This window comes from Thalassospira sp. SM2505 (assembly GCF_054901115.1).
Genome location: NZ_CM142731.1, coordinates 691,880 through 922,565, shown reverse-complemented (window position 1 = coordinate 922,565; position 230,686 = coordinate 691,880). Strand labels below are relative to the sequence as shown.

The 230,686-nt window shown below is 55.1% G+C and carries 189 protein-coding genes, 3 tRNA genes, 1 pseudogene and 1 riboswitch (1 of these 194 only partly in view); of the genes and pseudogenes, 63 read left to right on the top strand and 130 right to left on the bottom strand.

Annotated elements, in window-relative coordinates; genetic code table 11:
• Window positions 1–35 precede the first annotated feature (35 nt).
• The 3 genes from ACTU44_RS04130 to ACTU44_RS04120 all read left to right on the top strand — a co-directional run bounded on the left by ACTU44_RS04130 (window position 36) and on the right by ACTU44_RS04120 (window position 2,553).
• Complete coding sequence (locus ACTU44_RS04130; protein ID WP_462096754.1) at window positions 36–1,436, top strand: autotransporter outer membrane beta-barrel domain-containing protein; 1,401 nt, start codon at window positions 36–38, stop codon at window positions 1,434–1,436.
• A 118-nt stretch (window positions 1,437–1,554) separates the two neighbouring features.
• Complete coding sequence (bluB, locus tag ACTU44_RS04125; protein ID WP_114096738.1) at window positions 1,555–2,241, top strand: 5,6-dimethylbenzimidazole synthase; 687 nt, start codon at window positions 1,555–1,557, stop codon at window positions 2,239–2,241.
• 60 nt (window positions 2,242–2,301) lie between these two features.
• The gene (locus tag ACTU44_RS04120) at window positions 2,302–2,553 is read left to right on the top strand and encodes a hypothetical protein (protein ID WP_336080051.1); all 252 of its coding nucleotides are present in this window, start codon (window positions 2,302–2,304) and stop codon (window positions 2,551–2,553) included.
• 63 nt (window positions 2,554–2,616) lie between these two features.
• Here the strand turns inward: ACTU44_RS04120 and ACTU44_RS04115 are convergent, their stop codons facing one another.
• From ACTU44_RS04115 to mutT, 3 genes are all read right to left on the bottom strand, one after another.
• Window positions 2,617–2,967 carry a hypothetical protein gene (locus ACTU44_RS04115; RefSeq protein ID WP_336080050.1) on the bottom strand — a complete coding sequence of 117 codons (351 nt, stop codon included), beginning with the start codon at window positions 2,965–2,967 and terminating at the stop codon, window positions 2,617–2,619.
• An 80-nt stretch (window positions 2,968–3,047) separates the two neighbouring features.
• The gene (locus ACTU44_RS04110) at window positions 3,048–3,821 is read right to left on the bottom strand and encodes a competence/damage-inducible protein A (RefSeq protein WP_462096753.1); all 774 of its coding nucleotides are present in this window, start codon (window positions 3,819–3,821) and stop codon (window positions 3,048–3,050) included.
• Between the two features lie 65 nt (window positions 3,822–3,886).
• On the bottom strand, window positions 3,887–4,318 hold the full coding sequence (mutT, locus tag ACTU44_RS04105) for an 8-oxo-dGTP diphosphatase MutT (RefSeq protein ID WP_114096734.1): 432 nt from the start codon (window positions 4,316–4,318) through the stop codon (window positions 3,887–3,889).
• A 179-nt stretch (window positions 4,319–4,497) separates the two neighbouring features.
• On the opposite strand from mutT, the gene ACTU44_RS04100 reads away from it, so the two are divergent.
• Complete coding sequence (locus tag ACTU44_RS04100; RefSeq protein WP_462096752.1) at window positions 4,498–5,409, top strand: alpha/beta hydrolase; 912 nt, start codon at window positions 4,498–4,500, stop codon at window positions 5,407–5,409.
• A 63-nt stretch (window positions 5,410–5,472) separates the two neighbouring features.
• Here the strand turns inward: ACTU44_RS04100 and secA are convergent, their stop codons facing one another.
• The gene (secA, locus tag ACTU44_RS04095) at window positions 5,473–8,181 is read right to left on the bottom strand and encodes a preprotein translocase subunit SecA (RefSeq protein WP_114096731.1); all 2,709 of its coding nucleotides are present in this window, start codon (window positions 8,179–8,181) and stop codon (window positions 5,473–5,475) included.
• Between the two features lie 334 nt (window positions 8,182–8,515).
• Here secA and ACTU44_RS04090 point away from each other — a divergent pair, with 334 nt between their 5' ends.
• The 4 genes from ACTU44_RS04090 (at window position 8,516) to argJ (ending at window position 13,344) form a co-directional block, all read left to right on the top strand.
• A complete protein-coding gene (locus ACTU44_RS04090; RefSeq protein ID WP_462096751.1) occupies window positions 8,516–9,622 on the top strand; it encodes a hypothetical protein in 1,107 nt (368 codons plus the stop codon).
• Between the two features lie 56 nt (window positions 9,623–9,678).
• Window positions 9,679–10,797 (top strand): hypothetical protein, encoded by a 1,119-nt coding sequence (locus ACTU44_RS04085; protein WP_462096750.1) that lies wholly within the window; start codon window positions 9,679–9,681, stop codon window positions 10,795–10,797.
• 261 nt (window positions 10,798–11,058) lie between these two features.
• The gene (locus tag ACTU44_RS04080) at window positions 11,059–11,937 is read left to right on the top strand and encodes a peptidylprolyl isomerase (protein ID WP_336080045.1); all 879 of its coding nucleotides are present in this window, start codon (window positions 11,059–11,061) and stop codon (window positions 11,935–11,937) included.
• 177 nt (window positions 11,938–12,114) lie between these two features.
• The gene (gene argJ / locus ACTU44_RS04075) at window positions 12,115–13,344 is read left to right on the top strand and encodes a bifunctional glutamate N-acetyltransferase/amino-acid acetyltransferase ArgJ (protein ID WP_462096749.1); all 1,230 of its coding nucleotides are present in this window, start codon (window positions 12,115–12,117) and stop codon (window positions 13,342–13,344) included.
• Window positions 13,345–13,432: 88 nt separating this feature from the next.
• On the opposite strand, the gene ACTU44_RS04070 is transcribed toward argJ, so the two are convergent.
• Window positions 13,433–14,707 (bottom strand): pentapeptide repeat-containing protein, encoded by a 1,275-nt coding sequence (locus tag ACTU44_RS04070; RefSeq protein ID WP_114096727.1) that lies wholly within the window; start codon window positions 14,705–14,707, stop codon window positions 13,433–13,435.
• Between the two features lie 508 nt (window positions 14,708–15,215).
• Here ACTU44_RS04070 and ACTU44_RS04065 point away from each other — a divergent pair.
• From ACTU44_RS04065 to ACTU44_RS04050, 4 genes are all read left to right on the top strand, one after another.
• Window positions 15,216–16,439: an HDOD domain-containing protein gene (locus tag ACTU44_RS04065; protein WP_462096748.1), complete on the top strand. Its 1,224-nt coding sequence runs from the start codon at window positions 15,216–15,218 to the stop codon at window positions 16,437–16,439.
• 139 nt (window positions 16,440–16,578) lie between these two features.
• A complete protein-coding gene (locus ACTU44_RS04060; RefSeq protein ID WP_114096724.1) occupies window positions 16,579–17,802 on the top strand; it encodes a response regulator in 1,224 nt (407 codons plus the stop codon).
• Window positions 17,803–17,816: 14 nt separating this feature from the next.
• Window positions 17,817–19,007, top strand: coding sequence for an HD domain-containing phosphohydrolase (locus ACTU44_RS04055; RefSeq protein ID WP_462096747.1), 1,191 nt, complete (start codon window positions 17,817–17,819; stop codon window positions 19,005–19,007).
• 30 nt (window positions 19,008–19,037) lie between these two features.
• Window positions 19,038–20,438 carry a two-component system sensor histidine kinase NtrB gene (locus ACTU44_RS04050; RefSeq protein ID WP_462096746.1) on the top strand — a complete coding sequence of 467 codons (1,401 nt, stop codon included), beginning with the start codon at window positions 19,038–19,040 and terminating at the stop codon, window positions 20,436–20,438.
• 22 nt (window positions 20,439–20,460) lie between these two features.
• Here ACTU44_RS04050 and ACTU44_RS04045 read toward each other — a convergent pair whose 3' ends face one another.
• From ACTU44_RS04045 to ACTU44_RS04035, 3 genes are all read right to left on the bottom strand, one after another.
• On the bottom strand, window positions 20,461–20,781 hold the full coding sequence (locus ACTU44_RS04045; RefSeq protein WP_114096722.1) for a YnfA family protein: 321 nt from the start codon (window positions 20,779–20,781) through the stop codon (window positions 20,461–20,463).
• Window positions 20,782–20,805: 24 nt separating this feature from the next.
• Window positions 20,806–21,816 carry an asparaginase gene (locus ACTU44_RS04040; RefSeq protein WP_462096745.1) on the bottom strand — a complete coding sequence of 337 codons (1,011 nt, stop codon included), beginning with the start codon at window positions 21,814–21,816 and terminating at the stop codon, window positions 20,806–20,808.
• Between the two features lie 110 nt (window positions 21,817–21,926).
• The gene (locus ACTU44_RS04035; protein WP_462096744.1) at window positions 21,927–22,406 is read right to left on the bottom strand and encodes an Lrp/AsnC family transcriptional regulator; all 480 of its coding nucleotides are present in this window, start codon (window positions 22,404–22,406) and stop codon (window positions 21,927–21,929) included.
• Window positions 22,407–22,545: 139 nt separating this feature from the next.
• On the opposite strand from ACTU44_RS04035, the gene phhA reads away from it, so the two are divergent.
• On the top strand, window positions 22,546–23,451 hold the full coding sequence (gene phhA, locus ACTU44_RS04030) for a phenylalanine 4-monooxygenase (RefSeq protein WP_462096743.1): 906 nt from the start codon (window positions 22,546–22,548) through the stop codon (window positions 23,449–23,451).
• 41 nt (window positions 23,452–23,492) lie between these two features.
• Here phhA and ACTU44_RS04025 read toward each other — a convergent pair whose 3' ends face one another.
• A complete protein-coding gene (locus ACTU44_RS04025; RefSeq protein WP_114096718.1) occupies window positions 23,493–23,915 on the bottom strand; it encodes a response regulator in 423 nt (140 codons plus the stop codon).
• Between the two features lie 322 nt (window positions 23,916–24,237).
• Window positions 24,238–24,345: riboswitch (cobalamin riboswitch) on the top strand.
• 149 nt (window positions 24,346–24,494) lie between these two features.
• Between ACTU44_RS04025 and ACTU44_RS04020 the strand changes: the two genes are divergently transcribed.
• From ACTU44_RS04020 to meaB, 3 genes are all read left to right on the top strand, one after another.
• Entirely contained in the window at window positions 24,495–26,543 is a 2,049-nt protein-coding gene (locus tag ACTU44_RS04020; RefSeq protein ID WP_462096742.1) for a methylmalonyl-CoA mutase family protein, read from the top strand.
• A gap of 2 nt (window positions 26,544–26,545) precedes the next feature.
• The gene (gene scpA / locus ACTU44_RS04015; RefSeq protein WP_462096741.1) at window positions 26,546–28,699 is read left to right on the top strand and encodes a methylmalonyl-CoA mutase; all 2,154 of its coding nucleotides are present in this window, start codon (window positions 26,546–26,548) and stop codon (window positions 28,697–28,699) included.
• Window positions 28,700–28,777: 78 nt separating this feature from the next.
• On the top strand, window positions 28,778–29,842 hold the full coding sequence (gene meaB, locus ACTU44_RS04010; RefSeq protein ID WP_336080037.1) for a methylmalonyl Co-A mutase-associated GTPase MeaB: 1,065 nt from the start codon (window positions 28,778–28,780) through the stop codon (window positions 29,840–29,842).
• 52 nt (window positions 29,843–29,894) lie between these two features.
• Here the strand turns inward: meaB and ACTU44_RS04005 are convergent, their stop codons facing one another.
• Both ACTU44_RS04005 and ACTU44_RS04000 read right to left on the bottom strand, forming a co-directional pair.
• A complete protein-coding gene (locus ACTU44_RS04005) occupies window positions 29,895–30,050 on the bottom strand; it encodes a hypothetical protein (protein WP_181850146.1) in 156 nt (51 codons plus the stop codon).
• A gap of 203 nt (window positions 30,051–30,253) precedes the next feature.
• Window positions 30,254–30,403 (bottom strand): hypothetical protein, encoded by a 150-nt coding sequence (locus ACTU44_RS04000; RefSeq protein WP_181850145.1) that lies wholly within the window; start codon window positions 30,401–30,403, stop codon window positions 30,254–30,256.
• Window positions 30,404–30,632: 229 nt separating this feature from the next.
• Between ACTU44_RS04000 and ACTU44_RS03995 the strand changes: the two genes are divergently transcribed.
• The gene (locus tag ACTU44_RS03995) at window positions 30,633–31,631 is read left to right on the top strand and encodes a tRNA dihydrouridine synthase (protein ID WP_462096740.1); all 999 of its coding nucleotides are present in this window, start codon (window positions 30,633–30,635) and stop codon (window positions 31,629–31,631) included.
• An 81-nt stretch (window positions 31,632–31,712) separates the two neighbouring features.
• Here ACTU44_RS03995 and ACTU44_RS03990 read toward each other — a convergent pair whose 3' ends face one another.
• From ACTU44_RS03990 to ACTU44_RS03980, 3 genes are all read right to left on the bottom strand, one after another.
• Entirely contained in the window at window positions 31,713–55,331 is a 23,619-nt protein-coding gene (locus ACTU44_RS03990; protein ID WP_462096739.1) for a hypothetical protein, read from the bottom strand.
• A gap of 245 nt (window positions 55,332–55,576) precedes the next feature.
• Complete coding sequence (locus ACTU44_RS03985) at window positions 55,577–56,881, bottom strand: HlyD family type I secretion periplasmic adaptor subunit (protein ID WP_114096714.1); 1,305 nt, start codon at window positions 56,879–56,881, stop codon at window positions 55,577–55,579.
• The gene (locus tag ACTU44_RS03980; RefSeq protein ID WP_462096738.1) at window positions 56,881–59,412 is read right to left on the bottom strand and encodes a type I secretion system permease/ATPase; all 2,532 of its coding nucleotides are present in this window, start codon (window positions 59,410–59,412) and stop codon (window positions 56,881–56,883) included. Before ACTU44_RS03980 ends, ACTU44_RS03985 begins: the two co-directional genes overlap by 1 nt.
• 472 nt (window positions 59,413–59,884) lie before the next feature.
• On the opposite strand from ACTU44_RS03980, the gene ACTU44_RS03975 reads away from it, so the two are divergent.
• The gene (locus tag ACTU44_RS03975; RefSeq protein ID WP_462096737.1) at window positions 59,885–60,772 is read left to right on the top strand and encodes a M48 family metalloprotease; all 888 of its coding nucleotides are present in this window, start codon (window positions 59,885–59,887) and stop codon (window positions 60,770–60,772) included.
• A 70-nt stretch (window positions 60,773–60,842) separates the two neighbouring features.
• Here ACTU44_RS03975 and ACTU44_RS03970 read toward each other — a convergent pair whose 3' ends face one another.
• A complete protein-coding gene (locus ACTU44_RS03970) occupies window positions 60,843–61,082 on the bottom strand; it encodes a hypothetical protein (RefSeq protein ID WP_462096736.1) in 240 nt (79 codons plus the stop codon).
• Window positions 61,083–61,271: 189 nt separating this feature from the next.
• Here ACTU44_RS03970 and ACTU44_RS03965 point away from each other — a divergent pair, with 189 nt between their 5' ends.
• Window positions 61,272–61,607, top strand: a complete 336-nt coding sequence (locus tag ACTU44_RS03965; RefSeq protein WP_462096735.1) for an HNH endonuclease — start codon at window positions 61,272–61,274, stop codon at window positions 61,605–61,607.
• Window positions 61,608–61,716: 109 nt separating this feature from the next.
• A complete protein-coding gene (locus ACTU44_RS03960; protein ID WP_462096734.1) occupies window positions 61,717–62,445 on the top strand; it encodes a MarC family protein in 729 nt (242 codons plus the stop codon).
• Between the two features lie 26 nt (window positions 62,446–62,471).
• Here the strand turns inward: ACTU44_RS03960 and ACTU44_RS03955 are convergent, their stop codons facing one another.
• Window positions 62,472–63,620: an HPP family protein gene (locus ACTU44_RS03955; protein ID WP_114096710.1), complete on the bottom strand. Its 1,149-nt coding sequence runs from the start codon at window positions 63,618–63,620 to the stop codon at window positions 62,472–62,474.
• A 189-nt stretch (window positions 63,621–63,809) separates the two neighbouring features.
• On the bottom strand, window positions 63,810–66,194 hold the full coding sequence (locus ACTU44_RS03950; RefSeq protein WP_462096733.1) for a transketolase: 2,385 nt from the start codon (window positions 66,192–66,194) through the stop codon (window positions 63,810–63,812).
• Between the two features lie 524 nt (window positions 66,195–66,718).
• On the opposite strand from ACTU44_RS03950, the gene ACTU44_RS03945 reads away from it, so the two are divergent.
• Window positions 66,719–67,684 (top strand): hypothetical protein, encoded by a 966-nt coding sequence (locus tag ACTU44_RS03945; RefSeq protein ID WP_462096732.1) that lies wholly within the window; start codon window positions 66,719–66,721, stop codon window positions 67,682–67,684.
• A 146-nt stretch (window positions 67,685–67,830) separates the two neighbouring features.
• Here the strand turns inward: ACTU44_RS03945 and ACTU44_RS03940 are convergent, their stop codons facing one another.
• Entirely contained in the window at window positions 67,831–69,063 is a 1,233-nt protein-coding gene (locus ACTU44_RS03940) for a methionine gamma-lyase (protein WP_336080028.1), read from the bottom strand.
• 224 nt (window positions 69,064–69,287) lie between these two features.
• Here ACTU44_RS03940 and ACTU44_RS03935 point away from each other — a divergent pair, with 224 nt between their 5' ends.
• Window positions 69,288–70,913 (top strand): sigma-54-dependent transcriptional regulator, encoded by a 1,626-nt coding sequence (locus tag ACTU44_RS03935; RefSeq protein ID WP_462096731.1) that lies wholly within the window; start codon window positions 69,288–69,290, stop codon window positions 70,911–70,913.
• A gap of 12 nt (window positions 70,914–70,925) precedes the next feature.
• Here ACTU44_RS03935 and ACTU44_RS03930 read toward each other — a convergent pair whose 3' ends face one another.
• On the bottom strand, window positions 70,926–71,366 hold the full coding sequence (locus ACTU44_RS03930) for an acetyltransferase (protein ID WP_462096730.1): 441 nt from the start codon (window positions 71,364–71,366) through the stop codon (window positions 70,926–70,928).
• Between the two features lie 185 nt (window positions 71,367–71,551).
• Here ACTU44_RS03930 and ACTU44_RS03925 point away from each other — a divergent pair, with 185 nt between their 5' ends.
• A complete protein-coding gene (locus ACTU44_RS03925) occupies window positions 71,552–72,334 on the top strand; it encodes a 3-hydroxybutyrate dehydrogenase (RefSeq protein WP_114096704.1) in 783 nt (260 codons plus the stop codon).
• Window positions 72,335–72,414: 80 nt separating this feature from the next.
• Here ACTU44_RS03925 and ACTU44_RS03920 read toward each other — a convergent pair whose 3' ends face one another.
• Together ACTU44_RS03920 and ACTU44_RS03915 are read right to left on the bottom strand one after the other, a co-directional pair.
• Window positions 72,415–72,600, bottom strand: a complete 186-nt coding sequence (locus ACTU44_RS03920; protein WP_114096703.1) for a YegP family protein — start codon at window positions 72,598–72,600, stop codon at window positions 72,415–72,417.
• A gap of 72 nt (window positions 72,601–72,672) precedes the next feature.
• Window positions 72,673–73,551, bottom strand: a complete 879-nt coding sequence (locus ACTU44_RS03915; RefSeq protein WP_462096729.1) for a LysR substrate-binding domain-containing protein — start codon at window positions 73,549–73,551, stop codon at window positions 72,673–72,675.
• 118 nt (window positions 73,552–73,669) lie between these two features.
• Between ACTU44_RS03915 and ACTU44_RS03910 the strand changes: the two genes are divergently transcribed.
• The gene (locus ACTU44_RS03910) at window positions 73,670–74,794 is read left to right on the top strand and encodes an S-(hydroxymethyl)glutathione dehydrogenase/class III alcohol dehydrogenase (RefSeq protein WP_462096728.1); all 1,125 of its coding nucleotides are present in this window, start codon (window positions 73,670–73,672) and stop codon (window positions 74,792–74,794) included.
• Between the two features lie 75 nt (window positions 74,795–74,869).
• The gene (gene fghA, locus ACTU44_RS03905) at window positions 74,870–75,727 is read left to right on the top strand and encodes an S-formylglutathione hydrolase (RefSeq protein WP_462096727.1); all 858 of its coding nucleotides are present in this window, start codon (window positions 74,870–74,872) and stop codon (window positions 75,725–75,727) included.
• Window positions 75,728–75,818: 91 nt separating this feature from the next.
• Here fghA and ACTU44_RS03900 read toward each other — a convergent pair whose 3' ends face one another.
• The 18 genes from ACTU44_RS03900 to ACTU44_RS03815 form a co-directional block, all read right to left on the bottom strand.
• Window positions 75,819–76,415, bottom strand: a complete 597-nt coding sequence (locus tag ACTU44_RS03900) for an energy-coupling factor transporter transmembrane component T family protein (RefSeq protein ID WP_114096700.1) — start codon at window positions 76,413–76,415, stop codon at window positions 75,819–75,821.
• Window positions 76,412–77,086 (bottom strand): energy-coupling factor ABC transporter ATP-binding protein, encoded by a 675-nt coding sequence (locus ACTU44_RS03895; protein ID WP_462096726.1) that lies wholly within the window; start codon window positions 77,084–77,086, stop codon window positions 76,412–76,414. The genes ACTU44_RS03900 and ACTU44_RS03895 overlap by 4 nt, the downstream gene beginning before the upstream one ends.
• A gap of 106 nt (window positions 77,087–77,192) precedes the next feature.
• Entirely contained in the window at window positions 77,193–77,741 is a 549-nt protein-coding gene (locus ACTU44_RS03890) for a biotin transporter BioY (RefSeq protein ID WP_462096725.1), read from the bottom strand.
• A 196-nt stretch (window positions 77,742–77,937) separates the two neighbouring features.
• Window positions 77,938–78,297, bottom strand: a complete 360-nt coding sequence (locus ACTU44_RS03885; protein WP_336080018.1) for an ArsR/SmtB family transcription factor — start codon at window positions 78,295–78,297, stop codon at window positions 77,938–77,940.
• On the bottom strand, window positions 78,284–78,730 hold the full coding sequence (locus tag ACTU44_RS03880; RefSeq protein ID WP_114096696.1) for an SRPBCC family protein: 447 nt from the start codon (window positions 78,728–78,730) through the stop codon (window positions 78,284–78,286). Before ACTU44_RS03880 ends, ACTU44_RS03885 begins: the two co-directional genes overlap by 14 nt.
• 198 nt (window positions 78,731–78,928) lie before the next feature.
• A complete protein-coding gene (gene ureG / locus ACTU44_RS03875) occupies window positions 78,929–79,549 on the bottom strand; it encodes an urease accessory protein UreG (RefSeq protein WP_114096695.1) in 621 nt (206 codons plus the stop codon).
• Window positions 79,546–80,256, bottom strand: a complete 711-nt coding sequence (locus ACTU44_RS03870; protein WP_462096724.1) for an urease accessory protein UreF — start codon at window positions 80,254–80,256, stop codon at window positions 79,546–79,548. Before ACTU44_RS03870 ends, ureG begins: the two co-directional genes overlap by 4 nt.
• On the bottom strand, window positions 80,246–80,869 hold the full coding sequence (locus ACTU44_RS03865; protein ID WP_462096723.1) for an urease accessory protein UreE: 624 nt from the start codon (window positions 80,867–80,869) through the stop codon (window positions 80,246–80,248). Before ACTU44_RS03865 ends, ACTU44_RS03870 begins: the two co-directional genes overlap by 11 nt.
• Before the next feature lie 13 nt (window positions 80,870–80,882).
• On the bottom strand, window positions 80,883–82,595 hold the full coding sequence (ureC, locus tag ACTU44_RS03860; RefSeq protein WP_462096722.1) for an urease subunit alpha: 1,713 nt from the start codon (window positions 82,593–82,595) through the stop codon (window positions 80,883–80,885).
• Between the two features lie 15 nt (window positions 82,596–82,610).
• Entirely contained in the window at window positions 82,611–82,916 is a 306-nt protein-coding gene (locus ACTU44_RS03855) for an urease subunit beta (protein ID WP_101245282.1), read from the bottom strand.
• Between the two features lie 12 nt (window positions 82,917–82,928).
• Window positions 82,929–83,231 (bottom strand): urease subunit gamma, encoded by a 303-nt coding sequence (locus ACTU44_RS03850; protein WP_114096691.1) that lies wholly within the window; start codon window positions 83,229–83,231, stop codon window positions 82,929–82,931.
• A gap of 27 nt (window positions 83,232–83,258) precedes the next feature.
• A complete protein-coding gene (locus ACTU44_RS03845; protein WP_462096721.1) occupies window positions 83,259–84,134 on the bottom strand; it encodes an urease accessory protein UreD in 876 nt (291 codons plus the stop codon).
• Window positions 84,135–84,367: 233 nt separating this feature from the next.
• Complete coding sequence (gene urtE, locus ACTU44_RS03840; RefSeq protein ID WP_114096689.1) at window positions 84,368–85,063, bottom strand: urea ABC transporter ATP-binding subunit UrtE; 696 nt, start codon at window positions 85,061–85,063, stop codon at window positions 84,368–84,370.
• Between the two features lie 12 nt (window positions 85,064–85,075).
• A complete protein-coding gene (gene urtD, locus ACTU44_RS03835) occupies window positions 85,076–85,876 on the bottom strand; it encodes an urea ABC transporter ATP-binding protein UrtD (protein WP_462096720.1) in 801 nt (266 codons plus the stop codon).
• Window positions 85,873–87,048 carry an urea ABC transporter permease subunit UrtC gene (urtC, locus tag ACTU44_RS03830; RefSeq protein ID WP_181850144.1) on the bottom strand — a complete coding sequence of 392 codons (1,176 nt, stop codon included), beginning with the start codon at window positions 87,046–87,048 and terminating at the stop codon, window positions 85,873–85,875. Before urtC ends, urtD begins: the two co-directional genes overlap by 4 nt.
• Window positions 87,049–87,051: 3 nt before the next feature.
• A complete protein-coding gene (urtB, locus tag ACTU44_RS03825) occupies window positions 87,052–88,680 on the bottom strand; it encodes an urea ABC transporter permease subunit UrtB (RefSeq protein WP_462096719.1) in 1,629 nt (542 codons plus the stop codon).
• A 192-nt stretch (window positions 88,681–88,872) separates the two neighbouring features.
• Entirely contained in the window at window positions 88,873–90,147 is a 1,275-nt protein-coding gene (gene urtA, locus ACTU44_RS03820) for an urea ABC transporter substrate-binding protein (protein WP_114096687.1), read from the bottom strand.
• Between the two features lie 336 nt (window positions 90,148–90,483).
• The gene (locus ACTU44_RS03815; RefSeq protein ID WP_336080010.1) at window positions 90,484–91,389 is read right to left on the bottom strand and encodes a LysR family transcriptional regulator; all 906 of its coding nucleotides are present in this window, start codon (window positions 91,387–91,389) and stop codon (window positions 90,484–90,486) included.
• 146 nt (window positions 91,390–91,535) lie between these two features.
• On the opposite strand from ACTU44_RS03815, the gene ACTU44_RS03810 reads away from it, so the two are divergent.
• Window positions 91,536–92,519 (top strand): MBL fold metallo-hydrolase, encoded by a 984-nt coding sequence (locus ACTU44_RS03810; protein WP_114096685.1) that lies wholly within the window; start codon window positions 91,536–91,538, stop codon window positions 92,517–92,519.
• A 110-nt stretch (window positions 92,520–92,629) separates the two neighbouring features.
• Here the strand turns inward: ACTU44_RS03810 and ACTU44_RS03805 are convergent, their stop codons facing one another.
• A complete protein-coding gene (locus tag ACTU44_RS03805; RefSeq protein ID WP_462096718.1) occupies window positions 92,630–93,826 on the bottom strand; it encodes a urate hydroxylase PuuD in 1,197 nt (398 codons plus the stop codon).
• A 292-nt stretch (window positions 93,827–94,118) separates the two neighbouring features.
• Between ACTU44_RS03805 and ACTU44_RS03800 the strand changes: the two genes are divergently transcribed.
• Window positions 94,119–95,033 (top strand): LysR family transcriptional regulator, encoded by a 915-nt coding sequence (locus ACTU44_RS03800; protein ID WP_462096717.1) that lies wholly within the window; start codon window positions 94,119–94,121, stop codon window positions 95,031–95,033.
• 65 nt (window positions 95,034–95,098) lie between these two features.
• On the opposite strand, the gene ACTU44_RS03795 is transcribed toward ACTU44_RS03800, so the two are convergent.
• From ACTU44_RS03795 to ACTU44_RS03785, 3 genes are all read right to left on the bottom strand, one after another.
• A complete protein-coding gene (locus ACTU44_RS03795) occupies window positions 95,099–96,136 on the bottom strand; it encodes a histone deacetylase family protein (RefSeq protein WP_114096683.1) in 1,038 nt (345 codons plus the stop codon).
• Window positions 96,137–96,214: 78 nt separating this feature from the next.
• A complete protein-coding gene (locus ACTU44_RS03790) occupies window positions 96,215–97,384 on the bottom strand; it encodes a methyl-accepting chemotaxis protein (RefSeq protein WP_114096682.1) in 1,170 nt (389 codons plus the stop codon).
• Between the two features lie 34 nt (window positions 97,385–97,418).
• Window positions 97,419–97,952: a PAS domain-containing protein gene (locus ACTU44_RS03785; RefSeq protein WP_114096681.1), complete on the bottom strand. Its 534-nt coding sequence runs from the start codon at window positions 97,950–97,952 to the stop codon at window positions 97,419–97,421.
• A 418-nt stretch (window positions 97,953–98,370) separates the two neighbouring features.
• Between ACTU44_RS03785 and ACTU44_RS03780 the strand changes: the two genes are divergently transcribed.
• Window positions 98,371–98,733: a hypothetical protein gene (locus ACTU44_RS03780; RefSeq protein WP_462096716.1), complete on the top strand. Its 363-nt coding sequence runs from the start codon at window positions 98,371–98,373 to the stop codon at window positions 98,731–98,733.
• Window positions 98,734–98,801: 68 nt separating this feature from the next.
• Here the strand turns inward: ACTU44_RS03780 and ACTU44_RS03775 are convergent, their stop codons facing one another.
• The 9 genes from ACTU44_RS03775 to uraH form a co-directional block, all read right to left on the bottom strand.
• Window positions 98,802–99,869, bottom strand: coding sequence for a BMP family ABC transporter substrate-binding protein (locus ACTU44_RS03775; RefSeq protein WP_462097429.1), 1,068 nt, complete (start codon window positions 99,867–99,869; stop codon window positions 98,802–98,804).
• A 235-nt stretch (window positions 99,870–100,104) separates the two neighbouring features.
• Complete coding sequence (locus ACTU44_RS03770) at window positions 100,105–101,025, bottom strand: ABC transporter permease (RefSeq protein WP_114096679.1); 921 nt, start codon at window positions 101,023–101,025, stop codon at window positions 100,105–100,107.
• The gene (locus tag ACTU44_RS03765; RefSeq protein WP_336080004.1) at window positions 101,025–102,104 is read right to left on the bottom strand and encodes an ABC transporter permease; all 1,080 of its coding nucleotides are present in this window, start codon (window positions 102,102–102,104) and stop codon (window positions 101,025–101,027) included. The genes ACTU44_RS03770 and ACTU44_RS03765 overlap by 1 nt, the downstream gene beginning before the upstream one ends.
• On the bottom strand, window positions 102,091–103,698 hold the full coding sequence (locus tag ACTU44_RS03760; RefSeq protein ID WP_258548604.1) for an ABC transporter ATP-binding protein: 1,608 nt from the start codon (window positions 103,696–103,698) through the stop codon (window positions 102,091–102,093). The genes ACTU44_RS03765 and ACTU44_RS03760 overlap by 14 nt, the downstream gene beginning before the upstream one ends.
• An 87-nt stretch (window positions 103,699–103,785) precedes the next feature.
• The gene (locus ACTU44_RS03755; RefSeq protein ID WP_220150265.1) at window positions 103,786–104,259 is read right to left on the bottom strand and encodes a nucleoside deaminase; all 474 of its coding nucleotides are present in this window, start codon (window positions 104,257–104,259) and stop codon (window positions 103,786–103,788) included.
• Window positions 104,260–104,367: 108 nt separating this feature from the next.
• Entirely contained in the window at window positions 104,368–105,414 is a 1,047-nt protein-coding gene (gene xdhC, locus ACTU44_RS03750) for a xanthine dehydrogenase accessory protein XdhC (protein ID WP_462096715.1), read from the bottom strand.
• Window positions 105,415–105,418: 4 nt separating this feature from the next.
• Complete coding sequence (gene xdhB / locus ACTU44_RS03745; protein ID WP_462096714.1) at window positions 105,419–107,815, bottom strand: xanthine dehydrogenase molybdopterin binding subunit; 2,397 nt, start codon at window positions 107,813–107,815, stop codon at window positions 105,419–105,421.
• Window positions 107,808–109,301 carry a xanthine dehydrogenase small subunit gene (gene xdhA / locus ACTU44_RS03740; protein WP_462096713.1) on the bottom strand — a complete coding sequence of 498 codons (1,494 nt, stop codon included), beginning with the start codon at window positions 109,299–109,301 and terminating at the stop codon, window positions 107,808–107,810. The genes xdhB and xdhA overlap by 8 nt, the downstream gene beginning before the upstream one ends.
• A gap of 8 nt (window positions 109,302–109,309) precedes the next feature.
• On the bottom strand, window positions 109,310–109,663 hold the full coding sequence (gene uraH / locus ACTU44_RS03735; protein ID WP_114096673.1) for a hydroxyisourate hydrolase: 354 nt from the start codon (window positions 109,661–109,663) through the stop codon (window positions 109,310–109,312).
• 423 nt (window positions 109,664–110,086) lie between these two features.
• Between uraH and puuE the strand changes: the two genes are divergently transcribed.
• From puuE to ACTU44_RS03715, 4 genes are all read left to right on the top strand, one after another.
• Window positions 110,087–111,001, top strand: coding sequence for an allantoinase PuuE (puuE, locus tag ACTU44_RS03730; RefSeq protein WP_462096712.1), 915 nt, complete (start codon window positions 110,087–110,089; stop codon window positions 110,999–111,001).
• Between the two features lie 27 nt (window positions 111,002–111,028).
• Complete coding sequence (gene uraD, locus ACTU44_RS03725; RefSeq protein ID WP_114096671.1) at window positions 111,029–111,556, top strand: 2-oxo-4-hydroxy-4-carboxy-5-ureidoimidazoline decarboxylase; 528 nt, start codon at window positions 111,029–111,031, stop codon at window positions 111,554–111,556.
• Window positions 111,557–111,645: 89 nt separating this feature from the next.
• The gene (alc, locus tag ACTU44_RS03720) at window positions 111,646–112,665 is read left to right on the top strand and encodes an allantoicase (RefSeq protein WP_462096711.1); all 1,020 of its coding nucleotides are present in this window, start codon (window positions 111,646–111,648) and stop codon (window positions 112,663–112,665) included.
• A 13-nt stretch (window positions 112,666–112,678) separates the two neighbouring features.
• A complete protein-coding gene (locus tag ACTU44_RS03715; RefSeq protein WP_462096710.1) occupies window positions 112,679–113,185 on the top strand; it encodes an ureidoglycolate lyase in 507 nt (168 codons plus the stop codon).
• A 94-nt stretch (window positions 113,186–113,279) separates the two neighbouring features.
• Here ACTU44_RS03715 and ACTU44_RS03710 read toward each other — a convergent pair whose 3' ends face one another.
• The 20 genes from ACTU44_RS03710 to pspA form a co-directional block, all read right to left on the bottom strand.
• Window positions 113,280–114,131, bottom strand: a complete 852-nt coding sequence (locus tag ACTU44_RS03710; protein ID WP_462096709.1) for a delta-class carbonic anhydrase — start codon at window positions 114,129–114,131, stop codon at window positions 113,280–113,282.
• Between the two features lie 242 nt (window positions 114,132–114,373).
• Complete coding sequence (locus ACTU44_RS03705) at window positions 114,374–115,063, bottom strand: HAD family hydrolase (RefSeq protein ID WP_462096708.1); 690 nt, start codon at window positions 115,061–115,063, stop codon at window positions 114,374–114,376.
• A complete protein-coding gene (locus ACTU44_RS03700) occupies window positions 115,060–115,866 on the bottom strand; it encodes a tetratricopeptide repeat protein (RefSeq protein ID WP_462096707.1) in 807 nt (268 codons plus the stop codon). The genes ACTU44_RS03705 and ACTU44_RS03700 overlap by 4 nt, the downstream gene beginning before the upstream one ends.
• A 164-nt stretch (window positions 115,867–116,030) precedes the next feature.
• Complete coding sequence (locus ACTU44_RS03695) at window positions 116,031–116,813, bottom strand: succinate dehydrogenase iron-sulfur subunit (RefSeq protein ID WP_114096665.1); 783 nt, start codon at window positions 116,811–116,813, stop codon at window positions 116,031–116,033.
• Window positions 116,814–116,838: 25 nt separating this feature from the next.
• Complete coding sequence (sdhA, locus tag ACTU44_RS03690) at window positions 116,839–118,635, bottom strand: succinate dehydrogenase flavoprotein subunit (protein ID WP_114096664.1); 1,797 nt, start codon at window positions 118,633–118,635, stop codon at window positions 116,839–116,841.
• A 4-nt stretch (window positions 118,636–118,639) separates the two neighbouring features.
• The gene (gene sdhD / locus ACTU44_RS03685) at window positions 118,640–119,023 is read right to left on the bottom strand and encodes a succinate dehydrogenase, hydrophobic membrane anchor protein (RefSeq protein ID WP_114096663.1); all 384 of its coding nucleotides are present in this window, start codon (window positions 119,021–119,023) and stop codon (window positions 118,640–118,642) included.
• Between the two features lie 27 nt (window positions 119,024–119,050).
• Window positions 119,051–119,431, bottom strand: a complete 381-nt coding sequence (sdhC, locus tag ACTU44_RS03680; protein WP_114096662.1) for a succinate dehydrogenase, cytochrome b556 subunit — start codon at window positions 119,429–119,431, stop codon at window positions 119,051–119,053.
• A gap of 424 nt (window positions 119,432–119,855) precedes the next feature.
• Window positions 119,856–120,905 (bottom strand): MaoC family dehydratase, encoded by a 1,050-nt coding sequence (locus ACTU44_RS03675; protein WP_114096661.1) that lies wholly within the window; start codon window positions 120,903–120,905, stop codon window positions 119,856–119,858.
• 111 nt (window positions 120,906–121,016) lie between these two features.
• Entirely contained in the window at window positions 121,017–121,895 is an 879-nt protein-coding gene (locus tag ACTU44_RS03670) for an HpcH/HpaI aldolase/citrate lyase family protein (protein WP_462096706.1), read from the bottom strand.
• 125 nt (window positions 121,896–122,020) lie between these two features.
• Window positions 122,021–122,932: an efflux RND transporter periplasmic adaptor subunit gene (locus ACTU44_RS03665; protein WP_462096705.1), complete on the bottom strand. Its 912-nt coding sequence runs from the start codon at window positions 122,930–122,932 to the stop codon at window positions 122,021–122,023.
• Between the two features lie 8 nt (window positions 122,933–122,940).
• Window positions 122,941–123,144, bottom strand: a complete 204-nt coding sequence (locus ACTU44_RS03660) for a DUF1656 domain-containing protein (protein WP_336079993.1) — start codon at window positions 123,142–123,144, stop codon at window positions 122,941–122,943.
• The gene (locus tag ACTU44_RS03655; RefSeq protein WP_462096704.1) at window positions 123,141–125,237 is read right to left on the bottom strand and encodes an FUSC family protein; all 2,097 of its coding nucleotides are present in this window, start codon (window positions 125,235–125,237) and stop codon (window positions 123,141–123,143) included. Before ACTU44_RS03655 ends, ACTU44_RS03660 begins: the two co-directional genes overlap by 4 nt.
• A gap of 3 nt (window positions 125,238–125,240) precedes the next feature.
• The gene (locus ACTU44_RS03650) at window positions 125,241–125,708 is read right to left on the bottom strand and encodes a MarR family winged helix-turn-helix transcriptional regulator (protein WP_114096656.1); all 468 of its coding nucleotides are present in this window, start codon (window positions 125,706–125,708) and stop codon (window positions 125,241–125,243) included.
• Between the two features lie 125 nt (window positions 125,709–125,833).
• A complete protein-coding gene (locus ACTU44_RS03645; protein WP_462096703.1) occupies window positions 125,834–126,985 on the bottom strand; it encodes a serine hydrolase domain-containing protein in 1,152 nt (383 codons plus the stop codon).
• A 40-nt stretch (window positions 126,986–127,025) separates the two neighbouring features.
• Window positions 127,026–127,382 carry a hypothetical protein gene (locus ACTU44_RS03640; protein WP_462096702.1) on the bottom strand — a complete coding sequence of 119 codons (357 nt, stop codon included), beginning with the start codon at window positions 127,380–127,382 and terminating at the stop codon, window positions 127,026–127,028.
• 22 nt (window positions 127,383–127,404) lie between these two features.
• Complete coding sequence (locus ACTU44_RS03635; protein ID WP_462096701.1) at window positions 127,405–127,968, bottom strand: EndoU domain-containing protein; 564 nt, start codon at window positions 127,966–127,968, stop codon at window positions 127,405–127,407.
• Between the two features lie 32 nt (window positions 127,969–128,000).
• On the bottom strand, window positions 128,001–129,377 hold the full coding sequence (locus tag ACTU44_RS03630; protein ID WP_462096700.1) for an ATP-binding protein: 1,377 nt from the start codon (window positions 129,375–129,377) through the stop codon (window positions 128,001–128,003).
• A 263-nt stretch (window positions 129,378–129,640) separates the two neighbouring features.
• Entirely contained in the window at window positions 129,641–130,213 is a 573-nt protein-coding gene (locus ACTU44_RS03625) for a hypothetical protein (protein WP_462096699.1), read from the bottom strand.
• Complete coding sequence (pspB, locus tag ACTU44_RS03620; protein WP_462096698.1) at window positions 130,210–130,458, bottom strand: envelope stress response membrane protein PspB; 249 nt, start codon at window positions 130,456–130,458, stop codon at window positions 130,210–130,212. Before pspB ends, ACTU44_RS03625 begins: the two co-directional genes overlap by 4 nt.
• Window positions 130,459–130,513: 55 nt before the next feature.
• Complete coding sequence (gene pspA, locus ACTU44_RS03615; protein WP_114096650.1) at window positions 130,514–131,179, bottom strand: phage shock protein PspA; 666 nt, start codon at window positions 131,177–131,179, stop codon at window positions 130,514–130,516.
• 168 nt (window positions 131,180–131,347) lie between these two features.
• Here pspA and pspF point away from each other — a divergent pair, with 168 nt between their 5' ends.
• Window positions 131,348–132,349, top strand: a complete 1,002-nt coding sequence (gene pspF / locus ACTU44_RS03610; protein WP_462096697.1) for a phage shock protein operon transcriptional activator — start codon at window positions 131,348–131,350, stop codon at window positions 132,347–132,349.
• Window positions 132,350–132,384: 35 nt separating this feature from the next.
• Here the strand turns inward: pspF and ACTU44_RS03605 are convergent, their stop codons facing one another.
• The 9 genes from ACTU44_RS03605 to ACTU44_RS03565 form a co-directional block, all read right to left on the bottom strand.
• The gene (locus tag ACTU44_RS03605) at window positions 132,385–133,518 is read right to left on the bottom strand and encodes an acyl-CoA dehydrogenase (RefSeq protein WP_462096696.1); all 1,134 of its coding nucleotides are present in this window, start codon (window positions 133,516–133,518) and stop codon (window positions 132,385–132,387) included.
• A gap of 77 nt (window positions 133,519–133,595) precedes the next feature.
• A complete protein-coding gene (locus ACTU44_RS03600) occupies window positions 133,596–134,216 on the bottom strand; it encodes a carbonic anhydrase (RefSeq protein WP_114096647.1) in 621 nt (206 codons plus the stop codon).
• A 263-nt stretch (window positions 134,217–134,479) separates the two neighbouring features.
• Window positions 134,480–134,791 carry a P-II family nitrogen regulator gene (locus ACTU44_RS03595; RefSeq protein WP_114096646.1) on the bottom strand — a complete coding sequence of 104 codons (312 nt, stop codon included), beginning with the start codon at window positions 134,789–134,791 and terminating at the stop codon, window positions 134,480–134,482.
• Window positions 134,792–134,795: 4 nt separating this feature from the next.
• Window positions 134,796–135,770 carry a sodium-dependent bicarbonate transport family permease gene (locus tag ACTU44_RS03590; RefSeq protein WP_462096695.1) on the bottom strand — a complete coding sequence of 325 codons (975 nt, stop codon included), beginning with the start codon at window positions 135,768–135,770 and terminating at the stop codon, window positions 134,796–134,798.
• 159 nt (window positions 135,771–135,929) lie between these two features.
• Entirely contained in the window at window positions 135,930–137,117 is a 1,188-nt protein-coding gene (locus ACTU44_RS03585) for an acetyl-CoA C-acyltransferase (RefSeq protein ID WP_462096694.1), read from the bottom strand.
• A 68-nt stretch (window positions 137,118–137,185) separates the two neighbouring features.
• Window positions 137,186–138,358, bottom strand: coding sequence for an isovaleryl-CoA dehydrogenase (locus tag ACTU44_RS03580; RefSeq protein ID WP_114096643.1), 1,173 nt, complete (start codon window positions 138,356–138,358; stop codon window positions 137,186–137,188).
• A gap of 59 nt (window positions 138,359–138,417) precedes the next feature.
• Window positions 138,418–138,882, bottom strand: coding sequence for a PaaI family thioesterase (locus ACTU44_RS03575; RefSeq protein WP_462096693.1), 465 nt, complete (start codon window positions 138,880–138,882; stop codon window positions 138,418–138,420).
• A gap of 776 nt (window positions 138,883–139,658) precedes the next feature.
• On the bottom strand, window positions 139,659–140,489 hold the full coding sequence (locus tag ACTU44_RS03570) for a substrate-binding periplasmic protein (protein ID WP_114096641.1): 831 nt from the start codon (window positions 140,487–140,489) through the stop codon (window positions 139,659–139,661).
• Between the two features lie 223 nt (window positions 140,490–140,712).
• On the bottom strand, window positions 140,713–142,542 hold the full coding sequence (locus tag ACTU44_RS03565; RefSeq protein WP_336079980.1) for a DEAD/DEAH box helicase: 1,830 nt from the start codon (window positions 142,540–142,542) through the stop codon (window positions 140,713–140,715).
• A gap of 389 nt (window positions 142,543–142,931) precedes the next feature.
• On the opposite strand from ACTU44_RS03565, the gene ACTU44_RS03560 reads away from it, so the two are divergent.
• Complete coding sequence (locus tag ACTU44_RS03560) at window positions 142,932–144,602, top strand: methyl-accepting chemotaxis protein (RefSeq protein ID WP_462096692.1); 1,671 nt, start codon at window positions 142,932–142,934, stop codon at window positions 144,600–144,602.
• 105 nt (window positions 144,603–144,707) lie between these two features.
• On the opposite strand, the gene ACTU44_RS03555 is transcribed toward ACTU44_RS03560, so the two are convergent.
• Window positions 144,708–145,568 (bottom strand): prephenate dehydratase, encoded by an 861-nt coding sequence (locus tag ACTU44_RS03555; RefSeq protein ID WP_114096638.1) that lies wholly within the window; start codon window positions 145,566–145,568, stop codon window positions 144,708–144,710.
• 102 nt (window positions 145,569–145,670) lie between these two features.
• Entirely contained in the window at window positions 145,671–146,417 is a 747-nt protein-coding gene (locus ACTU44_RS03550) for a 3-deoxy-manno-octulosonate cytidylyltransferase (RefSeq protein ID WP_114096637.1), read from the bottom strand.
• Between the two features lie 361 nt (window positions 146,418–146,778).
• Here ACTU44_RS03550 and ACTU44_RS03545 point away from each other — a divergent pair, with 361 nt between their 5' ends.
• The 3 genes from ACTU44_RS03545 to ACTU44_RS03535 all read left to right on the top strand — a co-directional run bounded on the left by ACTU44_RS03545 (window position 146,779) and on the right by ACTU44_RS03535 (window position 149,702).
• Window positions 146,779–147,402: a c-type cytochrome gene (locus ACTU44_RS03545; protein ID WP_462096691.1), complete on the top strand. Its 624-nt coding sequence runs from the start codon at window positions 146,779–146,781 to the stop codon at window positions 147,400–147,402.
• Window positions 147,403–147,589: 187 nt separating this feature from the next.
• Complete coding sequence (hisN, locus tag ACTU44_RS03540; protein WP_462096690.1) at window positions 147,590–148,372, top strand: histidinol-phosphatase; 783 nt, start codon at window positions 147,590–147,592, stop codon at window positions 148,370–148,372.
• A gap of 112 nt (window positions 148,373–148,484) precedes the next feature.
• A complete protein-coding gene (locus tag ACTU44_RS03535; RefSeq protein WP_462096689.1) occupies window positions 148,485–149,702 on the top strand; it encodes a cation:proton antiporter in 1,218 nt (405 codons plus the stop codon).
• Between the two features lie 102 nt (window positions 149,703–149,804).
• Here ACTU44_RS03535 and ACTU44_RS03530 read toward each other — a convergent pair whose 3' ends face one another.
• The 5 genes from ACTU44_RS03530 to ACTU44_RS03510 form a co-directional block, all read right to left on the bottom strand.
• Window positions 149,805–150,494, bottom strand: coding sequence for a LysE family translocator (locus ACTU44_RS03530; protein WP_462096688.1), 690 nt, complete (start codon window positions 150,492–150,494; stop codon window positions 149,805–149,807).
• The gene (locus ACTU44_RS03525; RefSeq protein ID WP_462096687.1) at window positions 150,494–150,991 is read right to left on the bottom strand and encodes a DinB family protein; all 498 of its coding nucleotides are present in this window, start codon (window positions 150,989–150,991) and stop codon (window positions 150,494–150,496) included. Before ACTU44_RS03525 ends, ACTU44_RS03530 begins: the two co-directional genes overlap by 1 nt.
• 33 nt (window positions 150,992–151,024) lie before the next feature.
• Complete coding sequence (locus tag ACTU44_RS03520; RefSeq protein WP_462096686.1) at window positions 151,025–151,996, bottom strand: DMT family transporter; 972 nt, start codon at window positions 151,994–151,996, stop codon at window positions 151,025–151,027.
• 126 nt (window positions 151,997–152,122) lie between these two features.
• Window positions 152,123–154,273, bottom strand: coding sequence for a potassium/proton antiporter (locus ACTU44_RS03515; protein ID WP_462096685.1), 2,151 nt, complete (start codon window positions 154,271–154,273; stop codon window positions 152,123–152,125).
• 145 nt (window positions 154,274–154,418) lie between these two features.
• A complete protein-coding gene (locus tag ACTU44_RS03510; protein ID WP_462096684.1) occupies window positions 154,419–154,880 on the bottom strand; it encodes an Lrp/AsnC family transcriptional regulator in 462 nt (153 codons plus the stop codon).
• A 167-nt stretch (window positions 154,881–155,047) separates the two neighbouring features.
• Here ACTU44_RS03510 and ACTU44_RS03505 point away from each other — a divergent pair, with 167 nt between their 5' ends.
• The 3 genes from ACTU44_RS03505 to ACTU44_RS03495 are packed head-to-tail and all read left to right on the top strand — an operon-like array spanning window position 155,048 to window position 157,908.
• Window positions 155,048–156,046 (top strand): DMT family transporter, encoded by a 999-nt coding sequence (locus tag ACTU44_RS03505; protein ID WP_114096630.1) that lies wholly within the window; start codon window positions 155,048–155,050, stop codon window positions 156,044–156,046.
• Complete coding sequence (locus ACTU44_RS03500) at window positions 156,039–156,983, top strand: DMT family transporter (protein ID WP_114096629.1); 945 nt, start codon at window positions 156,039–156,041, stop codon at window positions 156,981–156,983. The genes ACTU44_RS03505 and ACTU44_RS03500 overlap by 8 nt, the downstream gene beginning before the upstream one ends.
• A 34-nt stretch (window positions 156,984–157,017) precedes the next feature.
• Complete coding sequence (locus ACTU44_RS03495) at window positions 157,018–157,908, top strand: DMT family transporter (protein ID WP_462096683.1); 891 nt, start codon at window positions 157,018–157,020, stop codon at window positions 157,906–157,908.
• A gap of 25 nt (window positions 157,909–157,933) precedes the next feature.
• Here the strand turns inward: ACTU44_RS03495 and ACTU44_RS03490 are convergent, their stop codons facing one another.
• The gene (locus ACTU44_RS03490; protein WP_114096627.1) at window positions 157,934–158,512 is read right to left on the bottom strand and encodes a hypothetical protein; all 579 of its coding nucleotides are present in this window, start codon (window positions 158,510–158,512) and stop codon (window positions 157,934–157,936) included.
• Between the two features lie 70 nt (window positions 158,513–158,582).
• Between ACTU44_RS03490 and ACTU44_RS03485 the strand changes: the two genes are divergently transcribed.
• The gene (locus ACTU44_RS03485) at window positions 158,583–159,113 is read left to right on the top strand and encodes a Crp/Fnr family transcriptional regulator (protein WP_181850142.1); all 531 of its coding nucleotides are present in this window, start codon (window positions 158,583–158,585) and stop codon (window positions 159,111–159,113) included.
• 124 nt (window positions 159,114–159,237) lie between these two features.
• Window positions 159,238–159,999, top strand: coding sequence for an SDR family NAD(P)-dependent oxidoreductase (locus ACTU44_RS03480; protein ID WP_114096625.1), 762 nt, complete (start codon window positions 159,238–159,240; stop codon window positions 159,997–159,999).
• A gap of 76 nt (window positions 160,000–160,075) precedes the next feature.
• Here the strand turns inward: ACTU44_RS03480 and ACTU44_RS03475 are convergent.
• From ACTU44_RS03475 to ACTU44_RS03460, 4 genes and pseudogenes are all read right to left on the bottom strand, one after another.
• A pseudogene (locus ACTU44_RS03475) lies at window positions 160,076–160,369 on the bottom strand (4a-hydroxytetrahydrobiopterin dehydratase); the annotation flags it as partial.
• A 58-nt stretch (window positions 160,370–160,427) separates the two neighbouring features.
• The gene (locus ACTU44_RS03470; protein WP_462096682.1) at window positions 160,428–161,063 is read right to left on the bottom strand and encodes a uracil-DNA glycosylase family protein; all 636 of its coding nucleotides are present in this window, start codon (window positions 161,061–161,063) and stop codon (window positions 160,428–160,430) included.
• Window positions 161,064–161,066: 3 nt separating this feature from the next.
• Window positions 161,067–161,726, bottom strand: a complete 660-nt coding sequence (locus tag ACTU44_RS03465) for a glutathione S-transferase family protein (RefSeq protein WP_114096891.1) — start codon at window positions 161,724–161,726, stop codon at window positions 161,067–161,069.
• A 54-nt stretch (window positions 161,727–161,780) separates the two neighbouring features.
• A complete protein-coding gene (locus tag ACTU44_RS03460; protein ID WP_462096681.1) occupies window positions 161,781–161,981 on the bottom strand; it encodes a hypothetical protein in 201 nt (66 codons plus the stop codon).
• An 81-nt stretch (window positions 161,982–162,062) separates the two neighbouring features.
• Here ACTU44_RS03460 and ACTU44_RS03455 point away from each other — a divergent pair, with 81 nt between their 5' ends.
• The gene (locus tag ACTU44_RS03455; RefSeq protein WP_462096680.1) at window positions 162,063–163,463 is read left to right on the top strand and encodes a leucyl aminopeptidase family protein; all 1,401 of its coding nucleotides are present in this window, start codon (window positions 162,063–162,065) and stop codon (window positions 163,461–163,463) included.
• Window positions 163,464–163,567: 104 nt separating this feature from the next.
• Window positions 163,568–163,915 carry a MarR family transcriptional regulator gene (locus ACTU44_RS03450; RefSeq protein ID WP_114096622.1) on the top strand — a complete coding sequence of 116 codons (348 nt, stop codon included), beginning with the start codon at window positions 163,568–163,570 and terminating at the stop codon, window positions 163,913–163,915.
• A 309-nt stretch (window positions 163,916–164,224) separates the two neighbouring features.
• Here the strand turns inward: ACTU44_RS03450 and ACTU44_RS03445 are convergent, their stop codons facing one another.
• The 7 genes from ACTU44_RS03445 to ACTU44_RS03415 all read right to left on the bottom strand — a co-directional run bounded on the left by ACTU44_RS03445 (window position 164,225) and on the right by ACTU44_RS03415 (window position 172,887).
• A complete protein-coding gene (locus ACTU44_RS03445) occupies window positions 164,225–164,896 on the bottom strand; it encodes a LysE family translocator (RefSeq protein WP_462096679.1) in 672 nt (223 codons plus the stop codon).
• A gap of 114 nt (window positions 164,897–165,010) precedes the next feature.
• The gene (locus tag ACTU44_RS03440; protein ID WP_462096678.1) at window positions 165,011–165,649 is read right to left on the bottom strand and encodes a hypothetical protein; all 639 of its coding nucleotides are present in this window, start codon (window positions 165,647–165,649) and stop codon (window positions 165,011–165,013) included.
• A gap of 127 nt (window positions 165,650–165,776) precedes the next feature.
• Window positions 165,777–167,411, bottom strand: a complete 1,635-nt coding sequence (locus ACTU44_RS03435; RefSeq protein ID WP_114096619.1) for an ABC transporter ATP-binding protein — start codon at window positions 167,409–167,411, stop codon at window positions 165,777–165,779.
• A gap of 277 nt (window positions 167,412–167,688) precedes the next feature.
• The gene (locus ACTU44_RS03430; RefSeq protein WP_462096677.1) at window positions 167,689–168,720 is read right to left on the bottom strand and encodes an ABC transporter permease; all 1,032 of its coding nucleotides are present in this window, start codon (window positions 168,718–168,720) and stop codon (window positions 167,689–167,691) included.
• 2 nt (window positions 168,721–168,722) lie between these two features.
• Window positions 168,723–169,835 (bottom strand): microcin C ABC transporter permease YejB, encoded by a 1,113-nt coding sequence (locus tag ACTU44_RS03425; protein ID WP_336079962.1) that lies wholly within the window; start codon window positions 169,833–169,835, stop codon window positions 168,723–168,725.
• Between the two features lie 3 nt (window positions 169,836–169,838).
• Window positions 169,839–171,791 carry an extracellular solute-binding protein gene (locus ACTU44_RS03420; protein WP_462096676.1) on the bottom strand — a complete coding sequence of 651 codons (1,953 nt, stop codon included), beginning with the start codon at window positions 171,789–171,791 and terminating at the stop codon, window positions 169,839–169,841.
• 169 nt (window positions 171,792–171,960) lie between these two features.
• Window positions 171,961–172,887 carry a LysR substrate-binding domain-containing protein gene (locus tag ACTU44_RS03415; protein WP_114096615.1) on the bottom strand — a complete coding sequence of 309 codons (927 nt, stop codon included), beginning with the start codon at window positions 172,885–172,887 and terminating at the stop codon, window positions 171,961–171,963.
• A 166-nt stretch (window positions 172,888–173,053) separates the two neighbouring features.
• Here ACTU44_RS03415 and ACTU44_RS03410 point away from each other — a divergent pair, with 166 nt between their 5' ends.
• Entirely contained in the window at window positions 173,054–173,263 is a 210-nt protein-coding gene (locus ACTU44_RS03410; protein WP_114096614.1) for a DUF1127 domain-containing protein, read from the top strand.
• A gap of 296 nt (window positions 173,264–173,559) precedes the next feature.
• Here ACTU44_RS03410 and ACTU44_RS03405 read toward each other — a convergent pair whose 3' ends face one another.
• From ACTU44_RS03405 to ACTU44_RS03395, 3 genes are all read right to left on the bottom strand, one after another.
• The gene (locus tag ACTU44_RS03405) at window positions 173,560–174,828 is read right to left on the bottom strand and encodes a class I SAM-dependent methyltransferase (RefSeq protein ID WP_462096675.1); all 1,269 of its coding nucleotides are present in this window, start codon (window positions 174,826–174,828) and stop codon (window positions 173,560–173,562) included.
• 77 nt (window positions 174,829–174,905) lie between these two features.
• Window positions 174,906–175,949: an NADPH:quinone oxidoreductase family protein gene (locus ACTU44_RS03400; protein WP_462096674.1), complete on the bottom strand. Its 1,044-nt coding sequence runs from the start codon at window positions 175,947–175,949 to the stop codon at window positions 174,906–174,908.
• 150 nt (window positions 175,950–176,099) lie between these two features.
• Window positions 176,100–176,405 (bottom strand): hypothetical protein, encoded by a 306-nt coding sequence (locus ACTU44_RS03395; RefSeq protein ID WP_114096612.1) that lies wholly within the window; start codon window positions 176,403–176,405, stop codon window positions 176,100–176,102.
• A 348-nt stretch (window positions 176,406–176,753) separates the two neighbouring features.
• On the opposite strand from ACTU44_RS03395, the gene ACTU44_RS03390 reads away from it, so the two are divergent.
• Window positions 176,754–176,843, top strand: a tRNA-Ser gene (locus tag ACTU44_RS03390).
• 69 nt (window positions 176,844–176,912) lie between these two features.
• Here ACTU44_RS03390 and ACTU44_RS03385 read toward each other — a convergent pair.
• The gene (locus ACTU44_RS03385) at window positions 176,913–177,428 is read right to left on the bottom strand and encodes a MarR family winged helix-turn-helix transcriptional regulator (RefSeq protein ID WP_462096673.1); all 516 of its coding nucleotides are present in this window, start codon (window positions 177,426–177,428) and stop codon (window positions 176,913–176,915) included.
• A gap of 81 nt (window positions 177,429–177,509) precedes the next feature.
• Between ACTU44_RS03385 and ACTU44_RS03380 the strand changes: the two genes are divergently transcribed.
• Both ACTU44_RS03380 and ACTU44_RS03375 read left to right on the top strand, forming a co-directional pair.
• Window positions 177,510–178,409: an EamA family transporter gene (locus ACTU44_RS03380; protein ID WP_462096672.1), complete on the top strand. Its 900-nt coding sequence runs from the start codon at window positions 177,510–177,512 to the stop codon at window positions 178,407–178,409.
• A gap of 37 nt (window positions 178,410–178,446) precedes the next feature.
• Window positions 178,447–179,136 (top strand): NAD(P)-dependent oxidoreductase, encoded by a 690-nt coding sequence (locus ACTU44_RS03375; protein ID WP_462096671.1) that lies wholly within the window; start codon window positions 178,447–178,449, stop codon window positions 179,134–179,136.
• Between the two features lie 76 nt (window positions 179,137–179,212).
• Here the strand turns inward: ACTU44_RS03375 and ACTU44_RS03370 are convergent, their stop codons facing one another.
• From ACTU44_RS03370 to ACTU44_RS03340, 7 genes are all read right to left on the bottom strand, one after another.
• The gene (locus ACTU44_RS03370) at window positions 179,213–179,995 is read right to left on the bottom strand and encodes a pyrroline-5-carboxylate reductase (RefSeq protein WP_462096670.1); all 783 of its coding nucleotides are present in this window, start codon (window positions 179,993–179,995) and stop codon (window positions 179,213–179,215) included.
• Window positions 179,992–180,615, bottom strand: coding sequence for an RNA 2',3'-cyclic phosphodiesterase (thpR, locus tag ACTU44_RS03365; RefSeq protein WP_462096669.1), 624 nt, complete (start codon window positions 180,613–180,615; stop codon window positions 179,992–179,994). Before thpR ends, ACTU44_RS03370 begins: the two co-directional genes overlap by 4 nt.
• Before the next feature lie 51 nt (window positions 180,616–180,666).
• On the bottom strand, window positions 180,667–181,533 hold the full coding sequence (locus ACTU44_RS03360; protein WP_462096668.1) for a pirin family protein: 867 nt from the start codon (window positions 181,531–181,533) through the stop codon (window positions 180,667–180,669).
• A gap of 78 nt (window positions 181,534–181,611) precedes the next feature.
• Entirely contained in the window at window positions 181,612–182,652 is a 1,041-nt protein-coding gene (locus ACTU44_RS03355) for an NADP(H)-dependent aldo-keto reductase (RefSeq protein WP_462096667.1), read from the bottom strand.
• 183 nt (window positions 182,653–182,835) lie between these two features.
• Window positions 182,836–183,954: an FIST signal transduction protein gene (locus tag ACTU44_RS03350; RefSeq protein ID WP_462096666.1), complete on the bottom strand. Its 1,119-nt coding sequence runs from the start codon at window positions 183,952–183,954 to the stop codon at window positions 182,836–182,838.
• 161 nt (window positions 183,955–184,115) lie between these two features.
• Window positions 184,116–184,820 (bottom strand): J domain-containing protein, encoded by a 705-nt coding sequence (locus ACTU44_RS03345; protein ID WP_114096603.1) that lies wholly within the window; start codon window positions 184,818–184,820, stop codon window positions 184,116–184,118.
• Between the two features lie 1,039 nt (window positions 184,821–185,859).
• On the bottom strand, window positions 185,860–186,579 hold the full coding sequence (locus ACTU44_RS03340) for an arylesterase (RefSeq protein WP_462096665.1): 720 nt from the start codon (window positions 186,577–186,579) through the stop codon (window positions 185,860–185,862).
• A 179-nt stretch (window positions 186,580–186,758) separates the two neighbouring features.
• Here ACTU44_RS03340 and ACTU44_RS03335 point away from each other — a divergent pair, with 179 nt between their 5' ends.
• Window positions 186,759–187,505 carry an ABC transporter ATP-binding protein gene (locus ACTU44_RS03335; RefSeq protein ID WP_114096601.1) on the top strand — a complete coding sequence of 249 codons (747 nt, stop codon included), beginning with the start codon at window positions 186,759–186,761 and terminating at the stop codon, window positions 187,503–187,505.
• Window positions 187,502–190,060 carry an ABC transporter permease gene (locus ACTU44_RS03330; protein WP_462096664.1) on the top strand — a complete coding sequence of 853 codons (2,559 nt, stop codon included), beginning with the start codon at window positions 187,502–187,504 and terminating at the stop codon, window positions 190,058–190,060. The genes ACTU44_RS03335 and ACTU44_RS03330 overlap by 4 nt, the downstream gene beginning before the upstream one ends.
• 109 nt (window positions 190,061–190,169) lie before the next feature.
• Here the strand turns inward: ACTU44_RS03330 and ACTU44_RS03325 are convergent, their stop codons facing one another.
• On the bottom strand, window positions 190,170–191,786 hold the full coding sequence (locus tag ACTU44_RS03325) for an acyl-CoA synthetase (RefSeq protein ID WP_462096663.1): 1,617 nt from the start codon (window positions 191,784–191,786) through the stop codon (window positions 190,170–190,172).
• A gap of 116 nt (window positions 191,787–191,902) precedes the next feature.
• Window positions 191,903–193,504 (bottom strand): hypothetical protein, encoded by a 1,602-nt coding sequence (locus ACTU44_RS03320; protein ID WP_462096662.1) that lies wholly within the window; start codon window positions 193,502–193,504, stop codon window positions 191,903–191,905.
• A 159-nt stretch (window positions 193,505–193,663) separates the two neighbouring features.
• On the opposite strand from ACTU44_RS03320, the gene ACTU44_RS03315 reads away from it, so the two are divergent.
• Window positions 193,664–194,383 carry a Bax inhibitor-1/YccA family protein gene (locus tag ACTU44_RS03315; RefSeq protein WP_114096598.1) on the top strand — a complete coding sequence of 240 codons (720 nt, stop codon included), beginning with the start codon at window positions 193,664–193,666 and terminating at the stop codon, window positions 194,381–194,383.
• 102 nt (window positions 194,384–194,485) lie between these two features.
• Here ACTU44_RS03315 and ACTU44_RS03310 read toward each other — a convergent pair whose 3' ends face one another.
• Both ACTU44_RS03310 and htpX read right to left on the bottom strand, forming a co-directional pair.
• Window positions 194,486–196,090 (bottom strand): hypothetical protein, encoded by a 1,605-nt coding sequence (locus tag ACTU44_RS03310; RefSeq protein ID WP_336079944.1) that lies wholly within the window; start codon window positions 196,088–196,090, stop codon window positions 194,486–194,488.
• A gap of 185 nt (window positions 196,091–196,275) precedes the next feature.
• On the bottom strand, window positions 196,276–197,250 hold the full coding sequence (htpX, locus tag ACTU44_RS03305; RefSeq protein WP_462096661.1) for a zinc metalloprotease HtpX: 975 nt from the start codon (window positions 197,248–197,250) through the stop codon (window positions 196,276–196,278).
• 296 nt (window positions 197,251–197,546) lie between these two features.
• Here htpX and ACTU44_RS03300 point away from each other — a divergent pair, with 296 nt between their 5' ends.
• Entirely contained in the window at window positions 197,547–198,188 is a 642-nt protein-coding gene (locus ACTU44_RS03300; protein WP_462096660.1) for a hypothetical protein, read from the top strand.
• 73 nt (window positions 198,189–198,261) lie between these two features.
• Here ACTU44_RS03300 and ACTU44_RS03295 read toward each other — a convergent pair whose 3' ends face one another.
• The 4 genes from ACTU44_RS03295 to ACTU44_RS03280 form a co-directional block, all read right to left on the bottom strand.
• On the bottom strand, window positions 198,262–201,441 hold the full coding sequence (locus ACTU44_RS03295; protein ID WP_114096594.1) for an efflux RND transporter permease subunit: 3,180 nt from the start codon (window positions 201,439–201,441) through the stop codon (window positions 198,262–198,264).
• A 37-nt stretch (window positions 201,442–201,478) separates the two neighbouring features.
• Entirely contained in the window at window positions 201,479–202,642 is a 1,164-nt protein-coding gene (locus ACTU44_RS03290) for an efflux RND transporter periplasmic adaptor subunit (RefSeq protein ID WP_462096659.1), read from the bottom strand.
• Between the two features lie 163 nt (window positions 202,643–202,805).
• Window positions 202,806–203,420 (bottom strand): TetR/AcrR family transcriptional regulator, encoded by a 615-nt coding sequence (locus ACTU44_RS03285; protein WP_114096593.1) that lies wholly within the window; start codon window positions 203,418–203,420, stop codon window positions 202,806–202,808.
• Between the two features lie 305 nt (window positions 203,421–203,725).
• Window positions 203,726–208,561: an NAD-glutamate dehydrogenase gene (locus ACTU44_RS03280; protein WP_462096658.1), complete on the bottom strand. Its 4,836-nt coding sequence runs from the start codon at window positions 208,559–208,561 to the stop codon at window positions 203,726–203,728.
• 383 nt (window positions 208,562–208,944) lie between these two features.
• Between ACTU44_RS03280 and fabI the strand changes: the two genes are divergently transcribed.
• The gene (fabI, locus tag ACTU44_RS03275; RefSeq protein WP_114096591.1) at window positions 208,945–209,703 is read left to right on the top strand and encodes an enoyl-ACP reductase FabI; all 759 of its coding nucleotides are present in this window, start codon (window positions 208,945–208,947) and stop codon (window positions 209,701–209,703) included.
• Window positions 209,704–209,735: 32 nt separating this feature from the next.
• On the opposite strand, the gene ACTU44_RS03270 is transcribed toward fabI, so the two are convergent.
• The 4 genes from ACTU44_RS03270 to ACTU44_RS03255 form a co-directional block, all read right to left on the bottom strand.
• On the bottom strand, window positions 209,736–210,377 hold the full coding sequence (locus ACTU44_RS03270; RefSeq protein ID WP_462096657.1) for a DUF488 domain-containing protein: 642 nt from the start codon (window positions 210,375–210,377) through the stop codon (window positions 209,736–209,738).
• Between the two features lie 50 nt (window positions 210,378–210,427).
• Window positions 210,428–212,638 (bottom strand): putative bifunctional diguanylate cyclase/phosphodiesterase, encoded by a 2,211-nt coding sequence (locus ACTU44_RS03265; protein ID WP_336079939.1) that lies wholly within the window; start codon window positions 212,636–212,638, stop codon window positions 210,428–210,430.
• Between the two features lie 215 nt (window positions 212,639–212,853).
• A tRNA-Gly gene (locus tag ACTU44_RS03260) sits at window positions 212,854–212,928 on the bottom strand.
• Window positions 212,929–212,964: 36 nt separating this feature from the next.
• Window positions 212,965–213,039: transfer RNA gene (locus ACTU44_RS03255), tRNA-Gly, on the bottom strand.
• A gap of 220 nt (window positions 213,040–213,259) precedes the next feature.
• Here ACTU44_RS03255 and ACTU44_RS03250 point away from each other — a divergent pair.
• From ACTU44_RS03250 to ACTU44_RS03230, 5 genes are all read left to right on the top strand, one after another.
• A complete protein-coding gene (locus tag ACTU44_RS03250) occupies window positions 213,260–213,778 on the top strand; it encodes a prolyl-tRNA synthetase associated domain-containing protein (protein WP_462096656.1) in 519 nt (172 codons plus the stop codon).
• 134 nt (window positions 213,779–213,912) lie between these two features.
• Window positions 213,913–214,839 carry a thioredoxin gene (gene trxA / locus ACTU44_RS03245; RefSeq protein ID WP_462096655.1) on the top strand — a complete coding sequence of 309 codons (927 nt, stop codon included), beginning with the start codon at window positions 213,913–213,915 and terminating at the stop codon, window positions 214,837–214,839.
• Complete coding sequence (locus ACTU44_RS03240) at window positions 214,836–215,525, top strand: LON peptidase substrate-binding domain-containing protein (RefSeq protein WP_462096654.1); 690 nt, start codon at window positions 214,836–214,838, stop codon at window positions 215,523–215,525. The genes trxA and ACTU44_RS03240 overlap by 4 nt, the downstream gene beginning before the upstream one ends.
• A 48-nt stretch (window positions 215,526–215,573) precedes the next feature.
• Complete coding sequence (locus ACTU44_RS03235) at window positions 215,574–215,762, top strand: Trm112 family protein (protein WP_101246487.1); 189 nt, start codon at window positions 215,574–215,576, stop codon at window positions 215,760–215,762.
• A gap of 17 nt (window positions 215,763–215,779) precedes the next feature.
• Complete coding sequence (locus tag ACTU44_RS03230; protein ID WP_114096585.1) at window positions 215,780–216,157, top strand: gamma-butyrobetaine hydroxylase family protein; 378 nt, start codon at window positions 215,780–215,782, stop codon at window positions 216,155–216,157.
• Between the two features lie 112 nt (window positions 216,158–216,269).
• On the opposite strand, the gene ACTU44_RS03225 is transcribed toward ACTU44_RS03230, so the two are convergent.
• Window positions 216,270–216,926, bottom strand: coding sequence for an OmpW/AlkL family protein (locus tag ACTU44_RS03225; RefSeq protein ID WP_462096653.1), 657 nt, complete (start codon window positions 216,924–216,926; stop codon window positions 216,270–216,272).
• Between the two features lie 143 nt (window positions 216,927–217,069).
• Entirely contained in the window at window positions 217,070–218,293 is a 1,224-nt protein-coding gene (locus tag ACTU44_RS03220) for a UbiH/UbiF/VisC/COQ6 family ubiquinone biosynthesis hydroxylase (RefSeq protein ID WP_462096652.1), read from the bottom strand.
• Between the two features lie 582 nt (window positions 218,294–218,875).
• On the opposite strand from ACTU44_RS03220, the gene ACTU44_RS03215 reads away from it, so the two are divergent.
• From ACTU44_RS03215 to ACTU44_RS03195, 5 genes are all read left to right on the top strand, one after another.
• Window positions 218,876–219,214 carry a P-II family nitrogen regulator gene (locus ACTU44_RS03215; protein ID WP_007088725.1) on the top strand — a complete coding sequence of 113 codons (339 nt, stop codon included), beginning with the start codon at window positions 218,876–218,878 and terminating at the stop codon, window positions 219,212–219,214.
• 23 nt (window positions 219,215–219,237) lie between these two features.
• Window positions 219,238–220,566: an ammonium transporter gene (amt, locus tag ACTU44_RS03210; RefSeq protein ID WP_336079934.1), complete on the top strand. Its 1,329-nt coding sequence runs from the start codon at window positions 219,238–219,240 to the stop codon at window positions 220,564–220,566.
• Window positions 220,567–220,898: 332 nt separating this feature from the next.
• A complete protein-coding gene (locus tag ACTU44_RS03205) occupies window positions 220,899–222,137 on the top strand; it encodes an ammonium transporter (protein WP_462096651.1) in 1,239 nt (412 codons plus the stop codon).
• A 189-nt stretch (window positions 222,138–222,326) separates the two neighbouring features.
• Entirely contained in the window at window positions 222,327–223,529 is a 1,203-nt protein-coding gene (locus ACTU44_RS03200) for an aminotransferase class I/II-fold pyridoxal phosphate-dependent enzyme (protein ID WP_462096650.1), read from the top strand.
• A gap of 60 nt (window positions 223,530–223,589) precedes the next feature.
• On the top strand, window positions 223,590–226,043 hold the full coding sequence (locus ACTU44_RS03195; RefSeq protein ID WP_462096649.1) for a DNA translocase FtsK: 2,454 nt from the start codon (window positions 223,590–223,592) through the stop codon (window positions 226,041–226,043).
• A 172-nt stretch (window positions 226,044–226,215) separates the two neighbouring features.
• Here ACTU44_RS03195 and ACTU44_RS03190 read toward each other — a convergent pair whose 3' ends face one another.
• The 5 genes from ACTU44_RS03190 to lanM all read right to left on the bottom strand — a co-directional run.
• Window positions 226,216–226,497 carry a hypothetical protein gene (locus ACTU44_RS03190; RefSeq protein WP_336079932.1) on the bottom strand — a complete coding sequence of 94 codons (282 nt, stop codon included), beginning with the start codon at window positions 226,495–226,497 and terminating at the stop codon, window positions 226,216–226,218.
• 317 nt (window positions 226,498–226,814) lie between these two features.
• Window positions 226,815–227,144, bottom strand: a complete 330-nt coding sequence (locus ACTU44_RS03185; protein ID WP_462096648.1) for a hypothetical protein — start codon at window positions 227,142–227,144, stop codon at window positions 226,815–226,817.
• A 358-nt stretch (window positions 227,145–227,502) separates the two neighbouring features.
• Window positions 227,503–227,775: a hypothetical protein gene (locus tag ACTU44_RS03180; RefSeq protein WP_462096647.1), complete on the bottom strand. Its 273-nt coding sequence runs from the start codon at window positions 227,773–227,775 to the stop codon at window positions 227,503–227,505.
• A gap of 421 nt (window positions 227,776–228,196) precedes the next feature.
• The gene (locus tag ACTU44_RS03175; protein ID WP_114096576.1) at window positions 228,197–228,526 is read right to left on the bottom strand and encodes a hypothetical protein; all 330 of its coding nucleotides are present in this window, start codon (window positions 228,524–228,526) and stop codon (window positions 228,197–228,199) included.
• A 114-nt stretch (window positions 228,527–228,640) separates the two neighbouring features.
• Window positions 228,641–230,686, bottom strand: the 3' portion of a protein-coding gene (lanM, locus tag ACTU44_RS03170) for a type 2 lanthipeptide synthetase LanM (protein ID WP_181850141.1). It continues 1,140 nt past the right edge of the window; the window shows 2,046 of its 3,186 coding nt (coding positions 1,141–3,186); its start codon lies off the right edge, out of view; the stop codon is at window positions 228,641–228,643.

Here is a 230,686-nt window from a genome sequence, read left to right as displayed (position 1 = left end):
ATGAGTGATCTTCAGTAATCACCGCGCTGCGTTTTATGCACTGGCACCTGAAAACGGCCCTTGCCGCCACGGTATGCATCGCAACGGCAGCCTTGTATCACTACCGTGGTCAGCTTCCCCGATTTGTGACACTGGCTTTTGCCGGTGAAACCGGTGCGCGCCCCGATTCCGTGATCTTGCGCAGTGAAACCCTGAACCGCGCAGACAATCGCCGCCGTCACATGAACCGTCTTTATAACAAGATGGATAATGACCTGTATGAAAGCACGATTTCGCCGCTGCTGTTTGACGATTTTGTCGATCCGGCGGACGAAACTTCGCCCTCTCTTTATCTGGATACAGACGAAAACCCGACAGTCGAAGTGTTTGGGGGGCGCGCGGCACTCAAATCACTTGCAGGTAAAATCGATTTCGACAGCGCAGCGGGAACATTCCCCACCCAGTCACGCACCGTGCGCGTCCCGATCAGCATCTGGGTTGTTGGCAATCACACCGATCTGGAAAACCGCATCACCCGTTCGGGCTACGATCCGGGGCTGAGCGGCGATTCTGTCTCGATTGATAGCGGGGTGGATTATCTCGTCGATGAGGGTCTGGTTGTCGGACTTGGTGTCGGATGGGGAAACACCCTGGGTGAGTCAGGCTCCCGCCAGTTACGCTATCGCGAAAGCAATCTGGCCCTTTCCCCCTATTTCGTGGCCCGCATGACTGACTGGTTGAACCTTAGAGGCAGCTTAAGTTTTGGCAAAAGCATGATCAGCCAATCGGCGATCGAAAGCCCGCCCGTCAATATTCGATATGCCGAAAGTCTCGAAAGCAGCACAATCTCGAACTCGATCGGCTTTGCATCAAAATATGATTTTGGCGGCCTGCCATTTAGTCTGCAGCTTGATGGCGATATGATCACCGCCCATGAATATGTCGAAGCCGCCCGCGCAACAGATGGCAGCATGATCGCTGCGAATACGGCGACCACCCGCTTGTTTGATGCGGCATTGGAAGCGCGCTATCGCTTTGATCTTGGCAATCACAGGATCACCCCCTTTGCCGGGCAGGAAGAAACCATTTCGTTGCTCAATCAGGATTACGGCCGCAGCGGATCAACACGCTATTATGGCGGGTCGGACTATCGATATGATCCCCTGAACCTTGATCTTAGCCTTACCGGCTTTCGCGAGATGGCAACAGATAACCAGCCACTGGAAGGCATTCGGTCCGAACTCGCCCTGACCCGGGATCTGCCGCACAGCTATGTCACGCTTCAACCCTATGTCACAGTTGAAAGCACCAATCTGTATCTTGATACAGGGGGTGGCATCACCCAAAGCTGGCGGGCGATGCCCGGACAGCTCAGCTTTGAGGTCCGCCGCAAATTCACCTACGAAGTCCGCCACAGTGACTATACCGGACTGCTTACCATCGACTTTCCTTTCTAGATCTACTGTTTTCACCGGTATTCTGCGCCAAACCGCATCTTGCTATTGGCGTTCCCCCTTGTCACAGGTAGGGTGCAAACAGAAACACTGATAACGCCATTTCCAGCAGGTTTGCGCCATGAACAAGCCCGATCGCACCAACCAGTCCGTCGCGGATGACAAAACCATTACCCCGCCGGTCTTTGATCGGGATTTCCAGAAACAGTTCATCGACCTTTTGCTGTGGCGGCGCGATGTGCGACGGTTCCGCACCGATCCGATCCCGCAAGACGATATTAATGATCTGATCAAGGAAGCTTGCCTGGCACCATCGGTTGGCAATTGTCAGCCTTGGCGCTTTGTAAAGGTCAACGACCCGGAACGCCGCAAGGCCATTCGCGACAGTTTCGAACGTGCCAATAATGAAGCCTTGAACGATTATCATGGCGAACGCGCCAAGATGTATGCCTCCCTTAAACTGCAGGGCATGGATCAGGCCCCGGTACAGCTTGCCGTCTTTGCCGACGAAGAAACCGAAGCCGGTATGGGGCTTGGCCGCAAGACCATGCCTGAAATGCTTGATTATTCAGCTGTGGCCGCGGTGCAGTTGCTCTGGCTGGCGGCGCGCGTCAAGGGTATCGGGGTTGGCTGGGTTTCCATTCTGGAGCCAGAAGTGGTTGGCAAGACACTTGACGTTCCGCAACACTGGCGTCTGATCGCCTATCTTTGCATCGGCTATCCGGAAGAAGACCACATCGTTCCGGAGCTTGTTCGCGAAGGTTGGCAGGATCGCATTGATCCGGATGCCCTGACCCTTGAACGTTAACTCTGCCAAAGCTCAAACCATCAATACCGAAATCAGAATTCCCAAAACAAGGATATCAGGATGTCTGCCGATAAAGGCCAACCCAATGCCCCCGAACAGCCCGCAAAAAAGGGCCTGTCAAACGGCGTCTATTTCAAGATCATGGGCTACTTGCTGACCGCAGGATGGGTTGGCTTCATTCTGGCGGCATCGGGCGGCGACACCAGTCATCCGCTGTTTGACTATATCTTTGTTGTGCCGCTTGCTGGCTGGATCATCGGCATGATCGTCGCCCGCATCATCGCGAAGAAAACCGGTACAGATCGCCCGTAGAATGCTTTATGTGCCCTATCAAGAATGACAAAAGGCGCCCGTTTGTGGCGCCTTTTAACATGATCAGTCATCGTGTCTTTGATGATTGTGACGCTCGTCGCGGTATCGATCATCATCGGAAAACCCGCCAAGGGTCATAATTCCGATACCCAGACTGATCCCGCCAAAAGTGATGAACAGCCCGAAGAACAGCAGGAATATAAAGATCGGCGCATCACGCGACGACATTGCAAGACTATAGATACCGCCAATATCGAAAAACAGAACCAGCCCGCCAAACACCAGCGCCCCGAACCCGCCATAGGCCGTATGCTCGATCATAAAGCGTACAATTGAGCGGGCTTCGCGTGCGGCCTTGCTGTTGCGTAGATCGTCTTCGGGCCCGTGATCAGGCTCGTTTTGAATTCCAGCCATGTTCTTTCCCTTATCAAGGTCAGAACAATTCTAGACAGACTTCCCCGATGAAACTTTGACCAAACGCAATTGGGCGGCAGTCAATCTGACGATACGTTGACATGCCCGGTATCTTCGATGACGTCGCGACCACTTTCAATGATCACAAGGCGGATGCGCTCGGATGCCTGATTGACGTCGTCGGGATTTTCACCACGCACCACCAGTGTCGTCCCGAGCCTTCCTTCACGCAGGAAAGGATAGGAACCGATATCGGTATGCGGGAAGTCTTCCTGAATCTCGGCCAGAACCTTGGCGATTGTGCCTTCGGGGATATAGCCGCCGACAGAACGCGACACCATCGGCTTGCCACCGATCAGCTGGTGTTTGATCCCCTGGAACATGGCCTGCATGATCATGGGTACACCAGCCATGACATAGACATTTTCCATTCTGAATCCCGGCGCCTTGGAAATCGGGTTTTGCACAAGCTCCGCGCCAACCGGAACATGCGCCATGCGAAGACGCGCCTCGTTGAGGTCCTCGGGCTTTTCATAATGGCTTTTAAGAAGCGCGTGCGCCTCGGCATTCAGTTCGTTTGCCACACCAAAGGCCTTGGCAACACATTCAGACGTAATGTCATCATGGGTCGGGCCAATGCCACCAGTGGTAAAGACATAATCAAACCTGGCCCGGCATTCATTGACGGTTTCAATGATGGTGTCCTCGATGTCAGGAATGACACGGGTTTCGGCCAGACGCACACCGATCTTGTTCAGTTCCTCTGCCAGATAAGGCAGGTTCTTGTCATGGGTACGGCCAGAAAGAATTTCATTGCCGATAATAATCAAACAGGCGCGGACCGGATCAGACATCACTTCCCCACAACTTCAATCTTGTTTTCCGACAACAAACTTTACGTCACCGTATGGCGCAAGGTTCACAGAAAATCGCGTAACATCGCAACCAGCGGCACATCGGCAGGCGGCATTGGATAATCCCCCAGACGCACCGGGCGCACCCACTTCACCTGCTGACCTTCCATCGGCGTGATTTCGCCTTTCCAGACGCGGCACAGATAAAGCGGCATCATCAAATGGAAATCGTCATAGGTAAACGAGGCAAAGGTAAAGGGCGCAAGGCAGCTTTCGGTGATATCAATACCGAGCTCTTCCTTAAGCTCGCGCACAAGAGCCATCTCCGGGGTTTCACCCGGCTCGACCTTGCCACCCGGAAATTCCCACAGGCCCGCCATGGACTTGCCTTCCGGGCGCTGCGCAATCAGCACACGATGATCAATATCGACCAGCGCAACCGCACTGACGAACACTGTTTTTTCGGGTGTTTTACCCTGGCGCAAGTCAACCGACATGCAGCCTTTATCTGGTTGTTGTATTGTCATGGCACTGTTGTATCGCGGGCTTTGGTCTTCGCCAAGTATAGAAAAAGTCGCACCGCGAACTTTGATAAAAAGCAAAAAACGTCAAACTGTTATCTTTCAGCTACCGTACAAGAGTTACACGCTTGCCCTCCCATCAAACAGGTATCTGAATGTCTCCATCCGTCCCTGCCAGCAAACCGCGCAAACCTGCTCCGCGCCGGATTCTGGGATTTGCCGCCAATTCCATTGTCGCCGTTCTGTTGCTGGCGGGCTGTGACAAGCTGGGTGCCTATAACAAATGGCAGGCAGGTGACTTTGCCCCCGACATTGCTGATCTGGCTTATGGTTCCGGGGACCGTCAGGTGCTTGATCTTTACCTGCCTGCGACGACAACAGGCCCGGCACCACTTGTGATCTGGTTTTATGGCGGGTCGTGGGATTCAGGCGACAAGGCGAAATATGCCTTCATCGCCAAACGCTTCACCGATCTGGGATATGCGGTTGCCATTCCCGACTATCGATTGGTTCCCGATGTGCATTTCCCCGCCTTTGTCGAGGATGCAGCCGCCGCCATCGCCTTCATGAAAAACCATGCCGTTTCCCACCCGGAACGGTTGCAAGATCGCCCCGTCATCCTCGCAGGCCATTCTGCCGGTGCATATAATGCCGTTCAGGTGGTTGCAGATCCCACCTATCTTGAAAATGTCGGGCTTGATGAAAACCATATTGCCGGGGTCATCGGTCTGTCTGGACCTTATGACTTTTATCCCTATGACGTTGAAGCAACGCAAAAGGCCTTTGGCCAAACGCCTGCCACTGTCAGTCAGCCCGTCGAGATGAACCTTGCAAAAATGCCGCCGCTATTGCTGATCACCGGCAATCGCGATCATACGGTGCTTCCGCGCAACTCGCGCAAACTGGCAGAACTTGCCCCCGACGCCAAGCTGGTTGAAATCGACGAAACCGGTCATGCCGGCACACTGATCGCACTGGGATTTTATCTGACAACCAATGTCTCGGTTCTTGATCCGGTCGAACAGTTCCTTGCCGATCACCTGCCGACATCAAAACCGCTGCCGTAGGTCAGAAATAAAAAGCGCGCATCCTCGGGGATGCGCGCTTTTTATCTAATTTGCCTAACGGGTTCAGGCGAGCTGACCGTGGCAATGCTTGTATTTCTTGCCAGAACCACACGGGCACGCCTGATTGCGTGCAACGCGGCCCCAGGTTGAAGGATCGTTCGGATTTACAGTGCCCGATGCCTGACGCGACTGAACTGTCGCATTTTCGCCGTCCTGTGCGTCGCCTTCAAGCTCGTCTCGGTTTTCATGCATTTCCGGCTGCGGGCGACGGGCTTCAAGGTCTTCGGGACGTGGTGTCGACTGCAATTCAACATGCGACAACATCTGGGTCACACGTTCACGCAGATTTGCCAGCATACCCTCAAACATGTTGAAGGCTTCACGCTTGAACTCGTTAAGCGGATCACGCTGGCCATAGGCACGAAGACCGATGCCCTGACGCAGATGATCAAGTGCCAGAAGGTGTTCTTTCCACGACTGATCAAGAAGCTGAAGCACAAGGCTTTTTTCAACCTGGCGCATGATATCAGCACCATAATTGGCAACCTTGGCCGCCATCTTTTCGGAAGCAGCACGCTCAAGACGTTCACGCATCACTTCCTGATCGATGCCCTCTTCCTTGACCCATTCGGCAATCGGAAGATTAACACCAAGAAGACGCGTAGTTTCTTCGTGCAGGCTCGCGACTTCCCACTGTTCCGGGTAAACTTTTGCCGGGCAGAATTTTTCGACCAGTCCCTCGATAACTTCGGCACGCATGTCTGCAACGTCTTCGGCAACATGTTTGGCCTGCATAAGATCGCGGCGCTGTTCATAAACGACCTTACGCTGATCATTCATGACATCGTCAAATTTAAGGACATTCTTACGAATATCGAAGTTACGTGCTTCGACTTTCTGCTGGGCTTTCTCAAGCGCCTTGTTGATCCAGGGATGGTAAATCGCTTCACCTTCCTTGAGACCAAGTTTCTGAAGCATGCCATCCATACGCTCGGACCCGAAGATACGCATCAGGTCATCTTCAAGCGACAGATAGAATTTCGAACCACCCGGGTCCCCCTGACGACCGGAACGGCCGCGCAGCTGGTTATCCACTCGGCGGGATTCATGGCGCTCGGTCCCGATCACAAACAGACCACCTGCCGCCAGAACCTTTTCCTGATCGGCTTTGACTTCGGCCTTGATCTTTTCAATCGCCGCAGAACGCTTGGCTTCGTCGGTGACATCCGCCAGCTCGTTCTCGACGCGCATTTCAACGTTACCGCCAAGTTTGATGTCGGTACCACGACCAGCCATATTGGTGGCAATCGTGATCGCACCGGGTGCACCGGCCTGCGCAACGATCAGGGCTTCGCGTTCATGCTGCTTGGCATTGAGAACTTCGTGCGGAATTTTCTTCTTTTTCAGAAGATCGGATAGAATTTCCGATTTCTCGATCGACACAGTACCGACAAGGGCTGGTTGACCGCGTTCATGGCAATCAGCGAGCTGTTCGGAGATCGCAATCCACTTTTCTTTGGCCGTCCGGTAAATCTCGTCATCGGCATCTTTACGGGCAATCGGGCGATGAGTCGGAATTTCAACAACTTTCAGGTTGTAGATTTCCTCAAATTCCTCGGCCTCGGTCATTGCCGTACCGGTCATCCCGGCAAGGGTCGGATACAGGCGGAAATAGTTCTGGAACGTAATCGACGCCAGCGTCTGGTTCTCGTTCTGGATCTTGACCTTTTCCTTGGCTTCCAGTGCCTGATGCAGGCCATCGGAATAACGGCGGCCTTCCATCATACGACCGGTAAATTCGTCAATGATGACAACCTTGTCGTCCTTGACGATATAGTCGGTATCTTTCTGGAACAGCTTGTGGGCACGAAGCGCCTGATTGACGTGATGGACAAGGTGAACGTTGGCAACATCATAAAGTGTGCCTTCGGTCAGAATACCCATTTCCATCAAAAGCTGTTCGGCGTGCTCTGTCCCGTCTTCGGTCAGGGTCACGGCACGTGCTTTTTCGTCTTTTTCAAAATCTTCTGCGGTCAGTCTCGGGATCAGAACATCAATCGCACGATACAGTTCCGAGCTGTCTTCGGCCGGGCCGGAAATGATCAGCGGGGTACGTGCTTCGTCAATCAGGATCGAGTCGACTTCATCGACGATCGCAAAATTGAACGGACGCTGAACCATATCTTCAAGGCGGAACTTCATGTTATCGCGCAGATAATCAAAGCCCAGCTCGTTATTGGTCGCATAGGTAATGTCGCATGCATAGGCCGCACGGCGCTGATCATCGGTCATGCCATGCATGATCACGCCAACACTCAACCCAAGGAAGCCATAGACCTCGCCCATCCATTCCGCATCACGGCGGGCCAGATAGTCGTTGACCGTCACCACATGAACGCCCTTGCCTTCAAGCGCATTCAAATAAACCGGCAAGGTTGAAACAAGAGTTTTACCTTCACCGGTTTTCATTTCGGCAATTTTGCCCAGACACAGCACCATCCCGCCAAGAAGCTGTACGTCATAATGACGTTCACCGCGAACGCGCTTGGATGCCTCGCGGATGGTGGCAAAAGTGTCGGGCAGGATGTCGTTCAAAGTCTCGCCATTCTTGAGACGTTCGCGCAGCCAGTCCGTGCGGGCGCGCAGTTCATCATCAGACAGCTTCTCGACATCGGGTTCCAGGGCATTGATTTGCTCGACCGTGGCCCGCAGGGCTTTGACTTCACGATCGTTAGCTGAACCGAAAATTTTCCGGGCAATGGCGCCGAGCATTAATACGTTCCTGAACAAATGAATAAAGACACGAATGAGCAGCGGCAGAAAGCCGAGCCCGATCACAGATAGAACCCTGTCTGCCATCTGTCAACGGAACGAACCAATATCACTAATGTTGGGCCGGAAATTACAGTCCCACGGTAATGAATTCGCCCGATGATGTAACCTGCCCCTTGCGAATACCGCGCTCCCTGCACCTTCTGGCTTGAGAAACGCACAAAAAAAACGTACTATTTTCGCTGTGATTTTAAACTTCAAAGAGCATGTAGCTCAGTTTTGGCAATCAGGAGTGACCTGATCACCCTGCCAAAGACATCCTCAGGAGGAGGAAATGGTAGATTTCTCCGCGCTTAATCCGTTTCGACAGGGCCAATCGGCCCTTGGCGACGCGCGTCAGGCTCATGGCAAAGCCGCCCCGGCAACCGGTCAGGATTCAGCGCCGACCAATGGTGATGCGCGTACGCGCATTGATCCGGTCGCCCTTTCCGACGATGCACTGGCCGCACATAACAACAGCCAGCAACTGACACCTGCCAGCGGCAAGGCGCTTTCGGGTAAAGCACTGACAACCGAAGAGCTGTTTGAACGTGCTCTTGATGTGTCGCTTGAAATGATCCGCGGCAGCGTGCAGGAAATGTTTGCCCTTTCCGGCATGAGCGAAGAAGACGCAATTGCTGCGACTGATGCCATGTTTGATGGCATTCGGAACGCCGCCAAGGGTCAGGACCAGTTCGAGTTTTCCTTTGACCAGGCCATTGCAAGCCATAGCAAAACCGCCATCTCCTATGCCGGTGCAAATGGTGCGGCAGTGGGCGTTTCTGAATCGGCCATGATGGCGGTTCAGTCACTTGATATCAGCATTGATAATGAAACCGGCGAATTCTCGTTCAATTATCAGGCCGCCAAGATCGAAGTGGTTCGCACCGAAGCCGTCGCAATTGGCAACAGCATGGGTGCCGCCCTTGGCGCACTGGGTGCGGTCATGGATGGACTGGGTGGCGGATCGCTTGTCGATATGCTTGGCAACCCGGCCAATGCCGAGAATGGCGGCCTTCTGTTTGATATCAACGACAACGGAGTCGCCGAGTTCATTCGCGAATTGATGAACGCAACCACTGGCGCGAATGATCAGGAAAACGACGGCACGACCCCGTCAGCCAATCCGTCGACAGGTCAGTCGATTGCCGCCGAACGGATGGCAGCACTTAATGCCCAGATCACCGAACAGTTTATGGAACAGGCAACCCTGATCGTTCGCAGCATCAGTCAGGCCACCCCGGATGAGGGCGCTAGCAACAATCAGCTGAAGCTGACCGTCGACATGATCATGCCGATGGGCCTGTTTGGTCAGGGTGGCAATAACGCGACCTTCACTTTCCCGACAGGTGAAACCGTGCCGGTGGTTGATCCGTCACAGGAACAGGATGTTCTGATTTAATAGCAACGGGATGTCAGGATCTGGCATCCCGCAGCCCTTCAGGAAGGAGGCGCTGAATGTTTGACCACGCACCCCTTACAAATCCGACTGCACATCAAAATGCAGCAACAATAGCCACGTCTCAGGCCGCGGCCCAAAGTGCCGTGTCAGACGCAATGTCGGCTGACAATCGAGCGACAGATAACACCAACCTTTCCAGCCAGCGCTCCATTGTCGATCAGATTGACCTTAGCATCGAGGCCAACCGTCGCCTTGAACAAGCCCTTGGCGCATTCCAGCGACCGGTGTTCGAGATCCAGACCAGCGCCCTTGATATCGTCAATGCCATCAAACCGGCAATGGACGAGGCCCAAACGCGAATGAACCGCGAAGCCTTTATTGTGCTTGCCATGATGGGAGCTCCACCCGCCAAGGCCCGTGCAATGGCGAATGCCATGACTGGCGGCGCGCCAGAGGACATGGCCGTTATAAGCGGCAATGGATCACGCGGTTCGGTCCAGGAACTGGCTCTGAATATCACCAAGGGTGCTGCACAGATCAATTTTGGCGCGTTATCTGTGTCATCTCGCAGTATCGAAATAGATATCAGCGCCTTCGAAGCAAAATTTTCCAAGGTTGCCGGTCAGGCCAGTATCTCGATCTCGGAATTCGAAGCTCATATCGAAATGGTCCGTATTGAAATTGCCCAGGCATTTCAAAAGGACCCGCTGATCCTTGATCTCGATGGCAACGGCATCGACATCACAAGCCTTCAGGACGGACAGCAATTTGACATTGATGGAGACGGCACGGCTGAACAAACCGCATGGATACGCGGTGCTGATGCGCTTCTTGCCCTTGATCGCAATGGTGATGGCAAAATCAATGATGGCCGTGAACTGTTTGGTGACCAGAATGGTGCCAAGGACGGATTTGCCGAGCTTGCGAAATACGATGACAATCTTGATGGTCTGATCGATCAGCAGGACAGCGTATTTTCGTCGCTTGTTCTGCTCCGTGCTGATGGAAGTCAGCAAAAACTGTCCGATGCGGGAATCAGGTCCATATCGCTTTCCATGATCACGCCGCTTGATCAGCGCCTGATTGGCGGCGATCTGGTCGCAGGCTCGCAGTTTGAACGTGATGACGGATCAGTCGGGCAGGTTGGCGAAGTCTTCTTTGACGTAAAAATCTGAACCATTCCGATCAAACTTCATAAATCGGTTACAGCACCGCAACGGCGAGATCCGGGCCGGGAAGAATGCCGCAAAGCAGGCTGTTCGCGACGGCTTGCTATATTTCTGCATTTGAATGTTAGGCTTTCACATTTTAGACAGAATGCTTTGCGAAAAAGCCCGACTTCCACGGCGAAGCCTTGTGTATCACCCACTTATGTGATTTACCCGTGGAGAGAGGCACTGGGCGAGAAGCCCGCGAAATCAAAGTCTGGAGAAACTATGCTGCGCAATACCCTTCTTGCCGCGTCGCTGGCATCCGTCATTTTTGCTTCCCCTGTCATGGCACAGGACGCTGCACCGAAAGAAGATCCGGTTCTGGCGACAGTTAATGGCGAAGAAATCCTGGAATCTGAAGTCCGCGCGACCCAACAGGGCCTGCCGCAACAGTATCGCCAGCTTCCTTTCGAGATGCTCAAAGCTGATCTGTTAACCCGCGAAATCAACCAGCGCCTGCTGATGATTGCAGGCAGTGATGCCGGTCTTGCCGATGACGCAGAAGTCAAGGAACGCGTCGAAGCACTTGAGCGCCGTGTGATTGCAGAAACCTATCTTGATCGCGCACTTGATGATGCCGTCACCGAAGACGCCATCAAAGCAAAGTATGACGAATTCACCGCAAGCAACACGCCGGAACCGCAGGTTCATGCGCGCCACATCCTGCTTGAGAACGAAGAAGACGCCAAAGCAATCATCGCTGAACTTGACGATGGTGCAGACTTCGCCGAACTCGCCAAGGAAAAATCGACAGGCCCGTCCGGCCCGAACGGTGGCGACCTTGGTTTCTTCAACCGCGCTGACATGGTTGAACCGTTTGCCGATGCTGCATTCTCGATGGAAGCAGGCACCTATTCCAAGGAACCGGTTCAGACCCAGTTCGGCTGGCATGTGATCAAGGTTGAAGAGAAAAAAGAAGGCACCCAGCCGACGCTTGACGAAGTACGTCCGCAGCTGACCGCCGAAGTTACCCGTGATGCCATCAACAAGATCGTTGACGGCCTTCGTGAAGATGCCGACATCGTCAACAATGTCGAAATCGAAGCGGCCAAAGCAGCAGAAGAAGCTGCAAAGAATGCTCCGGCTGAAGAAAAGAAGAACTGATCAGTTCGGTTTGACATCGACTGATCTGCAATTCACATGAACCAAACGGGGTGTGGCCAATGGCTTCACCCCGTTTGCGTTACCGATACTGATCGGCATTAATGCATTCTGCTGCTTGCTTTTCGTCACCATTGCGGCAGGATGAAACAAACTCGTCCATTTAAGGAACTTGCACTGATGGTTGCGACTTCGCTTTCACCGCTTGCCCCCGCAGCATTCCACGAACTTCCCGCCATTGCCGGTGTCAAATTGCACACTGCAACACTTGGCATTCGTTACAAGGGCCGCCCGGATGTTCTGTTCGCAGAACTTGAAACCGGCACCCAGGTTGCAGGTGTTTTCACCACATCGACCACCGCATCTGCGGCTGTGCGATGGGGACGTGAAGCACTTAAGGGCGGAACCGCGCGTGCATTCTTTGTCAATGCGGGCAACTCGGTCGCCTTTACTGGCAAGGCAGGCGAAAAGTTCGTCGCTGACAAGGTTGAATGTGCATCCAGGGCGCTTGATTGTGCAAAGAACGAAATCTTTACCGCATCGACCGGTGTGATTGGTGAACCGACGACAGCCACCCGCATTACCGATGCGATGGATGATCTTCTGGCAAATGATGCAAGCTGGCTTGATGCGGCCAAGGCGATCATGACCACTGACACCTTCCCCAAAGGTGCGTCTGCAACCGCAATGATCAATGGCACCAAAGTCACCATCGCCGGTATTGCCAAGGGTTCGGGCATGATTGAACCGAACATGGCGACCATGCTGAGCTTTGTTTTCACCGATGCCGCCCTGCCGCACGGCGTTCTTCAGGAGCTGCTGTCTGATTGCAATAATCGCAGCTTCAACGCAATCACGGTTGATAGCGACACCTCGACCTCGGACACCCTGTTGCTTGCTGCAACCGGCAAGGCGGGGAACGGGTCGGTATCTGATGCAAATGATCCGGCAATTGTCGAATTCAAGAACGCGCTTGAAGGTGTGTTGCGCGACCTTGCCCATCAGATCGTTCGGGATGGTGAAGGCGCGACCAAATTCATCACCGTCAATGTCACCGGTGCCGTAAACGAAAAAGAAGCCAAGATTGCCGCCAAGGCGATTGCCAACTCGCCGCTGGTCAAAACAGCCATCGCGGGTGAAGACGCCAACTGGGGTCGTATCGTTATGGCCGTTGGCAAATGCGGCGTAACGGCCGACCCGAACAAGCTGACCATTTCGATCGGTGGCATTGCACTTGCCAAAAATGGTGAACGCGTTGCCGATTATGACGAAGGCCCGGTCGAAGCCCATATCAAAGGCCAGTATATCGATATCGAAGCTGATCTTGGCTTTGGCGATGGTGCGGCCACTGTATGGACCTGTGATTTGACCCATGGCTATATTTCGATCAACGCGGATTACCGCAGCTGATCAAAGGAAGTCCGGAACAGAAACCAGAACGCCGCCCCAAATCCGGGCGGCGTTTTGCGTTTTGAGGCATTGCTGGTTGTCCCGACAATCACTTCCGGCGGGGAATGTTTCCGTTCAGAACCAGTCCCACATTCGCACCTTCAAGCTCAACCTCGCTCAGATCGGTATCACCAAAGGCAACACCGGCGACATTGGCCTTGGTAAGGTTCGCGCCCTTCATTTGGGCTTCCTCAAAGACCGAGTTCCGCAAATCCGCCTGCTCAAAGATCGTGTTGGTCAAATCCGCGCGCCAAACAGTCCCGGTCTTGGCCCCCTTTTTATCGCGCTGATCAACACCGCCAAATTTCACGCCCTGAAATACGGCTTCCGTACAGTCGGAATTGGTCATACGAACACCATCCAGAGCCGCACCATTCATGCGGACCTTTTGCATGTTTGCATCGCGCATCGAACACATCGCCAGGATCGTATCAACGAACAGGGCGCCACGCAGAATGCATTTGTCAAAACACGCACCCGACAAATCCAGCCCTGAAAAATCCAGACCGGTCAGATCACGGCCAATTGCGATCATGGGCTCACCGCTTTTGCCACCGGTGGCAAGCCATTCACTATGACCATTTACCAGATCACGAATATCGTCGGCCAAAGGCGCTGTCGGAGTACCCCCACCAATCGAATAGGATGTATTGGCCTGGCTAAGGTCAACACCGGTCATATCCACATTGCGCAGGTTCGCACCGCTCAGATCGGCACCGACAAGCTCGCACCCTTTGAGCTTGGCCCCTTTGAGGTTCGCATTACGCAGCTTTGCCCCGTTAAGGTTACAGCCCGTCAGGTCGGCCCCTTCAAGGTTGACCGCAAACATGTTGGCATCACTCATATCAGTATGTGCAAGCCGTGATCCCGACATGTTTGTGCCTGAAAGATTGGCCCCCCACATCATGGCGCCTTCAAGGTCCGCGTTGGTCATATCGGTCGTCCGTTTGACCGGACGTTCCTGGGAACCTTCAATGACCACCATAATGCCGGCCCGCAGATCAATGCCGGTCAGATTGGCATTGCGCAGTTTGGCCCGCGCCATGTTTGCACCGCGCAGATCGGCACGCAGGAAACTTGATCCTTCCAGATCGGCTTCGACAAAGTTGGAGCCAAACAGATCACAATAATCAAAACAGACATTATGTGCGGTCGCCTGGATGAAGTTCGCCCCCGGAAGAACGGCCTCCTGCAAACTGATTTTGCTCATTTTGATGCGGGACAAATTGCCGTTACGCACTTGCATGCGCTGACCGCCCGGTTTTTGGTTCAGATAAAGCTGATGCAACTTGATCGCATTAATCAGCTCGGCACGTTCTGTCATGTGACCGATATTCCCCCTTAGCGAGATCACATTGCTTTGTATCTTTCTAATAAACTTCAACAACTGATCCCAACGCAACGCAAATCGCATGGCGCTAATACTTAAAGTCGTTCTAGCGAAGGATATTGGATTTTGTATCCTGCCCTGATGGTCAGGAGCCTTTGGCAGGTTTCGATATCTGATCAGGAACCGTTAGGCGGGGCGCGCTTAATTCTGGCCTCAGTCAGATCAACTTCGTCCAACACGGTTTCCGCTGGCCCCTTTGAACCGGGTTCACTCAAATCAGAGCTCCAAAGACCGGCATGCGAAAAATCTGCTGTGGTCAGATCAGCCTGCCAGACATCCCTGTTTTCTGCCCTTTGGCATTGCATGGATCATCCCGTATTGCCGCAAACAGACCGTTTGCACACGGATTTTCTTCTCTGCTTCCTTTGAATTGCAGCCGTAATCTTGTTCTGAGCGGCAAAAGCGCCCATCTGCAAGACAGCAAATGATATGAATTGGCCGCATGCATCAGATCCTTTTTGTCGATGACGACGCAAACATCCTGAGCGCACTCAGACGTCGGCTGCGCAGTGCGCGACCGGATTGGGATTTGCATTTCGCTGCAAGCGGTGCAGAAGCCCTGTCTCTTGCCAAAGACCGGAATTTTGACGTTATCGTTTCCGACATACAGATGCCGGAAATGGACGGAATTACGCTTCTGGAAAAGCTTCAGGATACCCATCCTGATGCCGTCCGGATCATTCTGACGGGACATGCCGACAACGCGTCCTACCTGCGAACCATTGGTCCGGCGCATCAGTTCCTCAGCAAGCCCTGTGACAATGAAAGCCTGATTGAAAGCATTGAAAACGCACTTGGTCTGCGCCTGATGCTTCAAAGTCCGGAGCTCAGGACACTGGTTGCGGAATCCAAAAGTCTGGCATCACCGCCCGACACCTATATCCGGCTCGAAAGTGCATTTTCCAATCCGGATTATTCCCTTGAAAGCATTTCAAAGATCGTTGAATCCGATATCGCACTGACGACGGAAGTTCTCAAGCTGACCAATTCGTCCTACTTCGCCGTGACCCAGAATGTTGCTTCTGTTTCCCACGCTGTCCGTATGCTGGGCATGGAAACGCTCAAGGCGCTTGCACTGTTTGTCGGTCTCTATCGCGGTTTTGATGGCCCGCCCGGTCAGGCAGCCAACCTGAAACGCCTGTGCCATCGCAGCCAGCAAATAGGCGTCACTGCCGCCCTGATTGCCGAATATGAAAAACTTCCCCGCGAAATTTGCCATGCCGTTCCAAGCATCGGGATGCTAAGCCACATTGGCACCCTGATCTTGTATACGAACCGGGCAAATGAAATGGATGCCGTCACCAAACGGGTCGAGGCCGAAGGCATTTCCATTGATCAGGCCGAAACTGAGCAATTCGGTGCCGGACACGCCGAAATCGGGGCTTACCTTCTTGGTCTTTGGGGTTTTCCTGCACCGGTCGTTCAGGCTGTTGCCTATCATCATCGACCGATGGATCTCCCACACAAGGAGATGAATGCACTGACATCAATCTATGTCGCGCAACATCTGGCACGTGAGATCGCCGATCAGGACAAGGGGCGTGCTGTCGAAAACCTCATCGACATGGACTATCTTTCCCTTATCGGCAAGGCAGACCGTCTCGAAGAATGGAAAAATATCGCCCGTATTGTGTCCCTGAAATATAGTGAACTGACCAACAACTAGAAAATAAATTCACCCTACGGTTGCGTCCTGTTTTCTGGGGATTCCATGTAAATGCCGAAGACCCTCCTCATATGCGGACTATGATTTGGGTAGATTTCACCCCATCTATCATTCATGGAACACGCATAAGAGGCATATCATGAGCATCATCCTTTTTGTTGATGATGAAACAAACATTCTGGAAGGCTTGCGCCGTCGGCTTCATTCAATTCGGCCGGACTGGAAGCTCACCTTTGCCCAGAACGCAGAAAGTGCAATTGCACAAGCCGATGAAATGGAACCTGATGTTGTCATTTCGGATATGCGTATGCCCGGAACAGACGGTGCAGAACTCCTGACCGTGATGCAGAAAAAGCATCCCCATACAGCACGGATCATTCTTTCCGGCTTTAGCGAACAGGAAGCCATCCTGCGCACAGTCGGCCCTGCTCACCAGTATCTGGCGAAACCGTGCGACGACCGTCTGCTGCTTGAAACCATCGACAATGCGCTGGATTTACGCAATTTGCTGACCAATCCGGATTTGCGTGCGCTGGTTGGGGGGATTGATACACTTGCTTCCCCGCCAACGACATACAGCAATCTGGTGCGCGCACTTGAAGACCCGCTTGTCAGCAATGACACCCTGACATCGATTGTTTCCTCCGATATCGCACTGACAGCCGAGGTCCTGAAACTCACCAATTCGGCCTATTTTGCCATTCGTCAAAATATCACGTCGGTTTCGCAGGCAATCCGCATGATCGGGATTGACACACTCAAGGCCCTGGCACTTTTTACCGGCCTGTTTCGCAGCTATGACGGCCCCAAAAGCGATGCAACGCGGATGATGCAACTGTGCCAGCGCAGTCAGCAACTTGGCGTTCTGGCCACATTGATCGCCGAACAGGAAAAACTTGATCGCGAAATCATCAGCGTGATGGCCGCCATCGGCATGCTAAGCCATACCGGCAGCCTGATCCTTTATGCGTTTCGCGCGCGCGAAATGACCGAAGTCATCAAGCGTGTCGAAACCGAAGATATCCCGATCTATGTCGCTGAGTATGAGCAGTTTGGTGCCGCACACCCTGAAATCGGAGCCTATCTTCTTGGCCTGTGGGGGTTCCCCAGTGCAATGGTTCAGACCGTGGCTTATCACCATCGCCCGCAAGACACCCCGCACCGTGAAATGAACGCGCTGACGACAATCTATGTTGCGCAACATCTTGCCCGCGAGGTCGCCGTCGAACTCAGAACCGGCAAGGCCCCCGAAAGCCGGATCGACCTTGAATATCTTGACCGTCTGGGTAAGACCGACCGCCTGCCCGCATGGCGCGAAACCGCGCTAAAGGTCGAGCAGAAGTACTGCGAACTTGCGAAATAGGGGAGGCAGACATCATGGAAGATCCCGTTGTCCTTTTCGTCGATGATGATGAAAACTTGCTGATGGGTTTGAAGCGCAGGTTACGCGGCAAGTTCAATTTTGACACGGCTATCGGCCCCCTTGAAGCCATCGCCAAGATCAAGGACGGCGCCCGGTATGCTGTTTGTGTGGCCGACATGCGCATGCCGGAAATGGACGGTGTGCAATTATTGGCCGAGGTCGCAAAACTGAGCCCCGATACCGTCGGTATGATGCTGACTGGCAATGCCGATCAGAAAACCGCTGTTGAAGCCATCAATCAGGGCCGCATATTCCGTTTCTTCAACAAGCCCTGTGAAGATGACGAACTGATTACCGGTGTGAGCGCCGGGTTACGGCAATATCAGTTGATCACCGCTGAAAAGGCCCTGATCGAACAAACCCTTGCCGGCAGCGTCAAGGTCCTGACCGAAGTTCTGGCACAGCTTAATCCTACAATCTTTGGCAAGGCCATGCGTGCCAAAAGATGGTGTGACAGAATTGCCGGGCCGATCGGTTATCCCCATCCGTGGGAATTGGGGCTGGCCGCCCTGCTTGCCCCGATTGGTTATGTTTCGCTGCCGCCTGATATTCTCGCACGCCTTGGCGAGGACAAGGCACTTCAACCCCTTGAACGCGACGTCGTTCGCCGAACCCCGGAAGTTGCCCGCAACCTGATTTCCCATATCCCCCGTCTGGAACAGGTCGCACAGATCGTCTATCTGCAATATCGCGACTATGACGGTTCGGGCTTCCCTGCAGATGGGCCACAGGGACAGGATATTCCGCTTGGGTCCCGCATTCTGCGTATCTTGAATGATCTTGGCAAAATTGTTGAAAGTGATCTGGTCGTTCAACAGCATTTCGAAGAATTACGCCAGAAGCCCAAGCGCTATGATCTGGCATTGCTCGATAAAATCGAACTGGCATTGGCCGATATCGATCCATCCTACGACCAATCCACCTTCCCCGAAGGAACAGAGCACGACATCTATCTCAAACATCTTCGGATGGGGGATTTTCTGATGACGGACATCGAAACCCGCGACGGTCACGTTTTACTGACGCACGGAAACTATGTTTCCGAGGTTCAGCTCCAGCGCCTGCGCGTTTTCCAGAAGCTCCATCAGTTTCATGAACCGATCCGCATTCGTCGTGGCGGTGGCGGTACAGGTACCGAAGAATGATCCTGCAGCACATGCGCGATGAGAAACACCATGACCGATGATCAGGGCAATATCGAACCACCCAAAATTCTCAGCGGCGGCGACGAGGTGGTCACAAATGATGGCCTGCTTGAAGAAGCCCTGAAAATTCAGGCCCCTGCCGAAATACAAAAGCGGTATATGACCCTGTTCAACGAACAGCGCCGCCGCAAAAAGGAAATCACCCAGCGCCTGAAAACCATTCTCGACACGGTGGTCGAAGGGATTCTGATCGTTGATGCCACTGGCATCATTCAGGATTTCAATAAATCCGCAGAAGAAATTCTGCGCGCGCAAGGCAACGAACTTCACGGCACATCGGTCGATGTGATCTTTATTGATCGCAAAATGACGGTCCGCCACAGGTTGCTGAACCGCTGCATCAATATCAGTTCCGGCGTTCTGAAATATGACTATACCGAAACCATGGCCCAGCGCCTTGATGGCGACAGCTTCCCGATGGAAATCATCGTAAGCCCGGCCAATTTCAGCTCGGAAATGAGCTATCTCTATATCTTCCGCGACATCACCCGCCGCAAGCAGGCCGAAGAATCCCAAAAGAAGCTTGAAGAAGATCTGCGTGAAGCTCTCAAGCTTGAGGCGATTGGCCATCTTGCAGGCGGCATCGCCCATGAAATCAATACGCCAAGCCAGTATATCCGCGACAATCTGAAATTCCTTAATGACAGTTACGGTGCCTTGTCGCGGGTTCTGGGACTGGCCTTGCAGACATTGTGGAAAAACCGCGACCGCCTGCCCGCCAACACCTTCGAGGAATTTGCCAGACAATTGCGTGATTCCGATCTGGAATTCCTGCTTGAAGAAATTCCCCACGCCACACAGCAATCCCTTGATGGCATCAATCAGGTCGCACGCATTGTCTTGTCGATGAAGGAGTTCTCGCACCCCGGCGGAACCGAAAAAACCACAACCGACATCAATCGCGTTCTTTCAAATGTCATCGTAATTTCGCGCAACGAATGGAAGCATTACGCCGACGTCATCGAGAAGTTTGATCCCGAAATTCCTCATATCCCGTGCTATATCAACGAGGTCAACCAGGTCTTTCTCAATCTGATCGTCAATGCGGTTCAAGCCATTCAGGAAGCCGGGCGCAAGCCGTCAGAAGGCATCATTACGGTCAAAACGACCTCGCTTGATGACAGCATCCTGATCAGCATTTCTGATAACGGCACCGGCATTTCAAAGGAAAACAGATCCAAAATATTCAATCCGTTCTTTACCACCAAGGAAGTTGGCAAAGGCACGGGACAGGGATTGTCGATCACGCACGACATCGTCACCGTACGTCACGGTGGTCGCATCTGGTTTGAAACCGAAATGGGCAAAGGAACAACATTCCATGTCCTGCTTCCGGCCGAAGATCGCAGTGGAAAACCGGCGACCGAATAGCGCCGAGCCCCGAAACCGGCGCCTAGCGCGGTGCAAACAGGATAATTCCCGCACCAAGCAAACAGACAACAAGCCCCGTCACATCCCATCGGTCCGGGCTGGTCCGTTCCACCGCCCACATCCAGAAGACCGACGCCGTAATATAAACGCCGCCATAGGCCGCAAAGGCCCGCCCGGCAAACTCCGCCTCAACCCGGGTCAGAAGCCAGGCAAAGACGACAAGCGACGCAATACCGGGCACAATCCACCAGACAGACTTTCCGGATCGCAACCACGCCCAAAAGGCAAAGCACCCGGCAATTTCCGCAAAGGCTGCAAAGATATAGGCCGCAATGCTGTGCATTGATTTTCCTGTTTGATCTGAAAATCAGAATGCCGGGCGCAAATCACCGGCATATTTTCCTGCCCAGTTGGTCAGGACAGGTGTCAGATAGTTCTTAAGGATTTCTGCCTTGGCATCGTCAATCACGCCATGTTTGCGCAAAAGTGCCCCCATCGCAACCTCGGCCCCGCGCTGGGTACCATCATCGATCTTAAGGGCAACACCCAGCCCCTGCTTGGGGAAGGCCGCACAATAAACGCCTTCGGCACCAACCTTGACCAGCGCATCCTCACCGCATTCTTCCATGATACCGGTACAGAACCGGCCGGTCCCCGCCACCATGAAGGGGGCATTTGCACATCCCTTGCGGATGCGTTTGATTGCAGCAATGCGTTTTTCATCAAGTCCGGCCGGATCAGCCATCCGCGCCATCGCAAGACCAAGATCACGCAAACGCATCCCGATCACCGGAATGCCACAGCCATCAATACCGCGCGGGGTCGATGACAGATCACAATCCCCCATTTCCTCAAGCACCCTGATCAGGCGCTGCTGTGCCGGATGGGCTTCCTCGATATAGCCTTTGGGGTCCTCACCCATCTGCACAATGGTGCTCAGGAAACCCGAATGTTTACCTGAACAGTTGTTATGCGCCTTGGTCAGGGTGACGTGATCCGATGCCTGTTTGATCCCGGCCGCTGCACTTAGCGAATAATGCGGTGCGCCTTCCAGCGTATCGACCGAAAGCCCCAATTTCTCAAGCCAGGCCTTGACCGTCTGCGCATGTTCTTCTTCACCGTTATGGGACGAGCAGGCCAAGGCAACGTGCTTGTCTTCAAGCCCGAATGCCTCAACCGCACCGCTTTCAACAAACGGAATTGCCAGCAACGGTTTGATCGCAGATCGCGGATACATCAGGGCATCAATATCCCCACCCTGATCCACCACGGTCCCGTCCGCTTTCATCACGACATAACGGCCGCGGTGGAAACTTTCGACCATTTCGCCACGGGTGGCTTCGACAAGGATCGGGTTGGCAGCAATTGACTGGGTCATCGGGATGCTCCGGCAGATGTGGGACTGTTCTTCCTATGCCTGAAACTTGGGGTCAAAAGCAAGCATCGCCAATCCGGCATCTGGAAACGCACCCGCGCCCATAAGACGGATCACGGCACTTTGGGCATCGGAATGGCCGTGAGATTCTTGTATTCCTTTAAAACCAGACTGGATTGAACATCGCGCACATTTGGCATTGAAAGTAACTTGTGAGTTACGAAATCACCGAAACTTTCAATATCGCGCGCCACCGCCACAAGAAGAAAATCCTGCCGTCCGGTCATCGCCCAGCAGGACAGAACTTCGGGCAGATCATTCATCGCACGGGCAAAATCCTCGGCACCGGCTTCGGTGTGGCTTTGCAAACGGACCTGAATGGTTGCCAGCACACCGAATCCCAATTTCTTGCGATCGACAAGGGCGACCTGCCCCTTGATAATCCCGGATGCCTCAAGCTGTTTGACACGGCGCAAACACGGAGATGGCGACATACCGACCAATTCGGCCAGTTGCACATTGCTGATCCCGGCATCCTTTTGCAGGGCTTGCAGGATGCGAATGTCGGTCGCATTCAAAACAACATCGGTCATTTTAAACCTCAAATCATATCAATCAGGTCATGATATGACGATCATAGCGCATATCAACACCCTATTGGCCATAAAATGACATTAAAATTGATGTAAAATGATTCTCATAAACGGCGCAAAAACCCGAATGAGGACGGCCATGGATCAGGGAAAAAATCTTCGTGGCGATTACAGCCACATCAATAATGACTACACCATACAGCAGGACTGGGGCACATATACCGAAGCCGAACACGATCTTTGGCGTCGTCTTTATGCCCGTCAGTTACGCATCCTGCCCGGCTATGCGGCAGAAGACTATATCAGCAATCTCGCACGTCTGGATGCCGCCGATCAGATTCCGCATTTCAACCGCGTAAGCGAACAGCTTCATGCCGCAACCGGTTGGCATCTGGTCGCCGTTCCGGGCCTTGTTCCCGATGATGTATTCTTTGACCATCTTGCAAACCGGCGTTTTCCGGTCACGGTCTGGCTGCGCAAACCCGAAGAAATGGACTATCTGGTGGAGCCGGACATCTTCCATGACTTCTTTGGTCATGTACCGATGCTATATGATCCGGTCTTTGCCGATTATCTGGCCGCTTATGGCGCAAAAGGCCCCGAGGCCATTGCCATGGGCGGTCTTAAGAACCTGGCGCGCATGTACTGGTACATGGTCGAGTTCGGCCTGATCATGACCGATCATGGATTGCGGGCCTATGGCGCAGGGATGCTGTCATCCCAGACCGAGACCATTTATTCCGTCACCGATCCGACCCCCAACCGCGTGGCCTTTGATCTCGAACGGGTCATGGCGACCGACTATGCAATTGATGATTTCCAGAAAACCTATTTCGTTCTGGAAAGCTACGATCAGCTGTTTGATGCGATGAAGGTCCCCATGGCACCTGTCTATGAACGGCTGGTCGATAAACCCGCCATTGATCCGGCAACAACACTGCCCACCGACCGGCTCTATCATGTGCATGGCAATACCGACAGCATCATTGCACTTGGGCAGGAACCCCGCAAACAGGAACCCCGGAGACAACAACGCCCTGCATAAGGCAGGGCGTGGCAGTCAGATCAGTTTAAACGGACAGATGCCTAGCAAGCACTCATGGAATGACCCAGCACCCGATTAAGCTGCTCAAGCACTACAGTCGGGCTGGCATCCTTGCTGATGAAGTCAGCCGCGCCCAATGCATCCGCCTGGGCGCGCGTATCAGCGTCATAATGGGCTGAAAAGAAGAATACAGGCACATTCACCGCATCAGGGTAACGGCGACGAATTTCGCAAAATGCCTCAAAGCCGCTCATGCCCGGCATTTCAATATCAAGAATGATGGCACGGGGATAAAGCCCGTCAAGTTGATCGATCAGATCGTCGGCACAATCAAAACCGGCCACGTCATATCCGGCCCGACGCAACACTGTTTCGAGTGCGGCCTTGGCACTGGGGCTGTCGTCAGCAAATGCAACCAGTCCATCAGGACCAATTTGCGACGGCATGGCGCTAAGCGCGTTCATGGATGGCGATACTCCGAGATTTGGGACAGCCCCAAACTGACAGATGAAAATGTCAAATTGGTTAAACCTGCCGATTTTTTGCCACATAGCTTTGCGATCAGGCATCGTGCCGCCAAAGTATAAGACGACTTGTCGCGGCAGCACAGGACACCGCAAAGGGTGTGCACTGCGGAAAAATCGAATGAATTCTGACACATGACGTTACGGAAACATCACCTTTGATCTGGCAACTAAGTCGAAATAGGTATTTCCATGCCTATTTACGGAATTAATGTCAGATGCTATAAACCGGCCTGTCGCGAATGTGACCGGGAAATATCGTCGGGAATCCGGTGCGGCCAGACGTTAATGCGTTATTGCCAAACCCGGAACTGCCCCCGCAACTGTAAGTGCACAAGGCGGTCAGCCCTTTGCACGAGTCAGAATACCGATAATGTTTCCCTGGTTTGAAATGGGCCGGGCGGGGTGTACCGGGTACTGGGAATCCGTAGTAAAATAATATTTGGGAACGTTCCGTCACCTGGCAGTCATCCCCATATAACGCCAACCAGACGGAAAGAAACCAAGCCGGGAGAAACCATGTCCGACCCGCTTAAACTTGCATCCGAGTTTCCATCTGCTGATTACGCAAGCTGGCGCAAACTTGCCGAAGAGGCCCTTAAAGGTGCCCCCTTCGAGAAAAAGCTTGTGACCCAGACGCTTGACGGATTCGCCGTACAGCCGATCTACACCAATGACGATCAGGATGATGCAACCCGGCTGATCCACGAAGTTCTTAATGCCTCGGTCGAGCCGCGCGAAACGGTGACCGGTTGGGACATCCGCCAACTGCATGCCCATCCCGACCCCAAACTGACCAATGCCGCCATTCTCGAAGATCTTGAAAATGGCGCGACCTCTATCACACTCAAACTTGATGCCGCTGCCCGTCAGGGGCGCGAAATTTCGTCGGGTGAAGTCGGCGTTGACGGGGTTGCCATTCATTGTCTGGCGGACCTTCAACTGACCCTTGATGACGTTTACACCAATCTTGCGACCATCGGTCTTGATGCGGGTGCGGCTGGCGTTCCCGCTGCGGCCCTTCTGGCCACCCACATCGCCGATGCCGAGGGCGCGGATGAAGCAGCCCCGGCCTTTAACATTGATCCGATTGGCACTCTTGCGGCGACCGGCGCCCTGCCCTGCAACGCAGAGGATGCCATCAATCATGCGGCGTCTGTTGCCTGCGAACTGATTGATCTTTTCCCGCTGGCGACCGCGATTTCTGTCAATGGAGCCCCCTATTACAATGCAGGTGCCACCGATGGTCAGGAACTGGCATGTTTGCTTGCCTCGGGTGTGACATATCTGCGTGCCCTGACCGATGCCGGTATGGCCGTTGATCAGGCCGCCGGTGCCATGGTCTTTAATGTCGCAATCGGCACCGACTTCTTTGCCGGGATTGCCAAACTGCGTGCGCTTCGCATGATGTGGAGCCGCGTGCTTTCCGCATCCGGCGCACAGGACGCAACGATTTCCATCAACGCGGTGTCTGCCGAAATGTCGCTTAGCAAGGTGGATCCCTGGGTCAATATGCTGCGCACCACCGTCACCAGCTTTGCTGCCGGTCTTGGCGGTGCGGACAGTGTCACCTGCCTGCCCTATGACCACATGATCGGTTTGCCCGATGGTTTTGCACGGCGTATCGCGCGCAATACCCAACTGATCTTGCAGGAAGAAAGTAATGTTCACCGCGTCATTGATCCGGCTGGCGGGTCATGGTTCATCGAAAATCTGACCAAGGAACTGGCACAAACGGCGTGGGGCAAGTTCCAGTCGCTTGAAGCAGCCGGTGGCATCATCAAGGTCCTTGCCAACGGTTCGCTGAAATCTGAAATCGAGACTATCTGGCAAACGCGCGAAAAACGTCTGGCAACAAGACGCGATCCGCTGACCGGCGTTTCGGAATTCCCCAACATCGCCGAAGCAAAGGTCAAATGTGATCTGCCCGACCTTGAAACCATCCGGGCAGAGGCCAAGGCACGTCAGACCAAATATGACGGCACGGTTGGCAAAAACCTTGCCGCCATGATGGAGGCCGCCCGTTCCGGTGCGACCATCGGCCATATCTTTACCGACCTTTATGGTACCAGCGCCGCGGCGCGCGTTGCGGCACTGACACCTCATCGTCTGTCGGAAAGTTTTGAAGCGCTGCGCAAACGTGCTGATGCGCACAAGGCAAAATCAGGCAGCTTCCCGCAAGTCTTCCTTGCCAATCTGGGCAAGGTTGCCCAGCACACCGCACGCGCAACCTTTGCCCGTAACTTCTTTGAAGCAGGCGGGATCGAAGCCATCACCAATAACGGCTTTGAAGACGCCGATGCCGCCGCAAGTGCATTTGCCGATAGTGGCGCAAAAATCGCCGTGATCTGCGGATCGGATCTGCAATATGGCGAAATCGCCGGTACCGTTGCCAGGGCCCTGAAATCGGCCGGTGCAACATATGTCTATCTTGCCGGTCATCCGGGCGAGGCGCGCGCTGATTACGAAGCCGCCGGAATTGATGAATTCATCTATGTTGGCGCAGACGTTCTGGCGATCTGTGGCACGGCCCTTGATCACCTTCTTGGCAAACGGGGGGAGAAATAACCATGTCCCGCATTCCTGATTTCTCCGACCTTCCGCTTTTTGACGGCGCATCTGCCGGGGCCAAGGACCCGTTCCAGTCCGCCCCCTGGACCACGCCAGAAGGCATTGACGTCAAACCGGTTTACGGCCCCAAGGATCTTGATGGCATTGACCATCTTGCCACCATGCCGGGCATGCCGCCATTTTTGCGCGGTCCCTACCCCACCATGTATGTGCAGCGTCCCTGGACCATCCGCCAGTATGCCGGTTTCTCGACCGCCGAAGAATCCAACGCCTTCTATCGCCGCAACCTTGCCGCCGGTCAAAAGGGCCTGTCAATTGCCTTCGACCTTGCCACCCATCGCGGCTATGACAGCGATCATCCCCGCGTAACCGGCGATGTCGGCATGGCCGGTGTTGCGATTGACAGCATCTATGACATGCGCACCCTTTTTGATGGCATCCCGCTTGATCAGATGTCGGTTTCCATGACGATGAATGGTGCGGTTCTCCCGGTCATGGCGCTTTATATTGCGGCCGCCGAAGAACAGGGTGTGAAGCACGAACAGCTTTCTGGCACCATCCAGAACGACATCCTCAAAGAGTTCATGGTGCGCAACACCTATATATATCCGCCGAAACCATCGATGCGCATCATTTCGGACATCTTTGCCTTTACCTCGCAAAACATGCCGAAATTCAACTCGATCTCGATTTCCGGCTATCACATGCAAGAAGCGGGTGCGACCGCTGATCTTGAACTGGCCTATACCCTGGCCGATGGCATCGAATATGCCCGTGCGGGTCAGGCGGCGGGTCTTCCGATTGATAAATTCGCGCCGCGCCTGTCATTCTTCTGGGCGATTGGCATGAATTTCTTCATGGAAATTGCCAAGATGCGCGCAGCCCGCATGATCTGGGCCAAGCTGATCAAACAGTTCGATCCGCAAAACCCCAAGTCGCTTTCGTTGCGTACCCATAGTCAGACTTCTGGCTGGTCCCTGACCGCGCAGGATGTGTTTAACAACGTCATCCGTACCTGTGTTGAAGCCATGGCATCCACACAGGGCCATACACAGTCGCTGCATACCAATGCGCTGGACGAGGCACTGGCATTGCCGACTGATTTCTCGGCCCGGATTGCGCGTAACACCCAGCTGTTCCTGCAACAGGAAAGCGGCACCACCAATGTTATCGATCCGTGGGGTGGTTCATATTACGTGGAACGCCTGACTCGCGATCTGGCGGAAAAGGCATGGGCCCACATCGCCGAAGTCGAGGAACAGGGCGGCATGGCCAAGGCGATCGAAGCCGGCATTCCCAAAATGCGCATCGAAGAAGCCGCCGCCCGCACACAGGCCCGGATTGATAGCGGCCGTCAGACACTGGTTGGTGTGAACAAATACCGTGTGACCGATGATCGCCCGGTTGACGTGCTTCAGGTCGACAACGCCGAAGTCCGCCGCCAGCAAATCGCAAAACTGGAACGCCTGCGGGCTGAACGTGACAATGGCGTGGTTGAAAATGCGCTGACCGCACTGACCAATGCCGCAGATAGCGGCACGGGCAACCTGCTTGAACTTGCCGTTCAGGCCGCACGTGCAAAATGCACTGTGGGCGAGATTTCCGATGCGCTCGAAAAGGTCTATGGCCGTCATCAGGCGGTTATTCGCTCGATCTCCGGCGTTTACAAAACCGAAGTCGGCGCTGATAACGAAGCACTGGCCAAGGTTGATCGCCTGATCAATGAATTTGAAGCCAATGAAGGTCGCCGTCCGCGCATCCTGATCGCCAAGATGGGACAGGACGGGCATGACCGCGGCCAGAAAGTCATCGCCACGGCCTTTGCCGATCTTGGCTTTGATGTGGATATCGGCCCACTGTTTCAGACCCCGGAAGAAGCCGCCAAACAGGCCGTTGAAAACGACGTCCATATCGTTGGCGCAAGCTCCTTGGCGGCAGGTCACCTGACCCTTGTCCCGCAGCTTCGCGCCGAACTCGACAAGCTGGGCCGTGACGACATCATGATCGTTGCTGGCGGCGTGATCCCGCCACAGGATTTCGACAAGCTTTATGAAGCCGGTGCCGAGGCGATCTTCCCGCCCGGAACCGTCATTGCCGAAGCGGCTGGCGACCTGCTAGAAAAGCTGAACCAAGCTGGTGAGGAAGCAGCCTGATCTGGTTGCTTCTTCCTGCATCTGCCCATACCCTGACGGGTATATGGCATTGATTTGGCATTCATGAAGGAAGCATCGGTGAAAGAAACACTGCGCACCATACCCGCAGGCACGGGCGGCAATATCAGCCCGCGCAAGGCCGTGCGCAGACGCGTTCTGTCCACCAATGAACTGGTGGATGGTGTCCTTGCCGGTGATCGCACCATCCTGTCTCGGGCGATCACACTGGTCGAAAGCCGCAACCCAGGCCATTTCGAACAGGCCCAAGCGGTTCTTGCCCGCTTGATGCCCCATACCGGCGGCGCCCATCGCATTGGCATCACGGGTGTTCCTGGTGTGGGCAAGTCGACCTTTATCGAGGCCTTTGGCAAGAACCTGACCCGTGCGGGCAAAAAGGTCGCGGTTCTGGCAGTTGATCCGACCAGTGCACGATCCGGTGGCTCTATTCTGGGCGACAAAACCCGGATGAACGAGCTTTCCATTGATCCCGATGCCTATATCCGCCCATCGCCCAGCAGTGGCTATCTCGGCGGAGTCAATCGCATGACGCGTGAAACCATCCTTCTGTGCGAGGCTGCCGGGTTTGATGTGGTTCTGGTCGAAACCGTGGGCGCCGGACAAAGCGAAACCATGGTCGCGCAGATGACCGATTTCTTTCTGGTGCTGATGCTTCCCGGTGCCGGGGATGAGCTGCAGGGCATCAAGAAAGGCGTACTTGAAATCGCCGATCTGATTGCGGTTAACAAGGCCGATGCAGACCCGGCAAAGGCCCGCGAAGCGAAACGTGAGTATTCCTCAGCTTTGCGAATTTTGCAGCCCACCAGCAAACACTGGCGTCCGCAATCAGTGATGGTTTCCGCCCTGATCAATGACGGGCTTGATAATATCTGGGATCTGATCAACCAGCACCGCGTGGTGATGGAAAAGGAAGGCGAGTTTGCTGCCAAGCGCGCCCGTCAACAGCGCGACTGGATGTGGACCATGCTGCGCGACCGGTTGCTTGAAACCTTTACCCACCGCGATGACGTTGCATCACGCCTGTCCGCGCTGGAAACCGACGTCCTTGCCGGCACCACCAATCCGACCGCCGCGGTCGAGGAATTGCTGGGCCTGATTAAAACCAATCCCGCACAGACAAAATAAAAGGCCGCACCACTTCCTGTACGGCCTTTGAAAATCTGACAGCAGCTCAGCGCTATTTCTGATCTGCTTCTTCCTTGAGCTTGTCCTTGAGGATTTTAAGCTTTTCGACCGCGTCATTGATTTCGCGATCAAGGTGAGCAAGACCCTCGCGTTTTTCACGCGGCATTGCTTCAAGTTCGTCCAATGCTTTTTCAACGATATAGAGCATAGTCAATCCTCCTGCTGGCTTCTCGGCACATCCCGAAAAGCTGACTTGCATCTTGTCGGGCTGACACGCTTTGATTATAGCACCAAGCATGTGCCAACCGGGATTTCATTTCAAAGACATAGATCAATCCGGCGCAAGCCTGATGCCTGCGCTTGTGATCATTTTCCATGAAATATCGTGATACGGAATAACCCCTTAACGGGTCAGGAGGCGGTCTGTTCCAGACGATCTTTGAGAACCTGAAGACTTTCTGCAGTCGATTTCAAAACCGCTTCAAGGCCGGAAAGTTTCTCGCGGGCTTCACGCGAAACGGCTTCGACTTCATCAAAGGCACTTTCAAAAATATACAGCATGCTTTTCACTCCTGCCCGATGCGATCACCGGGCGCTTCATTGTTGTTTTTGATGCTGTAAATTTACTGCGCAAATTCGCTGGAAAGGTGTCAGCAATGCGCTTTTTCCGCCTTATTTCGCCAATCCTCCCCCGCATGCTTCAATGCTGATCTGTGATTTTTCACCGGCACGCTTGACCCATATATGATAAAAGCCGCCATCCGATTTCATGAAACAGGATATCCTGACGATGACGCATCTGGTGCTTGCACCAATGGAAGGACTTGTTGACTGGCGCGTGCGGCAATTGCTAAGCGCGACCGGCGGGTTCGACCTGTGCGTGACCGAATTTATCCGCGTATCGCAAAACCTGTTTCCGGCCCATGTGTTTCATCGCTATTGCCCGGAATTGCTAAATGGCGGCAAAACGCTGTCTGGTGTGCCTGTTCTGGTTCAGTTGATGGGGCATGATCCCGAGCTGATGGGTGAAAATGCGGCCTTTGCGACCACACTTGGCGCACCGGGCATTGACATCAATTTCGGCTGTCCGTCCAAAACCGTGAACAAGCGTGAAGCCGGTGCATCGCTTTTGAAATGTCCGGACAATCTGTTTCACATTGTCTCAGCCGTTCGTCGTGCCGTTCCCGCCGACATTCCCGTCAGTGCAAAGGTCCGGTTGGGCTTTAGCGACAAGGAACTGTTTCTTGATATCGCACGCGCGGTTGAGGCCGGTGGTGCACAACACCTGACGGTGCATGCGCGGACCAAGCTTGAAGGTTACAAACCACCCGCCCATTGGGAATATCTGGCGCGTATTCGCGAAGCCATTTCCATTGGCATGACCGGGAATGGTGAAATCTGGGACGTTGCGGATTATGAAAAATGCCGCGACATATCGGGCTGCGACAGCTTCATGATCGGACGCGGGGCCATTGCCGCCCCCGATCTTGCCAACCGGATCAAGGCCTTTGAAGGCGGGGCACATGTCCCCAAGCAAAGCTGGGCGGATGTGTTGGCGATGTTGCTGGCCTATTGTGATCTGATGGATTTGGACGGGGCGCCCGAACACCATCAGGCCGGTCGTATCAAGCAATGGATGGCGCTGATCCGCAAAAGCCATGCCCAAGGGGCGACCTGCTTTGACGAAATCAAACGCATCAATGCCATTGATGACCTGCGCGCCAAGCTGTGCCACGACATGTCGCTTCCGGAAAATCAGCAGCAAGACGTTCCAATCGCTGCGGAATAACGATCCTGCTTAATCGGGCTGAAATGCAAAACGGGGTGGTTTGTGACCACCCCGTTTTCGCTAATGTAAAATTGCGTTCGATCAGCTGCCAAATCCGAAATCATCGGCATCAAGTTCATCCGGGTCGTTAATCCCCATCAGGGTCACAGACGCATCATTGCCAAGTTCGATGACAACATTGCCGTCAACATCGAGATGCATGTCGTCCTGGATCTGGTTGAAGTTATTGTAGTTCCATTCAGACAGATCAATGATGTCTTCGCCCGGCGTGAAGTCGGTGATGATGTCATGACCGTCGGTTTTACCGATCTGGAACGTATCCCAACCCGTTCCACCGGTCAGGGTGTCATCCCCGGCACTGCCATAAAGATGGTCATTACCGGCACCACCAAGCAACAGATCATCCCCGGCATTAGACCAGAGCGTATCGTTACCATCGCCGCCATCAAGGGTGACATCGCCATAGCTTTCGATCTCGCTGGTCAGATCAATGATGTCATTGCCATCACCGGCCTCGATCACCTCGATACCGCTGATGCGGACATTCGAAGCACCATCACTGACAGAGTCACGCAGGAACAAGGCATCATCGCCGCTGGTCATCTTAAGGGTGTCGACACCCTCGCCACCGATAAAGACATCATTGGACTGGTTGTAACCGCCCAGATTGACATATTCGCCGGTACCATCGTCGCCACCTTCATCATGGCCCCAGCCGTTGCCATTGTGGTTGTCATGACCCCAGCCATTGTCGTGCTGATGACCGTCTTCGCTTGGCGAACCGTCATTGAGCGCGTACCAGCTGTTACCCCAGGTATCATCGGCATTGTATTGCAGAACGTCATCACCGGCCCCGCCATTGAGAACGTCCGTACCATCGCCACCGATCAGGGTATCTGCACCCGATCCGCCCCACAGGCTGTCGTTCCCTGCGCCGCCGTCGATAACGTCATCGCCCGCATTGCTCCAGACAATATCGTCACCAGTACCACCAAGGATCGTCACATCACCATAGCTGTGGGTCTCGCTGGTCAGATCGATGATGTCATCGCCGTTACCGGCATCAATTACTTCGACATTCGAAATGCGCGGGCTGGTGCCCGGATCGGTAAAGGTGTCATCAAGGAACAGGGCATCATTGCCGCTGGTCATCGACAGGGTATCGGTCCCGTCGCCACCATCGATGATGTCTTGCGAACGGTTATAGCCCGAAAGGTTAACCTGTTCGTTGGAACCCGCCATATTCGGATCGCCAACATTCTTGGCAGCGTAGCTGCTGCTCCAGGTCGCATCTTTCTGATATTCGATGGTGTCGTTACCGGCACCGGCATCAATCAGGTCCGAACCGGTACCGCCATTGATCGTATCATTGCCTGCACCACCCCAGATGGTGTCATCCCCGGCGTCCCCGCCAAGCACGTCATTGCCATCCAGCCCCGACAGCAGGTTCGAACCATCATCACCAAACAGGTAATCATTGAAGTTCGAGCCAATCAGGTCTTCGATCGAGGACAGGATATCATTGCCTGCACCGCCGACAGCCGAGCCGCTTTCAAGACTGACCGCCACCGCCGAGGTCGCATCGGCATAGCTTGCGGTATCGCGACCGGCCCCACCGACAAGCGTGTCATGTCCGGCACCACCAATCAGGGTGTCATTCCCGGCATCACCATACAGCTTGTCATCGCCATTGCCGCCGATGAGCGTATCGGCATCATCACCGCCATAGAGCCTGTCATTGTTCTCGCCGCCCTCAAGGACGTCAGAACCCGCACCGCCATACAGGGTATCGTCGCCGGTACCGCCCGAAATGGTATCGTTACCTGCTTCGCCATACAGCTTGTCCTGACCCTGACCACCGATGATGGTGTCATTGCCGTCACCACCCCAGACCCGGTCATCACCCGAACCGCCGTCAAGCGTATCGTTGCCCGAACCGCCAGTAATGGTGTCCTGACCGCTGCCGCCTTCGACAAGGTCATCGCCCTCGTCACCGCCAAGAACGTCATCGCCATCGCCACCATAAAGGCTGTCATTGCCTTCCATGCCGGTCAGCGTGTCCTGACCATTCAGGCCATAGACAGTGTCATCACCCGAAAGGGCCGCGATCGTGTCATTGTTGCTGGTACCATAAAGCAGGTCATCATACGGGGTCGGGCCGCTGGAGGCCTCGATACCGACAAATACGTCTGCATTGAGCTGGCTGATCGTGATGCCGACAAGGGTAAGCGTCCCCTGACCATTGAGATCAATGACCGTGTTGCCATTCACCTCGGTCATCAGCCCCTGAAGTTCGGCCCAGTCATCAACATCAAGTGCTGCCAGGTTGATCTGATCTTCGTTCGGGTTGAAGCCGTGTACGACCTTGTCGCCGGAATTATTGGATACAAGGATCTGATCCGCGCCATTGCCGCCGGTATAGGTGTCATCACCTGCACCGCCATCAAGCGTATCATTGCCATCACCACCCAAAAGGGTATCGGCACCATCGGTTCCGGTCAGGGTATCGTTACCGGCACCACCATCCATAAGGTCGTTGCCAGCACCGCCCGACAGAACGTCGTCACCATCACCACCGCTCAGCGTATCGTCGCCGTCACCGCCCAAAAGCGTATCGTTGCCAATGCCGCCATCAAGCGTGTCATTACCGGCATCACCCGACAGAAGGTCATTGCCTGCACCACCTGCAATGCTGTCACTGTCATCGCCACCATAAATGACGTCGTCGCCGCCTTCACCGTCAAGGCTGTCATTCCCGGCCGAGCCATAAATGGTATCGGTTTCATCGCCACCGGTGATGGTGTCATCACCTTCCATGCCGTCGATGTAATCGTCACCGCCGCCGCCATCCATGACGTCGTTGCCGCTGCCACCAACAAGGGTATCGTCACCAGCACCGCCCGAAATCACATCGTGGCCTTCGTTACCATCAAGGGTATCGTTGCCATCACCCCCCGAAACAACGTCATTGCCGCTGCCACCAGTGATGGTGTCATCGCCTGTACCACCCGAAAGGTTGTCGTCACCTTCCATACCATTGATGGTGTCATTCCCGGCACCGCCATCAACAACGTCATTCCCGGCAAGGGCGTCGATATAGTCGTCTTCGCTGGTGCCGATCAGGACATCGTCAAACGGCGTTGCGCCACCGTCATTTTCGATGCCGACAAACATATCCGCCGAAACATCATTCAGGCGCACGCCCAGCAGCGTGACCGAGCCTTCTGCGCCCAGATCAATGACCGTGTTGCCATTCACTTCGGACAGAAGCGGTGCCAGTTCCGACCATGTGCTGATATCCAGTGCATCAAGCGAAATCTGGTCAACGCTGGTGTTGAAGTCGGTTACGACCTTGTCACCGATCAGGCTGCTGACTTCAATAAGGTCAGCCCCCGAACCACCGGTCAGGGTGTCGTCGCCTTCGCCGCCGTCAAGCGTGTCATTGCCTTCGCCACCGATCAGGCGGTCCGTACCAGCACCACCATCAAGGACGTCATCACCTTTTTCGCCGTTCAGGTAATCGTTGCCGTCGCCACCCATCAGGGTATCGGCACCGTCACCGGCCCAGATGGTGTCATTACCCAGACCGCCATCAATGGTGTCTTCACTGACATCGGCTTCGACGTTATCGAACGTATCGTTACCGTCGCCCAGATCAACTTCGTTGTTCTGGCTGTTGCCATAGACATAGTCGTCATGGGCCGAGGCGATAACTTTTTCGAAGTTGGCAAGGATATCACCCGCGGCATCGCCGCCATATGCACGACCGGCTTCACCCGGTGTCTGGGCATTGGCATCGGTTTCGCCAAGGTAAATCTCAACGCCCGCGTCCGAACCTTCATAGCTCAGCGTATCGCGGCCTTCACCACCATCAAGGTAGTCGCCACCGGCACCGCCTTCGATGGTGTCGTCGCCTGCGCCACCCAGAATGGTGTTGTCACCACTCGAACCGGTCAGAACATCATTGCCATCCGATCCGATGACATTCTCGATGCTGCTGATGCTGTCTGTTCCGGTTTCAGCCGAGGTCGCAGTACCGGCACCCAGATCAACCGTGGCACCGTTTGCGCCACTCATATCCAGGGTGTCTTCACCTGCACCGCCCGAAAGGGTGTCGTCGCCAGCTGCCGCGATCAGGGTATCATTGCCCGCCCCGGCATCGACAACGTCATTGCCTGCACCGTCATCAATAATGTCAGCACCGTCGCCAGCAGAAATGGTGTTCACACCATCGCTGCCGGTGATCGTGTCATTCGCCGCCGAGCCGATAACATTTTCAAAGCCCGAAATCGTGTCATTACCGGTTTCGGTCGAACTTGCAGTACCAGCACCAAGATCAACAGTCGCGCCGCTGGTCGCCTCGGTCAGATCAAGGGTATCGTCCCCTTCGCCACCGGCAAGGGTATCATCGCCCGCACCGGCAAAGACGGTATCGTTGCCTGCACCACCATCAACAATGTCGGCACCCTCACCCGCATTGATAACATCGCTGCCATCACCGCCATCAAGGGTGTCATCGCCCAGACCACCATCAAGGCTGTCGTCGCCTGCGCCACCTTCAAGAAGGTCATCACCGCCATTACCGACAAGGATGTCATTGCCCAGACCACCGGTCAGGGTGTTGGTGTCATCAGAACCGGTCAGGGTATCGTTACCGCTTGAGCCGATCAGGTTTTCAATGCTTGAAAGCTTGTCGGTTTCGGTTGCTCCGACCTTGGCTGTGCCGGTCGACAGGTTGGCATTTACCGCACCGGTTGCGTTGCTGTAATCGGCAGTATCGTTGCCGTTGCCACCGCGAAGCGTATCATTGCCCGCACCACCTGCCAGCGTGTCGTCACCCGCGCCACCGTCAAGGATGTTGGCCTTGCCATCACCGGTGATGGTGTCGTCGTAATCCGAGCCGGTGACATTTTCGACCTGATAGATCGCATCGTTACCGGCACCACCTGTTGCGGTGTAACTGCCCAGATCGACGTTAACGCCATCGGTCGCGTCGTCATAAATGACTGTATCAACATCAGCACCACCGACGATGGTGTCGTCACCGGCACCACCACGAAGTTCGTCTTCGCCCGTACCGCCAAGCAGCGTGTCATTGCCAACACCGCCATTGATCACGTCATCGCCATAGCCGCCATCAAGGAAGTCGTCGCCAGCACCACCGTGGATGTTGTCGTCGCCAAGTTCGCCATTGATGGTGTCATTACCTTCGTTACCCCACAGGGTATCGGTGCCTGCACCGCCATTGATGGTGACATCGCCATAGGAAATCGTATCGCTGGTCAGATCGACAACGTCATTGCCGTCACCGGCATTAATGACCTCAACCCCGTCAAGGCGTGCGCCATCGGTGGTCGTCTCATCAACAATGGTGTCAAAGCTGATGGAACGGACGAAGAAGTCGCTGCTGTCCGAACCGCTGGTGCCATCGGCATAAGGTTCGCTTTCAAACGCGATGTAACGGAATTCAACCGGGTTGCCCGCAGTGTCGGTGACCGAAATGGTCGCCGTGCCAAGGCCACCGCTGGTGTAATCGATGGTCGATGCATCAAGCGTACCCGAAGCAACCAGATTGCCCTGGGCATCAAAGGCCTGCCAGGAACCGACTTCCCCGCTGGCTTCGTTGGCGTAAAGGTTGGAAATCTGGACCGTTGCCGTGGTGGCATCTGCACCAAGATCGACAACAACTGCTTCGCTTTCGCCGGTCGTGCCGTCGTGGTTGATCTGGCTGCCTGCCGGGCTGCCGCCATCATTGCCGATGCCGTTGCCGTTAAAGGTCACGGTGTCATCGGCCGCAGCAAGGTTCAGCTTGCCGTTTTCATCCACATAGGACGTTCCGAAATCGAAGGCATAAAGGTTGGCATCCGACCATGCGGCCTGAACGTCGGCGGCACTTGCCGATTCCGTCAGACCGAGCGTCCGGGTTTCGACCGTTGGCGTTGTGGTTTCCCCGTCGCCAAGTTTCGAACCATCAAGGATCAGCGCGTCGCTGCCACCGGTCATGTTGAGGGTATCCTGACCCTCACCACCGACAAAGGTGTCATCAGAGATATTCTTGCCGCTGATACCGGCCAGATCCCCTGTCCCGTCAACGCCCGGACTTCCGGTGTTTTCGGTGGTTTCACCTGTGCTTGCGGTTCCGTCTGCCTCAAAGTTCAGAACATCGTCGCCAGCGCCACCATCGAGGGTGTCATCACCTGCACCACCCGAAAGCGTATCATTGTCGGCACCGCCCGTGATTGCATCATCACCAGCACCACCTGCAAGGATGTCGTTGCCTGCACCGCCATCAATGCTGTCGCTGCCCGTGCCACCATCAATGGTGTCCGCACCGTCATTCCCCAAAAGCGTATCGTCACCGGCACCACCGGTTACGGTATCATTACCTGCCAGCGCATCGATGGTGTCGTTACCATCCGTGCCTTCAAGCACATCATCATACGGCGTTGCGCCATCGGTGATGTTGGTAAAGTCATCTGCGCTCAGATCGCTCAGGCCGACACCGACGAGGGTCACAGTCCCGCCCGCTGGCAGGTTCAGAACCGCGTCCCCATTGCCGTTTTCACTGAGCAACGGAACAAGATCGGCCCAACGTTCGATGCCAAGATCATCGATTGAAAGCTTGTCTTCGCCACGGGTGAAATCGCTGACAACATCATCATCGGTGCCATCGGCAAAGACAAATGTGTCCGTACCTGCGCCACCCCAAACAGTGTCATCGCCTGCACCACCATCAATGGTGTCACTGCCCGCACCGGCATTGATCACGTTATCGGCGTTCGAACCTGCGATCTGGTCATCACCGGCACCGGTGGTGACATTTTCAAAGTTCGAAATCTGGTCATTTCCGGTTTCGGCCGACATTGCCGTACCTGCACCCAGATCGACAACCGCATCACCCGATGCACCCGACATATCAAGGGTATCGACACCGTCGCCACCATCAAGGCTGTCATTGCCCGAACCGGCGACAACCGTATCATTTCCGGAACCTGCCATGACAAGGTCACTACCGGCACCATCAGAAATCACGTCATTTCCGGCACCACCGTCAATCAGGTCGATGCCGTCGCCGCCATCAATCGTATCGGCACCATCGCCGGTCGTGATGGTATCGTTCGCCGCACTGCCCGTAACGGTATCATCGCCCAAACCGGTGATCAGGTTTTCAAAGCCCGAAACAATATCCGATCCGGTTTCACTGCTATCGGCAGTACCATTTTCAAGGTTAACCGCAACATCCACACCAACATCGGACATGTCCAGGGTATCAGTACCCTCGCCACCGATCAGGGTGTCATTGCCAGCATCACCGACAACCGTGTCATTGCCCGCACCGGCATCAACGATATCGTTGCCTGCACCTGCATTGATGTGGTCGTTGCCGTCACCGGCATTGATTTCGTCATTGCCCGCACTGGTCCAGACGGTGTCATCGCCGGTTCCGGCATTGACCGTCACATCGCCATAGGCATGAACCTGACTGGTCAGATCGACCACATCATCACCGTCACCGGTATTGATGACTTCAACATCAACGATGGACGGATTGGCGGCACCATTCGCATGGTCGCTATCAAGGATGATGGCATCGCCACCACTCGTCCCGACCAGCGTATCAACGCCCGCACCACCGTCATAGACATCGTCACTGACGCCAAGACCTTCGAGACCGGCAACATCACCGGTGCCATCAACGCCCGGGCTTCCGACATGGTCGGTGCTGTCGCCTGCCTGACCGGTACCATCGGCACCGAATTCAAGCACGTCATCACCATCGCCGCCGTCAAGGGTGTCGGTGCCGTCACCACCGCTTAGCGTGTCATTGCCGGTGCCACCATCAATGGTGTCATCACCTTCGCCACCGCCCAGCGTATCATTGCCACCGCCGCCCGACAGGGTGTCATCGCCGCCACCGCCATCAACGGTATCGTCGCCACCCGAACCACCAAGGCTGTCATTGCCTTCGGTCGGAACGTTGTCGATGCCTTCAAAGTCACCCGGTCCAAGGTCTTCGACCGCAACACCAGCAAGCGTCACCGTACCACCAGATGGTAGCGTAATCACCGCGCCCTCCGGACCGTTCGACAGCATGTCGCGCAATTCGGTCCAACTGGTCACACCGCTATCGGGCAGGGCAATCTGGTCTTCACCGACGGTGAAATCACTGACCAGATCATCATCCGTACCATCGGCAAAGCTGAAGGTATCTGCGCCTGCACCACCGGTCAGGGTATCATCGCCAAGACCGGCATCAATCCGGTCGTCGCCCGCACCGCCATCAATGGTGTCATTGCCAGCGCCGCCAAGCAGACTGTCATTTCCGGCACCACCATCAATGACGTCATCCCCGGCACCGCCATCGACAACATCGTCACCGGCACCCGATGCAATGGTATTTGCACCGTCGCTGCCCGTGATGGTGTCGGCACCGTCACTGCCCGTTACATTTTCAAAGCCTGAAATGGTGTCATTGCCGGTCTCGGTCGAGGATGCCGTGCCCGCAGCAAGATCAACAACCGCGCCGTCGGCGCCCGCCATATCGAGGGTATCGATGCCGTCATCCCCGGTAAGCGTATCATCGCCCGCACCGGCCAGAACCGTATCGTCACCTGCACCGGCAATAACGGTGTCATTGCCCGCACCACCATCAAGGGTGTCATTCCCTGCGCCACCGTCAATGACGTTGACCGCGTCCGAACCGGTGATGATGTCATCACCACCAGAACCCGCCACATTTTCAATATTCGCGACACTGTCAGAGCCAAATGCATCGGACTGTGCCGTGCCTGCACCCAGATCGACATTCACGCCATCGGCATCGGACAGATCAAGAAGGTCAATGCCATCACCACCATCAATGGTGTCGTTGCCAAGGCTGCCTTCGATGATGTCATTGCCCGCACCGGCATCAACGACGTCGTTGCCCGCACCATCATGGATCACGTCATCGCCGTCACCGGCATTGATTTCGTCATTGCCCGCACTGGTCCAGACCGTGTCATTACCGGTCCCGGCATTCACCGTCACATCGCCATAACCATCAGTCTGGCTGGTCAGGTCGACAACATCGTCACCGGCACCCGTATCAATGACTTCGATGTCGCTGATCGCTGGGGCGTTGGAACCATCTGCATGGTCGGCATCAAGGATGATCGCGTCTGCGCCCGATGTGCCAAGAAGCGTATCAACGCCTTCGCCGCCATCGAACTGGTCATCGCTGATTCCAAGACCTTCAAGATCGGCAACGTCGCCGGTGCCATCGACACCCGGGCTGCCCACGTGATCGGTGCTGTCACCGGCCTGACCGGTACGGTCGGCTTCGAACTGCAGAACATCGTCGCCGTCGCCACCATCAAGCGTATCGGAACCGCCACCACCGCTGAGCGTGTCATTGCCACTGCCGCCACCGACGGTGTCATCACCATCGCCACCGCCAACAGTATCGTCGCCATCGCCACCATCGATGGAATCATTGCCGTCACCGCCATCAACCGTGTCGCTGCCGCCACCGCCCTGAAGCGTGTCGTCACCACCGCCACCGTCAACGGTATCGTCGCCATCACCGGCATCAACCGAGTCATCACCGTCGCCGCCACCCAAGGTGTCTTCACCCGGTGTTCCGACATTATCGATGCCTTCGAAATGATCCGGTGTCAGATCATCAACCGCAACACCCGCAAGGGTCACCGTGCCACCAGATGGCAGAGAAATAACCGCGCCATCAGGACCGTCAGACAGAAGCGGCTGCAACTCGGTCCAGGTCGAGATCCCCAGATCCGGCAGCGAAATCACATCCGCGCCAAGATCAAAGTCACTGACCAGATCGCTGTCTGTTCCGTCTTCAAAGACAAAGGTATCCGAACCGGCACCGCCCGAAAGCGTGTCATTGCCATCACCCGCAGCAAGGGTGTCATCCCCGGCACCACCGGCAAGAACATCATCCCCGGCGCCACCATCAATGACGTCGTTACCTGCGCCACCGTCGATAACGTTGTCGCCATCCGAACCGGAAAGGGTATCGGCATCATCCGACCCGGTAACATTTTCAAAGTTGGCAATCGTGTCCGAACCGGTATTGGCACCACTTGCGGTGCCTGCGGCCAGATCAACCGTGATGCCACCAGTCGTGCCCGACAGATCAAGGGTATCGACACCCTCGCCACCATCAAGATTGTCGTTCCCGGCATCAAGGGTCACGGTATCGTTGCCTGCACCGGCATCAATGGTGTTGTTGGCGTCCGATCCAGAAATGGTGTCATCACCATCGGTCGCGATGACGTTTTCAAATCCGTCGATGCTGTCTGTACCGGTTGCATCGCTGCTTGCCGTGCCTGCGCCCAGATCAATGGTCGCGCCATTTGCACCGGAAAGATCAAGGGTATCGTCGCCGTCGCCACCGATCAGGATATCGTCGCCTGCACCGGCTGCAATCGTGTCATTACCAGCACCACCGTCGATGGTGTCTGTGCCTTCGCCGCCATTGATGATGTCATCATCGGCACCGCCATCGATAACATCGTTACCGGCACCACCATTGATGTTATCGGCACCCTCGCCACCGGCAATGACGTCATTGCCATCGTTCGACCAGATGGTGTCATCCCCGGCACCACCATCAATGGTGACATCGCCATAGGAATGAACATTGCTGGTCAGGTCGACCACATCGTTGCCATCACCGGCATCAATGTTTTCGATATCGACGATGGCCGGATTGGCCCCGCCATTTTCGTGATCGCGATCAAGGATGATGGCATCGTCACCGGCACCTGCAACCAGCGTGTCATTGCCTTCGCCACCGACAAAGCTGTCATCAGAAAGGTTCTTGCCGGAAATATCGGCGACTTCGCCCGTACCATCCGTGGTCGGGCTGCCGACATGATCGGTGGTCTCGCCGTCTGCGGCAACGCTGTCACTTTCGAATGACAGAACGTCGTCACCTGCACCGCCATCGATGAGGTCGGCACCTTCGCCGCCAGCAAGGGTATCATTGCCTGCACCGCCCGAAAGCGTATCGTTACCAGCACCACCAGCAAGAATATTGTCACCGGTCGAACCGGTCAGGGTGTCATCCCCTGCACCACCGGTCGCACCTTCGATACCATCAAGGGTATCGGTGCCGTCGGATGCGGCACCCGTACCGTTTTCAAGATCAACAACAACGCCATCTGTCTGGTCGGAATAATCGACCATATCGTTGCCTGCGCCACCGATCAGGGTGTCGTCACCGGCGCCGCCCGAAAGCGTGTCATTGCCTGCACCGCCATCAATGACGTTATTGGCATCATTGCCTGCAAGCGTATCGTCGTGATCCGAGCCGATCAGGGTCTCAAATCCGTCAATGACGTCATTCCCCGCACCACCGGTCGCGGTTCCGGCACCCAGATCGACATTCACGCCGCTTTCTGCCCCTTCATAGGACAGAACGTCTTCGCCTTCGCCACCGATCAGGGTGTCGTCACCGCCATTGCCATAGACGATGTCATTGCCTTCGCCGCCATCAAGAATGTTGGCATTTTCATCGCCGATCAGGATGTCATCGCCGTCACCACCGGTGACGTTTTCGATGCTTTCAAGGGTGTCATTGCCTGCTTCACCGGTCGCGGTGCCCGCACCCAGATCAACAGTCACGCCTTCGGTCGTATCGGAATAATCGGCCGTATCACTGCCATCGCCGCCGCGCAGCGTGTCATCGCCTGCGCCACCGATCAGTGTGTCATTGCCTTCATTGCCGTAAATGTCGTCATTGCCCGCCTTGCCATCGACAATGTCGTCGCTTTCAAGGGCGTGGATCTCGTCGCTGATCTGGCTGCCGGTAATGTTGTCTTCAAACTCGGTGCCGTAAATGACGTCATAGCCAAAGAAGTTCTCGGGCCCAAGATCATCAACCGACACTCCTTCAAGCGTGATGCTGTCATCGCCAACCGTGATGACGGCATTGCCGTTCTCGTCGTCAAACATCTGATCACGCAGGGTTGCGTAATCCTCGATACCATAGGCCGACAGGTCTATCATGTCTTTTTGGACGTCAAAGTCGGTTGCGGTGTCATGTCCGCCGCCCGGCTTCAGAACGATCATGTCTTCGCCAGCACCGGTGATGATCACGTCATCGCCCGCCCCGCCAAACAGGGTATCGTTGCCCGAACCACCATCAAGGGTGTTGATGCCGTCGCTACCGATCAGGGTATCGGCATAATCGGTACCGATAACACGTTCGAAGTTGCGAACAATGTCATCGCCCGCTGCACCGGTCGCATATTCCTTGACCAGGTCGACCGTGACGCCGCCATCCACATTGGAATAATCGACCGTATCGAGATCGCCATCGCCACCATCAAGGATATCGTCACCGGCATCGCCATAGACCCAGTCGTCGCCCGTGCCGCCTTCGACAATGTCATCGCCTTCGCCACTGCTAATGGTGTCGTCGCCTGCTTCACCAAGAAGGATGTCGCCACCGGCACCACCATCAATGATGTCATTGCCGTCGCCACCACTGACTTCATCGACACCGTCGCCAGCATCAATCACGTCATCGCCTGCGCCCGCGTCAATCGCGTCGCCACCTGCACCCGAGGAAATGGTGTTGCTTGCCGCGTCGCCCTTGATGACGTCGTTGTAGTCCGAGCCAACAACATTCTCGATGTCATTAAGGCTATCGGTGCCCTGACCGGTTGCGGTCCCGGCATTAAGGTCAATCTGGACGCCCTGGGTCGCGGTGCTGTAATCAACGGTGTCAGAACCTTCGCCACCGTCGATCACGTCATCGCCACTGCCACCAACAAGGGTGTCATCGCCGTCAAGGCCGGACAGGGTATTGTTCTGATCGTTGCCGATCAGCGTATCGTCATGAAGCGTGCCAATGACATTTTCAACGCCATCAAGAACGTCATTGCCGTCGCCACCGGTCACCGTCCCGTTTTCGAGGTCGGCAACAATGCCGGCACCCTCGGTCGAATAATCGACCGTATCGTTGCCATCGCCACCGACAAGGATGTCTGACCCGGCACCGCCAACCAGCGTGTCGTTTCCTGCGCCCCCATCAAGGGTGTCATTGCCGTCACCACCGATCAGGCGATCATTGCCAAGACCGCCGTCGACCGTATCGTCACCACCCTGTGCATTGATGATGTCATCGCCGTCGCCACCGATCATTTCATCGGCATCATCCGTACCAAGACGAACATCCACACCGATGAAGTTATCGGCACTCAGTTGCGATGCGCTCACGCCCTTGAGCGTGATGGTGTCGCCACTTTCAAGATTGATGGTCAGATCGCCATTGGCATCGGTGCCAAACAGTTCTTCAAGCGCGTCATAACCGGCAATGTTGAAGCTGGTCAGGTCAATGGCATCCTGACCGACATTGAAGTCGGTAATGGTGTCATTGCCATCGCCCGGATTAAAGATGACCTGATCGGAACCGCTGCCAAGGGTCAGCGTGTCATTCCCTGCACCGGCATCAAAGGTGTCATCACCCGCACCGCCGATGAAGGTGTCGCTTTGGCCGCCACCAATAAAGGTATCGTTGAACTCGGACCCACGGACAATCTCGATCCCGTCAAGGGTATCGGTTCCAGTGGAAGTTCCGCTGACGGTGTCATTGCTGGTGTCGACGGTCACACCCGATTCAGAATCGATATAGCTTGCGGTATCAAGGCCGTCGCCACCGATAATGGTGTCATCGCCCGCACCTGACAGAATGGTGTCGTTTCCGGCACCGCCATCAATGATGTCAGAACCGCTTCCGGCCGAGATGGTGTCATTCCCCGCACCACCTTCGATCAGGTCATCACCACTACCCGACGAAATGACATCATTGCCATCACCGCCCTGGATGGTGTCGGCACCTGCACCGGTGCTGATGGTGTCATTACCGGCACCACCATCGACCAGATCGGCACCATCCCCTGTGGTGATTGTATCGGCACCTGCCCCACCATCGACGGTATTGTCGCCGTCACCGGCATCAATAACATTGCCGTTATCATCGCCAAGGATCAGGTCATTGCCATCACCAGTGGTGACATTTTCAACATTGGTGAAGGTATCGGTATCGGTGCCATCGGTCGCGGTACCGGCATTGAAATCGACGGTCTGATCACCATCAAGATCAGACAGATCAAGGGTATCAACACCTTCGCCACCATCAATGGTGTCGCTGCCTGCACCGCCGCGCAGCGTATCATCACCCGCACCACCAAGCAGCACGTCATCACCGGCACGACCATCAAGAAGGTCGTTGCCGTCATCGCCCATGATCGTGTTGTTGCCTGCATCACCGCTGAGCGTGTCGTCCCCTTGAGAACCATCAATATTCTCGAAGTTCGAAATCTTGTCGGCACCATCACCGGTGACTGTTCCGGTCTGAAGATCAACACGCACACCATTGGCGTCGGTAAAGCCGATCGTGTCTTCGCCATCACCGCCATCAAGCGTGTCGTTGCCACTACCGCCAACGATGTAATCGTCGCCGTCTTCACCAGCGATCACATCATCGCCGGCACCGCCTGCAATGGTGTCATTGCCCGCACCGGCCAGAATGGTGTCAATACTACCGCTGCCGCTAATGACATCATCGTATTGGGAGGCTGTGATCTGCTCGATACCGGTAAAGGTATCGACACCTGTATCTTCGCCCGTCGCGGTTCCGGTGCTGATATTGATATCAAGACCGGATGCGGCATTGCTGTAGTCCAGCTTGTCGGAACCAACACCACCAATATAAGTGTCGTCTCCCAACTCGCCGACAAAGCTGTCATCGCCAACGCCACCGTTGAGGATATCATTACCGGATCCGCCAATCAGGGTGTCATTACCAGCACCACCATCAATCGCGTTATCAGCCTCGTCACCGATAATGGTGTCGGCATAATCAGTACCGGTTACATTTTCAAAACCCGAAATCGTATCATTGCCGTCAGCACCTGTTGCCGTTCCGGTAGCAAGGTCGATGACCTGCCCACCTGTCGCATCGGAATAATCAAGCGTATCGGTACCATCACCACCTGACAGCGTGTCATTGCCCGCACCACCGGAAATCAGGTCATCACCACTACGACCATCAATGATGTCGTCACCAGCACCACCGGTCAGGGTATTGGCGTCAGCCGAACCTGCAATACTGTCATTGGCGTCCGAACCAACAACGTTTTCAACACTTGCAAGAGTGTCACTACCGTCTGTTTTCTCTGCCGTTCCGGCACCAAGATCGACATCAACACCCGTCTGACTCTGACTGTAGTCCACGGTATCATTACCGGCACCGCCATCAATAACGTCATCACCAGCACTGACATTAAACGTATCCTGACCACCACCACCAAGCAGGGTGTTGGCGGCATCAGAACCAGTGATGATGTCGTTGAATCTGCTGCCAACCACATTCTCGACATTCAGTACCGTGTCACCGGTCGTCTCATCCGTCTCGCCTGTCGAAAGATCAATTTCGACGGCCTGCAATTCGCCTGAATAGTCGACAGTATCGATGCCGTCACCACCATCAATCAGGTCGTTGCCTGCTCCGCCGTCAAGCAGGTCATCGCCTGCACCACCAAGAAGTGTATCGTCACCACTGCCGCCCGACAGAATATCGTCGCCATCTTCGCCAGACAGAATGTTGTCGAACTGGTTACCGGTGATGCTGTCATTGAATTCCGAACCACTGAGGTTCTCGATATTTTCAAGCTTATCAGTGCCAAGACCCGTAACCGTCCCGGCATCAAGATCTGCGGTAATCCCGCTGGTTGCATTACCGTAATCAACGCTATCACTGCCTGCACCACCCCGCAGCACGTCATCACCACCGGTAGCAATAATGGTGTCATTGCCTGCACCGGCATCAATGCTGTTATCACCGCTATCACCAGCAAGGGTATCAGCATGCGCAGATCCGACCGCATTTTCGATACCCGACAGGATGTCATCGCCTGCGGCACCGGTTGCTGTCTGATTTTCAAGGTCGACCGAAACACCACCCTCGGCGTTGGCATAGCTTACAGTGTCGTTACCATCACCACCGACAAGCGTGTCATCTCCGCCCAGGCCTTCGAGAACGTCGTCACCTTCACCGCCAACAAGCAGGTTGTCACCGTTCGAACCGGTCAGGTGGTCATTGCCCGCGCCCGAAACAATATTTTCAATGTTGCGAAGGCTGTCGGTGCCGCCACTGGTCGACGCCGAACCGGCATCCAGACTTGCATTAACCTGACCGGCCTCATCGCTATAATCTGCTGTATCGACACCTTCGCCGCCATCAAGGATATCGTCACCTTCACCGCCGATCAGGGTGTCATCGCCTGCTCCGCCCTGAAGCAGATCATTATCTTCAAGGCCGTAAATCGTGTCATTGCCATCCAGTCCCGACAGGGTGTCCTGCCCGTCAGTACCATAAAGCGTGTCGTCACCCGTCGTACCGACAATGTCACGCACACCGATAAAGTTATCAGCAGAAATGTCATCCAGGCTGACGCCTTTGAGCACCATACTCGTATCATCATCGAACTCGATGACAAGGTCACCGTTTTCGTTTTCAGACATCATTTCGTATAGCTGGCCGTAACTTTCGACCGGAAGCTCAGATAGATCGATCTGGTCATTTGCGGGATCGAAATCGGTTACAGTGTCATGACCGTCTCCGGTTGCGATCTTGTAGATATCGGCTCCCGCACCGCCACTAAGCATGTCGTCACCCGCGCCACCGCGGATAATATCGTCGCCCGCACTGGCATTGATAACGTTGGCACCATCATCGCCAGTGATATCGTCCGAACCTACAGAGCCCGTGATATTTTCGATACCACTGATGGTATCACTACCGCTTTCGCTGATGGCCGTACCGTCTGCCAGATTGACGGTCACAGCTTCGCTGCCGCTGTAATCAAGGGTATCGGTTCCATCACCGCCGGTAATCGTATCGTTACCTGCACCGCCGCGGATGGTATCGTTACCGGCACCACCGTCGATCACATCATCACCGGCTCCGCCATTGATAACGTTATTGCCGTCATTACCGACGAGCGTGTCGCCGAATTCAGAGCCGGTGATATTTTCGATCCCCGACAGACTGTCATCTCCATCAGCACCAGAGGCCGTACCTGCGGCCAGATCGACAGTTACCGACCCTTCTGCATCACTGTAATTGACAACATCCGTACCATCGCCACCGATCAGGGTATCGTTGCCCGCACCGCCCGTAAGCGTATCATTACCTGCGCCGGCATCGATCACGTCATCGCCGGCCGCACCGTCAAGCGTATCATTACCCGCACCACCCCAAATGGTGTTGGCCTGATCGTCACCTGTAATGATGTCAGTTTGGGCCGAACCAATGACATTCTCGATATTTGTCAATGTATCGGTATTACCCGCAGCCACCGTGCCTGTGCCTGCAGAAAGATCAACCTTCACGCCGCTTACTTTGCTGTAATCGACGCTATCCTGCCCGGTGCCTCCATCCAGGGTGTCGTTACCCGCCCCGCCCGACAACGTATCATCACCAGCACCGCCAAAGACGGTATCGGCCCCGCCACCTGCAGAAATCGTGTCATTGCCATCCAGACCGTCGATGATTTCATCGAAGTCAGTTCCGGTGAGAACGTCATCGCCTTCGGTTGCGCCCAAGGTGTCGATATTGGTGAAGTTATCAACGGACAAATCATCGGGTGAGACACCCGAAAGGGTCAGAACCTGATCATCAATGGTGATGGTCGCATTGCCGTCATCGTCAACACCAATGAACTTCTGCAATGCTTCCCAGTTCGGAATGCCGAAGCTCGTCAGATCGATCTGGTCTTCTGAAGGATCAAAATCGGAAATGGTGTCGTTCTCAGACTGTCCATTGAAAACAAAGGTGTCCGCACCAGTGCCGCCGGTCAGAAGGTCATCACCCTCTCCACCGTCAATCGTGTCATCTCCCGCACCACCATCAATGGTATTTTGCTCGGATGAACCGGTCAGGATGTCATCAAAATCGCTACCAACAACGTCTTCGATTTCATCAAGAACATCGTTACCAGCGGCACCTTCGGCAGTGCCCGTGTCAAGATCAACCGTGACGCCACCGGTTGCCGTGCTGTAATCAACGGTATCCTGACCAGTTCCGCCAATCAGGGTATCATTGCCTTCACCGCCAATCAGGGTATCGCTGCCGACACCACCATTGAGCATATCGTCGCCAGCACGGCCATCAATGATATCGTTACCTGCACCGCCCCTGATCGTGTTGTTCAGATCATCACCGGACAGATTGTCGTTGAAACCCGAACCGTTCACATTCTCGAAATTGCGAAGACTGTCTGTATCTGTTCCGTTCGATGCGGTACCTGCCTCAAGGTCAACAGTAACACTTTGACTGTCGCCCGCGTAGGAGACGGTGTCGTTACCCTCACCACCATCCAGACTGTCGGAGCCGGCTCCACCGTCAATCAGGTCGTCTCCGGTTCCGCCATCAACAACGTCATTCCCGGTGCCGGCATTGATTGTATCCTTGCCCGATCCGCCAGAAATCGTGTCATTTCCAGCCCCACCCAGAACAATGTCATCGCCACCCTTCGCATCAATCACGTCGCTACGCGATGTGCCTGCAAGATTGTCACGGTTCTCGGTTCCTTCGAGAGAACGGATACCGACAAAGTTTTTGAAGGTCAGGCTGTCGGGATCAACACCTTCAAGCGTAACAACCGAATCACCAATCGTGATGGTCGCGTTACCAGCAGCGTCCTCACCGATAAAGTCGGCAATGTCGCTGAACAGTTCCAGACCATCGATACCCTGGATATCGATGGTGTCATTTGCCGGATCAAAGTCTGTGATCAGGTCATTCCCGCTATCACCGCTGAGAATGAATGTATCGCTTCCGTCACCACCGGTAAGGGTGTCGTCACCACCGCGACCGTCAAGCGTATCATTGCCATCACCGGCAATCAGGATATCGTCACCTGAACTGCCAAGCATGGTATCGTCGCCAGCAGAACCTTCAACCTGCTCAAAGCCCGAAATCTGGTCAACGAAATTACTGCCGGTAACCGTTCCGGCATTCAGATCAACTGTGACGCCGGAAGTCTCGTTTCCAGCACCGTAGCTTAGGGTGTCATAGCCTTCACCACCCTCAAGGACGTCGTCCCCGCTACTTCCGTAAATGGTATCGTCGCCCGCGCCACTGTCGATCGTATTGTCTTGTGCATCACCGCGCAGGACATCGTTGCCTGCGCCGGTTGTCACATTTTCAATGCCCGAAAGTGTATCCGTACCGTCACCCGATGCGACACCAGTTGACAGGTCGACATTCATGTCCCCGTCAACGGCACTGTAGTCAGCGGTGTCGTTACCATCACCGCCAATCAGGGTATCGTCGCCAGCACCACCTGCAAGTGTGTCATCACCCGCCAAACCAGTCAGAATGTTGTTGCCGTCGTCACCGGTTATGACGTCAGAGTTGCCCGTACCACGGACATTCTCAAAGCTGGAGATCGAAGAAGTACCTGAGTCGCTGCTTGCAGTACCTTCGGCAAGATTGACATTGAGGCCCGTCTCACTGCCAAAGGCGACGGTATCGGTGCCTTCGCCGCCATCAAGCGTATCGTTACCACCACCGCCAAAGACAAAGTCATCGCCCGCGCCAGCATCAAAGATATTGTCGGCTGACGTTCCGACCAGCGCATCATTGCCTGCGCCTGTAATAATGTTCTCGATACTGTTGACGCTGTCATTCTCGCCGGTAACGGTATCGTTCACCACACCGGATGCAAGATTTACACTTTGCGCAGTATCGCGCGCACTGAGATCAAGCGTATCCGATCCCGCGCCACCAATGTAGGTGTCAGTCCCGTCCTCACCGACAAACAGGTCATCGCCTGCGCCACCATCGAGGGTGTCGTTGCCGCCGCGTCCGACAAGCGTGTCATTACCGTCACCGCCGCTCAGGACGTTTACGCCGCTATCGCCATAAATTTCGTCGTCATAGCCCGACCCGATGGCATTTTCGATACGATCAAGAACGTCATTGCCATCAGCACCGGTTGCGGTCCCGGCTTCAAGATCGACCTGAACACCGCCCGTCGCACCGGAATAGTCGACGGTATCGATACCTTCCTGGCCACGCAGGGTATCGTTCCCCGCACCACCCGATACCGTATCATCGCCATAGCCGCCCGAAACAACGTCGTCGCCGTCGCCACCGCCAAGGGTGTCGTTACCGCCATACCCGTAAATGGCATCGCTGCCATCGGTACCGCCTTCGACATCATCATTTTCGGATTCAAAGATGCGACCGAAACCGCGGAAATCATCTGCGACAAGGCTGTCACTGCTGACACCTTCAAGGGTCAGCACACCCTGATCACCGAAATCGATAACCGTATTACCGTTACCATCATCGGACATCATGGTTTGCAGGGTCGCGAAATCCTGAATGCCGAGCCGCGACAAATCGATAATGTCTTCAGAACCTGAGAAATCGGTAATGGTGTCATTGCCGAAATTCTCGGTCAGTTCAAAGTCATCGTTGCCAGAACCACCGGTCAGGGTGTCATCCCCGACCCCGCCCGTCAGCGTATCGATGCCCGCACCACCTTCAAGAACGTTATTGGCATCATCACCGGTAAGATGATCGTCGTAATCGGAACCAACAACATTCTCGACCATCTGGACGACGTCATTGCCCGCGCCACCAGTCGCGGTTTCACTGGACAGATCGACCGTGACCCCACTTGTGGCATCGCTATAGCTGACCGTGTCGGTTCCGCTACCACCCTGAATGTGGTCATCACCGGCACCACCGCGCAGGAAATCATTTCCCGACCCGCCAGCCATGACATCATTGCCGTCACCACCGATCAGAAGATCGTTGCCAGAGCCCCCTTGAAGCACATCATTGCCGTCACCGCCATCAAGGCTGTCATCCCCGTCACCGCCCTGAAGCACGTCATTCCCGGCTTCGCCGCGCAGAACGTCATTGCCCTCTGCCCCCTGCAGAAGGTCGTCGCCGACATTGCCTTCAAGCGTATCATCGCCGCCATTGCCCTGAAGAGTGTCGTTTCCGGCACCACCCCCGAAGACATCGGCCTCATCGCCGCCCTGAACCAGGTCATCGCCCGCAGTCGGTGTATTATCAAAGGCCGTCGCACCGGTATCTTCGCCACCATCGGTTGCTGAAGAACCATCATTGCTTTCGGAAGCCGTCTCGCCGCCTTCCGATGTGGCACCGGTATCCGTACCGGCACCAGCACCGTCGGTGGTTTCACTTTGTGCTGTTGTGTCTGTTCCGCCGGTCTGATCCGTGCCGCTTTCGGCGTCTGCGCCACCGGATGCAGAACCATCAGACGCACCCGTTTCATCAATTCCGCCAGGCGACGTATCACCGGATCCGGAATCGGCATTGCTTTCCGAACTGCTGCCATCGGTGGCACCTGTGCCGGTGGTATCTGCACCAGCCTGCGCACCAGACGTGCTGTTGTCTTCTTGCGCGGTCGCGCCATCACCACCGGAACTTTCCGTCCCGGAAGATGTGGTATCCGACCCATCGCTGCCAGCCGTCGTATCCGATCCGGACGCACCATCCGTACCGGTATCACTGCCGCCAGTTGTGCCTTCGCCCGCGCCCAATGTATCTGAACCATCAGAGCCGGATGTCGTATCTGATCCGCTTGCGCTATCCGTTTCGGTTTCGGAAGTGCCGGTTTCGGAAGCGCCAGTATCAGAAGTCTCTGTGCCGGGACTGTCGGTGCCAGACGTGTCTGTCCCCGAAGTGTCCACACCGCTGCTGCCACCCGTGGTATCGGTCCGGGTGTCGGAACTGTTATCCGACCCATCCGAACCGGTCCCGGTTTCTGCCGCGGCACCACCATTCGTGCTGTCTGTGCCGGTATCACCTGCATCGGTATCACCGGATGTGGTATCGCCAGAACCCGTCTCGCCGGCAGATGAACCGGAATCACCTGTCGATGAACCATCGGTCGCCGTGGAACCATCCGAACCCGCGCCACCGGTCGTATCGGTGCCGTCCGATCCGGTCACACTGTCCGAACCACTTCCACCTGCTGTCGTATCGCTACCAGACGAACCTGACGCCGAATCACCGGCGCTCCCATCCGTCGCACCCGCGTCAGAGGAACTGCTGCCCCCGGTCGTATCGCCAGAAGACGTATCGCCAGAAGACGTATCGGTTCCCGACGTTGCGCCCGAATCCGTGCTGCTGTCACCAGTGGTGCTATCTGTTCCGCCGGACGCCTCACCACCCGTGTTGCTGTCACCTGATGTCGTATCGCCCGTGCTGCTCGAACCATCAGATCCGCTGCCATCCGCGCCAGTTCCGGAACCTGTATCCGATCCGCTATTGCTTTCGCCCGTGCTGCCAGAATTCGTCGTGTCGGTCTGATCCGACGCCCCGCCATCGGTTGCGCCTGTGTCCGAACCACCAGCATCTGAATCACTAGTGTCAGAGCCATCGGTTTCAGAACCGGTTGTTCCGGTATCGGTGGTGTCCGTGCCCGTCGATCCGCTGGTCGTATCTGTTGAGCCTGCACCTGTATCGGTGTTGCTGGTATCCGTTCCGCTATCCGTTGCACCACTATCTGTGCTGCCCGTATCGGATGCACCGGCGCTGGCACCACCATTCTCAGCGTCATTGGCGCTCGGCGTTGTGCTGTCTGACGTATTTGCCTGAGCGGCACCGGAATCGAGATCAACCCTGACACCCTGTTCGGAACCGCTGTAATCAATGGTGTTTTCGCCAGTTCCACCATCAATGACGTCATTCCCGTCACTGGCTTTGAATGTGTCGTCGCCAGCACCGCCACCTAGCGTGTTATTGCCCGCATCCCCGACCAGAACATCATTGCCCGATGTTCCCTGAACATTTTCGATAGCGTCAAAGGAAACGCGGTTTGCTCCGAAATCATCGGTCGCAAGGCCCTGACCAAGATCGACACGCATGCCATCCGTGGCACCATCAAGCGACAGGGTGTCTTCACCTGCACCACCGTCAATGCTGTCGACACCACCGCCAGACGAAATCACATCGTCGCCATCCGATCCGACAATCGTGTCGTCACCAGACGTTCCGTCAATGACATTACTGGTGTCTTCTGCGGCTGCGGCACTACCGGCATCAGCAGTGGCACTGTCATCGGAAACGACAGTTACCGGAGAAATCTGCGGTGCTTCGACAATGGTTGCGCCTGCAAGCTGCGCCTTGCTGACACCCTGCAAGATCAGGACATCACCGCTCGCAAAGGTCACGACCACATTGCCAGCACCATCATCAGCGGCCAGCACCATCAGGTCATTGATGCTGTTCACGCCAAGGTCGGCAAAGGCCAGTTCGTCTTCTTCAACATTGAAATCGGTGATGGTGGTTTTTTCAAACCCGCTTTCAAGCACAAAAGTGTCGCGTCCTGCGCCACCTGTAACAACATCCTCGCCTTCGCCCGACTCAAGGATATCGTCGCCTTCGCCACCGATCAGGGTGTTGTTCGAACCATCGCCAACCAGAACATCGTCATAGGCACTGCCGATGACGTTCTGCACATTGGTAAAAATCTGATTGGCAGAGGAAGGGGAATTGCCATCGCCCTGTGAACCGGACCCGGAATCAGAATTAGCCGTCGCAGATTCATCCTCTGCGCGGCTATCAAGGACCTGTTCAATATCCGTACCGGTGATACCGGTACCATCATCTTGATTGGCGGGCGAAGCCAAGACACGTACTCCCTACTTGGGAATTTTGATTTACCTGATCCCGAACAGCGTATAGGGCCACGGAATCGATTTATACAGTAGTATAAATAACTCCTCACAGGCCATCAACTGCTGATAGCTTGAAAATCAAACTATTTTAGTTTTTTTTCATGTTTTCTCGGGATTTGGAAGCCCAAAATACAACCTGTCAGATTCTGTCAGGTTGTATAGGTCACCCGACACACCTGTCCGGCGTACCGAAAAACTCATTGCTCGCGGAAAGCGCGCTCGAAACTGGTCGTAATCGGGGAAAACAGATAGGCAAGGATCGTTCGCGAGCCTGTTACGATCTCAAGCTGGGCGGGCATGCCAGGAGACAGGATCATGCCTTCATGCTCGGCAAGACTGTCTGCATCGATCTCGACCATGGCCTGAAAATACGATCTTCCTTCCGAATCGGTCAGCCGGTCCGGGGACACATCGGTCACCACACCCTTGACCGGTGCGAACCAGCGCTGGCTGAATGCGGTCACACGGATATTCACCGAAAGCCCCGTAGAAACCACATCAATATCATTGGGCGAAACGCGGGCCTCAATGACCAGCCGGTCATCAAGCGGCACAATTTCAAGAACCTGTGCTCCGGGCGGGATGACCCCGCCAACCGTGGTGAATTGCATATTGGTCACGGTCCCGTTGCGCGGGGCCTTGATATCGGACCGCACCAGAACGTCCTCGGCCGAACGCAGACGTTCATTCAGATCGGAAATCTCGCTTTGCACATCGCGCAGTTCGGTATTGATCGACTGCAAATGATCACGCATCAACTGCGACTGACTGGCTTTAACCTGCTGGATTTGCTGCTCGATCCTTGCGATATCAGCCGAAAACCGTCCGATATTGCCAAGCGTTTCAACCAGCCGGCTTTCGAGCTGAAGCAAGCGTGTCCGCCGGGCATAGCCAAGATCGACCATCGGCTTGACCATGGCGAGCTCTTCCTTGACGATCCCGACCTGCTGCTCGGACGCGGTTTTTTGCTCACGCGTGCCGACGATCTCGCGACGCAATTCCTTGATCCGCTCGTCATAAAGTTCGAGCTCGCCCTTGAAGGCACTGCGACGACTTTCAAACAGGGTACGTTGCGAGTCGGTAATCGAGAAATAGCGCGGATCTTCGAGCGCAGGCGGGAACACCAGATGGTCTTTCTGTTCGCGCTCTGCGATCAGTCTGGTTTGCGTCGCCAGGGAATTGAGATACCGGTTATTGAGCAGATCAAAGCTTGCCCGTGACCGGGTATCATCAAGGCGAATCAGAACATCACCGGCCTTTACCCGCGCACCGTTGCGCACCAGAATTTCGCTGATGATGCCGCCTTCAAGATGCTGCACGCTCTGGCGTCCGGAAAATGGCGCGACCACGCCACTTGCGGTCGCGGCAGAATTGACCTCGGCGGTTGCCGCCCAAAACATCACCGATCCCATACCCAGAAACAGAATCAGGAAACCAAGCCGGACAAGCGGTTTGACATCGGTATCAAGTTCACGTGCGGTTGGTAGCTGAACCCCGGACATCAGGCACCACCCTGTCGACGTTTGGCCGATCCTTCAACCACGCGCAATTGCGGACGTCCCCGACGCGGTGCATCAGGTGTATCGCCAGCGGGATTTTCCGTCACTCTGGCCCGGCGTGCTGCTGCCCGCTCGGCTGCTGCGCGTTCGGCATCTTCGCGCACCTTGCGCATGCGCATCGCGGCCTCTTCACGGGCACGCGCGATGGCTTCGGCCTCGGTCATTTTGCGTTTGGGGGCTGCTGCCTTGCGATTTGCTGTATCGGGGCGTGCGACCTTTGGTTTCGCGGTCTCCTGACGGCGCGGACGTCCCCTGGCTTCAGGGGCCTTGGCTTCAGGGGGCCTGATGGTTTTGGGGACTTCGGCGGCTTCAGGCTTCGCCTCATCCGTCCAGCTCACCGACTTTTTCTCAAGCCCGGCTTTGGCCGGTTTATCTGCCTTGGGCATGACCGGTCGCATGGTCATCATCGTGCCGCCCGGAGTTGGTTGCGGTTTCATTTCGGGCTTGATCCCGGCGGCCTGTTTGGCTTCCTGGGCACGCCCCGATCCGACTTCATTGCGCCCGCCGAAATCTTCGATTTCGGGCATTTCCGGTTCTTCAAGATCAAGCTCGTCCATCGCACTTGCCGGATGCTGACCGGCGGCCGAATTCTTTTCGACAATCGGTCGCGGTGCATCAGGATTGGGAACTTCGATCTGTTTGGGCGTGATACGCATCTGACCGCCTTGCAAGGCTGCGGCCTGAACCGGTGCGGCATCCGCCAATGGATCCGGCAGATCGGAACTACGCCGCATCGGTGGCAAGCCACGGGCAATATCCTCGGTCTGGACCGCCGGTTTGCCCGGTTGCGCCTGAGCCTTTACCGGGACAACCTGGATTTGCCCGTCGGCAAGCGCAAGGATCGCATCCGCGCGCGCCAGAATCGCGCGTTCATGACTGACGATAAAGGTCGTAATGCCGTTGCGACGCAGAACATCAATCAGATTGCTGATATGCTGAACCCCGATGTCATCAAGGGCCGTTGTCGGTTCATCAAGCAACAACATCCGGGGCCGTGAGAAAAGAGCCGCTGCCAGAGCAATCAGTTGCCGTTGCCCGCCTGAAAGGTTACGCCCGCCACGATCAACGCGCGTGTCATAACCTTCGGGCAGATCAAGGATAAACTGATGCGCCCCGGCCAGTTCGGCGGCCTGAATGATGTCCCGCATCTCTGCATTGCCAAGCCGGGCAATATTTTCGGCAATCGTCCCGGGGAACAGGAACGGGTTTTGCGCCAGATAACCGATCTGGGCACCGATTTCCGAACGATCCGCGCGCGATGCCTCGACATCGTCCAGCTTGACCGATCCCGATCCGGGCAACCAGATGCCCATGATCAGCTTCAAAAGAGCTGTCTTTCCGACGCCATTAAACCCGGCAATCGAGATGATTTGTCCGGGCCCGGCCTTGAACGAGAATCCCTTGAACAGGACGTTGCGGCTATTGGGTGGTGCGAAAACAAGACGATCCACACTGACCGCCATCCCCCGTCCACGCGGCATTGGTGCCGGGACGGTCGGGCGTTTTTCAAGCAGGATTTTGTTTAACCGTTCAAACGAATTGCGCGCAGCATTCCAGCTGCGCCAGGCATTCACAGCCCCGTCAAAGGGCGCAAGCCCGCGCATGCCAAGGATCATGGATGCAACCATGATCCCGATCGTGATGCTTTCGGACAGAACCAGATAGGCCCCGACCCCGATAAAGCACACCTGCATGGCAAGCCGGATGAAATGCGAAAGCGTGGTCGATGTCCCGACCCGACGGCTGGCCTGCCCTTCCCAGTATAAAGAATCAGACTGATCGGCCTGCCAGCGCTGGCGGGCCGACTGGGTCATGCCCATGGCTTCCATCGCCTCGGCATTGCGGACATAGGTTTCTTCCTGCGCAATACCGCGGTTCTGGCTTTCTTCGGACCGGTCGACGGAAATCTTTGCTGCAGCTTCGTTGGCAATCGCAATCGCGATCAAAAGCACCGCCCCGCCACAGGCCACCAGACCAAGACGGGTATCAAAAATAAAGACCACCCCGATATAGACCGGTGCCCACATGAAATCGATCAGTGCAAAGGGCCCGCTTCCCGTCAGGAAGCCCCGCAATCCATAAAGATCACGCAGCGGACGCTGGCGCATCGGGGCACCGCGTGCGGATTGCTGGACCACATGGGCAAACAGGTCCCCGCCCAGACGCAAATCCAGTGCCGTACCAACCCGGATCAGTACCCGCGACCTGAGCTGTTCCATCGAGGCAATGAACAAAAGAACAAGCCCGATACCCACCGTCAAAAGGGCCAGCGTATCAACACTTCGGCTTGAAAGGACGCGGTCGAATACCTGCATGGAATAGATCGGGATCACCATGTTGAGCATGTTGATCACCATCGAGAATCCGCCCACGAGCGCGATCGACCGCCAGAACAACCGTTCAAGCGGGGTGCGATCCCCCTCACGCCCCGCATCCGCTTTGCGGGTTGGCCGGATTTTATCGAACAGGCCCATTCAATCCTTCCGTTTTGCCATCCTTGGCACTGACTTTATCATAGCATGACACCGGTTTCCGGCATCTGGCTATCACGCATGGCAAACGCCCCGCGCAACAAAGATACGACGGGCAACCTAGCCAATGGCATACTGCCACTATTCTAGTGGAATATATAAGGATGTGTTAAAATTTCGCCGCAAATCCCTTTATTTCATTGCTTTATCGTCAATCAGTAACAGTTTGCAATCGTGTTTTCGGCATGGCGAAATGACCCTTCGGGATTCCGCAGTATTGCCTGTCATAGATCAATACTCTCAACGCTTTATCTGCAATAATCGACGAACGGATCAACACGGCCCGATTTGCGCAAGGACCGGTAACATCCCTATCTATAGATCAGAACGCTATTCCCGCGTTGAACGCAGACGGTAACCGGATCAGTCCGATACCCGCCACAGATATCCAAGACTCGCAACATGCGGAGAAACCATGTCAGATGATACCCCGCAGCTTCCTGATTTCATTCAGCGATTTCTCGCCATTCAACCGGGCGGGATGTCCCATGCCGGGACATTGATGGCCTGCATGATCGGCGTTCTTGCCGCCTGTGCCTGGATGCTTGGCGGGTTATCAATGATGATATCGGCCGGAATTGCGGTTGCGATGATGCTCGCCCTGACCCCGATGATCTCGCCCGACATCCTGATGAAAATCCTGCGCGCCAGTCCCCTTCCGGCAAAGGATTATCTGGCCATTCACGAAATGAACCATCTGCTTTCGGATCGTGCGGGACTGGATCACAGACCGAACCTGTTCATCCTGCCCGGCAAGGGGGTCAATGCGATCACGACCGGCACGGATGATCACACCACAATTGCCATTTCAAGTGACGCCTTGCACAACCTGTCCCCGCGCCAAATGCGTGCCATTCTGGCCCATGAAGTCGCACATGCATGGCATGGCGATACCCGCATCCTTCTGATCACCGACGTCCTGTATCGCGCGACATGGACCATTGCACTGTTTGGTCTGGCGATTTTCATCTTTGGTGATTTCAATCCGCCGGCATGGATGATTGTCGTGTTTGGTGCCGTTCCGACCATCAGCTTTCTTCTGCAACGTGCGGTCATTCGGGATCGCGAATTTGCCGCCGACCATGGGGCAAGCGATCTTCTGAATGGTCCCGAAGACATGATTGATGCGCTGTTGCACATTGATCAGATCAATCGCAAACGTCTGGGTCTTGTGCCCTATCGCAGCACCCAGCCGCCAAGCCTGCTTGATACTCATCCATCGGTTGGGGCGCGGATCAAGGCACTCCGCGCCCTCAAACCCGGCACGTGGCAAAAATTCTTTGAAAACCGGCGGATGCCGTGACGTTATCGAGTAGATGGATCTTACCCAGCACATTATCCAAAATGTGGCGTCTTTTTATGCTCTTTTAAAACTACCCAACAAATAGCTTATCAATCAGCAGCTCCAGCTTGGCACCTAGAATTGTTGGCTGGTATTCTTTATCGAACCCATCCACATCCAATCTTTCGATGCAGCCCTCCCTCAAGCTATCAGCATCTTTCTGACTTAGCTCCTGCCCCTGAGCAGCCAACTTCAGAACGTTTTTCAAGTGCTCGTTGATTTGCAGCTCAGACTCAAGAAATAGAACTTCCTCTCGGTTCAACTTGACCAACGTCTTACCCTTCCTCCAAACGCGATGACGCTGCCCACGAACTTTATTTTTTTTGCCCAAACCAACCTTTTGATGCCGACATATCCCAACCATAGACACCAACATCTGTTCTTAATCTTCTGTAGCAATCACCTTAGCCAAGCTTTGAAAGTGTTCAAAAATATACGTTACCAAGACTAAACTAAGGATATGCCAAACAGCAACAAGACAGATACGTCATATCTCGGCACCTGTGCGATTTGTGGTCGGGTGATGATCGCAGGTCCCAGTGTTGACCGCCATCACTGGTACCCGAAATCACAGGGCGGCACTGAAACCGAATGGCTCCATCGCGTTTGCCATCGCATGATCCACCGCCTGTTTGATGAAGCCACCCTTGCACGCGACTATAACAGCCCCGACAAGCTGCTTGCCCATCCCGATATCATCAAGTTCGTTAAATGGGTGCGCAAGAAACCGGTTGATTATGTCGACTGGCCGGAAAATGCCGGTCGTTACGGGCGCAATCGCAGCAGGCGTCGATAAGAGCAGCCTTGCCCAAAACGGCAAAAGAACTGCCCATTTAGCCATTTACCTGCCAAGATAGACGCAATATACGCATCCATCGCGCACGCGCGGAAAGCAGGAAGAACCGATGCCAAGCCTTGATATGTTGAACGAACTGATCCCGGTCTTTGTCACGCTGTTCGTGATCATTGACCCATTGGGCCTTGTTCCGGTTTTCATTGTCCTGACACAGGGCACAAGTGCCGCCCATCGTCGCCGCATGGCAATCCGCGCCTGTCTGACCAGCTTCTTTATCCTCGCGGCCTTTGCCCTGATTGGCGAAGGATTGCTGGGTATTTTCGGCATTCACATGCCAGCCTTCCGGATTGCCGGGGGTACGCTTCTGTTTTTGATCGCGCTTGAAATGCTGTTTGAAAAGCGCAGCCAGAAACGCAACCAGCGCGCCGAACAGGTTCAACAGGAACTTGAAGAAGATCACGACGCGGAAAAAACCGAAAAGACCAAATCAAAGGCCAGCGCCAACGCGTCAACATCCGGCCACACGATACCGGATGACGAAGCGGACGATATCTCGATTTTCCCGATGTCGATCCCGTTCCTGTCGGGGCCCGGTGCGATTGCATCGGTCATGCTTTTGATGGGCAAATTCGAAGACAATATCGCCATGCAGGCAAGTGTCATTGGCGTGGTTGCCGTGGTGATGGCAATTGCCTTTGTCTTCTTCCTGGCTTCAAACGTCGTTGCCAAACGCCTTAGCCCGACGGTCGCGACCGTGGTTTCACGCCTGCTTGGCATGATCCTTGCCGCCCTTGCCGTGCAGTTCATCATTGATGGTGTGAAGCAGGCATTTTTCTGATTTCAGATACCTGCTGCACACCGGATTCAGGCTGCGGCCAGTCCTGCATGGGCCAATGCGGCAATCAGGTCGGTTCGCGTTACGATGCCGATGATCTTGCCATATTCAACAACCGGCACGGCATCACATGCCCCATCGGCCATCAATGGCAACAGAGCCGCAATCGGTGTGCTGGCCGTGGCGCGGGGTTCGGTCACCGACATTATTTCGATGGCCGTTACCGGCGCACCGCGTTTCCGGTCAATCAGGCGTGCCATTGCCGACATAAGGCCACGATCAAGACGCAGCGCGTCTTCGCGGGCACGGCGGATCAGGTGTATCTGAAAGATAACCCCCAAATATCGCCCGTCTTTTTCGACCACCGGCAAGGAGGTAAAGCTGTGACGCCGGAAAAGATCGGCAACATCGCCAAGGGACGTATCGGACTTAACCGTTACCAGATCGCGCGACATGATATCGCCAGCAGTCAATGGCCCGGTCCGATGCGACGCAACCTGTAGCTCTGCTGCCCCGATCAGGCGCGCCAGATCTTCAACACCAAGGTTCAGGCTTTGGCGATATTGCTGCAAAATGGCATTCAGCTCCCCCTCATTGAGCCCAAGCCGTTCAATCGGCGGGCGGTCGGATGTTTGGTGAATGCTTTTGTCATCGAAATGACGCAGCGGATATGACCGCCCCGTTGCGCGCGCATAGATCATCGCAATCACGACCAGTGCTGTCGTAATCGCCGCGACCGGCGTCAGGGCAAACCGGAAACCCAATTCGCTTGCGATATCAGGGCCAAGGGCTGCGACCATTGCAACGGCCCCGCCGGGCGGATGGACTGCACGTACCAAAATCATCGCCGAAATGGCAAGTGCAACAGCCAGCGCCACACACAGGACCGCATCATCAACGACCATACAAACGGCAATTCCGGCCAGTGCCGACACACTATTGCCGACAATGGCCGACCATGGCTGGGCCAGCGGACTGTTGGGCACTGCAAACAGCAGCACCGATGTCGCCCCGAATGGGGCAATCAGGTACAACCCGGCATCGTGCAGATCGAAGAATGACAGCAGAAATCCTGCCACCCCCAAACCGATCAGGGCGCCAATTCCGGCACGGACGACCTCGAAAGGTGTGCTAAAAGGCATCGCGGGCATAAAACCGCGAAGGTAATTGTGTTTCATCGGAACGTTTCACAACCCGGCCAAAAATTGAACAGGCCTGTAGTGTTTAATTATTATAAATAGCGTTCTGTCCTCGTACTTTGAAACACCCTGCCCGTCAATCGCTACACCACGTCACAAACCACTCCCGAAAAAAAAGGAGGGTACATAACCCTCCTCCGTTGTCGACCTGAGTGTCTTTAATGTTGATCAGTCCCAGCGTTTTGCAGCACGCAGGATGGCATCGGTTCCGATCTGGTAATGGTCATAAAGCGCGATACTGTCGCCGCACTGGCCAAAGCCGTTCACGCCCAGCGGTGCAACCGCATGCCCACGGACCGAACCCAGCCATGCAAGGGCAGCCGGATGGCCATCAATCACTGTGACAAGACGGGCATCAGATGCCAGCGGCTTGAGAAGGTTTTCCACATGGGACATTTCGCCCTTTGACTTGCCTTCAAGCCGCGCACGTTCCAGGTCCTGCCATTCATTGTAAAGCCGGTCGGTAGACGTCACCGCCAACAAGCCCAAGCCCGGATGATCTTCCGAAAGCTTTTCCCACGCCGCCATGGCTTCGGGTGCCATCGCCCCGCAATAGGCGATTGCCATCTTGCAATCCTTGCCCGGCGCGCGGAGCCAGTAACCGCCTGAAACGATTTCCGATTTGGTGGCATCGGAAAGTTCGCGTTCGGGCTGTGCCAGCGGCTTGGTCGACAGGCGCAGATACACCGATCCGCCCTTCGGGGCCTGCATATGATCAAAGGACCAGCCCATGATGGTTGCAAGCTCGTCGCCAAAGCTTGGCTCAAAGCTGGTCAGGCCCGGCTGCCCCATCCCGATCATCGGGGTTGAAATCGACTGATGCGCGCCGCCTTCGGGGGCCAGCGTGATACCACTTGGTGTTGCCACGACCATGAACCGCGCATCCTGATAGCAGGCATAGTTGAGCGCATCCAGACCACGCGCAATGAACGGATCATAAAGGGTGCCAATCGGGAACAGGCGCTGTCCGAACAGACTATGCGACAGACCAAGGGCCGCCAGATTCAAGAACAGGTTGTTTTCGGCAATGCCAAGTTCAACATGCTGACCTTCGGGCGATCTGATCCATTTCTGGGCCGAGGGTACCTTGCGTTCCCGGAACTCATCGGCCAGTTCTTCCCGCCCAAACAGGCCACGCTGGTTCACAAAACCGCCAAGATTGGTCGAAACCGTCACGTCGGGTGATGTGGTGACAATGCGATCAGCAAGGGCAGAGTTTTTCATCTTGGCAAGTTCATTAAGGATTTTGCCAAATACTTCCTGGGTGCTCGATGTTTCCACCCGCGCATAGGGCATTTCCGGAATGGTGATGACTTCGGCCATCTTGTGGCGCGGGGCGCGGTCATTGAACGGCGCGTTCTTGATATAATCACGCACACGATCAGCACTGACATCAAGGCCCGCCGCCATATCCCATTCCTGTCCGTCGGCGATCTTGTTCTGAAGCTTGAAGGCATCCATCTGCGCGACATTCATAAGCCCGGCATGGTTGTCCTTGTGGCCCTGAAGCGGGGTGGCATAGCCCTTGACGGTATAGGCGATAAACACGGTCGGTTTGTCATTGGGAACGGCATCAAAGGCATTAAGAACCGCCTCCATGCAATGGCCGCCCAGATTGGTCATCAGATCATGCAGGGCATCATCATCATAATCCCCAAGCAGGCTTGCCAGTGCATTGTCGCCGGGCATATCCGACAATATCTGTTTGCGCCATGCCGCCCCACCCTGGAAGGTCAGGGCCGAATAGATGTCGTTTGGCGCATCATTAAGCCATTTCTTCAATGACTTGCCGCCCGGTTTGGCAAAGGCATCGTGAAGCTTGCGACCATATTTGATGGTGATCACGTTCCAGCCAACGGCCCGGAAGAACCGGCCGATCACGCGGAACAGATGGGCATCAATCATGCCATCAAGGCTTTGACGGTTATAGTCAATCACCCACCAGACATTGCGAATGTCATGCTTCCAGGTATCAAGAAGCGCCTCATAGATATTGCCTTCATCAAGTTCGGCATCGCCGACAAGGGCAACCATGCGGCCGGGCACTTCGCCCTTGGGCAGCATGTTTTTGTAACGCAGGTAATCCTGCGTCAGTGCTGCGAAGTTGGTGACCGCCGCGCCAAGACCAACCGAGCCGGTGGAAAAATCGACCTGATCGCCATCCTTGGTCCGCGAAGGATAGGACTGCGCGCCGCCGAATGACCGGAAATTCTCAAGCTTCTCCCTGGTCTGGCGGCCAAACAGATAATTGATCGCATGGAAAACCGGACTTGCATGCGGCTTGACCGCAACCCGGTCCTGCGGACGCAGAACATTGAAATAAAGGGCCGTCATAAGGGTTGTCATGGATGCACAACTGGCCTGATGACCACCAACCTTGATGCCGTCACGTTTCGGACGCAGATGGTTGGCATTATGGATCGTCCAGCTTGATAGCCAGCGCACCTTTTTCTCGATCTGACCGAGCATCTCCAGATCTTCGGCCTTCACGTTGCCGGTGCTGGTTGCTTCGATAATTTCACCGATTTCCGGGGCGGCATCCTGTGCTGACATTTTCCTGATCCCTTTTTCACGCCTGATGTTCCGGGTCTCTTTCGGGCTCGTCTCTGAACCCGCAATATTCCGGTATTGAATTACCGATTTTTAAGTCACCACTGCGGAAATCAAGGGATACCAACATCATTTCACACAAGATTCGTCACTTTTGGTTCAAATGTGGAATCGGCTGCGACATTCCCGGTCAAACATTCGAATTTCCCGTCTGAAACAATATTTCGTGGTCGCGAATCGCCGATGTCAACAGTGCGATTCGTCTCTCCGCAGCCTGCGCGTAACGGGCTCTGGAACACAGGGCATCGGGGGCACGCCACCCCCGGCAAGCTTGACCTGACCGGTATGGTGCCCATGCCTGAGGACTGCCTGCGGTCATCTCGCCTGCCGTCGGGATATTGCGGAGATACCATCCCGCTCGCAAGAAATGGCTAGGGCTGAACATCCCCCGATTGTGTAGTGATCGAACCATCCGTATAGTCCTGTCCTCAATTCACTCCATACCACTCTATTGTCCCGGATTTCTCTTGGCTCTTTCCACTTTCATTACTGCATTACCCGACGCGTTCAGACACGGTGTGCTCACAGCACTGCTTGCCGCTTTGCTGAATGCGTTATCCGGCTTTGGTCCGGCACGGGCTGATGAAAGGGCCCCGCAACAAGCGCGCCCGGTTCTTGAGATCAGACTTCCCATAGATCAGCGGTCAGACTATTGCAAAGGGGTCACACCATGGGACAGACATTCGGAATATCATGTTGAATTGTTGCGCCTTGCAATACGACTAAGCGGCAGGGACATCACAATCACACCGGTTTGCATGGATTATCCGACCGAGGAACGCCGGGTATCAATGCTGCTTGCCAACGATCCGATCAATACTGTCCATTTTGGCACCTCTCAGGATCGCGAAGACAAGTTACTGCCAGCCTATGTCCCGATTTATCTGGGGACGACGGGGCTGCGACTTTTCATGGTGCTCGATGAAAATCTGCCTGCCCTTGAATCCGTCAGATCAATGGATGACCTTCGGAAATTTTCGATGGGTCAGGGACTTGGCTGGCCGGACACGAAAATCCTGATCGAAAACGGCTTTTCGGTCTCGGACGGACGCTATAACACCTTGCACAAGATGCTTGATGCCAAGCGGTTTGATCTTTACCCCCGCGCCTTCTGGCAAATTCTCGGGGAATGGCGCTGGATGAAGGAACAGGCATCAAACATCAAAGTCTCACCGGAAATCGGGCTTTATTATTCCCAGCCGATCTATTTCTTTTTCGCCCCGGGGGAACCGGAACTGCGCGATGCCATTCAAACCGGACTTGAACGCGTTTATTCGAACGGCTTGATGTTTGAACTTTTGAAGAACCATCCCGAAACCGCCCCGTCCTTTCATCTGATCGACCTGAGAAAACTCCGCGTCATTCTAGGCACAAACAAAAATTTGCCGGAGAAATCGAAAGAAGTCCTGAAAACATACGGCCTCTTTGACTAGCACCCTGCACCAGACACCCCGAGAACGGCAAGGATGACCCTGACGCCACGGGGGATACTCATCTGGTCAAAGAGCCAGCCTGCGATCGGGCAGACCGGCTCTCATTTCCTTTCCGGGCGTCTGATCGGGAAGTTGGGCCCGCAGCCTTATTCAGCGGCAATCGCCATTTCGCCGCCATCAAGCGCATTGGCAAGATCAGCCAGAATATCGTCAATGCTTTCAAGTCCGGCTGACAGACGGATCAGGCCATCAGTGATCTGATATTGCGCACGCTCTTCGGCAGTGTAGGTCGAATGGGTCATGGATGCCGGATGCTGGATCAGGGTTTCGGCATCGCCCAGGCTAACCGCACGGGTGATCATGTTAAGGCCGTTCATCAGCTTGCGGCCTTCTTCGATCCCGCCTTTAAGCTCAAAGGCAATCATGCCGCCAAAACGATCCATCTGCTTTTTCGCAAGGTCGTGCTGCGCAAAGCTTTCAAGGCCCGGATAGAACACGCGATCAACCTTCGGATGGGAATCAAGGAACGCTGCGATCTTCTCGGCATTGTCGCAATGGCGCTCCATACGCAGCTCAAGCGTCTTAAGCCCGCGCATCACAAGATTGGCATCCTGTGCCGACAGAACCGCACCGGTCATGTCCTTAAGCCCGACCAGACGGACCTGCGTCATATCTTCAAGCGAGCCAATTACCGCACCGGCCATAAGATCACCATGACCGCCCAGATATTTGGTGGCCGAATGCACCACAATGTCGGCACCCAGTTCAATCGGGCGCTGCAGATAGGGGGTGCAATAGGTGTTATCAACAACCACCTTTGCACCGTGTTTATGGGCAATTTCGGAAATGGCTTCGATATCGACCAGACGCATATTCGGGTTGGCAGGGGTTTCGAAATAGACAATCTTGGTCTTGTCCGAGATCGCCTTTTCCAGCTCAGCCGGATCGGTCAGATCAACATGGGTATGCTTGATGCCGAACTTTTCCAGACCATGACGGAAATAGGCGAATGTGCAGCCATAAAGGGTCCGATCAACAATGATCTCGTCACCCGGCGCGATAAAGGTCCAGAAGACCGAGGTGATCGCCCCCATGCCCGATGCGGTCGCAAGCGCTGCCTCACCGCCTTCAAGCACTGCCAGACGCTTTTCGAGAAGATCAAGGGTCGGGTTGGCAATGCGCGAATAGATGAAGCCCTGCTCGTCACCGGCAAAGAACCGACCGCCCTGCTCGGCTGTTTCGAACGCAAAGGTCGAAGACATATATACCGGCGGGTTCAGCGCACCATTGTGGCTTTGCGGATCATAACCATGATGAATCGCACGGGTGGCAAAACCGGTTTTGGCGACATTGCTGTGGCGGCTGTCATTGGCAGACATGTGAGGCTCCTGAAAATGCGTTTATTCTGCCCTCACATCCGCAATCCCCGTGCCAGATTGCAAAATCCCCGATTTTCAAGGCTTTGCACCATCAGCGCAAAAATCTAGTGTAAATAATTATTTACACATCTCATTCCCAATTCGCACTTTACGGCAAATACACTGGAAATCAGGCGCTTGATAACGTATACTTTTCGTTACAGTGTAAACTTATCGGTACAGACATGCGGTTTGAAATACGCGGCGAAAACAGACTGGGCATCACACGTGACGTGGTCAATGTCCTGACCGATCAGGGGCTGGATATCCGCGCGTTTGAAGTCACCACCCATTACATCTATGCCGATATTCCGGCCATTCAACCGGGTCGTTTTCCGCTTTTATCCCATGCGCTTAAACAGATCCCCGGAATATCCGACATTCGCGAGATCGACCGCCTGCCGACCGAACGCCGCCGCGCACAGCTTCACGCGACCCTTGCCGCCCTTGGCGATCCGGTGATTGCCGTTGATGCCAATGGCCTGATCGCACAGGCCAATCCGGCTGCACAATCCATTGCTGGCACCAATGACAAGCCTCTTCGGGATCAGGATATTTCCAATATCCTTGCCGAACCATCAATTGAAGATTTGCGCCAAAGCGGTTTTCACCTTCCTGAACATGAAGTCACTTTAGGCGGTCAGACCTATTTGCTTCAGGTCGAACCGATTGGTCATGTCGATGATGGATCGGACGCAGGAGATGACGAACCCTGGGGCGGGGTGATGGTGTTTCACCGCGCCGCACGGCTCGGTCGGGTCATTACCGCCCTTCAGGATCGCAGCCATACCGGCTTTGACGACATCATCGGCACCAGCCGCGCCATGACACGGGTAAAATCACAGGCCCAAAGGCTTGCCAATATTGATGCCCCCCTTCTGATCCTTGGCGAAACGGGTACGGGTAAGGAGCTTTTTGCCCGCGCCTGCCACCGCGCAAGCGCGCGTGCCGACCAACCGTTCCTTGCCCTTAACTGTGCCGCCATGCCCGAAGGTCTGGCTGAAAGCGAACTGTTTGGCTATGCCGCAGGCGCCTTTACCTCGGCGCGCCGTGGTGGCAAGCCGGGTCTTCTCGAGCTGGCCGATGGCGGCACGCTGTTTTTGGATGAAATCGGTGAACTGACCCCCTATTTGCAGGCCAAGCTTCTGCGCGTTTTGCAGGATGGCCGGTTCCGGCGCGTTGGCGGGACCGACGAAATTTCCGTTGATGTCCGTATCATCAGCGCCACCAACCGCGATCTTGAAGCCATGTCCCATGACGGCACCTTCCGCGAGGATCTCTATTTCCGCATCAACGTCCTTGGCATCACCCTGCCCCCGCTCCGCGACCGGGTCGAGGACATTGATGATCTTGCCAAATTCTTCATGGCCCGCACGGCCCAGCAAACCGAACGACCGACCCCGCATCTTGCCCGGGACGGGCTTGACTGGTTGCGCGCCCATGACTGGCCGGGCAATGTGCGCGAACTGGAAAATACCCTTTTTCGCGCCGTCGCCCTGCTGGATGGCGATGTGCTTGGTGCGCGCGATCTGACCAGTGCGGCCACCGGCACCATGACAATGCCCGATACAGCAGCACATTCCGAAAGTACCGCCCCGTCTGACGCTCAAACCGCCCCGGCCCATGGGCCCGACCTGATCACCCAGGCCTTGGCGCAGGATGACTTCAATGCCGGACTGGACATGCTGGAACGTGAAATGCTGATGCGGCTTTATCCGGATTACCCAAGCTCGCGCAAGCTGGCAGAGCGGCTTGGCGTTTCGCACACATCAATTGCCAATAAACTCCGCAAATACGGCATTGGCCCCTAAAAACCCGGCAGATTACTTGCCCGCATATTTCAGATGAATAAGCGGATAGGGCCGCCCCTGCCCGTCAAGGGCGGAGCGCCCGGTGCGCACAAAGCCCAACTTTTCATAAAAGCCGATGGCCTGCGGATTTTGCTCATTCACGTCGGTTGTCATGGCAGGATGAAACGCAAGACCATGGTGCACAAGTGCTGCACCAATACCCTTGCCGCGACAGGCCGGGTCGATAAACAGCGCCTCCATATGACCGCCATCAATCAGCATGAAACCAAGCGGATAATCACGCGCATCAACGGCAAGCCAAAGCGGCGCATCAGGCAAAAATCCGCACACAAGATCGTCAATCGCAAGACGATCCTCGGGCGTCAGGAAATCATGGGTGGCATCGACGGCACTCCGCCAGATTTCAACAATGCGGTCACCCTCACCGGGTCTGGAAGCTCTGATATTCATCATTGCGGCACTTTAATTCTGCATTTGTCACCCCACAAGCAAACCTTTGAGGCAACACGTATTTTACTCCCCACCAACGCCTGCAACGATCATTGATCACACCTCTTCTTGCCAGTTTGGTTGCAGTGCGGCATGATCCTTCCAACTTAACAAGAGGAACAAACTCCTCACCCACAGGGAGAAGAAATATGCTGACAGGAAAACGCGCACTCGTGACCGGATCGACCAGCGGTATCGGCCTTGCGATGGCAAAGGCACTTGCCGGTGCGGGCGCGGATGTGATGCTCAATGGCTTTGGCGATGCCGATGCGATTGAAGCCACCCGCAAATCGCTTGAAACAGAATATGGCGTGACCGCCTTCTACAACGGTGCCGATTTGTCCAAGCCTGATGAAATCGAAGCCATGATGCAGGATGCCGAGGCCAAATTTGGTGGCGTTGATATCCTGATCAACAATGCCGGCATTCAATATACTGCCAATGTCGAGGATTTCCCGGTCGAGAAATGGGATGCAGTGATTGCGATCAACCTGACATCGGTTTTCCACACCACCCGCCTTGCCGTGCCCTATATGCGCAAGAAAAACTGGGGCCGGATCATCAATACCGCATCTGCCCACGGCCTTGTCGCCTCGGTCCAGAAGGCAGCTTACGTTGCCGCCAAGCATGGCGTGATTGGCCTGACCAAGGTCACCGCCCTTGAAACAGCCGAAACCGGCATCACGGCAAATGCCATCTGCCCGGGCTGGGTGCGCACCGAACTTGTCGAACGCCAGATCGAAGCCCGCGCCAAGGAAGCCAATATCTCGATTGAGGAATCCGCAACCCGGCTGGTTTCGGACAAACACCCGTCCAAACAGTTCGTCAGCCCCGAACAGATCGGCCAGACCGCCCTCTTCCTGTGCTCGGACGCCGCATCGCAGATGACCGGCACGCATCTGTCGGTCGATGGCGGCTGGACCGCACAATAAGCCTTTTCCTTACGCCCATCAAAAAGCCCCTCGGCACCTAATGCCAGAGGGGCTTTTTATCTTCTGCCATGGCGAAAGGATCAATCCTTTGGCGTGCAGGTCATGCCATTGCGCTCGGCATTGGCAAGACAGTCGGTTTTCTTGGTATAGCCCTGCGTTGATGCCCCGACAATATTGCCGTTCCGGGCCGTCCGCCGCCACCGCCAGCCGTCCTTGCCCTCGTAAATTTCCCAGCGGTCACCGCGTTGATCGGTACATTCAGACATGCGTCACCTCGTTTGCTGCGTTTTACCCGTTGCAAGGATGACGTCCGACCAGATGGCTTGTGACGCAAAAACTTACTGCCCCAAATACCGCCCCAGATGCTCCACCAGCATCCTGATCTTGGGGCTAAGGTGCCGGTTGGTTGGATAGATCGCCCAGATGCCTTCGTCTGACGGTTGATATTTGGTCAGGACCGGGATCAGATCGCCGCTGGCGATCCAGGGATCGACGTAATAATCGGGCAATTGCACGATCCCCATCCCCTTAAGTGCTGCATCCAGAAGCGCCTGCCCGCTATTGGCGTGGATGGAGCCATGAATGCGGATGGTGCGTTCGCGCCCGTCTTCTTCAAAACGCCAGTAATCCAGCGTCCCGACAAGACAGTTATGGTGGTTCAGCTCTGACAGGGAGTGCGGTTCCCCACGCTTGGCGATGTAGCTTGGTGCCGCACAGGCATAAAGACGGCGGGTGGATAACTGCTGGGTCATCAGGCTACCGGTCGTTCCTTCCAACCGGCCCAGACGGATCGCCATGTCATAGCCCTCAAGCACCAGATCAAGCTTCTGGTTGGTAAAGCGGCACTGGACTTCAAGATCGGGATAGCGCGCCACGAAATCATTCACCAGCGGCGCGATCACCGTTTCCCCATAGGTTGTCGGCGCGGTCAGCTTCAGCTTGCCGCGTGGTACTTCGGTCAGGTTGCCAATGGCACGCTCCGCCTCGCCCAGACCATCAAGCAACTGACGGCAATGCTGGTAGTAAATCTGTCCGGCCTCGGTCACGCTGACCTTGCGCGTGGTACGGTAAAAAAGCTGGGTGCCCAGCTTTTCCTCAAGGGCGGTGACCTGTCGGCTGACCTGGGCCACCGAAATACCAAGCTGCCTGGCCGCCGCTGTAAAGCTTTGGCGTTCCGATACGGCGATAAATTCGCTGATCCCGTCCCAGGCATTCATGGCAATCGGCCCATATTATTACAACACAGTAAAAGTCATTTACCAAAATACCGGATTATCAGGATAGGAGAAATAAATAGACTGATGCCATTATCATTTCTTTTGCCGGAGGAGCGTCATGAGCGCCGAAACCATTACCTGTAAAGCCGCCATCGCATGGGAAGCGGGCAAGCCGCTGTCGATCGAAGAAGTTCAGGTCGCCCCGCCCAAGGCTGGCGAAGTGCGCATCAAGATCGTTGCCACCGGCGTTTGCCACACCGATGCCTTTACCCTGTCGGGTGACGATCCCGAAGGCATCTTCCCCGCTATCCTTGGCCATGAAGGCGGCGGCATTGTTGAATCCGTCGGCGAAGGTGTCACCAGCGTTGCCGTGGGTGATCACGTGATCCCTCTTTACACCCCGGAATGTGGCGAGTGCAAATTCTGCAAATCGGGCAAAACCAACCTGTGCCAGAAAATCCGCGTCACCCAGGGCAAGGGCCTGATGCCTGATGGCACCACCCGCTTCTCGCAGAATGGCAAGCCGATCTATCACTATATGGGCTGCTCGACCTTCTCGGAATACACTGTATTGCCGGAAATCTCGCTTGCGAAAATCAACAAGGCCGCCCCGCTTGAAGAAGTCTGCCTTCTGGGTTGCGGTGTGACCACCGGCATGGGCGCCACCGTCAACGCGGCAAAGGTGAAACCCGGTGATTCGGTTGCGGTCTTTGGCCTTGGCGGTATTGGTCTTTCGGCCATCATTGGCGCACAGATGGCCGGTGCCGGTCGCATCCTTGCCATCGATCTTAATGAAAAGAAATTCGAACTTGCCAAACAGCTTGGCGCAACCGATTGCATCAACCCGCAGAAGTTTGACAAACCAATCCAGGAAGTCATTGTCGAGCTGACCGATGGGGGCGTTGACTGGTCGTTTGAATGCATTGGCAATGTCAATGTCATGCGTTCCGCCCTTGAATGCTGCCACAAGGGCTGGGGTGAGTCGGTAATTATCGGCGTTGCCGGTGCCGGTCAGGAAATCTCGACCCGTCCGTTCCAGCTTGTGACCGGTCGCGTCTGGCGCGGCACCGCATTTGGCGGTGTCAAAGGCCGTTCGCAGCTTCCTGATTATGTTGAACGCTACCTTGCCGGTGAGTTCAAACTGTCCGATTTCATCACCCATACCATGAAGCTTGAAGACATCAACGAAGCATTCGACCTGATGCATGAAGGCGAAAGCATCCGTTCGGTCATCCATTACTGATCATCGATACTTTGATTGAAAAACTGCGCCAGTGCCGGAAATTATCCGGTACTGGCCGATCAGAAGGAGGCCCGAATGGGTATTGAAAACGCATCAAGCAACAAGGTGTTTGGCGGCTGGCAAAAGCAATACACCCACCCGTCTGCGGTGCTGGGCTGCGACATGCGCTTTGCCATCTTCCTGCCGCCACAGGCTGGCAACGGCACCAAGGTCCCGGTCATGTACTGGCTTTCGGGCCTGACCTGTACCGATGAAAACTTCATGCAAAAGGCCGGTGCGTTTCGTGTGGCCGCCGAGCTTGGCATTGCGATTGTCGCCCCGGACACCAGCCCGCGTGGCGATCATGTCCCCGATGACGAGAACGAAGCCTATGATTTCGGCAAGGGTGCGGGCTTTTACGTCAATGCCACCCAGGAACCCTGGGCGCGCAATTACCGCATGTATGATTACGTGACCAAGGAACTGCCCGCACTGATCAAGGATCACTTCCCGGTCAGTGACGATGCGGTAATTTCCGGTCATTCGATGGGCGGGCATGGCGCCTTGATGATTGCGCTTCGCAATCCCGGCACCTTCAAATCGGTCACGGCCTTTTCACCGATCACCAACCCGATCAATTGCCCGTGGGGCCAAAAGGCACTTGGCAATTATCTCGGCGATGACAAATCGGCCTGGAAGGCATGGGACAGCTCGGAACTGATGAAGGCCGCCACGGCAAGCGACGCCCGGACACCGGCACTGGTTGATCAGGGCGATGCCGACGGCTTCCTTGCCGAACAGCTTAAGCCGGAGGCACTTGAAGCTGCTGCCAAGGCATCAAACTATCCACTGACCCTTCGGATGCAGGATGGCTATGACCATAGCTATTACTTCATCTCGACCTTTATCGAAGATCATATCCGCTTCCACGCCAAGCATCTTGGCCTGAGCTGATTGCACCCCGATCTCCGGTTTCCCCGGCACGTCGCCAGATACCGTTCTCCCCCCCCCTTGACGTGTCGGGGCCTTATTCAGGCTCATGAAGTCAATCGAAACTGCGTGCCTCAATGGCATCGGCAACATCATCGGCCATTTTAAGGGTCCGGATAATCAGGGGCACGATCATCGCAAGGATGGATCGATCAAGGCCGCGCGCGCGCTGGGCATCACGGATTTCCGATGCCACCGTGGCGATGACCGGGATAAAGCGCAGCACCATTGAAATCGCCAGACTGACCTTTTCCGGGTTCACGCCCAGCGGTTTAAGCGGACGCATGGCACGCTCAAGGGATGCCAGCATATCGGATGTTTTGGTGGTCAGGGTCACAAGCGATGCAAACATCACAATGGCGGCAATCCGGGTAATGACCAACAATCCCGCCTGCCAGTCATTCAGCCAAAGCTGCACGGCAAAAAAGATCGCAAGCAGCCAGAACATCGGCTTGATCTGGGCTGTCATGGTCGCCCAACCGAACCCCGAAATGCGATAAAGCACAATCACACTGACCAGAACAAGGCTGACCACCGGCCAGTCAGGGATCAGGAACACACCCGTACCAAGGGCAACCATGGCAAGGATCTTTGCCCCGGCCTGTGCGCGATGGAGCACAGAGTTCCCGTCCCTGTAAAGGCCTGCGATCATGCCATCATCTCGCGATATTTCGGAATGGCATTGCCCGGAATGTCATCAACAACAATCCTGCCATTTTCAAACACCAACACCCGGTCATAACCGGCAATCAGATCAAGATCATGCGATACCGTGATCACCATTTGATCCAGATCGGCAATGGCGCGTTCAACCCGGTTGCGATTACGCAGGTCAAGCAAGGTGGTCGGCTCGTCCAGCACAATATAGCGCGGCTCCATCACCAGAACGCCGGAAATGGCCAGAAGCTGTTTCTGCCCGCCGCTAAGCAGATGGCTGGGATGGGTTTTGAAATCCGACAGATCATAACGCGCAAGGATTTCATCAACGCGCCGGTTGATCTCGTCCTTGGGCAGTTTCAGGGCCTTGAGCCCGAAGGCCAGATCTTCTTCAACCACCGGATAGACGATCTGGTTATCGGGGTTCTGGAAAACAAAGCCGACATGGCGGCGGATCTTGCGGCCATCCTTGGCCGGATCAAGGTCATCAATCAAAACCCGTCCGCTGGTTGCGGTCTGAAGCCCGTTCAGAAGCCGCACGAAGGTGCTTTTACCCGATCCATTGGCGCCGATGATCCCGATGCGCTTTTGGCTAAGCGTGAGGTCGATATCCTCAAGGGCGCGGCGTGCATCAAATTGCACAGATACATTTTCAAAACGGATCATGGGGTTGGCTGTCCGGCGTTCTTCGGGAAAGGGGTCTGGTTTAAAATGAGCGGAGAACGGGCGCAAGCAGACCGCAACGGCGATCTCTGCTTGCGCCCATAAGATGTCAGGCTGATTTCGAAATCAAGGGATACGAGCGACGCACCGCAAGACATGCAGCGGTTGCAATCGCCACCTTGATCGCATCACCGATCAGGAAGGGTGCTGCGCCAACTGTTGCCTGCCAATAGCTGATATCTGCGGCCACCGCGACCCAGGCATTGCCAATGGCATAAAGGACAACGATCCCGCCAAAGGCAATCGAAACTGCCGCCTTAACGACATTCAGCCGGTTCCAGAATTTTTCGATCAAAAGGCCGATGACAAAGGCCGAAATGGCCCAGCCAAAAATAAACCCGCCGGTCACCCCGACCATCACGCCAAAGCCGCCACGGCCACCCGAAAGCAGTGGCAAACCAAGTGCCACCAGCACAAGGAACAGCACAATCGAAAGCCCGCCGCGACGTGCGCCCAAAATGGCACCAGCCAACATCGGCCCCAGTGACTGGGCGGTTACCGGCACACCGGTAATCGGAAGTGTGATTGGCGGAAACAGGCCAAGAACAGCGGTCATTGCCGCAAACAAGGCGATATAGACGATATCTTTGGTCTTCATGTAACGGTTCCCATTCCCGTTATAAAGCATCCCTGCATCAACCCCTTGCGCAAGGACGCCTTTCGTTAACCGGTCCGCCCGACCAGCTCAACGCGATATGGGATAACCGCAAATCTGAACGACGCCAAGCAAAATGACATCGCCATCACCGGGATCAGTGCACCCGTCCCGGTGATAAGCAATGGAATTCAAATGCTTAGTCCTGATCGCCTTCGACAAAGGTTTTAAGCCGCATAAGGGCGGATTCCCACCGTCCGGCAACCTGATCAAGATAGGCGCGCGCCTGGGCAAGCTGTTCGGGGCAAAAGGCATACTGGCTTTCGCGCCCGACCTTGTGACTTTGCACAAGACCCGCCGTTTCAAGAACACGCAGATGCTTGGTCACCGCCTGACGCGTCATATCGGCATCGTCAGACAGCGCCGAGATCGAACGCGGCTTGCCATCCGCCAGACGATCAAAGATCGCCAACCGTGTCGGATCGCCCAAAGCGGCAAACATGACCGAAAAATCACGGTCATGTTTGAGATATGCAGGATTATGTTCAGTTTTCGACATGTTTCTTGATGTTTTCCAACTGGGCGCCCCAGCCATGTGTATTGGCCCGCAACGCATCAGCAATGCGATGGGGTGGCAGGTTATCAAATCCGGTTTCGCGCACCCGAACCGATGTCTGACCATCAGATTCTTCAAGCCAGAATTCGACAAGTGTTTCGGGTTCACCGCTGTAATCCACATCCGGATCAACCGCATATGGATGCCATGTATAGGCGAAATAGGATGGTTCCTCCATCGCCTTGATCGTGGAGTTCCACGGCACATGGGTAAAACCTTCGATGGTGATCTTCCCCGAAGATACCTTGCCCACCTTAAACGGTCCCTCGATATTGATCCCGAACCATGCGCCGAATTCCTTTGAATCGGTCAGGGCCTTCCAGACACGTGAACGGGATGCTTTGATTTCAATCGACTTCTCAATGGTATTTGACATAACGCAACCTCCTGGTTGCATTTAATTTGCCAGAAGACTTCCAATTATGCAACCGAAAAGTTGCATTTAAATTTTGAACCCAAAATGCACAAACGCCCGACCGTCTCCGGCCGGGCGATGCGTGCTCCCGTCATCCTTGGGTCAGTGCCGCTGTCAATGCAACTGGCAAGCCCGTGCAGCTTTCCTTATATCCCCATATCAGGATGCTGCGGATTGGCGGAGCCCCCCTGTCTCGATGATGAAATTCTTGACGTCTTCAAGACCATCCATGGCCTTGAGATTGGTAAACAGGAACGGACGATCGCCGCGCATTTTCCTGGCATCGCGGTCCATCACGCCCAGATCGGCCCCGACCAGTGGTGCCAGATCGGTCTTGTTGATCACCAGCAAATCGGATCGCGTAATGCCCGGCCCGCCCTTGCGCGGGATTTTGTCGCCTGCCGAGACGTCGATGACGTAAATCGTGATATCGGCAAGCTCCGGCGAGAAGGTGGCCGACAGGTTATCGCCGCCCGATTCAATAAAGATCGCCTCAAGCCCGGCATGCTTGGCCGCCATGTCTTCGACCGCCGCCAGATTGATCGACGCGTCTTCGCGAATGGCCGTATGCGGGCAGCCTCCAGTTTCAACACCGGCAATACGATCTGCTGCCAGTGCCCCCGAACGGGTCATGAATTCGGCGTCTTCGCGGGTATAGATATCATTGGTGATGGCCGCGATATTGAATTCATCGCGCATGGCCTTGCACAGGCGCTCCAGAAGTGCGGTTTTGCCCGAGCCAACCGGCCCACCAATTCCGATACGAAGGGGAGAGCTCATGATCTAAATAGCCTCGTATATTGGGTTTCGTGTTTCATCGATGTCCAGTCAACCAGCGGCGCCGCAGCACCGAGATCAGACAGATCAGCGCTCATCGCATGATCAACGGCAATCGAAACTGCCTGATCAAGGGATGACAGGGACCGGACACCATCGGTCTGACCAAGCGGCACAAGACGCACCGCACTGGAAACAAGGTTTGCCGCCATGGCATGCAAATAGGCGGTCAAGGCATCCTGCAATGGCACTTTGACCTCGGCGGCCGCAATGCCCACGGCCACCGGATAGGATGGCAAACGATCATCGCCACGCATGCGGCTGGCCCAGCGCGTCAGAACACCCTCGCCCCAGACTTTTTCCACCGTCGAGACAAAGGCACGCCCCTGCGCGGTTGCCTCCAACGCCATTTCAGATGTGCCGCGCCAGCAATCGGCCTCAACACCTATGTCAAACAGGGCTTCTTCCTCGCCTGCAAGGGCCGCTCGCCATGCTGCACAGAACAGCACCGCATCAATCCGCCCGGCCCCGAATTCCAATACCCCTTCAACCCAGTTGATCAGGGTATTGGCCGAGCTGACCCGACCGTCTTCCACCGCATATTCCACACCATGGGAATAGGTATAGGCACCGACCGGAAATGACGGACTAAGCCATGTCATCAACCGCATCAATCCAGCGGGGTTAAGGGTCAGGGTTTCAGTGGTCATGCGGTTTCCCTGCGGTATGGGCGTGGGAATGGCTGTGATCACCGTGGCTGTGCGAGTGGCTGTGTCCATGACCATGCGAATGACTATGGCCATGCTTGTGATCACGACCATGATCTTCATGATCGAAGTGATCGTTGCCATGGCTGTGACCATGTGCGCCGCCAAGCCCGTGATAGGCCCCGTTCAGCGGATTGAACGGGGCGATTTCCTGGTCGACCACCCCGCCGAGCCCGGTAATCATGTCACGCATCACATGATCATCGATAATGCGCAACCGCCCGTCTTTAAGGACCTCGACCGGGGTATGACGGTTGCCGATATGCCAGGCCAGCTTGGCCGCGGCAATCGGACCGGATGCGGTAATGGTCAATACCGGCTCGTCGGCGGCGCGCACCACAATCACCCCGCCATCGACAAGGCGCAAACGATCCCCGTCCGCCAGACGCACCGCATGCGGAAGGTCAAGCAGGAAGGGTTCGCCCGCATCATCCATCAGACGAATGCGCCGGCGGTGCCGATCCGAAAAGGCCAGGGTTACCGTCCCGCGTACCTCCATCAGTTCAGGGGCCGCATCGGAACGATCAACCGGGATATGTTCAATGGCGTGACGCATAAAGCTTATCCGATCAGAACAGGAAGTAACGCTGTGCCATCGGCACAACATCAACCGGCTGACAGGTCAGAAGTTCCCCGTCTGCGGTCACCTGATAGGTTTCCGGATCGACTTCCATGACCGGAAGCGCATCATTAAGCTTCATGTCCTTCTTGCCGATATTGCGCGTATTCGATACGGCCAGCAATTCCTTGGAAAGGCCGAATTCGGCGGCAATTCCGGCATCAATGCCAGCCTGTGAAACGAACGAGAAACTCGACTTCGAAAGCGCATTGCCATAGGCCCCGAACATCGGGCGGTAATGGACCGGCTGCGGCGTCGGGATCGAGGCGTTCGGATCGCCCATGGCCGCTGCAATAATCATCCCGGCCTTGACCACCATATCGGGCTTGGTGCCAAAGAACATCGGCTTCCAGACCACAAGATCGGCGATCTTGCCAACTTCGATGGAGCCCACATGTGCCCCGATGCCCTGCGCAATTGCCGGGTTGATGGTGTATTTGGCGACATAGCGCTTGGCGCGGAAGTTATCATTCCCCTTGCCCGCATCTTCGGGCAAGGCACCACGCTGTTTCTTCATCTTGTCTGCGGTCTGCCAGGTACGCGTGATGACTTCACCCACACGGCCCATGGCCTGACTGTCTGACGAGATAATCGAAAACGCGCCAAGGTCATGCAGAATATCTTCGGCGGCGATGGTTTCGCGGCGAATACGGCTTTCGGCGAAGGCCACGTCTTCTGGGATTTTCGGATCAAGGTGATGGCAGACCATCAGCATGTCCAGATGCTCGTCAATCGTATTGACCGTAAACGGACGGGTCGGGTTGGTCGAGCTTGGCAGAACGTTGGCCTCGCCGCACAGCTTGATGATGTCTGGTGCGTGCCCGCCACCGGCACCTTCGGTATGGAAGGTGTGAATGGTGCGGCCCTTGAACGATGCGCGGGTATGCTCAACAAAGCCGCTTTCATTGAGCGTATCGGTATGGATCATGACCTGAACATCAAGGTCATCGGCAACCGAAAGGCAGGTATCAATCGCAGCTGGTGTCGTACCCCAGTCTTCATGAAGCTTAAGGCCACAGGCGCCTGCCTTGATCTGTTCGATCAGCGATCCCGGAAGGGTTGCATTGCCCTTGCCAAAGAAACCGATATTCATCGGAATACCGTCAGCTGCCTGCAACATCCGGGCAATATGCCAGGGACCGGGCGTACAGGTAGTTGCGTTGGTCCCGGCAGCCGGGCCAGTGCCACCGCCCAGCATGCTGGTCACGCCGGAATAAAGGGCATCTTCAACCTGCTGCGGGCAAATCCAGTGAATGTGGGCATCAATACCGCCAGCGGTAATGATATTGCCTTCGCCCGCGATGATCTCGGTGCCCGGACCGATGATGATATCGACACCGGGCTGAACATCGGGGTTCCCGGCCTTGCCGATCCCGGAAATACGACCACCGGTGATGCCGATGTCGGCTTTGACGATGCCGGTATAATCAAGGATCAGCGCATTGGTGATCACGGTATCAACCGCACCTTCGGCGCGCGTTGCCTGCGACTGCCCCATGCCATCACGGATGACCTTGCCACCACCGAATTTGACTTCCTCGCCAAGGGTGGTGAAATCCTTTTCGACCTCGATGATCAGGTCGGTATCAGCCAGACGGACCTTATCGCCAACGGTCGGGCCAAACATGGCCGCATAGGATGGACGATCAATTTCATATGCCATGTATCGTTCCCCCGCTTAGAGCTTGCCGTTGATTTTGGCGTTAAAGCCATAGACCGTGCCAGACCCGGCATATTTCACCAGATTGACCTCGCGCGACTGACCCGGCTCAAAGCGCACTGCCGTCCCGGCCGGGATATCAAGGCGAAAACCGCGTGCGGCCTCGCGGTCAAAATCAAGCCCCGGATTGGTTTCATAGAAATGATAATGCGATCCGACCTGCACCGGACGATCACCGGTATTGGCAACCATGATGGTCTTGGTTTCGCGCCCCTCGTTAAGAATAAGGCTGCCTTCCTTGGTAATGATTTCACCTGGAATCATGATAGCGCCTCCTTAGCGAATGGGTTCATGAACGGTCACAAGCTTCGTCCCGTCAGGGAAGGTTGCTTCGACCTGGATTTCGTGGATCATCTCGGCAATGCCATCCATGACCTGATCACGCGAAATCACGGTCGCCCCGTCGCGCATCAGATCGGCAACAGATTTGCCATCGCGCGCGCCTTCAACGACATAGTCGGTGATGATCGCGATCGATTCCGGGTAATTAAGCTTTACCCCCCGTGCAAGGCGGTTGCGTGCGACCATGGCCGCAACCGAAACCAGCAGTTTGTCCTTTTCGCGTGGCGTCAAATTCATGCCTGGCTACTCCTTGGATCCACCGTTCTAAATCTCCCACAAACGCGGCAAACGTTCGGGAAGCCCCCTTGTTTTATGGCGGAACTGCTTCCACCATCCGCCATATACCCGGCGCAAATACATCGGATCACGTGCCATAAAGCGCGTGATCACAATTCCCTTCATCGCGGTCGCGGCACACAGGACCTCGCCCTTTGCCAGCCCCGCGGATGCCTGTTCAAGACAGTCGCGTGCCGCATCAAGATGATCTTCTGCCCCATGCCCGACCAGAATGGCCGTGGCATTGGCGCGTGCCCCGTCAAAACCCGCCCCGTGATCCAGAATGCGCAACACATCACCTTCAAGATGAAGCGCGTCACGCCACACCGGGCGCCCTTCAATCGACACATCCCATGCATCGCGCGCCAATCCGTCTTTGAACACTTCACCCCGTGCCAGACGCCCGAAAACCATCATTTCACCGGCCATAACCATGCCTGATCCCGATGCGGCAATGGTTGTCTTGCGACGAAGCCGCGCCTGATCAAACAGGATGCTTTCGTGGGGCAACCATTCAAGCCAGCCCCCATCTTCAACCGTCAGATCAACCGACATTTCGCAATCGGGCCCGACAGAGCGGTAAATCTTTTCGGCGGCCTGTGCGGTAAAAAGTGCGGATGCGCCAGCCTCGACCTTGCCGGCAAATGCCAGTTTGTCGCCACCGACCATGCCGCCAGATGTCGTTACCAGCACCGCCGTCGAAAGGTCCCCGGCCACCGGGCGCGGAAACAGGATTTTCATCGGGTCACGGTAATAAAGATGATCAAGGGCGGCATGCCCGCCCTGATGGGCAGGACCGGAACCCTGACGGAATGTCACCTCTGCGCGGCCATCGGTAATGATGCGCGCGGGCGTTCCGGTCATTTGGGCATCTGCATTTTGGGATGCAGATATCGGGGTTTCGAGTTTACGAAGCTGCACTAGGCCACCTGATCAATGAGGTCCCGTTATTGGGCCTGATACCGTTTTCCGGTAATTCCAAGGGGCGTAACAGCAAGATGCGGGCCAACCATCAAATCCATGCCGAAACACGGATTTTGATGGCTATTGGTCTGATCAATCACGTGAAAGTTGCGCAATTTTTTGGCAAATGCTGATCAAACAGTCAGATAGGCCCGCACTTTTTCACGATCAAGCGTGTCCTTGGCACCGGACAGAACGACCTCGCCGCGCTCAAGAACAACAATCTCGTCGGCCAGTTCGTGGGCGAATTCGAAATATTGCTCGACCAGCAGGATCGCCATGTCACCACGATCAGCCAGCTGTTTGATAACGCGCTGAATATCCTTGATGATCGAGGGCTGAATACCCTCGGTCGGTTCATCCAGAACCAGCAACCGGGGGCGCGTCACAAGCGCGCGCCCGATGGCGAGCTGCTGTTGCTGTCCCCCTGAAAGGTCACCACCACGCCGGCCCAGCATGTCACGCAGAACCGGAAACAGTTCAAAAATCTCGTCGGGGATATGGCGCATGGCACGCGGAAGTGCAGCAAACCCGGTTTCAAGATTTTCCTTCACGGTCAAAAGCGGAAAGATTTCGCGACCCTGCGGGACAATGGCAATCCCGTTGGCCGACCGCCGCCAGGACGGATCGCGCGAGATATCCTTGCCTTCCCATTTGATATTGCCTTCGGTAATCGGATGCTGGCCAACAACCGCGCGCATCAACGACGTTTTGCCAACCCCGTTCCGACCAAGAACAGCGGTTACCTTGCCGGTTTCGGCACTGAGCGACACTTTACGCAGGGCATGGGACGCGCCATAGAACAGATCAATATTGCTGACATCGAGCATGTTTTGGCTCCCCTAGCGACCGAGATAAACTTCAATGACCCGCGGGTCTTTCTGCACATGATCAAGCCGCCCTTCGGCCAGAACCGATCCTTCGTGCAGCACAGTCACCTTGCAATCAAGGTCGCGGACAAATTCCATGTCATGCTCGACCACAACGACTGAATATTCCTTGGCAATCGTGCGCAGAAGCTTTGCCGTTTCCTCGGTTTCTGAATCGGTCATCCCGGCAACCGGTTCATCGACCAGAAGCAATTCGGGCTCCTGCATCAAAAGCATCCCGATCTCAAGCCACTGTTTCTGGCCATGCGAAAGGTTGGCGGCCATTTCATCGCGCTTGTCTTCAAGCATGATGGTGATCAGGGTCTTTTCGATCTTGGTTTTTTCGGCTGCGCTTAAGCGATGGAACAGTGCCTGAAACACGCCGCGCCCGCCGGAACAGGCCAGAAGCAGATTGTCAAAAACCGTATGACTTTCAAATACGGTCGGCTTCTGGAACTTGCGCCCGATCCCCAGATTGGCAATCTCGGCCTCGTCGAGCTTGGTCAGATCGATCTCGCTTTTAAATAAAACATCGCCGGTATCAGGGCGTGTTTTACCCGTGATGATATCCATCATCGTCGTCTTGCCCGCCCCGTTCGGGCCAATGATCGCGCGAAGCTCGCCCGGTTCGACATAGAATGACAGGTTGTTCAGGGCACGGAACCCGTCAAAGGTCACCGAAACCCCGTCGACATAAAGAATGGTTTCCGCCCGTGCCGATTTGACCTGCGGCTCGTCCGAGGAATTTGTTTCCATGACAGCTGCTTCGCTCATGCCTTGCCTCCTTCATTTGCGCGGCGTTTTCGCCAGGTCGTTAACAACGATTGCCGGTCCGCCGCCCCGAATGCCGGAACCGCACCGATCACCCCTTTTGGCAGGAACAGGGTCACAGCAATGAACAAACCACCCAGGAAGAACAGCCAGAAGTCCGGCATAACCCCGGTAAAGAAGGTCTTGGCATAGTTGACGATAAAGGCACCAAGCACCGCACCATAAAGCGTGCCGCGCCCGCCAACCGCGACCCAGATGACGATTTCAATCGACAATGCCGGGGCAAATTCACCCGGATTGATAATGCCGACCTGCGGCACATAAAGTGCACCGGCAATGCCCGCCATCACGGCCGATACGGTAAAGACAAACAGCTTGTAATATTCAACCCGGTAGCCGGTGAAACGCACCCGGCTTTCCGCATCGCGAATGGCAATCAGAACCTTGCCCAGACGCGACTGGGTAATACCGCGCGCCACGATATAACACGCCCCGAGAAACACACAGGACGCCACAAACAAGCCGGCACGCGTACCATCCGATTGCAACGAGAAACCAAGCAAATCCTTGAAATCGGTCAGACCGTTATTACCGCCAAAGCCCATGTCATTACGGAAGAAGGCCAGCAGAAGCGCATAGGTCATCGCCTGTGTGATGATCGAAAGATAAACCCCCGTCACGCGCGAACGGAAGGCAAGGAAACCAAACACAAAGGCCAGAAGTCCCGGTACAAACATCGCCATGACAATGGCAAACCAGAACATGTCAAAGCCGTACCAGTACCAGGGTAATTCCTTCCAGTTCAGGAACACCATGAAGTCCGGCAGGATCGGATCGCCATAAACCCCGCGATCCCCGATCTGACGCATCAGATACATCCCCATCGAATAGCCACCCAGCGCAAAGAACGCGCCATGCCCCAGCGACAGGATGCCACAGAAACCCCAGATCAGATCAACGCTGAGCGCCAGAAGCGCATAGCACAGATATTTCCCCAAAAGGCTGAGCATCCAGGTCGGCACATGGAATGCCGATCCTTCGGGCACCAGAAGATTGCCCATCGGCACAAGGATCGCCGCAGCAATCAGGATGGCCAGAAGGATCATGCCGCCACGATCTTGCAGAAGCCAGCCAACAACCGGCGTCATTTTGTATTTTTGACGATAATCGGTCATGGATCAGGCCTCCACCGCGCGGCCCTTAAGGGCAAACAGCCCCTTGGGTCGTTTCTGGATAAACAGGATCAGCGCAATCAGGACAAAGATCTTGGCAAGAACTGCACCCGCCACCGGTTCAAGGAACTTGTTGACGATACCAAGGCTGAATGCGCCAAGCACCGTGCCCCAAAGGTTCCCGACCCCGCCAAACACGACCACCATGAAACTGTCGATGATATAGGTCTGACCAAGGTTCGGACTGACGTTTGAAATCTGGCTGAGTGCCACACCGGCAATCCCGGCAATTCCCGAGCCCAGACCAAAAGTCAGCGCATCGACATATCCGGTACGAATACCGACCGATCCGGCCATGCGACGGTTCTGGGTGACCGCACGCATCTGAAGACCAAAGGCAGTGTATCGTAGCACCGCGGCAATCCCGGCCACGACAATCACACTGAACAGGATAATCCAAAGCCGGTTATAGGTCAGAACGAGACCGGTCGAGAATTCAATCGCCCCGCTCATGAAATCGGGTGCGGTAACCTGCTGGTTGGTTGCCCCGAAAATCGAACGAATGGCCTGCTGCAACACAAGACTGACGCCCCATGTCGCAAGCAGCGTCTCAAGTGGCCGACCATACAGGAAACGGATCACACAGCGTTCGATAACAACACCAACCGCACCCGCGACCAAAAAGGCCGCAGGCACCGAAATCGCCAGTGACCAGGCCGATCCAGATGGCAGGAACGGTGCCAGTGCCTGCTGCACCACAAAGGTGGTATAGGCGCCAATCATGATCATTTCGCCGTGCGCCATATTGATGACACCCATCACGCCAAATGTGATGGCAAGGCCAACCGCAGCCAACAACAGAACAGAACCAAGGCTGATACCGCGATAAACATCGCCGACCGTCTGCCATGTCGACAGACGCCGCTCGACAGATTCAAGAGCATCCTTTGCCGCTTCGACGACTTCCGGCTGATACCCTTCGGCTTCGGCACTGGCGACAAACTGCGACAGGACAGCACGAATTTGCGGTGTGGTTTCACTGGCAAGAACAAGGATCGCCGCCAGACGTTCATCCGTTGTTTCCCCGGCTGCCAAGGCCATGGTGGCCTCGGCCAGTTGCATCCTGGCCAAAAGGGTTTCATCTTCTTCACGGTCAATGGCGCGTAAAAGCAGCGGCAACATCGCCGGGTCCCGAGCATCCATGATCTGCTCGACTGCTGCGGTTCGCACCGCAAGGTCCGGGCTAAACAGGTTCAGGGTCGCCAAGGCGTCGCGCAGCGCACCGCGCAAACGGTTATTCACCTTGATCTTGGAAAGTTCCTTGGAACTGCTTTCACCGGATTCTTCGCCACTGACGATGTCGATATGGGTGTAAACCTTGCCCTTTTTGGTGGCGATGACGACATGCTCGTCACTGTCACGCACATAAAGATCACCATCAAGCATCGCCTTAAGGATCGGGGCGACGCGCGGATCGCCATCAGCGGCCATCTGTTCGATCACGGCAACCTTTTTGGTCGCACTTTTATCATTAAGCTGTTCGGCAATATTTCGAAGTTCTTCGTCGCTGAATGCCTGCGCCATGTTGGGTGCGACAGTCACAAACGCCATCAGGCATGCAAGCACAGCAATCATTTGGACCGCCGCACATCTTGCCTTGCTCGCGAAGAACGGAGAACGGCGCAGCACTGAAAAAATGTCATTGCGCATGATCACCAAACCTTTGAATTCAAACTGGAAAATTAGCTAAAGAAAGGATCAGGCATAAAAGTCGCCTGATAAAGAACGGGCCGGTCGCGCAAGCACGACCGGCCCATCCGGAACCAATTAGTACATCGGTTTTTCACAGTTGCCGCAGACCCACGGATAGGTCCAGTCGGCGGTCAGCTTTGCGCTTTCCGGAAGGAAATCCGACCATGCATCGCCAACGACGGTGCCTTCGGTTTCCCAAACGATGTCAAACTGGCCATCATCCTGGACTTCACCGATCAGAACCGGTTTGGACAGGTGATGGTTGGTGTTCATGACAGCAACACCGCCGGTCAGGTTGGCAACTTCCTGGCCATACATTGCCTGGCGAACGGCATCAACATCGGTGGTACCAGCCTGTTCGACAGCCTGTTTCCACATGTTGAAGCCGATATAGGTTGCTTCCATCGGGTCGTTGGTTACACGTTTTTCATCGCCGATGAATGCATGCCATTTTTCGATGAAGGCAGCATTGGCATCGGACTCGACCGACTGGAAGTAGTTCCAGGCAGCAAGGTGACCAACGAGCGGCGCGGTATCAATACCAGCCAGTTCTTCTTCACCGACCGAGAATGCAACAACCGGAATGTCTTCGGCCTTGATGCCCTGGTTGGCGAGTTCCTTGTAGAACGGAACGTTCGCATCACCGTTAATGGTCGAAACAACGGCGGTTTTCTTGCCAGCAGATGCGAATGCTTTTACATCAGCAACAATCGACTGCCAGTCGGAGTGACCGAACGGGGTGTAGTTCTCCATGATGTCTTCATCGGAGATACCCTTGCCGTTCAGATACGAACGCAGGATTTTGTTGGTCGTACGCGGGTAGACATAGTCAGTGCCCAGAAGAACGATACGCTCTGCACCACCACCATCTTCGCTCATCAGGTAATCAACAGCCGGAATGGCCTGCTGGTTCGGAGCGGCACCGGTATAGAATACGTTGCGCGAGCTTTCCTCGCCTTCATACTGAACCGGATAGAACAGCATGCTGTTCAATTCTTCAAAGACCGGCAGAACCGATTTACGCGAAACCGACGTCCAGCAACCGAAAACAACCGAAACCTGATCTTTTTCGATCAGTTCGCGTGCTTTTTCAGCAAACAGCGGCCAATCGGAAGCCGGGTCAACAACAACAGCTTCAACCTGCTTGCCCAGCAGACCGCCATTCTTGTTCAGATCGTCAACCAGCATCAGGACAGTGTCCTTAAGGGTGGTTTCGGAAATCGCCATCGTACCGGAGAGAGAATGCAGCACACCAACTTTGATGGTATCTGCTGCCTGTGCGGCTGACATGGCCATTGCCGACCATGCCATGGCCCCAGCGCCAACGAGCGCTTGAAGCTTCTTATTCATTTATAGCCTCCACTGCGAGTTTATTGCACCGCAGTGATACTTGCTAAAACCGTGCCAGATTCTTTCGGCAGTAGAATAAAATCAAGAATCGCCGGTTTTCCACGCAATATGCGTCTATTTTACAGCCGGTTTAGGGAGAATATTTGCGCAAACTGCATTTTGTATGATTATTTTTCAATCATAGATTAAATAATGAACATTTTTTAATCACATTGACGCCGCAATCTTTGCCGCTTATCTGAGGGGCAGAAGTTTTGCTTCCACTGCGATTATTGCACCACAATTCTCCCCGTCGGGAGCAGCTTCTCGCCTCGCCGGTTTTCCGGCGAGGCGTTATTATTCCGCAGCCAGCGTGACACGATCCGGGGCAATCGAATCAATCACGGTCCGGATCTGATCGCGCAACCACACAAGTCCGGCATCCTTGTCCGTCCAGATCGCCCAGTTCATGGTCACAGGCGGGAACATGACGTCAATCGGCATCGGACAGAAAGACAACCCGAATAACGGCGCATACTGATTGGCGATCCGGCATGGCACGGTTGCAACAACCGGGCTGTTGCGGGCCGCGGCAAGAAGCGGCATGAAATCGGGTGCTGCCAGAACCACATTCAGATCAATGCCAAGCCCCTGCAAGGCAACACCGACACATCCGGCAACATTTTCGGTCTGCGACAGCACCGCATGGCGCGATGCCAGATATTCCGCACGCGATACCGGCGCACTCAATCCGGTCAACTCCGGATTGAAACAGCATGCGACCTCGGAATTAAACAGCACTTCGCCGTGATATCCCGATTGCAATTGGCTTTTGCAGCCAATTGCCAGATCAATCTCGCCATTATTGATCATGTTATCAACATTGTCCGACGTGATCGGCCGGCTCAGGATCTTGATTCCCGGTGACACGCCCTGCAAATGACGGAGCAATTCCGGCAAAAGGATCATTTCCATTTCGCCGGTTACACCCAGACGAAAAAGCCGTTCGGCCTTGGCCGGATCAAAACAATCCGTTGCCTGAAGCGCATGTTGCGCCTGAGACAGCGCCGTGCGTACTGGTCCTGCCAGCGCCCGCGCCTTCGCCGTCGGTTGCATTTTTTGTCCGACACGCACAAACAATTCATCGGCCAGCAACATGCGCAGGGTCGATAAATTGTGGCTCATCGCCGATTGACCAATGCGCAACTTCTCTGCCGCCTTGGTCACACTCATCTCTTGCATCATTGCGTCAAACGCAATCATGAGATTGAGGTCAAAAGACCTTAAATTGAAATGATCAATATTGTCCATGACTGGCATCGATTTGATTACTGACTAAACGCACTATAGCTTTTCCTCATCAGGTTACAACCCGCCGGGTGATCCGGCATGATTTGAGGGAAAAGAAAATGTTATCACGCCGCGAAATACTTAAAGGGACGCTTGCCGCTGGTGCCGTCGGTGCAATCGGCAGCACGGTTTTCATCCCGCTTGCCGCCAAGGCAAAAGCCCCGCTTGTCGGCACACAGGCCCCCGGCTATTACCGCCTGATGGTCGGCGATATCGAAGTCACGGCCCTTTCTGATGGCACCGGCCTGTTTCCGATGGCCGATCTTTACGTCAACACCACGCCAGAACAGGCACGCCTTGCCCTTGCCAATGCATTTCAGGGCACGCCAACCCGTCTTTCGGTCAATGCCTATTTGCTGAATTTCGGTGATCGGCTGGTACTCCTTGATGCCGGCAGCAGCGATCTGATGGGGCCGGCACTGGGCAAGCTTCCGGCCAACATGATCGCATCGGGCTATCATCCCGATCAGGTTGATGATGTCGTGATCACTCATATTCACCCCGATCACACGGGTGGCCTGATGCTGGGTGGCAACAAGGTCTTTCCCAATGCAACGGTTCACGTGCCCGAAGCCGACAAGGCCTTCTGGCTGAGTGCCGAGAACAAGGCAAATGCCCCCGAGGACACCAAGGGCTTCTTTGATCAGGCGGTCGCCGCCCTGACACCCTACATCGATAGCGGCAAACTCGAACAGTTCGCAGCCGATGCCCCGGCCATTCCGGGCATGGTCAATACAACGTCCCGTCCCGGCCACACGCCGGGTCACAGCGCACTCTGGATCGAAAGCAAGGGCGAGAAGTTTGTCTATTGGGGCGACATCACCCATGGCGATGTGGTGCAATTTGACGATCCCAATGTTGCCATTGCCTTTGATGGCGATACCAACATGGCCATCAAATCCCGCGAGGCTGCCTTTGCCGAAGCGGTAAAGGAAAAGTATCTGGTGGCCGGATGTCACATTGCTTTCCCGGGCATCGGTCACGTCCGCGAGGACGAAACCATGTATGACTGGGTGCCAATGAATTACCGCGCGGACGTCTAGGGCCACAAACTGATCCCCCAGCCCCGCTGGCCCTGATCAGCACGGTACGCAAAAGGGCGGCCGCATCACGCGACCGCCCTTTCTGCTGAATAACCGGGAAAGGAAAGAACCTATTCCGGCATGCCCGCACGGATCCACTGCCCAAGCTGGGCACGCTCCTCGTCGGTCATTTCTGTCATATTGCCAAGTGGCATGGCGCGTCCGATGACAGCCTGCGCCAGAATGCGCTGCGCATTGGCTTCGATCTGGGCAATATCATCAAACATCACCCCCGCCGGAGCTTCGTCAAACCCTTCATCGCGCGGATTGGCCGAATGACAGCTGGTGCAACGGGTTTGCACAATTGCCAATGCGTGATCCCGGCTAATGATGTCCTCATCTGCAAGCTTGATCGCTTTCGGATCATAGGATGCAAACATCGCAAGAATGGCCATGCCTAGGGCTGCTGCTGGCAACTGCCAGACAATCGCCTTGCCCGTCCCGCCAGCATTGCGCGTGTTAAAGAAATGCCGCACCAGCCCACCAATAATCAGGATCAAGCCGACAATCACCCATGACTGATCATGGGAAAACAGCATCGAATAATGGTTACTGATCATCATCAGCAAAACCGGCAACGTCAGATAGTTGTTATGGGTTGAGCGCTGCTTGGCCTGAAGTCCCAGTTTCGGATCGGGCTTCTCGCCCGCCATCAGGCTTGCGACCACCTTTTTCTGGTTCGGGATGATGATGCGAAACACGTTGGCAGCCATGATTGTACCAATCATCGCCCCCACATGGATAAAGGCACCACGACCGCTAAACACGTGGGTAAACAGATAGCTTGCGACCATGATCAGAATGAAAAGGGCAACCGCAAGTGTATCAGTGCGCTTGCCGATCGAACTTTTACAGATAATGTCGTAAATCACCCAACCGGCAAACAGACTGCCAAGACCAATCAGGATCGCATCCATCTTGCTCAGCGCCAGAACGCTCGGGTCAATCAGATAGCTTTCCGCACTCCAGTAATACATCGTCACCAAAAGTGCGAAGCCGGTAATCCAGGTAAAGTAGGCCTCGTATTTGAACCAGTGCAGTTCGGGTGGCATGGTGCTCGGTGCGACCATCCATTTATTGACATGGTAAAACCCGCCGCCATGGACCATCCATGCTTCGCCATAAACGCCATCATCCATGCCCGGACGCTTGCGCAAGCTCAGATCAAGCCAGACGAAATAGAACGAAGACCCGATCCAGGCGATGCCCGTAATCAGATGCGCCCAGCGCAGGATCAGATTGATCCAGTCCTGAAACAGAATATCCACGGTGTCTGAAACCTCCGTCTCGCCCGGCAGCAGATCGTGTTTCGCTGCGCGCGGGCCGCCCCTCTGATGGTCGTAATCCGGTCCGCATATCCCCATGCAGTCCGGAACCATTCAAATCAATCTCTTATCTTCTCCTAACATAGGCGTCCCACCGCCTCTATTATTAAGGGGTCGAGCATAATCGAAATGACTTTCAAACCATTCTTTAAAATGGCACAGTCCAAACTCTGAAATTGAATATAGAACGATAATAAACGCCAGAATTCACGTCACGTCAGGAGCTTCCCGCACCATGTCCGACTTTGAGGACATCCAGATTTTTGTCCGCGTTGCCGAACTGGGCAACCTTTCTGCTGCAGGCCGCGAGCTTCGCCATTCAGCAGCCGTCGTCTCGAACCGGATTGCCCGCCTTGAAGAACGCCTTGGTGTAAGGCTCCTTAACCGCACCACGCGCCGCGTCAATCTGACAACAGAAGGCGACGTTTATTACCGCCATTGCCTGCGCATTCTCAGTGAAATGCAGGAGGCCGAAAACGCCATTGCCAATCAGAAAAACACCACACGCGGTCCCGTAACGCTGACCTGCCCGGTGGCATTTGGCAATAAATATGTCGCGCCGATTATTCCGAAATTCGTCGAAAAGAACCCGGATGTGCAGATACGCCTGCATCTTTCCGACCGGCTTCTTGATCTGTTGCAAGACAAGGTCGACCTTGCCATCCGCATTGCCGAGCTTAAGGAAAGCTCGCTGATCGTGCGCAAACTTGCCAGCAATAAACGCATGCTGGTCGCAAGCCCGGACTATCTTGAAAAGAACGGCACGCCAAAGGTTCCCGCTGACCTGATGAACCACAATTGCCTGCTTCTGCGTTTTCCGGGCTCGCGTCAATATCAATGGACACTAACCGGCCCCGGTGCGGATGACGCCCCAGCAACCCTTGCCGTTTCCGGCTCGATGGATTCAGACAATGGCGAAGTCCTGACCCGCTGGTGCCTTGATGGCCATGGCATTTCCCTGAAATCACACTGGGAAGTCGGTGATTATATTCGCGACGGCAGGCTTAAGGTCGTCTTGCCCGACTATCAGCCACCGTCACATGCGGTCTATACGCTTTATCCGGAAAACCGGTATTTGCCGACCCGCGTGCGCGCCTTTGTTGATTTTCTGGTATCCGAATTCGGTGGCACGCCACCGTGGGAGCGATAACACCCAAAACAAAACGCCCCGGCAATTTGCACGGGGCGTTTTCGATTTGGTCACGATCCGGGGAATCAGCGTTTGGCCTGATCCAGATATCCCGACAGAACGGCTGCAACATTCAGCCCGATGACGTCATGGGCATAACCGCCTTCCATGACGAAAACGGTCTTAAGTCCCAAACGCCCGATCATCTGACCGATCCGGTTGAAATCATCGGTCTGGAGTTTGAAGTCACAGATCGGCTCTGCTTCATGGGCATCGACACCCAGCGCAATCACAAGGGCTTCTGGCTGCCAGGTGACGATCTTTTGCATGGCCTTGGCAAAACCCTGTCCCCAGGCCCCGAAATCACTGCCACCGGAAAGCGGGATATTCAGGTTCGCACCCTGCCCGTCATTGCGACCGGTTTCATTGGCATAGCCCATGAAAAACGGGAACTGGTGAGTCGGATCGGCATGGATCGAAATCGTCAGAACGTCGCCACGCTCATAGAAAATATCCTGCGTACCGTTGCCGTGATGGTAATCGATATCAAGGATCGCGACCTTTTTTGCGCCCTTGGTAATCATCTGCTGGGCAGCAATGGCGGAATTATTCAGGAAGCAATAACCGCCATAACGGTTGGCATGGGCATGATGCCCCGGCGGGCGGGTCAGGGCAAAGGATGCTTCGCCATCATTCCATGTGGCATCCGCCGCCGAGGTGACGGTCTGCGCCCCCCAATAGGCCGCCTTCCACGTACCTGAGGTGATCGGGGTGTCGCTTGAAATGGCAAACTGCCCCAGACGCGCACTGATATGTTTGGGATGACCACCGGAAAAACCTGCCGTCGGCCAGACATAGGGGAAGGCATCACCACTTTTTCCAGCCTTGGTCCATTCGTCCCAGGCCGTTTCGATGAAATCAAGATAATCAATGTCGTGAATGGCGCGGATGGGGTCCATGCCGTGGTCGGCCGGATCAACCAGCTGCGCCTTGACCGCATGGGCAACCGCATCTCGAATAATCGGAATGCGCCGGGCATTTTCAAAACAGGGCACCATCCGTCCATGATGCATTTCGCCTGCCCCGTCATGGGCATCATGACGGGAATTAAAGAAGACGCGCATGGCCCCGTTTCCTTGTCTCAAGAAGACCGCAAGGCGTCAGGATTGACCCCCTGCCTATGTGTTGCCCCGCGAAAGCGGCTATTTCTTGGCGGTGTAAAGAAGCTTCTCGATGGTATCAAGAAAGCCGCCCAGATGCTTGCGCAGATTTTCCGATTGCTCTGCCAGACGCCCGGCCATATCGCGCGTGGTATCGGCAGCAACACCGGTGCGCCCGGCCATATCCGAAACGACAGTGATATTATCGGTGACTTCCTGCGCACCGCTTGATGCCTGCTCGACATTGCGCGTGATGTTTGACGACAGGTTGGCCTGCGTTTCGACATTGCCCGAAATCGTATCGGAACGAACGGCAAGATCATCAATCACGCCGGCAATTTCGCGGATCGCGCCAACCGATTGCTCGATCGCGTTCTGGATATCCTGAACTTTTTCCTCGATGCTTTCAGTTGCCTTGCTGGTCTGGTTGGCAAGGCCCTTGACCTCGTTGGCAACAACGGCAAAGCCCTTGCCCGCTTCACCGGCTCGTGCGGCTTCGATGGTCGCGTTCAGCGCCAGAAGGTTGGTCTGGGCCGCAATATCACGAATGAAGCTGACAACTTCGACAATCTCGCCTGCGGCTGCTTCCAACTCGCCGATACGGCCATCGGTTTCCTGGGCAAGACCATTTGCACGATTGGCAATTTCAACCGACTCGCGGGCCTGCTCAGACACTTCGCGGATCGACCGGTTAAGTTCTTCGGACGCCGATGAAACCTCGGTCACGTTGCTTGCTGTCTGGCGCGCAGCCGCCGCGACATTGGTCGAACGTGTGCTGGTTTCATGGGCAATGGTATTGGCTTCGCCCGATGCATCGGCAAGGGCGGACGCCGCATGGGCGATATCATCAACAGCCGCGAACGAGCCACTTTTGAATTCACCAAGGATTTCGGAGAAACCGGAAAGCTTCTGTTCAATCGAGGCGGTTGCGGCATTGATGCGCTTGGCCGATGACAGATATTCACCAACAAGGCCGGTCTCGACAATACGACGATAGTAACGGTTTTCCGACACAGCGCCCATTGATGCCGCACTTTCGCGCAGGAAAGCATCATTGCGGTCGATTAACCGGTTGATCGCGATAAACAGGTCACGCATGTCGGGATGACTGTCGACATTGGTAATACGGGCTTCGTAATTACCATCAGCGGCTGCCAGAACAACGTCCAGCGCCTTTTTGATACCTGTTTTCGAACCACCAAATATCGCCATTGCGAACCTCTAACCTTCGATTTGGGATGCGCCCCTAGAGACCTTGAATATATTGATCATATGCCACACCGGCATCCGAGAGTTTCCGGGCAAGCGCGTCATAGGCGGCATTCATGCCTTCCTTGCGATTGCTGGTGCTCTCCTCGATCTTGCGGAGCTCCGCATAAAGCGGAATAATTTTGTCACTCAGAACCTTGGGATCGGCGACCCGGCGGTTCGAATGGTATCCGATCACCTTGTGATTGGCGTCGAATGTCGGCGTTACGTGGGCATAGACCCAGTAATGGTCGCCCTTCTTACCCATATTCAGCACATACGCAAAGATCTCTTTGCCCGAACTGATATGATCCCAAAGCAACTTGAAAATGCAGCGCGGCATATCCGGATGGCGGATCATTGAGTGCGGTTGACCAAGAACTTCTTTCTCGGTGTAATCCGACAACCGAAGAAACACCTCGTTAGCATAGGTAATATGACCTTTAAGGTCGGTTTTGCTAACAATCAGCTCTTCTGGCTTGAAATGGCGCTCCTTTCCGGATGGTTGCACGCCCGAACGCTTCTCGCTCACCTTGTCACCCCGTATGGTCTTTTTTCTGCTGCACTCACGTCTGACATGCAATCAGACTCGGCAGTTCCATTATCATGCAAGCATAGTTCAGCGAAGAAAAAATGTAAATTTTTCATACTCTTCAATCAGAAGTACCGGTCTTGCTTCTAACAATAATTACAAACTGATCTGAGCTGACCGTCCAATTGCCAAGGCTGAAACCATTCGAATATCTTAAAATCATTACATATCGAACCAATATATTAAGCCCGCCCTCCACAAAATTAGCAGGCCGGCACAGAACCACAAGATCCACCAGGGTGATATGCATCTCAGCCTGCAACTGAGAAAAAACAGGACAAAGTGATCCGCCCATCGCAAAATTGCGAAACGACTCGGTCTATTATCTTGTTATCAGTGGCGACTTCAGGAAAAACACATGCCGCAAGATCTTCGGAACTTTCCGTTTCGCGTGGTCATTCACGAGCGACATTCCGCCCAAGGGGTACTGGACTGGCTCGACAAGAATGTCCGAAGCGATATGTGGACCATGGGCATTCGCAATATCGAACTGCCCCGGTCAGACCAGTCGGCCCCCTTTGTCGATATGGTGATCTATTTTGCCCGTCGCGATGACATGGAACTGTTTCGCGAACGCTGGGCAGGCAAGGCGCGCGAAAACAAGGTCAAGCTGCATGGCTGGCGTGCTGCGATCTATGCCCTGCTTCATCCCCGCACGGAAATGGTCGCCTATGAGAAGTCCGAAGCACCAAGCCGCATCCGACCGAAAAAAAACTCATAAGAAAAGCCCCGCGCAAGCAAATGCACGGGGCTTCGTCTCAGCCGATCTGTAAAGATCGGTAATCCGGCTTATTTCGGCAGTTCGGCATCAATGCCCTTGATGTACCAGTCCATGCCAAGCAGCATGCCATCATCAGCAACTTCGCCTTCTTTCACACGCAGTTCGCCTGCCTGATCATAGATCGGGCCGGTGAACGGGTGGAATTCACCCGAAGAAATTTTGGCTTCGGTTGCTTCTGCCAGTGCTTTTACGTCGTCAGGCATGTTGGTGTACGGTGCCATGTCGACCATACCGCTGTCGATGCCGCCCCAGGTGTCGATCGACGTCCAGGTACCGTCAGCAACTGCCTTGGCGCGTTCGACATAATATTTGTCCCAGTTATCAACAATCGCGGTCAGCTGTGCTTTCGGCGCGAACTTGATCATGTCAGAAGCCTGACCGAAACCAAGAACGCCACGGTTTTCAGCAACCTGAAGCGGTGCCGGGCTGTCGGTGTGCTGAACCATGATGTCAGCACCCTGGTCGATCAGGGCCTTGGCTGCGTCGCCTTCCTTACCCGGATCATACCAGGTGTTCGCCCAGACGATTTTCACTTTGACGTCCGGGTTCACCGACCATGCGCCCATCATGAACGAGTTAATGCCACGGACAACTTCCGGAATCGGGAAGGAACCGACATAACCAACGATGTTCGACTTGGTCATTTTACCGGCGATAACACCAGCAACATAACGGCCTTCATAGAAACGTGCAGCATAGGTCGACAGGTTGTCGGAACGCTTGTAGCCGGTTGCATGTTCGAACTTCACGTTCGGGAACTGCTTGGCAACCTTTTCGGTCGGGTTCATGTAACCGAACGAGGTGGTGAAGATCAGGTTATGGCCGGTCTGGGCCATCTGACGGATCACGCGCTCGGCATCGGCACCTTCCGGAACGCTTTCGACATAGCTGGTCGAAGCGGCATCGCCAAGCTCGGCTTCGATGGCCTGACGACCGATGTCATGGCGATAGGACCAGCCATGGTCACCAATCGGACCAACATAGACAAAACCGACTTTAACGTCTTCGGCCTGGGCGGTACCCATGCCGGTTGCGAGGGCACCAACAGCTGCAACAGCAGCAATCGTGCGCTTCATGAACTTTGCATTCATTCGTAGAGGTCTCCCTGTTAATCAGCAGATCAGGATTTAAACACAATCCACTAAGCAATCAATGACACGTTCACACCGAAACCAAGACTCAGTCAAACCGATCACACTTCTGATCGATTAGCTTCAATCGACTTGTGTGAGTTTTGGTTCGGTATGATCTTTCCTCCCGATGGGCCGGAACATCATTTGGCGTGTTCCGGTCCCCCCAAGCAGACCGGCCCTAATGGGCCGGCCGGAACGCCTGACCGATACAGGCAGGCGCATTCAGTCTGATTTTCGCACGGTCACTGGAAATAATCACCAGCACGATAATCGTCGCAAGATATGGCAGCATCGACATGAATTGGCTGGGCACATGAATGCCCGCACCCTGTGCATGAAGCTGCATCACCGAAATCAGGCCAAACATATAAGCCCCGGCCAGCAAACGGCCCGGACGCCAGGTCGCAAACACCACAAGTGCCAAAGCAATCCAGCCACGACCGGCCGTCATGTTTTCGGCCCACATCGGCGTATAGGACAGCGAAAGATACGCACCGCCAAGACCGGCCATCGCCCCGCCAAACATCGTGGCAAGGTAACGGATCTTGATCACGGAATAGCCGATGGCATGGGCCGAATGATGCGAATCCCCGACCGCCTTCAAGACAAGACCGGCGCGCGATTTTGCAAGGAACCAGCCAACCCCGATCACAACCGCGATCGAAAGATAGACCAGAAAATCCTGCCCGAACAGGATCGGACCGATGATCGGAATGGCGCTAATACCCGGGATCGAAAGACCCGGCAGCGGCTCAATCGCAAAACCGACGAATTTCGACCCGACCAGAGCCGAAAACCCGATCCCGAAAATGGTCAGCGCCAAGCCCGTCGCCACCTGATTGGCCATCAGCGTCAGGGTCAGAAACGCAAAGATCAGCGACATCAAAACACCGGCAATGACGGCGGCAGCAATCCCAAGGATCGCCGATCCACTTGAGGCCGTCACCGCAAAACCGGCAATCGCACCGACCAGCATCATGCCTTCAACGCCAAGGTTCAGAACCCCGGATTTTTCGGTGATCAATTCACCTGACGCCGCAAGCAAAAGCGGGGTCGATGCGGTAATCACCGTCAGAGTAAAGGGAACAAGCCATTCCATTATGCGGTTCTCCCTTTGGCCGCGATTGAACCGAAACGAATGCGATATTTGGTCAGAACGTCACAAGCCAGCAGGAAGAACAGCAAAATCCCCTGGAAAAGACCTGTGACCGCATTGGGCAGACCAAGCGTAATCTGGGCAAGCTCGCCGCCAAGATAGGTCAGCGCCATGATCAGCCCCCCGAACAGAATTCCCACCGGATGCAACCGGCCAAGGAAGGCGACAATGATCGCAGTAAAGCCATAACCGGGCGAAATGGACGGCTGCAACTGACCAATCGGACCGGAAACCTCGAACAAACCGGCCAGACCGGCAAGTGCACCGCCCAGCAAAAGGGTAAACCAAACCATGCGTTTCTGACGGAAACCGACATGGCGGGCAGCCTGTGGGGCCTTGCCGACAACCCGCAGCTGGAACCCGATCACGGATTTTGACAGCAACAACCAACCGGCAATCACGACAAATACCGCAACCGCCGTTCCAAGATGGACACGCGTGCCGTCATAAATGATCGGAAGCAGCCCCGCATCCGGGAACGGACGCGATTCCGGGAAGTTGAACCCTTCGGGGTTACGCCAGGGACCATGCACAAGGAAGCTCAGGAACAGTGTTGCGACATAGGTCAGCATCAGGCTGGTCAGAATTTCATTGGCATTGAATTTGGTGCGCAGCAATGCCGGGATTGATGCCCAGAACGCCCCGCCAATCGCGCCAAGCACAAACATCGCCGGCAGCAAAAGCACGCTTTCACTGTCATGGAAATAAAGGGCAAGACCACCACCAAAGATCGCCCCCATGGTCAGCTGGCCTTCGGCACCGATGTTCCAGACATTGGCCCGGAACCCCATGGCAAGACCAACCGCGATGATCACAAGCGGCGTTGCCTTCACAAACAGCTCGGAAATCCCATAGCTGTTATTGATCGGCAGGATGAAGAACGTATAAAGCGCGTCGAACGGGTTCTTGCCCAGAAAGGCAAAAATGATCCCGCCAACGACCAGCGTCATGAAAATTGCCAGAACCGGCGACAGATAAACCATCGCCTGTGAATGCTGACGACGGGGTTCAAGCCTGACCAACGCGACCTCCTTCTAATGCAGTGTCGTTCGCCGGGGTGGCGTTGCCATCAAGATCATGAAGGCCCCCCATCAACAGACCAATTTCTTCGATGCTGACATCGGCCATCGGGCGCGGTTTGGACATTTTGCCTTCCGACATCACCACGACCGAATCACAAATGGCAAAAATCTCGTCCAGATCCTGCGAAATCACCAGAACCGCCGTTCCCTTCGCCGCCAGATCAAGCAACGCCTGATGAATGGCGCTGGCTGCACCGGCATCCACACCCCAGGTCGGCTGGGAAATCACCAGAACGCCCGGATCCTGAAGAATCTCGCGACCGACGATGAATTTCTGAAGGTTGCCGCCCGAAAGCGATCCGGCCTCGGCCCCCGAACCGGTGGTGCGGACATCAAATGTCTTGATGATGTTATCGGCAAAGGACCTTGTCGGGACTTCGCGGATCAGGCCGCGTGCGGCAAGCGCCATACGGCGAAACGCCGTCAGGAACCCGTTTTCCGAAAGACTCATATCCGGAACGGCCCCGTGACCATTACGTTCTTCGGGAACGAATGCCGCGCCAAGGCGACGACGGCGACGCGGACCGAAATGGGCAACCGACGTGCCATCAATCTTGATGCTGTCAGGTGCGGCTTCATGTTCGGTTTCACCGGCCAGTGCCTGAAACAGTTCGTTCTGACCATTACCGGCGACGCCGGCAACACCCATGATCTCGCCACCACGCACCTTGAGACTGATATTCTTAAGATGCGTGCCAAATTGCTCGTCACTGATCAATGACAGGTCGGAAACTTCAAGTCTGACATCGCCAAATTCGCGATCCTTGCCCCGGTCGGGTGCCGTCAGTTTCTGGCCGATCATCATTTCGGCCATCGATTTCGCGGTTTCCTCGCGCGGGTCACATCCGCCGACCACCTTGCCGCCGCGCAAAACCGTCGCGCGCTGACAGAGCGCTTTCACTTCATGCAGCTTGTGGCTGATATAAAGGATCGCACAGCCTTCATCGGCCAGACGACGCAGCGTCTCAAACAGTTTTTCGACTTCCTGAGGGGTGAGAACCGAGGTCGGCTCATCAAGAATAAGCAGCTTGGGATTCTGCAACAGACAGCGCACGATTTCGATGCGCTGACGCTCACCGACCGAAAGCGTATAGACATGCCGATCAGGATCAAGCGGCAGGCCATAGGTCTTTTCGACCTCGATCACTTTCTGACGCAGCACGGCCATATCGCGCACATCATTCATCGCAAGCGCGATGTTCTCGAGCACGGTCATGGTTTCAAACAGCGAGAAATGCTGGAACACCAGACCAACACCCATTTCACGCGCATCATGCGGACTATGGATCGTAACCGGCTTGCCTTCCCAAAGCAGTTCGCCCTGATCGGCCTGAAGCACGCCATAAATGATTTTCACAAGCGTACTTTTGCCTGCGCCGTTTTCACCGAGCAGCGCATGGATTTCGCCAGGCTCGATACGGAAACTGATATCGTCATTGGCCAGACAGCCCGGAAAGGCCTTGGTCACACCGCGCACTTCCAACTGCGCAGGTGCCGCCCCCTTCATTGCTTCTGCCCCGGCATCACCGGTCATTGACGTCACTGTTGCCACCCCTATTTAGCGATATGATTTACAAGGCATTTGCGGTTTTACCGCAGAACGGATTGCAATCAAACGGTCTCAATATGCGATCTTGTCGGTTTTGGCATCCCACGCGGCGAATACTTCGCGCGCCTCGGGCAAATCGACATGAACAATTGGCAAGGAACGATCATGGATCGGCTTTGCCACTTCATCATACAGGAACTGATCATCAAAACCGATGGCAGCAGCATCCTCGCGGCCATTGGCATAATAGATCTTGTCAAGACGGGCCCAATAGATCGCCGAAAGGCACATCGGGCAGGGTTCGCAACTGGTATAGATTTCACAACCCGCAAGATTGAATGTGCCCAGTTTTGCACAGGCCGCACGAATGGCGCTGACCTCTGCATGGGCAGTCGGGTCGTTGTTGGATGTGACATTGTTCCATCCCTCGGCAATCACTTCGCCATTGCGAACAATGATTGCGCCGAACGGACCACCGCATCCCTCTTCCATTTTTTGCCGCGACAAATCCACGGCGTGGCGCATATGGCCTTTGGCGTCACACACAGCCAAATCTCCTTTACGAAACCCCTGATCTGGTCACCAGATCACCTGATTGGGCCGTCATTTCGCGGCCCTTTATCATTAAAAACACCTTCAATGAAGGTTTTAAAATCAACCGACCCCGTCTGATGCGGCTTTGGTCGTCTGATTTTGGGCCATCTGTGCTTCGCGCACAGACAACAATTGCGCGGCAACGGATGCCGCAATCACCACCGGCTGTTTTCCGGTAATGCCTTGAATCCCAATCGGGCAAGTCAAACGACCGATTTCAACCGGACCCAACCCCCGATCAGAAAGCCGTCGAATGAAGCGCGCGCGTTTGGTTTGGCTGCCGATCATGCCAACAAAACCAAGGTCATCGCGCATCAATGCCGCCCGGCAGATGTCAAAATCCAGCGCATGGTTATGGGTCAGGATCAGAACATGCCCGCCGGCCGGTATGTCGGCAACGTCAAGTTCGGGCCTATCACTTTGGTAAATATGAAGGTTTTTACCCTCGACCCCCGCCAGATAGTCTTCGCGCGAATCGACAAGATGGATGTCAAACGGCAAGGGCGAAAGTGCCGCAACCACCGCCTTGCCAACATGCCCCGCCCCGAAAATCCAAAGCGGGGTCAGCGCATCATCAAGGCGCAGACATAATGTTTTAACGCCGTTGATGGCAACCATCCCGCCGCGCTCGGTCCCGAACCCGTCCGAAAGCATCGCGGCCTGTGCGCTTTCTGCCCCGGCAATCTGCCATGTACCAACAGCTGTCGAAACCGGCATCATCAACCAGCGCCCCGATTGCGAAACCGGCTGGTCGGCAACCGCTGCCAATGCCGCGCAAAGTGCTTCTTTCTTGGTTTCATCAAGCAGATGAAAACCAACCTCGACCGATCCGCCACAGCACTGCCCAAGCCCCGGCCCCAACGGAAAACGGACAATCTCGGCCGTCGGGACCGACGTCATGTCACCCGCAAGGCATTGGCGCACCAGCAAGGTCACCTGATGTTCAAGATTGCCGCCGCCAATCGTGCCCGCAAGGCCATCGCTTGCAATCAGCATGAAGGCACCAACTTCGCGCGGCGTCGATCCCCTAATCGCAGCAACGGATACCAGCATCACCGGGCCGGGCGCAGACAGAAGGTTGATATGATCACGCAGCGACAGGGTCATGACCTTATTCCCCTGCAACCGAAACCGGCTGACCGGATTGCTCGATCATGCGTTTGGCAATATCGGCCACGGCATACAGAACCGCTTCGGGCGTTGCCGGGGTATCAAGGTTCGGCACCACCTTGTGTCCGGCAACCGACGCCACCGCATCGGCAATCGCACGATGCACTGAAATAGCCAGCATCAGGGGCGGCTCACCAACCGCCTTGGACCGGTGAATGGTTTTTTCGACGTTTCGTCCGGACGACCAAAGATCAAGCCGGAAATCTTCCGGGCGATCCGAACATGCCGGGATTTTATAGGTCGATGGCGCATGGGTCCGGAGGTTGCCCTTGTCATCCCACCAGAGTTCCTCGGATGTCAGCCACCCCATGCCCTGAATGAAGCCACCTTCAATCTGGCCACGGTCAATTGCCGGGTTCAATGAGCGCCCGACATCGTGAATGATATCAACCCTAGTGACCTTGTATTCACCGGTCAGGGTATCAATCAGAACCTCGGAACAGGCCATGCCATAGGCAAAGTAATAGAATGGCCGACCCGACGCGGTTTCACGGTCATAATGGATTTTCGGTGTCGCGTAGTAACCGGTCGCCGATAGCGATACACGCGCCAGATAGGCCTGTTTGATCAGATCGGCAAAGGCAAGCTCGGCCGCATCCCCGACAATAATTTTGCCCGGCACAAAGCGCACAGCCGCCTCGGCGACACTAAATTTCTCGGCAGCAAAGGCAATCAGCCGGTTCTTGATCGTCATTGCCGCATCGCGTGCTGCCATGCCGTTCATATCCGCCCCGCTTGATGCCGCGGTCGCAGACGTATTTGGCACCTTGCCGGTATTGGTGGCTGTGATTTTGATCTGATCAAGATCAATCTGGAATTCTTCAGCGACGACCTGGGCAACCTTGATGAAAAGGCCCTGTCCCATTTCCGTCCCGCCATGGTTCAGATGCACCGATCCATCCTGATAGACATGGATCAGCGCGCCTGCCTGATTAAGGAAGGTGGTGGTAAAGGAAATCCCGAATTTCACCGGCGTCAGCGACAAGCCCTTTTTCAGGACCGGGCTTTGTTCGTTGAACGCTTCGATCTCTGCCCGACGTTTGCGATAGTCACTGGCTTTGAGGATATCGTCGGTCAGTTCGGGCAACACATTGTCTTCGACCACCATGTGATATGGCGTCGTATTACGATCCGTCATGCCGTAATAGTTGGCAATACGCACATCCATCGGATCGCGTCCGACCAGCATGGCAATTTCGTCGATGATGCGTTCGATTGCGACCATGCCCTGCGGTCCGCCAAACCCGCGAAACGCGGTATTGGACACAAGGTTGGTCTTGCAGCGGTATGATCTGATTTCGACATCGCCAAGGTAATAGGCATTGTCGGTATGGAACATCGCGCGGTCAGCAATGGCGGCTGACAAATCAGCCGAAAAACCGCAATTGGTCGCATACTGGATATCAAGACCGCAAATCCGTCCGTCATCATCAAAGCCGACATCATAATCGACAATGAAGTCATGGCGTTTGCCGGTCATGACCATGTCATCATCCCGGTCCAGACGGAACTTGGCCGGACGTCCGGTTTTGACCGCAACGATGGCCGCCAGTGCCGCCCATTGCGATGCCTGCGTTTCCTTGCCACCAAACCCGCCGCCCATACGGCGAACTTCGACCGTTACCGCATTGGCCGGACGACCAAGCACATTGGCAATATTGTGCTGCACTTCGGACGGATGCTGGGTCGAACAATGCAAAAGAACATCACCGTCTTCCTGCGGAATGGCGAAGGTGATCTGCCCTTCCAGATAGAAATGATCCTGCCCGCCAATCTCCATCCGCCCGGCCCGGCGATGCTTGGCCTTGGCAAGGGCCGATTTGGCGTCTCCCTGCTTCATCACATGCGGGGGTGCAACGAATTGCTGTTTTTCAAGCGCCTCTTCAATCGACAGAACCGCTGGCAGTTCTTCATATTCAATATCGGCAAGCTTGGCCGCCGCACGGGCCTGCGCGCGGGTTTCAGCCGCGACACAGAAAACCGGCTGACCATAAAACTGTACGATGCCGTCGGGTAAAACCGGATCATCATGGGTATGGGCCGGGGACACGTCATTGACACCGGGAACATCTTCGGCGGTCAATACGCACACAACACCGGGTGCCGAACGCACCTTGGACAGGTCCATACGCACAATCTTGCCGTGCGCGATGGTCGCAGCACCGGGTGCCAGATGAAGCGTGCCATAGGGCTCGATGATGTCATCGATATAGACCGCTTCGCCCGCCACATGTTTCGGGCCGCTGTCATGTTGGGAACTGGACCGCACCCCGCCCGACAAACCGGCGGTCGGCGCAATCACCTCATCCATATCGGTTTTGGTAATCTGATCAGACATGGGCTGCCTCCTTGCCAACAAGGCGGGTGGCAATTTCGGGCGCAGTGGTTTCAATGAACAGCTTGGTCAGAAGGTTCTGTGCGACCAGCATGCGATATTCTTTTGAGGCCCGCATATCGCTCATTGGTGCGAAATCCTTGGCCAATGCCAGTTGGGCCGCGTTCAGGCTGGCTTCGTTCCAGTCCTGTCCGATCAGGGCCGCTTCGCATTTGGCAGCCCGCATCGGGGTTCCGGCCATACCGCCAAAGGCCGCCCGGAATTCTGCAACCTTGCCTTCAACAATCTTGATGGCAAACGCCCCAAGAACCGCGGTGATATCCTGATCAAAGCGCTTGGAGATTTTGTAGGCCTTGAACGCAACACCCTCTGCCGGTTTGGGCACAATCACGCTTTCGACAAACTCGCCCGCCTGACGGTCCTGCTTGCCATAGGTGATAAAGAAATCTTCCAGTGCGACTTCGCGTCTCACATCGCCCATACGCAGAACAATCTTTGCCCCCAGCGCAATCAGGGCGGGCGGGGTATCGCCAATCGGCGACCCATTGGCAATATTACCGCCTACAGTTCCGGCATTGCGGATTTGCCGGGATCCGATCCGGCGCACCAGTTCCCCAATATCAGCAGCAACCTTGCCCAGCGCATCATGCGCGCGGCTATAGGTCACACCGGCCCCGATGATCAGGGCATCTTCGGTTTCCGTAACCGATTTCAGGTCGCCGACATCGCCAATATAAATGATCGGGTCCAGCCGTTTGAGCATCTTGGTCACCCAAAGCCCGACATCCGTGCCACCGGCCAGAACCGTTGCATCGGGATGGGCAACCAGAAGACCGGCCAACTCATCAGATGTGCGCGGCGCATAATAGCGCCCGGCAGCATGTTCGACAGCAAGCGTCCCGGTATCATCAACCATGGCACTTAGCCGGGTCGCAATGTCTGCACGGCGCTTTTGTTCAACCGCGTCATTGGCTGCAATGCCGCCTGCCTTGCGGGCTGCCTCGATAATCGGGCCATAGCCGGTGCAACGGCACAGGTTCCCGGCCAGCGCATCATTAATCGCACCCCGGTCATCCTCGCCACCATCCAGCCACAACTGATAAAGGCTCATGACAAAGCCCGGTGTGCAGAACCCGCATTGCGACCCGTGGGTGTCAACCATGGCCTGCTGCACGGGATGAAGGCTGCCATCTTCGGATTTCAGATGTTCGACCGTCAAAAGCTGTTTGCCATCAAGGGTCGGCACAAACTGGATGCAGGCATTGACCGTGCGATAAGCCATCCCCCCCTTGCCGTCGGGCTCGCCCAAAACAACCGTACAGGCACCACAATCGCCCTCGGCACAGCCTTCCTTGGTACCCGGTTTGCGCTCGGCCAGACGAAGATACTCAAGCACCGTCATCTGCGGATCGACGTCACGCAAGCTGCGCTCTTCATCACCCAGAAGAAAACGGATATCAGAACGGAAAGATCCGGTCGCGTTCGCCATGGTCAACCTCAGCTTCCGCGATATGTGGAATAGCCAAATGGCGACAGCAACAGCGGCACATGATAATGCGCCTGCCCGTCGGAAATGCCGAACCGGATCACCACCTGATCCAGGAATTTGGGCTCGGGAAGCTTTTCGCCAATGGCATCGAAATAGTCACCTGCGTGGAACACCAGCTGATATTCACCAGGTTTGAAAGAGGCACCGTCAAGCATCGGCGCTTCGGTGCGGCCATCAACATTGGTCACAGCTTCGGCAACCAGATCATCATGACCATTGCCAAATCTGTGCAGCTCAATGCGGATTCCAGCAGCCGGACAGCCTTTTGCCGTATCCAGTACATGGGTAGTCAGTCGTCCCATGCCGGGCCTCCTCTCTCTTATTCTTAATTTTGTGGTCGATCGCTTCTCCCCGTGGTCGGCATTCTGGTTATGAATTTCTGTGCCGAACCAATTTTGAGCGATTTAAAAAGGGTCGCATTACCACCCGCCCGGGGGAAAGAGGCGATAAAGTGAAACTATATCAATAATTCTTTGAAAAACGAATGTAACTGTTTCAGGCACTATAGTATGTAACAAAGGCAGAAGCCTTGGAAGACCGCGCAAAACGTGGCCCACACCACCTTCCGTCCAGGAACATTATCAAAACAGCCTTGATAGTGCGGCACTTATCCGGTCCGGCCAGCATAAGGTTTATCCCTTGCTGCCCGGTGACCTATGGTTAATGCTACACCAAACGTTCCGCAGGACAAAGCCGGGCGTACAAGAATTCAGGAGAAGGTTCAGATGAACGACCAGACATATGCGCGTGACTTGATCGGTTATGGTGAAAACCCGCCCAAGGCCAATTGGCCCAACGGTGCACGCGTGGCCGTCCAGTTCGTCCTGAACTACGAAGAAGGCGGTGAAAACTGCGTGTTGCATGGTGACAAGGCCTCCGAGGCATTTCTGTCGGAAATCGTCGGTGCCGACATGCGCGAGGGTGTCCGCCATATGAGCATGGAGTCGATCTATGAATATGGATCGCGCGTTGGCGTCTGGCGCATTCTGAACCTGTTCCGCGAACGCCAGATCCCGATCACCATCTTTGCCGTTGCCATGGCCCTTGCCCGCCACCCGAAAGTCGGCGAAGTCGCCATGAAGGACGGTCACGAAATCTGCTCGCACGGTTATCGCTGGATTGACTATCAATATGTGCCCGAAGACATTGAACGCGACCATCTTCACAAGGCGATTGATATCATCAAGGATGTCACCGGCGAACGTCCGCTTGGCTGGTACACCGGCCGCACCAGCCCCAACACCCGTCGCATCGTCGCCGAAGAAGGCGGTTTCCTGTATGATGCCGACGATTACAGTGACGAACTGCCGTTCTGGAGCACCCAGACCGAAAAGCCGCACCTGATCGTGCCCTATACCCTTGATGCCAACGACATGCGCTTTGCCGCCCTTCAGGGGTTCAATTCCGGCGAACAGTATTTCCAGTATCTCAAGGACAGCTTCGATACGCTGTACGAAGAGGGCGCGCATACGCCGCGCATGCTGTCTCTGGGCCTTCATTGCCGACTGGTAGGCCGTCCGGGTCGCTTCTCCGCTCTGAAACGCTTTGTCGACTATGTCCAAAGCCACGACAATGTCTGGTTCGCCCGCCGGATTGATATCGCCCGTCACTGGCGCGAACATCATCCGTTTGGCGGCTAAGAACCGGGACTGAAAGCCAAGATCAAAATGACAGACACCAGTCAATCACAGTTCACCACCCGCCCGCCAAGCACATTGGCCGAAAGCGCCTTTGTCTCGCTTTATGGCTGGGTCTATGAACATTCACCATGGGTTGCCCATCAGCTTTATGAGCGCGGCATCACCGAGGCACTTGATACACCCGCGAACCTTGCCGATGCCATGGCCGCCGTGGTCAATGGCGCGGTTGATCGCGACAAGCTTGCGCTTTTGCGCGCCCATCCCGATCTTGCGGGGAAACTCGCCCTTGCCGATCTGACCGCATCCTCGCAAAGCGAACAGACGGGTGCCGGACTTGATCAATGCAGCGCAGACGAACTGGCCCGTTTCACTGAACTGAACGACCAATATAAACAGAAGTTCGGCTTTCCGTTCATCTTTGCCGTCAAGGGGTTCCACCGGACCGATATTCTTGCGGCATTTGAACGGCGGGTCAAAAACGATGTCGAAACCGAATTTAACGAGGCGATCAATCAGGTTCATCGCATTGCCAGACTGCGGCTCGAAGCCCTGTAGGCCAGACCCGATCCAGCCCGGTACGCCCGAGCGCCCGACCGATTGATTGATAACCGTATAATAAACGACCATTTCAGGATTTTACGACCATGAGCCATCAGGAAAATCACGACGCACCGGAATTTGCACGGAAGTTCGTCAACCTTGCCGACGAACGTCTGGGTGCAGAAGCCATTTTTGCGACAGATGATTTCTTTGCCGACAAGCAGCGCATGCTGCAAACCGCCGATGCGGTGTTTTATCCTGATCGCTATGACGATCACGGCAAATGGATGGACGGCTGGGAAAGCCGCCGCAAACGCGTCGAAGGCCATGATTACTGTGTGGTGCGCCTTGCAACATCGGGCCGCATTTATGGTGTTGATATCGACACCAGCCACTTTACCGGCAACTTCCCGCCAGCTGGCTCGCTTGAAGGCTGCTATTGCCCGAATGGCGATCCGGCAGATGACGCCAAATGGGATGAAATCGTCGCCCCGATGGGTCTCGGTGCCAGTGCCCATCACTATGCCGATGTAACCTCGGATGCGATCTATACCCATGTGCGTCTGCACATCTATCCCGATGGCGGTGTCGCCCGTCTGCGCGTTTACGGTCGTCCGAACCGCGACTGGACAGAAATGGCTGCCAAGGGCGAACAGGTCGATCTGGCAGCGATGATCAATGGCGGTGTTGTTGTCGGCTGGTCCGATGCCCATTACGGTAATCCGAACGCCATTCTGGCACCGGGCCGCGGGGTCAATATGGGCGATGGCTGGGAAACCCGCCGCCGTCGTGAACCGGGCAATGAATGGCTGATTATCGAGCTTGGGCATCCCGGCGAGATCGAAAAAATCATCGTCGATACCTGTCACTTCAAAGGGAACTATCCTGACCGTGTGTCGATCCAGGGGGCCTATGTTGACGGCGAAAAGGACAAGTCGCTGCGCGCGCGTTCCATGTTCTGGTCGACCATCCTGCCCGAAAGCAAGATGCAGGCAGACCATATCCACGAATTTGATGCCGCCAGCCTGACCGTCAATGGTCCGGTGACCCATCTGCGTGTCAATTCGATCCCCGATGGCGGCATCAGCCGTCTGCGCATCCTTGGCAAGCCCGCCACCAAATAAGGATCGCACAACGATGAAGCTCTCAGTCGAACATCTGACGCCGGATGCCTTCGCCCCGTTTGGCGAGGTGATTTCGATTGCCACCGCACGCGACAGCTATCCGATCAATCTGGGCACCACCACGCGCTTTCACGACATTTCACGTGTCGATGTCGCTGACGAAGGCGGTGCCCCGATCATCAGCATCTTTCGCGGAACGCCCCGGCCCAAGCCGATTGAAATCAAAATGATGGAACGCCATCCGCTGGGATCACAGGCCTTCATGCCGCTTGCGGGTCAGAAGTTCCTGCTTGTCGTGGCGTCGGGGACCGATACCCCCAAACCGGAAAACCTGCGCGCCTTTCTGTCGGATGGGACACAGGGGGTGACCTATGCCAAGAATGTCTGGCATCACCCGCTTCTGGTGCTCGAAGAAGACAGCGATTTTCTGATCGTCGATCGTTCGGGTCCGGGCAACAACCTTAACGAGGTTGACCTGCCACTGGTCGACGGCGAAGTCATCACGCTGGATTGGGCATAGGCCCGAAACATCACGTTGCCGGGTGATCAAATCCACCGGCAACGCAAAATTCAATGACGCAGGGCATGACGTGCCCTGCGTTTATTTTTATCCGTCAGTTGATTGGCGAAAGCAGATCCGGGTTGGTGACAAGGTTCCGCACCCCATGGGCGTGGCCTTCGTCAAACGGGTTATCTTTCAACCATGTATCAACCGATGCAATGCCCAGCTTGACGACATCGGGGCGCACACTCCAGGTTACCTGAAAGGGCGATCCCTTTTCGTTATAGCCAGGCCCGGTGGTTGATCCGGCATAGATCACCGGATCGCCAAGGTCGGTCGGCAGACCGGGCACCTGATTAAGGCCGTCAACCTCCCTGATTTCAGCCATCCTGGCGAAATCGGCACCCCCTTCTGATACCAGCACGGCAACAACGGCCTCGACCCGCAATTGCGGATTATTGACCGCGTCACTCAGACAGGTGCCAAGACCATTGCCAAGACTTGCCTGTGCGGTCGAATAGACAAAGTGGATTTCGATGGTATCACCCGGTTCGAGATCACCATGTTCGCTGGCACCAACCGCCATGCCAACCGGGGCCAGCTCCGCCTCGGTCAGTTTGCCATCGTATTTGAAGCCAGTGCCAAAGCCATACCCGTCACCATTACCGGCAAAGGTGGTATATGAACCTCCCTTATGCTCGGCATTTTCATGGAAATGGATATCACACAGCGTCATTTTGCTGACATCGGGTGCGGTGCCAAATACGCGGTGGTTGCTACCTGCCATCATACCAATATCGCGTGGTGACTGGGGCCCAAATCCCTTGCCCTGCGTTGCCGCAGCCAGAGCCGCGCGCTGTCTGGCAATGACATCGTCAGATACAGCATGATGGCTGGAATCCGCGAATGCCACGAAGGACACCAGTGCAGCAGTCACACCAGTCAAAAGAAACGTCCTGAACATTGTTTTTCTCTCTCCAGAGGGCGCTGGCAAATAGGTAAGGGCCGCTGGCAGGGTTACAATAGACGGCAACCTGAATGGGAGAAGGATAGTACTGCTCAGTCTATATTTTCTACTAATGTTAAATTGCAAATTGTATCTGACAGCCGGTCCATCATGGATCGATCCGGTCCGGGCAATAACCTTAACGAGGTCGATTTGCCACTGGTCGATGGTGAGGTCATTACGCTGGACCGGGCATAAACCTAGCCCCTGATCTGGCCCACCCCGATCAAACCAAGATCACGCAGGTAATAGTGCAAATCGGAACTGTTGCCTGCGACATATTCGGCACCGGCGTCAAGCAAACCATCACCATCACGCTCGGATCGATGGGCCCCACCAAGAAATCCAACCGCCCGCATACCTGCGGCCTTTGCGGCAATTACACCTGACGGGCTGTCTTCAATCACAAGGCAGCTTTCCGGTGACCACCGGCATGTCGTCGCTGCCAGCAGGAAAACATCCGGCGCAGGTTTGCCCCGTGCCACTTGCTCGGCCGAAAAAATCCGGTTTTGGAAAAATCCATCAAGCCCGGTCAGACCAAGACACAGATCAAGCCGTGCGAGATCACTGCCCGAGGCAAGTGCAAAGGGCACAGAAAGATTTGCCAGCAGATCTGGCATGCCCCCGACAGCCTCAAGATCGGTCTCGAATATGTGGGCAAGCTCAGCTTCACAACGTTCCTGATAGGCAACCGGATCAATATTCACGCCAAAGCGTGCATTAAGCTCTGCCACCATCTCGCGATAGGCAACACCGCCAAAGCTGCGCGCAATTTCCGTCGCATTCAGGGTGATACCATATTCCGGCAACATCCGTTCATCGACCGCAAAAGACAGAATTTCACTGTCAATCAGGACACCGTCACAATCAAAAATGATATTGCCGATCATTGTGCCGGCTGCGCATTTCCTGCACCATTCAGATCAAGGGCCAGCAACCGTTTCTGAATGGTTTGCGAAAGCACCGGCCCCGCCCCGGCCTGAAGGGCACGCTGATAGGCTGCACGCGCCATCTCGGCCTTGCCCATGGCAAGGGCATTGTCGGCAAAATGTGCAATATGCTCGGCCGTCGGCATCGCCTTGTTCACCCGGATAAACACCTCTTCGGCTTCCTGATAACGTCCCTGCCGATACAGGATCAGCCCATAGGTATCAAGTGCACCGGGATCATCGGGGGCCACTGACAATGCCTGTTTTGAAAGACGTTCTGCCTCGGTCAGGTTTTCACCGAGCACTGCATAATGATAGGCCAGCCAGTTCGCGGCCCCCATATTGCCCTGTCCGGCAGCATGATAAGCCTCGGCCGTCATGGTATCGTTATAGGACTGAATAACGCTTTCAATCGCGACCTGATCAAGACCATCCACCCAGGTCAGACCGACCCGAACCGCCTTGCAGCCTTGCGCATTGGCCTGACTGCACATGGCAACGGCCTCTTCCACCGCGCCCAGCACTGTTGCCTTGGGCCCCGCAGCATATTCCTTGCCATTGACATCACGCGCCATGGCCTTGAAATCAATCATCGCCCGATAGCGATCATCAAGCTTCTGTTCGGTCGGCGCGGCAAACATGTCCTGCGGTTCCCAGTTCGAACCGGTATCGCCACAGGCCGCGAGACCAAGCATCAGACCAACCCCCGTCAGGGCACGAATGGATGAAACACGAAACTGGCAACGCGTGAACAAGACAGTCATTCCCTATATTGCAGCAAGAAAGCCGGTCACCATCATACCCCAATTGCGTAATTACGGGGTTAACATCCTGATGACAGACGAAAAAGCCGCCGGGATCATTCGATCACCGACGGCTTTAACATGCTGGCGCAAAACGCCAATATCAGGGCAACACTGCCATACGCCTAGGCGCGGCGTTCTGCGATCATCTTTTTGATTTCGGTGATCGCAAGGGCCGGGTTCAGGCCTTTCGGGCAGGTGTTGGTGCAGTTCATGATCGTGTGGCAACGATACAGGCGGAACGGATCTTCGAGTGCATCGAGACGTTCACCGGTATATTCGTCACGCGAATCAGCCAGCCAGCGATATGCCTGAAGCAGAACAGCCGGGCCGAGGTAACGGTCAGAGTTCCACCAGTAGGACGGGCACGCGGTCGAGCAGGAGAAGCACAGAATGCATTCCCAAAGACCATCAAGCTTGGCACGTTCTTCACGCGACTGCAGACGTTCACCATCCGGCGGGGTCGGGCTGTCGGCTTTAAGCCACGGCTCGATGGAAGCGAGCTGCGCATAAGGCTGCGACAGATCCGGCACCAGATCCTTGACCACCGGCATATGCGGCAGCGGATAGATCTTTACTTCGCCCTTGATGTCTTCGATCGGCTTGAGACACGCAAGCGTGTTACGGCCATCGATATTCATCGCGCACGAACCGCAAATGCCTTCACGGCACGAACGGCGGAAAGTCAGGGTCGCGTCGATCTCGTTTTTAATCTTGATCAGCGCGTCCAGAACCATCGGACCACATTTGTCGAGATCAATATCGTAGGTATCGGTACGCGGGTTATCGCCGCTATCCGGATCAAAACGATAGATCTTGAACGAACGGACATTCTTCGCGTCAGCCGGAGCAGAGAACGATTTGCCCTCTTTCACGACCGAATTGGCGGGAAGATTGAATTCTACCATCTCTCAAATCCTCTCTTGCCGCGCCTTAATAGACGCGCTCTTTCGGCTCGATATACGACACTTCATCGGTCAGGGTGAAGTTGTTGACCGGACGATAGGTCAGATCAACGCCATAACCCTTCTCGGTGTCGACAGTGGCGATCGTGTGCTTCATCCAGACTTCGTCATCGCGCTTCGGATAATCTTCGTGGGCATGTGCACCACGCGATTCATGACGCGCTTCTGCCGAATTCATGGTTGCTGCGGCACAGGTCATCAGGTTCTCAAGTTCGAGAGTCTCGACCAGGTCCGAGTTCCAGATGAGCGAACGATCCGAAACGCCGACGTCGGGAAGCGTTTTTGCGGTCTCGGAAAGTTTGCCAACGCCCTCTTTGAGGATTTCCGAGGTACGGAACACGCCGCAGTTGCCCTGCATGACGCGCTGCATTTCCAGACGGATATCCGCAGTCGGACGCGAACCTTTTGCCCAGCGCAGACGGTCGAAACGTGCAATCGCCTCGTCGCCATCGGTGGTTTTAAGTTCCTTGAACGGTGCCTTGGTATCGACCACTTCGGCGGCATGAAGACCACATGCACGGCCAAAGACAACAAGATCGAGCAGCGAGTTGGTGCCCAGACGGTTTGCACCATGAACCGACACGCAAGCTGCTTCACCAGCCGCCATCAGGCCCGGAACAATTGCGTTCGGGTTGTCAGCGGTCGGACGCAGAACTTCGCCCTTATAGTTGGTCGGAATACCGCCCATGTTGTAATGGACCGTCGGAAGAACCGGAATCGGTTCCTTGGTCGCATCAACACCGGCAAAGATTTTTGCGGTTTCGGTAATACCCGGCAGACGTTCCCACAGCACTTCCGAACCAAGATGTTCGAGATGCAGGTGGATATATTCGCCGTGCTCGCCAACACCACGACCGTCACGGATTTCCTGTGCCATACCACGCGACACGACGTCACGCGATGCAAGGTCCTTAACGGTCGGGGCATAACGTTCCATGAAACGTTCGCCTTCGGAGTTGGTCAGGTACCCACCTTCGCCACGTGCGCCTTCGGTGATCAGGCAGCCCGAACCGTAAATGCCGGTCGGGTGGAACTGAACGAATTCCATGTCCTGAAGACCAAGACCCGCACGGGCCACCATGCCATGACCGTCACCGGTACAGGTATGTGCCGAGGTGCAGCTAAAGAATGCACGGCCATAACCGCCAGATGCCAGAATGACCATCTTGGCATTGAAGCGGTGCAGCTCGCCGGAATCCAGATCCCAGGCAACCAGACCTTTGCACGAACCGTCTTCATCCATGATCAGATCAAGGGCGATATATTCGACAAAGAATTCTGCTTTGTGCTTCAGGCACTGCTGATACAGGGTATGCAGCATCGCGTGACCGGTACGGTCAGCAGCGGCACAGGCACGTTCAACCGGCGCCTTGCCGTGGTCGCGGGTGTGACCACCGAACGGGCGCTGATAGATTTTACCGTCTTCGGTACGCGAGAACGGCATGCCGTAATGTTCAAGTTCATGAACCGCCGGAACGGCGTTACGGCACATATATTCGATCGCGTCCTGGTCACCAAGCCAGTCGGAACCCTTGACGGTGTCATACATATGCCACTGCCAGTGATCCTCGGACATGTTGCCAAGCGATGCACCGATACCGCCCTGGGCAGCAACGGTGTGCGAACGGGTCGGGAAGACCTTGGTGATACATGCAGTTTTCAGGCCGGCTTCAACCGTACCGAGCGTCGCGCGAAGACCTGCGCCGCCTGCACCCATAACGACGACGTCGTAGTTATGGTCGATAATTTTATATGATTCAGTCATTGGCTCAGGCTCCGGCAAAAACGATACGCAGGACTGATACGATGGCTGCCACAGACAGGAAGGCTGCGACGGCTTTGATCAGCATCAGCGAAATCACTTCTGCTTTACGGTTATGCACATAATCTTCGATCACGACCTGCAGGCCATGCGTGAAATGCACAGCAACGCTGACGATCATCAGGATCATCATGGTCGAATGGAAGTACGAGCTCAACCAGGCGTGAACGGCATCATAATCGGCCGTGTGCCCTGCAAGAATCGAAAGAATGAACCAGATACCGAGCGGAAGGTTTGCAGCAGCGGTTACGCGCTGGGTCCACCAGTGCGAAGAGCCACTTTTAGCAGAACCGAGACCGCGAACACGGCCTAGATCGGATTGCATCTTCATGACAAGTTTGTCCCCTCTTGCCCGGCCTTAGGCCAGACCGATGATCCAGGTGATGATGGTCAGCACAACTGCCGCGCCAAGGACGATCGGGTTGCCTTTGGCGGCACCCTCATTCGTCAGGCCGCGACCAGTATCCCAGACAAGGTGACGGATACCGTTGCAAGCGTGGTAATAAAACGCCGCTGTCCAACCGAACAGCAGCAGCAGACCAAACCACGAGGTGAAAAATCCGTGATAGCCGTTAAAGGCTTCACGACCAGCGCCGGCACCAATCAGCCAGGACGCCAAAAATACGAAACCAATGGCAAGGCCGACACCCATCGCACGGAACGTGATGGACATCTTTGCCGTCATCGGAAGCCGGTACACCTGCAAGTGCGGAGACAGCGGCCGATTGGCTTTGCTCATAGCGGAATTGCCTCTTCTCAAAGTAGCTGGCGGGAAAGCAGGGTTTATTTACCCATGCAGCGGGTTTGAGTCAATCTGAACCCCTTTAAAATCCAAAGAATTCAGAACCAAAACGCCGTTTTGCCTCCGTTAAACTACGTAGGTTGACCTCTCAGACGCCGTAAACGCCCTGCGGGAAGGGCATGATGTGTGACACAGGATCACGCATCAGACGTGTGTACGACGTAACGTGGATTTAGCAATCGCACAATTAGACCTTCTTACGCAAGGAAACTGCCCCTGGATCGGGTCTATTTTATTGCAAACACATATGGATGCACGAACGCCCGATCAAGATCAGCACGCCCGACGCAGCGAAATTAGCCCCGACATCACAAACGAACGGTTAAGCAAGCGCGCATGCCAGGATCGCGCAACGCCCCGATCAACGCGGCATCAGAACCGTATAGTCGAAATCAAGCAGCACATCAGGATGATATTTCCCGTCCCCGGTACGCAGCGGAAAATCGCTTGCTTGCCGGTCACGCACCGCCACAAGACGCAGACGCAACGCACCAAGATCGCGACGCCCGGGCAGTTCGAATTTCCCCAGCACTTCTGACCAGGCAAAGACCGTATTCCCGGCAAAGGCCGGATTGGCATGCGTCCCGGCATTGATCGCAGCAATCCTGAAGGCATTGCCAAGCCCGTTAAATGAAAGCGCGCGCGCCAGTGAAATGATATGGCCGCCATAAATCAGGCGCTTACCAAACCGGCCGTCATTTGCTGCGATCTGATCGAAATGGACCTTGGCGGTATTTTGATAGAGTCGCGTGGCAATCTGATGCTCGGATTCTTCAAGCGTCATGCCATCAACATGGTCGATTTTTTCACCGACATAATAGTCATCCCAACGATGTGGTGACCCGGCCAGCCGGGTTTCATAGGATGTCATATCCAGACCAACCGGAATCTGGAATGCCTCGGGGGCGACCACACCGGGCAGTTCGGGCAAAACGGCTTGCGGTGCCGGGGCTGCTTCATCGCGTTTGCGCACCATGACCCAGCGATTGTAATCCAGAACCATCTCGCCGCGCTGATTGCGCCCGACCGAATTGACATAGACAACACCGGTCTTGCCGTTTGAATTTTCTTTAAGCCCCGTCACGGTCGAAACCGACGTGACCGTATCGCCCGGATAAACCGGTACGCCAAACACCCCCCCGGCATAGCCAAGATTGGCCACCGCATTGAGCGACACATCAGGCACGGTTTTGCCAAACACCATGTGAAAGGCAAGAAGGTCATCAACCGGGGCTGACCGGAACCCGATGGCGCGCGCAAATTCATCAGACGACTGCACTGCAAAACGCGGCCCGTAAAGCCCGGTATAAAGCGCGACATCACCGCTTGTGATCGTGCGCGGGGTCGCGTGGCGGATTTCCTGTCCGATCTGGAAATCCTCAAAGTAATTTCCCGGATTGGTCTTTGACATTCCTGGGCCTCCCTGAAAGGCGAAAGTTCCTTGAAGTTCCGGTTCGCGCCGCCTTGCTGGTCTTTGTCGACCTGTTTTCTTTATCGGGCGCGAACCCCGGATATCCTGCGCTTAGGCAGCGTCCATTTCTGCAATCAGATCGGCCATCGCCACCAGCTTCTTGGCCGATACCACATGCAGGTTTTCAATCAGCTTGCCATCCACCACGACAACGCCCTTGCCTTCGGCAGCCGCTTCTTCATGGGCAGCAATGATTTTGCGGGCCCAGGCGATTTCGCTTTCGGCCGGGGCAAAGGCCGCATTGGCGCTCGCAATGGTTTTGGGATGGATCAGGGTCTTGCCATCAAAGCCAAGCTCGCGCCCCTGTCTGCAGGATGCGTCAAACCCGTCATCATCGGACAGATCAAGATGCACACCATCAAGGATCGCCAACCCATAGGCCCGTGCCGCCAACAGGCAAAGACCAAGGCTTGTGATCATCGGTAAACGGTCTGGTGTATGCGCACAGTTCAAATCCTTGGCCAGATCGGATGTCCCCATCACAAACCCGCCCAGCCGCGGATGCGCCCCGGCAATTTCCTTGGCATTGAGCATCGCAAGCGGCGTTTCCATCATACACCAGATGGTCATGCCTTCATGCGCACCTTCGGCCTCCATGATATTGGCGACCTGACGGACGGTATCGGCACTTTCAACCTTGGGAAGCAGGATGGCATCGGCGGCGGTTTTTGATGCCGCCACAATATCGGCATAGCCCCACGGGGTGTTCAGGCCATTGGTTCTGATCTGGATTTCACGTTTGCCATAGCCGCCTTCGGCAAGGGCAGCAACAATCTGATCGCGCGCCACATCCTTGGCATCAGGCGCAACCGCATCCTCAAGATCAAGAATAAGACCATCCGCCGGAAGGCTCCTGCCCTTTTCAAGGGCACGGGCATTCGATCCCGGCATATAAAGAACAGAGCGGCGCGGACGTGGGGCAGCAGCCATCAGGTTTCTCCCGTTTGATAATATTCGTTCAATATTTCAGTTTAATTTTTACGAAAATTACCCAAACTTGTTTTGCACTGCAAGTCACTTTTTGCACTGCATCATGACAAAATCCCGGCCCGCCCTCAGAACAGCAGACCGACATTAAGCCCGCTACCGCCATGTGAGGCATCCTGATCAATCGTCACAACCGCACTGCGCCCGGCCACCAGCTTTACGCCTTCGGGTATGTGATCAAGGGCAACACGCACCGGCACACGCTGGGCCAGACGGACCCAGCTAAAGGTTGGTTTGACCTGTGCCAGTCCGGCGGAACTGCCTGAGCGTTCACTGTCCTGAATACCGCTGGCGATGCTGACAACATGGCCGTCAATCGGACGATCTTCACCCATCAGACTGACTTTTACACGATCCCCGATGGCAATGCGCGGCAGTTTGTTTTCTTCGAAATAACCCGCAACATAGAACGAGCTGCTATCGACAAGGGCGGCAATCGCGGTCCCGGCACCAACATAGTTACCCGGACGCAACGAGAAGTTGGTCACGATCCCGTTGACCGGGGCAACAACACTTGTCCGCGACAGGTTAAGCTGCGCCAGATCAAGGTCCGCCTTGGCCAGATCAAGATCGGCCTGCGCGGTTGCAAGGCTGGTTTTGACCTGTTCCTTTTTCTGGGTCGAGACAACATCACTATCAAGGCCACTATAACGTTTGACTTCACGGGCAGCCTGATCGCGCGCAGCCTTGGCACTTTCAAGTTTGGCGCGCGCCTGATCGACCGCGACCTGATAGCGGGCTGCATCTATGATAAACAGAATGTCGCCTGCCTTGACTTGCTGGTTATCTGACACCTTCACCTCGGCGACCAGACCTGCAATATCGGGCGCAATCGAAACAACATCCGCACTGACACGCCCGTCACGGGTCCAGGGTTCGTTCATATAGTAATCATAAAGATGCATACCGCCTGCGACGGCAGCAACAACCAGGACAAGCGTGAAACCGGCACGCAGGGTTTTGGTTATGATGGTTTTCATATCGTCACCTATTGAATAAAAAGCGCCGAAAGTCCGGTCAGGATCAGCACATAAAGCGCAAGGTCGGTAAGCGCAGGATGAACGGTTATCTTGTAAAAACCGATCCGCGTCAGACCGATACGGGCCACAGAAAGACAGGCCCATGCTGCCAGTGCCAGACCCAGCAATGCCGGGACAAACAGGCCATAGATATTAAGGGTCGGAGTGATCATGCGATTTCTCCCATTCTTGGGGACAGGGACGTGGTCGAAGCCACCTGCCCTGCCATGCGATCAAGCTTTGGTGCGTCCGTTTTCGAAAGCGTCCGGCGCAGCGCGACAAGCGGGATCAACAGTTTCTGACGTTGGGTTGCATCGACCATGTCATTGGCCAGACGCAGAATGCTATCGACCTCGGACAAAATCCTGGGGTCCGGGGCACGGTCGAAATCATCAAACCGGGCTTCGAAATGCCGCGCGATATTGCGCAACAGAACGTCAAGCCGCGCCCTGATCATCGGATCAACAAACAGCCGGATACGACGCAGATCATAAAGACTTGCCGCAATCGAGACTTCCGGCATCACCCGGATCAGGGTTTCACGCTGGCTTGCCGCCATCGCAAGACGCGGCAGGATCAATCCCTGACGATCCAGAAGACGGCGGATCATCACCATACGGGCAATATTCAACGTCCCGCGGGCAATCCCGGCAATATCGCGCCAGTTGGCATGGACCAGACCACGGATAAAGCTATCCACCGGCACCACGCGCACGAAGGCCGTGACAATTGCCGCAACCCCGAAGCCTGCCAGCGACGCAATCCCACCGCCTAGCAGTAGTGAAACATCACTGCTATAGGCCGTATCGACATTCAGGATCATCACCACATTGACCAGCATCGCCAGACCAAAACCATAGGTCTGCGGCGTTGCCATCAGCACACCAAGCAAGATGAAGTAAGGTGCAAATGCCATCACCAGCAACGCAAAGCCGTCAATACCGGGCAGGATGACAAGGCTATAGACCAGCACCACTGCCACCGCCAAAGCGGTATAGCGAATGAAGCCCTTAAGGGCCGGTACCGGGTTATCAAGAAACGACATGATGCTGGAACCAACAGCGGCCATCATGGCGGCCGTCGCCCCGCTTGGCCAACCCGACAGAATCCAGAAACCACAGACAATCAATGTTGCGATAACCGCCGTCAGGCCACTGCGAAAGGCAGCGTCATAATCCCGGTGCAATGCCCCGGTGCGCGCACTTTCCTGCCAGCGATCCAGAACATCTGCCGGAACATCACCAGCGCGAATACCATCCCAAAGGGTACGGCAATCATCATGAAAATCGATCAGACGATGCAGCCGGTTGGCAAGATTGATCTGAAGTAGCCCCGCCCAGTCCCGCGATCCCGCAACCCGGTCGGCAAAGGCATCAATTTCGCGATGAAGCTGCCAGATACGGGCGCGATCATGGGTCGGGGCGGCAATATGGGCCGAAATACCTGCAAGGACGCCTTTGACATCGTCGGGCAGATCGCCCTGTTCGGTCTTGAGCGCCACCAGCCGGTCATGAATGGCATATAAAACCGGCAACAATGCCGCGACCACACTTTGCAGCGCCTGCAACTGGCGGGTCCGTCCTGAAAAACCGGATTTCTCATAGCCAAGATGCAGCGCCAGGCCATGCAACTCGCCAAGGTCAGCCGCAATGCGTGCGCGGTCATTTTGCAATGCCTCTGCATCGGTTTGGGGATCAAAGCTCTGATCGGCAAGCTTGGCGATATCGCCCATCCAGCCATCAATACGCGCGGCAATCACCGGCCCGATATGACGGGGGAAAACGGTGTGGCTGACCACGGTGGCACAGACGATGCCAAGGCTGATTTCCTGAAAACGGGCAATCGCGGTTGCAAACACCGCTGTCGGATCGCCAACACATGGAAAGCCGACAATGGCCGCCGTGTACCCTGCCAGCATGAAAACATAGCTGCGCGGTGTACGATCAAGACGCGACAGGAACAAACATCCCCCGACCCAGATCGCCAGAACCAGTGACAACAGGATCGGCGCACTGACAAGATTGGGAACAAAGGCCACGGCCGCAACCGCACCAAGAACGGTGCCCAGCACGCGGTAGATCGCCTTGGATGCCAGAACACCTGACAGTGGATGGGCAACAATATAAACCGTCGCCATCGCCCAGACGGGACGGTCAAAATCAAAGGCAAGTGCGATATAAAGGGCCAGGATCGATGCGGCAAAGGTCTTGACCGAAAACAGCCAGTCCGATGCCTTGGGCCGCAGTGAAAGGATCGTGCCTAACATGCGTCATCCTCCCTGCGGCACCTTGTCGCGCAGTGCCAGCTGATCAAGCAGCGCACGCATGACATCAAGTGTGATGCCCAGATTTTCCGATGGAATATTGGCCGTCAACTCCCCGCGCAGTTCGCCCAGCAATTTTTCAATCTCGGCGGCCTTCTGCTTTCCATCCTCGGTCAGGGCCACCATTTTCGCCCGGCGATCGGTCGGATCGCAAACACGCGAAATCAGACCATCACGTTCAAGCTGATCAATCACCCGGACAAGTGACGGACCTTCGACACCGATTTCCTCGGCAATGATGCCCTGGCGCACCGCACCGCGGCTGCGATGCAGAACAATCAGCGGCATGACCATCGTTTGTGACAAGCCATGGGCAACAAGCGTGCGGTTGACTTCGCGCTGCCAGCAACGGGCCACACGCATCAGCGCACTGCCAAGGGTCAGATAAGGGGTTTCAAGGTCAATGTTTTCCATGACCCGGATGATAACAGAAAATTAGATAGGATTCTAACTATTATCATTCTATCAGTTATGCAACACAGTCATGGCTTGCCCTGTGCAGCAGGCACAACACACTTAACCATCTGAATTAAAATGATTTAATTCTTGGGATTGCCGAAAATGCCGGTCATGAGAAGCCCCGTAACATTGGGCACTTCGTTCAGGGCCCGCCCGTTTGACAGGAACACCACCACCGTATCCTGATCGGGGAACCATGAAAATTCGGCGGAATAACCAAAATAAATCCCGTCATGACCCCAGACCGGACCCCAGTCGCTTGACCCGATCATCAACCCATAGCCATAAGACCCGCTTCCGGCAAAAGCCGTATCGGTCGTGGCACGTTTAAGGGCATTTGGCCCCAGCAAGACCCCGTCGACAAACAGGGCACGGGCAAATTTCACCATATCCCCGGCGGTCGAAATCACCCCGCCATCAGCAAGCTGATCACCAACATCATAATCGGTCACATCTTCAAGTTTGCCATCACCATTGGCATCATCAAAGCCATGCGCCAGAAGATCCGGGCGCGGAAACCGGCCAAAGGATGTATTGGCCATTTCGGCGGGCTCAAAGATGCGGCGGTTAAATACACGCTCGATATGGTCCCCTTCGACCGCCTCGATCATCACCCCCAGCAAAATGAAATTGCTGTTTGACGGCGCATAGCTTTTCCCCGGTTCAAAATAGGCATCCCGATCCGCCATCAGGGCCAGAACATCCTTGTTGCGCCAGCCATGCTGGGGATCCCGCCCGACCAGCTGGAAAAAAAACTCGCCATCCAGATAATCGGGAATGCCCGAACTGTTGCGCAAAAGATCGCGAATGGTTGCCTTGTCCGCATTGGCAATCCGGCCCTGATATTCCTTGGGCAACCATTTGCCGATGGTATCGGCCAGATCAATGCGCTTTTCCGATGCCAGTTGCAGGGTCACAACCGCTGTCATCATCTTGGTCAGCGAGCCGATATAAAACTGCCGGTCCACGGTCATGCCGATATCAGGCGCCACGGTCGCATAACCACTTGCCGCATAGCGCACCTGTCCGGTGCCATAGCCGATACCAATCACCCCGCCGGGCAAACCGGCATGTTCAAGGTATTGATGCAGGAAAATTTCAAGCGTATCACCCGGATTCTTGCCGCGATCCTGCGCTTCTTGCGCATCGGCAAATACAGGCACCCCGATCATCAGGACCATTGCGGCAAACCCGGCAATCGCGCGTTGCGCGCGCGCAAATGCCCGACCCATATGCCCAGTCCTCTTGATCCCTCTCATTCGCCCTATCGCTCTAAGCATCCCGATCCATCTTTGCAATCCATGCCACAAGGGCGGCTTTCAAATCCCCGGTTTGCACCGAAATACTGTCTTCGCATGCGCCTTCTTCTGGCCCGTCATGGCTTGCGGCGATCTCGCAACGGGTTTTACCCACAGTGAGGATATGGGCATTCATCGCCATTTCCCAACCACTTGACGCGCCCGACATCACGTCTTCGACCTCGCCAAGCACCCGCCTTGCCCATTGCGGCGCATTCTGGATATCAAGCACGATCAATGCGGCAATCCGGTCATGACCGGCATCACCGGCCTTGCGCCCCGGCCAGTCGGGCACCATTGGCATTGGCAAACGGTCGTTTTGTGTGCTCATCCTTTGATCCCCTGTCGCCCCCCTACCGCAACGGAAAGGCCGTGTTGATCCGGCCATCGCGCAGCAACCCGATGGCAATCGTGAATGTCTGGTCGGGATCATCCCCGACACAAAACATCTCATGCGCCCCGTTTGTGTCCGGGCGGTTCGGACCACATTGCCACCAGCCGGGCGATCCGGCCGGACAATCCATCCGATTGGCATGGGCATGCAGGATCGATGTCACGATCTGATCGTGCGAACAGCTATCGGGAAAGATGCTGGAAAATTTGACCGGCTCGCGGCCGTGCGGGCTGGCAAAACGGACCATCCCGGCATAGATGCCATTGTCATTGGCAGGCTGGGTGATCTCGACCCCGGCAATCGAGGGGGGATTGATCCCGTTTGGCCGCGCATGAAACCCCGATGCCTTGCCGTTTGATTTCACTTCACCGCAAAACACATGATCAAGATTGATCGCCGGGTCCGTCTTGCTCCAGTGCGGATCGCTCGGGCAAAGCTGCCCTGCCCCGGCACCATCTTGCAAGATGACCAGAAAAAGCATGGCCATCATCAAACCCATGATCTGGCGACCTGAAATCAGCATGGTAACAGCCCCTCGCCCGGTTAAATGCCTTTTCAAAGCTGCGAGAATTCAAGCCCGATCCGCAGCGCAAGCACACTGGCGGGCTCAAAGCGCATCGGCACCCCGCCAAGCTTGCCCCCGTGCCATTGCGCCTTGGTCAGAACAAACGCGCCCAACGGCAAGGGATGGCTGCCCCGGAAATTCACCAGTGCACGGATTTCCTTGGGCTTCCTGATTGCCTCATCGCGCCACAGGCAATGATAGGCAAAAAGCGGCGTTCCCGACCGGCGATCAAGGAACACAAATGGCACCTCGTAATGGCCCCAGCGCGCGTAATAAAGGCTTTCCATCCCGACACTGGATGTCAAAAACTGGGTCTGGATTGCGGTTTCGGCCAGCCGGGTGATGGTTGCACTATCGGATGCCCGTCCGCCAATCAGGCCACTGCGCAATCCCGGATGGATCAGATGGACCTTGAACGCCACCGCACGCTGGAACGGTTTGGCATCCTGATCCACCCGTTCAAGGCGCCGGACCAGCCAGGCACTTTCAAGATATTCAAGGTAGCGGCGCAGCGTGTTTTTCGCGATATCAAGCTCACGCGCCAATGTCTCGATCGAAAATTCCGACCCGGTATTATAAGCCAAAAGCGCAAAAAGCCGATGCAGGTCCGACGGGCTTGAAATGCCATGCAGCCCGGGCAAATCCGAATGAAGCGATCGGTGAATGGCCCCGGCTTCGCCATTGGCATCGTGGAAGCCGCCTTCATTGATGTAATCTTCAAACAGATCATTAAGCGCGACAAGCCCGTCTGGCACATCGGCGGTATAGCGCCCGACATTGGGCGTTTCGGGCAAAACATCGCTGGGCGCAATGCCCTTTTGTTCAAGATATTCGGCAAAACTGAAGGGCGGCAAAAACAGGCTTTGAATATGTCCGGCACTGCCTGCACCGGGTGCCAGCGCACTGACCGCAACAACGCGCAACATCGGATCAGCGACAATAAGGCGCGCAAGGCGATCTTCCCAATCGCGCTGATAGGACACCTCGTCAATAAACAGCCATAATGGATGATCGGCCGAAATCCCGCGCATGGATCGCAAAAGCTTTGGCAGACGCGGCAGATCAATTTCAAGAAACAGCGGATGCTCAAGCGAGATATAGCAAACATGACGGCGCGGGGTGTCGGCATTCAAAAGGGCCGCCACTGCCTGACGCATCATCACGGTTTTTCCAACCCCGCGCGGGCCGGTCAGAACCACGGCCTTTTGCCCGTCATGCTTTTCAATCGCCGACCAGAACCGCTTGAAAAAGGCGCGCTGCGGAAGCCCCTGCACCAGATCATCGGTCACACCATCCCACCACGGATTATCCAGCACCAGTCTGTGCAGAAAATCCTGTTCCCCCGGATGCTCGATCATGGTCGCCATGTGCAATTCCCCAAAAGCCACGCCCGATATATGGGCATTTTTCCCGACTTTGCCGGGAAAACCTTTAAATTAGGTATAGCGATAAACGCTATTTGGGGAATTTTCCGCAACGAACTGCAAATAAAAGAAAAACCGGACCACACAAGTGATCCGGTTTTCTGTTTGACGGCGATTTCATACCGTTAGGGTCGAAACCCTGACGCGAGGGGGGATTGGGGAAAGCTGAAACCGCCGTCAATCTTTTGAACCTTCAGAACAAGGGATCAGGCCCTTGGTACGTCGGGTTTATCTGCATCATCATCGTCCTTTTTGGCCGCTTCCGATGCATCATCCTTTTTCATCTTTGCCAGTTCAGAGGCGACGTCATAATCGCCAGAGGCCACAAACCCCTCCATCGAACCGGTGCGACGTTCCAGATCATCAAACTGCGCGCGCAGTTCTTCCATCCAGCTTTCTTCGTAATCAACACCCACAGTCGGATTGTCATTTACGTCCTCGCCTTTGGTCGCACGGACTTGTGCCTGATAACGGCGCGATGACCCGCGCAACTTGCCGCGCAATCCATCAAACCATTCCGGATGATGCACATAGGCCCACGCAAGACCAAACAACAGCAAACCAACCGGGAAACTGAAAATCAGGATCAGAATAAACGCAGCCAGAACACCCTTGCGCGGAATACCAAATGCTTCGGAAATTCCCCGTGTGGTACGGCCGATCACGCCATGACACTTTTTGCCTTCGTGACTGTGGTTTGCGAACCGGCATCCACCATGCGAGCGCTTCTTGTGACCGCGCTCAAATCCGTTTCCGGCAGCAGCTTGCTGGGCAGTCATATCCTGTTCCTCCATTCGGCAACCTCGGCATCTAACAGGCGTTCAAGTGTTTCGACACGGGATTCAAGCTTCTCTGCCCGTTTTTTGAGCCCCGCTACCATTTCCCGTTCACGGGCAATCTGTTCCGGGCTTTGTGCGCGCTGCTCTGCCTTCATCCGCTTCCAGACCGTGATGTAATGAAACACCACCCAGACCGGGCCAACAACGGCAACGAATACAATCAAGGGTACGGCAATCGCCCACATATCTGACAGCTTTTTCCTGGTGCTGGCTTATGCGCCGAAACACATAAACCGATGATTATTTATCTTTCTTCACACGTGCCTTGAGTTCCTTGAGATCATCCTCGATCCCGAGCTCGGCCTCAAGGTCTTCGAACTGTTCTTCAAGGCTCTGCCCGCGACCAAGGTCCCAGGAGTCTGCACTTGCTTCAAGCTCGTCAATCCGGCGTTCCATCTGCTCATAGCGCAGCAGGGCCTCGTCGATCTGACCGGAATGAAGCTTCTCTTTCATTTTTACACGCTTTTCGGCCGTCTGCATGCGGATTTCGACCGTACGCTGCTTGCCCTTGGCTTCATTCAGCTTGTTCTGCAGCTTGTTCAGATCCTCGTCAAATTTGCCAAGGGTCTCTTCAATCACTTCAAGCTCGCGCTCAAGAACAAGGCTCTGATCGGCCAGACGACGGCGCGCCATCAGCGCCCCCTTGGCAAGATCATCACGACCCTTGGACACCGCAAACTCTGCCTTGGTGTCCCATTCAACCTGACCGTCATGAAGCTTCTTGAGCTTGCGCTCGACTTCTTTCTTGTCAGCAATCGCCTTGACCGCAGCCGAACGAACTTCGACCAGGGTATCTTCCATTTCCTGAATCATCAGGCGCACCATTTTCTCCGGATCTTCGGCACGATCCAGAAGCGCGTTGATGTTGGCATTTACGATATCGGACAAACGCGAAAACACGCCCATTGTCTGATCTCCTTGATTAATCGGGGGACGCAAAAATTCTGTTCTCTCTATTTCAAAAGCCGTGCCAGTTTTGAAATGCAGTAAAATCAATAACTTACAAATTCCTCGCTTTGGAACATTACTTTTATCGCGACATTAATAACGTTTTTCGATAACGTTTTTCGCGAAATGGATAATTTGCAACCCATTCTGGGCGAAGACCCCGTTTTCCTGGCGGCCCTTGAACATGTTTCGCGTCTGGCACCGATTGACCGGCCATGCCTTGTTATTGGCGAACGCGGCTCGGGCAAGGAACTGATAGCGGCCCGCCTGCATTACCTGTCACGTCGCTGGGGCGGCCCGCTGGTCAAGGTCAATTGCGCCGCCCTGTCCGAGACCCTGCTTGATACCGAACTGTTTGGTCACGAAGCCGGGGCCTTTACCGGGGCGACCAAACGTCATATCGGGCGCTTTGAACGCGCGCACGGCGGCACGATCATTCTTGATGAAATCGCCACCGCCAGCCCGGTGGTTCAGGAAAAGCTTCTGCGGGTTGTCGAATATGGCGAGATCGAACGCGTTGGCGGATCAGACGTCATTGATGTCGACACAAGGGTCATTGGTGTGACAAATGAAAATCTGCGCAAACTGGCCAAAACCGGGAAGTTCCGCGCCGATCTGCTTGATCGTCTGGCCTTTGACGTCATCGCTGTGCCGCCGCTGCGCCAAAGGTCTGATGATATATTATTGCTGGCCGAACAGTTTGCACTCGATATGACCAAACGCCTTGGCCGCACGGTTTTCGCGGGTTTCTCTCGTCCTGCCGCCGAACAGCTTTTGCGTTACGACTGGCCGGGTAATATTCGTGAACTGCGCAACGCGGTCGAACGCAGCATCTATTTGGCCGAGGACGAAGAAACGCCGCTTGCCGCCATCACCCTTGATCCGTTTGACGGCATCTGGACCGAGACTGACCGCGAAACGCCGACATCCGAAACAGATATCGACCTTCCGGAACCAGACCCGAATATTGATTTCAAAACGCAGGTCGCCAAATTCGAAATCAGGCTGCTGAAACAGGCCCTTGCCAGAAACGCCAATAACCAGACCGAAGCCGCCAAGGCGCTTGATCTGAACTATCACCAGTTCCGCAGGTTGCTGGAAAAGCACGACCTGATACCCGCAAAGTAACCCAACCAAGGACCAGCGGGATAGCGGCCCTACCCTTAATCTGCCAACGACCGTGCAATCACCATGCGCTGAATGTCTGATGTACCTTCGTAAATCTGACAAACCCTCACATCCCGGTAAATACGTTCGACCGGGAAGTCTTTAAGATAGCCATAGCCACCGTGAATCTGGATCGCGCTTGAGCAGACTTCCTCGGCGATTTCGGATGCAAACATCTTGGCCATGCAGGCCTCTGTCAGACAGGGTTTGTGATCATCACGCAGCTCGGCCGCCCGATGAACCAGAAGCCGTGCGGCATCGATCTTGGTTGCCATATCGGCAAGACGGAATGCCACGGCCTGATGTTCGATGATCTTTTTGCCGAATGTTTCGCGTTCATTGGCGTAATCGCGCGCGGCTTCAAATGCGGCGCGTGCCATGCCGACCGACTGGGCCGCAATACCGATACGCCCGCCTTCAAGATTGGCCAGCGCGATTTTATAGCCCTGCCCTTCTTCACCCAGCATATTTTCGCCGGGCACCCGGCATTCGACAAAGGTGATCTGGCAGGTATCCGATGCGTTTTGTCCCAGCTTTTCCTCAACCCGTGACACCACATAGCCCGGCGTATCGGTTGGCACGATAAAGGCCGAAATGCCCCGCTTGCCCGCATCCGGGTCAGTCACGGCAAAGACGATGGCAACATCGCCCTCGGAACCCGAGGTGATGAATTGCTTGGACCCGTTGATGATCCAGTCATTGCCATCACGCACGGCACGTGTCTTGAGCGCACTGGCATCCGATCCGGCCTGCGGTTCGGTCAGGCAGAACGCCCCGATCTTTTCGCCCTGCGCCATCGGGACCAGGAATTTCTGTTTCTGTTCTTCGGTACCGAATTTCAGGATCGGCATACAGCCGACCGAATTATGCACCGACATGATGGTGGACGTGGCCCCGTCACCGGCGGCAATTTCTTCGAGCGCCAGGGCATAGGCGACATGATCCATGCCCGCCCCGCCATATTCATCGGGAACCAGCATGCCCAGAAAGCCAAGCTCGCCCAGCCCGGCAATGGCCTCGGCCGGGAAGGTATGATGGGCATCCCATTTTGCGGCATTGGGTTTGAGTTCATTTTCGGCGAACTCGCGCGCGGTATCGCGCACCATGATCTGATGTTCTTCCAACCGCATGGCGGCACTCCTCCCATTTGGGCGATGCACCGGCCATGCGATCAGATCAGATTTTGATCCCGTGGATCAGGCCGGGCTTATTCTTCGCCCTGAACAAACTTGTCCTGTTTTGCGTCGAAACGCCACAGGATGCCTTCTTTCATTCCGTACCACCAACCATGCAGGTTGAGATCGCCGGCCTCGACCCGTTCCTTGATGAACGGGAACGTCATCAGGTTTTCAAGCGAATTACGGATCGAATGACGCGACACCTTGTCAACATCCGGTCCGTGATGCAGGCAGCATTTCGCCATGCTGACCCATTCACCGATAAAGTCGCGCTCCGGCACCTTGCCAGCCTCGCCATGCTCGACCAGCGCCTGAATACCGCCACAGGCCGAATGCCCCAGAATGACGATATCCTTGACCTTGAGATCACGAACCGCGAATTCGATTGCCGCCGACGTGCCGTGATAGTTTTCATCGGGCTCATAGGGCGGCACAAGGTTTGCGACGTTACGCACCACAAACATCTCGCCCGGTTCTGCATTGGTCAGGATGGCCGGATCGACACGAGAATCCGAACATGCAATCAGCAGAACCTCCGGCCTCTGACCCATATTGACCAGATCTTCCACCCGTTCAGGACGCTGTTCGTAATACATCGCCTTGAAGCTTTTAAACCCGGCAAGCATCCGGTCGACTGTCGGTTTGGACATCAGCGAATTCCCTTATCCTCGTCAATCACTCTGGCGACAAAATAAGGTGAATTCGCGCAAGTTGGTAGTTCTCATTTGATCCAATTTGAATCGTTCTAAACAACCTGTTTTCGCGCCCGCAACCAGTGTGCAACATGCCTTCCGGAACCTTGCGCAACAGGCAACAGCACAGCATCATGCCCAAGCAGCCTGTAAACACCCCTGATCAAAACTCTGCCTGTTTCGGAAATCCCTCCCCGATTATTTGGTCAAAAGCGCTGGAACTAGAAGCGATCTGCGCGCAGAACCTGACAATCACTGATCGCGACAACGCCGATATGACGGTCAACCACCTCAAAGGCGGCTTCGAGCATGGCGTCGAGTTTCTCGGCACGGATGATACAAACAACCTGCACCATGCCGCCACCGCGCGTCACGGTGTCATCGCGGCGCCAACTACCCGAACGCCCCGAACCACCAAGAACGGGCAGAACCGAATATCCGGTCACCCCTGCCCCCTCAAGCGCCTGACGCAACCTGCTTTCCATAATGGCCTCGATAATGATCGCCACGCGCTTGGCATCATGTTTTTCCATATTTTCAGCCTCCGTAAATAGCGCTGGCCATCGCAAGGTAAAGCGGAATGCCAAGCGTCAGGTTGAAGGGGAAGGTGACGCCAAGCGACAGCGTAAGATAGACAGACGGATTGGCTTCGGGCAGGGCGACACGCATGGCAGCTGGAACAGCTATGTAGCTGGCCGACGCCGCCAGCACCATCATAAGCACGGCACCACCAAGCGACAGGCCGATCATCAGGGCAAAGGCCAGACCAAGGCAGGAACCGATCACCGGCATCAAAACTCCGAACGCCAGCGGCCCCGGGCGCAAGACCGCCCGCCCCTGTTTGAGCCCACGCCCCGCAACCAATCCCATATCAAGCAGAAACAGACAAAGGACACCCTGAAATGGCGAGACAATCAGGGCTTCGATCTTGGCCATGCCTTCGGCCCCGGTGATCCAGCCGATCACAAAGCTGCCCACCAGAAGAACGATGGAGCCGTTAAGCAGGATTTCGCGGATCAGTGTTGCGTCCATCCGGCCCTTGCCACCCGATGATACAAGCCACAGTGCCGAGAAAATCGCAGGCGCTTCCATCGCCGCAGCAACCGCAACCATATAGCCCTCGGCAGCGATCCCGGAACTTTGAAGAACAGAGGTCGCGGCAACAAAGGTCACAATCGAGATCGAACCGTAATGCCCGGCAACTGCTGCCGCATCAGTCCGGCTGAGTTGCGATATCCATCGCAACAGGGCAAAGGCAATAAAGGGCAGCACAAAGGAAAGGATGACACCTGCCATCAGTGACATACCCAGTGTCAGATCGATGCCGTTGTTTGATACCGCGACACCGCCCTTAAAGCCGATCGCAAACAGCAGATAAAGGGAGATCCCCTTGGCAACGGCTTCGGGGATTGTCAGATCGGATCGAGCGAGGGCGGCAAATACCCCCAGAACGAAGAAAAGCACGATGGGCGACAAAAGGTTCTGCGCCGCCAAGCTCAGCACGTCTTGCATGGCTGTTCCTTACGTATGAAAACCCGATGCATCGCAAGCAGAACCGATCTTGCAGCTGAGCCTGCGATAAAATCGCGATCCCGATAACAGAATCGCGATTTTATGTCACCCGAAAGGCCTATGATCCTCAATCTTCTGTTTGATCTGGTTCACATCTGCTCAAAGAAGCTCAACCGCCACAGCAGTTGCTTCGCCGCCGCCGATGCAAAGCGACGCAACACCCTTGGTCCCACCATGGGTTTTAAGGGCATGGATCAGGGTGACCAGCAACCGCGCACCGGTTGCGCCAATCGGATGACCCAGCGCACAGGCACCGCCATGCACATTGACCTTGCCGTGATCAAGTTCCAGATCACGCATGGCGGCCATGGCGACAACGGCAAAGGCCTCGTTGATTTCCCAAAGATCGACATCGTCCTTGGTCCAACCCGCCTTTGCCAGCACCTTCCTGATCGAGTCAATCGGCGCGGTTGTAAACCAGCACGGTTCCTGGGCATGGGTCGCCTGACCAACAATCTTTGCAAGCGGCTTGAGCCCGCGTTTTTCGGCTTCAGACGCGCACATCATGACAAGGGCGGCTGCACCATCGGAAATTGATGCGGAATGGGCCGCTGTGACCGTGCCATCCTTGGCGAAAGCCGGACGCAGGGTCGGGATTTTTTCCGGCTTGGCTTTTGGCGGCTGTTCGTCGGCATCAATCGTCACTTCGCCCTTGCGGGTCGCAAAGGTCACCGGGGTGATTTCATCGGCAAAATGACCGGCAGTGGCCGCATTCTGCGCCCGGGTCAGCGAGGTGATGGCATAATCATCCTGGGCTTCGCGGGTAAAGCCGTATTTTTCGGCTGTTGCCTCGGCAAAGGTGCCCATGGAACGGCCTTTTTCATAGGCATCTTCAAGCCCATCAAGCGCCATGTGATCATAAACCATGTCGTGACCATATTTATGACCGGACCGCATTTTCGGCAAAAGGAACGGCGCATTGGTCATGCTTTCCATGCCACCAACCACCATGACGTCGGCACCACCGGCAACCAGCGTGTCATGGGCAAACATCACGGCCTTCATGCCTGATCCGCACATCTTGTTGATCGTGGTTGCACCGGCCGACCGCGGAATGCCGGCATTCCATGCGGCCTGACGCGCCGGTGCCTGTCCCTGACCAGCGGGAAGCACGTTCCCCATGATGACTTCATCAATGTCATCAGGCGAAACACCGCCGCGCTCAAGCGCTGCTTTAATCGCAACACCGCCAAGTTCGGCGGCAGTCACAGTGGCAAAGTCACCCTGCAAACCGCCCATGGCGGTACGGGCGCACGATACGATAACAATCGGATCAGAAGTGGTCATGATGGGGGTCCTTGAAGTCTTTCGGGGGATCTTTGACTTGAATATGTGAGGCCGAGGTAAAACCGCAATTACGCGGTTTCACCAAACAGTTCACGGCCAATCAGCATACGGCGGATTTCGCTCGTACCGGCGCCGATTTCATAAAGCTTGGCATCACGCAGCAACCGGCCCGTCGGATATTCGTTGATATAGCCATTACCTCCAAGGGTCTGAATGGCTTCAAGCGCCATCCAGGTGGCCTTTTCCGCCGCGTAAAGGATCACACCAGCCGCATCCTTGCGCGATGTTTCACCGCGATCACAGGCTTTGGCGACCTCATAGACATAAGCGCGGCAAGCATTCATGGTCGTATACATATCGGCGATCTTGCCTTGCATCAGCTGGAACTCGCCAATCGCCTTGCCGAACTGTTTGCGTTCATGGATATAGGGCACAACCACATCCATGCAGGCCCGCATGATCCCGGTCGGGCCAGCAGCCAGAACTGCACGTTCGTAGTCAAGGCCGCTCATCAGAACGCGCACGCCGCCATGCAGCTGACCCAGGATATTTTCTTCGGGCACTTCGCAATCTTCAAACACCAGTTCGCAGGTGTTTGAGCCACGCATGCCCAGCTTGTCGAGCTTTTGCGCGGTCGAGAAACCCTTGAAGGTCTTTTCAATGATAAAGGCCGTAATGCCCTTGGGACCGGCATCAAGATCGGTTTTGGCATAAACCACCAGCGTGTCGGCATCCGGGCCGTTGGTGATCCACATCTTGTTGCCATTGAGGATGAAACGATCCCCCTTTTTCTCGGCGCGAAGCTTCATGGACACCACATCCGAACCAGCCCCCGGCTCGCTCATCGCAAGTGCGCCGATATGTTCACCGCTGATCAGTTTGGGCAGGTATTTGGCCTTTTGTTCGGCAGTGGCGTTGCGCTTGATCTGGTTGACGCAAAGGTTGGAATGCGCGCCGTAAGAAAGGGCAACCGAGGCAGAAGCACGGCTGATTTCTTCCATGGCGATCACATGTTCAAGATAACCAAGGCCGGTACCGCCATCTTCTTCGGGAACGGTCATGCCCAGAAGACCCAGATCACCGAATTTGCGCCACAAATCATTGGGGAACTGGTTGGTTTGATCGATCTCGGCAGCGCGCGGGGCGATTTCGGCCTCGGCAAATGAGGAAACGGTTTCGCGGATCGCATCTGCGGTCTCGCCAAGATCAAATTTCAATCCGGGAAATTCGAAAAATGCCATGGTGACGTTCCTGCCCTGACTAGGTTTGATTATTAAGTAAAATTGATCAATCTTTGGAATTATGCAGCGCTATCCAATAATTCCGGCGGCAGCTTCATGACCTTGAGCGTCTGAAGCGAGGTGGCGCACAGAACCGGTTCGCTATTCCTCATACCAAAGATATCGATGCGGGTAACAATGATCGACCGACCGCGCGAGACGACCTCGCCGACGGCACGCAACTGGTCACCCTGACCGGGTGCGACGATATTGAGCTTGTATTCGATGGTCAGCATCCCCTGATCGGCCTCGACCAGACTCCAGCCGGCAAATCCACCGGCGATATCGGCCAGACCGGCAATCAGCCCGCCATGAAAATAGCCATTATGCTGGATCAGGTCGGCCCGCGACGGCACAACGACTTCAACCCGGCCCGGTTTGACATCGGTGACACGTGCCCCGATCGACAGATTATAGGGCTGCTGGGCAAAGCGCTTGCGCACTTCAGCATCAAAATCGGGATTTTGCGGTTCGAACTGAGCCATGTCGCGGTCCTGACAATAAAGCAATCCACCCGTCTCCGGGGGCACCTGAGGGATGCGACTCTCTTGTAGTTAACGTTAACGTTAACGTCAAATCAAATCCGCATAGCTCTACCAATTTATGCGGGACCGAAGTCATCCGGCATCAGGCGTCAGGTTCAATGAGCCGGGCATCATAACACCGGGCATCGGGCGTCGGGTGGCTGGTGCCAAGTGGCGGACGGTCGGATACAGAGTGCTGAGTGCTGAGTGCTGAGTGTGAGTGGTGAGTGTTGCGTATCGACTGTTGAGTATCGAGTGCCAAGAACAGAGTGTTGAATACCGGTTGCTGAGTGTCCGGTACTACCATGGCGGCGCGTGCCGAGTGCCGAGCGACCGACGCCCCGCCCTGTGCCGGGTACCCAATACCAAGGGATATGGGTATTGAGCGTTGGGTCCTGCATGCCGGAGCCGGTTGGTTGGGGCTCGGGCGGAAAGATGGAAGGCTTCGGATGTTTGCGGCACGCGGATAATAGAGGATCGCTGGCAGCTGACGGCTGACGGTTGACATGGTCTGCGCACGAAGGGTTTTTAGCGGAACCAGCCTATGATCGACGGCTAACGGCGGGAGGTGTGTGGCGGCTTACTGACGGCTGAGGATTGTCGGCTGGCAGCTGGTCGCCCGTATCACAAACCTGTTGGCGCGGACATTGCCCGTCAAACCAAGACGTTTGTCTTGCAGACGCAATTGCACCGCCGACCAAAGTCAGGTCGGGCGATAGCAGCGCGGAAAAGCTGGCTTAATTGGTGCTCTCGCCCCAGCGCTGGATGCTGGCTTCGAGCATGTCTTTCATCGCATCTTCGGTAACCAGTTTGAGAACGGCCCGGTTAATGCGTCCCCGCAAGGCGCCGGTATTGCAGGCGGATTTATGGGACATGGTCAGATAGAGATTCTCGGTACTGACCGGGGTATCGTAACTGCGGATATTGGTGATGCGCTGACGCGCAGCAAATGCCTTGCCGGGGAATTCTTCATAGATCAGATATTCACCGCGATTATAGGTCAGCATCTTGAGCCCCTGTTCAAGGCTGGGGACTTTGGTGATGCTGAGATTTTCGACCGCATAGGCATCAAATTCCTGACCGAAACTGTTATCGATCACAGTCAGACCTTCGAGTCCCTGAAGATCGGACCATTGCCGATAGTTGAGATCAAGATTGTCCAGCGTCCAGATGACGGTTCGCGTCCCCTGAAAGGCGGGGAAAAAATAGTCCATATATTCAAGACGCGCCGCCGTCAGGAAAGCACCGGCAATCATATCAAGCGTGCCTTCCTGCATATTGTGCTGTACCCGGCTCCAGCTTCCGGCCTGAATGACGTCGATCTCCACGCCTGCGAGTTCGCCAACCCGTTTCAGGAAGTCTGCAGCAGCACCATCAAGTGTGCGGCCATCCCCGGATTTCCAGAGATAGGGCGGATAGTCCGGATTGCCCGACGCAATAAGGCGAGTGCAATCGCGCGAGCCATCCGCATTCAAGGCATAGTGTCCGGCCTGATCATCTGCATAAGCGGCATCAATCCCGGATATCCAGGTCAATGCTGTGGTCAGGATAACCAGGATCCTTCTCATGCAGGGCCAACTCCTTGTTGCCTCGGCTGTCACAACTCGAACTATACATATGTGGGTATACGCTACGTAAATTTCCCCACTAAGGATAGGTTCTTTGACAAAATTCTATATCTGTCGGGTCCGAAAACTCAATCAAAAGTAAAAAAGCCGACTGAAAACAGCCGGCTTTTCCACAATCTGAAATCCTGATTCCGATGCAGGTTCTACATCAGAGCAGGCAAAATTACGCCGAACGGCGTTTCATGCCCTGGCTGCCACCGCGGCCTTCGGAACGGCGCGGGCGATCACCAAAATCGCGGCGAGCACCATCACGGGCACCGGCACCATCACGACCGGCTTCACGCGGACGGAAGTTGCCGCCACGATCACCGCCACGCGGCTTGTCAGCAAAACGACGTTCTTCACGGTTGCCACCTTCGCCACGGCCTTCGCCGCGCGGACGGAAGTTGCCACCACGATTGCCACCGCGTTCTTCGCGATCACCGCGCGGCGCACGATCATCATTGTCAAAGCGCGGTTTGCGATCATTGCGGAAGTCACGGTCATCACGGCGCGGACGATCCGCGAAATCACGACGGGCACCGTCACGACCAGCATCACGACCGGCATCACGCGGTGCGCCATCACGGCCACCAAAGCCGCGTGCTGCGCGTTCGCCTTCGCCACGGAAACCACCGTCGCGGAAGCCGCCATCACGGGCACCGTCACGACCGCCGCCGAAACCACGACCGCGACCAGCATCACGACCACCTTCACGGGCGCCATCACGACCACCGCCAAAGCCACCGCGACCACGGCCGCCATCACGACCGCCGCCAAAGCCGCCGCGACCGCCACCGCCACCGAAACCACGGCCACGACCACCGTCACGGCCACCACGACCACCTGCGCCAGCACCGCTTGAACGCGGCGGCGGGGCAGCATGGAATTCGTGATCTTCGTCGATGTCGACTTCCTGTTTGATCAGGCGTTCGATGTTGCGAAGCAGACGAATGTCACGCGGCTCGCAGAACGAAATTGCAGTACCTTCGGCGCTGCCACGACCGGTACGACCGATACGGTGAACATAGCTTTCCGCATCCTGCGGCAAGTCATAGTTCACAACATGGGTGATGCCCGGAACGTCGATACCACGTGCAGCAACGTCGGTTGCAATCAGAACCGGGAACTGACCATTACGGAAGTTGCGCAGGATCTTCTGACGGATGCGCTGCTGCTTGTCGCCATGGATGGCATCGCTGTCGATGTCTTCATCGCGCAGCTGGAAGGACAGCTCGTCGGCATCTGCCTTGGTTTTGGTGAAGACCAGAACACGTTCTGCATCATCACGCTTGAGCAGCTGTACCAGCAGTTTGGTTTTGTCGTGACGTTTCACGAACATGCCAACCTGGGTCACGCGCTCGGTCACGCTGGACTGCGGAGCGGTTTCGACCTTGACCGGATCCTTGAGAAGACGGTCGGTCAGGTGTTTGACTTCCGGCGGCATGGTTGCCGAGAACATCACCGTCTGGTGTTTGTTCGGCAGCAGTTCAGCCACGGTCAGAACGTCTTCGGAGAAGCCCATGTCAAGCATACGGTCGGCTTCATCAAGGATGAAGACTTCGACATCGTCGAAACGAACCGTGTTGCGCGACATGTGGTCAAGAAGACGACCCGGGGTCGCAACCAGGATATCAACGCCACGGCGCAGTTCCTGAATCTGCGGGCCCATCGGCGAACCACCATAGACAACAGAAGAAAACAGGCGGATGCCTTTTTTGAAATCACGCAGGCACTGACCGATCTGGGTTGCCAGTTCGCGGGTCGGCGCAAGAATAACAGCGCGCGGCTGACCCGGTTTCGGGCGCAGCGGATTTTCAGCAAGACGCTGCAGCAATGGCAGGCAGAATGCGGCAGTTTTACCACCACCCGTATGGGAGATCCCCATAAGGTCATGCCCTTCGAGAAGTGCAGGAATCGTCGCAGCCTGGATTTCGGTCGGCGCGGAGAAACCGGCAGCTTCAACATTGCGCAGCAGGGGCTCGATGAGTTTGAGCCCTTCAAAATTCGTCATAAAGGATAGCCCTTCGTTTATCCGGTCGGCGCCATGTTCACGCCTATGGTGCCTGCTCAAACGCAGTCGAGACCGGTGCATGGCAAAGCAGCCACTGCGTCGGACCTGCATGAGAGGCAAATGATGTGAGGCCACGACGTCATCACGTCGTAACCGCCCTCGCCTTTTTCATACAGTTCCTGACAGCTGATTCTGTCTTTGCAAGCGAAGGAATGAGCCGGGTGATACAGGTGTCTGGATCAGAAGTCAATCAAAGCCCGCGCCGGGCAGCCATGCAAAAACGCGCAGTAAAAAAAGCAGATCACAAAAACGTCACGCCCGACTTACGGTTTCGTTTACATTTTAGCGCCAATAATTCAATCGCCACAATCGCTTGTAAGGGGAAAGTTATGCGGTTCCGGGTTGTTACGGGAATTTTTTCCATTCCCGCTATTTGTCTTCTTGTGCTGCTTGCGATCATCGCGACAGTCGCGCTGAATTATCAAACCAGCCTTCGAAACGGCAAGTTCGAACAGATTTCGCATCTGACCGAAGGTGCGGTGACCATCGTTAACAGTTATGTCGCCAAAGCCAAAAGCGGCGAAATGACTGAAGACGAGGCAAAGACCGCGGCACTCGCCATCCTGAACGCCTATCGGTTTGACGGGGCCAACTATATCTATGCGTCTGATTACAGCCACTGCATGGTGCTTGATCCGCTCAGCCCCGAAGATGTCGGAAAATGTAATCCCGACAGCAAGGTGCGTAACATGATCGTCGATACTGCCAAGGCAGGCGGCGGCATTATCACCTATGAAACCAAGAAACCCGGTGAAGGCGACAAGCTGATCGAAAAGGCCGCTTACGTTCGCCCGATCAAGGACTGGAACTGGGCGCTTGGTGCCGGTGTCTATATGGATGACGTCCAGACCGAATTCCTGCGGATCATTCAGCGTATTGCGATTATTTCCGTGATCGCCATCGTGATTGCCGGTGTTCTGTCCTGGTTTGTCGGCACCCGGATCACCAAAAGCATCGTCGGACTGAACAGCGCCATCCGCACGATTGCCGAAGGCGATTACAAGGCCCCGGTCGAAACCGAGTCCCGGTTTGTCGAGATCGGTGACATGGCAGCCGGTGTTCTGGCATTGCGAGACAAATCCGCACAGGCCCAGCAGCTTGAGGCGGATGCTGCGATCCAGAAAGACCGCGCCGAACAGGAACGGCGCAGCAATATCCGCGAGATTGCCCAGAAACTTGAAAGCGAAGTCGGCGGGATTGCCGGTGCTGTTGACCATTCGGTTCAGCGCAGCAATGAACTGGCGATCAGCATGGCGCACAATGCCGACGGCATTCTGGGACAAAGCCAGCAGGTGGCATCTGCGGCCGCAAACGTATCGCAGAATGTCGATGCCGTTGCTGCCGCGACCGAGGAACTTTCATCCTCGATCACGGAAATCAACGTTCAGATTTCCCAGATGTCGCACACGGTCGAACGGGCAACCGATGAAAGCCAGAGCGCATCGAACGATGTTGCAGGCCTGTCCGAGACGGTTGAAAAAATCAAGGAAATCATCGGCCTGATCAACGATATCGCCGGTCAGACCAACCTTCTGGCGCTCAACGCCACCATCGAGGCTGCGCGTGCAGGTGAAGCCGGGAAAGGCTTCGCCGTGGTTGCAAACGAGGTCAAAAACCTTGCCACCCAGACAGCCAAGGCAACCGACGAGATCGCAGCCCAGATCAATGACATCGTCGATGGCACCGAACGTGCGGTAACCGGCATTTCGCGGGTATCTGAGACCATCGAACAGGTCCGTACGGCCTCGACCGCCATTGCAGCCGCCATCGAGGAACAGGGGGCGGCAACACAGGAAATCTCGGGCAATGCAAATCGCAGTGCGGATGGCGTCAAACAGATTTCCTATAGCGTTGATGAAACCATGAAGAACGCGCAAAGCACGACCGATGATGCCGAGGAACTGAAATCGGCATCGGCCGAACTTTCCAGCCGTTCTGCCGAACTGACCCAGATCATCAAGCGGTTTTCTGGCGATCTTCTGAAACAGGCCGGGGATTGATTCCGCCCTGCATCAAAAGACTTGTCGTAGAAGAAGGGCCGGACGATTTTTCGTCCGGCCCTTTTCATGTCCGATATTGTCCTGAATACCCGGCAGGTCCGATGATCATTCCGCCGGAAGGTCATTTTCCTTGCGGAACGGGTGGGCCGGATAAACACCGAGAATGCGGACTTCATGCGAGAAGAATTGCAGTTCTTCGAGTGCATGGCGCAGACCAAGCTGTTCGGGATGGGCTTCGACTTCGGCAAAGAACTGGGTCGCGGTGAAATGGCCTTCGACCATATAGCTTTCAAGCTTGGTCATGTTGATGCCATTGGTGGCAAAACCGCCCAATGCCTTGTAAAGGGCGGCGGCAACGTTGCGAACCCGGAAGACAAAGCTTGTCACGACCGGCGAGCCGTCATTGGGGAGTTCAAGCGGTTCGCGGGCCAGAATGATAAAGCGCGTCGTGTTATGGGCGGCGTCTTCGACCTCGGTGCGCAGAACATCAAGGCCGTAAATTTCAGCAGCCAGAACCGGCGCAATGGCGGCAATCGATTTGTCGCCGCGATCAGCGACTTCCTTGGCACAACCGGCCGTATCAGGGCCGACCACCGCATTGACGCCCAGCTCCTTGCGCAGCTTGCGGCATTGACCAAGGGCGTGAACGTGGCTGTGGATTTCCTTGATGTCTTCGATCTTCGCACCGGGTACTGCGACCAGCGCATGGTTAATGCGCAGGAAGGTTTCACCGATGATATGCACACCCGATTCCGGCAGGATGTGGTGAACATCGGCCACGCGTCCGGCAAGGGTGTTATCAATCGGAATCACCGCCAGTTCGACGTCGCCTTCTTCCAATGCGCTAAAGGCGCCTTCAAAGGTCCTGTAGGGTACTGTCGTTGCACCCGGAAAGGCACGACGGGCTGCCTGATCTGAATAGGCACCGTGCATTCCCTGAAAAGCGATCCTTTGTTGCGCAGTCATCTGGCTGTTTCCTGAAGTGATATTAAAGACTTGTTTTGGCCGCCCTCAACAGACGGCGGCCTGATAGAAAACCCCAATTGGGGCCCAAACTCAATTCAATGTTTAGGCCTTGCCACCCAGAACCTGCCGGGCACGTTCAAGGTCTTCGGGGGTATCAACACCCAACGGCACACCATCGACCAGCGCCACCGCAATCACCATGCCGTTTTCAAGGGCGCGCAGCTGTTCAAGCTTTTCGCGGCTTTCAAGTTCGGCGGGCGGCAGGGATACGAAACGGTCAAGGGCGGCACGGCGATAGGTATAAAGACCGATGTGATGATAAAGCGGACCATCGCCATAGGGTGCGGTTGCGCGCGTGAAATAAAGCGCGCGCGCCACACGGCCGTTGCCAAAGGCCGCGACTGCCTTGACCACATTTGGATTGGTGCGTTCTACATCGCGGGTGATTTCAGCAGCCAGCGTTGCAATATCGACCGCCGGATCATTGAGCGGTTCGAACACGGCACGAATATCCGCCGCATCAATGGTCGGCAGATCGCCCTGCACATTGACGACCGCATCATATTTGCCTTCGGGGTCGAAGGTCTGAAGGGCCTGATGAACACGATCCGAGCCGCTTGGCAAATCCGGGTCGGTCAGAACCGCGATGCCGCCAGCGGCTTCGACCGCATCGGCAATCTCCTGTTCAGCACAGGCAACAAGGACCGGGCCGATTCCGGCCTCGGTTGCGCGACGCCAGACCTGAACGATCATGGGTTCACCGCAAATATCAGCCAGCGGTTTGTTCGGCAGGCGCACAGAGGCCATACGGGCAGGAATTACAACAACGGGATTGCGCGGCGTCGACATTTTGGAGCTCCGGTCAGGCATAATTTCCGTGTGTTTGATCTTGCGCAAAGCATGCCGTAACGGCGCGATGGCAAAACACGGCTGAGAATCGGCCCGACATTAGCCGGTTTTTGGGGGATGGCGAAAGACGGAATCGCTTTTCGAAGGTCACTAGACGAAAGTTTTAAAGCATCCGTTTTCGCCTTGGTGTTTAAGAAAGGTTGATGCAAATCTCTGAAACGTATAGTTTCCCACCGACCAGTTTTGCCTGCGGTGACGTTTGTGATTCTCAAAATTGAGGATTGTCAGGGAGTGCATGGGCGAACTGACCAAGATTATAATTAGAAACCTGAGAGTGATTAGGCTGTAACGGGGTCCCGTCATGAACACGATGGAAATCAACAAGATCGTCGCCGGAGTCATCTGTGCCGTACTTCTGGTAATAGTTGTCGGCAAAATTGGGGGCGCGCTGGTTCATCCTGATGAACTGGAAGCACCGGTTTATCCCTTCTCCGAGGATCTGATGGCGGGTGCGAGTCCCAATGCCGCAGCAGCATCGGCCGAGCCGGCCGGACCGGAGCCAATTCTTGCCATGTTGGCATCGGCTGATCTTGCCGAAGGCGAGAAGGTCTTCAAGAAATGCGCATCCTGCCACGATGTCGAAAAAGACGGCCCGAATAAAACCGGCCCGAATCTTTATGGAATTGTCGGTGCGGCCTTTGCGCATAAAGGGGACTTCGCCTATTCGGATGGCATGGCGAACCATGGCGGTTCCTGGGGCTTTGAGGAGCTGAACGAGTTCCTATACAAGCCGCGCGATTACATTGACGGCACCAAAATGAGCTTTGGCGGCCTGAAAAAGGCATCGGATCGTGCTGCGGTCATTGCCTGGCTGAACAGCAAGTCTGACAGCCCGCTGCCATTCCCTGATCCGGCAGCTGCTGCTGAACAGGGTGCTGCAGAGGAAGCAGCTGCGCCTGCTGAAGGCGAAGCCACCGCGCAGTAACCGCACGGTCAAAAGTTTGAAACTGACAGATTTATCTGATCAGAGATTGATTTTTCGCAGGGGACAGGTAACTGTCCCCTGTTTGCTTTTTATGGCCCGTTGCAGGCCATGAGCGACAGCATCCCTTTATGGCGGGCCAGTTGATGGCGCGCATTCTCAGGCCAAACTCACACAGGACTGCGCTTTGATGGAAAATCTCGACCGCTTTCTGGAAATCGCCCACAAACTGGCAGATGCTGCCCGCCCGGTTGTGCGCAAATATTATCGCACCCCGGTTGCGGTTGATGTGAAAGCAGATGACAGCCCGGTGACGATTGCCGATCGCGAAGTCGAACGGACCATGCGCGATATCCTGAATGCGGAATTGCCCGATCATGGTATTTTGGGCGAGGAACATGGGCGCGAAAATGTCGATGCCGAATATGTCTGGGTGCTTGATCCGATTGACGGCACCAAGTCGTTTATTTCAGGCAAGCCGAGCTTTGCGACCCTGATTGCGCTTTGCCACAATGGCAAGCCGGTCATGGGCCTTATTGATCAGGCGATTACCGATGAACGCTGGGTCGGTGTGATGGGCCAGCCAAGCACCATGAACGGGACGGAAATCAGCGCGCGTGAATGCGAAACGCTGGCCAGTGCGACCTTCTTTACCACGGCCCCGGAACTGTTCCGCGACAAGGCTTTTGATGCCTATCAGGCGGTTTCAAAACAAAGCCGGATCGCAATGTATGGCGTTGATGCCTATGCCTATGGCCTGACCGCACTTGGACTTGCCGATACGGTGGTTGAGATCGGTCTTCAGGCCTATGATTTCTGTGCGCTGGTGCCGGTTGTTGAGGGTGCTGGCGGTGTCATGACCGACTGGTCGGGCAAGGAGCTTACGATTGAAAGTGCCGGTGACGTGGTTGCCAGTGGCGATGCGCGCTGTCATGCCGAGGTTCTTGCCACCATCAAATCCGCGATGGCCTGATCATCTTCTGCCCCGGACATCGGCCAGACAGCAGGGGAAACCGTCGGAGTAATTGTTATTTCACGGTTTTTCGGGCACACTTGCGCGATGCAACAACCAGTCGGATCGGACGATGTTTGAGTGGGTGATCATCCTTTTTCTGGGATCGGGTCTGGCGTACGGGCTTTTTTCGCGCCGCTTGCAACGGCGTAATATCTCGTCCCCGATGATGATGGTTTTGTCCGGTGCAATCATCGCATTGCCGCTTGGCATCTGGCATGAAGCACCGATGACGGCACTGAGTGGCAGCATTCATTTCGCCACGACATTCGCCGAGATGACCCTTGCGATCATTCTGTTTCTTGATGCTGCGGTTCTGAATTTCCGCAAGGAACGGGCGGCCCAGACCCTTGCGACACGTCTTTTGCTGGTCGGGTTGCCACTGACCATTGTTGCGACCTGGGCCTTTATCGTTGGCATTGATCCGACCATCGGTCTGATCCCGGCCCTTATTCTTGCACTGATTGTCAGCCCGACCGATGCCGCCCTTGGCCGTCCGGTGCTTGAAAATACGGATGTACCCGAAGCGGTGCGCCAGGGGATCAATATTGAAAGCGGACTGAATGACGGGCTGGTGCTGCCGGTTTTTACCACGGCGGTTTTGCTTGAAGCCAATCTCTTGAGCAACGGGCATCAGGGCTGGGTCAAGGATGCCTTGCTTGAAATTTCCATCGGGGCGGGCATTGGCATTGCCTGCGGCTTTGTGCTTGGCAAGATCGTCAACCGGGCCGTGACGAAAGACACAATCATTGAGCGGTTTGAACGCCTGCTTGGCGTTCTTGCCGCCCTTTTGATCTATCTTCTGGCTGAACAGCTTGGCGGGAACGGGTTTATAGCGGCCTTTGCCGGGGGGCTTGCGCTTAATATCTCAAGCGACCGGGTGCGCGACACGATTGAAAGCTTTGGCGAGGCCGAGGCAGAGCTTCTGACCATGCTGACCTTCTTTGTCTTCGGGATGATTGTTGTCCCAGCGGTCTATGAAAACTGGACCTGGACGATGCTGATCTTTTCAATCGCAAGTCTTGTCATTCTGCGGCCGCTTTGTGTGTGGATCTGCATGATCGGATCGCCCTATAGCCTTGGCGAAAAGCTTTATATCGGCTGGTTCGGGCCGCGTGGCATTGCGTCCGTGATCTATATGCTGATCATGGCGACACTGGTCAGTCCGGCCCATTTCATGCCGCTATTTGCCGCAGGCACCATGATCATTTGCATCAGCGTTGTCGCCCATGGCATCAGCGCCGCACCGGCATCAAATGCGCTTGTACGCTATCTGTCGCGTAAATCCTGATCCGGGTAAGTGGGGCGGCGGGCAATCGGGCCCCTTGCCTATAACCTCTCGCATTCGCGTTTGACGCCCAAGCCCTTCGCCGGTTCTGGATGGATGGTCTGGCTATTGCTGGCTCAGGGCCAAACGTGCGCCAAGGGCGATGAACATCGTGCCCAAGGCGCGTTGCAGCCAGACGCCAAGCGCCTGCATCTTTTGCGCCTTTCGCCCTTTGCGTCCCTTTATCCGCATGGCGGCGGCTGCCACCATCAGAACAATGGTGCTTTCAACCAGAAGCCCGATCAGATTGACCATGCTGCCGAGCACCAGAAACTGCAGGGCCCCGTCGCCCTGCGCCGGATCGACAAATTGCGGCAGGAAGGCCATGAAGAAAATCGCGACCTTGGGATTAAGCACATCAATCATCACGCCCTGCCGCCATGCCTGAAAAGCGGTCATTGGTCTGGTGGAAATCGTGATTTCGGGGGGCGTTTCGCCATCCCCGCCGCCCGATGACTTGCGGGCAAAGCTTGCGCGCAGGGCCCCGATGCCCAGCCACACCAGATAGGCCACCCCCACCCATTTGACGATGGCAAAGGCAAGGGCCGAAGTTGCAAGGATCGCCGACAGGCCAAGGGCCGCAGCCAGCACATGCACAAAGGCCCCCGATACCACGCCAAAGGTCGAAAACAGCCCGATCTTGCGCCCATGCACGGCCGTTTGCCCGACGATATAGGCCATATCAGGCCCGGGCGAGATATTGAGCAAAAAGGCCGCGATCAGAAACGGCGTATATTGCACCAGAAGATCGGTCATCAAAGCTGCTCACGGGCGTAATAGACCAGATCAATCTCAAGCACCTTGCCACCGGCCTCAAGCACCATGTTTGAAACCTGTCCGCGATGGTGGGTCTGATGGTTGAACATATGCCCCAGAATCAGATCGCGCGGCATGGTATAGGCCCCGGCCAAAACGGACTGATAGGTCAGATCGGATGCGATGATATCCGCAGTCAGACCATCGGTGAAATCAAGGATTGCCTGATCCTGTGTGATGCGCGCTTCGCGCAATTCATCGAAATCGCCAAACAGGATGGTATCAAGGGGCATGGCAACCGGATCGCCAACCAGACGTGACAACCACAAACGATCACCGACCAGAATGTGGTTTAACGTGCGCATGATCGATGGAAAGAACGCCCGGCGCGGCGCATCAAGTTCGGATGCAGGCAGGGCTGCACAGGCCTCATAAACATGCCGGTTGGCCCAGGCGTTATAGCTGGCCAGTCGCTGAAAATAGGCGACACTGTTCATTCTGATCTCCGCTTGCGGGCGCATATGACGCGCTCAGGGCTTCACGCTGCCAGGATTGGTGGCCGGGTTGATCGCCGGTTTGGTCGCCGGTTTGGTCGCCGGGGCGGCGGCAACCTGTTCAAGAACGGTGGCTGCCGGTTTTGGAACACGTTTGGTCAGAATAACCACATTGCCGACCAGTGTCAGGCCAACACCCCAGATGATATGCGACGTCCAGTGGAAATCCTCAAACCAGGTCGAGAGCAACAAGGCGACAACCGGGAACATCACCGAACTGTAAGCCGCCCGGTCCGGACCAATCCGGCCCAGAAGTGTAAGATAGAAACCAAAGGCCAGAACAGAACCAAACAGCGCCAGATAGACCAGTGCGGCGATGAAGCCCGGGCTGGTGTCAAAGGTGACCGGAATACCGGCAAGCCCGATATAGGCAAAGAGCAGAATCGAGCCATAAAGCATCCCGAAGGCATTGGCCTGCATAACCGGCACACCGCGCGCATGGTTGCGTGCGGACGCCATATTACCAAGAGACGCGATATAGGCCCCGACCAGCGACACCAGAAGGCCGATGCTGCCGCCACTTGCCAGATCAAAGGCGGCAAGATCATCGGCAAAGACCAGCGCAATCCCCGAAAGCCCGATCATCGCCCCGATCAGGGTGCGGGTTTCGGGACGGCGACGGAAAAAGATCACGCCATTGATCATGTTCATGATGACAATGGTCGAAAACACCACGGCCAGCAGACCTGATGTCAAATGCACACTGGCGACATAGATCAGAACATAGTTCAGTGAAAACAGGCAAACGCCCAGAACAGCCATGAAGAAATGGTCACGCAGGGAAAAGCGCATTGGCAAACGACGGACCAGACACCATGCCATCAAGATCAGTGTCGCCAACGCAAAGCGCAGGGCCACTGCAACTTCGGGCGCAACAGAAAGCTGATACTGAATGGCAATCCAGGTCGAACCCCAGATCAAGACGACTGCCGCATAAAGACCGAACATGGCCATGGTGCTCCAAAAGAATTGAAGCGGCAATTTAGGCCATATTTCAATCCGCACCAAACCAGCTTTTTTGATCCATGCATTAGGTGAGCTAATCCAAACTCACCCAAATTAATGCATGGGGCGTCAGGTTTTGGTGACCTTGTCTTTCGGATTGTCCGGTTCGGTCTTTTTCCCGGATTTTCGGGTTTTTCGGGCTTCGCCGGTTTTGGCAGTTTCGGTAGTTTCAGCAGGTTCCGCAATTTCGGCTGCTTCGGCTTTTTCAGCAGCTTGCGTAGTTTCGACGGCATCTGCGGTATCAGCGGCTTTTCCGGTTTCGGCCAGGTCGTCAGGAGCGGCCTTGTCGCTGACAGACGGGGCGCCTTGTTGGGCGTCATCTTCGCCATGGGTCACGGGGTCTGGTTCCGCCGGATCGGAATTGTCATCGTGGCTCAGGGATTTGACGGTGCTTTCACCGCGCAGTGCCAGGTTCTTTTCCGCGCGCTTGCGCTTCTGCCAGTCCTTCCAGATTTCAAGAAGTTCCGAACGCGACTGGAAGATCGGAATACGGCGTTTGGGTTTGACTTTTTGCTGCTCGACCGCAAGGCCGACCTCGATCACGCCATGTTCGTCATCGGTCCGGCGTACGATCAGCTCGACCGTGCCATAGGCAACGCGATCGCCCAGTTCGACATCCCCGGCAAGATCACGTTTCAGGATATCGGCCACGGTCAGTCCGGCATCGTCTTCATCGACCGCAAAACCGTAAAGGCGACCGATATCGGAAATATGGGTATCGGGCGGGAAGCTGAAATCCCCGAACAGCTCGACATCATTGGCCCCTTCGGCCGGACCGGCAAACAGCTGATCGAGCAGTTCGACATGACGGGGCGGCGTGATGATATAGACCTGATCACCGGCCTGAACAGGGCCCGCACTGTGCGGGCGCAGCGACGCCCCGTCACGCAAGATCAGACTGGGCCGTGCCCAGCGCGGAATGCGATGGCCGGTGGCAACCGCACTGGCTTCATGCACGCGATACACAACGATTTCCTGATTGGCATTGCCCGGCAATTCAAGATCGATACGATCCACCGGCCCGTGGCGCGGCGGCACGATGATGCCAAGCCACTTGGCAACGGACCGGATTGTCCAGCCCTGCAACAAAAGCGATGTGATCACGACAATGAAGGCGGTGTTGAATAGAAGCTGCCCTTCGGGCACCCCTTCGACCATCGGCACAATCGCAAGCAGGATCGAGACCGCCCCGCGCAAACCGACCCACGAAATAAACGCCGTATCATTGCGCGAGAAATTGAAAAACATCAGGCACAGCCACACCGCCACAGGCCGCGCAATAAAGACAAGAACAAGGGCCAGAACTACACCGGGAATGATCACCGCGCCAAATTCGGACGGGGTTGCCAAAAGGCCGAGCGTGACAAACATCGCGATCTGGGCAAGCCAGGTGGTGACATGCTGAAAACGCCGGACGCCGACGCTCATATTCATCTTGCTGTTTCCGGCAAACAGACCGGCGACATAAACCGCCAAAAAGCCGCTGCCGCCCAGAATACTGGTCGCGCCAAACAGGCTTAGCGCACAGGCCATGGTAATGATCGGCACCAGTCCCGGTTCAAGCTTGATGCGGTTGATCATCTGAACCAGTGCATAGCCACCAGCCAGACCAAACACCGCGCCAAGGCCGATCTGAAGAACAAAACGTTGCAGCAGTTCAAGGGCAATATTTTCGCCCCCGCCAAGAATGATCAGCTCGACCAGTGAAATGGTCAGAAAGACTGCCATCGGGTCGTTCGAGCCCGACTCAACTTCGAGCGTGCTGCGCGTGCGATCACGCAGATTGATGCCCCCGACCCGAAGCAGGAAAAACACCGCTGCCGCATCCGTCGAACTGACAATCGCGCCGAACAGAAGGGCCACCAGCCATGGTACATCAAGCACCAGCCAGGTTACCGCCCCGATCACGCCCGTGGTAATCATTACCCCGAAGGTGGCCAGCACCAGTGATGGCCAGGCGGCTATTTTTAACGTTCTGAGCTGGGTTTCAAAACCGCTGTCAAACAGGATCAGGGCCAGCGCAATCGAACCGATAAAATAGGCCAGGGGCGCATTATCAAACATGATGCCGCCAATGCCGTCTTCGCCCGCGCCAAGACCGACAAACAGGAACACCAACAGCAAAGGCGCACCGACCCGGAAACTGACAAGGCTGGTAAAGACTGCGACCACAACCAGAATCGATGCAATCAGGATTACCAGATTCATCGATTCAATCATGTTGGGGGCTCCTTGATCAGGTGTCTGGGACTGGGTTCGGCTGGCTACTCACAAAACAATCATCGCATCAGATATTTAGGAAATTATGACTGCGTAACCCCATAAGCGGTTTTTTCGCAAAATAAATCAATTTCCCGCCATGTGATCAGTCTGTTTCCAGTTGCGCCGGAACAAACATTGTTTCTTTTGCCGTAGACAGGGCAATTTCCGGCAAAACTTCGACAACGCCGGGCATTTCCTTGATCGTGTCGGAAACAAAACTTTCGAGATGTGCCGCGTCACGCAGGCGAAGCTTGACCAGAAAATCAAACCGCCCGGTCATATGATGGCATTCAAGTACCTCGTCGGCCTTGATGAGGGATTTGACCAGTTTCTTGTTTCCCTTGGCCGGATCGGTCCTGAGCCAGACCATCGCGGTCAGCGAACGGCCAATGGCGTTCGTATCAACCGCAATCTTGTAGGCCTGGATAATCCCCTGTTCGCGCAGTTTGCGCACACGATCATTCACCGCAGAAACCGACAATCCGACCTTCGTTCCCAGTACCGAATAGGATAGCGATGCATCTTCCTGCAGGATGTCGATCAATTTGCGATCAATAGCATCCATGTAATTTCCCCCTGACGGATTATTGTCGACGGCCTTGAGCTTACACGAAAACCCGTCTTGCGCGAACTGTTCGCCAAATCTGCAAGGTCTGCCATGCACAAATAGTATGACAAATCGCAGCCCGCAGACTGGATTTTTTCTAAAATCGCGCTTATTCGTTGAGGATAATGGTTTTTTCACGCGCCACCTCAGACAATGCCGCCTTAACGGGCGCCCTGTTGATGATTTCTGCCGCACTCTGTTTTGCGGCCATGGCGGTGCTTATTCGATATGTCACCCGTGATGTTCATCCTTTCGAGGCCGCATTTTTCCGCAACTTTTTCGGCCTGATCCCGATGTTGCCCTGGCTGTTTAGCAACGGTCCGGGCGGATTGAGAACCGAACGGTTCAAACTACATTTCCTGCGCGGGGCGCTTGGTTTTGGGGCCATGTCCTGCCTGTTTACAGCACTTGCCATCACGCCCGCAGCCCAAGTGATTGCCATCAACTTTACCTTGCCGATCCTGACCACGGTGCTGGCCGCGATCATTGTGCGCGAAACCGTTCGTGCGCGCCGCTGGAGTGCTGTTGCCATCGGCTTTGTCGGGGCAATGATCATCATCCGGCCCTTTGGACAGGATTTTGAAACCGGCGCGATTCTGGCATTGCTGGCAACGCTGTTCATGGCAGCAGCAATGACGACGGTCAAAATGCTGTCTCGAACCGACAGTGCCAATGCCATTGTCACGTGGATGGGGCTGGTCATGACGCCGCTGTCGTTGCCGCCAGCGATCTATTTCTGGGAAACGCCCAGCCTGTGGCAGTTATTCGTCATGCTTCTGATTGCCATAGCGGGCACCGCAGGCCAGCAGTTACTGGTGCGCGCCTATCGCACCGCCGATCAGTCCTATGTGATGATTTTCGACTTCCTGCGCCTGCCCTTTGTTGCGGCCATGGCCTTTGTGATGTTTGGCGAGGTGGTCGATTTCTGGACCTGGGCCGGGGCAGCATTGATCATTGGATCGGCACTTTATATCGCGCGGCGCGAGGCGGTTCTGGCCAAGCGGGCAAAAACAGCAACGCGACTGCCGACCACAGCGCCCGCCGACCCGCAAGCCATCCCCGCAACCAAGATTGATCTCGCCGATCCAGCCACATCGCAAACGGGGGAAAAACCCGATGCGTGATCGGTTCAACGCCCTTCCCCCCTATTTGCAGGCCACTGTCTTCGGGTTGATGGCATCAATCAGTGCAGCAATCTTTTCGGTGTTTGTCCGTCTGGCCACGGAACATATTGATCCGCTTCAGGCGGTGTTTTTCCGAAATCTGTTCGGCCTGATCCTGATTGCGCCGCTGGCATTGCGTAGCGGTATCGCGCCGCTCAAGACCAAGCGCCTGCCGATGTTTGTGCTCCGTGCAGTTTTGTCGATGGGGGCGATGAGCTTCTGGTTTTCGGCCATCGCCATCATGCCGCTGGCCGAGGCCACAACACTGAACTTTACCGTGCCGCTGTTCGGGACTGTCCTTGCCGCGATCTTTCTGGGCGAGAAAGTTCGCAAATATCGGGTGGCCGCCCTGTTGGCCGGTTTTTGCGGGGTATTGATCATTATCCGCCCGGGTAGTGAAACCATGCAGCTTGCCAGCCTGTTGCCAATTGCCGCTGCCATCTGCATGGCCAGTGCCGGGCTTACGATCAAGTCGCTTTCGCGCACGGAAAACCCGACCACCATCATCCTTTATATGATGGCCCTGACCACACCGATGACATTGATCCCGGCCCTGTTTGTCTGGGAAACGCCAAGCTGGACGGCAATCGGCCTGATGGCGGCAGGTGCGTTCATGGCCAATATCACGCAGATTTGTAACACCAATGCATTCCGGGTTTACGATTACGGCTTTGTCATCGGGTTCAATTATTTGCGCCTGCCCTTTGTTCTGGTCATCGCGCTTGTGATGTTTGGCGAAGTGCCTGAAATCTGGCTTTTGCCCGGTGCGGGACTGATTATCGGATCGGCCCTGTTCATTGCGCGCCGCGAAGCCAAGCTTAATCGTGAAGCCAACCGGATCAAACGCGGCCCGTCTTCTGCGGCCAGTGATCTTGACCCGCCGCCGTCGCGCAACTAGGCGCCCAAATCCCCAAGCACAAAGGTCCCCAAAGATGCCAAGTCCGGTTACAGCATGGTTTGAACGCCAACCTGCATCAATCCGGGCCAGTTTCTTTGCACTTGCAGCGGCGATCCTTGCGGCCTGCTTTACCCTGACCATCCGGTTTGCCACGGCGGAAATTCACCCCTATCAGGCGGTATTCTTACGCTTTGCCTTTGGCCTGATCATGATCGCACCGATGGTGATGAAATCCGGTTTATCGAGCCTGCGAACCACACGCCTGCCCCTGTTCGGTTTGCGGGGCATCTTGTCGGCAGCCGAGATGAGTTTGTGGTTCATGGCGGTGCTTTATCTGCCACTGGCCGAGGCAACCACACTTAATTTCACCGTTCCGCTGTTTGGGACCATTCTGGCCGCCCTTGTCCTGCGCGAGACGGTGCGTGTTCACCGCTGGCTGGCAGTTGTGGTGGGTTTTGTCGGTGTCGGATTGATCATTCAACCCGGATCAGATGCCATGCAACCGGCAAGCCTTTTGCCGATTGCAGCAGCCATGTGCATGGCCTGTGCGGGGATGATCACCAAACAGCTGGTCAGCACGGAAAGCACCACGTCACTTCTGTTCTATCTGATGATCATTACGACACCGGTATCGCTGATCCCGGCCCTGTTTGTCTGGCAAGTGCCCAGCTGGACGGCTATCGGCCTGATGGCGGTTGCCGCTTTGATGATGAATGTGATGCAAATCTGTAACGTCAAGGCATTGCAACTGGCTGATTACAGCTTCTTTGTCGGGTTTTCCTATTTGCGCCTGCCGATCATTGCGATCCTTGCCCTGATCCTGTTTGGCGAAGTGCCCGATATCTGGATTATACCGGGTGGCACACTGATTATCGGGGCCGCAATCTATGTCGCGCTGCGTGAACGCAAACTTGCCAAATCCTGATCAGGTTTGCGTTCACAACCCTGACCTAGCCATCATAGCCGCGAAGCTTGTTGTACCGTTCTATCTGTGCCGGGCTTAGAATGGCTGGAGTTTTGAGATGCGTGGCAAGATGAATGAAGCGAAGTCTGCTTTGGCGATCTGCAATCGCCTGCAAAAGCGCCTTTAACACGGGTTCCGTCAATCCACCCACCTTAAAGGCATCATCAAGCGCACGTTCTGCCGCGATCAGATTGGCACCTTCTTTGATGGCATCCATTTTCATCTGCTCATACAGCGCCACAATGGCGGCCTTCTGATCTGCTGAAAGCGAAATGTCGTCAGACAGTTCCAACAGATGCGCAGGCCCGGGTATGCCATTCAGCTCCGCGGCCTTTGCCATCCCCCATCCGCCGCCTTTTTGCAGCTCTGAAATGTCGTCAGCTGACAGGCTTTTAATCGAGCGATCCTGCTGTCCGGCATAGGGGGATGCCGGTGCCGCAGCATTTGCATGGTCGCTTTGACGCTGGCCATGACCATGGGCGGATTCTTGTGATTGGGCAGATAACGGAACGGTCAGGCCCAAAACGATCAAAGCAGTTCGGGCCTGTCGGGAAAGGATAAACATGGCATCACCTGTTAATTTCTGAGTGCCTCAAGCTTGACCTGCGCGCCGCGATCTATACATGATAGATATCATGTCAGTATCGATTTTTGATCTTCTCAACCGCTTTGAGGGCAGGTTGTCCGATTTCGCCGCAACCGAGGTCCTATTTCGCAAGGGCGATCCGGTCGAGCATCTTTTCCTTGTTCTTAGGGGCGAAGTGCGACTGGCACGTTTTCTTGAAAATGGTGACGAGATCGTCCTGCAGCGCGCAGGGCCCGACAATGTTCTGGCCGAGGCATCCCTGTTTTCACAACATTATCATTGCGACGCCATCTGCCATCAGGATGCGCAGGTCAAGCGGATCCGCAAATACGACGTCGAATCCCATCTTTCCCAAAACAATCAGATGGCTGTATCGCTTGCAACGCATCTGGCCCGTGAAGTACAGGCAACCCGCCTGCGCGCGGAGATTCTGCGGCTGCGCACGGTCGCCGAACGGCTTGATGCCTGGATCGCCTGGCATGACGACGTCCTTCCCGAAAAGGGAACCTGGCGCATGATCGCCCTTGAAATCGGCGTCAGTCCCGAGGCGCTGTATCGCGAACTTGCGCGCAGAAGATAACCATTCCCATCCCATAGTCTGGTGCAACAAACAGCGGGAAATCGACGCTTGCCCGTTAAAGATATAATTTGGTATATAAATACCAATTAATTGCACATGCGCTGAACAAGGGAGACACCAAGCCATGCAGATCAAGGGTTCCATCGCCATTGTAACCGGGGCCGCATCGGGACTTGGGGCCGCGACAGCCGAAACTTTGGCCGGGGCTGGCGCACGGATTGTTGCCTTTGATCTGAATGAAGACGGCGCAAAAGCCACGGCTGAAAAGCTGGGCGGTGTCGGATTTGGCGTGGATGTTTCAAACGGCGCCAGCGTCGAAGGTGCTGTTTCCGAAGTGGTACGTTCCGTTGGTATCCCGTCCATTCTGGTCAATTGCGCCGGGATCCTGCAGGGCGAACGCATTGTCGGACGCGAAGGCCCGGCTGATCTGGACGCCTTTGCGCGCGTGATCAATGTCAATCTGATCGGCACATTCAACATGATGCGTGTGACCGCCACCGCCATGAGCCGCAACGACCCGTCGCCCAGTGGCGAACGCGGGGTGATCATTAACACCGCCTCCATTGCCGCCTTTGAAGGCCAGATCGGACAGGCTGCCTATTCCGCCTCAAAAGGCGGGGTTGCGTCCATGACCCTTCCGGCTGCGCGCGAGCTTGCCCGTCATGGTATCCGCGTTGTTGCCATTGCACCGGGCATGTTTGGCACCCCGATGGTCACGGCCCTTCCCGACGAGATGCAGCAGGCCCTTGCCGCCAATATTCCGTTCCCCAAACGGCTGGGCGATCCGGCTGAATATGGCCGACTGGCCATGCATGTCTGTGAAAATGAAATGATCAATGGCGAGACCATCCGGATAGATGGCGCGGTTCGCCTCGAGCCGAAATAATCCCACACCCACGGCCCGATTTCACCGCAGCCATAGACACCCTGCCGTCCCCTACCGGCAGGGTGTTTTTTTGATGCTAGCTGGAGGATGCCTTGTCGCAGAAGGTCGCAAGATCGATATCCTTCTGCGTAACACCCCCGGCATCATGGGTGGTCAGGGTCACGTTTACCTTGTTGTAAACATTGAACCATTCTGGATGGTGATCCATTTTGTCTGCCATCAGGGCGACACGGGTCATGAAACCGAACGCGGCATTGAAATCCCCGAACATATAGACCCGGCCAATAGACAGGCCATCATCGGCAAGTTCCCAGTTCGGCAGGGACTTCAGGGCAGTTTCGATGGCGGATTTTTCAAGTTTGCTCATTCTGGTTTGCCTCGTGTTTCTTGGGGGGGGGGCGAAAGATCATTGGACCACAAAAGAGCCCCTAGCCCAACAGGCGGTGCACCCGTTGGCGAAGGACCGGCAAAAGATCGGCTTCAAACCACGGATTCTTTTTCATCCATGCGGTGTTGCGCCAGCTTGGATGGGGCATCGGCAACAGGTTGTCAGACAGATAATCGGCAAAGCGATGCACGGTTTCTGTCATGGTTTTGGCCCGACGCGGACCAAGATAGCGTTCTTGCGCATATTGCCCGATCAGAAGGGTCAGTTCGATATCGGGCAGATGGGCCAAAAGCGCATCATGCCAGGCCGGGGCACATTCGGGCCGAGGCGGCAAATCCCCGCCGCGTTCAAACCGGCCAGGATAGCAAAAGCCCATCGGCATGATGGCAAGTTTGGCCGGGTCGTAAAAATCATCCACTGACAGATCCAGCCAGTCGCGCAGACGATCACCCGATGCATCATTCCAGGGAAGCCCGGTTTCATGGACCTTGGTGCCCGGCGCCTGTCCGATGATCAGAATACGCGCACCCTTGGCCATGCGCACGACCGGACGCGGGCCAAGGGGCAATGTATCGGCACAGATGCGGCAGGCCCGAACATCGCCCAGAAGGCTATCGAGTGCCGCATCCCCGCCCGGCGGGTCAATTTCGGGAAGATCTCCACGCAAACCCGTCATGGGTTATTTCACCTCAGAATCGTCGATCACCCATTCTTCGGTGGCGGCGGCTGCGTACCATTCCTTCATGGCGGGCAATTCAAGGATGGCCTGCATATAGGCATTGCCAACCGGATCAAGATCCACGCCATAGGTCTTGAAACGCGTCACCACCGGCGCATACATGGCGTCCGCAATCGAAAAATCGCCAAACAGGAAATCACCGCCCTGCCCGTACCGGGTGCGGCACATTTTGAAGATTTCACCGATGCGGGCGATGTCCTTGTCCACGCCGTCCTTACGACCAAGGCCGGGCAGGCTTTTGCGGCAATTCATCGGCATGTGCGTGCGAAGGGGCCCAAACCCGCCATGCATTTCAAGCGACACGGAACGCGCAATCGCCCGTACATCCATATCAAGCGGCCAAAGCAGCGTATCGGGGCGGCTATCGGCGATATATTCAAGGATGCCCAATGCCTCCCAGATGGTTTTGCTGCCATCGAAATATACCGGGACCTTGGCGGTTGGCGAAAAGACCGGCGCCTTGGCCGCCCATTCATCGCTGCGCAACGCGATCAGGCGTTCTTCGAAATCAATCCCGGCGACTTTCAGGCCAAGCCAGGCGCGGAGCGACCAGGAAGAATAGTTTTTATTACCGATATAAAGAACGGGGCGCGTTTCCATGCGGGTGTCTTTCATGTTGGGGGCTATGACACTGGGTCAAACACTATCAGCGGTTTAAAAGCCGGGTTCAAGTCCGGTTTGATGAAATTGACGTACCGGTTCCAGTACCCCGAACGTCCTTATTATCCGGGGAAATTTCATATCCGGCTTGCCCCGGATCGATCTTTCAGGATCGGGGGCCATATACTGATCCTGTTTGCGGCTATTTGTTTTCCGGAATTGCTCTGGACCGGTGGCAGCCGTAAGATCAGTCATCAAATCCTGTCCGGGGGCGGATGTTTAACCCCGCCTCCTCGACACAACACCATCCCACGTCACCAGCAGGGAAGACTTAAATTGTTCGATCACATCATCGCACGCGACAGTTCCACCAACCCGATCACCATCACCCCGATTGTCGAAAGCGAGTTTCAAAGCTGGCTTGCCGATCAGTCCGAAACAACCAAGGCATGGGTGGCGGCAAACGGTTACGAGGCAAAGCGCGGCACGCAGCTTGCCCTGCCGGGATCGAATGGAGCGTTCGGATCGGTCCTGATCGGCTATGTTGATGATGCCAAGGCGATCTGGGATTTCGCCGGACTGCCGACCAGTCTGCCCGAAGGGGTCTATGGCCTTTCTGATAGCATCAGCGACAATGCCGCCCTTTATGAAAAGGCAGCGCTTGGGCTTTATCTTGGGGGCTATCGTTTTGATCGCTATCGCAAGGATGACGGCAAGAAGGACAAACGCGCAAAGATCGCCCTTCACGACATCGAAGCCGCCAAGCGCGCAGAAAACACTGCACGCGGCATCGGACTTGCGCGTGATCTGATCAATATACCGGCCAATGACATGGGCCCGGCGGAGCTTGAAGCCGCCGCACGCGCCCTTGGCGAGGAATTCGGCGCCAGGGTCAGCGCGATTGTTGGCGATGACCTTTTGAAACAGAATTATCCGGCCATTCACACGGTCGGGTATGGCAGTGACCGCGATCCGCGCCTGATTGATCTGGTATGGGGCGATGCGGACGCACCGAAAATCACGCTGGTCGGCAAGGGTGTGTGTTTTGACACCGGTGGCTATGACCTTAAACCGTCAAGCAACATGCTTTTGATGAAAAAGGACATGGGTGGCTCGGCACAGGTTCTTGGCCTTGCGCGCATGATCATGGCGGCCAACCTGCCTGTGCGGTTGCGCGTTCTGATCCCCGCAGTTGAGAATATGGTATCGGGTCGTGCCTATCGCCCGAGTGACATTCTCAAAACCCGCAAGGGTCTGACTGTTGAAGTCGGCAATACCGATGCCGAAGGCCGCATCGTGCTGTCTGATGCCCTGACCGAGGCCGCGTCGGAGAACCCGGAACTGATCCTTGATTTCGCGACCCTGACCGGGGCGGCGCGTGTGGCCCTTGGTCTTGGTCTGCCTGCCCTGTTTTCCAATGATGATGATCTGGCCAATGGCCTGATGGAAAATGGTCTGGCGCTTCATGATCCGCTGTGGCGCTTGCCGCTGTGGGATGAATATCGCCCACAGCTTGATAGCAAGGCAGCGGACATGAATAACATTTCCGGTTCGCCCTTTGGCGGGGCGATCATTGCCGCCCTGTTCCTTGACCGCTTTGTCGAAGGGGCAAAAAGCTGGGCACATATCGACCTGATGGCCTGGAACCCGACGGATCGTCCGGGACGTCCGACCGGTGGCGAAGCACAGGGAATCCGCGCAGCCTTCAAGCTGATCGAGGATCGTTTCGGTAAGTAAACCAAACCGTAAATTGCATATTTTCCAATAAGACCTTTGACATATGCACAGGGGTCAGGTAGACAGATTACGTATTCGTAACAAATTAATTGTTGGGCACAAGCATGTCGATCGAGATCAAACCGTCTCAGGCACTCGACCTTTGGCGTATCGCGATTGTAGAAAGTGTGCGTCGGGATTCTCCCGATCTTTCTGCCCGACAGATGGCTTTGTTGCTGAATGTTTACCTGACCCCGGCCCCGCATACGGTACGCGGCCTGTCAGAAGCGCTTAACATCTCCAAACCTGCCATTACCCGCGCCCTTGATCGCCTGAGCTCGCTTGGCATGGTCAAACGCAAGGTCGATGAAGAAGACCGCCGTTCGGTTCTGATCCAGCGGACGGTCAAGGGATCTGTCTTCCTGCGTGAATTTGGCGATATCATCGTATCGGCTGGCCTCGAGACCGAATAAACGGATCGCAAAAGACGGGTTTCGCCGCCCGCAAAACGATCAAAATGCCCCGATCAGCGCAGTCTGGTCGCCCAGAAAATCCAAAATCGGGCAGTTAGGGCAGCAATTCTTCCCCATTTTGAATTCAAAAAATCTGATATGGCAAGAATCCGCTATATACAGACCAGTCGGTTTGTAAGCACAGCAAGTATCAGATGTGCCACATCCAGATATTTTATTTTTCTTTCAGAGAGTTAGGCCGGATTACGCATATTAGGAATGCGAAATTTCCGATCTTCCCGCCCCTGAAAAGCCAAAAACGCATCCGACCTAGAAACGGGCAGCTGCAACGCTTACCGGCATCTCGATCAGCGATAAAAGGCCCGCCGCAACGATCAAAATGGCCCCGGATACACGTGCAACCACGTTATTGCCGCCGCGTTTGATCAGCCAGGGCATGATGCGTGCAGCGCCCATCGCGTAAATCATTACGAAACTGTAATCAAGAACAACAAAGGTAGCCCCGAGAGTCAGCAACTGTGGTGCAAGCGGTGCCGCCGGATTGACAAATTGCGGAAACAGCGCCCCGAAAAAGGCAATCGCCTTGGGATTTCCCGCCGCAACAAGGAAACCTTCGCGGAAAAGTTTTCGATGGCTGGCAACTTCATAGGCACCGGAAATATTCATTTCGATACCGTTCTTGTCGTTTGATTTCTTGGGCTTACGGAAGAATGATAGCAATCCGATCACCAGCAGGAACACCACCCCGCACCATTTGACCACCCCGAACGCCACCGTCGATGTCGCCAGAACCGCACCCAATCCGACGGCCGCAATCACCATCTGGATCATGTTGGCGGTGACATCACCAAGAGCGGTCATCAGGGTCGGTCGCGCGCCATAACGCAACGCATGGGACATGCCGATCAGAATGCTCGGCCCCGGTGTGAGGACCAGCAAAAAGACAAGGAGGGTGAAACTCAGCCAGACTTCGAACGACATGGAGATGCTCCGGGACTTTGACCGAACCGGAATATCACAGACATGCCATGGCACAATTGCGTCCTGCGCAACTGGCCCATGCGTCATCGGTCAGGGACGGGTCAGGCAGAAAGATCAGCGCGGCTTGGCGTCGCCCGGCCAGAAATCATAGAACATCCGCACCTGGACCGAACGGAGTGTATCGGGCGGCAGAAAAGTCTGCCCTGTTTGCAGAAGCTTGTTCTGAAGGGCCGCGAAATAACGGTTGGGTACAGGCGCAAACGGGCTGAATGGCAGTTCGGGAACGATTTCCTCGCCTTTTTCCCTGGCGGCTTCGACTGCTTCGGCCTCGGCTGCAAGTTCTTCTTCGGTCTTGGGGGGCGGAGGTGGCAGCAGACCTGGTGCCGCATATTTGAAGGATCGCTTGCCCGGCTCACGGGTTTCAAAACGCTGTTGGGTATCGCGATACATCAAGCGCTGCAGATCGACCAGAAAGCCGTTAATAATCTTGGGCAGGTTATGTTCAATCACCGGCACAGCCTGTTTGGACTGCGCTTCAAGCCAGATATTGAGCACAATCTGGCGAATGGCACCGGATTTCGGCAGTACAATGGTCAGCGATACAGGATCGGGAATAATGACCGTCTCGGGGATTTCCGGCTTGGCGTTCTTTGCCGGTTCCTCGGTCGCCGGTTCGGTCTTTTTGCTGCTGGCATGGGCAGGACCAGACAGGGGTGCGACCACAAGGATCGCCAGAAGCATGGTCAAAAACATGACCTTGCCCCAGAAACACACACTGTTTGACCATTTGCTCATAGGCGACAGCATATTCACTTTACTACCCTGTTTTCATTCCCTTTTCCGATCCTGTTCTAACAGGTTTGATGGCGCTTTGTCGTTATCAGTTACTGACAAAATCTGTCCCGGCGGCCTTAAGATCAAGGGCCGCCGCCAAAAGCGCCTTGGTATAGGGCTGTTGCGGGTTATCAAAGACATCCGTCGCGGCACCGCTTTCGACCAGTTTTCCACCCTGCATGACCATCACGCGATGAGACAATGCCCGCACAACCCGCAAATCGTGACTGATAAACAGATAGGCCATCTTGTGGCGGGCCTGCAAATCACGCAGCAATTCGACAATCTGCGCCTGCACGGACATATCAAGCGCCGATGTCGGTTCATCCAGTACGATAAAGCGTGGTTTCAAAACCAGTGCCCGGGCGATTGAAATGCGCTGTCGCTGGCCACCGGAAAATTCATGCGGGTAACGATCCATGGCATTTTGCGGCAGATCGACTTCGTTGAGGGCCTCGGCAATACGGGCTTCGCGTTCGGCAGGTGTCAGGTCAGGCTCATGAATTTCGAGCCCCTCACCGACAATCTGGGCGATCGACATGCGCGGGCTAAGCGAGCCGAACGGATCCTGAAACACGACCTGCATGTCGCGGCGCAGCTTGCGCAAATCGGCACCGGCATATTTGCGGATATCCTCGCCCGCAAACTTTATATCACCCTCAGATTTCAACAGACGCAGGATGGCCATGGCAAGGGTTGTCTTGCCCGATCCGCTTTCGCCCACAATCCCAAGGGTTTCCCCCTGTTTAAGCGACAGGGAAATGTTGTCGACCGCATCAAGATAACGTTCCGGACGGCCCAGAATGCCTTTGCGACCAATCGGAAAGCGCACCTGAATATTGCTGGTTTCGAGCAGCTCCGTGGCATTTTCCGGCAGTTCCGGCGCATTACCGCTGGGAACGGCTGCAAGCAGCTTTTGGGTATAGGGATGTCTGGGATGTTCAAAAAGACCATGTCCGACACCGCGTTCAACGATCTCGCCATCCTTCATCACGCAGACGCTTCTGGCCATTTTCTGAACGATTTGCAGATCATGGGTGATCAGCAGCAACGCCATGCCAAGCTTGTTCTGCAGGTCCTGAAGCAATTCAAGAATCTGGGCCTGAATGGTGACATCAAGGGCCGTGGTCGGCTCGTCAGCGATCAGCAGTTCCGGCTCATTGGCAAGCGCCATGGCGATCATGACACGCTGGCGCTGACCACCGGAAAGTTCATGTGGAAGCGCCTTGAGCCGTGACGCCGGATCAGGAATACCGACCAGATCAAGCAATTCCAGAATACGCGCACGCGCCTTGGCCCCACGCAGGCCCTTGTGGAGAAGCAAGACTTCGCCGATCTGCTTTTCAATATTGTGCAGCGGATTAAGCGACGTCATCGGTTCCTGAAAGATCATCGAAATCCGGTTGCCACGGATCTTGCGCAAGGTCCGCTCTTCGGCACCGACCATTTCCTGACCGTCAAATGTGATCGAGCCCGATGGATGGGTCGCGCGTGGATAGGGCAGCAATTGCAGGATTGAAAGGGCGGTGACCGATTTGCCCGATCCGCTTTCGCCGACCAGTGCCATGGTTTCGCCGCGCCCTATCGAAAATGACACCCCCTTGACGGCATGCACATCGCCGAAATTGACCGAAAGATTGCTGACATCAAGGAGCAGCTGGTTGGCTGATTGCTCTGTCATTTTACAGGTTCCTTAGGGTCAGGGCCTATGAATTTGGCTTGAATGGTCGATAATATTTGTGCGGATACGCGAAGCGAAACCGCCGACAGATAAGTATCTTTCAAGGTTTTGCGACAACGTAGCCCGTGCAAATCTGATCGATCCGAAGGACAAAGTTTATATTTGCAAACTCCGACGTCAAATCCCTTGTACGGGATACCAACCCGCCCGGCGGGATTTTTCTTGGATTTCACAAATATAAACTTTGCCATTCCAATCAAATTCATAGGCCCTGACCCTAAAATGTCTTGCGCGGATCGAACGCGTCACGGACAGCTTCGCCGATAAAGATCAGAAGACTGAGCATCACCGCGATGGCAAAGAAGGCCGTCATGCCAAGCCAGGGGGCTTGCAGGTTGTTCTTGCCCTGCGAAAGCAATTCACCAAGAGATGGCGATCCCGGTGGCAAGCCCAGCGACAGGAAGTCGAGCGAGGTCAGAGCAACGATTGAGCCATTCAACACAAATGGCAGGAAGGTAATGGTCGCGACCATCGCGTTGGGCAGAACATGGCGATACATGATCCGGTAATCGGTCATGCCAAGCGCCCTTGCCGCACGAACATATTCAAAATTGCGCGCACGCAGGAATTCCGCACGCACAAGCCCGGTCAAACTCATCCAGCTAAACAGCACCAGAATGAACAAAAGCGTCCAGAAACCCGGCGCAAACAGGCTGGCAAGGATGATCAGAATAAAGAGTTGCGGCAGGCCACCCCAGATTTCGATCACACGCTGGAAACCAAGATCAACCCAGCCGCCGAAATAGCCCTGTACCGCACCTGCGGCGATGCCGATCACGGAACTGATCGCAGTCAGTGCAAGACCAAACAGGATCGATATCCGGAAGCCATAGATCAGACGCGCCAACACATCACGCCCCAATTCATCCGTGCCGAGCAGATGGCGCGAAGACGGTGGCGCTGGTTGCGGTTCGCGCATTTCAAAATCGATGGTGGCATAGGAAAACGGGATCAGTGGCCAGATGGCAAAGCCATGATGGTCGATCTTGCCCTGAATATAGGGGTCATAAAAGTCGGTCTCGACATCGAAATCGCCGCCATAGGTGGTTTCCGGATGGTCGGAAAAGATCGGCATATACCAGTTATCGTCATATTTGACGAAGATCGGCTTGTCATTGGCGATCAGTTCGGCAAACAGGCAGATCACAAACAGCACGGTAAAGATCACAAGCGACCAGTAGCCGCGCTTGTTGGACTTGAAGTTTGCCACGCGACGACGGTTAAGTGGCGAAAGAACAACACCAAACATGATCAATTCTCCCGCGCATCAAAGTCGATCCGCGGATCAACAAGGTGGTAACTCAGATCACTGATCAGGTTCATGATCAGACCAAACAGCGTGAAGAAATAAAGTGTGGCAAACATCACAGGATAATCGCGCGTCATCACCGCGTTAAAGCCAAGCAAGCCTATCCCGTCGAGCGAGAAGATTACCTCAATCAGGACAGAGCCGGTAAACAGCATCCCGACCAGCGCACTGGGGAAACCGGCAATGATCAGCAGCATGGCGTTGCGGAAAACATGGCCATACAGCACACGCTTTTCCGTCAGACCCTTCGCACGGGCGGTAACGACATATTGCTTGTTGATTTCATCAAGGAACGAATTCTTGGTGAGCATGGTCAGCGTGGCAAAACCCGAAATCGTCAGTGCAACGATCGGCAATGTCAGGTGCCAGAAATAGTCAACGATCTTGCCCCACAAGGATAGCTGTTCCCAGTTTGTCGATGTCAGTCCGCGTAACGGGAACCAGTCCAGATATGTCCCACCGGCAAAGATCACGATCAGCATGACGGCAAACAAAAAGCCCGGAATGGCAAAGCCGACAATGATCGCCGCCGACGACCAGATATCGAAATTGGAGCCATCGCGCACCGCCTTGGTAATGCCAAGCGGGATTGAGATGATGTAAATGATCAGCGTCGACCAGATGCCCAGCGATATCGAAACCGGCATTTTGTCCAACACCAGATCGACAACGTCACGGTCCTGAAAATAGCTTTGGCCGAAATCAAAGGTCAGATAGTTTTTCATCATCATCCAGAACCGTTCATGTGCAGGCTTGTCAAAGCCAAATTGCACTTCAAGTTGCTTGATGATTTCGGGATCAAGCCCCTGCGCCCCGCGATAATTCGATGTCGATGAGAAATTGTTGCCTGATTCCGATGATGATGCGGAACCACCGCTATCACCACCCTGATTGGTGATACGCGCTGTTGATGAAACAGCCGTTCCCTGAAGCTGGGCAATGACCTGCTCGACCGGGCCGCCCGGTGCAAACTGGATGATCGCGAAGTTCAACAACATGATGCCAAACAATGTGACCGGGATCAGAAGAAGACGCCGCAGAATGTAGTTCAGCATGGCCTAGTTCCCCCCCATCGGCAATTTCGCAGCCTTGTCCGGGTCAATCCACCAGCGCATGACCGATTCCCCTTTCAGCGGCACCGTATCGGGATGGCCAAAGATGTTCCACCAGGCGAGACGTTCGCCACCAAGGTAATATTGCGGGATCACGTAATAGCCCCACAAAAGGACACGATCGAGCGCATGGGTCGCTGTGACCAGCTCTTCCCAACTGTTTGCCGATGCAACCTTGTCGACCATGGCATCAACAACCGGGTTTTTAATCCCGGCGAAATTGCGCGAACCTGGTTGATCGGCGGCTTCGGAACTCCAGAAAACGCGCTGTTCATTGCCCGGCGTCAGGGATTGTTGCCACCAGAAGGTGATGGCTTCGAAATCGAAGGCTTGAATACGGTTGACCCACTGCCCTGTATCAATCAGACGGATGTCCATCTGAACCCCAAGCTGTTTGAGACGGGCTTTCATGACCAGAGCGATCTTTTCAATCCCCGGCTGGCGAATGACCAGCTCAAACCGGAAGGGCTGCCCGGTTTCCTTATTGACCAGAACCTTGTCGCGGACTTCCCATCCGGCTTCGTTGAGAAGCGTCATGGAATCGCGCAGCGCCTTGCGGCGACCATCGGGTTCATCGAAGTTTGGCAGCTTGAAGGGCTGGGTAAACAGTTCGGGCGGCAACTGATCGCGATAGGGTTCAAGCAATGCCAGTTCATCACCGGTCGGAATGCCGCTTGAAGCCAGATCCGAATTGACAAAATAACTGTCAGTCCGCTTGTAGGCACCATAGAACATCGCCTGACTCAGCCATTGAAAATCAAAGCCATATTGAAGCGCCTTGCGCACACGCCAGTCGGAAAACAGAGGCAAGCGATTGTTCATGACATAGGCTTGCATACCAACAGGCAGATGATCGGGCATGAATTTTTTCTGAATATCACCGCGCTCGACCGCTGGCGTATCATAGGCCGTGCTCCAGTCGCGCGATGAATGTTCGGAACGCACCATATATTCACCGGCCAGAAAGGCCTGACGCTGCACCTCGGGGTCAAGATAGGTGTCATAACGGATGGTGTCGAAATTACTCTGGCCGCGATTGACCGGCAAATCCGCCGCCCAGTAATCCTTGACCCGTTCATAGGTAATGCGGCGGCCTGCCTCGATGCTTGCGACCTTATAGGCACCACTTCCGACCGGGATTTCAAAGGTGGTTTTCGAGAAATCCTTACCTTCCCAGAACTTCTTGGGCATGATCGAGATGCCCGCCGCCGTCATCGGTGTTTCGCGGTTATTGCCGGGCTTGAAGGTGAATTTGACCGTCAGGTCGTCAATCGCCTCGGCCCCCTCGATCTGGGAGAAATACTGCCGATAGACGGGGCTGCCTTTTTCAACAAGGACTTCATAGGAAAACACCACATCATCAGCGGTGATTTCGCTGCCATCCTGAAAACGCGCACGCGGATCAAGATGGAAGATGGCAAAGGAGCGGTCCTGGGGCACTTCGATGCTGCGCGCGATCAGGCCATACATCGCATAGGGTTCATCAGCACTGGCCACCATCAGGCTGTCATAGATCAGACCAAGCCCCGCCGCCGAGGTTCCCTTGAGCGTGAAGGGATTGAGCGTATCAAAGGCAACAATGGATGACTGGATCAGGGTGCCACCCTTGGGCGCATCGGGATTTACATAATCAAAATGCTGGAAATCCGGGCCGTATTTCAGATCACCATACAGCGATATGCCATGAGACGTGGTGGTCAGGGGATCAAGTTCGGCTTCCTGGACTTCAACCGTTGGTGCCGGATTGATAACAGGCTTGTCGGCATCTTGTGCCTGGACGGGTGCGAACGGTATTCCGGCCGAAAATGCCATGACACCAATTGCAACAAGCATTGATGAAACCGCCCGGCGAACAGAATACATGCGCGACGGTTTCGTGTTGGCGACATACGCGATCATGTGACGAATCGTCTTTCCCCTGAAGCAAACTGGTTGCGAATCTTGTCACTATCTGAGACGCAGCAGGCAGACTTTCCCAGACATAATGACCATCAGAAAAGCACCACCCGACTGTATTATTTTTTTCTACTCCTCATAATGAGGAATAAAATGGTTCAATTTCAAGGCATCATGATGATTGTGATGCCTTTTGCGCCAGTTTTCGCCGTTCGGTTTCAATTTTGATTTCACCCATCAACCAATTGCGAAAAGCCCGGACCTTGCGCCTTTCCAGTCGCCCCTGCGGATAACAGAGCGAATAGGCATAGGGACTGTCGACCGGCAAATCGAACGGCACGGTCAAACGGTTGGTCACAACATATTCCCCGATCATTGCCGGGTCGGAAATGACCACACCGAACCCGCTTGCCGCAGCCTCCATCGCCATATCGAGGGTGGCAAAGACCGGCCCGTGATCCGCATCAACCCCGGCAACCCCGGTCCCGTCCAGCCAGATATGCCAGTCTTCACGCTGTGCCGAACAATGCAAAAGGGTTACTCCGGCAAGGTCTTCGGGGGTTTTGAGCTGTCTGGCAAGATCGGGATGACAAACCGGTAAAAGTCGCTCGCCAGTCAGGAATTCATGGACCAGTTGTTCATCCTGGGTGTCGGCAAAGCGCACGGCAATGTCGACCTCGTTGAAATCCACCGGGGCCTTGTCATCATTATAGGTGCCCAGTTGCACCTGAAGATCGGGATGCTCCATCTGAAAACGCCCCAGCCGTGGCACAATCCAGCGCATCGAAAAAGTCAGCGGGGCAAGGACGGAAAGCTGTGTGTCATCCGCCCGGTCTTCGACCTTGGCCACCGCATTTTCAATCGCGTCAAAGGCCGGGGTCAACCCGTCAAGAAGGTTCCGCCCGGCGCGTGTAAGTTTCAGGCTTCGATGATGGCGCTCAAAAAGTTTACGCCCCAAAACGTCTTCAAGATGCTGCACCTGTCGACTGATTGCACCTTGGGTCACGTTAAGCTCATGTGACGCTTTGGTGAAACTTTCAAGACGACCGGCAACTTCAAAGGCACGGAGCGCATTTAGCGGCAATGGACGGCGTTTCATGACAACGACTTTGCATGATAAAAACTCATGCAATGATGACAAAAGATGGTTTGAGCGCAAGTGTTTTTCGGCGTAACTCTGGGTTCAAGGAAATCAGACACACGCATGACAGATGCAAGGCCGCTGAAATACCGAGAGCAGGCCTCGATTGAAAAGGAACAGAATCATGGTCGCGATCACCAAAGAAGCAGGCGCATTTGTCGCAACCCGTCGTCATCACAATACCGTCAGCCTGATGGATTTGCCGCGCGAATGGTACAAACGCCATGACCTGCGCAAGAAGCTTGGCCTGATGGATGCCCGTATGCTGCGCGATATCGGCTGGAACGTCTATGACGCCCGTCGCGAAGCTGCAAAACCGTTCTGGAAAGCGTAAGTCGCGCAAGTACGGAACAAACCCCGCGCCCCGGCGCATAACAGAGTATGTATCATGTCTGCCCCCGTTTTCCGCCTGCAGGGGTCCCTTTCATTCCCCCTGCAGGTGCTTGATGCTCTTTTGAGCATTCTGAAGGTCCCGAGCCCGAAATAAGGTTCGGAATTCTTCTTCTCCCTGAACGCAATGACCAACACCCCCCCCGTTGGCAACCGCGTATGAGATTGCCGGTCACTCCCCTGGTGACCGGCATTTTTTTTTGGGGTCTGTTTTCGGTGCACGCGCGCTCTGCGGCTGACCTATTTCTTGTCCGGGTAGCGCAGATACATCAGGTTCGCCGCATTCAGAACCGAATACATCACGGCAAATTGCGCGTTGAACTCGAACTTTTCCGGCTTTGGATCAAACATCTCGTAAATATCCCGAATCGATCGCTTGCCATCAATGCGCGACAGGATCGCCGGTGATGCGGCAGGCATGGTGCGGGTCACCGAAAGCCCGGTAAAGGTGATCTTGATATTGCCCGATTTGGCAACCGATCGCGCAAGGGCAGCACCATCCACACGGGTAAAGAACGGAATGGCATCTTCGTCCGGGACCGGCGGTTTGACCTTGTTCTTTGCCTTGACCACATAAAAGATGTGCTTGGTGATATTGCCTGCCATCAGTTCGGCAAGGGCGGCGCGTTCACGGAACGGCACATGGACGGCCTTTTCCAGAACATCATGGCGCGAACAATAGGTGGTCGGGTCATAACGCATCGGCTCGATAAAGCTTTGCAGGCGCAAACCGGCCTGTTCGACAAAATCAAACACCTCGTCAACGCGATAGGCACGATCCTGCTGATGGAGCAACAGGTCATAGAAACCGGCATCACCGCCGTGGATATGATCGCCGATAAACGGATTGCGTTTAAGCCAGTTGGTGCCAGGCAATGAATTGAAAAGCGCCTTGCCGAAATTAAGCCTGCGTGCGCCGCCAGCCTCGGCATTGAGGCGCTCCATCATTTCCTGCATGTGATAGACGCCCTGACGGCCAAGCTCGCCATAGACCATAAGCCCCATACCGCCATTGGGTTTGAGCGCATCGGTCAGCGTACGCAACCCCGCATCGGGATCAGGCAGATGATGCAGCACCCCGCAGCAATCAATATAGTCAAACGGACCATATTCCTTGGCCAGATCGACGAAGGAGCCCGTAACAAAGGTAACATTCTTTTCAAGGTTGCGGCGCTTGATGCGGGCTTCGGCAATCTCGCGCGAGCTTTCGGACAGATCGATATAGACGATTTCTGCCTTTGCCTTGCGGTCACGGGCCTGCTGGGCCAGCATGACAAGCGCATCCCCCGTTCCGCCACCAGCAACCAGAATTTTGATCTTGCCCTTCGATGACGGATCGCGCCCGCCAAAGACGAAATGAACAACCTCGTCCCAGTTGCCGGGCGATCCGGTGACCAGCCTTTTGTCTTCGTCTTCCGGGTTGCGTGCCGGATAGGGATATGTCTCGTACTGGTCACGCGTCTTTTCAGACGATTGCACAGCATCGGCGCTCTTTTTGTCGTCGGGCATTACCGCAAATTCCAGCAGAGAAGTGGTTGGGACGTCACCATCCTATACCAAGGAATTAATTAATAAAATCCGCCAGTTCACTTGGCATCGGGCATCGTGATGACAAGTTTGCCGGTCGCGGTGCGATTGCGGATCGCCTCAAGGGCCAGCATGGCCTCTTCAAGCGGGTATCTGGCCGAAATCATTGGTGCGATTTTCCCGCTTCGCAGGAGTTCCAGCAGCTCACTCATACCCTTGCGCGCGATGTCGGGATTTTGGTCAAGATAGGCCCCGAAATAGAACCCGATGGCCGAGACATTCTTGACCAGAAGGATATTGGCCGGGATTTGTGGCACCGTGCCGCTGGCAAAACCGATCAGCAACATCCGCGCCCCCGGCGCAACACAGCGCAGGCTTTGATCAAACACATCGCCGCCAACCGGATCATAGACCACATCCACCCCGGCAGGTTGGCCAAGGCTTGCGGCGATCTTCCGCACCCGATCACGGATATTCTCGACCTTGTAATCAATGACGTGATCAGCGCCATGGTCCCGCGCGATCTGGCATTTATCGGCCCCGCCCGCCGTTGCAATCACCCTGGCACCAAGCAATTTGGCGCATTCAACTGCCGTCAGACCAACGCCCCCCGCCGCACCGTGGACAAGAACAATATCGCCCGGCACGACATTGGCGCGATATTTCAATCCAAACCAGCTTGTTCCATAGGCAATCTGAAATGCTGCCGCCGCATCAAACTCAACATCATCAGATAACGGAATCACGGTTGCGGCATCGGCAATCACACATTGGGCGAAACCACCCCAATCGGGCAGCGCCATGACCCGGTCCCCAACCGCAATACCGCGAACATCGGGGCCAATCGCCCGGATGGTTCCGCTGACTTCAAAGCCGGGTGAAAACGGGCCATCGGGGCGCTTTTGATATTTGCCTTGCAGGATCAGGGTATCGGCGAAATTGACACCACAGGCCGCAACATCAATCATCACCTGCCCCGGACCGGGCACCGGATCGGGACAGTCGATCAAATGTGGTTCTTCGCCAAATGTCTTGCAAATCCATGCCTTCATGCCGGTTCCCTGTCTTTTGCCGATTGCGCGCAACAGTTTGGCGCGCGCCATCCGCACAGACAAGCCGACATTGGGCTAAATCGCTTACCAAAAACCCATTCGGGATAAGCGAGAGCACGCATGCACCCCGAAGGCGGGGCAACGTTAAATCCGCAAATGGAAAAACAGGATTGGATAGATACGTCTGCAAAAATGCCGGGATCAGAAAATCCGCTGGCGTTTACGTTTGCGGGTCAGCAACAAAAGGATGAAGGACGGCACGATCAGAACCACCAGTGCAGGGGCCAGCAGAACCGGAACAAAGATATTGTCCCATACCCAGGAAGAAATGTAGCGCTGGACGACGGATTGCAACAGGTTCAGGCTTCCGGCATCGAGGCGATACCAGAGCTCGCCGGCCGCAACCAGACGAAAGCTTCCTGTTTGAAGTGCCGTAATGGAATCGTCTACCAGCACCGCAAGGCTGGCAAACAGCAAGACCCATCCCAACACTCTAAAAACCCACATTGTCCTCTCCAGACGCCCGCGCACGGGGTTTATATTAGCATACACTGTCCGCAGCCTAGCTTCTCTGCCCCATGGACGTAAAGGGGTGAGACGTCGCGTGCAAAGACAGTGCAAACCAAAATCCTAACGTGAAACCTTACGGCCCAGAGATCAACAAGAAGTAAAGATCACGCCAAAGCCCGGCTTACCAAGGGTTTGCACCGGTCAATCCACCGTTACTCGCCCGGTTTTGCCTTTGGAATCAGGAGGATTTCACGAAAGTGAAAAAAGAGGCTTATTGGGCCTTGTCAAGCAAGGTCGGGTCGGCTAATGTCCGCCCGCTTTCGCGATATATACAAGATCGCATGTGGAGAGGTGGCCGAGTGGTTTAAGGCGCACGCCTGGAAAGCGTGTTGGGGTGTAAGCCCCTCAGGGGTTCGAATCCCCTCCTCTCTGCCACTGACCAAAATCCCCGATAATTTCAGACCTGAACAAGCGCATGACATCCTGCGCGATAATGTTGTTTGTCTATTGCTCTGACACGTCCTTGTCGGAAACGGCGGCCAGCCATTTGCGCAAAAGCCCGTCAAGCTGGGTCATTTCATCGGAACTCAGACCTTCAAGCAAGCGGTGCTGATTGGCAACGTGGTCAGTGACCGCAGCATCAATCAGCTCAAACCCCAGTGGTGTGAGGGCAACAACAAAACCGCGGCCATCTTCCGGGTTGCGCTGACGCGTGATCAGACCAGCCTCTTCCAGCTTATCGAGCCGATTGGTCATGGTGCCCGATGTCACCATCGTCCATTCGATCAGTTGCGACGGGCTTAGCGCATAGGGCGGACCGGACCGGCGAAGGGTCGCGAGCACATCAAAGCTTGCGCCATTGAGGTCATGTTGCCTGAACACACGATCAAGCTCCATCATCAGGATATTGCGCAACCGCCCCAGACGACCAATGACCCCCATCTGGGTGACGTCAAGGTCCGGGCGTTCGCGGCGCCATTGCGCAAGAATACGGTCAATTTTGTCGGTGCTGCTTTCCATGGCTCGAGGATATGCCGAAAATTTATCTTGACGTCAAGATTTCTGAATATATCTTGACGTCAAGATAAATGGAGATACCCCATGAACAGAACAACTGATTTATTGCTTACGGCGATTGCCCCGGTGATCTGGGGCAGCAGCTATATCGTCGCGACGGAAATGCTGCCGCATGGCTATCCGTTGACCGTTTCGCTTTTGCGCGCCTTGCCTGCCGGATTGATCCTGTTGCTGGTGGTGCGCCAGCTTCCCGGTGCGGGATGGCGGGGTCGGGTTTTCATCCTTGGCGCCCTGAACTTTGCGGTTTTCTGGGCCATGCTGTTTGTTGCGGCCTATCGCCTGCCGGGCGGGGTTGCGGCAACCCTTGGTGCCATCCAGCCACTGCTTGTGCTGTTTCTTGCACGTTATGCGCTGGGCAACACCATCACGATGCTGGGCATTCTTGCCGCGGTTTCGGGCCTGATCGGGGTTGCGATGCTGGTCCTTGGCCCATCGGCAAGCCTTGATCCGATTGGCATTATAGCAGCCCTTCTGGGTGCGCTTTCGATGGCGGCAGGCACAGTCCTGACCCGGAAATGGCAGCCGCCGGTTTCACCCCTGACCTTTACGGCATGGCAATTGACTGCGGGCGGTATCCTTTTGATCCCGGTTGTCCTGATTGTCGAGCCGGGCTTCCCGATGCCAACAGTCACCAATATTGCCGGTCTGGTATGGCTGGGACTGATCGGGGCGGCACTGACCTATTTCCTGTGGTTTCGGGGCATTGCCCGGCTTGGTCCGACCACGGTGACAAGCTTTGGCTTCCTGAGTCCGACCAGTGCGGTTCTTCTGGGCTGGATCATTCTGGGCGAACAGTTATCGCCGCTTCAGATTGCCGGTGTTGTTGTTGTCCTGATCAGTATCTGGCTTGGACAGCGTGCGGCACGACCCAAAACGGATAGCGTCCCGAATACCCGCCCCCTTGCTGCCACCCCCAAATCATAACGCACCACCAAAACACCATTCAGAAAAGGAACGCCCCATGACCAACACCGCCCCACATAATCGTAAAATCGTTGTTTTTGGCGCCACCGGCGATGTCGGCCGCGAAGTCGTGACCGAAGCCCTTTTGCGCGGATATCAGGTCACGGCCATTGCGCGTGATGCCGCAAAACTCTCGGCCCTGCCCGAAACGGTTATCCGTCAAAGCATCGATATCCTTGCCGATCCCCAACAGGTAGCAAAGGTATTGGCCGAACATGATGTTGCGATCAGTTCACTGCGCCCCGCCCCTGGTCAGGAAAAGCTGTTGCCAGAAATGACCAAGGTGCTGCTGGATGCTGCACGTCAAAGCCGGAAGCCGATCTTTGTGACCGGCGGGGCGGCAACCCTGAAACTTGCCGATGGCAGCGGCCATACGGTTCTGACCGCACCGAACTTCCTGCCCGACAGCGTCCGTCCGATTGCCGAGGCCTGCGAACAGGTTGATGCCCTGTTTGATCAGTATGACGATGTGCAATGGACCTGCCTGCGCCCACCCGCCATGCTGATTCCCGGCGAGAAAACCCGTCATTATGTGCGCGGCACCGACACGCTGGTTACCGATCATGATGGCGTTGCGCGGATTTCCTATGCCGATTTTGGTGTGGCGATGGTCGATCTGGTCGATACCAATGACAGCCCGCAACAACGCCTGACAGTTGGCTACCAGAATAAGGCAAAAGCCGCCTGATCAACTTGGCGTGGTCCTTATATAAACATCAATGCAAAACGGGCGGTCCGATGGAACTGCCCGTTTTCAATTCCGGTCAGCCGGAATTCGACGCTGCCTTGATGCGGGCAAAGACTTCATCAAGGGCGGCATGAATCGCAGATGTCCCGTTTTCGCGTACGAAGGCCCTGGCGACCTGTTCGTTCAGACCGCCCGGTGTGGAATGACCATCGACCAGTTGGGCAAAGCTTTGATCCGGTGATCTGGTGGTATTTTCAGCAAGACCGGCAAACAATGCGGCCAGATAACGTCTGGCATCGGCATCATCCGATCCCTGCCCAACCATCCAGTCGGCCGCACTTTCCAGCAGCGTGAAATAGGTCGCCATCAGCGCACTTCCGGCCGCATAGCCGTCAAAGGCATCGATGGTTTTGGCGGCAACCGCCCCGCCAAGCTTTTCAAACAGCTCGATGACGTCGGGTGATCCCGGATAGACCGCCGTCACACAGGCATGATGTTCGACCGACGGCAGGGGAATCGCGCGATCAATTTGCGCATCGGCGCCAAGCCAGATTTTAAGATCATCAATCGGAATGGTAGCGATCAGACTGACGAGCTTTTTGTCATCTGGCACATGCAGCTTTTCAAGCACATCGCGCGCAATTTGTGGCAGGACGGCAAGGAAGATCAGATCAGACTGATCAATGATCGCCTGATTGTCTTCAAGTACACGGACGATATCAAAGTCGTCGGCAAGCTTGCGCGAGACGGCAGCGCTTCGGTGCGAGACGATGACTTCCGTCACCGGATAGTCCGAGGACAGCAATCCGCGGATCAAGGCATCACTGATGGCACCGGTGCCGATAAATCCGAGCTTCATCTCAAATCCCCCTTTTGAAAATCCACGTCAAAGTCACCTATGGCAAAGTCGTCGATCAGCTCAGGGGTTCGGGGCCGCGCACCTGTTCCGTCATAGGCGGCAATCACCCGGAATTCAGGCCCGTCCGAGGTCGAATGGCTTTCATAAAGGCAGAACCGGTCGATGGTGAAAACCCGCGAACTCAGATCAACGTGATCGGCAACCGCCTGTTCGATGGTGGCGCGCGCCGCATCGCGGTTTCGGCCCAGCGTGATATGCGGGGTGAATTTGCGAGCATCGAGTTCCGGACAATCATCAAGGGCCAGAAGGGCATTTTCAACCCGATGGGCCAGACGGCGCATCACTGGCTGATCTTTCACACCCGCCCAGAAGATGCGGATTTTGCGGCTTGAGGCAAAGACATTGAGCCCGTCGACCTGAAGATCAAACGGTTCAAAGGCCACATCGGAAAGGGCCTGATCAATCTCGGCGGCCAGACCGGGATCCACATTGCCGATGAATTTAAGGGTGATATGCATGTTTTCCGGGGTCTGGGCATCCAGCCCCTTGATCCCGCGCGCAAGCGGATAAAGCTCGGCTGCGATATCGCCGGGAATTTCCACGCCGACAAACAAACGCATGATGGGGTATCCAATTCTATTCTGGTGGCACGGCGAGAACGGAAACCGATGCTAGCCGGTGGAACGGCCGGGCAGCGGAAGAATATCATCCTCGCCATCGATCTGCGGGAAATTGCCCGACGCCCAGTCGGCCTTGGCCTTTTCGATCCGTTCCCTGGTGCTGGCAACAAAGTTCCACCACAGGAAGCGATGCCCAAGCGGCAATCCGCCCAGCAACATCACCCGACAATCATTTTGGGCAACGATATCAGGGATTTCTTCGGGGGCGATATAGACAAAGCTTTCGGGACCATAGGTCTCGCCATCAATGGCGAGACTGCCCGAAACAACATAGACCGCCCCTTCCTGATTTTCGCCGGGAAGCAGCAATTGCGCGCCTTCGTCCATGTGAACATCAAGATAGTAAAGCTTGGATTTAACCGGAACCGGGGCCGTTTTGCCAAATGCCTCACCGGCGATCAGGCGCATGTGAAGGCCAGCATCCTCAATGATCGGAAGGTCCTTTTTCGCGACATGATAAAAGGCCGGATCAGATTCTTCATCCTCCTCGGGCACGGCGACCCAAAGCTGCAATCCGTCAAGTTCATGGACGGAATTGCGGACGGCTGGCGTTTCGCGTTCGGAATGGGTGATGCCATTGCCGGCATTCATCCAGTTGAGGTCACCCGGGGTGATTTCAAGATTGCTGCCCAGACTATCGCGATGAAGGACCGCTCCCTTGAACAGATAGGTCACGGTTGCAAGACAGATATGGGGATGCGGGGGAACGTCGATGCCCTGACCGGGCTGAAATTCGGCCGGGCCCATATGATCGAAAAACACAAACGGGCCAACTGACCTTACATCCCGATGAGGCAGAACGCGGCGCACGGAAAACGCACCAAGATCGGCTTCCTTGCCAGTGATAAGCTTAACCATGCGCCGCCTCCTTATATATGGATTGGAAACAGCCCGAAACGGGCTGCCCCGATTAGTGTTCTGTTCGGATCGTGCCGATCACGGGCACGGATAGGGCCATTTCTGATGGATGGCTTCGATCTCGCTCAAAACATCGTCCGAAAGCGTAATCTTGGCCGACCCGATATTGGTCTTGAGCTGTTCCATGCTGGTCGCGCCAATGATGTTCGAGGTCAGGAACGGACGCGAATTGACATAGGCCAGCGCCATCTGCGACGGATCAAGACCGTTATCCTTGGCAAGTTTCACATAGGCCTCGGTCGATTTGATGCCGTTTTCGGTCTGATAGCGACCGAAATATTGCGGCCAAAGCGCAACGCGTGATCCTTCGGGGCGGGCACCGCCCAGATATTTGCCCGAAAGCGCCCCACCACCCAGCGGTGAATAGGCCAGAAGACCGGCATCTTCGCGGATTGAACATTCGGCCATGCCGACTTCGTACTGACGGGTCAGAAGGCTATAGGGGTTCTGAACCGAAACCACGCGCGGCCAGCCATTTTTCTCGGCCAGCTCAAGGAACTTCATCAGGCCCCACGGGTTTTCGTTCGAAAGCCCGATATGACGCACCTTGCCCGCCTTGACCAGCCCGTCGAGGGCTTCGAGGGTTTCCTCGATCGGGGTGAATTCCTCATCGGCGTCATGGACATAGCCAAGCTTGCCAAAGAAGTTGGAATTACGATCCGGCCAATGGAGCTGATAAAGATCGACATAATCGGTTTTCAGGCGCGACAGCGACCCGTCAATCGCCTCATTGATCTGTGCACGGGTCAGACGCGGCCCGTTTCGGACATAGGAAAAACGATCCGCCGGACCAACGATCTTGGTGGCAATCACCAGATCATCCCGACGCCCGCGTTTTTCAAGCCAGTTGCCAATGATGGTCTCAGTACGGGTAAAGGTCTCTTCCATTGCCGGAACCGGATACATTTCGGCGGTATCAATGAAATTGACTTCGTTTGACGTGGCGTAATCAAGCTGTTCGAAGGCTTCGTCCTGCGTATTCTGCTGGCCCCAGGTCATCGTACCCAGGCAAATAACACTGACATCAATGTCAGTACGTCCCAATCGACGGAATTCCATAGATCAATCCCCTTTTGCATCCCGACGCCAAACGGCTGCACATCTTGTGTCTGACGGGATGCGACTTTTCACAATGGTATGAATATATCCCGTCAAAGACGCGATGAAACCGCCTGACGCAAAAAATCTTGATTGCGTATGGATTTAACGCGCAGTTTACAAGGATGTGAGGCCAACACGCGCCTAGACAAACAGGGTCAGAACCCCGGTATAGCCATAAAAGCGGTCATTGCAGATTTCGCCATTGCCATAAAATCCGGTCAATGGCAGGTCACCCAGCTCATCGCGGATGATCATCATCTCGCGGCTTTCGGTGCCAAACAGGTGCGGCCCACGGGCGACACAGCTGCAATAAAGGGCACCGCGCGGTTTGCCCGGCAGGCGCTTTTGCAGTTCCGAAAGCATCCGTCGCAGATCCTGTTCGGCCGCCGCCCCGTCGCGACGGACAAAGCGGATGGCGTCACCTGCCTGCACATCGCCACTGATCGCGATCATATTGTTATGGGGATCAATCCCCATCAGATTGCGGACGACAAAATCACCGGTATCGGACCCCGGCACCATCAGGGCTGCGTGATAGCGCCCCGAGACAATAGAATGTTCGCTGCCATCGGCATCAAGTTCTTCTTTAAGCACATCAAGGGCGGGACGATCATCAAGCGTGGCAACAATCCCTTCGCGTCCCTCGGTGACGCGATGCACCGGGCCAACCGGGGTGCAGGCCTGACTGATGCCGACCTGAACTGCGGTTTTGCCATCAAACAGAACACCTGAAAGGCCGCCATCAACAACCCGGCCTGCAATCTGTGGCGCGCCACGTTCACCCGACGCAATCCCGCCGACCAGATAGGTCGAGCCCATCCTTGCCAGTTCCGAGAGTGTGGCAAGGCTTGCAGGCGCAGACGGATCTCCATGCACCAGACCAAAGATCGGCTGCAGGCGATCAATCGCCCTTTGCAATTCCGGTGCATCCAGGTCGCTATCCGTTTTAAGCGGCTCAAAAATATGAAACTCGTCATTGGCAAAGGGCGCAATCATCACCGATGCAGCCGGAACCCCGAAATAGGCCCGCCCCGATCCACACACTCCGACACCGGCGGTACCGACCCAGTGTTCAATAGAAAGCCGCGACCGAAGAAAGGTCAGGATACTGCCGATATCGTCGGAGAGGGCTTCGGAGACATACAAAAAAGCCAGGGCCTGAGACGGCAATGGCTCTTTTTCCAAGAGTTCGGCCAGCTCGGAGGCGACAGAGGCCCAGTTTTCCCCGCTGGCATGTGCAGCCCGAAATTCCGCCGTCATGCATTCTCCCGCTTTTGACTGATCAGATGATCCGGGTCTTGCGCCCGCTTTCTCCGGTTACGGCATATGCCGTGTGATATGGCTTTTCTATATCTAAGCATTGGCCCAACTCTTCGACAAGGGCCATGCTTGGAGAAGACCCGAACCATCGGCATCAATGATCAGGAAATGTGTTTGCGCAGCAAGTCCATAGCCGCATTAAGCTGTGTCATCCGCTGATGGGAACCATAATTACTGTCGGGATGGTGGATGGCGGCAAGAACACGGTATTTGGCCCGAACGGCGCGCATATCAGGCCGGGCATTTGGTGCAAACCCCATGACATGCAGCGCTTCGTTAAAGGTCGTCACCCCGCGATCAAGCGGATCAAAGGCAAGGTTATCGACGATCTGACGCAGTCGTTCGAGTTCCTCGCGCGATTGCAAAAGTTCGACGGGGGGTTCTGCCTGACGTTTCTTAAGGGCGCGCGCTTCTTCAAGGGCCGCGCGTTCCGCAGCCAGAACATCGGATTTCTCGACGCGCATATTCACATCACCCGCATCGAAATCAATGGCCATTTTCAAAGCCTTGCGCACGGTGACCACGGCAAATCCCGGTGGCAGGCGCAATTGCAGACGCGGCTTGCGACGCCAAGGGCGGCCTTCGGCCGGGCCGGATTTCAGGACAATGGTTTCGCGGTCGCCCTTTGGCGGGTCGCCCGGATCTTCGTAATCATCAATCGCCTTTTGCGGCACGATCAGCATGACCGAACGGGCCAGATCGGCGGCATTGACCCCGCGGCGCTCGGCCAGTTGCAAGACAGCATCACGAAAAATCGACGAACAGGGGATGGTGTAGGATTGTTTGACGCCAGATGATGCGGTCACGCCGGATGCCTCTGATAAATTATTGATTTAATTCAATAAAGCGTAGGTCCTTTGCAGGATACCCGCCCGGTTTTTCATCGTTTTGTCCATGAAAAACATCCTGTATCGCAAAGTGTATCTGTCGATTCTAGTCGCTGCAACTGCATTTGCAGTCAAATTCGAATCGCTTCCGATTCATCCACAGGAGAAATTACGACTCGAAACAGAGCCCCGGAGTCGGAAAAAATGATTCAAGTCCCTGATATTGCGCCATTCTCACCAAATCACCAGAGAATCCAACGACCGACTCGGCAAAAACTTATTCAACAAACTTATCCACAGGAGATGGTGCATAACAGGTCACAGCATTTGGTTAAATTGTTGAATCAAATGGGTAATTCATATGAATCACCGGTTTGGCATGCCACCCGGAATGGAACCTTCTGGTTCCGGTCATCCGAAATCCGGAACCCGAAAATACAATGCCCGATCAGAAAACAACATACGCAGTTATGCGACGACCAATTCGAAACATAACCGAAAGTAAATGGTATGTTAATTTTACAGCAATCGGGGTGTTTTTGGCCGTAAAACGGCCTGTTCGGCGGATTTTTCAGCGAATCAGCATCCCGGAAAATTCTCCGTAACCAATTGTTATTATTTATATTTATGGTCATAGACCTACAATTTACCACGCACCTCCTATCAGCCCGCATATTCATTTCGGGTTGTTGATGGTTTTTGCCTACATATGCAGTTTTTAACCACCCCGCACGGCCAAAATTGCGTGTGACGAAGGTGAGTGCGCACATAAAATCCGGCGCAAAGCCGCACAAACCCTTGGAATATCGCAAATCCCGATCACGGCTGGTTTGAAGACCTTGGAACGATTCGAATTTCAGAGCATGGAATAAACGTTAAACAGACGACTGCCGCACAAGACGGAAACCCGGCCTTTGCAAATCGGCACACAAGTCAATCAGGCCATATTCATTGGCAGCAGACATGAAAAAGCCCCGTCACATCAAGGGTGACAGGGCGTTCCGGGTATCTGGGTTCCTTAGGATGCACCATCAAGCAGATTGATAATGTCTGGCAGGATACGTTCGACAATCACGCCCACCCCATCGGCATTGGGATGCATCCCGTCATCCTGATTAAGTGCAGGGTCGGCTGCTACGCCATCAAGGAAAAATGGATATAAATCAATATCATATTGCCCGGCAAGATCCGGATAGATGCTATTGAACTCATCACCATAGGCCGTCCCCATATTGGGTGGCGCCATCATGCCCGCCAGCAGGATATCAATATCTTGGGCGCGCAGCTTTTCGATAATACGGGCCAGATTATCACGCGTTTGGGATGGCTCCACGCCGCGCAAGGCATCATTGGCGCCAAGTTCAAGCAGCACCGCATCGGGCTTATCGACCAGCGCCCAGTCAAGGCGGGCCAACCCCGCCGCCGAGGTATCACCGGAAACCGAACTGTTGATCACCCGGACATCCTGCCCGGTATCCTTCAAGGCATCCTTCAGGGCTGCTTCAAGTCTGGGTGCAAAGCCCTCTTCATGGGAAAGCCCATAACCCGCCATCAGGCTATCCCCAAATAAAACAATGGTTTGCGGCGGATTGTCCGCAGCAGATACAGATGAGGATGCAGCAAAGGTGGCAGCAGAAACAAGGAAGGCCGCCATCAGAGCGGCGCTTAAGCGACGTGCGACGGCCTTGATCGCAGTGAACTCGATTACAGTGTGATCTTGCCCGAAAGCCAAATTCATAACAAATCTCACCCCATATGCTGTCATCATAGCGGCACCTTGCCGCAACGGTTACCAACCGGTTACCCTGTGACAGCGCATTCAGATCATTAGAAATCTGAACCAGAAACGTCCTGATCCGTAAGCTTATGTAACCTGCTTTGATGATCTTGCAACGGACAAGCCCGATAGGACCCGAAATGACTGTGACCGAAACCACCGCGATCCCGGAACAAAATGATGTTTCTTCGGGCAGCAACCCTCAACAGACAATTGATGTGCGTAACCTGAAGCTTCGGCTGCAGGGGCCCGCAGGGATTGTCGAGATTCTGAAGGGCGTTGACCTGTCGCTGAATGCCGGAGAACGTGTCAGTCTGGTCGGCCCATCCGGATCGGGCAAGACATCGCTTTTGATGGTTATTGCGGGATTGGAACAAGCGCAGGAAGGTGTGGTCAATGTGTGCGGCAACGATTTACGCGCGCTTGATGAAGACGGGCTTGCCCTTTATCGCCGCCACCATGTCGGCATCGTGTTTCAGGACTTCCACCTGATCCCGACAATGAGCGCACTTGAAAACGTTGCACTTCCGATGGAATTCGCCGGACGCAAGGATGCCTTTGAAAAGGCCCGTGCCGAGCTTGAACTCGTCGGGCTTGGTCATCGCACCGATCATTATCCCGGCCAATTGTCGGGCGGCGAGCAACAGCGTGTTGCCCTTGCCCGTGCCCTTGCCACCGATCCGGAACTTTTGCTGGCCGATGAACCGACCGGCAACCTTGATGGTGCGACCGGTGAAACGATTATCGAATTGCTGTTTGATCTGACCAAACGCCGCGGATCGACATTGCTTTTAATCACCCATGATCCGAGCCTTGCCGAGCGCTGCGACCGGACGGTGATGCTGCGTGATGGCGAAATCGTTTCGCAACTGGAATCGCGGGCATGAGCAACAATCAGTCTTTATCTCCAAGCGATGACCGCCTTTGGTCGATTGCCTGGCGGGTTTGTCGTCGGGAATTGCGGGGAGGTCTTTCGGGCTTTCGCATTTTCCTTGCCTGTCTGGCACTGGGTGTCGGGGCGATTGCGGCGGTTGGAAACGTTTCGGAATCCGTTCTTTCGGCGCTGGAGCGCGACGGACGCAAGCTTTTGGGCGGCGATGTTGAACTGCGCCTGACCCATATGGAAGCAACAGGCGAACAGCTTGACTGGCTTCGGGAAAATAGCGAACGCATTGGTGAACTTGCCACCATGCGCACCACGGCCTATGGCCCAGATCAGCGTCGACTGGTTGAGCTCAAGGCCGTTGATAATGCCTACCCGCTGTTTGGCGAGATGGAACTTGCTGACGGGATTGCCTTTAAAGGTGTCCTCGACAAACAGGACGGACTTTGGGGTGCCGTGACCGAGGCAGGTTTGCTTGAACGGCTGAAAATCCAGATCGGCGACACCGTCAAGCTTGGCGATATCGATGTGCAGATCCGTGGCGTCATTGCCAAGGAACCTGACAAGGCCGTCGGATTTTTCAATTTCGGCCCGCGTCTGATGGTGTCTAAAGCTGCCCTGATGGAGACCGGCCTTGTCCAGCCAGGAAGCCTGATCCGCTATTATTACGCTTTGGATTTGAACGATAATGACACGCCAACCGCCTTTCGCGAACGGATTGAAGACCGCTTTGAAGATGCGGGATGGCGTATCCGTGATACTGCCAATGCCAATCCGGGATTGCGTCGTTTCATTGAACGTCTGACCCTGTTTCTGACGCTGGTGGGCCTGTCGGCCCTTCTGGTCGGCGGCATTGGTGTCGCCAATGCGGTGCGCAGCCATATCGAAAGCAAAACATCCGTGATCGCCACCCTGAAATCAATCGGGGCGTCGCACGGACTGGTGTTGCGGATCTACTTCCTGCAAATCCTTGTTCTGGCCCTGATCGGGATCGGCATCGGGCTTTTGATCGGGGCAATCACCCCGGCAATTGTCGCCCCGCTTCTGGCCGGGCGCCTGCCGATTGACGTGACCCTTGGCCCGGCTTTGCCGTCGCTGATCATCGCAACCAGCTTTGGCGTACTGACCACCTTGGTCTTTGCCCTACCATCGCTGTTGCGCGCCCGCGAAATCCCGGCGGCCCGACTGTTCCGCGCCAGTGCCGGACTGTTTAACGGAAGCCCGGTGCGCAAACGTGACCTGCCCTATATCGGCATACCACTGGTGCTGTTGCTTGTCCTGACGGTGCTTACCGCGACAGACAAGGTGATTGCCCTTGGCTTTATTGCCGGGTCAGCTGCCGCCGTGGTGATTTTCACCTATGCCGGGCGCAGCATTGTATCTCTTTCGAAACGGTTTATTGCCGGGCGGGATGCATTTTCGCGGCTGGCACTCGCCAACCTGCATCGGCCCGGGGCCAGCACGGTTCCGGTTGCCCTTTCACTTGGACTGGGTTTGACCTTGCTGGTGACCATTTCCGGGATCGAAGGCAACCTTGATAACGAGATCAATGAGAACCTGCCTGAATCTGCGCCGGCCTTTTTTTTCCTTGATATCCGGCCCGACCAGATTGATCAGTTCCGCTCCGAGCTGCTCGAGCAAAAAAATGTTTCGGATATCGAACAAACGCCGATGCTGCGCGGACGTGTTACCGCGATTGACGGGGTGGATGCCAATGATGTCGGACCGGGCGATGATCGCTGGTTCCTGCGCGGGGACCGTGGCCTGACCTTTGCCGCGACCCCGCCCCCCGAAACCAAGCTGGTACGTGGGGAATGGTGGCCGTCTGATTATGATGATGCCAGCAAGCCGCTGGTGTCGATCAGTGCCGATATTGGCAATGCATTTGCCCTTGAGCCCGGTGATACCATCACGGTCAATATTCTGGGCCGCGACATCACCGCCGAAATCGCCAATTGGCGCGAGGTTGAATGGCAAAGCCTGCGCATGAATTTTGCGATGGTGTTTTCACCGGGCCTGATCGACAAGGCACCCTATAGCCTGATTGCGACTGCTCATATGCCGCGCGAAATGGAAGAACCGGTTGATCGCCTGATCGGGCTGGACTTCCCGAATGTGTCGGCCATCCGCGTGCGTGAGGCGCTTGAAGCCGCCAACGCCATTCTGGCCGGGATCGGAACCGCGCTTAATGCAACGAGCATGATTGCAATTGTCGCCGGTGTGCTGGTGCTGGCAGGAGCCGTTGCCGCCGGGCGTCGCAAACGCATCTATGATGCTGTGGTGCTTAAGACCCTTGGCGCAACCCGGGCCAACATTCTTTATGCCTATGCGCTGGAATACGGGATTTTGGGCCTTGCGACCGGGGTAATTGCCGCCCTTGTCGGATCGGTTGCGGCATGGTCGGTACTGGTTCTGGTGATGGGGGCCAACTGGGTTCTGTTGCCAATGACCATCCTTGGCCCAATCGGCATCGGTTTGTTTGCCACCCTTGCGGCTGGCTTTGTGGGCACCTGGCAGGCCCTGCGCGTTCCGGCAGCCCCGCTTTTGCGTAACGAATAATCCGGACAGATCCGCACACATACGAAAACAGGGCCGATCTGATGTGATCGGCCCTGTTTTCATTTTAAAATCATTTTGATACCAAACCAAAATCCGGCTCAGTCCTGCATCATGCCAGATCGCGCAACGCGCGCCGGACGACCTTGCCGGTTGTTGTCATTGGCAATTGATCAAGGAAGGCAATCTCGCGCGGATATTCATGGGCCGCCAGACGGGTTTTGACGAAATCCTTGATGTCGCTTTCAAGCTCGGCCGTCTGGGCATAGCCATCGGCAAGCACCACAAAGGCCTTTACGATCTGGCCGCGCTGGTCATCAGGCTTGCCAATCACACCTGCCATACGGATTGCAGGGTGGGCGATCAGACAGTCTTCGATCTCGCCCGGTCCGATACGATAGCCCGCCGAGCTGATGACATCGTCATCGCGCCCGACAAAGCGAATATAGCCATCGGCATCGACACAGCCCATGTCACCTGTCAGAAGCCATTCACCGACAAATTTGTCGCGGGTAGCTTCGGGATTGCGCCAATATTCAAGAAACATCACCGGATCAGGCGCGCGCACCGCAATGCGACCCATTTCACCGGGTGCCAGAACATTTCCACCCAGATCAATCACTGCCACATTGTGGCCTGGCACCGGACGCCCCATGACACCGGGTTTGGGCGCCATGATCGACTGACAGGAACTGACGACCATATTGCATTCGGTCTGACCATAGAATTCATTGATCGTGACATCGAAAACCCGACGCCCCCAATCAAGAAGCTCAGAACCCAATGTTTCACCACCGCTTGCAATAGAGCGAAGATTACAATTGAATTTTTGCGCCAATTCGTCACCCGCGGCCCGCATCATCTTTAATGCGGTCGGCGGCAGGAAGGTATTGCGCACGCCGTATTGCGCAATCAGCTCAAAGGCAGCCTCGGGCGTGAACTTTTCAAACCGGTGGGCAACCACCGGAACGCCGTGATGCCAGGCTGGCAGCAACACATCAAGCAACCCGCCAATCCATGCCCAGTCGGCGGGCGTCCACATCACATCGCCGTCCTGAGGAAAGAAATCGTGCGACATTTCAACACCGGGCAGATGCCCCAGCAATACACGGTGGGCGTGAAGTGCACCTTTGGGCTGACCGGTAGTGCCCGATGTATAGATAATCAGGGCCGGTTCATCAGCACGGGTTTTGACAACATCGAACGCGTCACTGGCCTCTGCCGAAAGTGCCTTGAAGTCAAAGCAGCCATCAGGCGCACCATCAATGACATAGACATATTCAAGTGCGGGCAGCAGATCGCGGATTTCAGCGATCTTTGCAGCCCCTTCCTTGTCCGTCACAAGAGCCTTGGCCGCACAGTTGCCCAGACGATATTCCAGCGCATCCACCCCGAACAGGGTAAAGAGCGGCACGGCAATCCCGCCCATTTTATAGGTTGCAATATGGGCAATCGCCGTTTCGGGACTTTGTGGCAACAGGATGCCCACCCGGTCCCCGCGTCGTATGCCATGACGACGCATGACATTGGCAAAGCGATTTGAAAGACGTTTGAACTGGGCGAAGGTGTAATCGCGACGCGATCCATCGCGCCTGCGGTGCATCAATGCCAGGCGATCCGGGTCATCAGCCCATTTATCGCAAACATCGACGCCAATATTAAAGTGAGACGGCACATCCCAGACAAAATCCGAGCATACCGTCGCGTAGTCATTACGACTGGCCAGCATGTTTCCTCCCTGAATTTACCGCTGTTCTTTGTTTTTGGCTGCGGCAAATGTTGGGCAACATGATAGTGCTTTTTCCATCCAGATTGCACCGATTTTGTTTGCATCTGGCGATCTGGTCAGGATGGCGGATCCAGAAGGAAGGTAAAGTTCGACACCTGTCCGCTATCGGTCCGCGCACGGGTGTGACAGCCCAGACAAGTGGCATCCGCCTGATCCTGCATAAAGCTTTCAAGCGTACTGTTGGTCAGATAGCGCGGCACTTCGCCAACCCCGAATGTTGCTCCGCCCGGATTACCGATCCATTGCGTGCCCAGCAGCATGTAATTTTGCCAGACCGTGCCTTCGAGTTTACGTTGCCAGATAAAATTGGCCTCGGCCGTTCCTGAAAACAGTCGCCAGCACCGTACAATGTCGGGGCCTTTTACCGGTTCCCCGGATGCCATGCGCGCAAAGGGTTGCTGATCAGCCCATTTCACATTTCCGCGGGTCGGCTGATTGGCAGCCATGCCTTTTTGCGTCTGGTGACCGTAAAACGCGTAGGCCTGATCTTCTTCCTGGATATCCGGGGGAAGGCACCCGTCCGCAAAGGGATTATCGGTAATAATACTGTTGGGGCGACGGGCATTTGCCGCCAAGGGCACATTATTGACATGCTCGAAACTCGACCAGATCCAGCGGTCACCATTGCCACTGGCCACGCGCTGTACCAGATGCAACCCGACAAGCGCGACCGTCACATCCAGACAGTGGGGTTTCCCGTCAAGCGTCTGATCCATCCCCAATGAAATGCGGGCCGGACGGGTGTAATAACCCTGCCCGGACGGAGATACAGCATTTGCCCCGTCAGGCAGCACCCGCCAGGCAAATTTCAGCAGCTGTGCGCCCATATCGCCCGGTGCGGACGGGGGAATGACGCTATCCTTGGCATCTGCGGGCTGGCCGACTTTTGCCGGTTCGACCCGCGCAAGGGTTGTTGATGCAGGGTCAAACAGCTTGCCTTTGGGAAATTCGATAGCATTGCCCGACTTGGCAAAGGCGGCACGACCAGTTTTCTGATCAAGGTCATTGTCCTGGATATAACGGGCAGCAACCGGATTTATGCGGGTTTCAAACAGCACGAAATTTCCAGCCTGATCGACCAATGCATCACCGGTTGTTTGCAGATAGCTTGCCAGCAACAGGGTTCCTTCGGGCAGATCATCTGCACAAGTCGGGTTCGGATAGGGAACCTCGGAAAACAGGTCGCGCCTTGTGGGGAAGCTTTCCCACAAGGCGGGCTGATCGGGCTTATCAAGCGGCGTCATCAGCGCGGTAAAGCCCTGCCATGAAAACCGGTCAAACGGTCGCTGGGCGTGATAAGCCAGAAAACGATAGACGAAGCTTGCATCAAATTCCGGGACATCGACCGGGGCAACATCGCAAGGCGCGTCAATGGTACCGCTGGCACAAAATTCCGCACCGTCGTAGTTTTCAGCAAAAACAGGGATATCGCCGCGCGCAGAACTTGCGGTGAATTTGGAATTCTGGGCCTGGGCAGGCAACAATATCGCTGTCTGGCCAAATGCCAGCCCCAGCAACAATGATATGTATTTTACCGCCTTGGTGGTCTTTGACATGCCAGATCGGACCTTTTCCATGTCGGGGGTGCATATCAATGTCCCCATTGCCGGACCATCATAGACCCGTTTGCCTGCCTTGTCCTGATTATGGATTTTCACGATCTTGTCAAATGCAGGGTGAACAAGATCACATGTGGATAGCTGTGACGATTGCACTTTCCGCCAAACCGTTGCTTTTCACGGAAATCCTGCCATATTTTGACCATCGCAGAACTGTAGAAATGATTCTGCCCACAATTGGATCAAAGAGGGATTTCAATGGCTTTTGAAACGCGTCAACGCGGCTATGACGTCTCGGTTGGCCGGTCGGCGGCCGAGATCGATGAAGGTCTCCGCGCCTATATGCTGCGTGTCTATAACTACATGGCATCCGCACTTGCCTTGACCGGTATCGTGGCAATGGCTGTGTCGACCAGCCCGGCCCTGATGCAGGCAATTTTCGGCACCGGACTTATGTGGATTGTCATGCTGGCCCCGATCGGGCTGGTGTTCTTCCTGAGCGCACGTATTCATAAAATGAGCTTCGGCGCAGCACAGGCGACTTTCTGGGTCTATGCCGGACTGATGGGCTTGTCCCTTGCTTCGATCTTCCTGGTCTATACCGGTGAGTCGATTGCTCGTACCTTCTTCATCACCGCAGGTACCTTCGGTGCGATGAGCCTTTATGGCTACACCACCAAGAAAGACCTGTCGGGCTGGGGTAGCTTCCTGTTCATGGGCCTGATCGGCATTATCATTGCCAGCGTGGTCAATATCTTCCTTGGCAGCAGCATGTTGCAGTTCGTCATTTCGGCTGCTGGTGTTCTGATCTTCACCGGTCTGACCGCCTATGACACCCAGCGCATCAAGGAAGCGTATCACGAGCATGATGACGCAACCACAGCAGGCAAAAAAGCTCTGTTCGGTGCCCTGCAGCTCTATCTCGACTTCGTGAACCTGTTCATTATGCTTCTGCACTTCTTCGGTAATCGCGAATAGAAGTGCCACGGCATTCGCAGTCAAAACCCCCGCAGACAGCAGCTGCGGGGGTTTCTTTTTGTCTGATCCGAGCTGACCATGACGGGGCGCATCGCAATATGATCAGGAAGCGATTTCCTTTTCCGGTCCCTCGCCGCCGGTCGCATCCATGATCGCCTTGCGATGACCAAGCTGGGAAATGATGTTTTCGGTACGGGTAAAGCCACCCGATGCCGCCCGTGCAGCGCCCTTGGCCCCGGCATCCATGAATGCCTCATAGGATTGCGAGAAGCCCATTCTTGCGCTTGAAAGCATCTGGACGTCCTTATGCACGGTTCCGTTGGTCAGATAGACCGTCGACAGTGCAAACATCGTCCGTCCCCAGATATAGGGATTGTCACGTCGCGCACAGATCTTAAGGGCCGCCTGGAATACCGGCACGACCTGGGTATCGGGGATGGTGACATCATTAATGATGGCGGCCGATACAATGGCCTCGGCCAGACCATAGGCCGTAATTGCATAAAGTGGCGCGTGGGCCCGGTTATTAACCATGGTCAGCGCCCGGCGATATTGCGCTGCCCCGCTTTCAATCATTTTGGCGTCTTCGCTATCCTTGCCGCTTGCTACCATGGCCTCGGCAAGTTTGCAGATCGCAAGCGCCCGGTCGACCGGAGACCCCAAAGACAGTTCAAAGCGCCGTTCAAGCATCTTCCAGATACCGATCGCAAGGGCGGGCGAGCGGGCCTTGAGATTGGCAATCAGCGACCAGTTCACCAATCCGGCATACATCGCCAGAAGGGCTGTGGATTTTGCATCGACTCTGGCAAAGTCACTGATCTGGGCAACAAGATCCTCGGTGCGCAATTCCCTGACAACTGCCTCTCCCTTTTGTTGCGGAAGCGCCTCGCCCAAAAGTCCCGAGGAACTCCGTGCCTTGGCCTGTGGCACATCACCTGGACTGTCACCGGCATCGCTCAAAATCTTGCGGATGTGGGGTTCAAGCACGCGAAGCGCGCTGGCGCAGTAACTTCGATCCCCGGTTTCCGTCAGAACAAAAGCCCCGAAGGCATAAGCTGTTGCGACACCTTGCCCCCCGGCTTCGAAATATTCGCCACGATTGATGCGTTCCTGAAAATCTTCGAGGTAGCTGGTCAGGCGCGCAATCTGCAACAGACGCTGTTCCCCTCCCCGCGATTTAAAAAGCAGTTGTGCGGCAAGAAGGATGCGAAGCGCATCACTAACATCACGATGATCAACCTGCCGGAAACTGTGGGTCAGTGGCAGCATCAGATCATAAAGCGATGATGTCAGCGCATCACTGACCAGATGCAGGTCAAAACCGCCAAACGCGTTTTGCTGCCCCCAGAAAATGGCGTCGGCATCAACCCTGCGCCCCATATTCAGGACATTGAGCTGGGCTTCGCGCATGGCCTGGAAACCGTCAACGGTATCCGGATTGGGGGAGAAGAACTGATCAAGCATGACCGAATTGCTTTCAGGCACATCGACCAGACTGCGCGCAACCATTTCGGCAAAAGGATCAGAGGGCTGAAAACCCCCTTCGGTACTGGCGTCCGGGCGGCCAAATCGGGCAATCGCATACAGACATAAAGGCTCGGCACCCGGCGCGTTTTCATACGCAGAATCGGTGACGTCCCCTGAAGTTTCATTACCGGTGATCAGCGACTTGATCACCAGGCCAACCATTGACCAGAAACCAGCCATTATTGCCCTTTTTCGCACCGCATAAAGTTGATCGACAACTTTAATAGATACCTGAGTTTCTTAATTGACCATTGTCATCGCTGTGACGCGAATGGTCAATGCCGCAGCCTGGTTTTTCGGACATACCCAAGTATAGATTTGGCGATTTTCAAGGGATAACCCCTTACGTCATCAAGTCAGATTTTCTAGTTCCAGGGACGATTTTTACGACGTGTCGTGCGCGATGACCGGACAGAGGTGCCCGCCGGTCCCCATGGCCCCTTCTTGGGGCCGGGTTGCGCTACCGGTGCCTGCTGACGCGGGCTCGCGCCATTGACCATGGCCTGCAACCGGGCGATGCGATTGGCCATATTGGGATGGGTCGAAAACAGATTGTCCACGCCCTTACCCGACAGCGGGTTGGCAATATACATATGTGCGGTCGCCGGGTTGCGTTCAGCCTGCATGTTCGGAATGGTGTGCACGCCTTTATCGAGCTTGGCAAGCGCACTTGCCAGCCACAAAGGATGACCGCAAATCTCGGCTCCGATACGGTCGGCGTCATATTCGCGGGTCCGCGAGATTGCCATCTGCACGATCATCGCCCCCATCGGGGCCAGAATGGCAATCAGGATCATGCCGATCCCGCCCAGCGGATTGTTATTTTCACTGCGGTTGCCACCAAACATGCCCGCAAACATTGCGAAATTGGCAAGGGCCGAAATGGCACCGGCGATGGTGGCCGTGATGGTCATGGTCAGGGTGTCACGATTTTTGACATGGGCGAGTTCATGAGCCATCACACCGGCGATTTCATTACGATCAAGATGCTGTAACAAACCGGTCGTGGCCGCCACCGCCGCATTTTCCGGATTGCGACCGGTTGCAAAGGCATTGGGCTGGGGATTTTCAATCACATAGACCTTGGGCATCGGCAGTCCGGCATTGCGCGCCAGATCACGCACCATGGAAACAAGTTCGGGCGCGGATTGATCATCGACCTGACGGGCATTGCGCATCCGAAGCAACATGGCATCGGAATTCCAATAGGCGAACACATTCATCGCACCGGCAAACAAAAGTGCAATGATCATGCCCTGTTGCCCGCCGATCATCATGCCAACAGCACCAAACAGCGCGGTCAAACCCGCCAGCAACAAACCTGTACGCACATAGTTCATGGTCGAGCACCCTTTTTGGCAAACCTTTCGAACGACAGATAAGGCAAAGTTTGGCAATGGCAAGCACCCGGCAAACTTGTTCTGTTTGTTTGCCGTCGCATCGAAAACTTATTCGTTAGTGTGGGAAGATTATTCCCGCCAACCCTTTGAACAAGCAAAATGATTATGGCGTTTTCACCTGCGTGACCAACATCACAGAACGAATACCGCAGATATTCAGGGAGTCCCCTGATTACACCCATAAGTGGTCTTTTTATTGCATACGCAATTTAAGATCTCATTGCAGGAGGTGTCTTATGGTCGAGTTTCAAGGAAAGATGTCCATCGTTGGCGCACGGTTTCTGACCATGCCCAGACCGATTGATCCACAAACCGGTGAGTACAGTACCAAATTCTCGCTTGAGGAATGGAAAGCTCTTCAAACCAAACATCAGGAAGACTTTGAAACCTATCAGTCCAAAGCTGAAAGCCAACTGAATACCTGGCTGGACGATAACGGCGACGCAAAGGTCACACGCGCCTATTATCTTGATGATCAGCTGGTCGCTGTATTTGGCGAAGATAACATCAATGTCTCGAATGGCATGAATTACGCCTTGGAATACGGATACGCGCAGAGCGACGGCGAAAATCTTGGATATTCCGGGGACCAGTTAGCCAGATATGCCGAAAATCGCGTCGAATTTGCGATGCGTCGTGAATATGGCGAGAGACTGACCGTCAAGGAAGGCCCGGCAGGAACGCTTGGCACACTGGCCGATTATCGCGAAGACCTGTTTGGCGGGGACCGCTGGCCATCAGCGGAAAATATGCCACCACCGCGTGAAATTGACTGGGATGCTCCATCACCGGCACAGGCCGGTACATGGCAGGGCCCCCTGACCCTGATTGATACCCAGGCATTTCTCGACATGCGTACGATGCGGATTGAAGCCTAGCAGGAAAGTAAAACAGCCGGACCGGCGGGGTCGGGGGAAAAAGACGGTCCGGCTGTTTCTGCAACGATGTCGTTTACTCCGCAGGCTGGTGTGCGTCAGCCTCATTGAGTGAACGAACTTCGTTGCGCCGGCCAATCATGCGTACAAGGACATAAAAGACCGGGGTCAGGATCAGGCCAAATATCGTCACGCCCAGCATGCCCGAGAACACGGCAATACCGATGGCGTGGCGCATCTCGGCACCGGCACCACTGGACAGAACCAGCGGCACGACACCCATGATGAAGGCCAGAGAAGTCATAAGGATCGGGCGCAGGCGCAGACGGCTGGCCTCGATTGCGGCCTGAACGGTGCCACGTCCCTGATGTTCCAGTTCGCGGGCGAACTCGACAATCAGGATGGCGTTCTTGGATGCCAGTCCGGCAAGCACAAACAGGCTGATCTGGGTGAAGATGTTATTGTCCCCACCAAACAGATAGACACCAAAAACAGCCGACAGGATGCTCATCGGAACGATCAGGATCACCGCAAGCGGCATGGTCAGGCTTTCGTACTGGGCAGCCAGAACCAGGAACACCAGAAGGATACAGATCGGGAAGATGAAGATCGCTGTATTGCCCGCCAGAATCTGCTGATAGGTCAGTTCTGTCCATTCATAGGACATGCCCGGCGGCAATGTTTCATCAAGGATCTTGGTGATTGCTGCCTGTGCCTCGCCACTCGAATAACCCGGGGCGGCGTTACCATTCAGATCAGCCGAACGAAACGCGTTATAGCGCATCGCTGTATCCGGCCCGAACGTTTCCGAAACGGAAAGAACTGATCCAAGCGGCACCATATCCCCATCCGCGTTGCGCGTTTGCAGACGCAGGATGTCCTCGGGGCTTGACCGATAGGGTTTGTCAGCCTGTGCGATGACCTGATAGGTCCGCCCGAACGCGTTGAAGTCATTGACATACATCGAGCCCAGATAGACCTGCATGGTCCGGAAGATTTCATCGACCGGCACACCAAGCTGCTGGACCTTGGTGCGGTCAAGGGTCGCCTGAAGCTGGGGAACATTGATGTTGTAGCTTGAAAACACACCGGTCAGTTCCGGTGCTGCCCATGCCTTGGCAAGGACCTGTTTCATGGCATCATCAAGGGCGCGATAGCCCTGATCGGAACGATCCTGCACCTGAAGCTTGAAGCCACCCACGGTTCCAAGACCCTGAACCGGCGGGGCCGGGAAGATGGCGACAAAGGCCTCGTCAATCGCCGCGAATTTCTGTTGCAGCTTGCCCGCGATGGCAAGCCCGGACAGATCATCGCTTTTCCGTTCGTCAAAATCGGTCAGCGTGACAAACACGATGCCCGCACTGGAACTGTTGACGAACCCGTTGATCGAAAGCCCCGGGAAGGCCACGGCACTTTCGACACCGGGTTCCTTAAGCGCGATATCAGACATCTCGCGAATGACATCTTCGGTCCGGTCCAGCGTCGAACCCTGCGGAAGCTGGGCGAAACTGACCAGATATTGCTTGTCCTGAAGGGGGACAAAGCCTGTTGGCAGGATCTGGAACCCCTGATAGGTCAGGGCCAGCAGGCCGACATAAAGCGCCATCATGATGGTCTTCATGCCCAGCAGGCGTTTGACACCACCAGCATACATTTCGGTACTGCGGTTAAAGAAACGGTTGAACCCACGGAAAAACCAGCCAAAGACAAAGTCCATACCGCGCGTCAGCCAGTCTTTGGGCGCGTCATGACTGCGCAGAAGTACTGCCGACAAAGCCGGGCTGAGTGTGAGCGAGTTGATGGTTGAAATGATGGTGGCAATGGCAATGGTCAGGGCAAATTGCTGATAGAACTGGCCGGTCAGGCCGGAAATAAAGGCAATCGGCACAAACACACCGGTAATCACCAACGACGTCGCAATGATCGGTCCGGTAACTTCGCGCATGGCCGCAACCGTCGCATCGCGTGGAGACAGACCACGTTCGATGTTACGTTCAACGTTCTCGACCACCACAATCGCATCATCGACCACGATCCCGATGGCCAGAATCAGACCAAACAGCGACAGCACATTGATCGAGAAGCCCATCAACAGCATCAGGGCAAAGGTCCCGATGATTGAAACTGGCACAGCAAGTAACGGGATGATCGATGCACGCCATGTTTGCAGGAAGATCGTCACCACGATCACCACAAGCGCAATGGCTTCAAGCAGGGTCTTGATAACCGATTTGATCGAACCACGCACAAACACGGTCGGGTCATAGACAATCGAGTAATCCAGATCGTCAGGGAAGTTTTGCTTAAGCTCTTCCATGGTTGCGCGCACATTGCTTGAAATATCAAGCGCGTTTGAGCCAGGCGATGCAAAGATCGGAATGGCCACCGCAGGCTTGTTATCGAGCAGGGAGCGCAGCGCATATTGCTGGGCTTCCATTTCGACACGGGCCACATCGCCAAGACGCGTGATGGTGCCATCATTTTCACGCTTGATGATGATATTTTCGAATTCCTCGGGGGATTCCAGACGGCCGCTGATATTGATCGGCAACTGGAACTGCACACCACTGTCATAGGGCGCACCACCAATAATCCCGGCAGCGACCTGAACGTTCTGGCTCTGGATTGCAGAAACAACCTCACCAGCAGTCAGGTTGCGTTCGGCCACCTTGTCAGGGTTGAGCCAGACACGCATGGCGTAATCACCCGACCCGAACAGGCCGACCTGCCCGACACCACTGATACGTGCCAGACGGTCACGCACATTAAGCGTCGCATAGTTGCGCAAATACAGCATGTCATAGCGTTCATTGGGTGAACGCAAATGCACGACCATGGTCAGATCCGGCGACCGTTTGGACACCGTCACACCAAGCTGGCGCACGATATCGGGCAAACGCGGTTCGGCCTGCGACACACGGTTCTGGACTTTTTGCTGGGCCAGATCGGGATCGGTTCCGATTTCAAATGTCACGGTCAGCGACAGATTGCCATCGGTTGTGGCCAGCGAGTTGACATAAAGCATCCCCTCGACCCCGTTGATTTGCTCTTCAAGCGGGGATGCAACGGTTTCAGCAATCTCGGCGGGGTTTGCGCCGGGAAACTTCGCTTCGACCACGATCGACGGCGGCACGACTTCGGGATATTCCGAAATCGGCAAACGCCACATGGCAATCAGACCGCCCAGCAATATCAGCACGGAAAGAACGCCGGCGAAGATCGGACGGTCGACAAAAAATCTTGATAGGTTCTGCATGAAAGTCAGCCTTGCTTAAAGCGCCAGCACACATCCGTCAGGATGCAGCGGCCTGCAGAATTTCGGGAACGACCGGCACGCCTGGACGGACCTTCATGATGCCATTGACAATCACAAGGTCGCCTTCGTTCAGACCCGATGTCACAATGCGCATGCCATTGATTTCAGAGCCCAGAGTAACCTGACGATAGGCAACCGTATTGTCGGGTTCGACGACATAGACGAACTTGCGGTCCTGATCGGTGCTGATGGCTTCGGGCGAAATCATGATGACATCCTGTTTGGCAAGGGTACCGACCTCAAGGGCGGCAAAGGTGCCTGGCAAAAGATCGCCATCAAGGTTGTCAAACAGGGCACGGGTCCGGATCGTGCCGGTGCGCGGATCGATGCGGTTGTCAAAGCTGTGAACAAATCCCGACACCTGACGCCCGTTGGACAGGGTCATGTTGACCGGGATGCTGTGGGCGGCTTCAGCGATTTTGCCGCCATCACCGATGCTGTCAAAGAAGGTCTGCTCATCAAGGTCAAAATCGGCATAGATTTTACCGGTTGAAACAATCGTGGTCAGGACCGGGGCATTCGGCCCGGCATTGACCTGATTGCCAATGGTCAGTTCGACCCGGCTGACCCGGCCGCTGATCGGGGCTTTGACATAGGCGTGATCAAGTTCGATCTCGGCCAGTTCAAGATTGGCCTTGGCACGCGTTACCTGACTTTGTGCGACGCGATGGGTGTTGAGGCGTTCGTCATAGACGCGCTTGGACACTGTGCCATTGGCAACGAGCTTTTCTGCACGCGCCTTTTCCTTGGCAGCCAGCGACAGGTTCTGTTCGGCAGCGGCTAGTTCGGCACGCGCCTCGTTGACGGTTGCCTGATAACTGCGCGGATCAATCACCGCCAGAATATCGTCCTTTTGAACCAGCTGTCCGTCTTCAAAGAGGATTTCGACAATCGCACCACTGACCTGCGGGCGCAGCTGGACTTCCTCGACCGCGCTCAGGCGGCCGGAAAAGTTATTCCAAAGCCGCACAGAGCTGCTTTTGACGTGAGAAACAGTAACCGGGGTTGCCATCGGGGCAGACTGAACCGCCACTTCATCGGCAAAGGAGCCCGAGACATGCAAGCCATATCCACCGGCGGCAGCGACCAGCGCCAATGCGGCAACTGGCAGCAGAATTCTGCGTTTTGATCGAGACTGCATCTTTTCTTCTTCCAAATGGGTTGCGCCGCACACACGCGGCCCGTTTGAAGGGTAGATGCATACCGTTCGGTTTGTTCGCAAGGGGAAGAAGGCAAAAAAATGGCTATTTTTTATTTTTATACTGTTTTGTCAGGAGACATCAACTGACATAAATAACAGTTAACTATCTGAATTTACATTGCAAATTTAGAATTCGGCAGATCCCTTCACGCAGATCAGACCGAACAGTATCCAGATCATTAAATACCTTGCCATAGGTCAGCAGACCATGGACATACTGGAAAACAAGGCGGGCCAACAGGGTGACATCACCGTCTTCACCCAGCATGCCCTCACCTTTCAGCCCGCGCACCATCGAGGCTAGATATTTGACCTGTTCGCCTGCAAGTTCGCGGGAGCAATCCTGGATTTCCACATCTTCCGGACCGACCTGGCCGCCTGCGGTAAAGATCGGGCACACACAGACTTCGCTTTCGCCCGGAACGGCATGCCTTTTCTGTTTGTCGCAGACCAGCTCGATATAACGATTAAGCTGTTCAATCGGGGGAACTTCGGGGGAAAAGACAGCGCGAAGCTCGTCTTTGCCTTTTTCCCAATGATGGCGTGCGGCGGTCGCAAACAGCGCGGCCTTGCTGTCAAAGTGATGATAAAACGCGCCTTTTGTCACCCCGGCATGCTTGCAGACATCGCTGACACCGATGTCGTGATAACTGCGCGTTGACAGCAATTCGATGGCTGTCTCAAGCAGCTTGATCCGGGTTTCCGCGGCGTTCCTCATGGCTTTTACCTGTATATTGATTATGCGTCACATATACGTACCGGTTGGTATTTTTCAAGGAATCCCGTCCGGAACATTGCAAGATCATCATATTATCATAGCAGGAGGATGACAGGAATGTTCGTAAATTCAAATATTTAAGTGGATATATGAGCCAGACACATAGCAGCCATCGCTGGCGGTATTTTATTATGCTCCCTGTCTCAATCTCCGCCCCGAAGAGTTATTCAAAGGCCCCGCAAAACAAAAAGAGGGCGCAAAAAGCGCCCTCTTTGTTACGTTTTCAACGGCAGGCTGAGCCGGATTCAAGCCCCGATCAGCGCCCTGATCTGACGGTTGGCCACGGTGATCATCGAAAGATCAATCTGCCCGGCCGCACGCAACTCGTTGATCAGTTCATCACAACGCGCACAGCCGCGCTGATGAGCATCGGCCCATTTATCAACAAGATCCGAACCCGAACTGCCTTTCTTGCCATCGGCAAGAACCGCACGGGTCAGTTCGCGCTGATGCCCGAACAGATCATCAATCACAGCAGCACGTGCCATTTTCTGCCAATAGGTTTCGGCTTCGATGGACTCGGCTGCGGCGCGCATCAGACCAAGCTGGAAACGCGTTCCGACGGCGAAATAGGTCGATGCGACCTCAATCACGTCACGACCGGTTGCCTCGGCGATCCGGACCACGTCACAGATCGCAACCATCTGGGCAACAGATGCAATGCGACGTGCGAGTTCTTCGGGAACGCCCTGTGCCATCAAAGACTGGGCTTTCTGTTCGAGTGCGGTTCTGAAACCGGCATCCTCCGGGACAATTTCGTCAAAGGCCGAAATCACCTTGGATACTGCAGGACGGAACACCTCGATCTTGGCACCAACGTTAAGCTCCTCACAATTGCGCAGGAACCACTGGGTGACGTCATTGACCATGCGGTTGATGTCACGGAACATGCTGATCTGCAACTTGGCCAGCACCACGTTATCAAGCGCCTCGATCCCGGCCCAAAGTTCCCGCAGACCAAAGACGGCGCGCGTAATCAGATAACCACGCGACACATCCACCGCCGAAAGACCGGTCGCCTCCATCATGTCATGAACAAACGTGCCGCCAACGCGGTTAACCAGACTGTTGGTCGCCACGGTGGCAATGATTTCACGTTTCAGACGATGGCCCGAAATCGCATCCGCATATTTCTTGCGAAGCGGTGTCGGGAAATACCGCACCAGTTCCTCGACCAGGATTGGATCATCCGGAAGATCGGATTCCAGCACCTCGTCATAAAGCCAAAGTTTGGCATAAGGCATCAGCACCGAAACTTCGGGACGCGTCAGACCTTCATGTGCACTGGCACGACGGGCAAGTTCCTCGTCATCGGGAAGATATTCGATCTCGCGGTTAAGACGCCCTTCGCGTTCCAGCATCCGGATCAGACGCACCTGCGCATCAAGCAGGTCCGAGCTTGCCGCATGGGCATTGGAAATGGCCTGACTTTGCAGATAGTTATCGCGAAGAACCAGATCACCAACTTCGTCGGTCATTTCGACCAGAAGCTTGTTACGCTGTTTTTCGGTCATGTCGCCCGCAGCAACCACTTCGCCGACAAGAATCTTGATATTGACCTCGTGATCCGAGCAGTTAACGCCTGCTGCGTTATCAATGGCATCCGTATTCAAACGACCACCGGCATGGGCATATTCGATACGCCCGCGCTGGGTTGCACCAAGGTTTGCGCCCTCGCCGACGACCTTGGCGCGAAGTTCGCGACCATTGATGCGGATGGCATCATTGGCTCGGTCACCGGCATCGGCATTGGTTTCGTGACTTGATTTGATATAGGTCCCGATACCGCCAAACCACATCAGCTCGACATCAGCTTTCAGGATCGCCTTCATCATGTCGGCTGGCGTGACCTTGCCGCTATCAAGACCAAGAAGCTTGCGGACTTCGGGTGACGGATCAAGGGTCTTGGCCTTGCGGTCAAAGATATCGCCGCCCTTGGACAGGAGCTTTTTGTCATAGTCGGTCCAGCTTGACCGCGGCATATCAAACAGGCGTTTGCGCTCGGCAAAGCTTTTGGCCGTATCCGGGTCCGGATCGACAAAGATATGCATGTGGTTAAAGGCAGCGACCAGCTTGATCTGTTCAGACAGAAGCATGCCATTGCCAAACACGTCGCCGGACATGTCACCGACACCGGCCACGGTAAATGGCGTGGTCTGGATATCCTTGCCCATTTCGCGGAAGTGACGTTTGACCGATTCCCACGCGCCCCGGGCGGTAATGCCCATTTTCTTGTGGTCATAGCCCTGCGAGCCACCCGATGCGAAAGCATCATCAAGCCAGAAGCCGTAATCACGGGCCACACCATTGGCAATATCCGAGAAGGTTGCCGTGCCCTTGTCGGCCGCAACGACCAGATACGGGTCATCTTCATCAAGACGGCGAACACGTTCTGGCGGAATGATGTCGCCACCAACGATATTGTCGGTGATGTCGAGCATGCCGCTCATCAGGATTTTGTAGCAGGCAATACCTTCTTCGAGGAATGCCTCGCGCGAGCCATCGGTCGGCGGGCGTTTCACAACAAAACCGCCCTTGGAACCAACCGGAACAATGACCGCATTCTTGACCATCTGGGCCTTGACCAGACCCAGAATTTCGGTGCGGAAATCTTCCTGGCGATCCGACCAGCGGATACCGCCACGGGCCACCGGACCACCACGCAGATGGACGGCTTCGACCCGCGGGGAATAGACAAAGATTTCACGCCATGGACGGGGCAACGGCAAATCCTCGATCATGCCGGAATTGAATTTGACCGACAGATAGGGCTTGGGGTTTCCATCCGCCCCGTACTGGAAGAAGTTGGTGCGCAGGGTCGACTGAACCAGATTGAGGAAGGCCCGCAAAATGCGGTCCTCATCCGGGTTCATCACATCTTCAAGGCGCGACACGATATCGCCTTCGATGGCTTCGACTTCCAGTGCCATCCCCGGATCGCGATCCGGGTCGAACTTTGCAACAAACAGCGACACGATGGCAGACGCCAGTGCCGGGTTGTTGGCAAGGGTGCGCGCCATGTAATTCTGCGAGAAGGCAGATCCCATCTGACGGGTATAACGGGCATAGGCCCGCAGGATCACGACTTCGCGCCAATGCAGGTTGCCCAGCAGAACCAGACGGTTAAATGCGTCGTTTTCCACTTCGCCATGCCACATGCGGACAAACAGTTCCTGGAACTTGTCGCGCACATCATGCAGGCTGAATTCACCATCGACAACCACGCCGAAATCGTGAATACGGACATTGGTTTCCACATCGCGCGGACGGACTGTAAACGGGTTCTCGGTGATGACCTTAAGTCCCATATTTTCAAGCATGGGCAAAACATCAGACAGCGGAACCGGCGCACCGGGATTGTAGATTTTGAAGCGCAGTTCGTTTTCGGCGGCCTCGATCGGACGATAGAGGTTCACGCGAAGGTCATTGGCCTTGATCACATCTTCGATGCGTTCGATATCAAGTGCCGCACTTTCGACCGTGAAGCGTTCGCGATAGTCGCTTGAGAAGCTTTCACCATAGCGACGATAGAGCGCAAGACCGCGTTCCTCACCCATTTCACGAACAAGGACCTGACGAAGCGTATCCGTCCAGTCGCGCGCCACCTCAACCAGCTGACGTTCGATTTCGGCAACGTTATATTCCGGCAATTCACCCGGATTGGTTTTGACCAGCAGATGCAGACGCGCAAGCGGGCTGTCCCCGATCAGGGTGTAATGTGCTGTCACCTTGCCGTCAAAGGCATCTTCGATGACCTTCTGGAACTTGAACCGCAGCTTGGTCGAGAAACGATCACGCGGGCAGAACAGCTGACAGGAAACGAACCGTTCAAACGCATCACGACGGACAAACAGGGCAATGCGCTGACGTTCCTGCAAATGCAGGATGCCCATGCAGATGTGATAGAGGTCATCAAGCTCGACCTGGAACAGTTCGTCGCGCGGGAAGGTTTCAAGGATATTGACCAGCGCCTTGCCATCATGGCTGGCAGGCGGGAAGCCGGCGCGCTTGACCGTTTCGGCAAGTTTCATGCGCAAAAGCGGTATCAGGCGCGGGCTCAGGTTATAGGCGACCGAGGTAAACAGGCCGACAAAAAGGTGCTGACCAACGACCTTGCCCTTGGCGTCGAACTGTTTGACGACGATGGTATCAAGATGCACCGGACGATGGACGGTCGATTGCTTGTTGGCCTTGGTCACCATCAAAAGGTTGGGGCTGGTGACGAAATCCTGAACTTCAGGCGACAGATTTCCGATCTGGCGCAGTTCATCGAAAATATGCGTTCCTTCGCGCGACAGGATGCCGAGCTGATTTTTGACTTCGACATCAGCAGCCGTTTTCTTGCCCGACGTCTTGAAGCGGTATTCGCGATAGCCAAGGAAGGTAAAGTGATCATTATGGAGCCAGCCAAGGAAATCCTTGACCTCCCGACGGTCTTCTTCGGCACCACCACCGGTGGTTTCACCGATTTCATCAAGAACTTCGGAAACCTTTTTAAGCATCGGCTGCCAGTCACGCACGGCAAGAGCCACATCGGTCAGGGCATTTTCCAGACGCTCGTGGATCTTGTCGAGAACCGCCTGATCGGTCTGTTCGTCGATCTCGACATGCATCACCGATTCACGCGGGTCTTCTGAATCCTCAACCCCTGCGACCGATTGGAGTTCGCCGTTCTGATCACGTGCGATGCGCATGATCGGATGGATCACCAGATGCACCGTCAGATCAAGTTCATGAAGAACCGACGTTACGGAATCGACAAGGAACGGCATGTCGGTATTGCTGATCTCGATCACGGTGTGATCGGACTTCCAGCCGTGCTCTTCAAGATCGGGGTTATAGACCCGGATTTTGGCGGCATCGGCCGACGGGCGCTTTTGCGTGAATTTATAAAGCGTCAACGCCGCGCCATAAAGCGAGTCGACCGAGCGACCCGCCATGTCGTCAGGCGGAACATCCTTATAAAAAAGGCGAACGAATGCTTCTGCATCCTTCGCCATCTTGCCTTTTATGCGTTGCTGGATTTGTTCGACAACTTTGTCGATGACTTCCCGTTTCGGGTCGTCTTTGCGGGCTTTCATGTCCAATTTCCCTTTTTCTCAGTTCTGTTTGCCAGAACCGAAACACCGACCTTTGCGGACGGCATCACACACCACGGATGTCACATTTTATTATTTGGGCCGAAACCCGAAAGAAATCGGCGGAAACCGCTATTGGATGACACAGGATTCCAAAGACTTCTTCCAAGGCTACACATAGCTGATCAAGTGCCTAAAAACTATGCTTCTGCACAAAAAAAATTCATTTAACCAACAAGCTAGACTGGGCAAGTCTGATTAACTGTTAGGCATTCCCGTCACAAAATTTTGTCCTTTATTGCGTCGCAAAATGACCTAAACTCATAGAAACAGCCCCACACAAAAGAATTCTTCGCACACGCACACCACCAGGCCGGAGACACACCATGCTTGAAGGCAAAAAGGGACTTATCGTTGGAATTGCCAATGACCTATCCATTGCCTGGGGATGCGCACGTATTTTCCGGCGTGAAGGGGCCGATCTTGCCGTTACCTATCTCAATGACAAGGCCGAAGCGCATGTGCGTCCGCTTGCCGAACAAGTCAACGCGCCAATCATCGCCAAACTTGATGTCCGCGATGAACAGCATTGTGACATGTTGTTTGCCGAGATCGAAAAACAATGGGGAAAGCTTGATTTTCTGTTGCATTCCATTGCCTTTGCCCCGACCGAGGACCTCCATGGACGGGTCGTGGATTGTTCGCGTGACGGGTTTCTGGCGGCAATGGATATTTCCTGCCACTCCTTTGCCCGGCTGGCCAAACGTGCCGAACCATTGATGCAGGATGGCGGCACACTTTTGACCGTGACATATATGGGATCGGAACGGGTTGTCGATCATTACGGCGTCATGGGACCGGTGAAGGCCGCTCTCGAAAGCATGACCCGCTATATGGCAGCCGAACTGGGCGCTAAAAATATCCGCTGCCACGCCATTTCGCCGGGACCACTTTTAACCCGCGCCGCATCAGGCATCGCCGAGTTTCAGCATCTGATGGATGAAACAGCATTACGTGCGCCATCAAGGCGACTGGTGACCATTGATGAAATCGGTGAACTGGCCGCCTTTCTGGTCAGTGACCGTGCGCAGTCGCTGACCGGCGATGTGGTTCATATTGATGGCGGCTATAACATCATGGGCTAAGCTAAGCGATCGCAAAGCGCCTGTAAGGAGGCCTAGCGGCGCTTTATCGCATCATCTGCCATCGGGGCGACCCGCCTGATCTGACGGGCCAGTGCCAGTTTGTAATCCGCATCGGGGTCATTTGCCGCTGAAGCAAACAGATCGGGCACATCACCCCCATTGATCGCGACCATCCGGCTTTCGGTATCACTTTGGGTTTCGATCCGGCCCTCGACCAGATGGCGCAGGTCAAACCCTGCCTGTTTCAGGGCTGGTGCGATCAATAAGGTCCGATGGCAATCAAGCGGGTCCTTTTCCGCACACATCAGGCAGATACGGTATTTCGCAGCCCCGGCAACAAGCCGTTCGATCCCGGTTTTGAAATCCGGCGTCTTTGCCATCAGATCATAGTCAAGCTGGCCACCAGGATAGAGTTCCGGCACTTGCGGCTTGCCGCCCATCACATCGCCCATGAAAACATAGGCAATACCGTTTTCGCGCAGGAACGGCCCGAAACTGTCGGCATCAAACGCCGTCCAGTAACTGGATCGCCTGAAGGTTCTGATATCGGCAACCGCCGTTATGCCATGCGCCTTGAACAGCGCAAGCAAACTGACACGGTCATGCCCGGCATAACCGACCGTGAAAATGATCCGATCGTGCTCAGCGATGTCATGTGGATTGGGCCCTGTCATCACACCAAGACACCCGATTGACCGACAAAAGACAACCCTTATCAGCCCTTCTAGTTCGCATTCGAGGCAACCCGCCTTGCATGCACAAGCTGATCAACCAGATGGGCATCAATCGGACGGGAATAGTAGAAGCCCTGCACATTGTCACAGCCGATCAAGCGCAGACAATCAAGCTGCGATGCGTTTTCAACACCTTCGGCTGTGGCCTCCATCCCGGCCATATGAGCAAATTCAATAATCGCCCGAACCAGTTCGCGGTCCCGCATCGAAATGTCGATCTGGTCAATGAAGATGCGATCAATCTTGATGATATCGACCTCAAGATTGCGCAGCCGCCCAAGCGATGAAAATCCGGTACCAAAATCATCGATCGCAATCATCACACCGATGTCCTTGAGCTCGCCCAATATGCGTTCGCTGGACTCACCACTGGCCATGACGGTTTCGGTGACTTCCAGAACCAGCCGCGCCGGATCAAAACCGGTTTCGTTCAGAATGGCCCGCACACGCTCGACATAATCAGGATCATCAAACTCAAGAACCGACACATTGACACTGATGCCGACACCGGGCCAATGCAGGGCAGCCTCGCAGGCCGAACGCAAGGCCCATGCCCCGATTTCTCGAATCATGCCGGTTTCTTCGGCGATCGGAATGAACAGATCAGGTCGCACATCACCAAGTTCGGGATGCTCCCAGCGTGCCAGGGCCTCAAAGCCCAAAAGCGTCTCGTCCGGAAGAGCATAAAGCGGCTGGAACTGTAATCTGAGCTGCCCTGCACCGGCATCAAGGGCCGCACGCAGATCATGCTCAATCCGTCTTTTTTCCCGGTTGGCAGCATCCATTTCCGGATCGAAGGCGACATAACAGTTCCGCCCTTTGGCCTTGGCGCGATAAAGCGCCACATCGGCACGACGGATGAGTTCGTCACGCCCGAGATTACCATCCGGATCAAAGGCCACACCGATACTCATCCGTACCGGGATCAGACGCCCGTTGACCTCGACCGGGGCATTGCCCGAAGCAAACAGATTTTCGCAGAAGGCCTCTGCATCAGGCAAATCCGCAATGTTGGTCAGTAACAGGGTGAATTCATCCCCGCCAACCCGTGCGATAATGCTGCCCGGCAGTACTGCAGCACGGAGACGACCTGCGACCGCACGGATCATGACATCGCCCCCGGGATGCCCCATGGTGTCATTGACCTGTTTGAAATGATCAAGATCGATGAATAACAGCGCAATACCCGGTACATCGCGATCATCACGCATCAAAACGTTATCAACGACATCGTTAAAGCAGGACCGGTTGGGCAGCCCGGTCAGGGAGTCATGACGGGCCATGTGATACATCTGACGTTCGGCCAGACGCTGTTTGCGATAGCGAACCCGAAGCTGAAGAGCAAAAAAACCGATCAGGATCAGCAGCAACAAACCCAATGCCGCCAGCATCGGCAGAAGATAGGAAAAGACTGCACTTCCGGGCCGATAGGGTGACCAGAAAAAATGACCTATGGTCTGGCTGTTCATATCGACCAGACGGTTGGAGGCTTCATGGTCCTGGGTGCGATCAATGACCGAGAACCGCAATCCGTCAAAAAGGAATTTCCGGCCCGTCTCTGTCAGGAATTTGCCATCAAGATAACGCACCGAGACGAACACATATTCCTCACCGGGCACCTGCGCAATGTCACCGGAGTCCGAAACAATTGCCTTGGCACTGACAATAGTTGGTCGGCCATCAACAAGCGCAACATCGACCGCACCGGGGGTCTGCAAGTAGGCCCCTGCATCAAGCTTGCCATCATTCTCGCGCATACGGGTACGCAGGATATCGACCAGGTGCAAGATGGTCTTTTCCGCCTTGGAATAATCGAGCGCATATTGCGGGTCATCGACAATATAGGCATGAAGCAGGCGATCATCCGGGGCGAGAACAAACAGCGCGTTGTGATCGAAATATTCCTGCATCCAGATGCCAAGATTCCATTCAATCCATTCTTCATCACCGGCCCGCACGGCATTGAGGGCATCATCCCAAACCGTGACACTTTCCTGATCATGGGCAATCTGGTTGCGCAGATCAGCGATCACGCGCTCAAACAGGTGATTCTGCCGCTCATAAGCTACGCGGTCGGCTTCCTGGGTTGTCCAGTACAAAAGACCAAGACCGCCAAGGTTAAGCAACAACGCACAAATGACTGCGGGCAAAGTCCGCGTCAAAACGAAATTCTTGTTTGAAAAGAAACCGTGAAACTGCACCAATAATCCTTCATCAAGCGCAGAGAAAAAGCCTACCCTTTTGGATAATATCTGCTTCTTTTCAAGTTTGCGATGACGGACTGGTTTTCAATAGCACAAAGCGTTCCAGCGGGCAGAAATTCGCGATTTACCAGAAAATACTTACCGGAAATGGCCCAACGAATCGGCAATAAAAAAGGCCGCCCTTGCGGACAGCCTTTTTAGAACTTTCATCATGGAGCGGGCGAAGAGATTCGAACTCTCGACCCTAACCTTGGCAAGGTTATGCTCTACCCCTGAGCTACGCCCGCATCATCATGAAAGCGATGTGCAAAGAAACCGTCTGATGGAGCGGGCGAAGAGATTCGAACTCTCGACCCTAACCTTGGCAAGGTTATGCTCTACCCCTGAGCTACGCCCGCATTCATCAGTTTGTTTCCTGCCCCTGTGGAGCGGCGCGGATAATAGCCCAACAAAGAGCGATTGCAACCCTTTTTTCCACGAAATCGTAACATTGCAAATTTTGGCAGTTTTCCTTGACTTTATGAGGTCGAATTGCCGAAATCCGACCGGCCTCGCGCAAATTTGCGTCAGGTTTTGAAGTTGGGTATCTTCGCGCGTCACATCCACAAGAGAAACAGCATGAGCAATCCATCAACCGTACTTTTCGATCAGCTGGCAAAACTGGGAATCGAAACGACGACTCATGAGCATGTTCCGCTTTTCACGGTCGAGGATTCGCAAAATCTCCGCGGCGATCTTCCCGGGCTTCATTCCAAGAACCTGTTTGTCAAAGACAAGAAAGGTGAATTGTGGCTGGTAGTTGCCGAGGAAGAGACCGAGATTCGCATGAACCACTTGCATAAGCGGCTGGGGTGTGCGCGTCTGTCATTTGGCAAACCTGAATTGCTGATTGCAACACTTGGCGTCAAACCGGGTTCGGTAACGCCCTTTGCGCTGATCAACGACACGGACAGAAAAGTCAGACTTGCCCTTGATGCCAAATTGGCCCACGGCAATGTTTTGAACTTTCACCCCTTGCGCAATGACAGAACCACGACAATTTCGTCAGCAGACCTGTTGAAATTCATCACATCTCTGGGGTACGAAGCTTTGATCATTGATTTCGAAGCCGATCTGGAATCAGCGGGCGCTAACTGAATCGCGGACATCCGGGGTAAGTCCTTATAAATACAAACATTTGATTATAGTAATAAATCTATTTCACATCTATGCCTCTTGTCGTCCGGGCAACGCGGCATCATCTAGAAATCAGTTTTAGCGAGTGAACAGTAATGTCGATTATTCTTGACGCGAATGCGCCTGAAACGGCCACCAATCCGAACCAGGCATCCGATCTGATCAAGGACAGCAGTGTCGAAACTTTTGTCCAGGATGTTATCGAGCCTTCAATGGAAGTGCCTGTCGTCGTCGATTTCTGGGCCCCCTGGTGCGGCCCGTGCAAAAGCCTGACGCCGGTGATCGAAAAGGTTACCCGAGAAGCTGGCGGTCGCGTCAAACTTGTCAAAATCAACATCGATGAAAATCAGGAACTGGCGATGCAATTGCGCATCCAGTCAGTTCCGACTGTTTATGCCTTTAAGGGCGGCCGTCCCGTTGACGGCTTCCAGGGTGCACAGCCCGAAAGCGAAGTCCGTGCATTCTATGAACGTCTTGCAGGAGGTCCGATTGAAAGCCCGATCGAGGCCCTTCTTGAACAGGCCGCCGCAGCCCTGACCGAGAGTAATTTCGAAGATGCCCACGGGCTCTATGTCAGCGTTCTCGAGCGCGAGCAGGAAAACGAAACTGCAATTGGCGGCATGATCCGCTGCATGGTGGGCATGGGTGAGACCGAAGAAGCCCGTCACTTCGTCGATAACATGTCTGAAGTTGATCGACTGAAAGCGCCAATTTCGGCCGCAATCAGCGCGCTTGAACTGGCTGAAACCGGTTACAGCAGCGAAGATCTTGATGCCGCACGAGCCAAGGTTGCAGCAGACCCGACCGATTTGCAGGCCCTGTATGACCTTGGCATGGCATGCTTTGCGACCAACAAACGCGAAGAAGCCGTCGACACCATGATCAAAATCATTCGTACCAATCGCGAATGGAATGAAGATGCAGGACGCACTCAGCTCCTGAAGTTTTTTGAAGCCTGGGGTCCGATGGATCCCGCCAGCGTCGCCGGACGCCGTGCCCTATCGACGGTCTTGTTTTCATGAGCATATGCGGTCCTTTTGATCCTGCGTTTTCGGATCTTCCTGATGTCATGCCGGTTTTCCCGCTTAGCGGTGCGCTTTTGCTGCCGCGTGGCCATTTGCCGCTGAATATTTTCGAGCCGCGCTATATCAATATGGTGACGGACGCATTGGGTCAGGACCGCATCATTGGCATGATTCAGCCCCGCCCTGACCAGCACAACAGCTATTTCATGGACCCTGATCACCCGGCCATCTTTTCAACCGGGTGCGCCGGGCGTATCACCGCCTTCAGCGAAACCGACGATGGTCGTTTTTTGATCACATTGACTGGCGTCTGCCGTTTTAATGTTGTTGAAGAACTGCCCAACAATGATGGCGGCTATCGCGCTGTACGCGGCGATTTTACCCCGTGGAAGGACGATCTCGACATCCCGGCAGATGACATGCCGATCAATCGTGATCGCCTGCGCATGGCGCTTGAGGCCTATTTTGCCCAGCATTCCCTGCGGTCCTGTTGGGATACACTGGCCGATAGCGACGATGAAATGCTGATCACCACCATTTCGATGGGCTGCCGGCTCAGCCCGCTTGAAAAACAGGCTTTGCTCGAATGCACAACCCTGTATGATCGCGGCGATATGCTGACTACGTTGCTTGAAATGGCGGTCCATGCGGGCCCGAAACATATGCATGGCAGCACCAACTGATTGTTAAAGGCCGTTGCATTACGGCGTTACAACCCAAAGGCCGAATTGATGACTGCGACTCACAGCCCGGTAGACCCGAAACTGCTTGAAATCCTTGTCTGCCCGGTGACCAAGCAGGCGCTTGAATATGATCGTGAAAATAACGAACTGATCAGCCCGAAGGCCGGTCTGGCCTATCCGATCCGTGACGGTATTCCAATCATGCTGCCCGACGAAGCTCGCCCGATCGAAGATTAAGGCGGTATCTGTCCATCATGTCACAGGACGGCTTCACTCCGGAATTCACCCCCGTCGAGATTAATTATCTGCGTGATGACCGTATTCTTGAGGTCATATGGGATGATGGCGTATCAACACGTCTGAGCGCCGAGCTGCTCCGCGTTGAAAGCCCGTCGGCCGAAGTTCAGGGCCATCATCCGTCCGAGAAAAAGATCATCGCCGGACGCCGTCATGTCGGCATCATCGACATCTCCCCAGTCGGTAATTACGCGGTACGGATCAGCTTTGATGACCTGCATGATAGCGGGCTTTACAGCTGGCACTATCTGCGCGAATTGCATGAAAAGCAGGACACGCTCTGGTCGGATTATCTTGCGGCTCTTGAAGCCCGCGGCCTGTCCCGCGATCCCTGATCATCCCCTAATCGATCATTCCCGAATTTTGCATATAAAAACGGCCCCGTCGGGCAGGACGGAGCCGTTTTAAATCTGGCGGTTTCCGGCAAACCGGCGCCGTCAGACGATATCAGAAGCGATAGCCAATACCGACACCAAAGACCCACGGATCAAGGTGCGCTTTTGATGTATTGGCACCGTTATTGATGCTGATATCCGTATCGAGGAAGATTTTCTTCACATCGAGGTTCACTGACCAAGGGCCGGAAATCGCATAGTCAAAACCTGCCTGGAAGGCATAGCCGAAGCCATCTTCATATTTGACCGAGTTGAACTGCCCCGGTTTGGAATCATAGAAGAAGGTATAGTTGATACCGGCACCGACATACGGGCTCCAACGGCTTTCCGGCATGAAGTGATATTGCAGCGTCAGGGTCGGCGGCAGCAGACGAACCGAGCCGGCGTCAAGGTTCGGATTCTGCCAGGTCAGGTCATGCTTGGTGGTTGCCGCGATCAGCTCAAGCGCAAGATTGTTGGTCAAGAAGTAGGAAAAATCGACCTCCGGAACCACATCGTTGTTCAGATGACCTTCGCCTGTATTAAGGGTGTGATCATAGGTATCCTCGTCCGGAACAAGCGCAATCCCGCGGGCACGGATGACAATGTCACCAGCCTGCTTGGATTTGAATTCTGCGGTCTGCGCATGGGCTACATTGCCAGCAAGCAGGGCCGCCGCCATAAGCCCACCCAGTGCGGTTGCACCAATCGTTTTCTTCAAAAATGACATCGTCTGTCCCCTTTTGCGTGTATCAGATCGGAGGGGACATTGCGCCTTTCCAATTGCTGACTTGTTGACACAAATCAACATTCGCACATAAAAAACGACAGTATTTTGAACGATTATAACTGAATGGAGATCAGTAAATCAGTTTAAAGCGATTTACCCTGCATCAGTTTTGGCAAGGTTCCGGCATAGCCCATCGCATGAGACATGAAGGTTTTCTTGAGCGGCGGGATTTTCTGAACCACAGCCAGACCAATATCGCGCGCCCAACGGATCGGGGCGATATCGTTTGAGAACAGCTTGTTGGTCAGATCGGTTACTGCCAGCATCACCGTGTTGTCAAACCGGCGCCATTGTTCATAGTCACCAAGCACATCGGCACTTCCAATATCACGGCCCAAACGACGGGCATTGACCAGAATTTCTGCAAGCACCGCCACGTCGCGAATACCCATATTAAGGCCCTGTCCTGCAATCGGATGCATGCCATGCGCCGCATCCCCGATCAGGGCAATCCGGTCATCGGTATAGTGATAGGCATGCTGAAGACCGAGCGGATAGCAAAAACGCGGGCCGACAACTTCGAGATCACCAAGATAACCGTCAAAGCGCCGATGCAATTCATCAACAAAGGTCTCTTCATCAAGATTGACCAGATAATTGCCAAGCTCCGTACTTTCCGTCCAGACAATGGAACAGCGGTTATCGGTCATCGGCAGAATGGCAAAAGGACCGGCTGGCAGGAAATGCTCGACGGCCAGACCGTTGTGCGGCTGCTTGTGCTTTACGGTGCAAACCACGGCACTTTGCTTGTAACTCCATTCATAGGTCTTGATACCTGCCCATTTACGCAGCATCGAGTTACGCCCCTCTGCCCCGACAGCAAGCGGCGCACGAACCTGACGACCATCTGCCAGCGAAATGGTCATGCCGCCCTGATCACGCGCAATCCCGGTGACACGCGCCGGTGCGATCATTTCAATCAGGTCGCTTTTTGCAATCGCTCGATATAACGCACCGCGGGTGACAAGATTTTCTACGATATAGCCCAGCGGTTCGTTACCGACATCATGGTGATCATAATGCAGGAAAAGCGGGCTTTGGCCATCGGCAATGCGGATATCAAGGATCGGCTCGGCCTCGTCAGCCATGTGTTCCCAGGCACCGACCACTTCGAGCACCGCCTTTGAAGCCGCTGCAATCGCGCAGGTCCTGCCGTCATAATTGGCACTGAGGATGGCTTTAGGGTCAGCATAATCAATCACTACCGACTTCATCCCGCCATGGGCAAGTGCCAGCGCCATGGCAGCACCATTAAGTCCTCCGCCCAGAATGACGACATCGGTATGAAGTACCTGTTGATCATGCATCTTGAATATCCTGCTTCAGCCAGCCTCGCCCGTCCCGCTTTCATACGACCTTTGATCACATGCCAGCGTTGACCTGACGCAACATCTGTAACCGCCATCGGTTACAGCCATATTTACCCCGGCCACTACCGACCCACAACCCACCCCGTCCTGTTGTGGTCGCAAATTGTCATCCGATAAGCATTACGGAGATCTGCGCCGCTACGGATCACAAGCAAATTTGACTTGGATAATCGCAGAAACCCGCCCGGTTTCATGCTGCTGATCCGATAGAACTCCTGATTGCCGGAATGGCGTGGGTCACTCATCACCTTGAGCTACAACAGCTTTTTGCTGTGCTATCTCTTTGATTAAAAAATATGCACATTTTTTAAACAGAAACAGATTCTGTGCATATTTTAATCCTGCATTTTCATTGCATCACTGCCGGGAAATCCGGAAAACACTCTATTTTACTGTTATAAAACAAATACTTAGAAGTTTTATTTTGAGTCTGGCACGATTCTTGGTTTGGAAGCTGTGACTGCGAAATCGTGATTACCACGTTGGTACTCAACGGATATGCCGGGAGGTCGCAATATTATGAAACTTGTTACTGCTGTCATTAAGCCGTTCAAACTCGATGAAGTCCGCGAAGCGCTCAGCGCGCTTGGCGTTCAGGGTCTGACGGTCACCGAAGTAAAAGGTTTTGGCCGTCAGAAAGGCCAGACCGAAATTTATCGTGGTGCTGAATACATGGTCAGCTTCCTGCCGAAAGTGAAGCTGGAAGTCGCCATCACGGATAATCTGGTCGATCAGGTTGTCGAAGCTATCACCAAAACTGCTCAAACCGGGAAAATCGGGGACGGTAAGATTTTCGTTCTTGATGTAAGCCAGGCGGTCCGTATCCGTACTGGTGAAACCGGCGACGACGCCCTGTAAGTCCAGAGACAAGGGGAGACATTATGACTATTTCCATGAAGAAAACCGGCCTTGCTGCTGTTGCAGCTACCGCCCTTCTGGCAATCGCTTCTCCGGCCTTTGCTCAGGACGCAGGCGTTTCGGCCGAAACCCAATATATTCTTAACAGCTTCAGCTTCCTGTTCAGCGGCGCGCTGGTCATGTGGATGGCTGCTGGCTTTGCGATGCTGGAATCCGGCCTCGTTCGTACCAAGAACGTATCCACCATTCTGTTCAAGAACATCGGTCTGTTCTCGGTTGCAGGTATCATGTACTACCTCATCGGCTACAACCTGATGTATATGGATGTTTCCGGCTGGATCGGTTCGCTGAGCCTCTGGAGTGCTGATGATGCCGCTGCTTTGGGTGGCGATTTCTCTGGCGGTTATTCCGCAACGTCTGACTGGTTCTTCCAGATGGTCTTCGTTGCAACCGCAGCTTCGATCGTTTCGGGTACTGTTGCCGAGCGTATCAAACTGTGGCCATTCATGATCTTCGTCGTTGTTCTGACTGGCGTTCTCTATCCGATCACCGGTGCATGGACCTGGGGTGGCGGCTGGCTCTCTGAAATGGGCTTTGCTGACTTCGCCGGTTCGACCATCGTTCACTCGGTTGGCGGCTGGGCTGCCCTGACCGGTGCGATCATCCTTGGTGCACGTAAAGGCAAATATGGCGCAGACGGTTCGGTTCACCCGATGCCGGGCTCCAACCTTCCGCTTGCAACCCTCGGTACCTTCGTCCTTTGGCTCGGCTGGTTCGGCTTCAACGGTGGTTCCCAGCTTGCTATGGGTTCTGGTGCTGATGTCATCGCGATTGCCAACATCTATGGCAACACCACGATGGCTGCTGCCGGTGGCGTTGTTGCCGCAGCGATCCTGACCCAGATCCTTTACAAAAAGGTCGACCTTACCATGGCACTTAACGGTGCACTGGCTGGTCTGGTCTCGATCACGGCTGGTCCGGACACCCCGACCATCGGTTCTGCCATCATCATCGGCGCAATCGGCGGCATTCTGGTTGTCATCGCAGTTCCGCTGCTCGACAAACTGAAAATCGACGACGTTGTTGGTGCGGTTTCGGTTCACCTTGTCTGCGGCATCTGGGGCACGCTTGCTGTTCCGTTCACCAATGACGGTGCATCATTTGGCGTACAGCTGACCGGTATCGTCGCAATGGGTGCCTTCACCATCGTTACCTCGGCCATTGTATGGCTCATCCTGAAGTTCACCGTTGGTATCCGTCTCTCGGAAGAAGACGAAGCCATGGGTTCGGATGCTGCTGAACTCGGTCTGGAAGCTTACCCGGAATTCGGTAAGGGTTCCCAGCGCTTCTAAGCGATTTGATTTCCTGACGGGTATCGGGCTTGCCCGGTACCCAGCCTGTCAGACCAACTGGCCCGCCCTGGATTTTTCCACGGCGGGCTTTTTGTGTATTGCTGCCTTTTTGGGCAGCCTTTTGTTCATTGCGAAGGCAGAACCCCTTTTTCTGCCCAAACTCGCCTTCCATTCCCTGACGATCAAAATACCTCCCAAGACCTTGCTGCTGCTGGCTTGCATCCCCCTTGTGCATCCGTTGGCACGAAAATTGATCTTGGCAGCTCCGAACCAGAGTCCGGCGGCCCCGACGAGACCGGACCGAGAGGAAACGCTATAAAGGGGGATGCCTGATGGAGGCTTTCCAGACTGCCTCGGACGTATTTTTCGTCCTGATGGGCGCTATTATGGTGCTCGCAATGCATGCCGGTTTTGCTTTTCTTGAAGTCGGCACAGTGCGCAAGAAGAACCAGGTCAACGCCCTGGTTAAGATCATTGTCGATTTTGCGGTTTCGACGATTGCCTATTTCTTTGTCGGCTACAGTATCGCCTATGGTGTTGATTTTCTTACAAGTGCATCGGTTCTGAGCGGCCATGCTGCAAGTGACGGCGTCCCGGCCTTTGCATCAAGCGGCTATGATCTGGTCAAATTCTTTTTCCTGCTGACCTTTGCAGCAGCAATTCCGGCGATCATTTCCGGAGGCATTGCCGAACGTGCACGCTTCTATCCGCAGCTTTTTGCCACTGCCATTCTGGTCGGCCTGTGCTATCCGCTGTTTGAAGGCATGGTCTGGAACAATAATTTTGGTTTCCAGGACATGATCGAAACAGCATTTGGCGCGCCCTTCCATGACTTCGCCGGATCAATTGTTGTCCATGCGGTTGGCGGCTGGATTGCACTGGGTGCGGTTATCAGCCTTGGTGTCCGGCGCGGCCGCTATACCAAATCCGGCGGCTTGATCGGGATTCCACCATCAAACATTCCGTTCCTTGCCCTTGGATCATGGGTTCTGTGTGTTGGCTGGTTCGGCTTTAATGTCATGTCGGCCCAGTCGGTTTCGGGCATCACCGGACTTGTTGCCGTCAACTCGCTGATGGCAATGGTTGGTGGCATCCTGACAGCCCTCATTGCAGGACGAAACGATCCGGGCTTTGTCCATAACGGCGCCCTTGCCGGTCTTGTTGCCGTCTGCGCCGGATCAGACGTCATGCATCCGATCGGTGCGCTTGTCACCGGCGGATTGGCAGGTGTCCTGTTTGTCTGGGGCTTTAACCAGTGTCAGGCAAAATGGAAAATCGATGACGTCCTTGGTGTCTGGCCCCTGCATGGCATGTGCGGACTGATGGGCGGTATCGCTTGTGGTATCTTTGGTCTTGAAGCCCTTGGCGGCATGGGTGGCGTTTCTTTTGGAGCCCAACTTGCCGGATCGCTGAGCGGTGTTGTCTTTGCCACCATTGCAGGCTTTGTCGTTTACGGCGTGATCAAGAAAACCATCGGCATTCGTCTTTCCGAAGAAGACGAGTTTGACGGTGCGGATATCTCGATTCACAAGATCGGGGCCTATCCCGAGGATGACCTCCGCGCGAGCTAGGACCGCACAAAACATCATCCCCAAATTTCCCGAAGCCCGGAAAGCCCGTCTTTCCGGGCTTTTTGCACCTTCGTGCCCTGTCTCTTAAATCTTTCTTTGCACTTTTGGCATAGGGGTAAAGTCAGGGGAATTTACCCATATTCTGCATAACGGCTCCGTGGATCATGACGGGGCACAGATCAAGCTGGAATGACGACGACCATGTTTAACGAACGCCTCGATCAATTGCCTGCCTATCCGTTTCCGCGATTGGCAGCCCTGCTTGACGGTATTGAACCCGGTCAATCCCCGCTGGTGATGTCAATTGGCGAACCTCAGCACGAGCCGCCCGCCATGATCACCGAGGCGATGGTTAAATATGCATCCCTTTGGCACAAATATCCGCCCGGTTCCGGCACGCCCGAACTGCGCGACGCCATCAAGAACTGGCTTGATCGCCGCTATAACCTGCCGACGGGCATGATTGATCGTGATGATCATGTTTTGCCCGTCGCCGGTACACGCGAAGCCCTGTACCTGATCGCCACCACTGTCATTCCACAGGATCAGCCGGGCCCGAAGCCAAAGGTCTTGCTGCCCAACCCGTTCTATCAGGTCTATTGTGGCGCAGCCGTTTTGAATGATGCCGAAATGGTACCGCTGGCCGCGGGCCCGGGGACCGGCTTCCTGCCCGATCTTGATCTGATTGACGACGCAACGCTTGATGCCTGCCGTCTGTTTTTCCTGTGTTCGCCCGCCAATCCACAAGGATCGATTGCCTCGCCGGCCTATCTTGAACGGATTATCGGTCTTGCACGCAAGCATGACTTCGTTCTGGCGATGGATGAATGCTACGCCGATATCTATGACAGCGAAGCACCGGTTGGGGCCCTTGAAATCTGCGCAAGGCAGGGTGGAAACATGGACAATATTCTTGTGTTCCACAGCCTGTCGAAACGATCAAGCGCGCCGGGCCTGCGGTCGGGGTTTGTTGCCGGTGATGCCAAAATCGTCAAACGCTTTACCGCACTTCGCAGCTATTGTTCGGCAACCATTCCGATGCCGATCATGGCGGCATCCACCGCGCTTTGGAATGACGATGTCCATGCCGAGGAAAACCGCGATCTTTACCGCGCCAAGATCGATGTTGCCGCCGAAGTCTTTGGCAACCGGTTTGGTTTCTATCGCCCGCCGGGGGGATTCTTCCTGTGGCTTGATGTTGGCGATGACGAAGCCGCAACCAAAAAGATCTGGAAAGAGGCCGGGGTAAAGGTCATTCCGGGCAGTTATCTTTCGATCACGGACAAGGATGGCAACAATCCGGGCAAGCAGTTCATCCGCATCGCCCTTGTTCATGATCTTGCAACCACACGCGATGGGCTTACGCGGATTGCCGCGGCGCTGGAAAGCTAAGCCTTTCGCGCCAAAGCAGTCATTAAGCCCAAACAGGACCTAACCAGAACGGATACCCAGATGAGCAGTCAGTCGAACATTCTTGGAACCGCCTTCATGCCCGGCAGTCTTGTGACCTGGCTAAAGCGCAGCGGTTTGCGGATTTGCGGCCTTGGTCTGGTGTTTCTGGCCATTGCCCTGTTCATCATGCTGATTGGCTTCCATCCGGGCGATCCGTCCTTTAATCATGCAACCGACCGCGGCCCCATTTTCAACCCGCTGGGTGTTATTGGCGCTTATGGCGCGGATCTGATGTTGCGCACCCTTGGTCTGGCGTCGGCCCTTCTGAGTGTTCTGATGCTTGGTTGGGGCTTGCGTCTGATTGCGGTCAAACCGTTTAGCTGGATGTGGGTACGGTTTCTGGTTCTGCCGCTGGCCTTGCTTCTGGTGGCGATTTCGGCAGCGGCCATTCATCCGGGCATGCACTGGCCGCTGACCGTGGGACTTGGCGGTTTTGCCGGTGATCTTCTTCTTGCGAAACTGCAGACCGGATTTGCCATGATCGGCGTACCGGGTGCGCGCGCAATCATTGCCTTGGCCTCAATGCTTCTTGGCATGGCCCTGACCATCTTTTGCATGGCCTATTCGCTTTCGGATTGGGCTCGTCTGGGCGGTATTCTGTCCTTTACCGCAGGCAAGGTGATTGCGGGTATCCGTGCCGTCATTCCGACCGGCAGCAACGATGAACCGGTTGCCAAACGTGCACCGGGATCACGTCAGGAACCGTCGCTTGATAAATCGAAATCCAAACTGGGTTCTGTTATCTCCACCCGTCGTTCCGAGCCGAAAATGGAACCGGACGATGACGGAGACGACGCGTTTGACGATGATGATGGTATCGATCACGAACCACCTGTTCACATTGTCGCCGCCCCGGCAGCCAAGCTGCAGCCGAGCCCGAAGGCCGCAGCCCAGCGTCAGGCATCCTTTGATCTGGGATCGGACGAATATCGTTTCCCGCCGCTTGATCTGCTTGGTGAACCCGATCCGACCGATGCCAATCAGATCGATCAGGAAGCCTTGGCACAGAATGCCCGTCTGCTTGAAACCGTGCTTCAGGATTTCGGCGTAAAGGGCGAGATTGTTCAGGTTCGACCGGGCCCGGTTGTAACACTGTACGAGCTTGAACCGGCAGCCGGTGTTAAGTCTTCACGCGTCATTGGCCTTGCCGATGATATCGCCCGCTCCATGAGTGCGATTGCCGCCCGTGTTGCCGTGGTGCCCGGACGCAACGTTATTGGCATTGAGCTCCCAAATGCACGGCGCGAAACCGTACATCTGCATGAAATCCTGGCCTCCAGCGATTTTGAAAAGAACACCGGCAAACTGAATATGAGCCTTGGCAAGGATATTGGCGGCACCCCGGTGATTGCCGATCTTGCCAAGATGCCGCACTTGCTGATTGCCGGTACGACCGGCTCGGGTAAGTCGGTCGGTGTGAACGCAATGATCCTGTCATTGCTCTATCGCCTGAAGCCCGAAGAATGCCGCTTCATCATGATTGATCCGAAGATGCTCGAACTGTCGATTTATGACGGCATCCCGCATCTTCTGACCCCGGTTGTGACCGATCCGCACAAGGCAGTTGTTGCCCTGAAATGGGCGGTGCGCGAAATGGAAGACCGGTATCGCGCCATGAGCCAGGTCGGCGTGCGTAACATTGCAGGCTATAACAAGCGCATCAAGGAAGCCGCAGCCAAGGGCGAGCAGCTTACCCGTCGTGTTCAGACCGGCTTTGACCCGGAAACCGGCAAACCGATCTTTGAAGATCAGGAATTGCCGATGGAACCACTGCCATTTATCGTCATCATCGTGGACGAAATGGCCGACCTGATGCTGGTGGCGGGCAAGGATGTCGAAGCATCGATCCAGCGTCTGGCACAGATGGCCCGTGCGGCGGGTCTGCATCTTATTATGGCGACACAACGCCCGTCGGTTGACGTGATCACCGGTACGATCAAGGCCAACTTCCCGACACGTATTTCCTATTCCGTGACCTCGAAAATTGACTCGCGCACCATCCTTGGTGAAATGGGTGCCGAACAGCTTCTGGGTCAGGGGGATATGCTTTACATGGGTCAGGGCGGTCGTTTGCAACGTGTCCACGGCCCGTTCGTCTCGGACGAGGAAGTCGAAAGCATCGTCAAGCATCTGCGCGATCAGGGCGACCCGTCCTATCTTGAAACCGTCACCGAAGAACCCGAAGAAGACCCGATGGCCGCCTATATGGGTGGTGGCAATGCCGGTGCAGGCGGCGGATCGGATGATGATCTTTATAATCAGGCCGTCGGCATTGTCCTGCGCGAGAAAAAGGCATCTACAAGCTTCATCCAGCGCAAACTTTCAATCGGCTATAACCGTGCCGCGCGCATCATCGAACAGATGGAAGAAAACGGTGTGGTTTCCGCTGCCAACCATGTCGGCAAGCGTGAAGTGCTGATGGAAAATATGGATGGCAGTCCTTACGAATATTGATCGGGATAAATCCCGTTTTCCATAGACGTGCCAACAATAAAAGGCAGGCTGAAATTCAGCCTGCCTTTTAAAATGTGTATCTTCCGATATTCAATATACGAAACCGGTTAAGTGACCAGAAAATTTGCACCCCCGAACAAGTCGCGGCCCTGATTTCCCGATCAGTTAATGGTTATCCGCAACGAAGTCCCATTCCCAAAGACCCGGCAGCCGCACTGATTTCAAGATCAGAACGAGGTACTTCGTGACACAGTCCCATACTATTTGATCCGGCAGCCGCAAGGATATCTGAATCACCATTCGACACGCCGCAAGCCCCGCCGCCATAGGTGAATGCCGCTGCTTCCATGCCGGAATCTTCGTTTATCCCCGCCTCCAGGGACAGAGCAATTGCCCCGCCGTGGGCCATCCATGCCGCCATCGAGCTCCGGCTCACATCTTCCATCCGTTCCATGTTCACTATCCCTGAATATTGTGAATAAAAATCGCCTCAGGATTGAATATTAACAAACACAAATTGTCAACGAGTACAGATCAAACCAGAGAATTTGTTTCATTTTCAACAAACTGGCTATGGCCTGAAGTTGTGTGCCATCAATAGGAAGGAAGGCAGGCCATTGCGGACCTGCCTTCCTGATACCGGACATGTAACCGTGGGTATTGCGAACCCTCAATTCTTCGTGCATGGCACATCTCATAGCCATTGCACACTGCCTTTATCAAAGGCAGTGCAATTGCCGTCAAATGCAACTGTGTAGCTTGCCGAAGCTGTTACTGACCAATGCTGTAACAGGTTTGTGGTGAGCGCGTCAGCATGGCAGACTGCAATTCCTGACCCTGATCAATGCAAACAGGGAATTGCTGCGAATACTGGGCAGCCTGAATTTCATGCTCGATACAGAACGGAAAATGACCGGAATATTGTCCATTCGCCATTTCCTGATCGATGCTGTAGCAGGTCTGAGGCGAGCGCGTCAGCATAGCTGACTGCATTTCATCGCCCTGATGATCATCGGCATTGGCAACCGGCGTCGCAATCGCACCTCCGGTTTGGGCCCAGATATCCATCGGACCTGTCGTCACGTTTTCCATACGGCTCATACTCGTGTTCCCTGTTTTTTTTCGAAAGCAGACGTGCATTTTGATTGAATGGCAATTCCGTAAATTAGTCAAATGGTTGCGGCAACTTCTGGTGATAAAACTGACAATATCCCCAACTTTGTGACGCAACAGAACACGGGATGGTTTCCTGATCACGGAGATCGATGCAACAGTCAACACATCCTGAATGGAAAAAGGCGGGCTCAAAGTGACCCGCCTTCTCTATCATTTCAAAACTGTCGGGCGCTGACTACCAGCCCTATGTGCCGGGCCCAAGACCACCGATGGTAATTGCAGCAGCTTGAAGCTCGGCTCAGTACTTGGAAGAATACCCACGCCCAGCCGTAAATGTCGTGGCCTAACGTTCGATGGAACAAGCTATGCGAATACCCATAGTCAGCGCAGCCGAACTCAGTTCTGCACCCAGACCCAAACAAACTGTGCCAATTGTAATGGCGGCAGCATTCATTTCCAGAGCCGGTTCGTGCGAGAAAATTGCATCAGCGGTATAGGCAGCAGCATGCAATCCCTCGTCGGTGGCAATCGCTGTTTCCGTCATGCCGACAATAGCACCACCCGATTGTGCCCAGGCATCAAGGGACGTTGTTGCAGCAATATTCATCTGCGTCATTTTCTGTTCTCCCAAAGGAACTCGTTAAACACAACGAGGGAAATTAGAGATTTGCAACCGAACAAAGTCAACCGGGGATTTAACTCTCACACTCCGGACAAACACCAAAACCAATACGAAAAATTTATAAATCAGCAACTTGCAGAGGGAACCTAAACAGAAGGGCAGATCAATCTGCCTGTCTTTTCTGAAATCTTTCCGCCGAAAGCACCGCCCGTAACCAGGGGGCTTCATGCGGAAAAATCCCAGTTTCAGGCTTGATGTCACGATATGGTTTCGAAACTTGGAACAAAAAAACGGGCTCAAACGAAGAGCCCGTTTTAAACGCAATTTCAGACCACGGGTCCGCTCTCAGGTATCCTGCAGGAATGGCACCAAAAGTAACGAGTCACCTGTGTCAATTTCTGCCAGCTGCTGTTAGTTACCAGCCGCCACGGCACTGAATCGAATGGGTATATGCTGCCGACTGCAGCTCGGGCTCCCAACCGCCACCGCCGCGACACACAGCAATCGAAGGTCCTGCTGCGTTCAGTTCAGGTTCCCAGCCACCACATGTAAAACCAACGGTAACCATAGCTGCATTTAATTCTGTCTCGGTTGCCGGTGCACAAACCCGGGCGAAGCTTGGCTGCGCACTTGCAAGGGTTGCGTCTGTTGAGCCGGAAATATCTGTCATCGCACCGTTGAAAGCACCACCTGACTGTGCCCAGACATCAAGTGACGTGCCCGTCGAAACTTGGTTCATGGTCATTGACCGTTCTCCCGTAGAAATTCAATAAAGTCAGCCCATTGAATTAGCTACCCGCCGCAGCCCAATGTCAATTAAAGATTTAATTGCATCTATACACATCACCCAAAGGGAACATCATGCAAGCAGAAGAACCGGCCTGACCTTTGGCGGTGAACCAATTTCCAGCAAAGCCTGTCCGATCCCCGAAAGACCCTGCATCAGACCGTGCTGAAGCATGACATCGCTGGCTGCCAATCCGATCTGCCCGCTATCAAGCCTTGAAATCCATGCCAACAGACGTTGATTAAACACCGTCTCAAGATTATCGGGGCCCAATCCCATATCCATTGCATAGGCCAGCATGGAAAAACGTCCGGCATGGCCACAACACAGATTATCGCGCCCACCGTCGGGTACCGACAATGTCGCAGCAATCGCCATATCAATTTCAGCCCGGATCATCGGATCATCAAGGATATGCAAGGTCGCCATTCTGGCAAAACCGATGCCAACTGCACCATGGCACCATTGCACCGGATCAACCCGATTTGCATCATCCCGAAGATCCGGCCAGCCTTTCAGGTCAGGATCAAACAACCCTCTTTCATAGGCCAAGCCACTGTTGGCAAGATCAAGGAAAGCTTTGTCGCCTGTCGCCTGATAAAGTTTCAAAAGAGCATAAACGACGCCCGCAGCCCCATGCGACATCCCCGCAAGTGTGGTTGATGAAACGCTTTTCCACATCGTCGGATTTTCGGGGAAATGCCGGCCACACCGGACAGCACGTTCAAGCACCCCGGAATTCCCCGTCGCATCATAAAGTGCCAACAAAACAAGGATCGCCCCGGCCGAGCCACTAATCACATCCAACGCCTTGTCTGATGCAATTGCCTGATCATCAAGCCGTGCACATAGTCGAACCGCGTCTTCAAGCAGGTCCGGCATTTCAAGAAGATCCGCACATCGCGTCAGAACATAAACAAGTCCGGCAACACCTTCGAATCCGCCGATTGCCGTGACCGGCCTTGGCATTGTACTGGCATTTCCCAAGGCCATTTGACGCGGGGCTTCCAGTGTCGCCACGGCCAGATCGCGCCATTTCCCCACAGGATCAACACCGTAACATTCAGCAAAAAACAGTGCCTGTCCCGCTGTCCCGCCATAGAGCCCCTCATCCATGACCCGTGCTTCAAGGCCCTTGCCATCACCGGTAATATCAGCCGTTATCCAGCTGGCACTTCCATCCATCATGATGGCCTGAGATGCCACAATATCGGCAATTTGAAATGCCTTGGTTCGGGCCACATCCTTGATGTTCTCGACCGTCTTGTCATTTTGCCAGGGACGGCGCGATGGCAGGAAAGCTTGTGAGGTTGCCAGGAAAGATTGCCGAATAATTGCCCGTTCCTGCGCAGCATTGCCGGTCACCAGATCAATACGCGTTTCGATGGTTGGCAAAACCGACCGTTGCGTCAGTTGATCGGTCAGAAATCGGCCATCAGCCCAGATACCATCCTGATCGGTTTTTCCGGTAAATAGCGGAACGTCCAGACGGGCCAGAGCTGTTCGTTCAGCCCCAAGCAATGCCCATCCCGGATAATTTTCCAGATCCCAGCGCGCCTTGCGACACAGCCGTTCGAAATTCAGGCTCCAGACAAACCCGTCCTGCTGGTTTTGTGGCTGGCGCGATGCCCGTTCAAGCTCCTGATAATAGGCTGTCGGGCGCAAGACATGACGGATTGTTGCCCCGGCAAAAGCGGCAAGCGGACCATCACTGGCAACCAGTTCGTCCTTGTGAGCACTCAAAAAGGCAACCGCATCATCAAAACCCGACAAAACATCGTCAAGGAAGTCGGCTATATCGGGGGCTTTGCCACCAATGGTCAGTGCGATCCCCGAAAGCAATTCTTCACGTTCGACCTGATCAAGGACCATCTGATCCTGATTGATGTGACGCAGGGTGGGAACTTTGACCATGCATGTTTGCGCCACCGCCAGTCCGCCATCGTCAATCCAGTGGCCCGCAATATTTTTACGTTTGGGTAACAGGCCGACCGCATTCACGCCACCATCAAGGCGATGTTGTGCCAGTTCCTTGGCGTGCAAGGCGTGATCGGCCCCGTAAAACAACCGCAGTTCCGGCTGAAACAGGGTTTCAAGGTCAATAACAACCGGGCGCCC

Coding starts and splice junctions, on each gene's coding strand:
- ACTU44_RS03460 (WP_462096681.1), bottom strand. CDS start 161,981: ATGACTGATCTTACGGCTGCCACCGGTCCAGAGCAATTCCGGAAAACA.
- ACTU44_RS03310 (WP_336079944.1), bottom strand. CDS start 196,090: ATGGCTGGTTTCTGGTCAATGGTTGGCCTGGTGATCAAGTCGCTGATC.
- ACTU44_RS03980 (WP_462096738.1), bottom strand. CDS start 59,412: ATGGGCCTGTTCGATAAAATCCGGCCAACCCGCAAAGCGGATGCGGGG.
- ureC (WP_462096722.1), bottom strand. CDS start 82,595: ATGGCATATGAAATTGATCGTCCATCCTATGCGGCCATGTTTGGCCCG.
- ACTU44_RS03500 (WP_114096629.1), top strand. CDS start 156,039: ATGCGTGATCGGTTCAACGCCCTTCCCCCCTATTTGCAGGCCACTGTC.
- ACTU44_RS04025 (WP_114096718.1), bottom strand. CDS start 23,915: ATGAACGCGCTTAGCGCCATGCCGTCGCAAATTGGTCCTGATGGACTG.
- ACTU44_RS03355 (WP_462096667.1), bottom strand. CDS start 182,652: ATGGAATTCCGTCGATTGGGACGTACTGACATTGATGTCAGTGTTATT.
- xdhC (WP_462096715.1), bottom strand. CDS start 105,414: ATGACCCTGTCGCTGCGTGATCATATCAACCTTCTGTCTGCGCCCGGC.
- ACTU44_RS04080 (WP_336080045.1), top strand. CDS start 11,059: ATGCTGCGCAATACCCTTCTTGCCGCGTCGCTGGCATCCGTCATTTTT.
- ACTU44_RS03670 (WP_462096706.1), bottom strand. CDS start 121,895: ATGGCTGCTGCCCCACGTCCGCGCCGCTCTGTTCTTTATATGCCGGGA.
- ACTU44_RS03425 (WP_336079962.1), bottom strand. CDS start 169,835: ATGCTGAACTACATTCTGCGGCGTCTTCTTCTGATCCCGGTCACATTG.
- ACTU44_RS04000 (WP_181850145.1), bottom strand. CDS start 30,403: ATGCTGTATATTTTTGAAAGTGCCTTTGATGAAGTCGAAGCCGTTTCG.
- ACTU44_RS03240 (WP_462096654.1), top strand. CDS start 214,836: ATGAGCATATGCGGTCCTTTTGATCCTGCGTTTTCGGATCTTCCTGAT.
- ACTU44_RS03640 (WP_462096702.1), bottom strand. CDS start 127,382: ATGAGCACACAAAACGACCGTTTGCCAATGCCAATGGTGCCCGACTGG.
- ACTU44_RS03675 (WP_114096661.1), bottom strand. CDS start 120,905: ATGTCAAAGACCAATCCGGGAAATTACTTTGAGGATTTCCAGATCGGA.
- ACTU44_RS03385 (WP_462096673.1), bottom strand. CDS start 177,428: ATGGAAAGCAGCACCGACAAAATTGACCGTATTCTTGCGCAATGGCGC.
- ACTU44_RS04045 (WP_114096722.1), bottom strand. CDS start 20,781: ATGCACAGCATTGCGGCCTATATCTTTGCAGCCTTTGCGGAAATTGCC.
- ACTU44_RS03565 (WP_336079980.1), bottom strand. CDS start 142,542: ATGACGAATTTTGAAGGGCTCAAACTCATCGAGCCCCTGCTGCGCAAT.
- ACTU44_RS04120 (WP_336080051.1), top strand. CDS start 2,302: ATGTCTGCCGATAAAGGCCAACCCAATGCCCCCGAACAGCCCGCAAAA.
- ACTU44_RS03710 (WP_462096709.1), bottom strand. CDS start 114,131: ATGTTCAGGACGTTTCTTTTGACTGGTGTGACTGCTGCACTGGTGTCC.
- sdhC (WP_114096662.1), bottom strand. CDS start 119,431: ATGAGCAAAGCCAATCGGCCGCTGTCTCCGCACTTGCAGGTGTACCGG.
- secA (WP_114096731.1), bottom strand. CDS start 8,181: ATGCTCGGCGCCATTGCCCGGAAAATTTTCGGTTCAGCTAACGATCGT.
- ACTU44_RS03600 (WP_114096647.1), bottom strand. CDS start 134,216: ATGTCCAAACCGACAGTCGACCGGATGCTTGCCGGGTTTAAAAGCTTC.
- ACTU44_RS03525 (WP_462096687.1), bottom strand. CDS start 150,991: ATGAACAGTGTCGCCTATTTTCAGCGACTGGCCAGCTATAACGCCTGG.
- urtD (WP_462096720.1), bottom strand. CDS start 85,876: ATGAGCGAAGCAGCTGTCATGGAAACAAATTCCTCGGACGAGCCGCAG.
- ACTU44_RS03645 (WP_462096703.1), bottom strand. CDS start 126,985: ATGGGTCGGGCATTTGCGCGCGCGCAACGCGCGATTGCCGGGTTTGCC.
- ACTU44_RS03435 (WP_114096619.1), bottom strand. CDS start 167,411: ATGACAGAGCAATCAGCCAACCAGCTGCTCCTTGATGTCAGCAATCTT.
- ACTU44_RS03515 (WP_462096685.1), bottom strand. CDS start 154,273: ATGATTGAATCGATGAATCTGGTAATCCTGATTGCATCGATTCTGGTT.
- ACTU44_RS03960 (WP_462096734.1), top strand. CDS start 61,717: ATGCCAAGCCTTGATATGTTGAACGAACTGATCCCGGTCTTTGTCACG.
- ACTU44_RS03790 (WP_114096682.1), bottom strand. CDS start 97,384: ATGGCGATATTTGGTGGTTCGAAAACAGGTATCAAAAAGGCGCTGGAC.
- ACTU44_RS03360 (WP_462096668.1), bottom strand. CDS start 181,533: ATGGTTAAGCTTATCACTGGCAAGGAAGCCGATCTTGGTGCGTTTTCC.
- ACTU44_RS03880 (WP_114096696.1), bottom strand. CDS start 78,730: ATGTCAAATACCATTGAGAAGTCGATTGAAATCAAAGCATCCCGTTCA.
- ACTU44_RS03340 (WP_462096665.1), bottom strand. CDS start 186,579: ATGAATTTGGCTTTCGGGCAAGATCACACTGTAATCGAGTTCACTGCG.
- ACTU44_RS03405 (WP_462096675.1), bottom strand. CDS start 174,828: ATGCCCGACGACAAAAAGAGCGCCGATGCTGTGCAATCGTCTGAAAAG.
- ACTU44_RS03810 (WP_114096685.1), top strand. CDS start 91,536: ATGTTATCACGCCGCGAAATACTTAAAGGGACGCTTGCCGCTGGTGCC.
- ACTU44_RS03510 (WP_462096684.1), bottom strand. CDS start 154,880: ATGGATGCTATTGATCGCAAATTGATCGACATCCTGCAGGAAGATGCA.
- ACTU44_RS03590 (WP_462096695.1), bottom strand. CDS start 135,770: ATGCAAGACGTGCTGAGCTTGGCGGCGCAGAACCTTTTGTCGCCCATC.
- ACTU44_RS03465 (WP_114096891.1), bottom strand. CDS start 161,726: ATGGAAACGCGCCCCGTTCTTTATATCGGTAATAAAAACTATTCTTCC.
- ACTU44_RS03700 (WP_462096707.1), bottom strand. CDS start 115,866: ATGACTGTCTTGTTCACGCGTTGCCAGTTTCGTGTTTCATCCATTCGT.
- ACTU44_RS04070 (WP_114096727.1), bottom strand. CDS start 14,707: ATGACAGAACGTGCCGAGCTGATTAATGCGATCAAGTTGCATCAGCTT.
- ACTU44_RS03195 (WP_462096649.1), top strand. CDS start 223,590: ATGAGCAGTCAGTCGAACATTCTTGGAACCGCCTTCATGCCCGGCAGT.
- ACTU44_RS03430 (WP_462096677.1), bottom strand. CDS start 168,720: ATGTTTGGTGTTGTTCTTTCGCCACTTAACCGTCGTCGCGTGGCAAAC.
- alc (WP_462096711.1), top strand. CDS start 111,646: ATGAGCCATCAGGAAAATCACGACGCACCGGAATTTGCACGGAAGTTC.
- ACTU44_RS03380 (WP_462096672.1), top strand. CDS start 177,510: ATGAACAGAACAACTGATTTATTGCTTACGGCGATTGCCCCGGTGATC.
- pspA (WP_114096650.1), bottom strand. CDS start 131,179: ATGGGCGTGTTTTCGCGTTTGTCCGATATCGTAAATGCCAACATCAAC.
- ACTU44_RS03440 (WP_462096678.1), bottom strand. CDS start 165,649: ATGTTTTTGACCATGCTTCTGGCGATCCTTGTGGTCGCACCCCTGTCT.
- ACTU44_RS03230 (WP_114096585.1), top strand. CDS start 215,780: ATGTCACAGGACGGCTTCACTCCGGAATTCACCCCCGTCGAGATTAAT.
- ACTU44_RS03220 (WP_462096652.1), bottom strand. CDS start 218,293: ATGCATGATCAACAGGTACTTCATACCGATGTCGTCATTCTGGGCGGA.
- ACTU44_RS03490 (WP_114096627.1), bottom strand. CDS start 158,512: ATGTTTATCCTTTCCCGACAGGCCCGAACTGCTTTGATCGTTTTGGGC.
- ACTU44_RS03630 (WP_462096700.1), bottom strand. CDS start 129,377: ATGGCGACCATGATCGAGCATCCGGGGGAACAGGATTTTCTGCACAGA.
- ACTU44_RS03420 (WP_462096676.1), bottom strand. CDS start 171,791: ATGATCGCGTATGTCGCCAACACGAAACCGTCGCGCATGTATTCTGTT.
- ACTU44_RS03375 (WP_462096671.1), top strand. CDS start 178,447: ATGACCAACACCGCCCCACATAATCGTAAAATCGTTGTTTTTGGCGCC.
- ACTU44_RS03295 (WP_114096594.1), bottom strand. CDS start 201,441: ATGCAGAACCTATCAAGATTTTTTGTCGACCGTCCGATCTTCGCCGGC.
- puuE (WP_462096712.1), top strand. CDS start 110,087: ATGAACGACCAGACATATGCGCGTGACTTGATCGGTTATGGTGAAAAC.
- ACTU44_RS03485 (WP_181850142.1), top strand. CDS start 158,583: ATGTCAGTATCGATTTTTGATCTTCTCAACCGCTTTGAGGGCAGGTTG.
- argJ (WP_462096749.1), top strand. CDS start 12,115: ATGGTTGCGACTTCGCTTTCACCGCTTGCCCCCGCAGCATTCCACGAA.
- urtC (WP_181850144.1), bottom strand. CDS start 87,048: ATGACCGATTATCGTCAAAAATACAAAATGACGCCGGTTGTTGGCTGG.
- ACTU44_RS03190 (WP_336079932.1), bottom strand. CDS start 226,497: ATGGAACGGATGGAAGATGTGAGCCGGAGCTCGATGGCGGCATGGATG.
- ACTU44_RS03250 (WP_462096656.1), top strand. CDS start 213,260: ATGAGCAATCCATCAACCGTACTTTTCGATCAGCTGGCAAAACTGGGA.
- ACTU44_RS03895 (WP_462096726.1), bottom strand. CDS start 77,086: ATGATCCGTTTTGAAAATGTATCTGTGCAATTTGATGCACGCCGCGCC.
- amt (WP_336079934.1), top strand. CDS start 219,238: ATGACTATTTCCATGAAGAAAACCGGCCTTGCTGCTGTTGCAGCTACC.
- ACTU44_RS03205 (WP_462096651.1), top strand. CDS start 220,899: ATGGAGGCTTTCCAGACTGCCTCGGACGTATTTTTCGTCCTGATGGGC.
- ACTU44_RS03300 (WP_462096660.1), top strand. CDS start 197,547: ATGGTCGAGTTTCAAGGAAAGATGTCCATCGTTGGCGCACGGTTTCTG.
- fabI (WP_114096591.1), top strand. CDS start 208,945: ATGCTTGAAGGCAAAAAGGGACTTATCGTTGGAATTGCCAATGACCTA.
- fghA (WP_462096727.1), top strand. CDS start 74,870: ATGGGTATTGAAAACGCATCAAGCAACAAGGTGTTTGGCGGCTGGCAA.
- ACTU44_RS03605 (WP_462096696.1), bottom strand. CDS start 133,518: ATGCGGTTGGAAGAACATCAGATCATGGTGCGCGATACCGCGCGCGAG.
- ACTU44_RS03780 (WP_462096716.1), top strand. CDS start 98,371: ATGCCGCAAGATCTTCGGAACTTTCCGTTTCGCGTGGTCATTCACGAG.
- ACTU44_RS03885 (WP_336080018.1), bottom strand. CDS start 78,297: ATGTCGAAAACTGAACATAATCCTGCATATCTCAAACATGACCGTGAT.
- ACTU44_RS03410 (WP_114096614.1), top strand. CDS start 173,054: ATGGTCGCGATCACCAAAGAAGCAGGCGCATTTGTCGCAACCCGTCGT.
- ACTU44_RS03445 (WP_462096679.1), bottom strand. CDS start 164,896: ATGTCGTTCGAAGTCTGGCTGAGTTTCACCCTCCTTGTCTTTTTGCTG.
- ACTU44_RS04065 (WP_462096748.1), top strand. CDS start 15,216: ATGCATCAGATCCTTTTTGTCGATGACGACGCAAACATCCTGAGCGCA.
- ACTU44_RS03185 (WP_462096648.1), bottom strand. CDS start 227,144: ATGAGCCGTATGGAAAACGTGACGACAGGTCCGATGGATATCTGGGCC.
- uraD (WP_114096671.1), top strand. CDS start 111,029: ATGACAGACACCAGTCAATCACAGTTCACCACCCGCCCGCCAAGCACA.
- ACTU44_RS03865 (WP_462096723.1), bottom strand. CDS start 80,869: ATGCGTCACGCCATTGAACATATCCCGGTTGATCGTTCCGATGCGGCC.
- ACTU44_RS03935 (WP_462096731.1), top strand. CDS start 69,288: ATGCGGTTTGAAATACGCGGCGAAAACAGACTGGGCATCACACGTGAC.
- ACTU44_RS03575 (WP_462096693.1), bottom strand. CDS start 138,882: ATGGCTCAGTTCGAACCGCAAAATCCCGATTTTGATGCTGAAGTGCGC.
- ACTU44_RS03705 (WP_462096708.1), bottom strand. CDS start 115,063: ATGATCGGCAATATCATTTTTGATTGTGACGGTGTCCTGATTGACAGT.
- ACTU44_RS03910 (WP_462096728.1), top strand. CDS start 73,670: ATGAGCGCCGAAACCATTACCTGTAAAGCCGCCATCGCATGGGAAGCG.
- ACTU44_RS04115 (WP_336080050.1), bottom strand. CDS start 2,967: ATGGCTGGAATTCAAAACGAGCCTGATCACGGGCCCGAAGACGATCTA.
- urtB (WP_462096719.1), bottom strand. CDS start 88,680: ATGATTGCTGTGCTTGCATGCCTGATGGCGTTTGTGACTGTCGCACCC.
- htpX (WP_462096661.1), bottom strand. CDS start 197,250: ATGAACTATGTGCGTACAGGTTTGTTGCTGGCGGGTTTGACCGCGCTG.
- ACTU44_RS04050 (WP_462096746.1), top strand. CDS start 19,038: ATGACCGATGATCAGGGCAATATCGAACCACCCAAAATTCTCAGCGGC.
- ACTU44_RS04055 (WP_462096747.1), top strand. CDS start 17,817: ATGGAAGATCCCGTTGTCCTTTTCGTCGATGATGATGAAAACTTGCTG.
- ACTU44_RS03335 (WP_114096601.1), top strand. CDS start 186,759: ATGACTGTGACCGAAACCACCGCGATCCCGGAACAAAATGATGTTTCT.
- pspB (WP_462096698.1), bottom strand. CDS start 130,458: ATGTGGGCGATTGCCGTACCCTTGATTGTATTCGTTGCCGTTGTTGGC.
- ACTU44_RS03775 (WP_462097429.1), bottom strand. CDS start 99,869: ATGAAGCGCACGATTGCTGCTGTTGCAGCTGTTGGTGCCCTCGCAACC.
- trxA (WP_462096655.1), top strand. CDS start 213,913: ATGTCGATTATTCTTGACGCGAATGCGCCTGAAACGGCCACCAATCCG.
- sdhD (WP_114096663.1), bottom strand. CDS start 119,023: ATGAAGATGCAATCCGATCTAGGCCGTGTTCGCGGTCTCGGTTCTGCT.
- hisN (WP_462096690.1), top strand. CDS start 147,590: ATGGAAAATCTCGACCGCTTTCTGGAAATCGCCCACAAACTGGCAGAT.
- xdhB (WP_462096714.1), bottom strand. CDS start 107,815: ATGTCTGATCAGATTACCAAAACCGATATGGATGAGGTGATTGCGCCG.
- ACTU44_RS03915 (WP_462096729.1), bottom strand. CDS start 73,551: ATGAATGCCTGGGACGGGATCAGCGAATTTATCGCCGTATCGGAACGC.
- ACTU44_RS04060 (WP_114096724.1), top strand. CDS start 16,579: ATGAGCATCATCCTTTTTGTTGATGATGAAACAAACATTCTGGAAGGC.
- ACTU44_RS04020 (WP_462096742.1), top strand. CDS start 24,495: ATGTCCGACCCGCTTAAACTTGCATCCGAGTTTCCATCTGCTGATTAC.
- ACTU44_RS03325 (WP_462096663.1), bottom strand. CDS start 191,786: ATGCTGGCCAGTCGTAATGACTACGCGACGGTATGCTCGGATTTTGTC.
- ACTU44_RS04110 (WP_462096753.1), bottom strand. CDS start 3,821: ATGTCTGATCCGGTCCGCGCCTGTTTGATTATTATCGGCAATGAAATT.
- ACTU44_RS04100 (WP_462096752.1), top strand. CDS start 4,498: ATGTCTCCATCCGTCCCTGCCAGCAAACCGCGCAAACCTGCTCCGCGC.
- ACTU44_RS03940 (WP_336080028.1), bottom strand. CDS start 69,063: ATGTCTGCCAATGACAGCCGCCACAGCAATGTCGCCAAAACCGGTTTT.
- ACTU44_RS03235 (WP_101246487.1), top strand. CDS start 215,574: ATGACTGCGACTCACAGCCCGGTAGACCCGAAACTGCTTGAAATCCTT.
- ACTU44_RS03480 (WP_114096625.1), top strand. CDS start 159,238: ATGCAGATCAAGGGTTCCATCGCCATTGTAACCGGGGCCGCATCGGGA.
- ACTU44_RS03315 (WP_114096598.1), top strand. CDS start 193,664: ATGGCTTTTGAAACGCGTCAACGCGGCTATGACGTCTCGGTTGGCCGG.
- ACTU44_RS03890 (WP_462096725.1), bottom strand. CDS start 77,741: ATGAAGACCAAAGATATCGTCTATATCGCCTTGTTTGCGGCAATGACC.
- ACTU44_RS03330 (WP_462096664.1), top strand. CDS start 187,502: ATGAGCAACAATCAGTCTTTATCTCCAAGCGATGACCGCCTTTGGTCG.
- ACTU44_RS03530 (WP_462096688.1), bottom strand. CDS start 150,494: ATGACCGATCTTCTGGTGCAATATACGCCGTTTCTGATCGCGGCCTTT.
- scpA (WP_462096741.1), top strand. CDS start 26,546: ATGTCCCGCATTCCTGATTTCTCCGACCTTCCGCTTTTTGACGGCGCA.
- mutT (WP_114096734.1), bottom strand. CDS start 4,318: ATGTCGGTTGACTTGCGCCAGGGTAAAACACCCGAAAAAACAGTGTTC.
- ACTU44_RS03855 (WP_101245282.1), bottom strand. CDS start 82,916: ATGATTCCAGGTGAAATCATTACCAAGGAAGGCAGCCTTATTCTTAAC.
- xdhA (WP_462096713.1), bottom strand. CDS start 109,301: ATGGCGAACGCGACCGGATCTTTCCGTTCTGATATCCGTTTTCTTCTG.
- ACTU44_RS03280 (WP_462096658.1), bottom strand. CDS start 208,561: ATGAAAGCCCGCAAAGACGACCCGAAACGGGAAGTCATCGACAAAGTT.
- ACTU44_RS03290 (WP_462096659.1), bottom strand. CDS start 202,642: ATGCAGTCTCGATCAAAACGCAGAATTCTGCTGCCAGTTGCCGCATTG.
- ACTU44_RS03520 (WP_462096686.1), bottom strand. CDS start 151,996: ATGTTCGGTCTTTATGCGGCAGTCGTCTTGATCTGGGGTTCGACCTGG.
- ACTU44_RS03800 (WP_462096717.1), top strand. CDS start 94,119: ATGTCCGACTTTGAGGACATCCAGATTTTTGTCCGCGTTGCCGAACTG.
- ACTU44_RS03535 (WP_462096689.1), top strand. CDS start 148,485: ATGTTTGAGTGGGTGATCATCCTTTTTCTGGGATCGGGTCTGGCGTAC.
- ACTU44_RS03550 (WP_114096637.1), bottom strand. CDS start 146,417: ATGTCGACGCCGCGCAATCCCGTTGTTGTAATTCCTGCCCGTATGGCC.
- ACTU44_RS03930 (WP_462096730.1), bottom strand. CDS start 71,366: ATGATGAATATCAGAGCTTCCAGACCCGGTGAGGGTGACCGCATTGTT.
- ACTU44_RS03770 (WP_114096679.1), bottom strand. CDS start 101,025: ATGGAATGGCTTGTTCCCTTTACTCTGACGGTGATTACCGCATCGACC.
- ACTU44_RS04040 (WP_462096745.1), bottom strand. CDS start 21,816: ATGACCCAGTCAATTGCTGCCAACCCGATCCTTGTCGAAGCCACCCGT.
- ACTU44_RS03560 (WP_462096692.1), top strand. CDS start 142,932: ATGCGGTTCCGGGTTGTTACGGGAATTTTTTCCATTCCCGCTATTTGT.
- ACTU44_RS03470 (WP_462096682.1), bottom strand. CDS start 161,063: ATGACGGGTTTGCGTGGAGATCTTCCCGAAATTGACCCGCCGGGCGGG.
- ACTU44_RS03180 (WP_462096647.1), bottom strand. CDS start 227,775: ATGACGCAGATGAATATTGCTGCAACAACGTCCCTTGATGCCTGGGCA.
- ACTU44_RS03920 (WP_114096703.1), bottom strand. CDS start 72,600: ATGTCTGAATGTACCGATCAACGCGGTGACCGCTGGGAAATTTACGAG.
- ACTU44_RS03415 (WP_114096615.1), bottom strand. CDS start 172,887: ATGAAACGCCGTCCATTGCCGCTAAATGCGCTCCGTGCCTTTGAAGTT.
- ACTU44_RS03655 (WP_462096704.1), bottom strand. CDS start 125,237: ATGTTAGGCACGATCCTTTCACTGCGGCCCAAGGCATCGGACTGGCTG.
- ACTU44_RS03955 (WP_114096710.1), bottom strand. CDS start 63,620: ATGAAACACAATTACCTTCGCGGTTTTATGCCCGCGATGCCTTTTAGC.
- ACTU44_RS03870 (WP_462096724.1), bottom strand. CDS start 80,256: ATGACCACTGAAACCCTGACCCTTAACCCCGCTGGATTGATGCGGTTG.
- ACTU44_RS03570 (WP_114096641.1), bottom strand. CDS start 140,489: ATGAGAAGGATCCTGGTTATCCTGACCACAGCATTGACCTGGATATCC.
- ACTU44_RS03760 (WP_258548604.1), bottom strand. CDS start 103,698: ATGACCGGTGATGCCGGGGCAGAAGCAATGAAGGGGGCGGCACCTGCG.
- urtE (WP_114096689.1), bottom strand. CDS start 85,063: ATGCTCGATGTCAGCAATATTGATCTGTTCTATGGCGCGTCCCATGCC.
- ACTU44_RS03660 (WP_336079993.1), bottom strand. CDS start 123,144: ATGATCACTCCGACCCTTAATATCTATGGCCTGTTTGTCCCGGCATTG.
- ACTU44_RS04085 (WP_462096750.1), top strand. CDS start 9,679: ATGTTTGACCACGCACCCCTTACAAATCCGACTGCACATCAAAATGCA.
- sdhA (WP_114096664.1), bottom strand. CDS start 118,635: ATGACTGAATCATATAAAATTATCGACCATAACTACGACGTCGTCGTT.
- ACTU44_RS04090 (WP_462096751.1), top strand. CDS start 8,516: ATGGTAGATTTCTCCGCGCTTAATCCGTTTCGACAGGGCCAATCGGCC.
- phhA (WP_462096743.1), top strand. CDS start 22,546: ATGGATCAGGGAAAAAATCTTCGTGGCGATTACAGCCACATCAATAAT.
- ACTU44_RS03215 (WP_007088725.1), top strand. CDS start 218,876: ATGAAACTTGTTACTGCTGTCATTAAGCCGTTCAAACTCGATGAAGTC.
- ACTU44_RS04005 (WP_181850146.1), bottom strand. CDS start 30,050: ATGCTCTATATCGTTGAAAAAGCATTGGACGAACTTGAAGCAATGCCG.
- ACTU44_RS03985 (WP_114096714.1), bottom strand. CDS start 56,881: ATGTCCGGGGTTCAGCTACCAACCGCACGTGAACTTGATACCGATGTC.
- ACTU44_RS03625 (WP_462096699.1), bottom strand. CDS start 130,213: ATGACTGCCCAGCAAGCTGCTGCCGGAAACGGATTTGAGCGCGGTCAC.
- ACTU44_RS03595 (WP_114096646.1), bottom strand. CDS start 134,791: ATGGAAAAACATGATGCCAAGCGCGTGGCGATCATTATCGAGGCCATT.
- ACTU44_RS03715 (WP_462096710.1), top strand. CDS start 112,679: ATGAAGCTCTCAGTCGAACATCTGACGCCGGATGCCTTCGCCCCGTTT.
- ACTU44_RS03965 (WP_462096735.1), top strand. CDS start 61,272: ATGCCAAACAGCAACAAGACAGATACGTCATATCTCGGCACCTGTGCG.
- thpR (WP_462096669.1), bottom strand. CDS start 180,615: ATGCGTTTGTTTGTCGGCGTGGAAATTCCCGGCGATATCGCAGCCGAG.
- ACTU44_RS03585 (WP_462096694.1), bottom strand. CDS start 137,117: ATGACCACTTCTGATCCGATTGTTATCGTATCGTGCGCCCGTACCGCC.
- ACTU44_RS04130 (WP_462096754.1), top strand. CDS start 36: ATGCACTGGCACCTGAAAACGGCCCTTGCCGCCACGGTATGCATCGCA.
- ACTU44_RS03650 (WP_114096656.1), bottom strand. CDS start 125,708: ATGGAAAACATTGACCTTGAAACCCCTTATCTGACCCTTGGCAGTGCG.
- ACTU44_RS03845 (WP_462096721.1), bottom strand. CDS start 84,134: ATGACCGGAACGCCCGCGCGCATCATTACCGATGGCCGCGCAGAGGTG.
- ACTU44_RS03950 (WP_462096733.1), bottom strand. CDS start 66,194: ATGTCAGCACAGGATGCCGCCCCGGAAATCGGTGAAATTATCGAAGCA.
- ACTU44_RS03975 (WP_462096737.1), top strand. CDS start 59,885: ATGTCAGATGATACCCCGCAGCTTCCTGATTTCATTCAGCGATTTCTC.
- ACTU44_RS03505 (WP_114096630.1), top strand. CDS start 155,048: ATGGTTTTTTCACGCGCCACCTCAGACAATGCCGCCTTAACGGGCGCC.
- ACTU44_RS03350 (WP_462096666.1), bottom strand. CDS start 183,954: ATGACGGCGGAATTTCGGGCTGCACATGCCAGCGGGGAAAACTGGGCC.
- ACTU44_RS03555 (WP_114096638.1), bottom strand. CDS start 145,568: ATGACTGCGCAACAAAGGATCGCTTTTCAGGGAATGCACGGTGCCTAT.
- ACTU44_RS03370 (WP_462096670.1), bottom strand. CDS start 179,995: ATGAAGCTCGGATTTATCGGCACCGGTGCCATCAGTGATGCCTTGATC.
- ACTU44_RS03635 (WP_462096701.1), bottom strand. CDS start 127,968: ATGCTGATTTCAGGTCGCCAGATCATGGGTTTGATGATGGCCATGCTT.
- ureG (WP_114096695.1), bottom strand. CDS start 79,549: ATGAGCTCTCCCCTTCGTATCGGAATTGGTGGGCCGGTTGGCTCGGGC.
- bluB (WP_114096738.1), top strand. CDS start 1,555: ATGAACAAGCCCGATCGCACCAACCAGTCCGTCGCGGATGACAAAACC.
- ACTU44_RS03995 (WP_462096740.1), top strand. CDS start 30,633: ATGACGCATCTGGTGCTTGCACCAATGGAAGGACTTGTTGACTGGCGC.
- ACTU44_RS03450 (WP_114096622.1), top strand. CDS start 163,568: ATGTCGATCGAGATCAAACCGTCTCAGGCACTCGACCTTTGGCGTATC.
- ACTU44_RS03545 (WP_462096691.1), top strand. CDS start 146,779: ATGAACACGATGGAAATCAACAAGATCGTCGCCGGAGTCATCTGTGCC.
- ACTU44_RS03665 (WP_462096705.1), bottom strand. CDS start 122,932: ATGAAAACCATCATAACCAAAACCCTGCGTGCCGGTTTCACGCTTGTC.
- ACTU44_RS03285 (WP_114096593.1), bottom strand. CDS start 203,420: ATGAGGAACGCCGCGGAAACCCGGATCAAGCTGCTTGAGACAGCCATC.
- uraH (WP_114096673.1), bottom strand. CDS start 109,663: ATGGGACGACTGACTACCCATGTACTGGATACGGCAAAAGGCTGTCCG.
- ACTU44_RS03900 (WP_114096700.1), bottom strand. CDS start 76,415: ATGATCGCAGGCCTTTACAGGGACGGGAACTCTGTGCTCCATCGCGCA.
- ACTU44_RS03815 (WP_336080010.1), bottom strand. CDS start 91,389: ATGATTGCGTTTGACGCAATGATGCAAGAGATGAGTGTGACCAAGGCG.
- ACTU44_RS04035 (WP_462096744.1), bottom strand. CDS start 22,406: ATGACCGATGTTGTTTTGAATGCGACCGACATTCGCATCCTGCAAGCC.
- ACTU44_RS03225 (WP_462096653.1), bottom strand. CDS start 216,926: ATGTCATTTTTGAAGAAAACGATTGGTGCAACCGCACTGGGTGGGCTT.
- pspF (WP_462096697.1), top strand. CDS start 131,348: ATGGATAATTTGCAACCCATTCTGGGCGAAGACCCCGTTTTCCTGGCG.
- ACTU44_RS03175 (WP_114096576.1), bottom strand. CDS start 228,526: ATGACCATGAACCAAGTTTCGACGGGCACGTCACTTGATGTCTGGGCA.
- ACTU44_RS03795 (WP_114096683.1), bottom strand. CDS start 96,136: ATGCGCGTCTTCTTTAATTCCCGTCATGATGCCCATGACGGGGCAGGC.
- ACTU44_RS03580 (WP_114096643.1), bottom strand. CDS start 138,358: ATGGCATTTTTCGAATTTCCCGGATTGAAATTTGATCTTGGCGAGACC.
- ACTU44_RS03200 (WP_462096650.1), top strand. CDS start 222,327: ATGACGACGACCATGTTTAACGAACGCCTCGATCAATTGCCTGCCTAT.
- ACTU44_RS03695 (WP_114096665.1), bottom strand. CDS start 116,813: ATGGTAGAATTCAATCTTCCCGCCAATTCGGTCGTGAAAGAGGGCAAA.
- ACTU44_RS03395 (WP_114096612.1), bottom strand. CDS start 176,405: ATGTGGGTTTTTAGAGTGTTGGGATGGGTCTTGCTGTTTGCCAGCCTT.
- ACTU44_RS03400 (WP_462096674.1), bottom strand. CDS start 175,949: ATGGCGCGCGCCAAACTGTTGCGCGCAATCGGCAAAAGACAGGGAACC.
- ACTU44_RS03495 (WP_462096683.1), top strand. CDS start 157,018: ATGCCAAGTCCGGTTACAGCATGGTTTGAACGCCAACCTGCATCAATC.
- urtA (WP_114096687.1), bottom strand. CDS start 90,147: ATGAATAAGAAGCTTCAAGCGCTCGTTGGCGCTGGGGCCATGGCATGG.
- ACTU44_RS03850 (WP_114096691.1), bottom strand. CDS start 83,231: ATGAATTTGACGCCACGCGAAAAGGACAAACTGCTGGTTTCGGTTGCG.
- ACTU44_RS03270 (WP_462096657.1), bottom strand. CDS start 210,377: ATGACAGGGCCCAATCCACATGACATCGCTGAGCACGATCGGATCATT.
- ACTU44_RS03925 (WP_114096704.1), top strand. CDS start 71,552: ATGCTGACAGGAAAACGCGCACTCGTGACCGGATCGACCAGCGGTATC.